General features: G+C 62.9%; 198 protein-coding genes, 2 tRNA genes, 1 pseudogene and 1 riboswitch (1 of these 202 running past the window's edge). Of the genes and pseudogenes, 145 read left to right on the top strand and 56 right to left on the bottom strand.

The genetic code is table 11. From position 1 onward, the window contains the following. Nucleotides 1-204: 204 nt before the first annotated feature. Nucleotides 205-507 (top strand): hypothetical protein, encoded by a 303-nt coding sequence (locus JAB6_RS08455; protein WP_217494613.1) that lies wholly within the window; start codon nucleotides 205-207, stop codon nucleotides 505-507. Here JAB6_RS08455 and JAB6_RS08450 read toward each other — a convergent pair whose 3' ends face one another. From JAB6_RS08450 to JAB6_RS08440, 3 genes are read right to left on the bottom strand one after another with little or no spacing between them, the layout of a single operon-like run. Continuing rightward, a complete protein-coding gene (locus JAB6_RS08450; RefSeq protein ID WP_070302282.1) occupies nucleotides 508-1,518 on the bottom strand; it encodes a hypothetical protein in 1,011 nt (336 codons plus the stop codon). It lies immediately after the preceding gene. After that, entirely contained in the window at nucleotides 1,515-2,258 is a 744-nt protein-coding gene (locus JAB6_RS08445; protein WP_070302280.1) for an aspartyl/asparaginyl beta-hydroxylase domain-containing protein, read from the bottom strand. The genes JAB6_RS08450 and JAB6_RS08445 overlap by 4 nt, the downstream gene beginning before the upstream one ends. Beyond that, nucleotides 2,243-2,731, bottom strand: a complete 489-nt coding sequence (locus JAB6_RS08440; protein WP_070302278.1) for an N-acetyltransferase — start codon at nucleotides 2,729-2,731, stop codon at nucleotides 2,243-2,245. The genes JAB6_RS08445 and JAB6_RS08440 overlap by 16 nt, the downstream gene beginning before the upstream one ends. Nucleotides 2,732-2,887: 156 nt before the next feature. Here JAB6_RS08440 and JAB6_RS08435 point away from each other — a divergent pair, with 156 nt between their 5' ends. The 6 genes from JAB6_RS08435 (at nucleotide 2,888) to JAB6_RS08410 (ending at nucleotide 9,715) form a co-directional block, all read left to right on the top strand. Continuing rightward, nucleotides 2,888-3,904 carry a hypothetical protein gene (locus JAB6_RS08435; RefSeq protein ID WP_139143320.1) on the top strand — a complete coding sequence of 339 codons (1,017 nt, stop codon included), beginning with the start codon at nucleotides 2,888-2,890 and terminating at the stop codon, nucleotides 3,902-3,904. 122 nt (nucleotides 3,905-4,026) lie between these two features. Continuing rightward, on the top strand, nucleotides 4,027-4,686 hold the full coding sequence (locus JAB6_RS08430) for a sugar dehydrogenase complex small subunit (RefSeq protein ID WP_070302274.1): 660 nt from the start codon (nucleotides 4,027-4,029) through the stop codon (nucleotides 4,684-4,686). Further along, nucleotides 4,683-6,341 (top strand): GMC family oxidoreductase, encoded by a 1,659-nt coding sequence (locus JAB6_RS08425; RefSeq protein ID WP_070302271.1) that lies wholly within the window; start codon nucleotides 4,683-4,685, stop codon nucleotides 6,339-6,341. Before JAB6_RS08430 ends, JAB6_RS08425 begins: the two co-directional genes overlap by 4 nt. Continuing rightward, nucleotides 6,338-7,795: a cytochrome c gene (locus JAB6_RS08420; protein WP_254671519.1), complete on the top strand. Its 1,458-nt coding sequence runs from the start codon at nucleotides 6,338-6,340 to the stop codon at nucleotides 7,793-7,795. The genes JAB6_RS08425 and JAB6_RS08420 overlap by 4 nt, the downstream gene beginning before the upstream one ends. A gap of 143 nt (nucleotides 7,796-7,938) precedes the next feature. After that, complete coding sequence (locus tag JAB6_RS08415; protein ID WP_070302269.1) at nucleotides 7,939-8,340, top strand: GtrA family protein; 402 nt, start codon at nucleotides 7,939-7,941, stop codon at nucleotides 8,338-8,340. A 76-nt stretch (nucleotides 8,341-8,416) separates the two neighbouring features. Next, a complete protein-coding gene (locus tag JAB6_RS08410; protein WP_070302267.1) occupies nucleotides 8,417-9,715 on the top strand; it encodes an NCS2 family permease in 1,299 nt (432 codons plus the stop codon). A gap of 81 nt (nucleotides 9,716-9,796) precedes the next feature. On the opposite strand, the gene JAB6_RS08405 is transcribed toward JAB6_RS08410, so the two are convergent. After that, nucleotides 9,797-10,504 carry a GntR family transcriptional regulator gene (locus JAB6_RS08405; RefSeq protein WP_070302264.1) on the bottom strand — a complete coding sequence of 236 codons (708 nt, stop codon included), beginning with the start codon at nucleotides 10,502-10,504 and terminating at the stop codon, nucleotides 9,797-9,799. A 259-nt stretch (nucleotides 10,505-10,763) separates the two neighbouring features. Between JAB6_RS08405 and JAB6_RS08400 the strand changes: the two genes are divergently transcribed. Continuing rightward, a tRNA-Asn gene (locus JAB6_RS08400) sits at nucleotides 10,764-10,839 on the top strand. A gap of 120 nt (nucleotides 10,840-10,959) precedes the next feature. Here the strand turns inward: JAB6_RS08400 and JAB6_RS08395 are convergent. Next, complete coding sequence (locus tag JAB6_RS08395) at nucleotides 10,960-11,343, bottom strand: hypothetical protein (RefSeq protein ID WP_223278793.1); 384 nt, start codon at nucleotides 11,341-11,343, stop codon at nucleotides 10,960-10,962. A gap of 340 nt (nucleotides 11,344-11,683) precedes the next feature. On the opposite strand from JAB6_RS08395, the gene JAB6_RS08390 reads away from it, so the two are divergent. Together JAB6_RS08390 and JAB6_RS08385 are read left to right on the top strand one after the other, a co-directional pair. Continuing rightward, the gene (locus tag JAB6_RS08390) at nucleotides 11,684-12,475 is read left to right on the top strand and encodes an alpha/beta fold hydrolase (protein WP_070302263.1); all 792 of its coding nucleotides are present in this window, start codon (nucleotides 11,684-11,686) and stop codon (nucleotides 12,473-12,475) included. Beyond that, the gene (locus tag JAB6_RS08385; RefSeq protein ID WP_070302261.1) at nucleotides 12,472-12,849 is read left to right on the top strand and encodes a VOC family protein; all 378 of its coding nucleotides are present in this window, start codon (nucleotides 12,472-12,474) and stop codon (nucleotides 12,847-12,849) included. The genes JAB6_RS08390 and JAB6_RS08385 overlap by 4 nt, the downstream gene beginning before the upstream one ends. Before the next feature lie 14 nt (nucleotides 12,850-12,863). On the opposite strand, the gene JAB6_RS08380 is transcribed toward JAB6_RS08385, so the two are convergent. Further along, the gene (locus tag JAB6_RS08380; protein WP_083292606.1) at nucleotides 12,864-13,538 is read right to left on the bottom strand and encodes a hypothetical protein; all 675 of its coding nucleotides are present in this window, start codon (nucleotides 13,536-13,538) and stop codon (nucleotides 12,864-12,866) included. Nucleotides 13,539-13,677: 139 nt separating this feature from the next. Between JAB6_RS08380 and JAB6_RS08375 the strand changes: the two genes are divergently transcribed. The 4 genes and pseudogenes from JAB6_RS08375 to JAB6_RS08360 all read left to right on the top strand — a co-directional run bounded on the left by JAB6_RS08375 (nucleotide 13,678) and on the right by JAB6_RS08360 (nucleotide 20,286). Continuing rightward, complete coding sequence (locus tag JAB6_RS08375; RefSeq protein WP_070302260.1) at nucleotides 13,678-14,517, top strand: M15 family metallopeptidase; 840 nt, start codon at nucleotides 13,678-13,680, stop codon at nucleotides 14,515-14,517. 195 nt (nucleotides 14,518-14,712) lie between these two features. Beyond that, nucleotides 14,713-18,531: a type VI secretion system membrane subunit TssM gene (gene tssM, locus JAB6_RS08370; RefSeq protein WP_139143319.1), complete on the top strand. Its 3,819-nt coding sequence runs from the start codon at nucleotides 14,713-14,715 to the stop codon at nucleotides 18,529-18,531. Then, a pseudogene (gene tagF, locus JAB6_RS08365) lies at nucleotides 18,528-19,491 on the top strand (type VI secretion system-associated protein TagF). Before tssM ends, tagF begins: the two are co-directional and overlap by 4 nt. Nucleotides 19,492-19,500: 9 nt before the next feature. After that, nucleotides 19,501-20,286: an OmpA family protein gene (locus JAB6_RS08360; RefSeq protein ID WP_070302258.1), complete on the top strand. Its 786-nt coding sequence runs from the start codon at nucleotides 19,501-19,503 to the stop codon at nucleotides 20,284-20,286. 127 nt (nucleotides 20,287-20,413) lie between these two features. On the opposite strand, the gene icmH is transcribed toward JAB6_RS08360, so the two are convergent. Genes icmH through tssJ form a run of 3 tightly spaced genes read right to left on the bottom strand, consistent with a single transcriptional unit; the run spans nucleotide 20,414 to nucleotide 23,191 of the window. Further along, a complete protein-coding gene (icmH, locus tag JAB6_RS08355) occupies nucleotides 20,414-21,202 on the bottom strand; it encodes a type IVB secretion system protein IcmH/DotU (protein ID WP_070302256.1) in 789 nt (262 codons plus the stop codon). Next, nucleotides 21,199-22,569, bottom strand: coding sequence for a type VI secretion system baseplate subunit TssK (gene tssK / locus JAB6_RS08350; RefSeq protein WP_034750137.1), 1,371 nt, complete (start codon nucleotides 22,567-22,569; stop codon nucleotides 21,199-21,201). Before tssK ends, icmH begins: the two co-directional genes overlap by 4 nt. Before the next feature lie 37 nt (nucleotides 22,570-22,606). Next, on the bottom strand, nucleotides 22,607-23,191 hold the full coding sequence (tssJ, locus tag JAB6_RS08345; protein WP_051991048.1) for a type VI secretion system lipoprotein TssJ: 585 nt from the start codon (nucleotides 23,189-23,191) through the stop codon (nucleotides 22,607-22,609). Between the two features lie 276 nt (nucleotides 23,192-23,467). On the opposite strand from tssJ, the gene JAB6_RS08340 reads away from it, so the two are divergent. The 12 genes from JAB6_RS08340 to JAB6_RS08285 all read left to right on the top strand — a co-directional run bounded on the left by JAB6_RS08340 (nucleotide 23,468) and on the right by JAB6_RS08285 (nucleotide 36,331). Continuing rightward, nucleotides 23,468-24,064 carry a tetratricopeptide repeat protein gene (locus JAB6_RS08340; protein WP_070302254.1) on the top strand — a complete coding sequence of 199 codons (597 nt, stop codon included), beginning with the start codon at nucleotides 23,468-23,470 and terminating at the stop codon, nucleotides 24,062-24,064. Between the two features lie 37 nt (nucleotides 24,065-24,101). Next, entirely contained in the window at nucleotides 24,102-24,611 is a 510-nt protein-coding gene (gene tssB / locus JAB6_RS08335; protein WP_034750131.1) for a type VI secretion system contractile sheath small subunit, read from the top strand. Between the two features lies 1 nt (nucleotide 24,612). Next, on the top strand, nucleotides 24,613-26,103 hold the full coding sequence (gene tssC, locus JAB6_RS08330; protein ID WP_070302252.1) for a type VI secretion system contractile sheath large subunit: 1,491 nt from the start codon (nucleotides 24,613-24,615) through the stop codon (nucleotides 26,101-26,103). A gap of 31 nt (nucleotides 26,104-26,134) precedes the next feature. Further along, the gene (locus JAB6_RS08325; RefSeq protein ID WP_034750126.1) at nucleotides 26,135-26,626 is read left to right on the top strand and encodes a type VI secretion system tube protein Hcp; all 492 of its coding nucleotides are present in this window, start codon (nucleotides 26,135-26,137) and stop codon (nucleotides 26,624-26,626) included. Between the two features lie 66 nt (nucleotides 26,627-26,692). Beyond that, nucleotides 26,693-27,169, top strand: a complete 477-nt coding sequence (gene tssE, locus JAB6_RS08320; RefSeq protein WP_070302250.1) for a type VI secretion system baseplate subunit TssE — start codon at nucleotides 26,693-26,695, stop codon at nucleotides 27,167-27,169. Continuing rightward, a complete protein-coding gene (gene tssH, locus JAB6_RS08315) occupies nucleotides 27,166-29,808 on the top strand; it encodes a type VI secretion system ATPase TssH (RefSeq protein ID WP_070302248.1) in 2,643 nt (880 codons plus the stop codon). The genes tssE and tssH overlap by 4 nt, the downstream gene beginning before the upstream one ends. A gap of 20 nt (nucleotides 29,809-29,828) precedes the next feature. Then, nucleotides 29,829-30,860 carry a type VI secretion system protein TssA gene (tssA, locus tag JAB6_RS08310; protein WP_070302246.1) on the top strand — a complete coding sequence of 344 codons (1,032 nt, stop codon included), beginning with the start codon at nucleotides 29,829-29,831 and terminating at the stop codon, nucleotides 30,858-30,860. A 33-nt stretch (nucleotides 30,861-30,893) separates the two neighbouring features. After that, on the top strand, nucleotides 30,894-31,694 hold the full coding sequence (locus JAB6_RS08305; RefSeq protein WP_083292605.1) for an ABC transporter substrate-binding protein: 801 nt from the start codon (nucleotides 30,894-30,896) through the stop codon (nucleotides 31,692-31,694). 35 nt (nucleotides 31,695-31,729) lie between these two features. Beyond that, nucleotides 31,730-32,242 (top strand): lipocalin family protein, encoded by a 513-nt coding sequence (locus tag JAB6_RS08300; protein ID WP_070302242.1) that lies wholly within the window; start codon nucleotides 31,730-31,732, stop codon nucleotides 32,240-32,242. Between the two features lie 263 nt (nucleotides 32,243-32,505). Then, entirely contained in the window at nucleotides 32,506-34,281 is a 1,776-nt protein-coding gene (locus JAB6_RS08295; protein WP_070302240.1) for a methyl-accepting chemotaxis protein, read from the top strand. 152 nt (nucleotides 34,282-34,433) lie between these two features. After that, a complete protein-coding gene (locus JAB6_RS08290; RefSeq protein ID WP_070302238.1) occupies nucleotides 34,434-35,060 on the top strand; it encodes a tRNA-uridine aminocarboxypropyltransferase in 627 nt (208 codons plus the stop codon). 128 nt (nucleotides 35,061-35,188) lie between these two features. Then, on the top strand, nucleotides 35,189-36,331 hold the full coding sequence (locus tag JAB6_RS08285) for a PA0069 family radical SAM protein (RefSeq protein WP_070302321.1): 1,143 nt from the start codon (nucleotides 35,189-35,191) through the stop codon (nucleotides 36,329-36,331). Nucleotides 36,332-36,426: 95 nt separating this feature from the next. Here JAB6_RS08285 and JAB6_RS08280 read toward each other — a convergent pair whose 3' ends face one another. Together JAB6_RS08280 and JAB6_RS08275 are read right to left on the bottom strand one after the other, a co-directional pair. Continuing rightward, the gene (locus JAB6_RS08280) at nucleotides 36,427-37,017 is read right to left on the bottom strand and encodes a gamma-glutamylcyclotransferase (RefSeq protein ID WP_139143325.1); all 591 of its coding nucleotides are present in this window, start codon (nucleotides 37,015-37,017) and stop codon (nucleotides 36,427-36,429) included. 61 nt (nucleotides 37,018-37,078) lie between these two features. Next, nucleotides 37,079-38,047 (bottom strand): LysR family transcriptional regulator, encoded by a 969-nt coding sequence (locus JAB6_RS08275; RefSeq protein WP_070302235.1) that lies wholly within the window; start codon nucleotides 38,045-38,047, stop codon nucleotides 37,079-37,081. 126 nt (nucleotides 38,048-38,173) lie between these two features. Between JAB6_RS08275 and JAB6_RS08270 the strand changes: the two genes are divergently transcribed. The 3 genes from JAB6_RS08270 to maiA are packed head-to-tail and all read left to right on the top strand — an operon-like array spanning nucleotide 38,174 to nucleotide 40,439. After that, complete coding sequence (locus JAB6_RS08270; RefSeq protein WP_070302233.1) at nucleotides 38,174-38,707, top strand: VOC family protein; 534 nt, start codon at nucleotides 38,174-38,176, stop codon at nucleotides 38,705-38,707. A gap of 48 nt (nucleotides 38,708-38,755) precedes the next feature. Then, entirely contained in the window at nucleotides 38,756-39,778 is a 1,023-nt protein-coding gene (locus tag JAB6_RS08265) for a fumarylacetoacetate hydrolase family protein (RefSeq protein ID WP_070302231.1), read from the top strand. 10 nt (nucleotides 39,779-39,788) lie between these two features. After that, nucleotides 39,789-40,439: a maleylacetoacetate isomerase gene (maiA, locus tag JAB6_RS08260; RefSeq protein WP_070302230.1), complete on the top strand. Its 651-nt coding sequence runs from the start codon at nucleotides 39,789-39,791 to the stop codon at nucleotides 40,437-40,439. 27 nt (nucleotides 40,440-40,466) lie between these two features. Here maiA and JAB6_RS08255 read toward each other — a convergent pair whose 3' ends face one another. Then, nucleotides 40,467-42,206: a GGDEF domain-containing protein gene (locus tag JAB6_RS08255; RefSeq protein WP_254671518.1), complete on the bottom strand. Its 1,740-nt coding sequence runs from the start codon at nucleotides 42,204-42,206 to the stop codon at nucleotides 40,467-40,469. A 264-nt stretch (nucleotides 42,207-42,470) separates the two neighbouring features. Between JAB6_RS08255 and JAB6_RS08250 the strand changes: the two genes are divergently transcribed. The 12 genes from JAB6_RS08250 (at nucleotide 42,471) to JAB6_RS08195 (ending at nucleotide 51,708) form a co-directional block, all read left to right on the top strand. Beyond that, the gene (locus JAB6_RS08250) at nucleotides 42,471-43,250 is read left to right on the top strand and encodes a uracil-DNA glycosylase (protein WP_070302228.1); all 780 of its coding nucleotides are present in this window, start codon (nucleotides 42,471-42,473) and stop codon (nucleotides 43,248-43,250) included. A gap of 37 nt (nucleotides 43,251-43,287) precedes the next feature. Beyond that, nucleotides 43,288-43,839, top strand: a complete 552-nt coding sequence (locus JAB6_RS08245) for an NADAR family protein (RefSeq protein WP_070302226.1) — start codon at nucleotides 43,288-43,290, stop codon at nucleotides 43,837-43,839. Between the two features lie 189 nt (nucleotides 43,840-44,028). After that, nucleotides 44,029-44,505, top strand: a complete 477-nt coding sequence (gene iscR / locus JAB6_RS08240) for a Fe-S cluster assembly transcriptional regulator IscR (RefSeq protein ID WP_034750086.1) — start codon at nucleotides 44,029-44,031, stop codon at nucleotides 44,503-44,505. A gap of 70 nt (nucleotides 44,506-44,575) precedes the next feature. Further along, nucleotides 44,576-45,802 (top strand): IscS subfamily cysteine desulfurase, encoded by a 1,227-nt coding sequence (locus JAB6_RS08235; RefSeq protein WP_290125711.1) that lies wholly within the window; start codon nucleotides 44,576-44,578, stop codon nucleotides 45,800-45,802. A gap of 55 nt (nucleotides 45,803-45,857) precedes the next feature. After that, nucleotides 45,858-46,247 (top strand): Fe-S cluster assembly scaffold IscU, encoded by a 390-nt coding sequence (gene iscU / locus JAB6_RS08230; RefSeq protein ID WP_034779562.1) that lies wholly within the window; start codon nucleotides 45,858-45,860, stop codon nucleotides 46,245-46,247. Between the two features lie 51 nt (nucleotides 46,248-46,298). Further along, nucleotides 46,299-46,619, top strand: a complete 321-nt coding sequence (gene iscA, locus JAB6_RS08225) for an iron-sulfur cluster assembly protein IscA (RefSeq protein ID WP_034750079.1) — start codon at nucleotides 46,299-46,301, stop codon at nucleotides 46,617-46,619. Between the two features lie 66 nt (nucleotides 46,620-46,685). Then, the gene (hscB, locus tag JAB6_RS08220; protein WP_035820574.1) at nucleotides 46,686-47,201 is read left to right on the top strand and encodes a Fe-S protein assembly co-chaperone HscB; all 516 of its coding nucleotides are present in this window, start codon (nucleotides 46,686-46,688) and stop codon (nucleotides 47,199-47,201) included. Between the two features lie 108 nt (nucleotides 47,202-47,309). Next, entirely contained in the window at nucleotides 47,310-49,196 is a 1,887-nt protein-coding gene (gene hscA / locus JAB6_RS08215; protein ID WP_070302222.1) for a Fe-S protein assembly chaperone HscA, read from the top strand. 61 nt (nucleotides 49,197-49,257) lie between these two features. Beyond that, nucleotides 49,258-49,599: an ISC system 2Fe-2S type ferredoxin gene (fdx, locus tag JAB6_RS08210; protein WP_034750070.1), complete on the top strand. Its 342-nt coding sequence runs from the start codon at nucleotides 49,258-49,260 to the stop codon at nucleotides 49,597-49,599. 1 nt (nucleotide 49,600) lies between these two features. After that, nucleotides 49,601-49,795 (top strand): Fe-S cluster assembly protein IscX, encoded by a 195-nt coding sequence (gene iscX / locus JAB6_RS08205; protein ID WP_034750067.1) that lies wholly within the window; start codon nucleotides 49,601-49,603, stop codon nucleotides 49,793-49,795. After that, on the top strand, nucleotides 49,782-50,699 hold the full coding sequence (locus JAB6_RS08200; protein WP_070302220.1) for an SAM-dependent methyltransferase: 918 nt from the start codon (nucleotides 49,782-49,784) through the stop codon (nucleotides 50,697-50,699). Before iscX ends, JAB6_RS08200 begins: the two co-directional genes overlap by 14 nt. A 250-nt stretch (nucleotides 50,700-50,949) precedes the next feature. After that, nucleotides 50,950-51,708 carry an rRNA pseudouridine synthase gene (locus JAB6_RS08195; RefSeq protein WP_070302218.1) on the top strand — a complete coding sequence of 253 codons (759 nt, stop codon included), beginning with the start codon at nucleotides 50,950-50,952 and terminating at the stop codon, nucleotides 51,706-51,708. On the opposite strand, the gene JAB6_RS08190 is transcribed toward JAB6_RS08195, so the two are convergent. The 5 genes from JAB6_RS08190 to JAB6_RS08170 all read right to left on the bottom strand — a co-directional run bounded on the left by JAB6_RS08190 (nucleotide 51,705) and on the right by JAB6_RS08170 (nucleotide 54,454). Continuing rightward, the gene (locus JAB6_RS08190) at nucleotides 51,705-52,133 is read right to left on the bottom strand and encodes a group III truncated hemoglobin (protein ID WP_051991043.1); all 429 of its coding nucleotides are present in this window, start codon (nucleotides 52,131-52,133) and stop codon (nucleotides 51,705-51,707) included. The genes JAB6_RS08195 and JAB6_RS08190 overlap by 4 nt on opposite strands. A 62-nt stretch (nucleotides 52,134-52,195) precedes the next feature. Beyond that, nucleotides 52,196-52,732, bottom strand: a complete 537-nt coding sequence (locus tag JAB6_RS08185) for an RDD family protein (RefSeq protein WP_070302216.1) — start codon at nucleotides 52,730-52,732, stop codon at nucleotides 52,196-52,198. Then, nucleotides 52,722-53,483, bottom strand: a complete 762-nt coding sequence (locus JAB6_RS08180) for a DUF3106 domain-containing protein (RefSeq protein ID WP_070302214.1) — start codon at nucleotides 53,481-53,483, stop codon at nucleotides 52,722-52,724. Before JAB6_RS08180 ends, JAB6_RS08185 begins: the two co-directional genes overlap by 11 nt. After that, complete coding sequence (locus JAB6_RS08175; RefSeq protein ID WP_046683840.1) at nucleotides 53,484-53,888, bottom strand: DUF3619 family protein; 405 nt, start codon at nucleotides 53,886-53,888, stop codon at nucleotides 53,484-53,486. It abuts the gene before it with no gap. Continuing rightward, on the bottom strand, nucleotides 53,885-54,454 hold the full coding sequence (locus tag JAB6_RS08170) for an RNA polymerase sigma factor (RefSeq protein ID WP_034750048.1): 570 nt from the start codon (nucleotides 54,452-54,454) through the stop codon (nucleotides 53,885-53,887). The genes JAB6_RS08175 and JAB6_RS08170 overlap by 4 nt, the downstream gene beginning before the upstream one ends. Nucleotides 54,455-54,951: 497 nt before the next feature. Here JAB6_RS08170 and JAB6_RS08165 point away from each other — a divergent pair, with 497 nt between their 5' ends. The 9 genes from JAB6_RS08165 to JAB6_RS08125 all read left to right on the top strand — a co-directional run bounded on the left by JAB6_RS08165 (nucleotide 54,952) and on the right by JAB6_RS08125 (nucleotide 64,690). Then, nucleotides 54,952-56,682, top strand: coding sequence for an acetolactate synthase 3 catalytic subunit (locus tag JAB6_RS08165; RefSeq protein ID WP_051991041.1), 1,731 nt, complete (start codon nucleotides 54,952-54,954; stop codon nucleotides 56,680-56,682). A gap of 2 nt (nucleotides 56,683-56,684) precedes the next feature. Continuing rightward, complete coding sequence (gene ilvN, locus JAB6_RS08160) at nucleotides 56,685-57,176, top strand: acetolactate synthase small subunit (RefSeq protein ID WP_010399754.1); 492 nt, start codon at nucleotides 56,685-56,687, stop codon at nucleotides 57,174-57,176. A gap of 75 nt (nucleotides 57,177-57,251) precedes the next feature. Next, entirely contained in the window at nucleotides 57,252-58,268 is a 1,017-nt protein-coding gene (gene ilvC, locus JAB6_RS08155; protein WP_034750044.1) for a ketol-acid reductoisomerase, read from the top strand. Between the two features lie 149 nt (nucleotides 58,269-58,417). Further along, nucleotides 58,418-58,828 (top strand): hypothetical protein, encoded by a 411-nt coding sequence (locus JAB6_RS08150; protein WP_070302213.1) that lies wholly within the window; start codon nucleotides 58,418-58,420, stop codon nucleotides 58,826-58,828. A 192-nt stretch (nucleotides 58,829-59,020) separates the two neighbouring features. Beyond that, nucleotides 59,021-60,259: an MFS transporter gene (locus JAB6_RS08145; RefSeq protein WP_083292603.1), complete on the top strand. Its 1,239-nt coding sequence runs from the start codon at nucleotides 59,021-59,023 to the stop codon at nucleotides 60,257-60,259. Nucleotides 60,260-60,476: 217 nt separating this feature from the next. Further along, the gene (locus JAB6_RS08140; protein WP_034750034.1) at nucleotides 60,477-61,232 is read left to right on the top strand and encodes an SIMPL domain-containing protein; all 756 of its coding nucleotides are present in this window, start codon (nucleotides 60,477-60,479) and stop codon (nucleotides 61,230-61,232) included. A gap of 100 nt (nucleotides 61,233-61,332) precedes the next feature. Beyond that, nucleotides 61,333-62,088 carry an SIMPL domain-containing protein gene (locus JAB6_RS08135; protein WP_070302209.1) on the top strand — a complete coding sequence of 252 codons (756 nt, stop codon included), beginning with the start codon at nucleotides 61,333-61,335 and terminating at the stop codon, nucleotides 62,086-62,088. A 157-nt stretch (nucleotides 62,089-62,245) separates the two neighbouring features. Next, the gene (pssA, locus tag JAB6_RS08130; protein WP_070302207.1) at nucleotides 62,246-63,097 is read left to right on the top strand and encodes a CDP-diacylglycerol--serine O-phosphatidyltransferase; all 852 of its coding nucleotides are present in this window, start codon (nucleotides 62,246-62,248) and stop codon (nucleotides 63,095-63,097) included. Between the two features lie 48 nt (nucleotides 63,098-63,145). Further along, nucleotides 63,146-64,690 (top strand): 2-isopropylmalate synthase, encoded by a 1,545-nt coding sequence (locus tag JAB6_RS08125; RefSeq protein WP_034750025.1) that lies wholly within the window; start codon nucleotides 63,146-63,148, stop codon nucleotides 64,688-64,690. Between the two features lie 11 nt (nucleotides 64,691-64,701). On the opposite strand, the gene bamE is transcribed toward JAB6_RS08125, so the two are convergent. Continuing rightward, nucleotides 64,702-65,199: an outer membrane protein assembly factor BamE gene (gene bamE / locus JAB6_RS08120; RefSeq protein ID WP_034750022.1), complete on the bottom strand. Its 498-nt coding sequence runs from the start codon at nucleotides 65,197-65,199 to the stop codon at nucleotides 64,702-64,704. A gap of 185 nt (nucleotides 65,200-65,384) precedes the next feature. Here bamE and rpsO point away from each other — a divergent pair, with 185 nt between their 5' ends. From rpsO to JAB6_RS07950, 34 genes are all read left to right on the top strand, one after another. Then, nucleotides 65,385-65,654: a 30S ribosomal protein S15 gene (gene rpsO, locus JAB6_RS08115; protein WP_010399743.1), complete on the top strand. Its 270-nt coding sequence runs from the start codon at nucleotides 65,385-65,387 to the stop codon at nucleotides 65,652-65,654. A 220-nt stretch (nucleotides 65,655-65,874) separates the two neighbouring features. After that, the gene (gene pnp / locus JAB6_RS08110; RefSeq protein ID WP_034750019.1) at nucleotides 65,875-67,992 is read left to right on the top strand and encodes a polyribonucleotide nucleotidyltransferase; all 2,118 of its coding nucleotides are present in this window, start codon (nucleotides 65,875-65,877) and stop codon (nucleotides 67,990-67,992) included. Between the two features lie 216 nt (nucleotides 67,993-68,208). Beyond that, nucleotides 68,209-68,901 (top strand): hypothetical protein, encoded by a 693-nt coding sequence (locus tag JAB6_RS08105; RefSeq protein ID WP_070302204.1) that lies wholly within the window; start codon nucleotides 68,209-68,211, stop codon nucleotides 68,899-68,901. 8 nt (nucleotides 68,902-68,909) lie between these two features. After that, nucleotides 68,910-69,206, top strand: a complete 297-nt coding sequence (locus JAB6_RS08100) for a hypothetical protein (protein ID WP_070302202.1) — start codon at nucleotides 68,910-68,912, stop codon at nucleotides 69,204-69,206. Nucleotides 69,207-69,326: 120 nt separating this feature from the next. Continuing rightward, on the top strand, nucleotides 69,327-71,273 hold the full coding sequence (locus JAB6_RS08095; protein WP_070302200.1) for a methyl-accepting chemotaxis protein: 1,947 nt from the start codon (nucleotides 69,327-69,329) through the stop codon (nucleotides 71,271-71,273). 153 nt (nucleotides 71,274-71,426) lie between these two features. Continuing rightward, nucleotides 71,427-71,636, top strand: coding sequence for a hypothetical protein (locus JAB6_RS08090; protein WP_070302198.1), 210 nt, complete (start codon nucleotides 71,427-71,429; stop codon nucleotides 71,634-71,636). Between the two features lie 108 nt (nucleotides 71,637-71,744). Further along, complete coding sequence (locus JAB6_RS08085) at nucleotides 71,745-72,506, top strand: DUF2807 domain-containing protein (RefSeq protein WP_070302196.1); 762 nt, start codon at nucleotides 71,745-71,747, stop codon at nucleotides 72,504-72,506. Nucleotides 72,507-72,570: 64 nt separating this feature from the next. Next, entirely contained in the window at nucleotides 72,571-73,179 is a 609-nt protein-coding gene (locus tag JAB6_RS08080; protein ID WP_070302195.1) for a tetratricopeptide repeat protein, read from the top strand. A gap of 71 nt (nucleotides 73,180-73,250) precedes the next feature. Further along, nucleotides 73,251-74,231, top strand: coding sequence for an NAD(P)H-quinone oxidoreductase (locus JAB6_RS08075; RefSeq protein ID WP_070302193.1), 981 nt, complete (start codon nucleotides 73,251-73,253; stop codon nucleotides 74,229-74,231). A gap of 72 nt (nucleotides 74,232-74,303) precedes the next feature. Beyond that, a complete protein-coding gene (gene tpiA / locus JAB6_RS08070; protein ID WP_083292602.1) occupies nucleotides 74,304-75,053 on the top strand; it encodes a triose-phosphate isomerase in 750 nt (249 codons plus the stop codon). Between the two features lie 28 nt (nucleotides 75,054-75,081). Then, nucleotides 75,082-75,486, top strand: coding sequence for a preprotein translocase subunit SecG (gene secG / locus JAB6_RS08065; RefSeq protein WP_034749996.1), 405 nt, complete (start codon nucleotides 75,082-75,084; stop codon nucleotides 75,484-75,486). Nucleotides 75,487-75,678: 192 nt separating this feature from the next. Next, nucleotides 75,679-75,763 (top strand) — tRNA-Leu (locus tag JAB6_RS08060). Nucleotides 75,764-75,940: 177 nt separating this feature from the next. After that, entirely contained in the window at nucleotides 75,941-76,300 is a 360-nt protein-coding gene (locus JAB6_RS08055; RefSeq protein ID WP_010399734.1) for an NADH-quinone oxidoreductase subunit A, read from the top strand. A gap of 3 nt (nucleotides 76,301-76,303) precedes the next feature. Then, nucleotides 76,304-76,780: an NADH-quinone oxidoreductase subunit B family protein gene (locus tag JAB6_RS08050; protein WP_010399733.1), complete on the top strand. Its 477-nt coding sequence runs from the start codon at nucleotides 76,304-76,306 to the stop codon at nucleotides 76,778-76,780. Between the two features lie 17 nt (nucleotides 76,781-76,797). Further along, on the top strand, nucleotides 76,798-77,391 hold the full coding sequence (locus tag JAB6_RS08045) for an NADH-quinone oxidoreductase subunit C (protein ID WP_034749994.1): 594 nt from the start codon (nucleotides 76,798-76,800) through the stop codon (nucleotides 77,389-77,391). Next, on the top strand, nucleotides 77,391-78,644 hold the full coding sequence (locus JAB6_RS08040) for an NADH-quinone oxidoreductase subunit D (protein WP_034749992.1): 1,254 nt from the start codon (nucleotides 77,391-77,393) through the stop codon (nucleotides 78,642-78,644). Before JAB6_RS08045 ends, JAB6_RS08040 begins: the two co-directional genes overlap by 1 nt. A gap of 12 nt (nucleotides 78,645-78,656) precedes the next feature. Continuing rightward, the gene (gene nuoE, locus JAB6_RS08035; protein ID WP_034749989.1) at nucleotides 78,657-79,136 is read left to right on the top strand and encodes an NADH-quinone oxidoreductase subunit NuoE; all 480 of its coding nucleotides are present in this window, start codon (nucleotides 78,657-78,659) and stop codon (nucleotides 79,134-79,136) included. Next, complete coding sequence (gene nuoF / locus JAB6_RS08030; RefSeq protein ID WP_010399729.1) at nucleotides 79,133-80,428, top strand: NADH-quinone oxidoreductase subunit NuoF; 1,296 nt, start codon at nucleotides 79,133-79,135, stop codon at nucleotides 80,426-80,428. The genes nuoE and nuoF overlap by 4 nt, the downstream gene beginning before the upstream one ends. 22 nt (nucleotides 80,429-80,450) lie before the next feature. Next, nucleotides 80,451-82,784 (top strand): NADH-quinone oxidoreductase subunit NuoG, encoded by a 2,334-nt coding sequence (nuoG, locus tag JAB6_RS08025; protein WP_070302190.1) that lies wholly within the window; start codon nucleotides 80,451-80,453, stop codon nucleotides 82,782-82,784. After that, a complete protein-coding gene (nuoH, locus tag JAB6_RS08020; protein WP_034749983.1) occupies nucleotides 82,784-83,866 on the top strand; it encodes an NADH-quinone oxidoreductase subunit NuoH in 1,083 nt (360 codons plus the stop codon). Before nuoG ends, nuoH begins: the two co-directional genes overlap by 1 nt. A 14-nt stretch (nucleotides 83,867-83,880) precedes the next feature. Continuing rightward, the gene (gene nuoI, locus JAB6_RS08015; protein WP_010399726.1) at nucleotides 83,881-84,369 is read left to right on the top strand and encodes an NADH-quinone oxidoreductase subunit NuoI; all 489 of its coding nucleotides are present in this window, start codon (nucleotides 83,881-83,883) and stop codon (nucleotides 84,367-84,369) included. A gap of 65 nt (nucleotides 84,370-84,434) precedes the next feature. Continuing rightward, entirely contained in the window at nucleotides 84,435-85,067 is a 633-nt protein-coding gene (locus JAB6_RS08010) for an NADH-quinone oxidoreductase subunit J (RefSeq protein WP_034749981.1), read from the top strand. Then, nucleotides 85,064-85,372 carry an NADH-quinone oxidoreductase subunit NuoK gene (gene nuoK, locus JAB6_RS08005; protein WP_010399724.1) on the top strand — a complete coding sequence of 103 codons (309 nt, stop codon included), beginning with the start codon at nucleotides 85,064-85,066 and terminating at the stop codon, nucleotides 85,370-85,372. The genes JAB6_RS08010 and nuoK overlap by 4 nt, the downstream gene beginning before the upstream one ends. A 46-nt stretch (nucleotides 85,373-85,418) precedes the next feature. Further along, on the top strand, nucleotides 85,419-87,518 hold the full coding sequence (gene nuoL, locus JAB6_RS08000; protein ID WP_034749978.1) for an NADH-quinone oxidoreductase subunit L: 2,100 nt from the start codon (nucleotides 85,419-85,421) through the stop codon (nucleotides 87,516-87,518). Between the two features lie 29 nt (nucleotides 87,519-87,547). Next, the gene (locus tag JAB6_RS07995) at nucleotides 87,548-89,047 is read left to right on the top strand and encodes an NADH-quinone oxidoreductase subunit M (RefSeq protein ID WP_070302188.1); all 1,500 of its coding nucleotides are present in this window, start codon (nucleotides 87,548-87,550) and stop codon (nucleotides 89,045-89,047) included. Between the two features lie 16 nt (nucleotides 89,048-89,063). Next, nucleotides 89,064-90,566, top strand: coding sequence for an NADH-quinone oxidoreductase subunit NuoN (gene nuoN / locus JAB6_RS07990; RefSeq protein ID WP_070302186.1), 1,503 nt, complete (start codon nucleotides 89,064-89,066; stop codon nucleotides 90,564-90,566). Between the two features lie 3 nt (nucleotides 90,567-90,569). Beyond that, the gene (locus JAB6_RS07985) at nucleotides 90,570-90,893 is read left to right on the top strand and encodes a DUF2818 family protein (RefSeq protein ID WP_034749970.1); all 324 of its coding nucleotides are present in this window, start codon (nucleotides 90,570-90,572) and stop codon (nucleotides 90,891-90,893) included. A gap of 57 nt (nucleotides 90,894-90,950) precedes the next feature. Then, a complete protein-coding gene (locus JAB6_RS07980; protein ID WP_034749968.1) occupies nucleotides 90,951-91,523 on the top strand; it encodes an NUDIX domain-containing protein in 573 nt (190 codons plus the stop codon). 8 nt (nucleotides 91,524-91,531) lie between these two features. Further along, a complete protein-coding gene (locus JAB6_RS07975; protein WP_070302317.1) occupies nucleotides 91,532-92,227 on the top strand; it encodes a hypothetical protein in 696 nt (231 codons plus the stop codon). Nucleotides 92,228-92,239: 12 nt separating this feature from the next. Beyond that, nucleotides 92,240-92,941 (top strand): 2-C-methyl-D-erythritol 4-phosphate cytidylyltransferase, encoded by a 702-nt coding sequence (gene ispD, locus JAB6_RS07970; protein WP_070302184.1) that lies wholly within the window; start codon nucleotides 92,240-92,242, stop codon nucleotides 92,939-92,941. Nucleotides 92,942-92,958: 17 nt separating this feature from the next. Then, entirely contained in the window at nucleotides 92,959-93,459 is a 501-nt protein-coding gene (gene ispF / locus JAB6_RS07965; RefSeq protein ID WP_070302182.1) for a 2-C-methyl-D-erythritol 2,4-cyclodiphosphate synthase, read from the top strand. Between the two features lie 219 nt (nucleotides 93,460-93,678). After that, nucleotides 93,679-95,670 carry a hypothetical protein gene (locus tag JAB6_RS07960; RefSeq protein ID WP_139143318.1) on the top strand — a complete coding sequence of 664 codons (1,992 nt, stop codon included), beginning with the start codon at nucleotides 93,679-93,681 and terminating at the stop codon, nucleotides 95,668-95,670. 113 nt (nucleotides 95,671-95,783) lie between these two features. Then, complete coding sequence (locus JAB6_RS07955) at nucleotides 95,784-96,959, top strand: PQQ-dependent sugar dehydrogenase (RefSeq protein WP_070302178.1); 1,176 nt, start codon at nucleotides 95,784-95,786, stop codon at nucleotides 96,957-96,959. A gap of 57 nt (nucleotides 96,960-97,016) precedes the next feature. Continuing rightward, nucleotides 97,017-97,319, top strand: a complete 303-nt coding sequence (locus JAB6_RS07950; protein ID WP_070302176.1) for a hypothetical protein — start codon at nucleotides 97,017-97,019, stop codon at nucleotides 97,317-97,319. 4 nt (nucleotides 97,320-97,323) lie between these two features. Here the strand turns inward: JAB6_RS07950 and JAB6_RS07945 are convergent, their stop codons facing one another. Further along, the gene (locus JAB6_RS07945) at nucleotides 97,324-98,538 is read right to left on the bottom strand and encodes an MFS transporter (protein ID WP_070302174.1); all 1,215 of its coding nucleotides are present in this window, start codon (nucleotides 98,536-98,538) and stop codon (nucleotides 97,324-97,326) included. A 90-nt stretch (nucleotides 98,539-98,628) separates the two neighbouring features. Here JAB6_RS07945 and JAB6_RS07940 point away from each other — a divergent pair, with 90 nt between their 5' ends. Then, the gene (locus tag JAB6_RS07940; protein ID WP_070302173.1) at nucleotides 98,629-99,249 is read left to right on the top strand and encodes a TetR/AcrR family transcriptional regulator; all 621 of its coding nucleotides are present in this window, start codon (nucleotides 98,629-98,631) and stop codon (nucleotides 99,247-99,249) included. On the opposite strand, the gene JAB6_RS07935 is transcribed toward JAB6_RS07940, so the two are convergent. Next, nucleotides 99,250-99,588, bottom strand: a complete 339-nt coding sequence (locus JAB6_RS07935) for an MmcQ/YjbR family DNA-binding protein (RefSeq protein WP_070302171.1) — start codon at nucleotides 99,586-99,588, stop codon at nucleotides 99,250-99,252. Between the two features lie 514 nt (nucleotides 99,589-100,102). On the opposite strand from JAB6_RS07935, the gene JAB6_RS07930 reads away from it, so the two are divergent. Next, entirely contained in the window at nucleotides 100,103-100,759 is a 657-nt protein-coding gene (locus JAB6_RS07930) for a CCXG family PEP-CTERM protein (RefSeq protein WP_070302168.1), read from the top strand. A 73-nt stretch (nucleotides 100,760-100,832) separates the two neighbouring features. On the opposite strand, the gene JAB6_RS07925 is transcribed toward JAB6_RS07930, so the two are convergent. The 6 genes from JAB6_RS07925 to JAB6_RS07900 form a co-directional block, all read right to left on the bottom strand. Next, entirely contained in the window at nucleotides 100,833-101,813 is a 981-nt protein-coding gene (locus JAB6_RS07925; RefSeq protein WP_070302166.1) for an FHA domain-containing protein, read from the bottom strand. After that, nucleotides 101,810-103,225 (bottom strand): serine protease, encoded by a 1,416-nt coding sequence (locus JAB6_RS07920; RefSeq protein WP_070302164.1) that lies wholly within the window; start codon nucleotides 103,223-103,225, stop codon nucleotides 101,810-101,812. Before JAB6_RS07920 ends, JAB6_RS07925 begins: the two co-directional genes overlap by 4 nt. Before the next feature lie 74 nt (nucleotides 103,226-103,299). Further along, nucleotides 103,300-103,953: a GTP cyclohydrolase II gene (gene ribA, locus JAB6_RS07915; protein WP_034749940.1), complete on the bottom strand. Its 654-nt coding sequence runs from the start codon at nucleotides 103,951-103,953 to the stop codon at nucleotides 103,300-103,302. Nucleotides 103,954-104,173: 220 nt separating this feature from the next. Continuing rightward, the gene (locus tag JAB6_RS07910; RefSeq protein ID WP_070302163.1) at nucleotides 104,174-106,417 is read right to left on the bottom strand and encodes a PhoX family phosphatase; all 2,244 of its coding nucleotides are present in this window, start codon (nucleotides 106,415-106,417) and stop codon (nucleotides 104,174-104,176) included. Between the two features lie 157 nt (nucleotides 106,418-106,574). Further along, nucleotides 106,575-106,961 (bottom strand): DoxX family protein, encoded by a 387-nt coding sequence (locus JAB6_RS07905; protein WP_070224091.1) that lies wholly within the window; start codon nucleotides 106,959-106,961, stop codon nucleotides 106,575-106,577. Nucleotides 106,962-106,990: 29 nt separating this feature from the next. Further along, the gene (locus JAB6_RS07900; RefSeq protein ID WP_034749933.1) at nucleotides 106,991-107,692 is read right to left on the bottom strand and encodes a pirin family protein; all 702 of its coding nucleotides are present in this window, start codon (nucleotides 107,690-107,692) and stop codon (nucleotides 106,991-106,993) included. Nucleotides 107,693-107,859: 167 nt separating this feature from the next. On the opposite strand from JAB6_RS07900, the gene JAB6_RS07895 reads away from it, so the two are divergent. Further along, entirely contained in the window at nucleotides 107,860-108,786 is a 927-nt protein-coding gene (locus tag JAB6_RS07895; protein ID WP_070302161.1) for a LysR family transcriptional regulator, read from the top strand. Nucleotides 108,787-108,951: 165 nt separating this feature from the next. Next, nucleotides 108,952-111,108 carry a bifunctional diguanylate cyclase/phosphodiesterase gene (locus JAB6_RS07890; protein WP_070302160.1) on the top strand — a complete coding sequence of 719 codons (2,157 nt, stop codon included), beginning with the start codon at nucleotides 108,952-108,954 and terminating at the stop codon, nucleotides 111,106-111,108. A gap of 11 nt (nucleotides 111,109-111,119) precedes the next feature. Here JAB6_RS07890 and JAB6_RS07885 read toward each other — a convergent pair whose 3' ends face one another. Both JAB6_RS07885 and JAB6_RS07880 read right to left on the bottom strand, forming a co-directional pair. Next, nucleotides 111,120-111,653, bottom strand: a complete 534-nt coding sequence (locus tag JAB6_RS07885; RefSeq protein ID WP_070302158.1) for a DUF4256 domain-containing protein — start codon at nucleotides 111,651-111,653, stop codon at nucleotides 111,120-111,122. A gap of 64 nt (nucleotides 111,654-111,717) precedes the next feature. Continuing rightward, a complete protein-coding gene (locus JAB6_RS07880; protein WP_070302157.1) occupies nucleotides 111,718-112,626 on the bottom strand; it encodes a LysR family transcriptional regulator in 909 nt (302 codons plus the stop codon). A 97-nt stretch (nucleotides 112,627-112,723) separates the two neighbouring features. Here JAB6_RS07880 and JAB6_RS07875 point away from each other — a divergent pair, with 97 nt between their 5' ends. Beyond that, nucleotides 112,724-113,956: an MFS transporter gene (locus tag JAB6_RS07875; RefSeq protein WP_070302155.1), complete on the top strand. Its 1,233-nt coding sequence runs from the start codon at nucleotides 112,724-112,726 to the stop codon at nucleotides 113,954-113,956. On the opposite strand, the gene JAB6_RS07870 is transcribed toward JAB6_RS07875, so the two are convergent. After that, nucleotides 113,921-114,814, bottom strand: a complete 894-nt coding sequence (locus JAB6_RS07870; RefSeq protein ID WP_070302153.1) for a LysR family transcriptional regulator — start codon at nucleotides 114,812-114,814, stop codon at nucleotides 113,921-113,923. The two genes, JAB6_RS07875 and JAB6_RS07870, sit on opposite strands and share 36 nt — an antisense overlap. Nucleotides 114,815-114,912: 98 nt before the next feature. On the opposite strand from JAB6_RS07870, the gene JAB6_RS07865 reads away from it, so the two are divergent. Further along, on the top strand, nucleotides 114,913-116,019 hold the full coding sequence (locus tag JAB6_RS07865; protein WP_254671517.1) for an alpha/beta hydrolase: 1,107 nt from the start codon (nucleotides 114,913-114,915) through the stop codon (nucleotides 116,017-116,019). A gap of 53 nt (nucleotides 116,020-116,072) precedes the next feature. After that, the gene (locus JAB6_RS07860; protein ID WP_081368103.1) at nucleotides 116,073-117,200 is read left to right on the top strand and encodes an MFS transporter; all 1,128 of its coding nucleotides are present in this window, start codon (nucleotides 116,073-116,075) and stop codon (nucleotides 117,198-117,200) included. 19 nt (nucleotides 117,201-117,219) lie between these two features. Here JAB6_RS07860 and JAB6_RS07855 read toward each other — a convergent pair whose 3' ends face one another. Beyond that, on the bottom strand, nucleotides 117,220-118,113 hold the full coding sequence (locus JAB6_RS07855; RefSeq protein WP_070302149.1) for a DMT family transporter: 894 nt from the start codon (nucleotides 118,111-118,113) through the stop codon (nucleotides 117,220-117,222). A gap of 77 nt (nucleotides 118,114-118,190) precedes the next feature. Here JAB6_RS07855 and JAB6_RS07850 point away from each other — a divergent pair, with 77 nt between their 5' ends. Beyond that, nucleotides 118,191-118,679: an Lrp/AsnC family transcriptional regulator gene (locus JAB6_RS07850; RefSeq protein WP_034750278.1), complete on the top strand. Its 489-nt coding sequence runs from the start codon at nucleotides 118,191-118,193 to the stop codon at nucleotides 118,677-118,679. 55 nt (nucleotides 118,680-118,734) lie between these two features. Beyond that, the gene (locus JAB6_RS07845) at nucleotides 118,735-119,412 is read left to right on the top strand and encodes a GNAT family N-acetyltransferase (RefSeq protein WP_217494612.1); all 678 of its coding nucleotides are present in this window, start codon (nucleotides 118,735-118,737) and stop codon (nucleotides 119,410-119,412) included. Here the strand turns inward: JAB6_RS07845 and JAB6_RS07840 are convergent. Further along, on the bottom strand, nucleotides 119,409-119,924 hold the full coding sequence (locus tag JAB6_RS07840; RefSeq protein WP_070302147.1) for a hypothetical protein: 516 nt from the start codon (nucleotides 119,922-119,924) through the stop codon (nucleotides 119,409-119,411). The genes JAB6_RS07845 and JAB6_RS07840 overlap by 4 nt on opposite strands. Nucleotides 119,925-120,048: 124 nt before the next feature. Here JAB6_RS07840 and JAB6_RS07835 point away from each other — a divergent pair, with 124 nt between their 5' ends. Further along, a complete protein-coding gene (locus JAB6_RS07835; protein WP_034749913.1) occupies nucleotides 120,049-120,432 on the top strand; it encodes a glutaredoxin domain-containing protein in 384 nt (127 codons plus the stop codon). Between the two features lie 20 nt (nucleotides 120,433-120,452). Here the strand turns inward: JAB6_RS07835 and JAB6_RS07830 are convergent, their stop codons facing one another. Continuing rightward, complete coding sequence (locus JAB6_RS07830) at nucleotides 120,453-120,689, bottom strand: DUF3820 family protein (RefSeq protein WP_070302145.1); 237 nt, start codon at nucleotides 120,687-120,689, stop codon at nucleotides 120,453-120,455. Nucleotides 120,690-120,940: 251 nt separating this feature from the next. Here JAB6_RS07830 and JAB6_RS07825 point away from each other — a divergent pair, with 251 nt between their 5' ends. From JAB6_RS07825 to JAB6_RS07745, 17 genes are all read left to right on the top strand, one after another. Beyond that, on the top strand, nucleotides 120,941-122,833 hold the full coding sequence (locus tag JAB6_RS07825; RefSeq protein WP_083292601.1) for an alpha/beta fold hydrolase: 1,893 nt from the start codon (nucleotides 120,941-120,943) through the stop codon (nucleotides 122,831-122,833). Nucleotides 122,834-123,075: 242 nt separating this feature from the next. After that, on the top strand, nucleotides 123,076-124,287 hold the full coding sequence (locus JAB6_RS07820; protein WP_070302141.1) for an MFS transporter: 1,212 nt from the start codon (nucleotides 123,076-123,078) through the stop codon (nucleotides 124,285-124,287). A gap of 86 nt (nucleotides 124,288-124,373) precedes the next feature. Next, the gene (locus JAB6_RS07815; RefSeq protein WP_070302312.1) at nucleotides 124,374-125,591 is read left to right on the top strand and encodes a YeeE/YedE family protein; all 1,218 of its coding nucleotides are present in this window, start codon (nucleotides 124,374-124,376) and stop codon (nucleotides 125,589-125,591) included. 81 nt (nucleotides 125,592-125,672) lie between these two features. Beyond that, nucleotides 125,673-127,151: a sodium:solute symporter gene (locus JAB6_RS07810; RefSeq protein ID WP_070302310.1), complete on the top strand. Its 1,479-nt coding sequence runs from the start codon at nucleotides 125,673-125,675 to the stop codon at nucleotides 127,149-127,151. Between the two features lie 63 nt (nucleotides 127,152-127,214). Next, complete coding sequence (gene sppA / locus JAB6_RS07805; protein ID WP_070302140.1) at nucleotides 127,215-129,089, top strand: signal peptide peptidase SppA; 1,875 nt, start codon at nucleotides 127,215-127,217, stop codon at nucleotides 129,087-129,089. A 74-nt stretch (nucleotides 129,090-129,163) separates the two neighbouring features. Next, nucleotides 129,164-129,703, top strand: a complete 540-nt coding sequence (locus JAB6_RS07800; RefSeq protein ID WP_034750266.1) for a GNAT family N-acetyltransferase — start codon at nucleotides 129,164-129,166, stop codon at nucleotides 129,701-129,703. A gap of 437 nt (nucleotides 129,704-130,140) precedes the next feature. Continuing rightward, the gene (locus JAB6_RS07795; RefSeq protein WP_070302138.1) at nucleotides 130,141-131,508 is read left to right on the top strand and encodes an efflux RND transporter periplasmic adaptor subunit; all 1,368 of its coding nucleotides are present in this window, start codon (nucleotides 130,141-130,143) and stop codon (nucleotides 131,506-131,508) included. Next, complete coding sequence (locus JAB6_RS07790) at nucleotides 131,505-134,624, top strand: efflux RND transporter permease subunit (RefSeq protein WP_070302136.1); 3,120 nt, start codon at nucleotides 131,505-131,507, stop codon at nucleotides 134,622-134,624. Before JAB6_RS07795 ends, JAB6_RS07790 begins: the two co-directional genes overlap by 4 nt. Continuing rightward, nucleotides 134,621-137,863, top strand: coding sequence for an efflux RND transporter permease subunit (locus tag JAB6_RS07785; protein WP_070302134.1), 3,243 nt, complete (start codon nucleotides 134,621-134,623; stop codon nucleotides 137,861-137,863). Before JAB6_RS07790 ends, JAB6_RS07785 begins: the two co-directional genes overlap by 4 nt. Further along, a complete protein-coding gene (locus JAB6_RS07780) occupies nucleotides 137,860-139,281 on the top strand; it encodes an efflux transporter outer membrane subunit (RefSeq protein WP_070302133.1) in 1,422 nt (473 codons plus the stop codon). Before JAB6_RS07785 ends, JAB6_RS07780 begins: the two co-directional genes overlap by 4 nt. Nucleotides 139,282-139,425: 144 nt before the next feature. Continuing rightward, nucleotides 139,426-142,032 carry a chemotaxis protein CheB gene (locus JAB6_RS07775; RefSeq protein ID WP_070302131.1) on the top strand — a complete coding sequence of 869 codons (2,607 nt, stop codon included), beginning with the start codon at nucleotides 139,426-139,428 and terminating at the stop codon, nucleotides 142,030-142,032. After that, nucleotides 142,029-144,158 (top strand): PAS domain S-box protein, encoded by a 2,130-nt coding sequence (locus JAB6_RS07770; protein WP_254671516.1) that lies wholly within the window; start codon nucleotides 142,029-142,031, stop codon nucleotides 144,156-144,158. Before JAB6_RS07775 ends, JAB6_RS07770 begins: the two co-directional genes overlap by 4 nt. Nucleotides 144,159-144,244: 86 nt before the next feature. Continuing rightward, nucleotides 144,245-146,392 carry a S46 family peptidase gene (locus tag JAB6_RS07765; protein ID WP_368072918.1) on the top strand — a complete coding sequence of 716 codons (2,148 nt, stop codon included), beginning with the start codon at nucleotides 144,245-144,247 and terminating at the stop codon, nucleotides 146,390-146,392. Nucleotides 146,393-146,535: 143 nt separating this feature from the next. Continuing rightward, on the top strand, nucleotides 146,536-149,310 hold the full coding sequence (locus tag JAB6_RS07760) for a type VI secretion system Vgr family protein (RefSeq protein WP_070302127.1): 2,775 nt from the start codon (nucleotides 146,536-146,538) through the stop codon (nucleotides 149,308-149,310). 25 nt (nucleotides 149,311-149,335) lie between these two features. Further along, nucleotides 149,336-151,390, top strand: coding sequence for a phosphatidylserine/phosphatidylglycerophosphate/cardiolipin synthase family protein (locus tag JAB6_RS07755; RefSeq protein ID WP_070302125.1), 2,055 nt, complete (start codon nucleotides 149,336-149,338; stop codon nucleotides 151,388-151,390). Between the two features lie 2 nt (nucleotides 151,391-151,392). Beyond that, nucleotides 151,393-152,991, top strand: a complete 1,599-nt coding sequence (locus tag JAB6_RS28885) for a tetratricopeptide repeat protein (RefSeq protein ID WP_139143317.1) — start codon at nucleotides 151,393-151,395, stop codon at nucleotides 152,989-152,991. Between the two features lie 262 nt (nucleotides 152,992-153,253). Continuing rightward, nucleotides 153,254-153,796 (top strand): hypothetical protein, encoded by a 543-nt coding sequence (locus JAB6_RS07745; protein WP_070302123.1) that lies wholly within the window; start codon nucleotides 153,254-153,256, stop codon nucleotides 153,794-153,796. 11 nt (nucleotides 153,797-153,807) lie between these two features. Here JAB6_RS07745 and JAB6_RS07740 read toward each other — a convergent pair whose 3' ends face one another. The 3 genes from JAB6_RS07740 to JAB6_RS07730 all read right to left on the bottom strand — a co-directional run bounded on the left by JAB6_RS07740 (nucleotide 153,808) and on the right by JAB6_RS07730 (nucleotide 155,675). After that, nucleotides 153,808-154,269 carry a hypothetical protein gene (locus JAB6_RS07740; RefSeq protein WP_139143316.1) on the bottom strand — a complete coding sequence of 154 codons (462 nt, stop codon included), beginning with the start codon at nucleotides 154,267-154,269 and terminating at the stop codon, nucleotides 153,808-153,810. A gap of 115 nt (nucleotides 154,270-154,384) precedes the next feature. After that, a complete protein-coding gene (locus JAB6_RS07735; RefSeq protein ID WP_254671515.1) occupies nucleotides 154,385-155,026 on the bottom strand; it encodes a bifunctional 2-polyprenyl-6-hydroxyphenol methylase/3-demethylubiquinol 3-O-methyltransferase UbiG in 642 nt (213 codons plus the stop codon). A gap of 13 nt (nucleotides 155,027-155,039) precedes the next feature. Then, entirely contained in the window at nucleotides 155,040-155,675 is a 636-nt protein-coding gene (locus JAB6_RS07730; protein ID WP_070302120.1) for a TetR/AcrR family transcriptional regulator, read from the bottom strand. Nucleotides 155,676-155,742: 67 nt separating this feature from the next. Here JAB6_RS07730 and JAB6_RS07725 point away from each other — a divergent pair, with 67 nt between their 5' ends. From JAB6_RS07725 to JAB6_RS07715, 3 genes are all read left to right on the top strand, one after another. Beyond that, a complete protein-coding gene (locus JAB6_RS07725) occupies nucleotides 155,743-156,261 on the top strand; it encodes a DUF2867 domain-containing protein (RefSeq protein ID WP_070302118.1) in 519 nt (172 codons plus the stop codon). 99 nt (nucleotides 156,262-156,360) lie between these two features. Then, nucleotides 156,361-156,972, top strand: coding sequence for a nicotinamide riboside transporter PnuC (gene pnuC / locus JAB6_RS07720; RefSeq protein ID WP_070302302.1), 612 nt, complete (start codon nucleotides 156,361-156,363; stop codon nucleotides 156,970-156,972). After that, nucleotides 156,972-157,520: an AAA family ATPase gene (locus tag JAB6_RS07715; protein WP_070302116.1), complete on the top strand. Its 549-nt coding sequence runs from the start codon at nucleotides 156,972-156,974 to the stop codon at nucleotides 157,518-157,520. Before pnuC ends, JAB6_RS07715 begins: the two co-directional genes overlap by 1 nt. On the opposite strand, the gene JAB6_RS07710 is transcribed toward JAB6_RS07715, so the two are convergent. Together JAB6_RS07710 and JAB6_RS07705 are read right to left on the bottom strand one after the other, a co-directional pair. Continuing rightward, nucleotides 157,517-159,664: a TonB-dependent siderophore receptor gene (locus JAB6_RS07710; RefSeq protein WP_070302114.1), complete on the bottom strand. Its 2,148-nt coding sequence runs from the start codon at nucleotides 159,662-159,664 to the stop codon at nucleotides 157,517-157,519. The two genes, JAB6_RS07715 and JAB6_RS07710, sit on opposite strands and share 4 nt — an antisense overlap. Nucleotides 159,665-159,750: 86 nt before the next feature. Beyond that, a riboswitch (TPP riboswitch) is annotated at nucleotides 159,751-159,848 on the bottom strand. Between the two features lie 66 nt (nucleotides 159,849-159,914). Next, nucleotides 159,915-161,072, bottom strand: coding sequence for an iron-containing alcohol dehydrogenase (locus tag JAB6_RS07705; RefSeq protein WP_070302112.1), 1,158 nt, complete (start codon nucleotides 161,070-161,072; stop codon nucleotides 159,915-159,917). A gap of 142 nt (nucleotides 161,073-161,214) precedes the next feature. Here JAB6_RS07705 and JAB6_RS07700 point away from each other — a divergent pair, with 142 nt between their 5' ends. Both JAB6_RS07700 and JAB6_RS07695 read left to right on the top strand, forming a co-directional pair. Further along, a complete protein-coding gene (locus tag JAB6_RS07700) occupies nucleotides 161,215-161,520 on the top strand; it encodes a hypothetical protein (protein ID WP_034750230.1) in 306 nt (101 codons plus the stop codon). A 125-nt stretch (nucleotides 161,521-161,645) separates the two neighbouring features. Beyond that, complete coding sequence (locus tag JAB6_RS07695; protein ID WP_070302110.1) at nucleotides 161,646-162,125, top strand: Imm26 family immunity protein; 480 nt, start codon at nucleotides 161,646-161,648, stop codon at nucleotides 162,123-162,125. Nucleotides 162,126-162,223: 98 nt separating this feature from the next. Here the strand turns inward: JAB6_RS07695 and JAB6_RS07690 are convergent, their stop codons facing one another. Beyond that, a complete protein-coding gene (locus JAB6_RS07690) occupies nucleotides 162,224-163,582 on the bottom strand; it encodes a sensor histidine kinase (RefSeq protein ID WP_034749859.1) in 1,359 nt (452 codons plus the stop codon). A gap of 13 nt (nucleotides 163,583-163,595) precedes the next feature. Then, nucleotides 163,596-164,297, bottom strand: a complete 702-nt coding sequence (gene ompR / locus JAB6_RS07685; protein WP_223278807.1) for a two-component system response regulator OmpR — start codon at nucleotides 164,295-164,297, stop codon at nucleotides 163,596-163,598. Nucleotides 164,298-164,560: 263 nt separating this feature from the next. Here ompR and JAB6_RS07680 point away from each other — a divergent pair, with 263 nt between their 5' ends. Both JAB6_RS07680 and JAB6_RS07675 read left to right on the top strand, forming a co-directional pair. Next, a complete protein-coding gene (locus JAB6_RS07680) occupies nucleotides 164,561-164,950 on the top strand; it encodes a hypothetical protein (RefSeq protein WP_139143315.1) in 390 nt (129 codons plus the stop codon). 160 nt (nucleotides 164,951-165,110) lie between these two features. Then, nucleotides 165,111-166,970 carry a flagellar assembly protein A gene (locus JAB6_RS07675; RefSeq protein WP_083292598.1) on the top strand — a complete coding sequence of 620 codons (1,860 nt, stop codon included), beginning with the start codon at nucleotides 165,111-165,113 and terminating at the stop codon, nucleotides 166,968-166,970. Here JAB6_RS07675 and arfB read toward each other — a convergent pair whose 3' ends face one another. After that, nucleotides 166,971-167,369 carry an alternative ribosome rescue aminoacyl-tRNA hydrolase ArfB gene (gene arfB, locus JAB6_RS07670; RefSeq protein WP_034749850.1) on the bottom strand — a complete coding sequence of 133 codons (399 nt, stop codon included), beginning with the start codon at nucleotides 167,367-167,369 and terminating at the stop codon, nucleotides 166,971-166,973. It abuts the gene before it with no gap. A 196-nt stretch (nucleotides 167,370-167,565) separates the two neighbouring features. On the opposite strand from arfB, the gene JAB6_RS07665 reads away from it, so the two are divergent. Further along, complete coding sequence (locus JAB6_RS07665; RefSeq protein ID WP_070302108.1) at nucleotides 167,566-168,048, top strand: chemotaxis protein CheW; 483 nt, start codon at nucleotides 167,566-167,568, stop codon at nucleotides 168,046-168,048. A gap of 36 nt (nucleotides 168,049-168,084) precedes the next feature. On the opposite strand, the gene JAB6_RS07660 is transcribed toward JAB6_RS07665, so the two are convergent. From JAB6_RS07660 to dapC, 7 genes are all read right to left on the bottom strand, one after another. Continuing rightward, the gene (locus tag JAB6_RS07660; protein WP_070302106.1) at nucleotides 168,085-170,076 is read right to left on the bottom strand and encodes an ATP-binding cassette domain-containing protein; all 1,992 of its coding nucleotides are present in this window, start codon (nucleotides 170,074-170,076) and stop codon (nucleotides 168,085-168,087) included. Between the two features lie 134 nt (nucleotides 170,077-170,210). Beyond that, on the bottom strand, nucleotides 170,211-171,101 hold the full coding sequence (gene prmB, locus JAB6_RS07655) for a 50S ribosomal protein L3 N(5)-glutamine methyltransferase (RefSeq protein WP_070302104.1): 891 nt from the start codon (nucleotides 171,099-171,101) through the stop codon (nucleotides 170,211-170,213). A gap of 56 nt (nucleotides 171,102-171,157) precedes the next feature. After that, nucleotides 171,158-172,294, bottom strand: a complete 1,137-nt coding sequence (gene dapE / locus JAB6_RS07650) for a succinyl-diaminopimelate desuccinylase (RefSeq protein ID WP_070302102.1) — start codon at nucleotides 172,292-172,294, stop codon at nucleotides 171,158-171,160. Nucleotides 172,295-172,379: 85 nt separating this feature from the next. Beyond that, entirely contained in the window at nucleotides 172,380-172,736 is a 357-nt protein-coding gene (locus JAB6_RS07645) for an ArsC family reductase (RefSeq protein WP_070302100.1), read from the bottom strand. Between the two features lie 133 nt (nucleotides 172,737-172,869). Continuing rightward, the gene (locus JAB6_RS07640) at nucleotides 172,870-174,417 is read right to left on the bottom strand and encodes an FAD-dependent oxidoreductase (RefSeq protein WP_070302098.1); all 1,548 of its coding nucleotides are present in this window, start codon (nucleotides 174,415-174,417) and stop codon (nucleotides 172,870-172,872) included. 121 nt (nucleotides 174,418-174,538) lie between these two features. Next, nucleotides 174,539-175,366: a 2,3,4,5-tetrahydropyridine-2,6-dicarboxylate N-succinyltransferase gene (dapD, locus tag JAB6_RS07635; protein ID WP_035820379.1), complete on the bottom strand. Its 828-nt coding sequence runs from the start codon at nucleotides 175,364-175,366 to the stop codon at nucleotides 174,539-174,541. A gap of 23 nt (nucleotides 175,367-175,389) precedes the next feature. Next, nucleotides 175,390-176,622 carry a succinyldiaminopimelate transaminase gene (gene dapC, locus JAB6_RS07630; protein ID WP_070302096.1) on the bottom strand — a complete coding sequence of 411 codons (1,233 nt, stop codon included), beginning with the start codon at nucleotides 176,620-176,622 and terminating at the stop codon, nucleotides 175,390-175,392. Between the two features lie 186 nt (nucleotides 176,623-176,808). Between dapC and tsaB the strand changes: the two genes are divergently transcribed. From tsaB to JAB6_RS07610, 4 genes are read left to right on the top strand one after another with little or no spacing between them, the layout of a single operon-like run. Continuing rightward, entirely contained in the window at nucleotides 176,809-177,534 is a 726-nt protein-coding gene (gene tsaB / locus JAB6_RS07625; RefSeq protein ID WP_070302094.1) for a tRNA (adenosine(37)-N6)-threonylcarbamoyltransferase complex dimerization subunit type 1 TsaB, read from the top strand. Beyond that, entirely contained in the window at nucleotides 177,531-178,028 is a 498-nt protein-coding gene (rimI, locus tag JAB6_RS07620; protein ID WP_070302092.1) for a ribosomal protein S18-alanine N-acetyltransferase, read from the top strand. The genes tsaB and rimI overlap by 4 nt, the downstream gene beginning before the upstream one ends. Next, nucleotides 178,025-178,927, top strand: a complete 903-nt coding sequence (locus JAB6_RS07615; protein WP_070302090.1) for a uracil-DNA glycosylase family protein — start codon at nucleotides 178,025-178,027, stop codon at nucleotides 178,925-178,927. The genes rimI and JAB6_RS07615 overlap by 4 nt, the downstream gene beginning before the upstream one ends. After that, entirely contained in the window at nucleotides 178,920-179,858 is a 939-nt protein-coding gene (locus JAB6_RS07610; protein ID WP_254671513.1) for a DUF1853 family protein, read from the top strand. Before JAB6_RS07615 ends, JAB6_RS07610 begins: the two co-directional genes overlap by 8 nt. A gap of 75 nt (nucleotides 179,859-179,933) precedes the next feature. On the opposite strand, the gene lplT is transcribed toward JAB6_RS07610, so the two are convergent. Continuing rightward, a complete protein-coding gene (gene lplT, locus JAB6_RS07605) occupies nucleotides 179,934-181,196 on the bottom strand; it encodes a lysophospholipid transporter LplT (RefSeq protein WP_034749808.1) in 1,263 nt (420 codons plus the stop codon). Between the two features lie 248 nt (nucleotides 181,197-181,444). On the opposite strand from lplT, the gene alr reads away from it, so the two are divergent. From alr to fliD, 4 genes are all read left to right on the top strand, one after another. Next, a complete protein-coding gene (gene alr, locus JAB6_RS07600; RefSeq protein ID WP_070302088.1) occupies nucleotides 181,445-182,536 on the top strand; it encodes an alanine racemase in 1,092 nt (363 codons plus the stop codon). An 86-nt stretch (nucleotides 182,537-182,622) separates the two neighbouring features. Further along, nucleotides 182,623-183,999 (top strand): DNA repair protein RadA, encoded by a 1,377-nt coding sequence (gene radA, locus JAB6_RS07595; protein WP_034749799.1) that lies wholly within the window; start codon nucleotides 182,623-182,625, stop codon nucleotides 183,997-183,999. Nucleotides 184,000-184,074: 75 nt separating this feature from the next. Beyond that, nucleotides 184,075-184,449, top strand: a complete 375-nt coding sequence (locus tag JAB6_RS07590; RefSeq protein WP_307788848.1) for a PilZ domain-containing protein — start codon at nucleotides 184,075-184,077, stop codon at nucleotides 184,447-184,449. A 231-nt stretch (nucleotides 184,450-184,680) separates the two neighbouring features. Next, nucleotides 184,681-186,066 carry a flagellar filament capping protein FliD gene (gene fliD, locus JAB6_RS07585; RefSeq protein ID WP_070302086.1) on the top strand — a complete coding sequence of 462 codons (1,386 nt, stop codon included), beginning with the start codon at nucleotides 184,681-184,683 and terminating at the stop codon, nucleotides 186,064-186,066. Here the strand turns inward: fliD and JAB6_RS07580 are convergent. Then, nucleotides 186,063-186,863 carry a helix-turn-helix domain-containing protein gene (locus JAB6_RS07580; RefSeq protein WP_034749790.1) on the bottom strand — a complete coding sequence of 267 codons (801 nt, stop codon included), beginning with the start codon at nucleotides 186,861-186,863 and terminating at the stop codon, nucleotides 186,063-186,065. The two genes, fliD and JAB6_RS07580, sit on opposite strands and share 4 nt — an antisense overlap. A gap of 100 nt (nucleotides 186,864-186,963) precedes the next feature. Here JAB6_RS07580 and JAB6_RS07575 point away from each other — a divergent pair, with 100 nt between their 5' ends. The 3 genes from JAB6_RS07575 to JAB6_RS07565 all read left to right on the top strand — a co-directional run bounded on the left by JAB6_RS07575 (nucleotide 186,964) and on the right by JAB6_RS07565 (nucleotide 189,504). Next, entirely contained in the window at nucleotides 186,964-188,199 is a 1,236-nt protein-coding gene (locus JAB6_RS07575) for an MFS transporter (protein WP_070302084.1), read from the top strand. A 32-nt stretch (nucleotides 188,200-188,231) separates the two neighbouring features. Continuing rightward, the gene (rraA, locus tag JAB6_RS07570; protein WP_070302082.1) at nucleotides 188,232-188,726 is read left to right on the top strand and encodes a ribonuclease E activity regulator RraA; all 495 of its coding nucleotides are present in this window, start codon (nucleotides 188,232-188,234) and stop codon (nucleotides 188,724-188,726) included. A 136-nt stretch (nucleotides 188,727-188,862) separates the two neighbouring features. Continuing rightward, nucleotides 188,863-189,504, top strand: coding sequence for a choice-of-anchor C family protein (locus tag JAB6_RS07565; RefSeq protein WP_254671511.1), 642 nt, complete (start codon nucleotides 188,863-188,865; stop codon nucleotides 189,502-189,504). Between the two features lie 57 nt (nucleotides 189,505-189,561). Here the strand turns inward: JAB6_RS07565 and JAB6_RS07560 are convergent, their stop codons facing one another. After that, nucleotides 189,562-189,990, bottom strand: coding sequence for a DUF4952 domain-containing protein (locus JAB6_RS07560; RefSeq protein ID WP_070302078.1), 429 nt, complete (start codon nucleotides 189,988-189,990; stop codon nucleotides 189,562-189,564). After that, nucleotides 189,977-190,360 carry a MerR family transcriptional regulator gene (locus JAB6_RS07555; protein ID WP_070302076.1) on the bottom strand — a complete coding sequence of 128 codons (384 nt, stop codon included), beginning with the start codon at nucleotides 190,358-190,360 and terminating at the stop codon, nucleotides 189,977-189,979. Before JAB6_RS07555 ends, JAB6_RS07560 begins: the two co-directional genes overlap by 14 nt. A gap of 83 nt (nucleotides 190,361-190,443) precedes the next feature. On the opposite strand from JAB6_RS07555, the gene JAB6_RS07550 reads away from it, so the two are divergent. The 6 genes from JAB6_RS07550 to JAB6_RS07525 all read left to right on the top strand — a co-directional run bounded on the left by JAB6_RS07550 (nucleotide 190,444) and on the right by JAB6_RS07525 (nucleotide 197,439). Then, entirely contained in the window at nucleotides 190,444-190,887 is a 444-nt protein-coding gene (locus JAB6_RS07550) for a hypothetical protein (protein WP_070302075.1), read from the top strand. Nucleotides 190,888-190,942: 55 nt separating this feature from the next. Next, a complete protein-coding gene (locus tag JAB6_RS07545) occupies nucleotides 190,943-192,787 on the top strand; it encodes a DUF4153 domain-containing protein (RefSeq protein ID WP_083292608.1) in 1,845 nt (614 codons plus the stop codon). A gap of 180 nt (nucleotides 192,788-192,967) precedes the next feature. Then, nucleotides 192,968-194,407: an IS1182 family transposase gene (locus JAB6_RS07540; RefSeq protein WP_070302073.1), complete on the top strand. Its 1,440-nt coding sequence runs from the start codon at nucleotides 192,968-192,970 to the stop codon at nucleotides 194,405-194,407. A gap of 538 nt (nucleotides 194,408-194,945) precedes the next feature. Continuing rightward, entirely contained in the window at nucleotides 194,946-195,530 is a 585-nt protein-coding gene (locus tag JAB6_RS07535) for a LysE family translocator (protein ID WP_070302072.1), read from the top strand. Between the two features lie 9 nt (nucleotides 195,531-195,539). Then, nucleotides 195,540-196,982, top strand: coding sequence for a PLP-dependent aminotransferase family protein (locus JAB6_RS07530; protein ID WP_070302070.1), 1,443 nt, complete (start codon nucleotides 195,540-195,542; stop codon nucleotides 196,980-196,982). A gap of 58 nt (nucleotides 196,983-197,040) precedes the next feature. Continuing rightward, entirely contained in the window at nucleotides 197,041-197,439 is a 399-nt protein-coding gene (locus JAB6_RS07525) for a VOC family protein (protein WP_034749762.1), read from the top strand. Between the two features lie 15 nt (nucleotides 197,440-197,454). Here JAB6_RS07525 and motA read toward each other — a convergent pair whose 3' ends face one another. After that, a complete protein-coding gene (gene motA / locus JAB6_RS07520) occupies nucleotides 197,455-198,318 on the bottom strand; it encodes a flagellar motor stator protein MotA (RefSeq protein WP_034749759.1) in 864 nt (287 codons plus the stop codon). A gap of 48 nt (nucleotides 198,319-198,366) precedes the next feature. Beyond that, complete coding sequence (locus JAB6_RS07515) at nucleotides 198,367-199,281, bottom strand: LysR family transcriptional regulator (protein ID WP_070302068.1); 915 nt, start codon at nucleotides 199,279-199,281, stop codon at nucleotides 198,367-198,369. Between the two features lie 99 nt (nucleotides 199,282-199,380). On the opposite strand from JAB6_RS07515, the gene JAB6_RS07510 reads away from it, so the two are divergent. Continuing rightward, a complete protein-coding gene (locus JAB6_RS07510; protein ID WP_070302066.1) occupies nucleotides 199,381-200,550 on the top strand; it encodes a mandelate racemase/muconate lactonizing enzyme family protein in 1,170 nt (389 codons plus the stop codon). Nucleotides 200,551-200,553: 3 nt separating this feature from the next. On the opposite strand, the gene JAB6_RS07505 is transcribed toward JAB6_RS07510, so the two are convergent. Together JAB6_RS07505 and JAB6_RS07500 are read right to left on the bottom strand one after the other, a co-directional pair. Further along, the gene (locus JAB6_RS07505; protein ID WP_070302064.1) at nucleotides 200,554-200,910 is read right to left on the bottom strand and encodes a glyoxalase superfamily protein; all 357 of its coding nucleotides are present in this window, start codon (nucleotides 200,908-200,910) and stop codon (nucleotides 200,554-200,556) included. A gap of 35 nt (nucleotides 200,911-200,945) precedes the next feature. Further along, nucleotides 200,946-201,656: a hypothetical protein gene (locus tag JAB6_RS07500; RefSeq protein WP_070302062.1), complete on the bottom strand. Its 711-nt coding sequence runs from the start codon at nucleotides 201,654-201,656 to the stop codon at nucleotides 200,946-200,948. A 165-nt stretch (nucleotides 201,657-201,821) separates the two neighbouring features. Between JAB6_RS07500 and JAB6_RS07495 the strand changes: the two genes are divergently transcribed. The 8 genes from JAB6_RS07495 (at nucleotide 201,822) to JAB6_RS07460 (ending at nucleotide 209,763) form a co-directional block, all read left to right on the top strand. Beyond that, nucleotides 201,822-202,880, top strand: coding sequence for a DUF4105 domain-containing protein (locus JAB6_RS07495; protein ID WP_070302061.1), 1,059 nt, complete (start codon nucleotides 201,822-201,824; stop codon nucleotides 202,878-202,880). An 80-nt stretch (nucleotides 202,881-202,960) separates the two neighbouring features. After that, nucleotides 202,961-204,214: a DEAD/DEAH box helicase gene (locus JAB6_RS07490; protein WP_070302059.1), complete on the top strand. Its 1,254-nt coding sequence runs from the start codon at nucleotides 202,961-202,963 to the stop codon at nucleotides 204,212-204,214. 81 nt (nucleotides 204,215-204,295) lie between these two features. Next, nucleotides 204,296-204,760, top strand: coding sequence for a hypothetical protein (locus JAB6_RS07485; protein WP_072452856.1), 465 nt, complete (start codon nucleotides 204,296-204,298; stop codon nucleotides 204,758-204,760). 147 nt (nucleotides 204,761-204,907) lie between these two features. Beyond that, the gene (locus JAB6_RS07480) at nucleotides 204,908-205,774 is read left to right on the top strand and encodes a response regulator (RefSeq protein WP_051991018.1); all 867 of its coding nucleotides are present in this window, start codon (nucleotides 204,908-204,910) and stop codon (nucleotides 205,772-205,774) included. Further along, nucleotides 205,771-206,103, top strand: a complete 333-nt coding sequence (locus JAB6_RS07475) for a hypothetical protein (RefSeq protein WP_139143313.1) — start codon at nucleotides 205,771-205,773, stop codon at nucleotides 206,101-206,103. Before JAB6_RS07480 ends, JAB6_RS07475 begins: the two co-directional genes overlap by 4 nt. Continuing rightward, entirely contained in the window at nucleotides 206,100-206,939 is an 840-nt protein-coding gene (locus JAB6_RS07470) for an HDOD domain-containing protein (protein WP_034749734.1), read from the top strand. Before JAB6_RS07475 ends, JAB6_RS07470 begins: the two co-directional genes overlap by 4 nt. 14 nt (nucleotides 206,940-206,953) lie before the next feature. Beyond that, nucleotides 206,954-208,417 carry an ATP-binding protein gene (locus JAB6_RS07465; RefSeq protein WP_070302292.1) on the top strand — a complete coding sequence of 488 codons (1,464 nt, stop codon included), beginning with the start codon at nucleotides 206,954-206,956 and terminating at the stop codon, nucleotides 208,415-208,417. Nucleotides 208,418-208,437: 20 nt separating this feature from the next. Further along, entirely contained in the window at nucleotides 208,438-209,763 is a 1,326-nt protein-coding gene (locus JAB6_RS07460) for an HD domain-containing phosphohydrolase (RefSeq protein ID WP_368072917.1), read from the top strand. 10 nt (nucleotides 209,764-209,773) lie between these two features. Here JAB6_RS07460 and JAB6_RS07455 read toward each other — a convergent pair whose 3' ends face one another. Then, nucleotide 209,774, bottom strand: a 1-nt sliver of a protein-coding gene (locus JAB6_RS07455; RefSeq protein WP_070302056.1) for an ATP-binding protein. 1,328 nt of this gene lie beyond the right edge of the window; a 1-nt sliver of its 1,329-nt coding sequence is all that appears in the window; its start codon lies beyond the right edge, outside the window; only part of the stop codon is in view: it crosses the right edge, with 1 base visible at nucleotide 209,774.

Here is a 209,774-nt window from a genome sequence, read left to right as displayed (position 1 = left end):
CGACGGACTGTTAATCCGCAGGTCCCTGGTTCGAGTCCAGGTCGGGGAGCCAGAACATCAGCAGTATCGAAAAGCCCAGCCTTCACGGTTGGGCTTTTTGCATTGCGGCCATGGTTCTCGTGACATTTCACGCTGATTTGCCAAAAAGCATCTGCCATACTTGCAGCGTACGTTTGCTGCCTCTCGATGAAAACAACCTTTCCTATGAAGAATCTCTGCGCCCTGCTGCTGATGCTTGCCGCCGGCACGGCCTACGCGCCCCTTGCCGGCGGCCAAGGGCGCCAGCCGGTATCCGAAGCGAAGGTCAAACAGCAGATCATCGCCGAGTCGATCTCCGCCTATCCTGGCCGCTGCCCCTGTCCCTACAATGCCGCCAAGAATGGCAGCGCTTGCGGAGGGCGCAGCGCATGGAGCCGGAAGGGCGGTTACGCCCCCATCTGCTATGAACGGGAAATCAGCAGCGAGATGGTGCGCAAGTGGCGCGAGGACAATGCCGCCGCGCTGTGACTATTGCCCCGTGCGCAACGCTTCCAGCGCTAGATAGCCTGGCTGCACTTGCGCGGCGATGGCGGCCAGGCCGTTGGCTGCGGCCACTGGCGGATCGCCGTGGTAGGCCGTGCCGTATTTCGCATGCACGCCGCCCCGCGCACGCATCGCTTGCAACTGTGCCGGCGTGGGGGTGATGCCCACGCGCGTCAATACATCGCTGAACACGATATCTGGCAATTGCTTGTAGTGAATTAACTGCAGCTGGCCGGCGGCCGCATGGGGCAGGGCCGCGTCGAACAGGCTGGCCAGCACGAGGCCCGTATAGCCATCGATATCGCCGGGCGCCAGCTGGTGCGCGGGCAGCGGCAGCTGTGCCGGGTGCAGCATGCCGGGGATCATCTGCGGCCCGCGCTGGCGCTGGTGCGAGGCAAGCACGGCCAGCGGTTCGCGGTAGACGAACAGGCAGGGCGTGCCGGGAAACGCTTGCAGCAGCAAGTCCAGGTTGTGGATGTGCCAGCAGTCGAACTTGATGAAGAAATGTGTCTCTTCGCCCGTACGGCGCTGGCCCAGGGCCAGGATAGCCTGGCGCAGCAAGGCGATGCCGTCGCTGCCCGCCATGCCATCGTGATGCAGACGCAGCAGCGAGTCGATCACGGTTGGCTCAGATAGCACCACGCATTGCGGCAAGGTCGCCAGCAATTGCGTCAGCAGGGTCGAACCACAGCGCGAGACGTGGAAGATGAAGGCGTCGGGCGTCAGGCAATCGCCGAGCGTGGCGAGCGCCGCCAGCGGTGTGTGGCAGACGCGGCGCTCCTCATGCGGCTGGCGTGCCAGGGTGTTGATAAAGAATGGTTCGCTGAGCGGCTGCCGGCCCAGGTCGCGCCAGCAGAGGGACACCTCGTCCGTTTGCGCATCGTGCTGTGCAAAGAGTGGATACCAGCGGCGCATGTCCATGCCCGCATGCCAAGAAACAATACTGCCCCTGGCCAGCAAGCCTTCCTGCTGGGTCAGGCCATGCCGGGCGCTCATGGCGCGCTCCCAACGCCGCCGGCTAATGCTGCCAATTCGCCGGCCAGCGCCAGGCTGGCGGGCGAGGGGGACAGCCGCAGCTGGGCGATGACGGCCCGCACATTGCCATCGTTGATGCTGGGGTCGCCATATTTATGGGCCGCTTTCGGCACGAAACCGGCCGAGGCGAACAGCGTTTCGAGCCAGGCATTGGTGATACAGTCGAGCACGAGGTGGATGCGCGGCGCCGTGCCTTGGTTGTGCACGGCGTGCAGGCAACTGGCGTCCATGTACCAGGCGCGGCCGGCCGTGAAGTGCACGTTCTCGCCGTCAATGCTGAACACGACCTGCGGCGTAGTGTGGATGGGGATGTGGATGCGGATCAATCCATCGGCCAGCGACGTGCCGGCGTCGCGGTGGGCGCGGATGATGGCGCCCGGCGCCAAAGCCATCAGGCGCGCGGCGCGGATGTCGCAGGCGAAGCTGGCGAGGACCTCGCGCAGGCAGGGACAGCGCGCCAGTTGCGGCGTGCCGGCATAGGCTGCGCCGTCGACGGGCATGATGTCGCCAGCTGCTCCGCCCGGCGAGCGCAGCGGCACGCAACTCCAGCCCGTGTCGTAGGCGCCCGTATTGAAATGATGGATCCACTCGTCCGTGGCGAACCGGTCGCTGTCGCGCTGCATGCGCGCCACGTCAAAGCGCAGCGGCAGCCGCAGCCAGGTGCTGGGTGGAGTCGGCGCCGCCACTATGGCGCGCTCCATTCCAGTTGATTCTGCACCTCGTTTTCCCCGTGCAATCGGAAGCCCAGCCGCTGGTACAGCGCGCGCGCGGCGGTGTTGCTTTTGTTGACGGCAAGGTGGATCCGGCATTGCTGCGCGCCCGCTTGCGCCTGCAGGCCGCGCAGCACGGCGCTGCCTGCGCCCTGGCCTTGCGCGGCGGGCAGGATGGCGATGTCGACCAGGTGCAGCACCTGATCCTGGCGGTCCAGGACCAGGCGCCCGATGGGCGTGTCGCCATGCTGCAGCACCAGATATGCGGCGTGCGGATACGCTTGGCGATAGCCGTGGCTTTGCATGCGCTGCTGCATGGCGATCAGCTGCTCGATGACGGCGGGATCGGCCGGCATCTGGCGCAAGTCGTCGCGCGTGGAGCTGTACAGCGCGGCGGCAAAGCCATCGTCGTCGTCGCGCTGGACGCGCAACTGGTAGGGGGCGGAAAGCGGCAAGTCGTGCATCGGTGCTCCGGTAGGTGGTGGCGATGGGGGCGATGGTGGCAAATGCGCAGGCGTATATTTATTTGCTATGCTGCCAATTTTTCCGCGTACTTGCAATCATTTCAAGGAAGCTGCCATGCATTCTGTCTTTATCCCGCCTTTTCCGTGGAGTTGCCCGTGGAGTTGCGCGTGACCTCGGCGCGCGCGGAACTGGCCGCCATGGCGGCCGCGCTGTGCGATCCGCAGCGTACCCTGGCCAGCCTGGTCGGCGAAACGGTGCAGCTGCGCCAGCTCGTCGAGCGCCATTCGCGCCTGCCCATGGACCGGCAGGATGGCTTGCGCGACGGCGAAAGTTTTCTCCCCAGCGGCTGGGCCATCTCGCCCGTGCAGGCGGGCCTGTGCGCGCGCGAGCCGTACCGCAGCGCCGCCTTCATCCAAGGCCTGGCGCAGGCCGTGCGCGAGCTGCTGGCCGTGAACGGTGGGCGTCCCGTGCGCGTGCTGTATGCGGGCTGCGGCCCGTTCGCACTGCTGGCCCTGCCGGTGATGGCCGTGCTGAGTGCGACCCAGGTGCAGTTTGCCATCCTCGACGTGCATATGGAAACCCTGGACTATGCGCGCGAACTGATCGCCGCCTTGGGCCTGGACAGCCACGTCGACGAATACATCTGCGCCGACGCGGCCGCCTATCAAATGCCTGCGGGCGCCATGCCGGACGTGATCGTCAGCGAAACCATGAATACGGCGCTGGGCAAGGAGCCGCAGGTCGCCATCCTGCGCAACCTGCACGCGCAAGCGCCTGCGGCGGCGCTGCTGCCGGCGGCCGTCACCGTGCACTTGGGACTGGACCGGCGCAGCCCCGGCGAGCCGTGCACGGACTGGGGCCCCGTGTTTGCGCTCGACGCGGACGCCATGCGCGCCTGGCAGGGGGAGCGGGGCGACACGCTGCCCGCCGCCAGCATCCGCCTGCCTGACGTGCTGGAGCAGGCGCCGCGTTTGCTGACGCGCATCCGCGTGCATGGCGACATCGTCCTGGGCGACCATGAGTGCAGCCTGAACCTGCCACTGCCTTTGCCGGGCAAGCCCTCGTTGGCTGGCGGCAGCGTGCTCGACTTCCATTACCGCCTGGGCGGCCAGCCAGGGCTGGCGTTTTGCCTGCGTGAAAAACAGGAATTGCCCGAGCCAAATTCCCAGTAGTAATACTACATTGGCAGACAATTTACTTCTGTAGGATAATATGGAACCGGTTCCATCTATGCGCAAATGCAATTTGGCGCAATCATCGAAGTCAATAAAACAACAAGTCTTGCGGGAGTCTCATGAACCATCCAGACACTGAACCATCTGCAACATCCGTTTCATCCCTTCCCCGCATCAGCCGCCGCCACGCCCTGATCGGCCTGGCCGCCTTGCTGGCGCAGGCCGGTTTCTGGAGCAATCCCCTGTCCGCCGCCATGCAGGCCCCGGCCAGCGCGCCGGCGACGGGCCTGGCCCCTGCCACCATGCTGTTCTACACCCTGTCGCAAACGATCACGGGCCACCGCGATCTGTCCGCCGCGACGGCGGCGCGCATCGAGCAAGCCATGCGCAGCAACGTGCCCGGCTTCGCCGAGCGCTTGCCGCAGCTGGGCGCGCTGCTCGTCACGGGCCAGGAAGCGAAAGCCCTGCTGTCGGCAGCCACCGCCGCCGATGCTGCTTTGCGCGAACTGGCGCTGGCCATCGTCGCCGCCTGGTACACGGGTACCGTCGCCGGCAACGCGGCGCAGGGCACGAAATCCATTGTCGTCGCCTACGCCGAGGCCTTGATGTACCGCACCGTGGCCGATGGCCAGGTCGTGCCGACTTACTGCAATTACGGCCCCCTGTGGTGGCTGAAGGCGCCGCCGGCCGTGCGCGTTTCCGCACCCGTGGAACCGAAACCCGTGCCCGCGCCGGCCACCACCGGCACCCCTGAACCGAAAGGCAAGCAAGCAAAATGAAATCACCCCAATTCAAGAGCAATGGCGACGTCGTCGCCGATGTCGTCATCGTCGGCACGGGTGTCGTCGGCGCCATGATGGCCGACCAGCTGGCCGCGCAAGGCCATTCCGTGATCATGCTGGAAGCGGGCCTGCGCATCGAACGTGGCCAAGCCGTGGAAAACTGGCGCAACATGCCGTTCGAAAACCGCGTCGGTTCGGACTTCCAGGGCCTGTATCCGCAGGCGGAAAACGCGCCCGCGCCCTTGTATTTCCCGAAGAATAACTATGTGGAAGTGTCCGGTCCCAACGGCAGCAGTTTCCAGCAGGGCTATCTGCGCACGGTGGGCGGCACGACCTGGCACTGGGCGGCGTCGTGCTGGCGCCATCTGCCGTCCGACATGCGCATGAAGAGCGACTACGGGGTAGGGCGCGACTGGGCCATTTCCTACGATGAGCTGGAACCGTACTATTGCCGCGCTGAGCAGGAAATGGGCGTGGCCGGCCCCAACGATCCCGCGCTGCAATCGCCGAGCGAACGCAGCGCGCCGTACCCGATGGACATGGTGCCCTGGGGCTATGGCGACAAGCGCTTCGCCGAAGTGGTCAACCCGCACGGCTACCGTTCCGTGCCGATTCCGCAAGGCCGTTCGACGCGCCCATGGCAGGGCCGTCCCACCTGCTGCGGCAACAACAATTGCCAGCCGATCTGCCCCATCGGCGCCATGTACAACGGCATCCACCACGTGGAACGGGCCGAGCTGAAGGGCGCGGGCGTGCTGGCCGAGGCCGTCGTCTACCGCATCGACACGGACCACAACAACCGCGTCACCGCCGTGCACTGGTATGACGCGAAAAAACAGTCGCATATGGCGACGGGCAAGGCTTTCGTGATTGCCTGCAACGGCATCGAAACGCCGCGTTTGCTATTGCTGGCGGCCAACAAGAACAATCCGAACGGCATCGCCAACAGTTCCGACCAGGTGGGCCGCAACATGATGGACCACTCGGGTTTCCACTGTACCTTCCTTGCCAATGAACCGATCTGGACGGGCCGTGGCCCCGCGCAAAGCAGCTGCCTGGTGGGCCCGCGCGACGGCGCCTTCCGTGCGCAGTATTCGGCCAACAAGATGATCCTCAATAACATCACGAGGGTCGGACCGGCTACCCAGCAATCGTTGAAGCTGGGCCTGGTGGGCAAGGACCTCGACGACGAGATCCGCCGCCGCGCCGCGTTTGGCGTGGACTTGTCGATCAGCCTGGAGCCGCTGCCCGAAGCGCACAACCGCCTGACCCTGAGCAAGACGCGCAAGGACCCGCTGGGCCTGGCCTGTCCCGACATTTACTATGACGTGGGCGACTATGTGCGCGATGGCGCGAAGGCCGCGCATGCGCAGCTCAAGCATATCGGCAAGCTGTTCGGCGCCGTGGAATTCCATATCACCGACAGCCTGAACGCGAATAACCACATCATGGGTGGCGTCATCATGGGTTCGAATCGTCTTGACTCCGTGGTCGACGGCAATTGCCGCGCCCACGACCACGCCAACCTGTGGCTGCCGGGCGGCGGCGCCATGCCGTCGGCCAGCGTGGTCAACACCACCCTCAGCATGGCCGCGCTCGGCTTGCGCGCGGCCGACGACATCGCCCGCACCCTGGCAAGGGAGGCTGCATGATGCGCCGTTTATTGCTGAGTCTGACTTTGGCGGCCGGCTTGCCGCTGGCCGCGCACGCTGTGCCGCCGGCGCCGCCCGTGACCCTGACGCCGGACCGCCCGGCCGTGCCTGCCGCCGCCAAGCCCGATGCACGTCTGGAACGGGGCCGCTACCTGGCCATCGCCGCCGATTGCATGGCGTGCCATACGGCAGCGGGCGGCAAGCCGTATGCGGGTGGCTACGCCATCGACTCGCCGCTGGGCACGATCTACGCAACGAATATCACGCCATCGAAAAAAGGCGGCATCGGCCACTACACGGAAGCGGACTTTGCGCGCGCCCTGCGCGAAGGCGTGCGCGCCGATGGCAGCCACCTGTATCCAGCCATGCCCTACACCAGCTATGCGCAGCTGACGGATGCGGACGTGGGCGACCTGTATTACTACTTCATGCAGGCCGTCAAGCCCGTCGACGAACCGGCGCGCCAGACAGCGTTGCCATTCCCGTTCAATGTGCGCCTGTCGATGCTGGGCTGGAATACCTTGTTCCTCGACAATAAGCGCTTCGTGCCGGACGCAACGAAGAGCGCGCAGATCAACCGCGGCGCCTACCTGGCCGAAGGCCTGGCGCACTGCAGCGCCTGCCACACACCGCGCAATGCGCTGATGGCGGAAATCGGCAGCCAGACCCTGGCCGGCGCCTCGCTCGGCTCCTGGCATGCACCGAACATCACGTCGGACAAGGTCAGCGGCATCGGTGCGTGGACGGATGCGGAACTCACGGCCTACCTGAAGACGGGCCATGTGGAAGGCAAGGGGCAGGCGGCGGGCGGCATGGCCGAAGCCATCCAGAACAGCCTGCAATTTTTGCGTGACGACGACGTGGCCGCCATCGTCGCGTGGCTGCGCACGGTGCCGCCCGTGCGCGCGCCGGGCCAGACCAAGGCTGCCTTCAGCCATGGCAGCGCCGCCAGCGAAGAACCGCTGCTGCGCGGCATGGCCAGTTCCACCGAGCACCATTCGCTCAACAGCGGCGCCGTGCTGTTTTCCGGCTACTGCGCCAGCTGCCACTCGGCCAGCGGCGCGGGTAGTACGGGCCAGGCGTATCCGGCCCTGTTCAACAACACGGCGACGGGCGGCAACACGCCGGCCAACCTGGTGTCGGCCATCTTGTTTGGCGTCGAGCGCAAGATTGAAGGGGAAGAGCACGAAGCGTTCATGCCCCGTTTCGACCAGCGCTCGTACGTACAGCCGTTGACGGACGAGCAGATCGCGTCGATCGCCAATTACGTGCTGAAGCAGTATGGCAACCCGGACGTGTCCGTCACGCCGGCCTACGTGGCGCAGGCGCGCAGCGGCGGCGAGAAACCCGTGCTGGCGCGGGCGCAACCGTTCATGCTGCCGGGCGGCATCGTGGGCATCCTGCTGCTGATCGCGCTCTTCGTGTGGCTGCGCCGGCGCCGCCAACGCAAGTAATAAGTGTCGAAACGGCGGCGAATATGAACGTTGGGCGCAACTTGCAGTAAAATGCAGGCTGAAAAATGGTTACGAGCAATCGTAGCCATTTTTTATTCTGGCCCGATCCTGGCGAGAGTGTTCGCCTTATTTGAAAATTGACAATGTCCCATTCCCTGCATCACCAATTTCTACGCTTCGCCGCCGTCGGCGCTTCCGGCACGGCCGTGCAATACAGCGTGCTGTGGGGCGGCGTGGAATGGGCCGGCATCAGCGCCGCCGCCGCGTCCGGCATCGGCTACATTCTCGGTTCCGTCGTCAACTACCTTCTCAATTACTTTTTCACGTTCAAGAGCGACAAGGGTCATGGCGAGGCGGCCAGCAAATATTTCACCTTGCTGGGCATCGGCTGGTGCATCAATACGAGCCTGATGTGGCTGCTGGTACACCAGCTGGGCTGGTATTACTGGCTGGCGCAGGTGCTGGCGACGGGCATCGGGCTGGTCTGGAATTTCGCGGGCAGCCGCTGGTGGGCCTTCAAACCGGCTGGCACAGCGACCAAGTAACTAGTTATTGCAAGAAAAAAAAGATGCGTCTTGGCCAAGACCTGGCGCGCGGTTTCACCAAAACAAGGGGTTAATCATGCAGTTCCTGGAACGCTATTTCAAACTGAAGGACAACGGGACCAATGTGCGCACGGAGCTGCTGGCCGGCCTGACCACGTTCCTGACGATGGCCTACATCATCTTCGTCAACCCGTCCATCCTCGGCGACGCGGGCATGCCGAAGGACTCCGTCTTTGTCGCCACCTGCCTGGCGGCCGCCATCGGCACCCTGATCATGGGCCTGTACGCGAACTACCCGATCGCGCTGGCGCCGGGCATGGGCTTGAACGCATATTTCTCGTACACGGTGGTCAAGGGCATGGGCATGAGCTGGGAAGTGGCGCTGGGCGCCGTCTTCATTTCCGGCTGCCTCTTCATCCTGGTGAGCCTGTTCAAGGTGCGCGAGATGATCATCAACAGCATCCCGCCCGCGCTGCGCACGGCGATCACCGTGGGTATCGGCCTGTTCCTGGCCATCATTTCCCTGAAAAGCGCGGGCGTGGTGGTGTCGAACCCGGCCACCATCATCGCGCTGGGCGACTTGCACCAGGCGGCGCCCATCCTGGCCATCCTCGGTTTCTTCATCATCGTCGCGCTGGACCGCCTGAAAGTGCCGGGCGCCATCCTGATCGGCATCCTCGCCATCACGATTGCCAGTTTCTTCTTTGGCGGCAACCAGTTCAACGGCATCGTCTCGGCGCCACCGGCCATCGAGCCGACCTTGTTCAAGCTCGACATCATGGGCGCGCTGTCGATCGGCATCGTCAACGTGGTGCTGGTGTTTTTCCTGGTCGAACTGTTTGATGCGACGGGTACCCTGATGGGCGTGGCCAACCGTGCCGGTCTGCTGAAAGATGGCAAGATGGAACGCATGAATAAGGCCTTGCTGGCCGACAGCACGGCCATTGCGGCCGGTGCCTGCCTGGGCACGTCGAGCACGACGGCCTTCGTGGAAAGCGCGGCCGGCGTGCAAGCGGGCGGACGCACGGGCTTGACGGCCGTGGCCGTTGCGCTGCTGTTCCTGGGCAGCCTGTTCTTTGCCCCGCTGGCGCACACGGTGCCGCCGTACGCGACGGCGCCCGCGCTGCTGTACGTGGCTTGTTTGATGCTGCGCGAACTGACTTTCATCGACTGGGATGACAGCACGGAAAGCATCCCGGCCGCCATCACGGCGCTGATGATGCCATTTACGTATTCCGTGGCCAGCGGCGTCGCCTTCGGCTTCATCACCTATGCCGTATTGAAACTGCTGACGGGCAAGGGCAAGCAAGTGTCCGTGGTGGCCTACATCATCGCCGCCATCTTCCTGTTCAAGTTTATCTACTTGGGCGAATAGCGTGGGCGAATAGCGGGTTTGCCGCCGCAATGACAAGGCCGCCCGTGCATCCGCACCGGCGGCCTTTTTTGATGGCGCAGCCTACATCAGCAGCGCCGCCACCAGGTCTTTTTTGGCCTCGCCGGCGCTGCCGTCGAAGCGCAGGGCCGCTTCCACGTGCGCCAAATGCTCGACCATCAGGCGCGCCGCCAGGTCCGCGTCGCCGCTGCGCGCCGCCTCAAGAAAGCGGCCGTGCTCGTCGCACGAGCAGGCGGCATCATGGCCCGACTGGTACAGCATGGTGATGAGCGAACTGCGGCCCACCAGTTCGCGCACGATGTCGCGCAGCACGGCGTTGCCGGCGATATCGGCCAGCAAGACGTGGAAGTCACCCAGCAGTTGCGAGCGCAGCGGCGTCGCTTGCGCCAGCGCCTGGCGTTCCGCTTTCAGGTGCCGCTCCAACATCCTGTAGTCGGCAGGCTTGGCCCGCGCGACGAATTCGCGCGCCAGGGCCGCTTCGATGATGCGCCGCGCGGCAAAGATGTCGCGCGCCTCCGCTTCGGTCGGCTGGCTGACGAAGGCGCCCTTGTCGGGCACCATGCGTATGAGTTTGTCTTTGGAGAGGATGAGCAGGGCAGCGCGGATCTTGGTGCGGCTGACGCCATACAGTCGGCACAGCGCTTCTTCGCGCAGCCGCGTGCCGGGCGGCAATTGGCGTGCCACGATGGCGGCGGCCATATGCGCGGCAATGTCCGCCGAGCTGTCGCCGCTGCCGGGATTGTCCACCAGTGTTGCGCTTGATTCTGTCATGTCGGGTGAGAGCAGTAAGCCAGGGGCAAGGTGCGCCTTGCAAGCGCATGTCTGCGCGGCCGCGTGGTCGACGCTCCGCTGCCGGCATGCCGTTGTGCGCCTTGCGTGTTGGCAAGGCCTGGCTATTCTACTATCTTGCGTGGCGCCGCGCAGACGGGCGCAGCCAGCCGGCGAGGCTTGCTCCCTGGCGGCCAGTTTTGCTGACCATGCAGCAACAACTGGACATGGGAAATTTTGACGTATATAATTCGGCCTCCTTTCCCTGATAGCTCAGTTGGTAGAGCGACGGACTGTTAATCCGCAGGTCCCTGGTTCGAGTCCAGGTCGGGGAGCCAGAACAAGCAGCAGCAAAAGGCCACGTGGCAACACGTGGCCTTTTTTGTCATGCGCGCATGGTTTTCCGTTCACGCTAGCCACCGCTTCAGCGCATCAACGGCACGCGCGGTGTTCCCTGATCAGGGATCCACAAACACGTCGAAACGCACCTTGAGCGGGCTGCCCCACGAGATATCCACCCAGGCACGGAAGCCGCCGTTATATGGCGCGATGTTGTACACGGCCATACGGGCTGAGCCGATGAAGCGGTTCTGGGGAGTGGCGCCATATTCGCTGATGTTGAGCAATACGCGCGAATTGGCCTTCACGTTGGCGTTGGCGAAGTTGACCGAAGGATGCACGCCATTGGCCGTCCACGTGTAGTAGGTGGTGAAGGCGGCGGCGCTCAGGTTCAGGTCCTGTGCGGCCGCGTCTTGCGAGGCCTGGCCGTCCTGCTCCAGCGGCAGGTCGGTGGTTTCCGGGGCCAGGTTGCTGCCCGTGTGATTTTCTACTTTCATTTCCATGATGTACTCCTCATCGATAGTTTGGACACCGCGCCTGTCGTTGTGCGGCAAGACGCCCTATCTGTGTTGCCGTGACGGCCAGTGTCACGTCCGGGCTGATAAGGTAGCCGCCTGCTCCATGCTGTTGGAGTAATTCATTCTAGGCATACACAGGGGTAGAAAGCGCGCTGGGCCGCTGGAAAAGCGGCGCTCGCTTGTGCTGGCGCAAACACCTTGCAGGCAAGCGGCAAGAACTTTTCCAGCAGGCTATTTTTACGGGGGCGCCACGCGTGCCGTGCAGGACAATGGCACAATAGGCCCAGCCGACCTGCCGATACGGAACCCGTTGCGAGCCTAGCCCATGCCGATATTGAACCTGAGTGCCGAAACCGATATCTATTACGAACTGATCGAAGGCGACCCCGCCAAGCCCTGCCTGGTATTCCTGCATGAGGGGCTCGGCTGCTGTGCGATGTGGAAAGATTTTCCCGCGCAGCTATGCCAGGCGACGGGATGCCGCGGCTTGCTGTACGACCGCCACGGCTATGGGCAGTCGTCGCCGCTGGCGGCGCGCCGCCAGCTCCATTATCTGCATGACTACGCGCTGTGCGAGCTGCCGCAAGTGCTGGCGGCACTGCTGCCGGGGCAGGACCATTTTCTCGTCGGCCATTCCGATGGTGGCAGCATCGCCCTGATCTATGCGGCGCAGCAGCCGCCGCGCTTGCGCGGCATCATCACCGAGGCGGCGCACGTGTTTGTCGAAGGCATCACGCTCGATGGCATACGCGAGGCGGACGCGGCATTCGGCGCGGGCAAGTTGCGCGCGCTGGCGAAATACCATGGCGACAAGACGGAAACGATTTTCAAGGCCTGGTCGGATACCTGGCTCAGCTATGGCTTCCAGTTCTGGAACATCGAGTATCTGCTGCCCTCCGTCGAATGCCCGGCGCTGGTGGTGCAGGGCAGCGAAGACCAGTACGGCAGCGCGGCCCAGGTCGACACCATCGTGGCGCAGGCGCTCAACGCCATGCCCGCCATGGTCGAGCAGTGCGGCCATACGCCGCACCAGGAGCAGCCGCAGGCATTGCTGGCGCTGATGGAAGGTTTTTTGCAGGGCCGCATGGACGCGGCCACTCACCCGAGACACGCATGATAGACCACCTCGATCACCTGGTATTGACCACCCGCGACAAGGCGGCCTGCATCGATTTCTATACGCGCGTGCTGGGCATGCGGCTGGAAACGTTTGGCGCCGGCCGCCATGCCTTCAAGTTTGGCGCGCAAAAAATCAATCTGCATGAGGCCGGCAAGGAATTCCTGCCCAAGGCGGATTTGCCCACGCCCGGCGCGCTGGACCTGTGCTTCATCGCCGCCGTCCCGCTTGACGTGTTCATCGCCCATTTGGCGGCGCTGGGTATTGCCATCGAGGAAGGTCCGGTGGCCCGCACGGGCGCCAACTGGCCCATCCGCTCCGTGTATCTGCGCGACCCGGACCGCAACCTGATCGAAGTGTCCGAGCGCGCCTGAGGTTTGCCGGGCACTCAATGGCAGGCGGGATCGCTGTCCCAGCGGCCCGAGCAGATGCGCGAACGGCACAGCATGCCTTCGATCAGGCCCAGCTGCTGACAGCGCTGCAACAGTTCCGCCGTTTCTTCTTCCTGTTTGCGCAGCACCACGTCGCGCGCGGGTACCGCCGTGCCTGCTTGCCGGTGCGCATGGGCCACCATCGCCGTCAGCAAGGCGACGTCGCTGTCGCCGGGCGCGGCAGCCGGCTTCGCGCCTTGTGGACGGGCGGCCGCCTGGCGCACGGGCGCTAGCACCTTGCGTGGCGCGCTCACTGCTGCCACCTCGGGCAAGGGCGGCCCCGCCGTATTGACGATGGTGGCGGCCTGCACCGGGAGCGCCGGGTATTGCGGCACCGTTGGCGCCGGTATTGCGGGCGTTGCCGTGGCAATGGCGGGTGTCGGCGGCAGCGGCGGGACGTCCGTGTCGTAAGCGAGCACGGCCGTGACCAGCACCGCCAGGCATAGCGCGCCAGCGGCCCCGTGCCGCCAGCCGGGGCGCCAGCGTAGGGCCGGCTTGGCGGCGGGCGCGGCGGCGCCGTGTTCGAGCTGCGACAGGATGCCCTTGCCTTCGATGCGCGCACCAGCCGCGCCGGCCTTGCTCAGCAGGTCAGGACCGCGCGCCTGGCCATCCCCGGTTTTCAGTAAAGACAAAATATCACCTCCGCAGTGGATCAAATTCGACTGACCTTGATGTAAACCGCGCTCATGCGGGCCGCGCACGCCTACGATCTAGCGATACCGCCGAGCAATGGATTGCCCGGCCCCGCCGATTCCCGTCACGGAGCACCCCATGTTCGTCGCCCTGGTCCTGATGTATTTTCTGCTCGCCTGTTTTGCCTGCTGGCTGCTGCTGTTCCCCGGCGGCCGCGCCATCGTGCTGCACACGCTCGTCAACCTGGGCTGGCGCATGCAGCGGCGTGCACAGGGGTTGCAGCGGGGCGGCGGCGCGCAGTGGCAGCGCGTGCAGCAACACACGGGCTCGGGCATGGCGCGCGTCTGGCAACTGCTGTGGCGGCATCGCTGGCTGAGCCTGGCAGGCAGCGTGCTGGTCGTCGTGCCGCCGCTGCTGGCCTGGCTGTCCAGCGACCGCATCGCCCTGCGCGGTTATGCCGACCAGCAACACGTCATCAATGACCAGGTCAGCGACTTGCTGAAGGGCGAGCAGCTGGTGCCGCCACCGACCTTGCCGCCGCTGCTGTTTTCCACGGCGGAAGTAACGCAGCTGCGCCCGCTGCTGGGCGGCGCCAGCCGCAACTGGCAATTGCTCGACCACGATTTCGCGCAGCGTCTGCTGCTGGTCTTCAAGATCATGAAGGACGTGCATGGCTATGACATGGTCTTGCTGGAAGGCTATCGCAGCCCCGCGCGCCAGGATCAATTGGCGGCGGCCGGCCCGAACGTGACGAACGCGAAGGCGTTTCAAAGCTATCACCAGTATGGCCTGGCGGCCGATTGCGCATTCATGCATGAAGGAAAGCTCATCATTTCTGAAAAAAATGCCTGGGCCATGCGCGGCTACCGTTTATATGGCGTGACGGCCGAATCGGTGGGCCTGCGCTGGGGCGGACGCTGGGCCATGATGGATTTTGGCCACACGGAATTGCCGCAACCGCGCGTGCTGGGCAAGTAAGCCGCGCCAGCCATTCTAGCGCCGCATACGGCCCCGAATTTCACCGCTGCAAGCTTGATTGCGCAGCGTCAATGGCCTGCCAGTGCCTGCCGCGCGCTGGCGCCAGATACTTGTCGTATGTCAACAAAGCCGCGCCCCATTGCTGTCAGCATGGGCCGAATCCGCCTTGCTTTGCGACCTCACCTTGGGCTTATCATGCTGCGACGACTCTGGCATTTCCTCACCGACAGCCGCCAACTGACCATCCTCGGCTTCGTGGCGCTGGCCGTGTTCCTGTACCTGGGTGCCGAGGTGCTGGAAGTGGCGCTGATCTGGGCCCTGATCTTGCTGCTGCTGGCTTTTGCCACCTGGCTGGGCTTGTGGCTGTGGCGCCGGCGCCGTGCGCGGCGCGATGCCCAGGCGCTGGGCCAGGCCATCCTCAACGAGGCCGAGATCGCCGCCGCGCAGGCGGCCTCGTCCTCAACGGCCGGCAGCACGCAGCACGGCGAGCTCGGCGCCGTGCGCTCGGGCATGCTGGCCGCCATCGAGACCATCAAGACATCCAAGCTGGGCCTCAAGTCGGGCGCCGCCGCCCTGTACGAATTGCCGTGGTATATGATCATCGGCAATCCTGCCGCCGGCAAGAGCAGCGCCATCCTGCATTCTGGCCTGCAGTTCCCCTTCGCTGACGGCAAGATCGTGCAAGGCGTGGGCGGCACGCGCAATTGCGACTGGTTTTTTACGACGGACGGCATCGTGCTCGACACGGCGGGGCGCTACTCCGTCGTCGACGAGCACCGCGGCGAGTGGTTCGGCTTTCTCGACCTACTGAAAAAATACCGGCGCAAGGCGCCCATCAACGGCATCCTCATCGCCGTCAGCATCGCCGAGCTGGGCGGCGATCCTGATGTCGGCATGCAACTGGCGCGCAGCCTGCGCAAGCGCGTGCAGGACGTCATCGAACGGCTGGAAGTGTTTGCGCCCCTGTACATCGTGTTTACCAAGGCGGACCTGATCGCCGGCTTCACGGAGTTTTTCGCGGATGCCGAGCGCAGCGAGCGCGAGCGCGTCTGGGGCGCCACCATGCCCTACCAGCGCAAGCTGCCCACGGCCGACTTGCTGGCGTTTTTCGACCAGAGCTTCGATGAATTGCACGATGGCTTGACGGAGCTGAGCCTGGCCAACATGGCGCACCGGCAACGCAAGACGATGGCGCCCGGCGTATTCACCTTCCCGCTCGAGTTCGCCGCCATCAAGCCGGCCTTGCGTGCCTTCATCGCCACCCTGTTCGAGGAAAACCCGTTCCAGTTCCAGCCCGTGTTCCGCGGCTTTTATTTCACCAGCGCGCTGCAGGAAGGCGAGCCCGTCAGCGCGTCCTCGCAGCAGGTGGCGCGCCGCTTCGACCTGGCCTTCGCGCCGGCTCCGGCCGCAGCGCCGTCCGGCGCGCGCCAGCATGGCTATTTCCTGTTGGAGCTGTTCCGCAAGGTGATTTTTGCCGACAAGCACCTGGTGGCCAACTATGCCAACCGCGCCAAGCTGCGCTTCAAATATGCCGTGTTCTTCGCCGCCACGGTGTCGCTGGGCGCCTGCCTGGGCGGCTGGAGCTGGTCCTACCTGGGCAACCGGCAACTGGTGGCCAATGTCGAGGCCGATTTAAATAAAGTGGTCAAGTTGCAGGAGCGGCGCCTGGACTTGCAGTCGCGCCTGGAAGCGCTCGAGATCTTGCAGGACCGCATCGAGCAGCTGGACGCGTACCGCACGCAACGGCCGTGGTCCTTGCGCCTGGGCCTGTACCAGGGGGAGTTACTTGAACGCAAGCTGCGCGAGGAGTATTTTGCCGGCGCGCGCCAGGTCATGCTGGCCCCCGTGGCGGGCGCGCTGGAAGCCTTGCTGTTCGAGATGAACGCCAGCGCCGACCAGCTGCAGCCCACGGCGCGCACGCCGCAGACGCCGGCCGCCGCGCCCGCAGTGTCTTCCGCACCGCGCAGCGTGCAGTACCAGGCGGCCAGCGCGACGAATGTGGAAGACGCCTACAACGCGCTGAAAACCTATCTGATGCTGGCCGATAAGACGCATGCGGAAAGCAGCCACCTGAACGACCAGCTGACGCGCTTCTGGCGCGGCTGGCTGGAGAGCAACCGGGGCGCCATGCCGCGCGAGCAGATGATACGCAGCGCCGAACGGCTGCTGACGTTCTACCTGGCGCAGATCGGCGACCCGTCCTGGCCGCGCATCGAACAGAAGTTGGCGCTGGTCGACCAGGCCCGCGAAAACCTGCGCCGCGTGGTGCGCGGCATGCCGGCGCGCGAGCGCGTGTATGCCGACGTCAAGGCGCGCGCCTCGACGCGTTTTCCCGGCATGACGGTGGCGCGCATCGTCGGCGAGCAGGATCAGACCCTGCTGGCGGGCAGCTATACCGTCTCCGGCGCCTTTACGCGCCAGGCCTGGGAAAAGTTCGTCGAGGGCGCGTTTCGCGACGCCGCCAACCGCGAACTGCAAAGCGCCGACTGGGTGCTGAAAAGTGCCTCCACCGACGACCTGACCCTGGAAGGCAGTCCGGAGCAGATCGAGAAAAATCTGGTGGCCATGTACAAGGCCGATTACGCGCGCGAGTGGCAGAAATTCGTGCAGGGCGTGGCCGTCGCCGACCTGAAAGGTTTTGACGGCGCCGTGCAGGCGATGAACCGCCTGGGCGATCCGCAGTCGTCGCCGATCGCCAAGCTGCTGACGACCATTTATGAGGAAACCTCGTGGGACAATCCGGCGCTGCAAAATGCGCAACTGCGCAAGGCCGAGCGGGGCATCATCGCCTGGTTCAAGGAAACCGTGCTGCGCCGCGCGCCGTCGCAGCTGACGGCCAATCCCGGCCTCAATGCGCAGCTCGACCCGGCCCGCCTGGATAAACCGATGGGTCCCGTGGGGCGCGAATTTGCCGGCGTGGGCAAGCTGGTGGCGGCCAGGGACAACAATGCCTCGCTGATGCGCGCCTACCTGGAAGCGCTGTCGAAACTGCGCAGCCGCCTGAACCAGCTGAAGAACCAGGGCGACGCGGGGCCGGGCGCACGCCAGTTCATGCAGCAGACGCTGGAGGGCAGCGGCTCCGAACTGGCCGACGCCCTCAAACTGGTCGACGAGCAGGTGCTCACGGGGATGAGCGACGCGCAGAAGCAGGCGATACGCCCCATCCTCGTGCGCCCGCTGATGCAGACCTTTGCCGTCATCGTCGCGCCGGCCGAACTCGATATCAACAAGACCTGGGCGGCGCAGGTGTATGAACCATTCCAGAAATCGCTGGCCAATAAATATCCGTTTGCGCCTACGGCGCGCATCGAGGCGAGCAACCTGGAGATCGGCCAGTTCTTCGGCCCCGAAGGCCTGGTGGCGAAATTCGTCACCACATCCATGGGCCCCTTGGTGGTGCGGCGCGGCGACGTGCTGGCGCCGCGCACCTGGGCCGACATGGGCATCAGCCTGGCGCCGCAGGTGGTGGCGCGCTTCCCCGGCTGGATCGCGCCGCTGGGCGCTGGCGGCGTGGCGGCCACCTCGACGGCGGCGCAAACCGTGTTCCAGATCCAGCCGTCGCCCGCGTCCGGCACCCTGGAATACACGGTGGAGATTGACGGCCAGCAGCTGCGCTACCGCAATACCCCGGCGCAGTGGACGAATATGGTGCATCCGGGTCCGCAGGGCGCGGCGGGCCAGCAAGGCGCGCGCATCACGGCCGTCACGTTCGACGGGCGCACGGTGGAACTGTTCAACGAACCGGGGCAATTCGGCTTGAAGCGCATGATCGACGCGGCGGCCAAGAAGCGCAAGGATGGCGGCGTGTTCGAACTGCGCTGGACGCGCGGCGAGGTGGCCGTGGCGGTCGACCTGAAAATCACCAGCAGCGCCGAGACGACAGGCGCCGGATCTGCCACCGCGGTGCAGGAGCAGGGCTTTCGCGGCATGCAGCTGCCCGAGACCATCGTCGGCATGCCGGGCGTTCCCGCGCCGGTCATGGCCGCAGTTGCGGCGACCGGGGTGGCGCCATGATGCGCGTGGCGCAGCAGGTGCGCCTCGGCTATTTTGGCAAGATCCCCGCGCGCGGCGATTTCATCAAGGCTTGCGACAATCACGCGCTGGTGCAGCTGCTCGACGACTGGCTGGCGCAGGTCATGACCGCGCTGGAAGCTCAATTACGACGCTTTGCCGCCGCTGCGTTTTGCCTTCGTCGGCACGCGCAGCCGGCGCGCCATCGCCGGACGCCTGGAAGCGAGCAACGACCAGTCGCTGCGGCGCTTTCCCTTCATGGCCATGGGCGCCCTCGAAGTCGATGACGCCGAGGCCTTTGTCGCTTGCAGCCCGCTGGCGCTGGCGCCCCTGTGGCAGCGGGTGGAGCAGCTGTCGCAAGGCATCGTGGCCAGCGCCGAACCGGGGCCGGCCCTGCTGGCGCTGGCCGGCAACGTGGTCGAAGTCGAACCGGCCGCAGCGTGCCATGCGGAGCGGCTGGCTGACTTCCTGCAGGCGCAGACCGTGTATGGCCTGCAAGCGATGCTGGCGTCGCCCGCGTTCCCCGTGACGGTGCGCGAATTGCTGCTGGGTCTGGGCCTGCTGCTGCGGCCTGTACGCCAGAGCGGCTTGCCGCGCCTGGAGAAAAGCCTGGTACTGCCGCTGCCGCAGGACGCGCAGCAGCGCGAACTGGTAGCCAGCTTCTGGCTGCATTTGATTGCACCCTTCCTGCGCCAGGCCGATTTCGAACTGGCGCTGTTCTTTTCCCACCTCGACGAGGCGCCCGTGCTGGTGATCGGCTTTTGCGGCGCCGACCCGGATGGCTTGCGCGCGCTGATCGACCCGCAGGCCGGCAGCGAACGGCTGATCGTGTTCGACCAGCTGGACTGGGTCGAGGAGCAGCTGGGACACGACGCTGCGCTGCGCCAGTTTTCCGTCTGCCTGCAGCAGGAGCAGCTGTCGCTGCGCTCGGCCTGCGCCATGTTTGCCGACACCTTTGCCTGAAGGACCGCGATGAAATCGTATGCCATTTTCCTGCTGCTTGCCGCGGCCGTTCCCTGCCGCGCGCAAGCGCAAGCGCAAGTACCCCAGACGCCGATGCCGGGCCAGATCCTCGTCACGGGTACCCTGGCCGACGAGGCGGCCAAGGCGGCCGTGCTGGCCCGCCTGCGCGAACTGTACGGCGCCGAGCGCGTGGTCGACCAGATCGCCATCGGTAACGTGGCCGTGCCGGCCAACTGGAACGCCTACGTGCACAAGCTGATCGCGCCGAACCTGAAGCTCATTTCACGGGGGCAGATCACCGTCGACGGCAACAACGTCAGCGTGCGCGGCGAAGTGGCGAACGAGGCGCAGCGCCAGCAGATCGCCAGTGACATCGCCACCAGCCTCAATCCCACCTACGTCGTCAACAACGGCTTGCGGGTCAAGGCGGCCGAGGCCGAGCAGGGCTTGCTCGATGCGGCGCTCGATAAACGCATCATCGAATTCGACAGCGGCAAGGCCACCATCACGCCGGCAGGCCTGGCCATCCTCGACGAGATGGCGGCCGTCATGCTCAAGCTGCGCGGACGCAAGGTCGAGGTGATCGGCCACACGGACGACACGGGCCTGCGCGCCAGTAACGTGGCCCTGAGCCAGGCGCGCGCCGAAGCCGTGCGCGCCTACCTGGCCAGCAAGGGCGTCGCGGCCGATTCGGTGCTGGTGTCGGGCCAGGGGCCGGACCGCCCCGTGGCCAGCAACGCCACGGCCGATGGCCGGGCGAGAAACCGGCGCATCGAGTTCAGGATTGCGCAGTAGATTGGGTTGACACCTCACAAAACCGTAGCGAGCGGAAGGGAGAGGCGGTCGAGAAGCGCAACCGTGCTAGAGCACGGTGAGCATCGCAGGCCGCCCATACCGACGCGCAGTAGGTTTTGTGAGGTGTTCAGGGCAGGGTGATGGTCAGGTGTGCCGGGCGTGGCGCCAGCTTGACCAGATCCGCATACGCGGCCAGGCTCGTTTGCGTGCCGCGCGTCAGATGCGTTTTCAGGCCCAGGTAGGCGCAGATGGCCAGCAGGGCGAAAAAGCTCGACAGCGCCCACAGCGGCACGTCGCTGCCACGCTTGTTGACCACCTGGTCGGGGCGTTCCGCGCGCGGCGCGAAGCCACGGCTCTTGCCCTTGATGTGGGCGATCTCGTCGCCCAGGCGCGCTGTCAGGTAGCTGAGTTTTTCGCCGCCGTCGATCGCATATTTACCCTGGAATCCCAGCAATAAACACATGTGGAAGACCTGCAGCGCCTGCACGCGCATGGCGCCCTTGCCGCGCAGGGCGTCGAGGCGGTCGAAGAAGTGTTCGCCGGCCAGCTGGTCGCCAAAGATCAGCAGCTGCAGCGGGCGCCGCTCCCACTGTTTGCGCAGGGCGAAAGGCGAGGCCAGGATGATTTCATCGACGGCCGCGCAGAACGCATACTTGGCCGCCTCGATATCGTCGCCATCGGCGCGGATTTTTTTCGCTTCGCGCTCGAAGTCGTCGAGGAAGGCCGTGATGCGGTCCATGAAGCTTTGCTCGTCGCCAGGCGCCGAGCCGTGCTTCAGCATGAACAGCATATAAAAGCCTTCGTGCATCAGGTCCAGCAGGGCGCTGCCGGCATGCCGGCTGGCCGTGCCGCCGGGGGCGGAACCGCGTTGTCCCAGCAGGGAGGGCGCCGCGCGCCGTTCGATGAGCTGGCTCATGCCGTCACCGCGATCAGTTCCAGCTGCAGGTCGCGTATGCCGGCCGGCACGTAGACGGAAATCGACTGCGCCTTGAGCATCTGCTCATACAGGACGCCGCGGTTTTCAATCGCAAAATAATAGGTGTCGGGGCGCACGGGAATGGCGGCCGGCACTTGCGGCGCATGCGACAGCTTCAGGCCGGGCATGGCTGTGAGCACGCATTTTTCCACGTCGTCGGGCGCGCCCACTTTCACGCGCAGCGGCACCACGTCCACCAGTTCGATGGCGGGCATGGCGGCGCGAATCGCCAGGTACAAGGTGGTGTGCTGGTCGATCTTGCCCGAATCGAGCTTGCCCAGGTAGTAGGACGGCTTGTCCTCGAGCAGGGCGATGGAAAAATACTTCGACGAGATGACGGTGTCGAGCAGTTCGCGGATGATCGCGTCGATGGCGTCGAAACAGGTGCCCGGCTGCGCGTGGTCGTAGGCGGGCAGGCTGGCCAGGGTGTAATGCTTGGAGTAGCTGAGCAGGCCGCCCGCCAGGCCCAGCAGCACCTCGTACAGGCGCTCCGGATGCAGGGCCGGATGGCGCACATAGTGCATCAGGGCGGCGGCGGCCGTGCTGACCGTGTGCAGCAGCCAGAACGAGGACACGTCGCCCGAGCGGAACTCGATCACGTTGCGGCTCGGTTCGCGGTGGTGGCCGTGCAGCGCGCTCACTTTCGCCTGCAAGGCGTCGAGCAGGTGTTCCAGCACGCCCTGCAGGCGCGGCGCGCCGGCGATCGCCAGGCTGGGCGCCATGAACGAGGGCACGGGTTCGAAGCCGCCCGACACCGTGCGCCGCAGGGCGATCAGCGGCAGGCAGTCGTAGGAGCCGCGCGCTTCGCTGTCGGGAATCAGGCGCACGGTTTTCTTCAGGTAGGCCACGTCGGCCACGGCGGACTCCGTAAACAGGTCGGGCGTGGCGCGCATGGCGTGCGCAAAGCGGGTGCTGGACGGCGTGCCTGCCGTTGCTGCCTGCACCGTGTAATTCATGCCTTCGCGGTTGAGGATGGGCAGCGCCGCGTAATACGTCACTTCCTGCACGGCCTGCGGCAGCGCTTCCAGGTCCACGGGCGGGGGCAGGGTATCGCTGCCCGGCGCACCGTCGCCCAGCGATTCGAACACTTCGCCGTCGCGGAAGATCGCCGACAGCGCTTGCAGGCGCAGGCTGCCCGTCTTCAGCGCCGCCAGGTCCCACGCCATGTGCGCCACGCCCCACAGGTAGGGATGCAGCGCGCTGGCCGTGTGATGCAGGCGCGCTTCGTGATATTGATCCTGGCGCTGGAAATGCTGCGGCCGCAGGAACAGGCCTTCTCCCCACAAGACTTTCGCTGCCATGCCCATCTCGGTTCTCCTTGAATATGTGGCGTGTCTGTTCGTGTTACTGGCAGCGCGGGGCCGACAGCGCGGCCACCCCGCTGATGCTGAGCGCGCAGGCGTGCAGGCCGACGGTGATGCCGCCGCGTTCCGCATCGGCGGCGGCAAAGGTGGCGCGCCAGCGCTGCGCGGCCGGCGCGCGGAACAGGGCCACGACGCCGATGAAATACGCTTCCTTGCTGACTTTTTCCTGTACTTCGTAGCGCTGGCCCGGCACCAGCAGCACCTCCTTGACTTCCATCAGGTCGGCGCCCAGCGCGGCCTTTTCGCGCTGCGTGTCGAGGAAGCTGTCGTACGGCGCCTGTTCGAAGGCGGCGCTCTGGCGCAGCTTGTAGATGCGCGCCACCAGCGCCAGCGGCCGGCCGTCCGCATCCGTGTTCAGGCGCTGCGCCGCATGCAGGCGGATGCTGACATTGCGCGGCGGCTTTTGCGCGTCGGGCAGTTCCGGCGGCGGCTTGGCCACGCCGGCCATTTGCAGCGCCGCGTTGGCCAGTGTACCGATGGCGCCGCCCGCACAGCCGGCCAGCAGCAAGGCCATCAGCAGTAGCGCGGTGGCGCGGGCTGGGCGGACCAGGGCGTCAGGTGGCATGGGCGACCTTTGTAAATTGAAGGGTGGAAATAAAAGTGTTGCAGTCATTTAAACGCATGCACTGGCGGCCTGCTTGCGTTGGCGCAAGATCGGCCTGCGATCAAGACAATTACTGCGCCAGATCAGGATTCATGGCGCTGTACGCGGCTGTGATGTGGAACTTCTTCTTTGCTGATTAATCTCAATTTGGCAAAAAATTGCCGATCAATAATAGTCTCCACCAAGGCGCCGCCCATCGTTCCCAGCGGTAGCGTCCTCCACGTGAAGGAATGCCCGATGAAGCCAGCCACGATGTTGCCCCGTATTGCCTGCCTCGCCAGCGCCTTGCTGCTGGCGGCCTGTGCCACGCCAGACCAGCCGGCGCCCCAAAAACCTGCCGCGCCGACCCTGGCGCAAGTGATGAGCGACGCCGATGCGGCTGCGCGCGCCGGCCAGTACGAACGCGCCATGACCCTGCTTCAGCGCGGCGGGGCCAGCTACCCGGCTGACAAGGCGCCGTGGCTGCAAATGGCGCAGATGAAGTTCGACCGCGGCCAGTACGGCGATGCCATTGGCCATGCGCTCGAAGCGCTGGAGCGCGACCCGGACGACAAGGTGGCCAACAGCATTGTCGCCGTCAGCGGCTTGCGCCTGTCCGGCAAGGCACTGGCCGACCTGTCGCGGCAAAACAATCTGAATGGCTCGCTGCGTTCGGAAGCGCAGGACCTGGCCAAGCTGCTGCGCGCGAGCATCGGCGAAGACGTGCTGGTGCCGCCGGCCAAGCGCCCGCCAGCGGCCGGCAAGCGCGCAGCCACATCCGGCTCCGGCTCGTGGGCGGCGAAGGGCGCGGCGGCGCCAGGCAGCACGGCCGACCCGTTCAGCGGCCTGAAATAAGCGAGCATCCCCACCATCCCCTTGCAAAGGAAGCGACATGCCCAAGTCCGATAGCGTGCAAAAACGCCTGCAGAAGATCCGCGCGCCGCGCGTGCAAATGACCTACGACGTCGAGATTGGCGACGCGATTGAAAACAAGGAGCTGCCCTTCGTGGTCGGCGTGCTGGGCGACTTTGGCGGCAATCCGGACAGCGAGAAAAAACGCCTGAAGGATCGCAAGTTCGTTTCCATCGACCGCGACAACTTCGATGAAGTGCTGGCCGGCGTGGAGCCGGTGGCCCGTTTCGCCGTGCCGAACCGCCTCAGCGACGCGGGCGGCACGTTCGCCGTCGACCTGCATTTCCGCTCGATGGATGACTTTCGCCCTGAATCGGTGGTGCGCCAGGTCGACCCCTTGCGCAAGCTGCTCGAAGCGCGCACCAAGCTGGCCGACCTGCGCAACAAGCTGGCCGGCAACGACAAGCTGGAAGACTTGCTGACGGAAGTGCTGAACAACACGGACAGCCTGGCCGCCCTGAAACCGCAGTTCCCAGCGCAGGAGGATTGAGATGAGCGCCCAGGCAGAAGCCCTTGCAGTATCGGCCGCCAATGCGCCGGCCGCCACCGACTTGCTGGACCAGATCGTCGAGCAAAGCCGCGTCGCCAAGTCCGGCGCCGAACATGCGCGCGCGCGTGACCTGATCTCCGAGCTGGTGGCGCAGGTGCTCGATGGCACGGTGCTGATGTCCAGCAGCCTGTCGGCGACGCTGGACGGGCGCGTGGCGGAGATCGACCGCCTGATCTCGGCCCAGCTCAGCGAAATCATGCACGCGGCGCCGTTCCAGCAGCTCGAACAAAGCTGGACGGGACTGCGCTACCTGGTCGGCAATTCCGATACGGGCACGCGTTTGCAGATCCGCATGTTCAACGCCACCAAGCGCGAACTGGTGAAGGATTTCCAGGCCGCGCTGGAGTTCGACCAGAGCAGCATGTTCAAGAAGGTGTATGAAGAGGAATTCGGCACCTTCGGCGGTGCGCCATTCGCCGCGCTGCTGGGCGACTTCGCCATTTCGCGCCAGCCGGAAGACATCTATTTCGTCGAGCAGATATCGCACGTCGCGGCCGCCGCGCATGCGCCGTTCATCGCCTCGGCCGCGCCGGAACTGTTTGGCCTGGAAAGCTACGGTGACCTGGGCAAGCCGCGCGACCTGGCCAAGGTGTTCGACACCATCGAATACGCGAAATGGAAAGCCTTCCGCGAATCGGAAGACGCGCGCTACGTCGGCCTGACCTTGCCCCGCTTCCTGGGCCGGCTGCCGTTCAATCCCGTCGATGGCACGACGGTCGAAGGTTTTAATTTTGTCGAGGAAGTCGACGGCAGCGACCATCACAAATACCTGTGGTGTAACGCCGCATATGCGTTCGGCTGCAAGCTGACAAGCGCCTTTGCCGACTACGGCTGGTGCGCCGCCATCCGCGGCGTGGAGGGCGGTGGCCTGGTGGACGACCTGCCGACCCACACCTTCAAGACGGACGAGGGCGACGTGGCCCTGAAATGCCCGGCCGAAGTGGCGATCACCGACCGCCGTGAAAAGGAATTGTCGGACCTGGGCTTCATCTCGCTGGTGCACTGCAAGAACACGGCATATGCGGCGTTTTTCGGCGCACAGTCGGCGCAGAAAAGCCGCAAGTACAACAGCGACGCGGCCAATGCGAACGCGGTGCTGTCGTCGCAGCTGCAGTACATCTTCGCCGTCTCGCGCATCGCCCACTACATGAAAGCCATGATGCGCGACAAGATCGGCAGCTTTGCCGCCGCCTCCAACGTGGAAGATTTTTTGAACCGCTGGCTGATGCAGTACGTGCTGCTCGACGATAACGCCAGCCAGGAACAGAAAGCGCAGTTCCCGCTGCGCGAGGCGTCCGTGCAGGTGCACGAAGTGCCGGGCCGGCCCGGCGTGTACCGCGCCGTGTCATTCCTGCGGCCGCACTTCCAGCTTGATGAATTATCCGTTTCGCTCCGACTGGTCGCGGAGTTGCCGAAGTCGACCAATTCCTGATTCACCCATCTTTCAACCACAGGAGCACACCATGGCAATCGATGTATATCTGCAGATAGACGGCATCAAGGGCGAGTCCACCGATGACAAGCACAAGGACTGGATCGAGTGCAAATCGGTCAGCTGGAGCGTCGAACAGCCGAAGTCCGCCACCGCGTCGACGGGCGGCGGCCACACGGCCGAACGCTGCGAGCACAAGGATATCGTCATCTCCAAGCTGGCCGACCTGGCCTCGCCGGTGCTGCTGCAGACCTGCTCGGCCGGCAAGACCATCCCCAAGGCGCGCTTCGAATTCATGCGCGCCGACGGCCAGGGCGAGCGCGTCAAGTACTTTGAAATCGAAATCGAGAATGTGCTGATTGGCGCTGTCACGCCGAACGTGGAAGAGGGAGACATCCTCGGTGAACACGTCGGCTTCAAGTTCTCGAAAGTGAAGTGGAAATACACGCAGCAGAAAGTGACGGGCGGCGCCGGCGGCAATACCTCTGGCGGCTGGGACCTGGCCGCGAACCGCGTGGCTTGATCCATGGTGAGCGGCGCGCGGCGGCCACCTTCGCCCGCGCGCCGCGCCGACATTTCAGGAGAGCGCATGGACAGTTATGTACCTGGCCTGTTCGACCGCCTGATGGGCGACGGCGGTGCGGCGGCGGGCGGCGTGGCGGTGCGCCTGTCGCTGGAACAATTGAAGGATGCGGTGGCGCGCGATCTGGAAGAGCTGCTCAACACGCGCGTGGCCCTGCCGCCCGGCGCACTCGACGCCTATCCGGAATGCGCGGCCTCCATCGTCAACTATGGCCTGATCGATTTCGCCGGCATGTGCTTGTCCAGCAGCGATGACCGCGCCCGCATCTGCGCCGCGCTGAAGGCCGCCATCGAACGCCACGAACCGCGATTGCGCAATGTGCGCGCCCGCCTGGAACGCGAAGCGGGCGCCATCAACCGGGTCGGCTTCGTCATCAGCGGCACCCTGGCCGTGAAGGCCAGCGGCGAGACGGTCAATTTCGACGCCGTGCTGCAGCCATCGTCGCTGCGCTATTCGATCAACCGCAAGGGAGCCGCCGCATGAGCACTAATCTGAAAACCCTGATCGCCAAACTCAATGACACGGCGCGCACGGCCGCCACCCGCGCGGCCGCCATCTGCGTGGGACTGGTACAGTACGAAGTCGATATCGAGCATCTGTTTTTGGCGTTGCTGGAACAGGAGCGCAGCGACTTCGTCACCATCGCGCGCCGCAGCGAAATCAGCCTGACGGCGCTGGAGGCGGACCTGCGCCGCGAGATTGGCGGCTTCCGCACGGGCAGCGCGCGCACGCCCGTGTTCTCTCCCCATCTGCCCTTGCTGTTCGAGCACGCCTGGCTGATCGCCTCGCTGGACACGGCGCAGCCAGGGCCCATCCGCAGCCGCCATCTGTTGCTGGCGCTGCTGACGGAGCCGGAACTGTCTCAGCTCGCCTACCGCGGTTCGAAGCTGTTCGCCCGCTTCAGCGTAGAGCAATTAAAGCACCATCCGGACAAGCTGGCGGCCGGCTCCTGTGAAGAGGAAAGCGCGGCAGTGCCGCGGCTTGCCGACACAGGTGATGATCCTGTTGCGGCCCTGGCCAGCAAAACCCCGGCGCTGGACCAGTTCACCACCGACCTGACGCAGCTGGCGCGCGACGGCAAGCTTGATCCCGTGATCGGCCGCGAGACGGAGATACGCCAGGCCGTCGATATCCTGCTGCGCCGGCGCCAGAACAATCCGATACTCACGGGCGAGGCGGGCGTGGGCAAGACGGCCGTGGTGGAAGGCCTGGCCTTGCGCATCGCTGCAGGCGACGTGCCCGAGGTGCTGCAGGGCGCGCACATCCACGCGCTCGACATGGGCTTGCTGCAGGCCGGCGCCAGCGTGAAGGGCGAGTTTGAAAGCCGTTTGAAGAATGTTGTCGACGAGGTGACGAAAAGCCCGCACCCGATCATCTTCTTCATCGACGAGGCGCACACGATGATCGGCGCCGGTGGCCAGGCGGGGCAGAACGACGCGGCCAATCTGCTGAAACCGGCGCTGGCGCGCGGCGCCTTGCGCACCATCGCCGCCACCACCTGGAGCGAGTACAAAAAGTATTTTGAAAAGGATGCGGCGCTGGCGCGGCGCTTCCAGGTGGTGAAGGTGGAAGAACCGAGCGAGGATATCGCCTGCGCCATGCTGCGCGCCATGGCACCGCTGATGGAGCGCCATTTCGGCATCCGCGTGCGCGACGCCGCCATCGTCGAGGCGGTGCGCCTGTCGCACCGCTACATCAGCGGGCGCCAGCTGCCCGACAAGGCCATCAGCGTGCTCGATACGGCATGCGCCAAGGTGGCGCTGGGCCAGTGCGCCACGCCGGCGCAATTGGAGAACGCGCACCGGCGCCAGGAACGCATCGGCGCGGAAATCGCCGCCTTGAGCCGCGAGGCGGCCGATGGCGAAGTGCCCGATAAAGCCGGTGCCGCGCGCCTGACGCAGCTGCGGCGCGAGCATGAGGAAGGACAGACGCAGATCGCGGCGCTGGCGCAGCGCTGGGAGCGCGAAAAGGCGCTGGTGGCGCAGATCGGCGACTTGCGCGCGCAGCTGCGCGGCGAGCGGCCGGGCGAGGTCGGCGCGGCGCGCCTGCTGGCGCTGAAGGAAGAATTGTCGGCGCTGCAGGGAGAAGCGCCGCTGTCGCCGCTGGAAGTCGATGCGCAGGTGGTGGCCGGCATCGTCGCCGGCTGGACCGGCATCCCGCTGGGGAAAATGCTCAAGGACGAGATCCGCACGGTGCTGACCCTCGACGGGGCGCTGCGCGAGCGGGTGCTGGGGCAGGATCACGTCATCGCGGCGGTGGCGCAGCGCGTGCGCACGGCGCGCGCCAGCCTGGACGACCCGAACAAGCCGCAAGCCGTGTTCCTGTTCACGGGGCCGTCCGGCACGGGCAAGACGGAAACGGCGCTGGCGCTGGCCGACCTGCTGTATGGCGGCGAGCGCAAGCTCATTACCATCAACATGAGCGAGTACCAGGAAGCGCACAGCGTGGCCGGCCTGAAAGGCTCGCCGCCCGGCTATGTCGGCTATGGCGAAGGCGGCGTGCTGACGGAAGCCGTGCGGCGCCAGCCCTACAGCGTGGTGCTGCTCGATGAAGCGGAAAAAGCGCACCCCGACGTGCTGGAGCTGTTCTTCCAGGTGTTCGACAAGGGCGTGCTCGATGATGCGGAAGGGCGCGAAGTCGATTTTCGCAACACCATCATCATCGCCACCTCGAACCTGGGGTCTGGCGCCATGATGGCCGCCTGCCTGAACCGGGTCGCGCAGGACTTGCCCACGCCGGCCGCGCTGGAAGAACTGGTGCGCCCGCAACTGGTGGCGCACTTCAAGCCAGCCTTGCTGGGGCGCCTGAAGGTGCTGCCGTTCTATCCCCTGAACGACGCGGTGCTGGCCGAGATCATTCACCTGAAGCTGGCGCGCATCGGGCAGCGCATCGCGCGCAACCATCAGGCGCAGTTCAGCCATGACGCGGGTCTGGTCGACGCCGTGCTGGCGCGCTGTACCGAGGTCGATTCGGGCGCGCGCAATGTCGACCAGATCCTCAACGGCAGCCTGCTGCCGGCAATCGCCGAAGCTGTGCTGGCGCGCATGGCCGAAGGCGAGCCGGTCGCGTCGATACGCATCAGCGCGAACAAGCAGGGGCAGTTCAAGTACACGATCCGATAATCCACTTTCCGGAGAGCGCCATGTTCAATCTGGAGCAGTTGCTGCATCCCGTCAGCGCCGTCAGTCCCTGCGGTGGCGACATCACCTTCAGCCAGGAGCTCGACGCCATCGCGCGCGCGCGCCAGCACGATGACCCGAGCCTGGACCAGGGCGAGTGGGTGACGGCGTTGAAGGAGGCGGACTGGCCGTTCGTGGCGACGCGCTGCGAACAGTTGATCGCCACGCACAGCAAGGATTTGCGCGTGGCCGTGTGGCTGGCCGAGGCGCACGCGAAAACGCGCCACTTCCGTGGCCTGGGCGATGGCTACGCGCTGCTGGCCGGCCTGTGCGAGCGTTACTGGGATGGCCTGTACCCGCCGGCGGAAGAGGGCGATCAGGAACAGCGCATCGGCAATGTCTTCTGGCTGCTGTCGCGCACGCCGCAACTAGTGCGAGAGATCCCGCTGACCGATGGCGCCGACGGCCTGTATGCACTGCAAGATTTCGATGTGGCGCGCCAGCGCGCGGCGGCCAGCCTGGCGCAGGGCGCGGCGGATCAGGGCTGGGGCGATACGCGCCACGACGAAGGGGCGACCCTGGCGCAGATGGAGGCGGCGCGGCAAAGGAACACACGCGCCTTTTCCGACGGCTTGCTGGCCGACGCGCAATACTGCATGCAGTCGCTGCTGGCGTTCGAACGCAGCGTCGATGCGCGTTTTGGTGTTGATGGCCCGAGTTTTCGCGCCGCGCGCGAAGCGCTGGAAAATGCCATTCACTTCATCGCGCCGCTGTCGCCTGGCGCGGACTTTGCCGGCGCGCCGCCCACCGCCGGCCAGGGCGCCAGCGGGGGCGGGGGCGCCATCGTGCAGCGCCAGCAGGCGCTGGCCCAGCTGCGCCAGGTGGCCGATTTTTTCCGCCGCACGGAGCCGCACAGCCCCGTCGCCTACCTGGCCGAGAAGGCCGCCAGCTGGGGCGAGCTGCCGCTGCACCTGTGGCTGCGCGCCGTCGTGAAGGATTCAAGCACCATGGCGCAGCTCGACGAAATGCTGGGCACGAACAGCGCAAACGGGTGATGGCGTTTTCTCCTTCCATGCTACTCTTCGCGCATGTCCAGAATGCTCATCCTGCCTGCCGCGCTGTGCCTGTTCATCGCTGCCGGCGCGCGGGCCGAGGGGCCGACGCCGCTGGTGATCTATGGCGACGATGATTATCCGCCGTACTCCTACGTTGACAACGGCCAGATGAAAGGCATCTATACGGAGATCGTGCGCGAAGCCGTGCAATCGATGCCGCAGTATGCGGTGCAGCTGCGCCCCGTACCCTGGAAGCGGGGCGTGCTGATGCTGCAGACGGGCGAGGCGTTTGCTCTGTATCCGCCGTATTCATGGCGCAGCGAGCGGCCGTACGTGCGCTATTCCGTGCCGCTGCTGATGGAGCAGCTGGTGGTGCTGTGCAACCAGGAGGTGCTGGCCAAACGCACGCTGCGGCAGTGGCCCGCCGATTACAGCGGCTTGCACATCGGCGTGAACGCGGGTTTCTTGCTGGGCGATGCAAAGCAGACTGCAGCCGTGCAAGCGGCCAATATCGTGTTCGATACGGCCAAGGGCACGCGCACGAATCTGCTCAAGCTGATGCGTGGACGTATCGATTGCTATGTCAGCGACCGCCTGTCGGCGCAGTGGGAATTGCAGCGCATCCGGCGCGAGGAACCGCCGGGCACGCCGATGCAGGCGATTCAGGAAACGGCGCAGCTGGCCAGCCAGCAGGGACACCTGGGCTTTACGGAGCGCCGGCCTGCCGCCTACCCGTATCGCGATGACTTTATCGAACAATTTAATGCCGCCATCGTGCGCATGCAAAACAATGGCGCGATCCGCCGCATCGTCGATCGCGCGCTGCAACCCTGACCTTGCCACCCTGATTTCACCCGATGGAGAAAAACATGAAAAAACTGCTGTTCCTGTGTGTGCTTGTGCTGGCCGGCTGCGTGGGCCGGCCCGAGAATATTGTGCCAGTTAGCAACTTCGACACGACCCGCTATATGGGAAAGTGGTATGAGATCGCGCGCCTCGACCACTCGTTCGAACGGGGCTTGAGCCATGTGACGGCTGACTACAGCCTGCGTCAGGATGGCGGTCTGAAAGTGCTCAACCGCGGCTACAAGGATGCGGACGCTGTCTGGAAGGACGCGGAAGGCAAGGCGTATTTCGTCGACAAGAAAGACGTGGGCTATCTGAAAGTGTCGTTTTTCGGCCCCTTTTATGGTTCCTACATCGTCTTCGACCTCGACCAGCAAAATTACAGCTATTCCATGATCAGCGGCCCCGACAAATCCTACTTCTGGTTGCTGTCGCGCACGCCAACCATGGACCCTGCCTTGCAGCAGCGCCTGATCGAGAAAGCCGGTGGCCTGGGTTTCGATACGACAAAATTGATCTACGTGAAGCAAAACTGACACTGCTTGCCTGCCGCCCGTTCGTGGCGGCATACCACCTTCTGGCTGTTGCTTTTCTGCATGTTATTTCTTGCAATGCCACTCTGATTCACTCACAATCTGCTCCAAAGTAGTGCGCTGCGGCGCGCTGCCATTCCGGTGGCGTGGATAACGTTGCGCCACCTCTCGTGATTGCCGCACGGCAGATGCCTGCTATATTGATACGTAGCAGTAAATCGGTTTCGTGGCGTCTGTGCATCGTTTTTTCAGATTGGAATCACGCAATGAAGAACCTCAAAATCGGCGTACGTCTTGGTGGCGGTTTTGCCGCCGTCCTCCTTCTGTTGACGACCTTGACCGTGGTGGGCATCGTGCAGATGCAAAGCGCCAGCAAGGAGACCGATGCGCTCGTCAACGTCAAGGTGCGCAACGAGCGCCTGATCGGTGAATGGACCAAGGTCATCGAGGTGAACGCGGCGCGCACGGCGGCCGCCTGGAAAGTCAGCGATCCTGAACACCAGAAACAGTTTGAAAAGGAAATGGCGGTCTCGTCCGCACGCGCGACGGAAATCCAGAACGACATCGGCAAGAGCCAGCTGAACGCTGAAGAGCAAGCGCTGTACCAGGAAGTGCTGAGCACGCGCAAGGCCTACACGGAAGTGCGCAAGAATGTGTTCAAGGCCAAGAATGCGGGCGATCTTGAACTGGGCAAGCGCCTGTACGAAGGCGATATGGGCGTCAAGCGCGACATCTACCTGGCGTCGCTGAAGAAGCTGGAACTGCTGGAGGCCAAGTTGCTCGATGAATCAGCCGCGCAAATCCGTTCGCGCTATGAAAGCGGCCGTCTGCTGCTGATCTCGCTGGGCGTGGTCGCCATCTTGCTCGGCATCGCCTGCGCGTACTGGATTACACGCTCGATCACCCGCCCGATCACGCGTGCCGTCGAGGTGGCGGAAGCCGTGTCCGCTGGTGACCTGACCAGTCATATCGTCGTGGAAAGCCGCGATGAAACGGGGCAATTGATGCACGCGCTGAAAAACATGAACGACAAGCTGGTGAGCATCGTCGGCCAGGTGCGCGCCGGCACCGAATCGATCAGCACGGCGTCGAGCGAAATTGCCGCCGGCAACCTGGACTTGTCGTCGCGCACGGAAGAGCAGGCCAGTTCGCTGGAAGAAACGGCGTCTTCCATGGAAGAGCTGACCTCCACCGTGAAACTCAACGCCGACAATGCGCGCAGCGCGAACCAGCTGGCCATCGACGCCTCGCAGATCGCCAGCAAGGGCGGGGTGGTGGTATCGGAAGTGGTCAGCACCATGGGCTCGATCAACGATTCCTCGCGCAAGATCGTCGATATCATCAGCGTCATCGACGCCATCGCCTTCCAGACGAATATCCTGGCCTTGAACGCGGCCGTGGAGGCGGCCCGGGCCGGCGAGCAGGGCCGTGGTTTTGCCGTCGTCGCTTCCGAGGTGCGCAACCTGGCGCAACGTTCGAGCGCGGCGGCCAAGGAAATCAAGGGCTTGATCGACGATTCCGTGCAAAAGGTCGAAGCCGGTTCGCAACTGGTGGACAAGGCGGGCCGCACCATGGACGAGATCGTGCAAAGCATCAGCCATGTGACGCAGATCATGAACCAGATCACCGACGCCAGCGATGAACAGCGCACCGGCATCGAACAAGTCAACCAGGCCATCGGCCAGATGGACCAGGTGACGCAGCAAAACGCGGCCCTCGTGGAAGAAGCGGCTGCAGCGGCCGAATCCATGCAGGAACAGGCGGCCAAGCTGGCCGACGTGGTGGGCCTGTTCAAACTCGATGCAACGCAGCACTATGTGTCGGCCAATGCCAGCCCGTCCGTGACGGCATCCGCACCAGCTGCCATGCGACCTGCGACGCGACCTGTCACCAGGCCCACCATGCAGCCAGCAAGGCACCGCGCGCCGGCGCCAGCCGTGGCGGCACCCGCGCCGGGCAAGGCGGCGCAAGCGGACGCTGTGCGTGCACGCGCGCCGAAGGCACCGGTGGCATCCGGCGTCGACGAGTGGGAAGAGTTTTAAGCGCAAATTCCCCTTGGCATGGCGCGGGCGCTACAATCGCGGCTTGAAGACAGCCGCGAACGCGCTCCGCCATGACCACCCGCCGTATCCCCAGCCATCCGTCCAGTAATACCGTCGGCCATACCGCCAGCCGATCCGCTGCATCCTCCTCCTTGGCTGAACCCGCCAAACGGGCGCGCTGCCCGGCTTGCCTGCGCGCCGTGTCCAGCTGCATCTGCCGCTGGATCGCCCCCGTTTCCCATGCGGTGGAAGTGCTGATCCTGCAGCATCCGCTGGAAGTCCACAATGCCAAGGGCAGCGCCCGCTTGCTGCACCTGAGCCTGCCCAACAGCCGCATGCTGACGGGCGAACAGTTTGCCCCCGATGTTCTCGCCGGGCTGCTGGCCGGCAAGCACAATGTGCTGCTGTACCCGGATACGCCAGGCGACCGCTCGCTGGGCATCGCGCCGCCGCCAGTGCTCGACCCCGCCATCTTGCTCGATCCCAGCCAATTGCGGCTGGTGGTGCTAGACGCCACCTGGCGCAAGAGCCGCAAGATGCTATATATGAATCCCCCGTTGCAACAGCTGCCGCGCCTGCCACTGCGCGATACGCCCGCTTCCCATTACCTGATCCGCAAGGCGCACGCGCCAGACCAGTTATCGAGCCTGGAAGCGACGTGCTATGCCTTGATGCAGTTGGAGCAGGACGCGGCCCGCTTCGTTCCCCTGATCACGGCATTTGACGGTTTTGTCGCGCAGCAGTTGAGTTATGTCATGCCGCAGGGTGAAAAAGCTTGAAATAGCACCATGGCAGCCCTTGATATTGGCCGGACAGCGGCATAGTATACTGTACGTATATACAGTTGATGGGGCCGTTCATGAAAGCAATCATTCCAGAGCACGATGACAGCTTCGCCGGGCAAGCCATGCTGCCGCCGCAATCGCTGAAAGCTCACAAGGGCCGTGGGGCCGTCTCGAACCTGCAAGGGCGCTACGAGGTGCATGCGCGCGCCGGTTTCGACGATGGCTGGAGCGTGGGCGGCCTGGATGAGGCGGCCGGGGAAGAGGGGGCGCCGGGCTGGAAGACGCAGGTCAGCGATGAGCAGGCGCGCACCATCCTCACGCGCAACGCTTCGCCCGATTTGCCGTTCAATGTCTCGCTGAACCCGTACCGCGGTTGCGAACACGGCTGCATTTATTGCTTTGCCCGTCCCACGCACAGCTATCTGGGCCTGTCGCCGGGCCTGGACTTCGAAAGCCGCATCTACGCCAAGGTGAACGCTCCTGAACTCTTGCGGCGCGAACTGGCCAGGCCGTCGTATGTGCCTGAACCGATCGCCCTCGGCGTCAATACCGATGCGTATCAGCCGTGCGAACGCGAACGGCAGCTGACGCGGCGCGTGCTGGAAGTGCTGCAGGAGTGCGACCATCCCGTGGCGCTGATCACGAAATCGTCGCTGATCGAGCGCGATATCGACATTCTGGCACCCATGGCGGCCAGGCATCTGGCGGCCGTGGCCGTGACTGTCACCACGCTCGACCCGGCCATCGCGCGCACCCTGGAACCGCGCGCGGCTGCTCCGGCGCGGCGGCTGCGCACCATCCGCACGCTGACGGAGGCCGGTATTCCCGTGGGCGTGAGCATCGCGCCCATCATCCCGTTCGTGACGGAGCCGGAAATCGAACAGCTGCTCGAAGCCGTGCGCGACGCGGGCGCCATCCACGCCCATTACGTGGTGCTGCGTCTGCCGTGGGAAGTGAGCCCGCTGTTTCAGCAATGGCTGGAAGCACACTTCCCGGAACGGGCCCAGCGCGTGATGAACCGGGTGCGCGAAATGCGGGGCGGCAAGGATTACGACAGCGCGTTCGGCGCGCGCATGCGGGGCGAAGGCGTGTGGGCCGACCTCATCCGCCAGCGCTTTGAAAAGGCCGTGCACCGGCTGGGGCTGCATGGCAAGAGCGGCCGCTTCAAGCAGCTCGATTGCACGCAGTTCCGCCGGCCTCTGATGGTGCCGCCGTTGGGCGCGAAAGTGAAAAATGGCAATGCGGGACAGCTGGATTTGTTTTAAGAAGTGAAGCCAAGTTAAGTCGTCGTTACCGCTGATGGGGCGGAGGCGCTGCGGCGCTATCGTGTAGGGCTAACGTGTAGCGCTAGCGTGTAGCATTATTCTGCAGCGTTATCCTGTGCAGGTGCCTGCATCTGCGCCAGATGTTGCTCGATGGCAAAGACATGCGGATCGCTCTTGCCCAGCTCGCGCAAGGCGCTGGCCAAGTGCAGCAGGTATTCGCTGTTCGGACCGCTGGGGCCGATTGATCGGGCGATCTGGCGCGCGATGTCCAGTTCCGGGGCGGCGCCCAGGAAGGCGGCGTTTTCCTCGTTGGCGATGTACACGAGGCCTTCGACCTTGCTGCCGTCCTCGAAGGTGATGTCGGTGGCCAGGCGCAGGTAGCCGTTCTTTTCGCGGTGGTCGAGGTGGGCGAAGACTTCGGGCGTGATCAGATAAGCCATGCCGTCGCACACGGCGCCCGCCTGCGGCACGATGGTGGCGACCCTGCCCGGCGCCATCGGCGTGCCCCGGTGGTCGTGCGAACCTTGCCAGAAGCGCCGCGTCCAGCCGGCGATGCTGGCGGGGCGGCGTTCGATGTAGGGGAAGTCGGCCTTGTAGATCAGCGACCCATAGCCGAACAGCCAGACCTGTGCATGGCCGTCGAATTTGTTCATGCGCTGGTTGATGGCGATGGTGGCGGCGTCGATGGCGGACAGGTCATTCTGGGCAGGCTGGGTCATGGCGTAGGCGGCAAAGGGCGATGCGCCATTATAAAGTGGCGCCAGCCGGGCCGCCTGCGGGCAGGGCGTCGCGTGCCGCGCCGCTGCCAGCTCCCACGTTCCACTCGTGCGTCTCGACAAAGCGGAACAGGAAGGCCATGAAGCTTTCGGCCGCCGGCGACAGCGAACGGCCCGTCTTCGTGTAGACGAAAAAGCGCCGCGTCAGTTCCGGCTCGTGCAGGGCGCGCATGTGCAATTGATATAGTTTCACCATCGGTTCCGCGTACGGCAGGCAGACCGTGATGCCCAGGTTGGCGCTGACCATGGCCAATGCCGTCGTCATGAAGGTCACTTCGTTATACGGGTTGAGCGACAGTTCGCGAAACGCGCCGTGCATGTCGCGCAGCAGGCGTTCCGTGAACTGGCCCTGCAGCGAAATGAACGGGTAGTCGCCCACGTCGGCCCAGGTGACCCTTTCCTTTTTCTGCAGCGGGTGCTGCTCGGGGAAGACCAGCACGAAGGGCATCTCGAACAGCGCTTGCGCGGCGATCTCCGCCGTTGGGTCGCGCTCGGGGCCGATGCCGAAATCGACTTCGCCGCTGAACACGCGCGCCGAGACATTCTCCACAGGGCAGTCGACGAGGCGCAGCTGCACGTCGGGGTGCGCCTGGCGATAGGCGGCGATTACTTCCGGCAGCAGGGTGCACGCCATCATCTGCGGCGCGGCGATGCGCACCATGCCCGTTTTCAGGGCCTTGCGCTGGGCGATGCCGGCCATGGCGCCGTCGAGGTCCTCGATCATCTTTTCAAACAGCGGATACAGTTCGCGGCCGATTTCCGACAGCTGCGTCTTGCGCGTGCTGCGCTCGACCACGCGTACGCCCAGCACGCTTTCCAGTTCCTTGATCAAGCCGCTCAAGGCCGATTGCGTCACGTGCAGGTATTCGGCGGCCAGGGTAAAACTGCCGGTCTTGGCCAGCGCCACGAAGGCGCGCATTTGCCGCAGGCTGGGACTCATAAGATAATCCGATAAATCAATGGTTAAAAATTGTTTGTATGATAGCTGTAACTCGATTCTAATGGTGAAAAGCTGAAAAACAGGCCAGCCAACGCGCCCACGGCGCCATTCATTGGAGACAAGCACATGAAGATCAAGCAAATCCACCACGTCGCCTACCGCTGCATCGACGCGAAGAAAACCATCGAGTGGTACGTCAAGCATTTGAACATGAATTTCGTCCTCGCCATCGCCGAAGACCTGGTGCCGTCGACCAAGGCGCCGGACCCGTACATGCATGTCTTCCTCGACGCGGGCCATGGCAATGTGCTGGCCTTTTTTGAACTGCCGACGCAGCCGCCGATGGACCGCGACCGCAATACCCCGGCCTGGGTGCAGCACCTGGCGCTGGAAGTGGGCAGCATGGAGGAACTGCTGGCCGCCAAGGAGCGCCTGGTCGCCGGCGGCATCGAGGTGCTCGGTCCCGTCAACCACGCCATCTTCCAGTCGATCTATTTCTTCGACCCGAACGGCCACCGCCTGGAGCTGGCGGCTAACGTGGGCACGCCCGAGATGATGGCCAAACTGGACGCCGTCAAATGGGAAATGCTGGAAGAATGGTCGCAGACGCGCCGCGCGCCCAAGCACGCCGCCTGGATGCACGCGCCGGCAGACGCCTGAGCGCACCGGACCGACACTCTCTGACAAATACACCGAACAAGGAACACCATGAAATTCGCAACCCTGAAAAACGGCAGCCGCGACGGCGCCCTGATCCTCGTCAGCCGCGACCTGCGCCAGTACCAGCGCGTGGCCGCCATTGCGCCCACCTTGCAGGCCGCGCTCGACAACTGGGACGCGGTCGCGCCAAAGCTGGAGCAGGCCTACGCCGACCTGAACGCGGGCAAGGCGCCGGACGCGCAGCCGTTTGATGCAAAGCTGTGTCACTCGCCGCTGCCGCGCGCCTACCAGTGGGCCGACGGTTCCGCCTACATCAACCACGTGGAACTGGTGCGCAAGGCGCGCAACGCGGAAGTGCCGGCCTCGTTCTACACGGACCCGCTGATGTACCAGGGTGGCTCCGACAGTTTCATTGGCCCGCGCGACCCGATCTTCGCCCTGTCCGAAGAGTGGGGCATCGACCTGGAAGCGGAAGTGGCGGTGATTACGGGCGACGTGGCCATGGGTGCCGGCGTGGACGACGCGGCAAAAGCCATTCGCCTGGTCATGCTGGTCAACGACGTCTCCTTGCGCAACCTGATCCCGGGCGAACTGGCCAAGGGTTTCGGCTTCTTCCAGTCGAAGGCGGCCAGCGCGTTTTCCCCGGTCGCCGTCACGCCGGACGAACTGGGTGCCGACTGGGCGGACAGCAAGCTGCATTTGCCGCTGCTGGTGGACCTCAACGACAAACCGTTCGGCAAGCCGAATGCGGGCGAAGACATGACCTTCAATTTTGCCCAGCTGGTCGCCCATGCGGCGAAGACGCGCGAACTGGGTGCCGGCAGCATCGTTGGTTCCGGCACCGTGTCGAACAAGCAGGGCAACCTGTTTGGCTCGAGCATCGAGAACGGCGGCGTCGGTTACTGCTGCCTGGCCGAAGTGCGCATGTATGAAACCATCGAACACGGCGCGCCGAAAACGGCCTACCTGAAGTTCGGCGACACGGTGCGCATCGAGATGCGCGACGCGGCCGGCGCCAGCATCTTCGGCAGCATCGAGCAGACTGTGGCCCTGTACGCCGGCCGCGCCTGAGGGGAGGCCCATGAAGCTGTACACCTATTTCCGCAGTTCGGCTGCCTACCGCGTGCGCATCGCCTTGAATCTCAAAGGCATCGCCTACGACAGCATCCCCGTGCATTTGCTGCAGGATGGCGGACAGCAGCTGCTGCCCGCCTACCGCGCCGTCAACCCGTCGGCCCTGGTGCCGGCGCTCGACGACGACGGCGCCATCCTGACGCAGTCGCTGGCGATGCTTGAATATCTTGAAGAGACGCGGCCAGCCGTGCCGCTGCTGCCGGCGGACGCGCTGGGACGCGCCAGGGTGCGCGCGCTGGCGCTGGCGATCGCCTGCGATGCCCATCCGCTGACGAATCTGCGCGTGCTGAAATACCTGAAAAACACTCTGGGGCTGTCGGACGAGGCCAAACAGGAGTGGTACCGCCACTGGATGGCCGAGGGACTGGCGGCCGTGGAAGCGCTGCTGGCGCAGGGCGATCCGGCCGGCACGGGCCTGTTCTGCCATGGCGACAGTCCGACGATGGCTGATTGCTGCCTGGTGCCGCAGGTATTCAATGCGCAGCGCTTCGCCATCGACTTGGCGCCATACCCGCGCGTGGCGCGCATCCACGCGCATTGCGCCGGCTTGCCCGCGTTTGCGGCCGCCCATCCGTCGCAGCAGCCTGACGCCGAATAGGGCATCAGGTCAATAAGGGGAGCGGGTTCAGCTCCACTCAACCCTGTCCCGTCCGCCATGTTTGGCGCGGTACAGGGCCTGGTCGGCGCGGATCAGCAGATCGGTCAAGTGGTCCGCTTCCCGCCTGGCTGGTGCGGTCGGTTGCGGCGTATTGGATGTCACGCCGATGCTGATGGTCAGGCTGACCAGTTGGCCATCATCGCATTTCACGCGCAAGCTGGCCGCCGCCAGGCGCAGGCGCTCGGCCGCTTCCAGCGCCACCGGCAGCGGCGTCTCCGGCATCAGCAGCACGAATTCCTCGCCCCCGAAGCGCGCCGCCGTATCCATGCCCCGCGTGACGCTGCGCAGCACTTGCGCGACGGCAGCGATGGCGCGGTCGCCCGCGTCGTGGCCATGGCCGTCATTGATGCGCTTGAAGTGGTCGATATCGATCATCAGCAGCGACAGCGTGTGGCCAAAGCGCTGGGCGCGCTCAAGCTCCTCCGTCAGCCGCAGGGTCATCATGCGGCGGTTCCCCAGGCCCGTCAGCGGGTCGGTCGTGGCTTGCTGCTCCAGCCGGGAGTTGGCCACCAGCAGTTCCAGGGTACGCTGCAAGACCCGTTCCTCGAGCATGTCGCGCTCCGCATGCAGGGCCGCCACGCTGGCGCGGCGGCTGCGCTGGGCCAGCAGCAGGGCCGTGATCAGCGCCGCTTGCAGCGCGATCAGCGACAGTCCGGCGATGATCTGCCAGTGATATTGCGCCCATACGCCCTGTGGCCGGTTCAGGATGCGCGCCTCGCCGGGCAGGTTGCGCAAGCCGAAGCGCTGTACCGCGGCATCGTCGAAGATATACGCCTGCATGCCGTCCGGGTCGGGCGTTCTGCCCAGCAGGATGCGCGCAATGGTGCGTCCCACTTTCTCTCCGCTGATGACATAGCCGCCCACCACGCCGGGCAGTATCAGCGACTCCACGCTGGTGAAAATGGGCACGGCGCTGCGCGAGGCCAGGTCGCGCGCCATGACGGGCGGCGTCGTGCGCTGCCCCAGTTCGTCGCGGTAGACGGGCAGCAGGTAGATGGCGCTGCCCTCGCCCAGCGTGCCGGTGCGGCGCCACAACTCTTCCTGGCTCAGGTGATCCCAGAACTCGACCTTGAGCCTGTCCTGGTAGGGCGCGATGGCGGCGCGGATGGCGGCGATCCACGCCTGGCCGCGTGCGCTGCCGTCGCCGACGATGGCGATATGGCGCAGTCCAGGCGTCACTTGCAGCATGACGGCGACGGCCTTGCCGAAATCGTGGCGCACGTCGAGATTGACGCCGTCGGCAGGTACCCAGTCCTGCCGTCCCTGATTCACATAGTAGCGGGGCACGCCGGGAAACAGCGCTGGATGCTGGCTCAGGAATTGGGCCGCCAGGTAGTTTTCCGTGATGATGGCGTCGAACTGCACCATCCTGTACTTGGTTTGCAGATAGGTTTCCAGCCCGGCTACGGCAGGCTGCTCGCCCACGCGCACGGAATCGAGCCGCTCCTCATAGATGCCGGGCGCAAGGCGCCAGTTCTCGTTGGCCAGTTCGGCGCTCATGCCCTTGTGGATCAGCGTTTGCCACTGCGAGGAGGCGTCGCTGCCCAGCGAATACAGTACCAGCACTTGCCTTGGCGCAAAACGCGGTGCGCTGATCTCCGTCAGGTCTTGCGCATGGACGGGGGCGTTGCAGCATAGCCATAGCAGAAAGCTCAGGCAGGGCAAGCGCATCGCGGCGCGCAATCGTGTGAGGTAGGGACAGGGCATGGACAGGGCAGTGTGTTGAGAACTTGCCCAGGCGCAATGAGCGTTAGTGGATGGAAGAATCCGGTAAGCACTATTTCTTGATGTGGCTCAAGTTCCAAGGAAACCAGTCTAGCATTGCCGGCCTCGATTGGCGCAGATGGAGTGCAATTTTTGATACTGTTGTTGCTATATTGGTATTGCTGTGAGATGTGGGGGGGGGCGCATTCAACAATGCAGGCGTACCGGTGCGCTACAATTTGCGTTTGCCCAAATATTTCACGCGCCATGACTGCAACAACCGTTCCTGCCAGCATCACCGATGCCCTGTCCCTGGCGCACGCTTCCTGGCGTCCCATCCTGCTACGCGGCTTGGACGCCGTGATGGCGGCCGATCCCGCCTACCTGCCGGCGCTGGCTGCCGACGATTACCTGCCCACGCAGGGCCGGCTGTTCGCCGCCTTTGCCCTGCCGCTGGCGCAGGTGCGCTACGTGCTGGTGGGCGAGGGGCCGTATCCGCGCGCCGACAGTGCCACGGGCGTGTGCTTCATGGATGGCGCCGTCGGCAGTCTGTGGTCGGCCACGGGGCTGTCGAAGCCCGTCAACCGCGCCACGTCCCTGCGCAACTTCATGAAGATGCTGCTGGTGGCCGATGGCCAGCTGCAGGGCGGCGACACGTCCGGCGTAGCCATGGCGCCCGTGGCGGCTGCCGCGCAATTGCCGGGCAGCGGCGTGATCCAGACCTTGCCCGACCTGCAGCGCAAGATGACGGAGCAGGGCTTTTTGCTGCTCAACGCGGCGCTGGTGTTCCGTGCTCATGTGCCGCCTGTGCAGGATGCGCGCGGCTGGTTGCCTTTCCTGCAGGTGGTGCTCGAAGCGCTGGCGCGGCAGGGCGGGGCGGCCTTGCCGCAACTGGTGTTGTGGGGCAAGATTGCCGAGCTCATCAAACGCCTGCCGGTGGCGGCATCGTTGCCGCAGGTGACGGCGGAACATCCGTATAATCTGTCCTTTATCGGCAATCGTGACATGCAGGCCTTGTTTGGCCCGATGCAACTATTGCGTGCTTGAGATTGAATTGACGCCATCTGGCGGAAGTGCGGGGAATATGCAAATCAGTAACGTGGAAGAATTGAAGGCGTGGATCGCGGCAGGCGGCGTGCCCGACTATCTGTATTTCTGGGGCCACACGCCGGCGCAGCCGCAGGTGCCCGACAAAAGCTGCTTCAGCCAGTGGTTCCCGTCGCCCTTCAGTCTGGCCGGCGTGACGTATGCGACGGCCGAGCACTACATGATGGCGCAAAAGGCGGCCCTGTTTGGCGACACGGCCGTGCAGGCGCGCATCGTGGCGGCCGCGCGGCCGTCGGAAGTGAAAAAACTGGGGCGCGAAGTGGCGAACTTTGACGCCAAGGTGTGGGAAGCGGCGCGCGCCGGTATCGTCTTCGATGGCAACTTTGCCAAGTTCTCGCAAAAGGCCGCACTGCGCAAGTTCTTGCTGGGCACGGGCGAGCGGGTCATCGTCGAAGCCAGTCCCGTCGACCGCATCTGGGGCGTGGGCCTGGCGTCGGACAATCCGCGCATCCTGGACCCCGCCAGCTGGGACGGCTTGAACTTGCTCGGTTTTGAGTTGATGAAAGTGCGCAGCGCTTTACGTGCTTGAGCGGTACTGTTGTTTTCCTGATGCCGCCGCGCCCGGCGCGGCCGGCCATGCCCCTGCCAGCCCTGTGGTCATCGAGGGGCGCTCTGACAAACCCCGCCGAATTTGTTATACTTGACTAAATCATTCAACTACTCAGGGTTTGAGAAGTTGAAAAGCCGCAATATTTTAAACTAGTTGAACCGAGGATGTATGCGTCTGACTACAAAAGGCCGTTTTGCCGTGACTGCGATGATCGATCTTGCCCTGCGCCAGGGTAAAGGTCCGGTCACCTTGTCCGGTATCAGCCAGCGCCAGTCGATTTCCCTGTCCTACCTGGAACAGCTGTTCGGCAAGCTGCGCCGCCATGAGATCGTCGAATCGATCCGCGGTCCCGGCGGGGGCTACAGCCTGGCCCGTCGTGCGGACAAGGTGACGGTGGCCGACATCATCATCGCCGTCGATGAACCGCTGGACGCCACGCAGTGCGGCGGCAAGGAACATTGCCACGGCGCCGACGCGGCCACGGGTGCGCGCTGCATGACACATGAATTGTGGTCCACACTCAACGAAAAAATGGTCGATTATCTGGATTCTGTGTCCTTGCAGGACCTGGTCGACCAGCAGAGACAAAAGATTGCCGAACAAAGCGTGATGGTGATGCATCGTAACCACGCCGCCATCGGTTGAATATTACAAAATACTAAGTTGCTGATTGCAGGAGTTATTGATGAACGCCCCAGAAAAAAACGTAGGCCAAGTGCACTTTGAAACCGCACCGCATTTCCCGATCTACATGGATTACTCGGCCACCACGCCGATCGATCCCCGCGTCGCCGACCAGATGATTCCCTACCTGCGCGAGCAGTTCGGCAATCCGGCATCGCGCAGCCACATGTATGGCTGGACGGCGGAAAAAGCCGTGGAAGAGGCACGCGGCCACGTGGCGGCCCTGGTGAACGCCGATCCGCGCGAAATCATCTGGACTTCCGGCGCGACGGAAAGCAACAACCTGGCCATCAAGGGCGCGGCACAGTTCTACAAGACCAAGGGCAAGCACATCATCACCGTCAAGACCGAGCACAAGTCGGTACTCGACACCGTGCGCGAACTGGAACGCATCGGCTTTGAAGCGACGTATCTGGAACCACAGGACAACGGCCTGATCACCGTCGAGCAGCTGGCCGCGGCCGTGCGCCCGGACACCATCCTCGTGTCGGTCATGCTGGTGAACAACGAAATCGGCGTGATCCAGCCGATCGACGAGATCGGCGTGTTCTGCCGCTCGAAAGGCATCATCTTCCATTGCGACGCCGCGCAAGCGACGGGCAAGGTCGTCATCGACCTGCAAAAGACCAAGGTCGACCTGATGACCTTCACAGCGCACAAAACCTACGGCCCGAAAGGCGTGGGCGCCCTGTACGTGTGCCGCAAGCCGCGCGTGCGCCTGGAAGCGCAGATGCACGGTGGCGGCCATGAGCGCGGCCTGCGTTCGGGCACCCTGCCGACGCACCAGATCGTCGGCATGGGCGAAGCGTTCCGCATCGCCAAGGAAGAAATGGACAGCGAAATCGGCCGCATCAAGGCCTTGCGCGACCGTCTGGCCAAGGGCCTGCAGGAGATCGAAGAAGTCTACATCAACGGCGACATGGATCACCGCGTGCCGCACAACCTGAACGTGAGCTTCAACTACGTCGAAGGCGAGTCGCTGATCATGGCGATCAAGGATATTGCCGTGTCGTCCGGTTCGGCCTGCACCTCGGCCAGCCTGGAACCATCGTACGTGCTGCGCGCCCTGGGCCGCAGCGACGAACTGGCGCACAGCTCGATCCGCTTCACCATCGGCCGCTTCTCGACCGAGGAAGACATCGACTTCGCCGTGAACCTGCTGAAATCGAAAGTACACAAGCTGCGCGAACTGTCGCCGCTGTGGGACATGTTCAAGGACGGAATCGACATCAATTCGATTCAATGGGCAGCCCACTAACCAACACCGTGGCCCCTGTTGACGGGGCCGGCAAGAATATTAAAGGAGCATCAAAATGGCTTACTCGGACAAAGTACTCGATCACTACGAAAACCCGCGCAACGTGGGCGCTTTCGACAAGGGTGATGAAACCATCGGCACCGGCATGGTCGGCGCGCCTGCTTGCGGCGACGTGATGAAACTGCAGATCAAGGTCGGCGCCGATGGCCTGATCGAAGATGCGAAATTCAAGACCTACGGCTGCGGTTCGGCCATCGCGTCGAGCTCGCTGGTAACGGAATGGGTCAAGGGCAAGACCCTGGACCAGGCACTGGCCATCAAGAACACGCAGATCGCCGAAGAACTGGCCCTGCCGCCAGTGAAGATCCACTGCTCGATCCTGGCGGAAGATGCCATCAAGGCGGCCGTACTGGATTATCAAACCCGTCACCCGGCAGCAGCTTAAACGTTGGTAGCCCGCCCCAGCCGCGAGGCCGGGGCAGTTACGGAGAAATACATGATCACACTGACCGAAAAAGCGGCGAAGCACATCAACCGTTATATCGAACGGCGCGGCAAGGGCATGGGTTTGCGCTTCGGCGTGCGGACCACTGGCTGCTCGGGCCTGGCTTACAAGCTCGAATATGTCGATGAAGCGGCGGCCGAAGACAGCGTCTTCGAATCGCACGGCGTGAAAGTCTTCGTCGACCCGAAAAGCTTGCCTTACATCGACGGCACGGAACTCGATTTCGCGCGCGAAGGCTTGAACGAAGGTTTCAAGTTCCACAATCCGAACGAAAAAGACGCCTGCGGCTGCGGCGAGTCCTTCAGGATTTAAACAGCTGGCAAGACCCCGGTCGGTGCGCTGTACCCATCGATTGAGGTACAGCGACCACTGACCATTATGCAAAACCACTTCGAATTATTCCAGTTGCCGGCGCAGTTCTCGCTCGACATGAGCGCGCTCGACGCAGCCTACCGCGACGTGCAGGGCAAGGTCCACCCGGACCGCTTCATCAACGCCAGCAGCGCTGAAAAGCGCGTGGCGATGCAATGGGCCACGCGCGCCAATGAAGCCTACCAAACCCTGAAAAGCCCGCAAAAACGCGCGCAATACCTGTGCGAACTCAATGGCGTCGATTTGCAGACGGAATCGAACACGGCCATGCCCGTCAGTTTCCTGATGCAGCAGATGGAGTGGCGCGAAGAGCTGGGCGATGCCCGCGCAGGCAAGGATGCCGACGCGCTCGACGCCCTGGACCGCCAGCTGCGCGGCGAACGCAAGGCCTTGCTGGCCCAGGTGGCGGCCCAGCTCGACGCCGCCGACTATGTGAATGCTGCGCAAAGCGTGCGCGCCCTGATGTTCCTCGACAAATTCGGCGAGGAAGTCCGTTTTGCCTATGAGGCGATCGAAGTCTGATCTCCGGATAGCTTGACCGGCGTGCCAAGCGCCAGTCTGGCGCGCGTCTTATAATGCGCGACAGGCATCAACCGCATCACGCAAAAAATTAATCGAGGCACGAATACAATGGCACTTCTGCAAATCTCCGAACCAGGCATGTCGACCGCGCCGCACCAGCACCGTCTGGCCGTCGGCATCGATCTGGGCACCACCAATTCGTTGGTCGCCACCGTCCGTAACAGCATTCCCGAGGTGCTCAACGATGAGGAAGGGCACTCCCTGCTGCCGTCCGTCGTGCGCTACCTGCCGAATGGCCACGCGAACATCGGCTACAAGGCCCTGTCCGCGCAAACGACCGACCCGAAGAACACCATCGTGTCCGTGAAACGCTTCATGGGCCGCGGCCTGGCCGACATCGCCTACGCGGAAAACCTGCCCTACGATTTCCAGGACACGCCTGGCATGGTGCAGCTGAAAACCGTGGCCGGTGTGAAAAGCCCCGTCGAAGTGTCGGCGCAAATCCTCGCCACCTTGCGCCAGCGTGCGGAAGATTCGCTGGGCGACGACCTGGTCGGCGCCGTGATCACCGTGCCCGCCTATTTTGACGACGCGCAGCGCCAGGCAACGAAAGATGCGGCGCAGCTGGCCGGCATCAACGTGCTGCGCCTCTTGAGCGAGCCGACGGCTGCTGCCATCGCGTATGGCCTCGATAATGCGTCCGAAGGCGTGTACGCCGTGTATGACCTCGGCGGCGGCACCTTCGACATCTCGATCCTGAAGCTGAGCAAGGGCGTGTTTGAAGTGCTGTCCACGGGCGGCGATTCGGCCCTCGGTGGCGACGATTTCGACCGCCGCCTGTTCTGCTGGATCAGCGAGCACGCCAAGCTGGCACCGCTGTCGGACGAAGACACGGCCATCCTGATGGTGAAAGCGCGCGAGATCAAGGAACTGCTGTCGACCAAGCCGGAAACGACGATCGACGCCAAGCTGAACTCGGGCGAAGAAATCCACCTGCGCATCACGGCTGCCGACTTTGCCGCCATGACGCAGCACCTGGTCGCCAAGACCATGAACGCCATCAAGAAAGCCTTGCGCGATGCGAACGTGGACGCGGACGACGTCGACGGCGTGGTGATGGTGGGCGGCGCTACGCGCATGCCGCACGTGCAGCGCGCCGTCAGTGAATTCTTCCACACGACGCCGCACGCGAACATCGACCCCGATAAAGTGGTGGCGCTGGGCGCGGCCATCCAGGCCAACTTGCTGGCCGGTAACCGCGCCGCCGGCGACGACTGGCTGCTGCTCGACGTGATTCCGCTGTCGCTCGGTATCGAAACCATGGGCGGCCTGGTGGAAAAAATCATCCCGCGCAATTCGACCATACCGTGCGCCCGTGCGCAGGAATTCACGACATTCAAGGACGGCCAGACGGCCCTGGCCGTGCACGTGCTGCAGGGCGAGCGCGAACTGGTCAGTGATTGCCGCTCGCTGGCGCGTTTTGAATTGCGCGGCATTCCGCCGATGGTGGCGGGCGCCGCGCGCATCCGCATCACGTACCAGGTCGATGCGGACGGCTTGCTGTCCGTGTCGGCGCGCGAGCTGCGCTCGGGCGTGGAAGCATCGATCAGCGTCAAGCCGGCCTACGGCCTGGGCGACGACGACATCGCGCGCATGCTGCAGGACTCGTACACGTCGGCAGACGTCGACATGGTGGCGCGCGCGCTGCGCGAAGAGCAGGTGGAAGCGGAGCGCATCCTGCTGGCCACGCAGTCGGCGCTCGATGAAGACGGCGGCTTGCTCGATGACGCCGAGCGCGTCACCGTCGACGGCTTGATGAACAAGGTGCGCGATGCCATCGTGCAATCGCAAAGCGGCGCCATCGACCATCAGGCCTTGAAGCTGGCGATCGAGCTGCTCGCCGACGGCACCGAGGATTTTGCCTCGCGCCGCATGGACCGCAGCGTGCGCACTGCCTTGACGGGTAAATCCCTGGACCAGGTCGTACAAGACTAATTGAACAGCGCGCCGCCGAAACTGCGGCCGCGCTCCGAATGACAGACTGAAAGAAGAAACCATGCCACAAATCGTTATCCTGCCGCACGCCAAGCTTTGCCCGGACGGCGCCGTCATCGAAGCACCTGCCGGCAAGTCCATCTGCGACATCCTGCTGGAAAACGACATCGACATCGAGCACGCCTGCGAAAAATCGTGCGCCTGCACCACGTGCCACGTGCTGGTGCGCGAAGGCATCGAATCCTTGAACGAAGCAACGGAACTGGAAGAAGACATGCTGGACAAGGCCTGGGGCCTGGAAGCCGTGTCGCGCCTGTCTTGCCAGTCCATCGTGGCCGAGGCCGATCTCGTCGTTGAAATCCCGAAATACACGATCAACCAGGTCAGCGAAGGCAGCCACTAACATGAAATGGTCCGACATCACCGCGATCGCCGAAGCGCTGTTCGATACGCATCCGGACATCGATCCCCTGACCGTGCGCTTCACCGACCTGCATAACTGGGTGGTGGAACTGGACGGTTTCGACGATGACCACACGCGCGGCGGCGAAAAAGTGCTCGAAGCGATACAGATGGCGTGGATCGATGAAGCGCGCTAAGGGCGCGGCAGCCGCCGCCACCGCAGTCGCTGCGCCGAAAGACATCATCACGGCCGCCAGCAATATGCCCGAGATCAAGGATGGCCAGTCGGTCGCCTTGCTGCAGGAATTGCACATCCTGACGCGCGACGGCAAGATGAACCAGGACAGCCGCCGCAAGCTCAAGCAGGTGTACCACCTGACGCAGTTCATCGAGCCGCTGCTGCGCGAAGTGCAGCTCGACCATCCCGGCGTGTCCCTCGTCGACCACGGCGCCGGCAAGTCCTACCTGGGCTTCATCCTGTACGACCTGTTCTTCAAGAACGGCAACGACGGTTCGCACATCTACGGCATCGAGACGCGCGAAGAGCTGGTGCAGCGCTCGCAGGAGCTGGCCAAGAAATTCAAGTTCCCCGGCATGTCGTTCCTGCCGCTGTCCGTGGCCGAATCGACGGAATCGAACTTGCTGCCCCAGCAGATCGACATCGTCACGGCCTTGCACGCCTGCAACACGGCCACCGATGACGCCATTCACTTCGCCCTGAAGAAAAAGGCGAAGTTCATGGTGCTGGTGCCATGTTGCCAGGCGGAAGTCGCGTCCGTGCTGAAGAAGAACAAGGGCAAAAGCCTGGGCAAGAGCGTCTTGACGGAACTGTGGCGCCATCCGCTGCACACGCGCGAGTTCGGCAGCCAGATCACCAACGTGCTGCGCTGTCTGCAGCTGGAAGCGCACGGCTACCAGGTCAGCGTGACGGAACTGGTGGGCTGGGAGCATTCGATGAAGAATGAACTGATCATCGCCAGCTACAAGAACCTGCCGCGCCAGCGCCCGACGGAACGCCTGCAGGAAGTGCTGCAGACTCTGGGCCTGGAAGAGATGGGCCACCGTTTCTTTGCCGAGGAATTGGCAAAAGCGGCGGCCTGATTGTTGGATTACGCGGCAAGCCGCTAATCCAACCTACCAAGCCCGCCATCGCCGCGCCGGTCGGGTAGGTCGGATTAGCGCGTAAGCGCGTAATCCGACAATCACCAGCAACAGCCGGTAGGCCGTGTAGGTCGGATTAGCGCAGCGTAATCCGACAGCCACCAGGCAGTCAGCAACAACGTCAACAAAAAGGGAGGAGCGGGTCGGTTACAATACCGGCTTTCTCCTCCCTTGCTTTTTGCGCCTCCCCATGACCACACCAATCGAAATGCCCACCGTCCGCCTGGCCAAGCGTCTGTCTGAAGACGTGCCCTGTTCGCGCCGCGAGGCCGAGCTGTATATCGAGGGCGGCTGGGTAACGGTCGATGGCGTGCTGGTGGAAGAGTCGGGCGCGCGCGTGGCCGACAATCAAACGGTGGTGCTGCTGCCGAACGCGACCCTGGAAGAAATGCCGCCCGTGACGATTCTGCTGCACAAGCCGGCCGGCATCAATGGCGGCGTGGGCAGCGAAGGCAAGCCGGCCCTGAGCTGTTTGCGTCCCGAAGAGATTTTCACGCCGGAAAATGTGGCGCCCAGCTCCGTCACGCGCTTCCTCAAGCGCCACCTGATCGGTCTGACCATCACCAATCCGCTTGACACCATGGCGTCCGGCCTGCTGGTGTTCACGCAGGATTTCCGCGTCGCCCGCAAGCTGGTCGACGAAGCGAAAACGGTGGAGCAGGAATTCATCGTGGAAGTGTCGGGCGCCATCGCCGAGAATGGCCTGGCGCTGCTGAATCACGGCTTGCCGTTCAATGGCAAGCCTTTGCCGCCGATCAAGGTCAGCTGGCAAAATGAAACGCGCTTGCGCTTTGCCCTGAAAAACGTGCAGCCGGGCCAGATCGCCCACATGTGCAAGATGGTGGGACTGGACGTGGTCGCCATGAAGCGCTTGCGCATTGGCCGTATTTCGATGGGCGCCATGCCGTCAGGACAGTGGCGCTATCTGCAAGGCTACGAACGTTTCTAAAGCTGCGGCGCCACGATGGAATGGCTTTCCGCAAAGCTTTTCCATAGCCGCTCGGCGATATTCAAGGCGATGGTATCGGCCTTCTCTTGCAGGGCCGGGTTGCCCATGCTTTCCGTCGTGGCAAAGAACAGGGTCAGCCAGCGGCGGAACATGCAGGGCGTGAGGTTTTCCATTTGCGCGTGCTGGGCCAGCGGCTTGCCGTGGTAGCGCATGGTGCCGCGCAGCAAGCCTGACCAGAAATCGATCAATGTTGCCAGATGAGCATCCCAATCCTTGACCTCGGCGGCAAAGATGGGGCCCAGCATGGCGTCGTCGCGCGCGGCCGCATAAAAAGTGTGGACGAGATGCTTGACTTCGTCTTCGCTGCAGACTTCCTCGCGGTAGGGAGCGAAGCGTGTGTGGGGGAGGGGGGCGGTATTCTTCATGGCATGCCATGATCGCAGAGCCCCCGTGGCGCTTCAATGACCCAGGTCAAGCCGCATAAAACTCAGGCGGCGACTTTTTTCGACTTCTTCGCGGGAGCCGGCAATTGCACGATCTGCGTGCCCGCCAGCTTGTCGTGCAGGAATTGACCATTGCCCGTGAACAGGGCCGTGCTGGACCAGGCCAGGATGCCCACGCCGATGGCGCCCAGGGCCGTCCAGTGCTGCAGGTCGAAGGCATACGCCGCCACGAGCGCGGGCAGCAGCCACATCCATGACAGGACATAGCGGTAGGCGGCCACGCGCAGCGGCACGTGAGCGTGGCCCGGCAGCACGACTTTCAGGCGCCACGTCTTCATGGCCAGGGTTTGTCCTTCGCGGCTCCACTGATGGATGAAATACGCGCCCATGACGAGGAAGGCCAGGCATTGGCGCATGTGTTCCGTCAATGGCGTATGCGCGCCTTGCACGGCCAGTTCAAACAGCAGGAACGGTAAAAAGAGCACGGCCAGGGCCAGCAGCGACTCGTACACCATGGAAATCAGGCGGCGCTTGATCGTGGGATGGGAGGTGATGCTGGCGGCAGGCGTGCTATTTGACATTGGTTGGCAGTGGGGCGGGCGTAGCAGGTGGCGTGACGGGCACGGCGGCGGGTGGCGTGGTGGCGGCAGGATCGCCTGCCGGCACGGCCGTCGCTGCGGGAGCGGGCGGCTGGACAGGTGCGGCGGCAGGCGCTGCCGACGTGGCAGGCGCCTTAAGTACGGGCGGCTTGGTCGTCGTCGAGTTGATCGCAGGCACCTTGCCCAGCGGTTTTTTCGGCACGAGTTCCGTCGCCAGCTTTTTCTTTTGATCTTCCGGCAATTGCTGGTATTGCTCCCATTGCGCGGTTTTTTGGCCCGGATCAATCTTCTTCGTGCGGGTATAGTTCTCGCGCACGAGGCGGCGCTGTTCCGGCGTCAGCTTGACCCATTCGCGCATGCGGTCATGTACGCGGATTTGCTCGTCGGCCGTCATCGAGGCAAAACGGCTGGCGATATCGAGCCATTTCTGCTTGCGCAGCGGTTCCAGCTTGTTCCACTCGCCCGCCAGCGGCTGCAGGGCTTCCTGTTGCGCGCGCGACAGCTTGTTCCATAATGGATTCTCGCCAGCCTTCGGCGTGCCGCCCTTGCCGCCCGTGCGGGGTGAGCCGGGCTTGACGGCCGGTGCGGGCGCCACGACGGGCGCGGCTGCTGCAGGAGGGGCGGCGGGCGCGGCATGTTGCTGCGCGCCTACCCAGGCGGCGCCCGCCAAGGCGCAAGCACCCAGGCCGATGCCGCCAGCCAGCCAGCCTTTGCGTACGCTCGTGCGTGCCATTTATTGCTCGCGTTTCGTCAGGTAGGCGTTGAAGCCATGGTCCATATAGGCGGAGAGCGGCAATTCGTCCGACAGGACGGCGGCGTCGATTTCTGCCAGTTCGGCAATATGTTGTTCTTGCTCAAACTGATAGATGCCCACCAGGCCGCCAACGAGCAGCAGCAGGGGGATGACAACGCTCATGCGGCCCAGCCACGACAGCGGCTCGACGAACAGGCTGCTGGCGATGCCGGCGAAGACATCCTTGCGCACGGCGACTGCGGCGGGCGCGTCCGCCTTCTTGCGCGACAGGGCCAGCTTGCGTGCCGCTGCCAGGCGATCGGTGGCCGATGCGGGCAGGTCGTCGAGTTTTTCGTTCAGTGCATGGCGCACTTTGTAAGCGAAATTGAGATCGTCGGTGTTCATAATTTAATTCCCTTGGCTTTCAGCGATTCGGCGAGCGTGTGGGTAGCTCTAGAGCAATGTGTTTTCACGCTACCTTCGGAGCAACCCATCGCTTCCGCTGTTTCAGCCACATCCATGTCCTGCCAGTAACGCATGAGGAAGGCTTCGCGTTGACGTGAGGGCAGTTTTTGTACCTCTGCATCAATCAAATCAAGCATTTGCGCGCGTTCGACCTGGTCGGCTGACGATTCGGCGGCACTCGAGCCCTGTTCCGATTCATAAGTATCAAGTATATCAAAATCTTCATGCTCGTCGCCCGAGGGCTTCATGCCGGAAAACAGGCTGACCCAGGTGTTGCGAACTTTTTCTCGGCGGAAATAATCAAGGATGGTGTTCTGCAAGATGCGCTGGAACAGCATCGGCAGCTCGGCGGCTGGCTTGTCGCCGTACTTCTCGGCCAGCTTGATCATGGCGTCCTGCACGATGTCGAGTGCCGATTCTTCCTTGCGGACCGCGTAGGCGGCCTGCTTGAAAGCGCGCCGCTCGACATTTTCTAGAAAGTCGGATAATTCTTTGTCTGTTGCCATGCGGTATTGGGGATCTTAGCGGCTGCGGGGTGCGGTGGGCGAAATGGGGGCGGGTATGCTTTTTGCAACCCCGTGCATGCTAGCAAAAAATGTGCGTTTCCGCAGGCTTTTTGCACGGCGTGCGGGGGAATTGGCCTTTCGGCTGACATTTTCCTTGACCATAATGGTGCAACGCGATAACGTATGGGACGCTTTGAACACCCCAAAGCCCTATGGTCAGGTCGCGACCGGCACACAAGGCCATCCGCGGCAAGACGCGCTTTCATTTGTAGGCAGTTTGTTCTAACCCGCGCCACAAGCGCGAGCGGTTCGTACAGGCGCCACAGAAACTCCGGCCAAACGAGTTGCGTTAAGCGTTGTTTTGTAAGGTATCTATGGGTGCCCAAAGAAATGTCGTGACCGCATGAAAAGGGAAGCAGGAGCACTGTCGCGCACGGCGAACTTCGTCAGGAAAGAACATCCGATCAATCTCCAATGGACCTTGAAAGGAATGTTTCATGAATACCGAAGCAGCAGCAGGACCCATTACCGGCGCAGAAATTGTCGTGCGCTGTCTGGCTGAAGAGGGCGTCGAGCACGTCTTTGGATACCCGGGCGGAGCCGTACTCTACATCTACGACGCCATCTTCCAGCAAAACAAATTCCAGCATATCCTGGTACGCCACGAGCAGGCCGCGATCCACGCCGCCGATGCCTATTCGCGCAGCTCGAACAAAGTCGGTGTCGCCATCGTCACGTCCGGTCCGGGCGTCACGAATGCCGTCACGGGCTTGTCCACCGCGTACATGGACTCGATTCCCATGGTCGTTATCTCCGGCCAGGTGCCGAGCCACGCCATCGGACAGGATGCGTTCCAGGAATGCGACACGGTCGGCATCACGCGCCCCGTCGTCAAGCACAACTTCCTCGTCAAGGACGTCAAGGACCTGGCAGCGACGATCAAGAAAGCCTTCTTCATCGCCCGTACCGGCCGTCCGGGACCCGTGCTGGTCGATATCCCCAAGGATATCAGCATGCACAAATGCCATTTCGACTATCCGAAGGAAGTCGAGATGCGTTCCTACCGTCCCGTCGACAAGGGCCACTCGGGCCAGATCCGCAAGGCCGTGCAGCTGTTGCTGCAAGCCGAACGTCCGATGATCTACACGGGCGGCGGCGTCATCCTCGCGCATGCGGCTCCCGAGCTGAACAAGCTGGTCGACCGCCTGGGTTTCCCGTGCACCAACACCTTGATGGGCCTGGGCGGCTACCGCGCCTCGAGCGAGCAGTATGTCGGCATGCCCGGCATGCATGGTACCTATGAAGCGAACATGGCGATGCAGAACTGCGACGTCCTGATCGCCATCGGCGCCCGTTTCGATGACCGCGTGATCGGCAATCCGAAACATTTCGCTTCGCATCCGCGCAAGATCATCCACGTGGACATCGATCCATCGTCGATTTCCAAGCGCGTCAAGGTCGATATCCCCATCGTCGGCAACGTCAAGGACGTGCTGATCGAGTTCCTCGCGCAACTGGACGCGGCCGAAGCGAAGCCGAACGTCAATGCCTTGAGCAACTGGTGGAAGCAGATCGCCGAATGGCGTGGCCGCGAATGCCTGAAATACCCGACCTCCGACCTGGTGATCAAGCCGCAATCGGTGGTGGAAAAGGTGTTCCAGATCACCAAGGGCGACGCCTTCATCACGTCCGACGTGGGCCAGCACCAGATGTGGGCGGCGCAATATTATGGCTTCGACAAGCCGCGCCGCTGGATCAATTCCGGCGGCCTGGGCACCATGGGTGTCGGCTTGCCGTACGCCATGGGCGTGCAGATGGCCAATCCGGACGCCACCGTTGCCTGCATCACCGGTGAAGGTTCGATCCAGATGTGCATCCAGGAGCTCGCCACGTGCAAGCAGTACCACCTGACGCCGAAGATCATCATGCTCAACAACCGTTTCCTCGGCATGGTGCGCCAGTGGCAGGAAATCGATTACGGTTCGCGCTATTCCGAGTCGTACATGGATTCGCTGCCCGATTTCGAAAAGCTGGCGGAAGCGTACGGCCACGTGGGCATGAAAATTGAAAAACCGGGCGACGTCGACGGCGCCCTGAAAGAGGCGTTTGGCATGAAAGACAGGCTGGTATTCATGAACTTCATTACCGACCAGTCCGAAAACGTGTGGCCAATGGTGAAAGCCGGCAAGGGCCTGTCCGAAATGATGCTCGGTTCGGAGGATCTCTAATCATGCGCCATATTATTTCTGTCTTGCTGGAAAACGAAGCGGGCGCCCTGTCGCGCGTGGTAGGCCTGTTCTCGGCACGCGGCTACAACATCGAAACATTGACGGTGGCGCCGACGGAAGACTCGACCCTGTCGCGCATGACCATCGTCACCAGCGGTTCGGACGACATCATCGAGCAGATCACCAAGCACTTGAACCGCCTCATCGAGGTGGTCAAGGTGGTGGACCTGACCGAAGGCCAGCATATCGAACGCGAGTTGATGCTGATCAAGGTTCGGGCCGTGGGCAAGGAGCGCGAGGAAATGAAGCGCACCGCCGATATCTTCCGTGGCCGCATCATCGATGTCACCGAAAAGACGTACACGATCGAACTGACCGGCAACAAGGTCAAGCTCGACGCGTTCATCGATTCGATCGACCGCGCCGCCATCCTGGAAACCGTCCGTACGGGCGGTTCCGGCATCGGCCGCGGCGAACGCATCCTCAAAGTATAAAAATACAAGCAGCACTACGCGGCCCTGGCGCCGCATTTAAAACAACAACGCATCATCAAATATATAGGAAATACCATGAAAGTTTTTTACGACAAAGACGCTGACCTCTCCTTGATCAAAGGTAAAAACGTTGCCATCATCGGCTACGGTTCGCAAGGCCATGCACACGCGCAAAACCTGAACGATTCGGGCGTCAACGTCACCGTCGGCCTGCGCAAGGGCGGCGCTTCCTGGACCAAGGTCGAGCAAGCGGGCCTGAAAGTAGCGGAAGTCAATGACGCCGTGAAAGCGGCCGACGTCATCATGATCTTGCTGCCAGATGAAAACATCGCCCAGGTCTACAACGAAAACATCGCCCCGTTCGCCAAGCAAGGCGCCGTGCTGGCCTTCGCCCACGGCTTCAACGTGCATTACGGCCAAGTCGTGCCACGCGCCGATCTGGACGTGATCATGGTCGCGCCGAAAGCGCCAGGCCACACCGTGCGCGCCACCTACACCCAGGGCGGCGGCGTACCGCATCTGATCGCCGTGTACCAGGATAAATCGGGCATCGCCCGCGATATCGCCCTGTCGTACGCCTCGGCCAACGGCGGCGGCCGTGCCGGCATCATCGAAACGAACTTCCGTGAAGAAACCGAAACGGACTTGTTCGGCGAACAAGCCGTGCTGTGCGGCGGCGCCGTGGAACTGATCAAGGCCGGCTTCGAAACCCTGACGGAAGCTGGTTACGCGCCTGAAATGGCGTACTTCGAGTGCTTGCACGAATTGAAACTGATCGTCGACCTGATCTATGAAGGCGGCATCGCCAACATGAACTACTCGATCTCGAACAACGCCGAATACGGCGAATACGTGACCGGTCCTAAAGTCGTGACGTCGGCCACCAAGGATGCGATGCGTCAATGCCTGAAAGACATTCAAACGGGCGAATACGCGAAGAGCTTCATCCTGGAAAACAAGGCAGGCGCACCGACCCTGATCTCGCGCCGCCGTTTGACGTCCGAGCACCAGATCGAAGAAGTGGGTGCGAAACTGCGCGCCATGATGCCTTGGATCGCCAAGAACAAGATGGTTGACCAGTCGAAGAACTAAGCAGTTATCGTTCTTCACAAGAAGCCGGCGCAAGCCGGCTTTTTTTATGCGCATCGTTTGGCAGGCAACATCCGTTACAATCAGGCCCATTCAATCTTACCGTCAGCACCATGCTTGTTTTTTCTAAAGTTTTTGTCGGGAATCTTCATGTGGTCAAGCGCCCCGTCTCGCTTGCCATCAGTTGCTGGTTTCTGGTCATCGGTTCTCTGTCATCGCTGGTGTCGGCTTACCTCGGCCGCAACGATCCCGCCATGCAGGCGTGGATGGCGCACAGCGCGATTCCCGCCGAGGCGCAATACGCGATCTTGCTCGCTAGCCTGGGCATTACTCTGGTGGCCGCGCTGGCCATGCTGCAAAGGCAGCGTGGTGCGCGCACTGTGTATCTGGTGTGGGGCGTGATCGACATTGCGCTCAGCCTGGCGACCGTGCCGCTCAAGATGAATGTCCTGCCTGGCGCGCTGACGTTCGCCGTCATCTGCGCCTTCCTGTACAGTCCGAAATCGAATGCCTGGTTTTCGCCACGCAAGGCGGCCAATGATGCCTGCATGACGCCAGCTTGAGCGCGGCTGTTTTGGCGCGCACGTTTTTCGCCCGCCTCCTGTCTTTTTATATTCCTATATAATTCCGGCCTTCCTTTGCAGTTCCCTGTGGGCTGCATCTGTTTCGGTATCTGCCGACCGCAACGCGCATCACCGCTTTTGTAGCACGCCAGGCGCCAATTGATCAGCCGCTTGGCAACCTGAAGGACCCCTATGACCGACCGCACTACCGCAACAGTACCCATGCCGGGCACTGCCGAATCTTCCGTTTCCGAACGTCTTCCCGTCTTGGCCTTGCTGGCCCTGGCCATGACGGCGTTTCTCGCCCTCCTGTCGGAAACCTTGCCCGCCGGCTTGCTGCCGCAGATTGCCCGCGACCTCGGTATTTCCGAAGTCATGACGGGCCAGCTGGTCACCGTCTACGCCATCGGTTCCATCCTGACGGCCATTCCCCTGACAGCGCTGACGAGCGGCTGGCGCCGGCGCAATGTCTTGCTGCTGGCCATCATCGGCTTTTTGATCTTCAATACGGCGACGGCGCTGTCGCCCAACTATATGGTCGCCCTGGTCTCGCGCTTCGTCACCGGCATGGCCGCCGGGCTGGCCTGGGGCTTGATGGCCGGCTACGCGCGCCGCATGGTGTCCGTCGAACAGCAGGGCAGGGCGATGGCCATTGCCATGATCGGCACGCCGCTGGCCCTGTCCCTGGGCGTGCCGCTGGGCACCCTGATGGGCGGCGTGCTGGGCTGGCGCAGCATCTTCGGCATCATGTCGGGCCTGGCTGTGGTGCTGGTCGCGTGGGTGCTGCTGGCCGTGCCCGATTATCCTGGGCAAAAGAATGGCGAGCGCCTGTCGATCCGCCAGGTATTCATGACGCCGGGCGTGCGGCCGATTCTGGCGGTGATCGTCGCCTGGATGCTGGCGCATAACATTCTGTATACCTACATCGCGCCGTTCCTGGCGCCGTCCGGCTTGCGCCCGCGTGTCGACCTGGTGCTGCTCGTGTATGGCGTAGGTTCGCTGGCCGGCATCTGGCTGGTCAGCCGGCTGATCGACCGCTGGCTGCGCCCGCTCGTGCTGGGCTGCATCGCCGCCTTTGCCCTCGTGATGGTCGCGCTGGGCCTGGCGATGGACTCCCCCATCGTCATCTATGTCAGCATGGCCATCTGGGGCATCACCTTTGGCGGCGCCGGCACCTTGCTGCAGACGGCATCGGCGGACGCGGCCGGCGACGGCATGGATGTGGCGCAGGCCATGGTGGCGACCATCTGGAACGTGGCCATCGCGGGCGGCGGCCTGGCGGGCGGCTTGCTGCTCGACGGCTATGGTGCGGCATCGTTCCCGTGGGCCATGCTGGCCTTGCTGATGGTGGCATTGACCATTGCCTGGCGCGCGCGCCGTCACAGTTTCAAGCCGGGCCGGCGCAGCGGCGGCGCGGTGGTCGGCCACTGATAAGTCATTAATAACATTGTTTTTTTCAATGGCAGTGTATTGAAATGTGAGCAGATGTGACTGGCAAGCGCATTTTGTGACGATTTGTTAATTTGCGCCACGGGAATGAATGAGGCGTTAGAATCTACACAGTTTGACAAGTTTCTCAAGCGAAAGGGGCGGCAAAACTGCTCCCTTCGCTGGCTGTCAGCCACATTAACTACCTAGGAGTACCCCCATGACCGTGATGAAATCCGTCCTTGTTGCCGCCGCAGCCACCGTTGCCCTGAGCGCACAAGCGCAATCCCTGCCGACTTCCGGCACCCTGGTGGTCGTTCCCGCGTTTGGCGAAGTCAAGCATGTCAATGACCAGGTGGTCGCTACCCTGGCCGTCGAAGAACAGGACAAGGACAAAGCTGCGGCCGCGTCGCGTGTCAACCAGAAGATGAACAAGGGCATCGCCATCGTCAAGCAGGCTGATCCGTCGGCGGCACTGAAATCGTATGGCTACTATACCTATCCTGTGTATCCGGAAGAGCGCCCATTGCCGGCTGGCGCCGTTGCCAAGCCGCGCCTGCCAACGGCCTGGCGCGTGGGCCAGTACCTGGAAGTGACGACGGCCAACCTGGCGTCCCTGCCCAAAACCGTGTCGGCGGCGCAAGGCGTGCTGACCCTGAATGGCTTGAATTTCGGTCTGAAGCCGGAAACCATCCGTTTGCTGGACGACCAGCGCATCGCCGCCACCTATAAAAACCTGAATGAGCGCGTGGCCGCCATCGCCAAGGCCATGGGCCGCAACGTTTCCGACGCCGTGCTCGATACGGTGGACTTCGAAGGTTCGGGCAATTACGTCACGGAAAACCGCTCTGCCGCCGCACCGATGATGATGCGCAGCGCCAAGATGAGCGAAGACAGTGCCGTCGCCGAACCGAGCTTCGAGCCGGGCGAAACGACGCTCGACATGCGTGTCGTCGGCAAGGTCAAGTTCAAGTAAGTTCAATAGTGTGGAAGTATTTCCACGTTAGCATGTGTTAAAAATCATGGGGCTGTTGGCCCCATGGTCGTTTTTGCCCCCATATTTTCCAGGAGAACCCATGACCGTCATGAAATCACTGCTGGCTGCCGCCGCCGCTACCATTGCCTTGGGCGTACAAGCCCAGACCTTGCCCACCTCCGGCACCCTCGTCGTGGTGCCCGCCAACGGCGAAGTGGTGCATGCGAACGACCAGGTGACCGTCACCCTGGCCGTCGAAGAGCAGGACAAGGACAAGGCCGCCGCCGCCTCGCGCGTGAACCAGAAGATGAACCAGGGCGCGGCCATCGTCAAGAAAGCCGATCCGCAAGCCGTGCTGAAAACCCAGGGCTATTACACGTATGCCGTGTATCCTGAAACGGCGCCATTGCCGCCTGGTGTCGCCGCCAAACCCAGAGTGCCGACCGGCTGGCGAGTGGGCCAGTATCTGCAGGTAACGACGACGAATCTGGCCGCCTTGCCGAAAACCGTGTCGGCTGCGCAAGGCGTGCTGACCCTGAACCGCCTGAACTTCGGCTTGGCGCCCGCCACCATCCGCAAGCTCGACGACCAGCGCATCGTCGCCGCCTACAAGAACCTCAACGAGCGCGTGGCCGCCATCGCTGGCGCCATGGGCCGCAATGTCAGTGACGCCGTGATCGATACCATCGATTTCGAAGGTTCGGGCAACTACGCGCAGCGCGCCAACGTGGCCGGCGCGCGCGCCATGAGTGCCGATGCCATGGGCTATGGCGGCAACCAGGTGGCCGAACCGAGCTTCGAGCCGGGCGAAACGACCTTGAACATGGGCCTGGTGGCCAAGGTCAAGTTCAAATAAGGCTTGAACAGGGATCAATATTGCCAGCTTGACGCCGCCGCGCTTTTCTTTGGCGGTGGCTCCTCTATAATGACAACACCGGCAGGCGCATGCCGTGACAGTCATGCGCCTGCCATCTGGCACCGATTCCCCCGCAGTACACAAGATATGGAACAACATGGCAAACTTCCCCCGTCGTAGAGGCAAGAACGGCACTCCCGCAGTATCCAAAGCGTCCCGCTTCAGCAAATTCGCGCGCCAGCCGGTGAACGATGGCACTGGCAAGAAAACCTTGCGCCGCCGCGGCATCTATCTGTTGCCGAATGCCTTTACGACGGCAGCCCTGTTTTGCGGCTTCTACGCCATCGTCATGGCCATGAACCAGAAATTCGAGCACGCGGCCTGGGCCATCTTCATCGCCATGATCCTCGACGGCCTCGACGGCCGCATCGCCCGCCTGACAAATACGCAGAGCGAATTCGGCGCCCAGTACGACAGCCTGTCCGACATGGTGTCGTTCGGCGCCGCGCCGGCGCTGGTGATCTACGAATGGTCGCTGCGCGGCATGGGCAAACTGGGCTGGCTGGCCGCCTTCGTGTACTGCGCCGGTGCCGCCTTGCGCCTGGCCCGCTTCAACACGAATATCGCCGTGGTCGACAAGCGCTTCTTCCAGGGCTTGCCCAGCCCGGCGGCGGCGGCCATGGTGGCCGGCTTCATCCTGCTGATGAACGACCTGGAATTTGCCGGCAACCAGCTGGCCTGGGTATCGTGGACGATCGCCCTGTTTTCCGGCCTGACCATGGTCACCAACGTGCCGTTCTACAGCTTCAAGGATGTGAATTTCCGCAAGTCCGTGCCTTTTATCGTGGTATTCCTGCTGGCATTGTTCTTCGCGCTCATTTCCATCGATCCGCCGAAGGTGCTGTTCCCGATTTTCGTCGTGTATGGCCTGTCCGGCTACGCCGTGTTTTTCTGGCGCATGGCGAAGGGCAAGCCCGTCAGCATCATCCAGACCGACCCCGAGCATTAATGCGGCGAGTCGGTAGCGTCGCCAGTCTTCAGACAGCCAGGAGCAGCCATGACCACCAGCAACCGACTCATCATTTTTGACACCACCCTGCGCGACGGCGAGCAATCGCCGGGCGCCTCCATGACGCGCGAGGAAAAGCTGCGCATCGCCAAGCAGCTCGAGCGCATGAAGGTCGACGTGATCGAGGCGGGCTTCGCCGCCGCCTCGCAGGGCGACTTCGAATCGATACGGGCGATTGCCGGCGCCGTGCGCGAGTCCACCATCTGCTCGCTGTCGCGTGCCAACGACCGCGACATCGCCCGCGCCGCCGAGGCGCTGGCGCCAGCCGAGCGCAAGCGCATCCATACCTTTATCGCCACGTCGCCCCTGCACATGCAGATGAAGCTGCGCATGACGCCAGAGCAAGTGCTGACGCAGGCGCAAAATGCCGTGCGCTTTGCGCGCCAGTTCACTGACGACATCGAATTCAGCCCCGAAGACGGCAGCCGCTCCGACGAAGATTTCCTTTGCCGTGTGCTCGAGGGCGTGATCGCCGAGGGCGCCACCACCATCAATTTTCCCGACACGGTCGGCTACGCTGTGCCCGAAATCTTCGGCGCGACCATCAAGCGCTTGCGCGAACGCATACCGAACTCCGACAAGGCCATCTGGTCCGTCCATTGCCATAACGACCTGGGCCTGGCTGTGGCCAACTCGCTGGCCGGCGTCATGATAGGCGGCGCGCGGCAGATCGAGTGCACGGTCAATGGCCTAGGCGAGCGGGCCGGCAATACGGCGCTGGAAGAAGTGGTGATGGCGCTGCGCACGCGCGCCGCCTATTACAACCTGACGGTGGGCATCGATACGACACAAATCGTGGCGGCGTCCAAAATGGTGTCGCAGATCACGGGCTTTGCCGTGCAGCCGAACAAGGCCGTCGTCGGCGCGAACGCTTTTGCGCACGCGTCCGGCATCCACCAGGACGGCATTTTAAAGGCGCGCGAGACGTATGAAATCATGCGCGCCGAAGACGTGGGCTGGACGGCCAACAAGATCGTGCTCGGCAAACTGTCGGGGCGCAATGCCTTCAAGCAGCGGCTGCAGGAGCTGGGCATTTCTCTGGAGTCGGAAGCGGAAGTCAACGCGGCCTTCCTGCGCTTCAAGGAACTGGCCGACCGGAAATCCGAGATTTTCGACGAAGACATCATGGCCCTCGTCAGCGAGGAGCAGCAGGCGCAGGAGAGTGAGCACTACCGTTTTGTTGCGCTGACGCAGCAGTCGACGACGGGCTCCGTGCCCCATGCGCGCGTGGAGTTTCTCGTCGGCGGTGAGCAGCGCAGCTGCGAAGGGCAGGGCGATGGCCCCGTCGACGCGACCGTCAACGCCATCGAAAGCGCGGCCGCCAGCGGCGCCGAGCTGGTCCTGTTCTCCGTCAATGCTATCAGCACGGGCACGCAGTCGCAGGGTGAAGTCACGATGCGCCTGTCGCGCGATGGGCGCATCGTCAATGGCGTGGGCGCCGATCCGGACATCATCGTCGCGTCGGCCAAGGCGTATTTGTCGGCCTTAAACAAACTGCATGCGAAAGACGAGCGCATCGACCCGCAACCGTGAGGGGGCGCTAACTACCAGAAAAACCGCCGCTCTTCCTTGGCTGGATCTGGCCCGTTCATCATCATGCGCACGATGCCGTCGTGGTCGAAGTGCACGTGCATCATGGAATCCCACACGCCCGATTCCTTGTAGCGGTAGGACCAGACGTGCAGTTTCGGCAGCGACAGATACGAGGTTTCCGTCGGGCGGCCCAGGGTGTGCAGCACGTCTTGCTGAGTCGACACGCCCACCTTGATGCGGGCAAAGCCTGGCGTGTCGAGCACTTGCTCGTAGGAAATCAACCTGTCGTCGGGGCCGAAACGGGCCATATACGTGTACTGGCCGTACGGTCCCGTCGCGTATTCGAGTTCGGGACCCGTGGGTAGCTGGTAGATATTGGTGGGCCGGCCCAGGCGCGCTTCCACGGCGGCGCGCGGCTCGCCCGGCTGGGGCGGCGGGACGTTCCAGCTGGCGCAGCCGGCCAGCGCGGCAAACAGCAGCGGTGTTGCTGATTTGAGCAGTTTTTTCATGTTTGACCTCCTGAAATGCAGGAAAACCCTATCATGCACCGAGAAAAGCGCGCACGGCAGGATACAGGCGGGCATTTTTCCGATATACTTGCGCGTCTGGTTGGAAGCATAGGCCAGTATTTTAATAATCGTAGTTCACGGTGGATAGGGTTCAGACTCTGTGCACCGCATGTGAAAGGTTTATCATGACAGTAGAAAACATCAACAAAGCCGCTATCATCGCGGACAACGCACGTGGTCAAAACGACACCGGCTCCCCTGAAGTGCAAGTTGCACTGCTGACAGCTCGCATCAACGAACTGAACGGCCACTTCAAAGCCCACTCGAAAGATCACCACTCCCGCCGCGGCCTGATCATGATGGTCAACCGTCGTAAGAGCCTGTTGTCCTACCTGAAGGCTAAAGACGCTACCCGTTATCGCGACCTGATCGCTAAACTTGGTCTGCGCAAGTAATTTTTGCCGTACAAGGTTTATACAGAAATGCCTGCGCCAGTTCGCTGACGCGGGCATTTTGTCATTTGAATTCCGGATTTATGTCGAGAAGTACAGTATTCTCTACCGATATCATGTTTTAAAAGTAAAGTAGTAAAGGCGGCAACGAAGTTTTCGCCGCCTGTGGTGAGGTGAACGACAGCCCCTGAAAATCTGTCGGCAATTAGAAAAGGGATACCCCATGTTTAACAAAGTTACGAAAACCTTCCAGTACGGTCAACACCAAGTGACCCTGGAAACCGGCGAAATCGCACGTCAGGCATCCGGCGCAGTGCTGGTGTCGATCGAAGATACCGTCGTTCTGGCAACGGTAGTGGCACGCAAAGATGCCAAGCCAGGCCAGGATTTCTTCCCTTTGACGGTTGATTATGTCGAGAAAACCTATGCTGCCGGTAAAATCCCGGGCGGTTTTTTCAAGCGCGAAGGCCGTCCTTCCGAAAAAGAAACACTGACCTCCCGTCTGATCGACCGTCCTATCCGTCCGCTGTTCCCGGAAGGCTACCTGAATGAAGTGCAAGTCATCATTCACGTGTTGTCGGTCAACCCTGAAATCGATCCGGACATCGCCGCCATGATCGGCGCATCGGCTGCCCTGTGCGTATCGGGCGTGCCTTTCAACGGTCCTATCGGCGCCGCGCGCGTCGGTTACGCCAATGGCCAGTACATCCTGAACCCGACCGTCCAGCAACTGAAAACGTCGGAAATGGACCTGGTTGTCGCCGGTACCGAAACGGCCGTGCTGATGGTCGAATCGGAAGCGAAACAGCTGTCCGAAGAAATCATGCTGGGCGCCGTGGTCTTCGGCCACGACCAGATGAAAGTCGTCATCGACGCGATTCACGACCTGGTGCGTGACGGCGGCAAGCCGGAAGTCGAATGGGCGCCTGCGCCGAAAAACGAAGCACTGATCGCCCGCGTCGCGCATTTCGCCAATGCCAAGATCAATGACGCGTATCAAACCAAGGACAAGCAAGAGCGTACGGCCAAGCTGAAAGCAGCGACGTCGGAAGTGATCGCCGACCTGTCGGCTGAAGTGGCTGCCAACGGCGGCGCGGCTATCGACAGCGCTGAAGTGAACAACATCCTGTTCGACATCGAAGCGAAAATCGTGCGTACGCAAATCCTGGACGGCGAGCCACGCATCGACGGCCGCGACACGCGCACCGTGCGTCCGATCTCGATCCGCACCAGCGTGCTGCCACGCACCCACGGTTCGGCCCTGTTCACGCGCGGCGAAACGCAAGCGCTGGTCGTGGCAACTTTGGGCACCGCCCGCGACAGCCAGAAGATCGATGCGCTGATGGGCGAGTTCACCGATTCGTTCATGCTGCATTACAACATGCCTCCGTTCGCCACCGGCGAAACGGGCCGTGTCGGTACGCCTAAGCGCCGCGAAATCGGCCACGGCCGCCTGGCCAAGCGCGCGCTGATCGCTGCCCTGCCAGCAGCTGAAGAGTTCAGCTACTCGGTGCGTCTGGTATCGGAAATCACGGAATCGAACGGTTCCTCGTCGATGGCTTCCGTCTGCGGCGGCTGCCTGGCACTGATGGACGCCGGCGTGCCGATGAAAGAACACGTGGCCGGTATCGCCATGGGCCTGATCAAGGAAGGCGGCAAGTTTGCCGTGCTGTCCGACATCCTGGGCGACGAAGATCACCTGGGCGACATGGACTTCAAGGTAGCCGGTACCCGCAACGGTATCACGGCGCTGCAGATGGACATCAAGATCATGGGCATCACCAAGGAAATCATGCAAGTGGCACTGGCGCAAGCCAAGGAAGGCCGCGAGCACATCCTGGGCGAAATGCAAAAAGCCATGCCGCACGTCAAAACCGAACTGTCCGATTTCGCACCGCGTCTGATCACCATCAAGATCAACCCGGAAAAAATCCGTGACGTGATCGGCAAGGGCGGCGCCGTGATCCGTGCGCTGACCGAAGAGACGGGCACCCAGATCGACATCAGCGACGAAGGCGTGGTCACCATCGCTTCCGTCGACGCTGCTGCCGGCCAGGAAGCCAAGCGCCGCATCGAAGAACTGACCGCTTCCGTCGAAGTGGGCAAGACCTACGAAGGCACCGTGCTGAAACTGCTGGACTTCGGCGCCATCGTCCAAGTCATGCCAGGCAAGGACGGCTTGCTGCACATCTCGCAGATCGCCAACGAGCGCGTCAACGCCGTGGCCGACTACCTGAAAGAAGGCCAGCTGGTGCGTGTAAAAGTTCTGGAAACGGACGACCGCGGCCGTCTGAAACTGTCGATGAAAGCTGCTGAAGGCAACGAAGCGCCAGCCGCTTAATTTCCTTCAGGTTCGCCTGAATGCGGCCTCGGCCGCATGATCAAAACCGCCAGCGCGCAAGCCCTGGCGGTTTTTTTTTGCGCCGCGTTTGCGCTGCATCGAAAGTGTGTGTCGACGTGTGCATCGGCCTTGATACAGCGCGTATCGGCCGCTGCCGCTCCTTGTAGATTCGGAAAGGGAATCTTCCCCTGAACGAGTCTTCCAAGGAGATGCAGCATGCGCACATTCCGCGGGCTGGCCGCCGCCTTTCTGCTTGCCGTTTCGCCCTGCACCTGGGCACAGGCTGACGACGCACCGACGCCGGTGCCGCTGCCCATCCCCATCGCCGCTGCATCCGCAGCCATGCCGGCGCAAGACCTCGACGCCTTGCGCGCCGTGCATGCGCGCGAAATCAATGACCTCAGCACCTTCAAGACCATCGGCCTGCAGCGCCCGGTGATCGACGGCTGGCTGGAGGGTGAGGACGGGCAGCAATTCCTGGCCCAGCTGCGCGCGGCCGATCCGGGCGCGCCGGCGGAGACGATTTATGCGCGGGCCGTTGAGCAGCTGGCGTCCGGCAATAAGTTGCCGACCGTCTGGCTGATCGATATTCCGCTCTACAAGGTAGTGCCGCACGGACAGAGCGTCTTGCGCTATTCGCCATACTTCACCACTATCGGGCAGTTGCAAGGCAGCGACGAGTGTGACTCGCTGGCAGACTGCTTCGGCTTGCCGCTCAGGAGCGAAGCGCCGCTGTATGATGTGTATGAGGTCACGCCTAACGGGACCGTGACGGTGTTTGTCAGCTCGGTGGCGCCGACCGAAGAGCTGGGCGGCCTGGTGCGGCGCAAGGGTGGCGCCTTGCAATACCTGTTGCCCAATCGCAAGCTGTGGTCGGCGCCCGTGCTGGTGGGCACCATCAAGAATTAGGAGTGAACATGGATCAGTCGCGCCTGCAAGCCTGTACTACCGAACTGGAACAGTTGCTGGCCCGCCTGGCGGGCGCCGATACGGAAGTGGCCGACCTGCGCAGCGCGCTCGAGCCGCTGCTGGCCCTGGCGGGGAACGGGGGCTTGAGCGCACCCCTGCCATGGGGCGATATCCCCGGCGGGCGCTACTTTAACGAAGGCAGTTTGCGCTGCTACCCTGAGCTGGAGCAGGCGTTTGCCCGCTTCCGCATCGAGGCGACGGGCGGCGACTCGCCCGCCTTGCGCAAGCTGCGCGGCGAGACATGAACTATATGGTATCAATTGTTGTTTATGGGTAATTGACTGTCAGTATTGCTTGACGACAAAATCTTATTCCCCGACCATGGTGCATCCCTCCCGATTTTCTCTTTTTTTATTGGATGCACCATGTTGTCCTCCCTTAAGGCGCGGCTGATCGCCATCGCCGTTTCCATCGTCGTGCTGGCCATGCTGGCTGTCGCCATTGCCAATTTCTTCACGACGCGTTCCAGCACCCTGGCCGCGCTCGACACGCAGATGCTGCAGTTGTCGCACAGCCATGCGCAAGCCATCGCCGAATGGCTGCGTTCCAAGCAAGCCGTCGTGGGCTCGCTCAAGCAGGGCGCCACGGCGGCCGATCCGCTGCTGGCCCTGAAGGCGGCCGAACAGGCGGGCACCTTCGACATGGCGTACATCGGCTTTGCCGACAAGCACGCCGTCTTTTCGCAGGAGCGCAAGCGCGCCGCCGACTACGATCCCACGGCGCGCCCCTGGTACAAGCTGGCGTCCGAAGTGGGCGGCCCCATCATCACCGCGCCCTACATCGGCGCCAGCACGGGCAAGCTGGTGGTGACGTTTGCCGAGCCGCTGGGCGGCAAGGGCAGCGTGACGGGCGTGATGGCGGCCGACGTGATGATGGATGCGGTAGTGCAAAACGTCGCTTCGATCAAGCCGACGGCGTCCAGCTATGCCTTCCTCGTCGATGGCGGCGGCAAGATCATCGCCCATCCGGATAGCAAACTGACTCTGAAACCGCTGGCCGAGCTGGACCCGGGCCTGAGCGCGCAGGCGCTGGCCGATATCGAAAAGAGCGGCAATGGCGCAGCCATTCGCCTGGGTGACCGTAACGGTATCTTGCATGTAAGTAAAGTGCCGGGAAGCGACTGGCTGCTGGCTACCGTGCTCGACCGTGCAGAAGCGACGCAGGCACTGAGCTCCATGCTGCGCGCGTCGGCCCTGACGGCCTTGCTGGTGCTGGCCCTGGCCGCCACGGTATTGAGCGTACTGGTGGCGCGCGCCTTGCGCCGCCTGGGTCTGGTGCGCGATGCGATGGAAGCGATCGCCACGGGCGACGGCGACCTGACCAGCCGCCTCGACGCGGAAGGCGCGGACGAGCTGGCGCAGATCGCCAAGGCATTCAACTTGTTCGTCGAAAAGATCGCCACCGTGCTGGTGCAGATCCGCAGCATCAGCACCCTGGTGCGCAGCGAGTCGGCCGACATTGCCGCCGGCAATGCGGACCTGTCCTCGCGTACGGAAGCGCAGGCGGGCGCGCTGGAAGAGACGGCCAGCTCGATGGATGAGCTGACGTCGACCGTCAAGCAGAATGCGGAAAACGCGCATGCAGCCAACCAGTTGGCCGTGTCCGCCTCGGAAGTGGCGGCCAAGGGTGGCCGCGTGGTGCAGCAGGTGGTGGGCACCATGGCTGGCATCCAGGAAAGCTCGCGCAAGATCGTCGACATCATCGGCGTGATCGACGGTATCGCCTTCCAGACGAACATCCTGGCGCTGAACGCGGCCGTCGAGGCGGCGCGCGCGGGCGAGCAGGGCAGGGGCTTTGCCGTGGTGGCGTCCGAAGTGCGCAACCTGGCGCAACGCTCCGCCGGTGCGGCGAAGGAAATCAAGGAATTGATCGGCGATTCGGTGGAGAAGGTCGATGCCGGCGGCCGCCTCGTCGATGAGGCGGGTCAGACCATGGATCAGGTGGTGGCCTCGGTGCAGCAATTGACGACCATCATGAGCGAGATCACGGTGGCCAGCCGCGAACAGAGCGCCGGCATCGGCGAGATCAATACGGCCGTCACGCACATGGATACCATGACGCAGCAAAACGCGGCCCTCGTCGAGCAAGCGGCTGCCGCCGCGGAAAGCCTGCAGGAGCAGGCCGTGGACCTGGCGCAAGCCGTCGGCATGTTCCGCCTGGGCGATGCCGGTCCTGCCGCGGCACACGCGCCCGTGACGCGCCTCAAGGCGAAGCCAGCCGCTGCTGCACCGCGCGCGCCGGCCCGCGCGCTGGCGCCGGTCAAACCCGTCAAGGCGGCCAAGTCCGGCGCCGACGAGTGGGAAGAGTTTTAAGAAGACGCTTAGCGATCTGCACGTTCATCCGCGTTTTTGTCAGGCCAGCCTGCCAAAAATGCAGTTCGTCGCAATCGGCGTGTCTGCCGGGGGCGGTATGGCTATAGTGACACCATACCGCAAGCCCACTGCCAGACACCCGAGGAGAACAACATGAACGTCGCTAAAAACATGGAAGTCATTGCCGTTGCCGCCGCTATCGTGTTCGGCGCCAGCTGCTACGCCATCGCCCCGGCCGCTCCGGCCCTGCAAGTGGCCAGTTCCACGGCCACCCTGGCCGCGCCAGCGAACAAGGCTGCCATGCAAGTGGTGGTCGTCAAGGCCAAGCGCCTGAGCGCTGCCGAAAAAGCCCGTTTTGCATAATTGATTGTCAGCCATTTTCGGCGCTGCTACAGTGGTGCTGCGCGAGCAATGCAGGCGCCCCACGCGGGCGCCGCGACACATAAAAACAAGATACCGAGGATGCACTACATGAAAAAGATTCTGCAATTGGCGCTGCTGTTCCTGGCGACATTGGGCCTGGTGCGCGGCGTGGCCGCCGAGACCCGCTTGCTGGAAATGCGCAACGTCGACGCCCGCGTCGTGCGCGTCAAGCTCGATGGCGTGATGGAAGTGCGCATTCGCCAGGGCAACGTGGCTTCGCTAAGCATCACGGCCGACAAGCGCTACATCGCCGATGTCAGCACGGCGCAAAGCGGCGATACCCTGCACATCGAAACGGAGGTGCGCGGCTTCAAGATCGGCCCCTCGTCGATCCGCGCCGACCTGGTCCTGCCGAACCTGCGCGAGCTGAGCTCGGAAGGATTTGGCAGCACCGACATCACGGGCTTCAAGGGCGAGGAACTGACCCTGTCGCTGGAAGGGGCGGGCAGCATCAAGCTGGTGGGCGACTACCGCAAGCTCAATGCCAGCCTGGGCGGCGTGGGCAGCATGCAGATATGGATAGGCAACAATGAGCGCGCGGAGCTGGACCTGCAGGGTGCGGGTTCCGTGATACTGGGTGGACGCGGACGTATCCTGAAAGCGAGCCTGGGCGGCCTGGGCAGCCTGAATGCGCAGCAGTTCGAAGTCGATGCCGTCAATCTGGAATTGAGCGGCCTGGGCAATGCCACGGTGAATGCCCATACGAATGCCAAGCTGAACCTGAGCGGACTCGGCTCGGTGGTGGTGTACGGCAAGCCGGCCAACCGCGATGTCAGCGTCGAGGGCCTGGGCAAAGTCAGCTGGAAGTAAACGCATCCTGCCGCAGGCTTTATTGGCAGAACAAGAATAAGTAGTCAGACCACATCCCATTCCGATGAAAAAACTGATCATTACATTACTCATGCTGTTGGCGATACAGCTGCCCGCACGGGCTGGCTTCGTCGAAGGCGCCAGTGCCTACAACAACAAGAATTACGCGCTGGCCTACAAGGAAATCCTGCCACTGGCCAAGACCGGCAACGCCGATGCCCAGCATTTGCTGGGCTTGATGTACTACATGGGCCGCGGCTTGCCGCAGGATTACAAGCAAGCCATGTTCTGGCACCGCAAGGCGGCCGACCAGGGCAAGGCCGACGCCCAGTATGTGGTGGGCGCCATGTATTACACGGGCAACGCCGTGCTGCAGGACCACAAGCAGGCCGTCAGCTGGTTCCGCAAGGCGGCCGAGCAGAACCACGCCGAGGCGCAACAGGTGCTGGGTCTGATGTACCGCTACCACATGGGCGGCGTGCAGCAGGACAACGTCATCGCCTACATGCTGTGGAACCTGGCGGCGGCGAACGGCAACGCGAATGCGGCCGACCAGCGCGCCGCCGTGGTGCGCAAGATGACGCATGAGCAAGTCGAGGAAGGACAGGCCCTGTCGGCGAAATGGAAGCCTGGCACGCCGCTGCCGCGCCAGTCGAAGACGGGCGGCACATAGGGAAGGGGGCATGCCTGCAAGGGTGAACGGCTTGGCGTACAATCGCCGTTTTCCCTTGAAAGAGTCCCGCCATGCGTGCAGTTGCCATCAGCCAGCCAGGTCCCGCCGACGTTTTGCAGATCGTCGAGTGTCCCGTTCCCGCCTTCAAAGCGGGCGAACTGCTGATCAAGGTGCACGCGGCCGGCATCAACCGTCCCGACGTGCTGCAACGCCTGGGCAAGTATGCGCCGCCAGCGGGCGCATCGGATTTGCCTGGCCTGGAAGTGGCCGGTGAAGTCGTCGATGGCGATTTCAGCAATACCGCATTCAAGAAGGGCGACCTCGTCTGCGCGCTGGTGCAGGGCGGCGGCTATGCCGAATACTGCGCCGCACCCACCGGCCAGTGCCTGCCCTTGCCGAAGGGATTGACTGCGCTGGAAGGCGCGTCCCTGCCGGAAAACTTCTTTACCGTCTGGAGCAATGTCTTCGACCGCTGCGCGTTGCTTGAGGGTGAAACGTTATTGGTGCAGGGCGGCACGTCCGGCATCGGCGTGACGGCCATTCAATTGGCGGCCGCCCTGGGTCACCGCGTGTTCGCCACGGCCGGCAGCGACGAGAAGGCGCGCGCCTGCGAAGCGCTGGGCGCCGAACGGGGCATTAACTATCGGACGGAAGATTTCGCCGCCGTCGTCAAGGAGCTGACTGGTGGCAAGGGCGTCGACGTCATCCTCGATATGGTCGGCGGCGACTACCTGCCGCGCGAAATCGATTGCCTGGCCGACGATGGCCGCATTGGCCTGATCGCCGTGCAGGGCGGCACCAGGGCGGAACTGGACCTGGGCGCCTTGCTGCGCCGTCGCCTGACGGTGACGGGTTCCACCTTGCGTCCCCGTTCCGTCGCCTTCAAGGCGGCCATCGCGAATCATCTGCGCACGACCGTCTGGCCGCTGATCGAGGCGGGCAAGATCAATCCCGTAATCTATAAAACTTTCCCGTTGGAAAAAGCCAACGAGGCGCATGCCTTGATGGAAGCGAGCACGCACGTGGGCAAGATCATGTTGCAAGTTGTTTGAATCGGGGCACTGCCTGTTTGACCGGCATCGGTGCCGGAGTTAGAATGACGGGTTATTAGAATTTAGGCTACTATGCGTCGCAAACTCGTCGTCGGAAATTGGAAAATGAACGGCAGTCGCACCTCGAACGCGGTGTTATTGTCTGAAATAGTTGCTGGCCTGGCTGCCTCTGGCGCCGCCAGCGCCGTCTGTGTGCCTGCGCCGTATCTGGCGCAGTGCCAGACGCAATTGGCAGGCACGGCTCTCGGCTGGGGTGCGCAGGATGTGTCCGCGCATGCCAGTGGCGCCTACACGGGAGAAATCTCGACCGCCATGCTGCAGGATTTCGGCTGCGGCTATGTGGTGATCGGACATTCCGAGCGCCGCGCCTACCATGGCGAGAGCGATGCGCAGGTGGCGGCCAAGACGGTTGCGGCGCTGGCGGCGGGCATCACGCCTATCGTCTGCATCGGCGAAACCCTGGCGCAGCGCGAAGCGGGCCAGACCGATACGGTCGTGGCGCAGCAGCTGGGTGCCGTGCTGGCGGCGATTTCCGCCGACGACGTGGCGAAACTGGTGCTGGCCTATGAGCCGGTCTGGGCCATCGGCACGGGCAAGACAGCCACGCCGCAAATGGCGCAGGACGTGCATCAGGTATTGCGCGGCCAGCTGGCGGCAAAGAATGCGGTAGCAGCGACCGGCGTGCAGATCCTGTACGGCGGCAGCATGAAGCCGGAGAACGCCAAAGAATTGATGGCGATGCCGGATATCGATGGCGGTCTGATCGGTGGAGCAGCATTGAAGGCGGCGGATTTCCTGGCAATTATTCACGCCGCTGATTGAATTAATTTAAACTAAGAATGGAATTGCAATGAACATGATGTTCAATCTGGTAGTGGTAGTACAGGTTATTTCGGCATTGTCGATTATCGCGCTGGTGTTGTTGCAGCACGGCAAGGGCGCCGACATGGGCGCCGCCTTCGGTTCGGGCGCCTCGGGCAGCCTGTTCGGTGCGACGGGTTCGTCGAACTTCATGTCGAAATCGACGGGCGTCGCCGCCGCGATCTTCTTCGGCGCCACCCTGGCCCTGTCGCTGATGGCCAATCAGCGCGCCACGACGGTCGGCGGCGGCGTGATGGATAAAGTCGTCAAGCCAGTGCCGGTCACCGGCGCGGGCGCGATCCCGACGACGGTACCTGCGGCAGCTCCGGCTGCCAGCGCTCCAGCGGCGGCGGCACCGGTTGCCAGCACCCCGGCAGGCGCGATTCCAAAGTAATTTTTGTATGAGCTCGATACCTCATCGAGAGTAATTCTCATTACGGGCAGATTATTGCTCAATGTTTCAGCAGCGCGGCAGGAAAAAATCGTGACGCGCTGGAAGATGTAAAAATTTATCGTTTTTATCTGTGTTTTGATGCATTTGTGCATTAACTTTAGCGCCAAAGCAGAGTAGAATACGGGCCTTACCGCCGACGTGGTGAAATTGGTAGACACGCTATCTTGAGGGGGTAGTGGCGAAAGCTGTACGAGTTCGAGTCTCGTCGTCGGCACCAGAAATCAGAAGCCAGCAACGGCGCACGAGCCATGGCTCGTACAAAGTTGCTGGCTTTTTTTACGAGGATGTGTCGTTCGATCCTGGTCTTAGCTTTGATTGGGGTCGTGCGTTAGATACGCTGCAAATGATCGCAGCGTCCTCATTTAACCGATCGTTCAATATAAGCTCATCAATCGTGAACCTCGAAAATTACTTCCCCGTCCTGCTGTTTATTATTATCGGCCTTGGTGTCGGTATCGCTCCCCAGCTCCTGGGGCGCCTGTTAGGTCCTAACAAGCCTGACGCAGCAAAACTCTCCCCGTACGAATGTGGCTTTGAAGCATTCGAAGACGCGCGCATGAAATTTGATGTGCGCTACTATCTGGTCGCAATCCTGTTTATTTTGTTCGATCTGGAAACGGCATTCTTTTTCCCATGGGGCGTTGCAATGCGCGACCTGGGCTGGGCCGGTTTCGTCACGATGATGGTGTTCATCGCTGAATTCGTGGTCGGATTTTGGTACATTTGGAAGAAAGGTGCCCTTGACTGGGAATAAGCCATGGCTATTGAAGGCGTATTAAGCGAAGGTTTCATCACCACCTCGGCCGACAAGCTGATCAACTGGGCGCGCACCGGGTCTATGTTCCCGATGACGTTCGGTCTGGCCTGCTGTGCGGTCGAAATGATGCATGTGGGCGCAGCCCGCTACGATATGGACCGTTTCGGCGTCGTGTTTCGTCCGTCGCCGCGTCAGTCCGACGTCATGATCGTTGCCGGCACCCTGTGCAACAAGATGGCGCCGGCCCTGCGCAAGGTCTACGACCAGATGGCAGAGCCACGCTGGGTCATCTCGATGGGTTCCTGCGCCAATGGTGGCGGGTACTACCATTACTCCTATTCCGTGGTGCGCGGTTGCGACCGCATCGTGCCCGTCGACGTGTATGTGCCTGGCTGTCCTCCGACCGCTGAAGCCTTGCTGTACGGCATCATGCAGTTGCAGAACAAGATCAAGCGTACCAGCACGATCGCACGCTAACCGGGCCGCTTCAGATTATGACAACACATTTAGAAGTATTGCAAAACGCCCTCGGCACAGCCCTGGGCGATCGCGTTAGCACGACGGTTGCGCTGGGCGAAGTCACCCTGGTCGTCAAGGCCGAGGATTACCTGGCCGTGATGCAGACCTTGCGCGACGATCCGGCCCTGCATTTCGAGCAGCTGCTCGACTTGTGCGGCGTCGACTACTCGACCTATGGCGACGGTAGCTGGGATGGCCTGCGTTTCGCGGCCGTCTCGCACTTGCTGTCGGTCAAGCACAACTGGCGCGTGCGCGTGCGCGTGTTCGCGCCGGACGACGACATGCCGCTGCTGCCCTCCGTGGTGAACATCTGGCGTGCCGTCAACTGGTACGAGCGCGAAGCGTTCGACCTGCTGGGCATCCTCTTCGAAGGCCACAACGACTTGCGCCGCCTGCTGACCGACTACGGTTTCATCGGCCATCCGTTCCGCAAGGATTTCCCCGTCTCCGGCTATGTCGAGATGCGTTACGATCCGGAACAAAAGCGCGTGATTTACCAGCCCGTGACGATCGAGCCGCGGGAAAACGTGCCGCGCGTGATCCGCGAAGAACATTACGGGATGAAATAATGGCTGAGATTAAGAACTACACCCTGAACTTTGGGCCACAGCATCCGGCCGCGCACGGTGTGCTGCGCCTGGTGCTGGAGATGGATGGCGAAGTCATCCAGCGCGCCGACCCGCATATCGGCCTGCTGCACCGCGCCACCGAAAAGCTGGCCGAACAGAAGACCTATCTGCAATCCGTGCCGTACATGGACCGTCTCGACTATGTGTCGATGATGTGCAATGAACACGCGTACGTGATGGCCATCGAAAAGATGCTGGGCCTGGAAGTGCCGCTGCGCGCGCAATACATCCGCGTCATGTTCGACGAGATGACGCGCATCCTGAACCACCTGATGTGGCTCGGCACCCACGCGCTGGACGTTGGCGCCATGGGCCCGTTCCTGTATTGCTTCCGCGACCGCGAAGACTTGTTCGACGCCTATGAGGCAGTGTCGGGCGCGCGCATGCACGCGGCCTACTACCGTCCGGGCGGCGTGTACCGCGACCTGCCGGACGCGATGCCGCAGCACAAGGCCTCGATCATCCGCAACGCCAAGGCGATCGGCAAGCTGAACGAAAACCGCCAGGGTTCCCTGCTGGACTTCATCGAAGACTTCGCGCGCCGCTTCCCGAACTCGGTGGACGAGTACGAAACCCTGCTGACCGACAACCGTATCTGGAAACAGCGTACGGTCGGCATCGGCGTCGTCTCGCCGGAAGATGCGCTGGCCATGGGCTTTACGGGCGCCATGCTGCGCGGCTCGGGCGTGCAGTGGGACTTGCGCAAGAAACAGCCGTACGAAGTGTACGACCTGATGGATTTCGACATTCCTATCGGCACCAACGGCGATTGCTACGACCGCTACCTGGTCCGCGTGGAAGAGCTGCGCCAGTCGAACCGCATCATCAAGCAATGCGTGGAGTGGCTGCGCAACAATGAAGGTCCTGTCATGACCAGCAACCGCAAGGTGGCGCCTCCGGGCCGTGTCGACATGAAGACCAACATGGAATCCTTGATTCACCACTTCAAGCTGTTTACGGAAGGTTTCCACGTGCCGCCAGGCGAGGCCTACAGCGCCGTGGAACACCCGAAGGGCGAGTTCGGCGTGTATCTGGTGTCCGATGGCGCCAACAAGCCGTACCGCATGAAACTGCGCGCGCCAGACTACGCCCACTTGCAGTCGCTCGACGAAATGGCGCGTGGGCACATGCTTGCCGACGCCGTGACCATCATCGGGACGCAAGACATCGTGTTCGGCAGTATTGACCGCTAAGAGGCAAAAAGTATGTTGTTATCAGAGCAATGCTATAAGAAAATTGACCGCGAGCTGGCCAAGTATCCGGCCGACCAGCGTCAGTCGGCCGTCATGGCCGCGCTGGCCCATGCCCAGGATGAACTGGGCTGGCTGGCGCCGGAAACCATGAAGGAACTGGCCGACTACATCGGCATGCCGGCGATTGCCGTGCAGGAAGTGGCCACGTTCTACAATATGTACAACGTGAAACCCGTGGGCAAGCACAAGATCACCGTGTGCACCAACCTGCCATGCGCGCTGTCGGGCGGCGTGCGCGCTGCAGACTACCTGAAGCAGAAACTGGGTATCGATTTCCGCGAAACCACCGCAGACGGCCAGTTCACCCTGGTTGAAGGCGAGTGCATGGGTGCTTGCGGCGATGCGCCTGTCTTGCTGGTCAGTAATAAAACCATGTGCAGCTGGATGTCGAACGAGAAAATCGACGCCATGCTGGAGGAACTCAAGAAATGACGTCACTCCACAACCGCCATATCGATCCATTGATCCTGAAGGATCTGGATGGCAAGAACTGGCATTTGCAAGATTATGTGAACCGCGGCGGCTATTCGGCCCTGCGGCGTATCCTGGAAGAGAAAATCACGCCGGAACAGATCATCGCCGACCTCAAGGCGTCGTCCTTGCGCGGCCGTGGCGGCGCGGGTTTCCCTACCGGCTTGAAGTGGAGCTTCATGCCGCGCCAGTTCCCGGGCCAGAAATACCTCGTCTGTAATACAGATGAAGGCGAACCGGGCACTTTCAAGGACCGCGACATCATTCGTTACAATCCCCATGCGCTGATCGAAGGCATGGCCATTGGCGCTTATGCGATGGGCATCACCGTGGGCTACAACTATATCCACGGCGAGATCTTCCAGGAATACCTGCGTTTCGAAGAAGCGCTGGAAGAGGCGCGCGCCGCCGGTTTCCTGGGCGACAAGATCATGGGCAGCGAGTTCTCGTTCCAGTTGCATGCGCACCATGGTTATGGCGCCTACATCTGCGGTGAAGAAACGGCCCTGCTGGAGTCCTTGGAAGGCAAGAAAGGCCAGCCGCGCTTCAAGCCGCCTTTCCCTGCCTCGTTTGGCCTGTACGGCAAGCCGACGACGATCAACAACACGGAAACCTTCGCGGCCGTGCCATTCGTGCTGAATATCGGTCCAGAGAAATACCTGGCGATGGGCAAGCCGAACAACGGCGGTTCGAAGATCTTCTCGATCTCGGGCGACGTGGAAAAACCGGGCAACTATGAAGTGCCGCTCGGCACCCCGTTTGCGACCCTGCTGGAACTGGCAGGCGGCATGCGCGGTGGCAAAAAGATCAAGGCCGTAATCCCTGGCGGTTCGTCCGCTCCGGTGATCCGCGGCGACATCATGATGCAGACCGACCTGGACTACGACTCGATCGCGAAAGCCGGTTCGATGCTGGGTTCGGGCGCCGTCATCGTGATGGACGAAACACGCTGCATGGTAAAGGCGCTGGAACGCCTGTCCTACTTCTACTTTGAAGAATCGTGCGGCCAGTGTACGCCTTGCCGTGAAGGCACAGGCTGGATGTACCGCATGGTGCACCGCATCGAGCAGGGGCAGGGTCGTCCAGACGACCTGGACATGCTCAACTCGATCGCCGACAACATCCAGGGCCGCACGATTTGCGCGCTGGGCGATGCGGCTGCCATGCCGGTACGGGCCTTCATTAAGAATTTCCGTGAAGAATTTGAATATCATATCGAGCACAAGCATTGCTTAGTGCCCGCATATATCTAAGCTGCGTCAGGTAACGATCACCATGGTTGAAATCGAAATAGACGGCAAAAAAGTCGAAGTCCCTGCTGGTAGCATGGTGATGGACGCCGCCAACAAATTGGGAACCTACATTCCGCACTTCTGCTATCACAAGAAATTGTCGATCGCAGCGAACTGCCGCATGTGCCTGGTCGAAGTGGAAAAGGCCCCCAAGCCTTTGCCCGCTTGTGCGACCCCGGTCAGTGCCGGCATGATCGTGCGCTCCGCCAGCGATAAAGCTGTGCAGGCGCAAAAGTCGGTCATGGAATTCTTGCTGATTAACCACCCGCTCGATTGCCCTATCTGCGATCAGGGCGGCGAATGCCAGTTGCAAGACTTGGCAGTGGGCTACGGCAAGAGCGAATCGCGCTACAAGGAAGACAAGCGAGTCGTCACGCCGAAGGAAGCCGGTCCGCTGGTCTCCATGCAGGAAATGTCGCGCTGCATCCAGTGCACCCGTTGCGTACGCTTTGGCCAGGAAGTGGCCGGCGTGATGGAGCTGGGCATGATCGGCCGCGGCGAACACTCGGAAATCGTGTCGTTTGTCGGCCAGTCGGTCGACTCGGAACTGTCGGGCAACATGATCGACCTGTGCCCGGTTGGCGCACTGACCTCGAAGCCGTTCCGCTACAGCGCCCGTACGTGGGAACTGTCGCGCCGCAAATCGGTCAGCCCGCATGACGGCCTCGGTTCGAACCTGATCGTGCAAGTGAAAGCTGGCAAGGTCAAGCGCGTATTGCCGCTGGAAAACGAAGCCGTCAACGAGTGCTGGATCTCGGACAAGGACCGTTTCTCGTACGAAGCGCTGGACAGCGCCGAACGCCTGACTTCCCCGATGCTGAAACAAGGCAACGAGTGGAAGGAAGTCGATTGGCAAACCGCGCTGGAATACGTGGCGCACGGCCTGAAAAACATCAAGCACGAGCATGGCGCCGACGCCATCGCCGCGCTGGCAACGCCGCATTCGACGGTCGAAGAGCTGGTCCTGCTGCAAAAAGTGGCCAACGGTCTCGGTTCCGAGAACGTCGACTTCCGCCTGCGCCAGACCGACTTCGCGCTCGACGCCGGCGTCAAGCCATGGCTGGGCATGCCGATCAGCGAATTTGGCCAGATCAAGCGCGCCTTCGTCATCGGCTCGTTCCTGCGCAAGGACCACCCATTGCTGGCCACGCGTTTGCGCGCGTCCGTCAAGGGCGGCGCCAAGCTGTCGATCCTGCACGCCTCCGACGATGATCAATTGATCACCATCGCCAACAAGATGATCGTCGCACCAAACGATTGGCTGGCGGCCTTGTCGGAAGTGGTCGCCGCTGTTGCGAAAGCCAAAGAAATCGCCGCGCCAGCTGGTTTTGAAGCGGTTGCCGCTTCGGACGTGGCTGTGGCCATCGCCGCCAGCCTGATGGCTGGCGACCATGGCGCCGTGCTGCTGGGTAACGCGGCAACGCAACACCCGCAAGCGTCGCAACTGCATGCTGCCGCGCAATGGATCGCCGAACAGACGGGCGCCAAGCTCGGTTACCTGACGGAAGCGGCCAACACGGTTGGCGCGCACCTGGTCGCCAAGCCGCGCGCCAACGTGCAAGCTGCCTTTGCCGTACCGAAAAAAGCCTACGTGCTGCTGCACGCCGAGCCGGAACTCGATGCCGCCAATCCACAAGCGGCCCGCGCCGCCCTGGATGGCGCCGATATGGTCGTGGCCATGTCCGCCTTCAAGCACGGCATGGATTACGCCGATGTCTTGCTGCCGATCTCGCCGTTCGCTGAAACCTCGGGCACCTTCGTCAACTGCGAAGGCCGCGCGCAAAGCTTCAACGGTACCGTCAAACCGCTGGCGGAAACCCGTCCAGCCTGGAAAGTGCTGCGCGTCCTGGGCAACATCCTGGGCCTGGCCGGTTTCGACTACGACACTTCCGAAGCGATCCGCGACGAAGCGTTTGGCGCCGGCGTGACCGATCTGTCGGCACAGCTGAACAACATCGCCAAGAACGCACCGGAAGCGGCAACGTACGCACCGGCTTCGCCAGCGCTGCAACGCATCGCCGACGTGCCGATCTACTTCGCCGACGCGCTGGTACGCCGCTCCGAACCGTTGCAACGCACGGTCGATGGCGCCACGCCGCAAGCACACCTGTCCGCCGAACTGGCTGGCAAGCTGGGCATCAAGGCGGGCGACAAGGTCAAAGTGGCGCAAGGCTCCGGCAGCGCCATTCTGGTGGCGGCAATTCACGCCGGCCTGCCAGCCAATGTGGTCAAGGTGTCGGCGGCGCATGCCTCGACGGCTGGCCTGGGCGGCATGTTCGGTGACATCACAGTTGAAACAGCAGAGGGGAAAATCTGATGGCTCTGCCTGAATTTGTAAACGTCATCAACAGCAGTGGCCAGGATTTGCTGGGCGGTTCTTGGCCGTTCTTCTGGACCCTGATCAAGATCCTGTGCGTGCTGTTGCCGCTGATGGGCCTGGTTGCCTACCTGACCTTGTGGGAACGCAAGCTGATCGGCTGGATCCAGATCCGCGTCGGCCCGAACCGCGTGGGTCCGCTGGGCTTGCTGCAGCCGATCGCCGATGCGCTGAAACTCTTGTTCAAAGAGATCATCATCCCGTCCAAGGCCGCCAAGGGCCTGTTCGTGATCGGTCCGATCATGACCATCATGCCGGCCCTGGCCGCCTGGTCGGTCGTGCCGTTCGGTCCGCAAGCCGTGCTGGCCAACGTCAACGCGGGTTTGCTGATGCTGCTGGCGATTACCTCGATGGAAGTCTACGGCATCATCATCGCCGGCTGGGCCTCGAACTCGAAGTACTCGTTCATGGGCGCCATGCGCGCGTCGGCGCAGATGATTTCGTATGAAATCCCGATGGGCTTCGTGATGGTCATCGTGCTGATGGTCTCGGGCAGCCTGAACTTCATCGACATCGTTGGCGGCCAGCAGATCGGCTACTTCGCCGACAAGGGCGTGAACTTCCTGTCGTGGAACTGGCTGCCGCTGCTGCCGATGTTCGTCATCTACATGGTGTCGGGCCTGGCTGAAGCCAACCGTCACCCGTTCGACGTCGTCGAAGGCGAGTCGGAAATCGTTGCCGGCCACATGGTCGAGTACTCGGGCATGGCCTACGCCATGTTCATGCTGGCCGAATACGCCAACATGATCCTGATCGGCGCGCTGACTTCGCTCATGTTCCTCGGTGGCTGGTCCGCACCATTTGCCTTCCTCGAGTTCTGGGGTGGTTTCGGCGGCTTCTTCTGGCTGTTCGCCAAGACCTTCTTCATCGTGTCGGTGTTCATCTGGGTGCGCGGTACTTTCCCACGCTACCGTTATGACCAGATCATGCGCCTCGGCTGGAAAGTGTTTATCCCGTTGACGCTGGTCTACCTGGTCTTCGTCGCTGCCTGGATGCAGACATCCTGGAATATTTGGAAGTAAGAGAGTGCATACGAATGGATAAGGTAAAAGATTTCTTCAGCAGCCTCTTGTTAGGCGAGCTGATCAAGGGCATGGCGTTGACAGGCAAGTACATGTTTTCGCGCAAGATTACGGTGCAATTCCCGGAAGAGAAGACACCGATCTCGCCGCGTTTCCGTGGCTTGCACGCGCTGCGCCGCTACCCGAACGGCGAGGAACGTTGCATCGCCTGCAAACTGTGCGAAGCGGTTTGCCCGGCGATGGCCATCACGATCGAATCGGAACAGCGTGACGACGGTTCGCGCCGCACCACGCGTTACGATATTGACTTGACCAAGTGCATCTTCTGCGGTTTCTGCGAAGAGTCCTGCCCGGTCGATTCGATCGTCGAGACGCAAATCCTGGAATACCACGGCGAGAAACGCGGGGATTTGTATTACACGAAAGAGATGTTGCTGGCCGTGGGTGATCGTTATGAAAATGACATCGCCGCTGCGCGCGCCGCCGACGCACCTTATCGCTGATGGATGCGCCGTAGCCACTGGCTGCGGCGCGCCCCTCGTTCATCTGTACGTCTATTGGGTTTTTTATGGACTTTAAAACAATTTTGTTTTACGCCTTCGCGCTGATCTTGATTCTGGCAGCGACGCGCGTCATCACGGCCCGTAATCCGGTCCACGCAGTACTGTTCCTGGTACTGTCCTTCTTTTCCGCAGCGGGCATCTGGATGCTGCTGCAAGCTGAATTCCTGGCCATCGTGCTGGTATTGGTGTACGTCGGCGCCGTGATGGTGCTGTTCCTCTTCGTCGTCATGATGCTCGATATCAATATCGACCGCATGCGCGAAGGCTTCTGGGGCTACCTGCCTTTGTCGGTGACGGTGGGCGTGATCATCGTGCTGGAAATGGCCGCTGTCCTGTGGCACGGTTTCCGCAACTTTGCGCCTAGCATCGCGCCGGTCAACGTCAACCTGGGCGGCACCAAGGAACTGGGCCTGCTGATCTACACGGAATATGTGTTCGCCTTCGAGATCGCCGCCGTCGTGCTGCTGGTGGCCATCGTTGCCGCAGTCGCGCTGACCCTGCGCAAACGCAAGGACACCAAGCACTTTGCTCCAGGCGATGCCGTGCGCGTCAAGCGTAACGACCGCCTGAAGATCATCAAGATGGACGCGGTTGTCGAGCGTCCTGCGGCTGAGCCGGAAGTTAAGGAGGCACCATGACATTATCGCTCACACATTTTCTGGTCCTGGGCGCGATCCTGTTCGCAATCTCGATCGTCGGTATTTTCCTGAACCGCAAGAACATCATCGTATTGCTGATGGCAATCGAATTGATGCTGCTGGCGGTGAATATGAATTTCATCGCGTTCTCCCATTTCATGGGCGACGCGGCCGGTCAGATCTTCGTTTTCTTCATCCTGACGGTTGCCGCCGCTGAGTCGGCTATCGGTCTGGCTATTCTGGTGGTGATGTTCCGTAATCTGGATACCATCAACGTCGAAGACCTGGACAGCCTCAAAGGCTGATGTTTTTCAGACTCGATCTCTCGAATAATAACGATTAAGGTTCATCATGGCGGGGCAACTCCTCAACCCTAACCTCCTTCTTGCCGTACCGCTGGCGCCGCTGGCCGGTGCCGCGATTGCAGGCTTGCTTGGCACCCAGTTCCTGGGTAATTTGGTCGGACGCAAGACGTCGCATACCGCGACGATCCTGGGCGTACTGATTGCGTTCATCCTGTCCGTGCAGACACTGCTGGCAGTGATGGATGGCGCGACATTCAATGGCACGATCTATAACTGGATGACGATCGGCACCCTGAAGATGGAAGTGGGCTTCCAGATCGATTCGCTGTCGGCGATGATGATGTGCGTGGTCACCTTCGTCTCCCTGATGGTGCACATCTACACGATCGGCTACATGAAGGACGACGAAGGCTACAACCGCTTCTTCGCCTACATCTCGCTGTTCACGTTCTCGATGCTGATGCTGGTCATGGCCAACAACTTCCTGCAACTGTTCTTCGGTTGGGAAGCCGTGGGCCTGGTTTCCTACCTGCTGATCGGTTTCTGGTACCAGCGTCCGACGGCGATCGTGGCCAACATGAAGGCTTTCCTCGTCAACCGCGTGGGCGACTTCGGCTTCATCCTCGGTATCGGCCTGCTGCTGGCTTACGCCGGCACCATGAACTACCAGGAAGTGTTCGCCAAGAAAGACGAACTGGCGCTGTTGAGCCTGCCAGGTACCGACTGGGCCCTGCTGACCGTAGCCTGCATCTGCCTGTTCATTGGCGCGATGGGCAAATCGGCGCAGTTCCCGCTGCACGTGTGGCTGCCTGACTCGATGGAAGGTCCTACCCCGATCTCGGCACTGATTCACGCCGCGACGATGGTGACGGCCGGTATCTTCATGGTCTCGCGCATGTCGCCGCTGTTCGAACTGTCCGACACGGCACTGTCCTTCATCCTGGTGATCGGCTCCATCACGGCGCTGTTCATGGGCTTCCTGGGCATCATCCAGAACGACATCAAGCGCGTCGTTGCTTATTCGACCCTGTCGCAGCTCGGCTACATGACCGTGGCGCTCGGTTCGTCCGCGTACTCGGTAGCCGTGTTCCACCTGATGACGCACGCATTCTTCAAGGCACTGCTGTTCCTGGGCGCCGGTTCCGTCATCATCGGCATGCACCACGATCAGGACATCCGCAACATGGGCGGCCTGCGCAAGTACATGCCGATCACGTGGATCACGTCATTGGTCGGTTCGCTGGCCCTGATCGGCACGCCGCTGTTCTCCGGTTTCTACTCGAAAGACAGCATCATCGAAGCCGTCGAAGCGACGCACATCTGGGGCGCTGGCTTTGCCCAGTTCGCCGTGCTGGCTGGCGTGTTCGTCACCGCCTTCTACTCGTTCCGCATGTATTTCCTCGTCTTCCATGGCAAGGAACGTTTTGGCCAGGCGCATGCGCACGGTCACGACGACCATCACGCACCGAAAGCGGCCCATGGCGCGCACGGCGATGCACATGACGATCATCACGAGGAAGAGGAAGACGACCACGCGCACCACGGTCTGGAACCTGGCCAGAAGCCGCACGAGTCCCCATTCGTCGTCTGGTTCCCTCTGGTGATGCTGGCGATCCCGTCGCTGATCATCGGTTACCTGACGATCGGCCCGATGCTGCATGGCGATTTCTTCAAGGGCGTGATCTTCGTCGGCGAAAACCATCCAGCAATGGAAGAGTTGTCGCATGAATTCCACGGCGCAATGGCGATGGCGATCCATGGCCTGTCGACAGCACCGTTCTGGCTGGCATTGTCCGGCGTGGTGGCAGCCTACTACTGCTACATGGTCAACCCGCGTGTACCGGCCTGGTTCTTTGCCAAGTTCCACGCGATCCACACCCTGCTGGACAACAAGTACTACATGGACAAGTTCAATGAAGTCGTGTTCGCCGGCGGTGCCCGCTTGCTGGGTAATGGCCTGTGGAACTTCGGTGACAAGAAGCTGATCGATGGCCTGCTGGTCAACGGTAGCGCCAAGGTCGTCGCCTGGCTGTCCTCGCTGTCGCGAGTGCTGCAGACCGGCTACATCTATCACTATGCATTCGTGATGATCCTGGGCGTGCTGGGCTTCCTGATCTATTTCCTGCCATTCTGGCCCGCTAAGTAAGCTGACCTGATAAAAGAATACTGAGAACCATGATGCAGTCTACGATTTCTACATTACCTCCTTACCTGAGTCTGTCGATCTGGGTGCCGATCATTTGCGGCGTCCTGATCCTGGCTCTCGGCCGTGACAGCAAAGCGGGCTTTACCCGCTGGCTGTCGCTGGCTGGCGCCGTGCTCAGCATGCTGTGCACCTTGCCGCTGATCCAGCATTTCGACAACGCCGCACACGGCATGCAATTCGTCGAAAAAGCACCGTGGATAGCAACCTTCAATATCTGGTACTCGCTGGGTATCGACGGCCTGTCGCTGTGGTTCGTGCCACTGACGGCCTTCATCACGGTCATCGTCGTCATTTCGGCCTGGCAAGTGATCGAGAAGCGCATCGCCCAGTACATGGGCTCCTTCCTGATCCTGTCGGGCCTGATGATCGGCGTGTTCTGCGCGCTGGACGGCTTGCTGTTCTACTTCTTCTTTGAAGCAACCCTGATCCCGATGTTCATCATCATCGGTATCTGGGGCGGTTCGAACCGCGTGTACGCGTCGTTCAAGTTCTTCCTGTACACCTTCTTCGGTTCGCTGCTGACCCTCGTTGCCATCATCTACCTGCGCAATGTGTCGGGCACCTTCGACATCCTGGCCTGGCACGCGTTCAAGCTGACGATGAACGAACAGATCTTCATCTTCCTGGCCTTCCTGATGGCGTTTGCCGTCAAGGTGCCGATGTTCCCCGTTCACACGTGGTTGCCGGACGTCCACGTGGAAGCGCCTACGGGCGGTTCCGCCGTGCTGGCCGCCATCATGCTGAAACTGGGCGCCTACGGCTTCCTGCGTTTTTCGCTGCCGATCACGCCGGACGCCAGCCACTACCTGTCGGGCTTCATGATCGCCTTGTCGCTGATCGCCGTCATCTACATCGGTCTGGTTGCCCTGGTGCAAACCGACATGAAAAAACTGGTCGCCTATTCGTCGATCGCGCACATGGGTTTCGTGACCCTGGGCTTCTTCATGTTCAACGACATCTCGGTGCAGGGCGGTATCGTGCAGATGGTCTCGCACGGCTTCATCTCCGGCGCGATGTTCCTGTGCATCGGCGTGCTGTATGACCGCATGCATACCCGCAACATCGCCGACTACGGCGGCGTCGTGAACCGCATGCCGAAATTTGCCGCCTTCTTCGTACTGTTCTCGATGGCCAACTGTGGTCTGCCAGCGACGTCCGGCTTCGTCGGCGAGTTCATGGTGATCCTGGGCGCGGTGAAATACAACTTCTGGATCGGTCTGCTGGCTGCAACGGCACTGATCTGGGGCGCGGCGTACTCGCTGTGGATGGCCAAGCGCGTGGTGTTCGGCAAGATCAAGAACAAGCATGTGGCCGAACTGACCGACATCAACAAGCGTGAATTCTTCATGCTTGCTGTGCTGGCCATCGCCGTGCTCGTGATGGGTCTGTACCCAGCCCCGTTCACCGACACGATGCAAACTTCGGTTGCTGACCTGCTGCAGCATGTCGCCACCAGCAAGTTGCCTTAAATAGAAGACCGATAACATGACTAATGCACCTAATCTGGTACCGCTGTACGCGGAAATCTTTCTGCTGATCGCCACGTCGGCGCTCTTGCTGATCGATATGTTCTTGCCTGCGGCGAAGCGTTCGATCACCTATGCGCTGTCCCTGCTGACCTTGGCAGGCTGCGCCTTGCTGACCGTGGGCGACTTCAACGCGGGCACCACCGTCTACACGTTCCACAACATGTTCGTGTCGGACCCGATGTCGCAGCTGCTGAAACTGTTCTCGTACGGCGCCGTGGCGCTGACCCTGATCTACTCGCGTGCCTATGCCACCGACCGCAACATGCTGTCGGGCAACCTGGGCGGCGAGTTCTACGTGCTGGCCCTGTTTGCACTGCTGGGTCAGATGATCATGATCTCGGCCAACAACTTCCTGATCATCTACCTGGGTCTGGAACTGATGTCGCTGTCGCTGTACGCGCTGATCGCTCTGCGCCGTGACAATGCCAAGGCCACGGAAGCGGCCATGAAATACTTCATCCTGGGCGCGCTGGCTTCCGGTTTCATGTTGTACGGTATCTCGATGCTGTACGGCGCCTCCGGCACCCTGGATCTGGGTGAACTGCGCGTAGCGCTGGAAAACGGCAAGACCAACGGCACCATCATGGTCTTCGGCCTGGTGTTCCTCGTAGCCGGCCTGGCCTTCAAACTGGGCGTCGTGCCATTCCACATGTGGGTGCCTGACGTGTATCAAGGTTCGCCAACGGCCGTGACCCTGTTGCTGGGCGGCGCGCCGAAACTGGCCGCGTTTGCCATCACCCTGCGTTTGCTGGGCGAGGGCTTGCTGCCGATGGCGCATGACTGGCAGCAAATGCTGCTGGTGCTGGCCGTGATGTCGCTGGCCATCGGTAACTTCACCGCCATCGCGCAAACGAATCTGAAGCGTATGTTGGCGTACTCGACCATCGCGCAAATGGGCTTCGTTCTGCTGGGCCTGCTGTCCGGTACCGTAGACGCACCGAACAACACCCTGAACGCGGCTGGCGCAGCCACCGCCTACGGCGCCTCGATGTACTACGTCATCACCTACGTGTTCACCACCCTGGGTACCTTCGGCGTGATCATGTTGTTGGCACGCAGTGGTTTCGAAGCGGAAGAACTGGCCGACTTCAAGGGCCTGGGCAAACGCAGCCCGATCTTCGCTCTGGTGATGACCCTGTTCATGTTCTCGCTGGCCGGCGTGCCGCCGCTGATGGGCTTCATGGCCAAGTACTCGGTGCTCGCTTCCGTGCTGGCCACGGGCCAGCTGTGGCTGACCATCGCCGCCGTACTGTTCTCGCTGATCGGTGCCTTCTACTACCTGCGCGTCGTGAAAATGATGTGGTTCGACGAGCCGACCGATACCAACGCGCTGGTCGTGCATGGCGACATGCGCGTCGTGCTGGCACTGAACGGCGTGTTCGTTCTGGCGCTGGGCGTGATGCCTAACAGCATCCTGGCGGCCTGCGCTTCGGCCATCACCAAGACCCTGGCGTCCTGACCGATGGATGTCACCGTCTCGAGCTGGCTGGTGATCGCCCTGGGTATCCTGGGCGCCAACCTGCCTTTCCTGAACGAGAAACTGTTTGCCGCCGTGCCCCTGAAAAAGGCGGCGCAGGCGGAGCAGGGCTGGCGCAAGCCGCTGGCGCTGCGCCTGCTGGAGATGGTGATTCTGTACTTCATCGTCGGCGCCGTGGCCTTCGCGCTCGAAGCGCGCATCGGCAACGGTTTCCCGCAGACGTGGGAGTTCTATGCCATCACCGGATGTCTGTTCCTGGTGCTGGCTTTCCCAGGCTTTGTCGGACGCTACCTGCGCAAACGCCGTTAGCAACAACGACCGAAAGCGGCGCCTCTGGCGCCGTTTTTTATTGAATAAAGGAATTCCATGGATACCCAAGCCACTGATACGCAATTGATTGAAACCAAGGTCGATGGCGAGCTCGTCTACCAAGGCGGCTTCCTGCGCGTGCAGCGCGACCGTGTTGCCCTGCCGGACGGCAAGATCACGGCGCGCGAATTCGTCCTGCATCCGGGCGCCGTCGTCATCCTGCCGCTGCTCGACGATGGCACGGTGCTGATGGAACGCCAGTACCGCTATCCACTGGACCGGGTCTTTATTGAATTCCCGGCCGGTAAAATCGACGCGGGCGAATCGCACCTGGCGTGTGCCCAGCGCGAGTTGCTGGAAGAGACGGGCTACACGGCCAGCGACTGGCAATTCGTCTCCACCATCCACAACGCCATCGCGTATTCCGATGAACATCTGGAACTGTTTTTGGCGCGCGGACTCGTGGCTGGCGAACGCCAGCTCGATGAGGGCGAATTCCTCGAGACATTTACGGCCACGGTGCCGCAGCTGCTCGACTGGGTCAAGGATGGCACGATCACGGACGTGAAAACCGTCATCGGCATCTTCTGGCTCGACAAGATCACCAGCGGCGTGTGGCAGCCGGCCTGATACAGCGCATGCGCACGGCAATCTTCCTGCTGCTGGCGGCCGCCAGCCTGGACACGCTGGCGGCCGCGCGCACGCCGTTCCAGGTGCGCTGCGAAGACACGATCAGCAAGACGGTGTCCGTGCTGACGACGCAGCAGAATGGCTATTCCATCGACACGCATCTGCCGTACAAGGCCCTGACGGTGATGAAGGGCATGGCGCGCGCCAACACCTGGGTACTGGGCTTGACGAAGACGGATTCGCGCGTGGCCATCGCCCTGGCCGGCCCCATGCTGCAAGACCCGGCTAGCGGCTATGAATGCGTGGCGCCGCAGATTACCGTGAGCCTCACGTATGCGCCCGTGGTGATCTATATCGGCCGCGAGTTTGCCCCCGGCACTTGCGCGTATGATGAGATACTCGCGCACGAGCTGCGGCACATGAAGACCTATATGGAACACTTGCCGCGCGTGGAAAAGACCGTGCGCGCGGCGCTGGCCAAACGCTTTGAGGCGCGGCCCCTGTACGCGCCCAGCGGCACGGCCAAGGCGGCGCTGGCGCGCGAGATCGACACGGGCTGGTTGCCGTACATCAAGGCCGAAATGCGCAAGGTGGAAACCTTGCAGGCGGCCATCGATTCTCCACAAGAATATGCGCGCCTGGGCAAGGCGTGCAAAGGAGAAATCCAGAACATCTTGGCGGGCAAGGCAGCGCCCGCCAACTAGACAAGGAATGGCATGACAGCAGCACCGAATACCGTCCGCTACTTTGCGCTGATCCCCGCCGCTGGCGTGGGCGCGCGCATGGAAGCGGGCAGTCCCAAGCAGTATTTAACCATCGCCGGCAAACCCATGCTGCGCCATGCGCTCGACGCCTTTCTCGCCAGCCCCCTGATCGCGCACACCTATGTCGTCGTCAGCGCCGACGATGGCGTGATCGACACGGTCGTGCCGGAACAGGGCGTCACTGTGCTGCGCTGCGGCGGCGCCACGCGCATGGAAAGCATCCTTAATGGCTTGCACGCCATGCACGGCGGCATCGCTGCCCACGACCAGGTGCTGGTGCACGACGCGGCCCGTCCCGGCCTGACGCCGGCGCTGATCGAAAAGCTCATCACCGAAGTCGGTGAGCATGCGGCCGGGGGCTTGCTGGCCTTGCCCGTGGTCGACACCGTCAAGCGGGCGGGGCAGGGCGGCCTGTCTGCGCAGACGGTGCCGCGCGACGGCCTGTGGCTGGCGCAGACGCCGCAAATGTTCAGCTATGCCTTGCTGCACAAGGCATTATCCGAAGCGCCCGATCCGCAAGCGATCACGGACGACGCCAGCGCCGTCGAAGCGCTGGGCCTAGCGCCCAGGCTCGTCGAAGGCCACCCGCGCAACCTGAAGGTGACCTTGCCGCGCGACATACATACGGCCGAGCTGTATTTGGCCCATCCTTGAATTCCTGAGAGACCCGCATGAACCCAACGACTCCCGACCTCCCATTTCGCATCGGCCAGGGCTATGACTGCCACGCGCTGGTGGAAAACCGCGACCTGATCATTGGCGGCGTGAAAATCCCCCATCACCTGGGCTTGCTCGGCCATTCCGATGCGGACGTGCTGCTGCACGCGATCACGGACGCCATCTTCGGCGCGGCCGCCCTGGGCGACATCGGCCGCCATTTCCCCGACACGGACGCGCAATTCAAGGGTGCCGATTCGCGCACCCTGCTGCGCGAAGCCGTGCGCCGCGTGCAAGCCACCGGCTATGTGATCGGCAACATCGACGCCACCATCATCGCCCAGCGCCCGAAAATGGCGCCGCATATTGCCGCCATGTGCGCCAACGTGGCCGAAGACCTGGGCGTGAGTGTGAGCCAGGTCAACATCAAGGCCAAGACGAATGAAAAGCTCGGTTACCTGGGCCGGGAAGAAGGCATCGCGGCCGAAGCCGTGGCCTTGCTGTTGCGCGCCTGAGCGTACCCGGCAGCGCTGTTTCAATGATTCCTGAAAATTAATATTTCTAAAGTGAAATTTGGTGAAAATTTAACGTTATTGTCATGATAATATTTGTCCGCTTTTTCGGACGCGACAAGACGTCACCTTATAACCACGGGAATATTGAGAGAACGGAATCATATGCGCAGTCGTATGCAAGGGCCAGTCGTGCGCTGGTTGGGCGTTGGGATGCTGGCCATGGCCATGCTGGCCGGGTGTGGCGGTGGCGGTGGTGGCGGTGGCGGCGGAAACGATACTATATCGCCTCCGCCGGTCAATACGGCACCAAAAGCCGCTGTCTACTTTGCTGGCACGGTCAGCAATGGCAGCAGCGGTGCCGACGCTACCGCCACCACAGGCGCCGATGTGGTGCTTGATGCGTCTGGTAGCAGCGATGCGGAAGGCGATGTACTCAGCTATATCTGGAGCCTGGTCGCCAAACCTGCTGGCAGCGCCTACGTGCCCGTTACTCCCACCGGTGCCAAGCTCAGTATCAAGCCCGATGTACTGGGTAACTATGTATTCAATTTGCGTGTGACAGACAGCAAGGGTGCGTTCTCAGACAAGAGCGTAACTGTGATTGCCGACAATACCCCACCGAATGCGGTCACTGTGATTCGGGCTACCTTTACGGCGGTGCCAGTGAATCAGCCGCCCCTGACCGTGTCGGTCGGTTCTGGCGTGGCCCTCGACGCCTCAGGCAGTACGGATGTCGACGGCGACGTCGTCAGTACGACATGGCAATTGATAACAAAGCCGGTCGACAGCATGTCCACGCTGTATGCCACGGGACAAGGCGCCGTCTTCTCGCCCGATGTGATGGGCATGTACCAAGTGCGCGCCCACACTACCGATGGCAAGGGCGCATATGCAGACACGGTGTACCAGATCAGTGCCGCCAACAAGGCGCCGGTCGGCGTCATCCGCGGTACGGTGGCTGTTATCAGCCGCGACACGCAAACGGTGCCGATAGGCCAGCCGGTGGTCACCAGCGGCATCCTGAGCTATGACGAGGGTGGTGCTCCGCTGAGCTATGCCTGGGCGGTCGATACCCGTCCGTCCGGTTCTGTTGCCGTTGTAGGTGCAGCGACGGCGGCGATTCCTGCATTTACGCCGGACGTGGCTGGTGCTTACGTGTTGTCGCTGACAGTGAGCAACGGCCGCCAGACGGCCGTCGCTTACCTGAAGCTCAATGCGGTCACGTCGACTTCGAGCGTGGTCGCATTGCCGTTCAAGCCGGTTGAAATGCGTTATAGCCAGGCTGTTGACCGCCTGGTCGTGGTGACTGCGGAGCCGTACACAATCAAAGTCATCAATCCGGTCGATGGTGCGACCACCAGCATTGATCTGCCGACAGCGGTCAAGACCTTCAATCTGAGTCCGGACGGCAAACTGGCTGCTGTGTTGCATGATGGCGTGGTCAGTCTGGTTGATCTGGTGTCGGGGAGCCTGTTGAAATCGTCCGGCACCGGTGGCATGCAAACGGAAGTATTCGTTACCAACGCCGGCGTGGTATTTCTCTCGGGCCAATCGACTGTTTCATACGCACGGCCCGCTGTTGCTGTTATCAACGCACGTACGGGACAGGCGATGCCTTCGCTTGAGTTTGGCAATAGCGGTTTCTATGGCGCCCTGCGCGGCGTGTTTGCGGCATCGAAGAACAAGGCATTTCTCTCGCAGGGTAATTACGCGACTCTCTCGTATTTCACCATTGACCCGCAAACGCACGCCATCCTCACCAACGGCACTGTGTATAGCGACTATTACATTTCGTCACCGTTCTTCCTGTCTCCGAAGGAAGATTTGTTGTTTACCGCAAACGGTACCTACTTTAGTACCGATACGTTGCAATACATGGGGCGCTTTACCTTTGGTTCAAGCAGCAGCGGCGGCAGCAACAGCATGCAAGCGATGAGTTATTCGCCCGCCAGAGCGGAAGTGTTGCTGATGGAAAGTTCGCTTGACTACGCTTATCCAGCCAACGATACGGTATATCAGACCAGCTACAAGAAATATAGCGGTGAACTGCTGTTCCCTGCAGGCAGTGTTAGCCTGCCGGTGATTGGCGGCGAACAAAGTTACGGCATCGGCATCTTCCACACGGCCGCTGGCGACCCAGTGGCGCTGGTGCAGACGGGGGGCGCACAGAAGGGCACCGCGCGCGCCAAGTACTATCTGGTGTATCGCTGATCGCATGAGACGGCGGCGCGTCCGCCGTGTAATCTGTGCTATTTTTAAAGGCGGCGCGATGGCAAAGACCATCCCGGCCGCCTTTTTTCATTGACGACACAGGAGAATTTCCGATGCCAACCATCAAGCGCACACGCCTTGCCACCGCACTGCTGCTGGGAGCTTTCGCCGCTTGCGCCATGCCCGCCCACGCCGAACCGCAAGCCACGGGCGAGCCGCCCGCCGCCAGACAAGGCTGGAAGGCCGAGACCGTCGCGCAGGGCGTGCGCCAGCCGTGGGGTATTGCCTGGCTGGGCGAGGGACGCGCGCTCGTCACGAGCAAGCAGGGGACCTTGCATCTGCTTAACGGCAAAAAGTTCGAGGACGTTGCGCTCGAAGGCATGCCCAAGGTGTTTACGGGCGGACAGGGCGGCCTGCTCGATATCGTCGTTCATCCGCAGGATGCGGGCAAGGCTGCGCCACGGGTCTACATGACCGTGTCGACGGGCACCAACGACGCCAACCGTACGACCCTCGTGCGCGGCGTGTTCGACGGCAAGAAGGTGACGGGCATCCAGACCCTGTTCAAGGTGGCCACGGACAAGAGCGGCGGTCAGCATTTCGGTTCGCGCCTGCTGTGGCTGCCGGACGGCACTTTGCTGATGAGCGTGGCCGATGGCGGCAATCCGCCGCTGCGCATCGGCGACCGCCTGGCGCGCGAGCAGGCGCAAAACCTGGCCACGCATCAGGGCTCCATCCTGCGCCTGACGGAAGACGGCAAACCGGCGCCCGGCAATCCGCTGGCGGCCAAGGGGGCCTTGCCGGAAATCTGGTCGTACGGCCACCGCAACGTGCAGGGCCTGGCGCTCGATCCTGTTTCCGGCCGCGTGTGGGCCACGGAACACGGGCCGTATGGTGGCGACGAGCTGAACCTGGTGACGGCAGGCGGTAATTACGGCTGGCCTTTGCAAAGCTATGGCGCCGACTACAAGACGCATGAGCCAGTTGGTAAGCACGAAGTGGCGGGCATGCTCAATCCGAGCGTGGCCTGGGTGCCGTCGCCGGCTCCGTCGGGGCTGGCCGTCTACACGGGCGAAAAGATCGCCGCCTGGCGCGGCAGCATCTTCAGCGGCGGCCTGGCGGCCAAGGATATCCGCCGCATCGCCGTCGATGCCAGCGGCAAGGTGACGGGGCAGGACCGTCTGGACATCGGCGCGCGCGTGCGCGACGTGCGCCAGGGGCCGGACGGCTATCTGTATGCGTTGACCGATGAAGACAATGGCCGCTTGCTGCGCATCGTGCCGCAGTAACACGCCAGGCGCCCACTTCGCTTAAGATGGCGCCTTTACTTCATTCAAGGTGGCGGCATGGCCCGTGATACTTATGCATACCGGCACGTTGCCGTCGAATCGCGCGCCATCGATGGCCACGTGGAAATCCGTCCCGTGCCTGGCCAGGCTTTCTCACCCGAGCTGGCCGTGCAGTGTTCACGCCGCCTGGCCGACCTGCAGCGCTATCCGTTGGGCAGCCGTTTTTTACTGTTTGCCAAGCTGACGGACCGCTTGGGCGGCACGCCCTTCCTGTATGCATATCACGGCGACGCGGACGTCGTGATGACGCCGGCCGAAGTGACGAAATTCCTCGGCGAATTCCGCCGCGGCCGCATCTGATTTTCTACGAGGCGACGCAGGCCGCGCCAGCCTTGGCATTGGCTTGCGGCTTGCCGAAGATCGCGATCGTCAAGGCGCAGCCGAGGGCGAACAGGCCACCGACCACCATCGCGCTCGATACGCCCAGCCGGTCGACGGCCATGCCTCCCAGCAACGCTCCCGACGCCAGCGATACTTGCACGATAGCGACAAACAACGCGCTGCTGCCTTCCATCAAATGCGGCGCCGCCTTGAACATCCACGTCTGCACGGCGATCGGCATGGCGCCGAAACCGAAGCCCCACACGGCCACCAGCAGCATGGCGGTGAGTGCATGGCTGCCGAACGCGGCCAGGGCCAGGGTGGACAAGCCCAGCACGGCGCCCGTCACCATCAGCGCGGCCCGTTCGTAGCGGCCGGCGGCCCAGCCGCCCACGAGGTTGCCGATGAAGCCGGAAGCGCCGTACACGAGCAGCATGGCGCTGACGGTGCCGGCCCCCAGGTGCGACACTTGCGTGAGGAAGGGCGCGATATACGTGTAGGCGGCGAACTGGCCCGTGAAGATCAGGGCCGTGGCGATCAGGCCCAGCCTGGCTTTGCGGATGCCGAAAATCATCGGCAACTGGCGCAAGCGGATGGCCTGTGTCGGCGGCAGCCTGGGCAGCAGCAGCAACTGTCCGATGAAGACCAGCACGGCAATGGCGCTGGCCGCGCCGAAAGCGACTCTCCATCCCACCAGTTCGCCCACCAGCGCGCCAGCCGGCACCCCCGCCACCGTACCCAGCGAGACGCCGGCGAAGATGATGGACATGGCGCGCGACGCATGCTGCGGCGACACGAGGCGCGGCCCGATGGCGCTGCCGATGGCCCAGAAGCCGCCCACGCCCACGCCCAGCATGGCGCGGCCCAGCAGTATCCACGCATACGACGGCGCCAGCGCCACCAGCAGGTTCGAGGCGATCAGCAGGGCGGTGAGGGCCAGCAGCACGATGCGGCGGTCAAGGCGGCCCGAGCCGACGGTGACGAAGATGGCGGCAAACGCGGCAACGATGCCGGGCGTGGTGATCATCAGCCCCGCCTGGCCCTTGCTGATGGCCAGTTCGGCGGCCATGGCCGGCAGCAGGCCGACGGGCAGGAATTCGGAAGTGACGAGGGCGAAAGCGCCGATGCCGACCGACAGGACGGCCAGCCACGGCGCCACGGTGGTATCGTCGCCAGTAGTGTTGGAGGGTGTGTGCATAGGGGTTCCTGAAAAGCCCGGAGGTTTTTAACCGGTCGGTATATAATATCTGGAAATGAACATCGTTGTCATAATTTTTTACCGATCGGTATGAAACAAGAGAAAACAGCTGAGACAGGCAAGGCGAAAACGGGACGGCCACGGACCTTTGACGCGGACGAGGCGCTCGATTGCGCCATGAAAGTGTTCTGGGAAAAGGGCTATGAAGGCAGTTCCCTGCCGGAATTGACGAAGGCCATGGGCATGAACCGGCCCAGCCTGTATGCCGTCTTCGGCAACAAGGAGCAGCTGTTCCACAAGGCGCTCGAGCGCTACAGCGACACGCGCATGCGGTTTTTCGATGCGGCGCTGGAACAGCCGACGGCGCGCCAGGTGGTGGAAGCGTTGCTGACGCAGTATGTCGACGCGCAAACCATGCCGGACGGCCCGCACGGCTGCATGGGCGTCAATGCGGCACTGGCCTGCAGCGACGATGCCCTGCCGATCCGCGATGAATTGTTCGCGCGCCGGCTGCGCGGTGAAATCAAATTGCGCGACCGCTTGCGGCGCGCCAAGGAAGAGGGGGATTTGTCGCCCGATTCCTGCCCGGAGCAGCAGGCGCGCTTTGTCGTGACCCTGTCGCAGGGCATGGCCATCCAGGCGGCGGCCGGCGTCTCGCGCGAGCAATTGCAGCAGATGGTGGGTTTGCTGCTGCGTAATTGGCCGATGTAACTATCCTGTCGGGGCGATGGTCTTGGCCAGGTCGCTGGGCGCCTTGCGCCGCCAGGCGGCCGTCAGGGCGGCGGCCAGCATGTCGAGCTCGGCGTCCGCCAGGCGCACCGTGATGCCGGCCAGGCGTTCGCCCCACCAGAGTTTCTCGCAGCCCGCTGGCGTGATGACGGTGGCGATATGCGCCGCTTCCGCATCGAGCAGCACATTAATGTGCTCGTCGTCGGGCAGGGTGGCGAAGATCTTCCCGCCCACGCGGAACGATGGACGGTCGTGGTGTTCTTCCTCGGTAGTGTCGGGAAACGACAGTGCCAGATAGCGTAGTTCTTCCAGGTCGACCATTCCTCTTTCCCCCTCATCGGACAGATAGCAGCGTGACTACATTTTGCCATGCTGTTTCGCCCCGTGGTGCAGCGGCATGCGAAAAGAAATGCGCAAGATGCGACACTGACGGACTGGTCTGTGGTGCCGCCGCGACACGCCGCGCACCGCGCACGGTCGTTGCGACAGAGTGGAAGATGGTGCTTTTCTGCCGCTGGACAGACGCTTGCCAGAAAAATATCTTTCATGGCTAAAAGAAAAATACTTTTCTTCCTGGAAATTTAAGCTAGAATAGCTCCAACGTCTTACCTGACCCGTCAATTGTCTGGCCTTGTCCCGGGAACCCGAACCCTTTCCAGGACGCTTGCAGTGCCGCCATGGCACGCCGCAAGTCCGCGCTGTTTTGTGGAAGCCACGTCCCCGACCGCTCATTCACGCAATCCCTAGCGCTACGCCGACACGCCTCAATGCAGCGTGTATTCAGCTCAAGCGCCCCTTGCTGCGCCCACTGAATACTTACTTACTGGATACCATCATGAAAAACCTGCCTAAAATCGCCCTGTCCCTGATCGTTGCCGGCGTGTTTGCCCACGCGAACGCCAGCACCATCACCGTCTCCACCGGCTATTCGGGCGCCGGCGCGCAAAGCTCGGCCGCCGACTACCAGTCCGTCGTGAATGCCGCCGTGGCCACGCCAGGCGCCGGCTATGGCTCGACGACGATCGCCAGCTACGACAACGTCAGCAACAGCGGCCTGTTCGGCAGCGGCTCGAACATCGCCTTCAAGTCGGTGATCAACTTTGGCGTCAGCGCGGCCGATGCGGGCGCCTGGAGCTTCCGCAGCGGCGTCGACTTCGGCAAGGGCGGCGCCCTGTTCCTCGATGGCGTGGCGCTGGACTTCAAGAGCAATGACATGTGGTGGGCAGGCAACTACAACAATGGCAGCCAGTTCTTCAGCGGTTCGAGCGCCTTGTCGGCCGGTAACCACACCCTGAGCATCTACGGCCTGGAAGGCTGCTGCGATGGCGGCCAGCAAGCGCAGTTCAAGGCGGGCAACAACAATTTCGTCAGCTTCGGCGCCAATGACGGCTTGATCTCGGCCGTTCCTGAGCCAAGCACCTATGCCATGCTGCTGATCGGCCTGGGCTTGCTGGGCTTTACGGCGCGCCGCAAGCAGGAAGCTAAGTTCTAAGCAGAATTTCCAAGCAATAATAAAAAGCCCGCCGGTCTGTCAGGACACGGCGGGCTTTTTGCATGTCGGCCTCTTAATCGCCGCTGTCTTCGTCTTCGTCGGCGCCCTTGGCCGCCTTGCCCCGTTCGGCATCGACGGCGCGCTGCAGGCCGGCCGCGTCGCGGAAGAAGGCGTCCGTCGTGTGATCCGGGCTCAGGCGCAAGGCCGGCGGGTAGATCACGGACATGTAGGTCTCGTCGGCCAGGCGGCCGCTGGCCTGCAGGTTGCTCAGCAGGATCAGGCTCGAGCCGAGGATGGCCAGCACGACGGCGACGAGGCCGAAGCGGCGTGGATGCTGCGGCTTGATCGTGCACAAATGGTAGTAGATCATGGCGCACACGATGATGATGAACATATGCCGTCCGTAGCGCGTCAGCGCTTCCAGCGACAGCGCGTACGCCGCCACGTTGCTGGCCAGCTCCCACACTTCCATGGCCAGCAGGCCGCAGCCGATGATGAACAGGTGGCGGCCGAAGCGCGCCACATGGCCGAACAATCGGTTTGCCACGGCCCAGATCGACGCCCATACGAGGCCGCCGGCCAGCGCATAGGCGACGATCATCAGGTAGGAAATCGGCTCGAAGGCGTCCGCATCGCTGAGCCAGTTGCTGAAGGCGGCCGAGGCGCCGATCATGGCCAGGCCGGCGACGGCGGGGCGCAAGCCTTCCCAGTCGTGCCGGGTCGTGTCGCCCAGTTCGGGCGCCACCGGATGATCGCTGGCCCGCACGCGCAGGCGCGTGTGGCCGAGGCGCACGATGCTGTTGCCACTCAAGGCCACTTGCGGTTGCCGCTGTCCCCGGTGGATCACGCCGTTCTGGCTGCCCAGGTCGCGCAGCAGCAGGCCGCCGTCGCCGTCGTCTTCCACAATGGCGTGCTCGGCCGCCGTATGCGGGTCGTCGAGGATGAAGTCGTTGCCGTAGCCGCGGCCGATGCGGATCGGCAGGGACTCGATCCGCTGGCGCCGCTGCACTTCGCCATTCTCGGCGAGGATTTCAAGGTAATAGGGCGGCTTCATGGCTTGCGGCTGCTGGTGGTGGTGGGCGCGCGCGACAGCGCTTCGAGGAAGGTGCGCGTGACGCGCATGCCGTTGGCGTAGGACACGCCGCGCGCGTCGATGCGGCTTTGCAGGCTCATCAGTGGCTCATCGGTGCTGGCGGCCAGCAGGGCAAAGTCGTACAGTCCCGTAAATTTGCGGTAGGCGCGCACGCACAGGACGGCGCGCAGGGGCAGCGTCTTGTTCTTGACGAACTGCTCGGTGCATTGCGGGCCCGTCAGATTCACGCTCTTGTAGCTGCCGAAACTTTCATTCTTGAACGAGGCGCTGGCCAACTCGGAAAAGCGCAGGGCGCCCAGTTCGCTGCTGCGCAAGAATTCGTGGCGCATCGACACTTGCCCCGTCTGCAGGGCGCCGGAAATGAAGATGGCCGATTCCATGGCGCAGCTGGTGTTGTCGAGCATGTAGGGCTTGTCGGACTTGACGTTGGAGCGGCCCCAGCAGCGCATCTGGTCGGACTCGCGCACGGGCACGCGGTATGGGCCCATGGCTTTCAGGCTCAAGGGCGTGTCGAGCAGGCGCGCCAGCATGACTTCCTGGTGCGCCAGCAGCTGCGCCGTCACCAGCGGCTTGAAGTCTTTCGGCGGCTTGCCTTGCTGCGCCACCTTGGCCAGCAATTGCTGGGCATAGCGGGCCGGCACGAGAAAACTGACGAGTTCGCCATCGAGGCGTTTCGACACGTTCACGCCGGCCACGTCGCCATTCGCCGTGACGCTGGGGCCGCCGCTCATGCCGGAATTGATCGGCCCCGTAAACATCAGCTGGTCGTAGAAACTGCGCGTGACGACGCCGTTGTACGAACCTTCCGAAATGGCGAAGCCCAGGTCCAGCGGATTGCCCATCGAATACAGGTACTGGCCCTGGGTCAGCGGTGCCAGCGGCTCCGGCATCTTGAAGAAGCCCGTGCCGTGGCGGTTGACGCGCAGCACGGCCAGGTCGTGCAGCACGTCGACGGCCAGCAATTCCACGTTACCGCGCTGGCCGCTCGTGTCGACCCATTCGCCCACATAGGTATCGGGGTCGAGCGCGAACTGGGACACCACGTGATAGTTGCTCACCACCAGGTCGCCCGTGCCGATCAAGAAGCCCGAGCCGACCGACGACTGCGTGCGGCCGTTTTTCAGCAGCACGCGCACTTGCAGGATGTCGGCACGCGCGGCCGTGTACAGTTTTTGCGCGGCCGACGAGGGTGGCGGCAGGGCCGCATGTTCGGTGGCGGCGGGCGCGGCGGTGGCCGGCGGTGGTTTGGCGGGAGGAGTCGAAGCGGCGGGCGCAGTGGCTGGCGCAGCGGCTGGCGCAGGCGCCGGGGCCGCGTGTGCGCCCGCTGCAGCGCACAGGCTGGCCAGCAGGAAGACGTAGTCAGATAATTTCATGCATCCTTTGTGCGTGAGCAGGAGCGCGGCGGGCGAGGGCCGGCATGCGCCGGCCCGGCAAGCCGGGGCAGCAATTACAGGGCGCCGTCTTCCAGCGCCGGGGCCGTTTCCGGCGTCATCATGTGACCCAGCTTGCTTTGCTTGGTATTCAGGTAGTGCTGGTTGAAGGCGTTGCGGTTGACCAGCAGCGGCACCCGTTCGGCCACCGTGATGCCCAGCGCTTCCATTGCCGCGATCTTGCGCGGGTTGTTCGTCATCAGACGCAGGCTGTGGATGCCGAATTGCGCGAACATGGGCTTGCACAAGGTGTAGTTGCGCGCGTCGGCCTTGAAGCCCAGCTGTTCATTCGCCTGCACCGTGTCGGCGCCCGCTTCCTGCAGGCGGTAGGCGCGGATCTTGTTGATCAGGCCGATGCCGCGCCCTTCCTGGCGCAGGTACAGCAAGATGCCGCGGCCTTCTTCGGCGATGCGTTTCAGGGCGCCCTCGAGCTGCGCGCCGCAGTCGCAGCGCTGCGAAAACAGCACGTCGCCCGTCAGGCACTCGGAATGCACGCGCGCCAGCACCGGTTCGCCGTTGCCGATATCGCCCAGCACCATGGCCAGGTGTTCCTTGCCCGTGGCATGTTCGACAAAGGCGTGCAAGGTGAACTGGGCCCACGGCGTCGGCAGTGCGCAGGAAGTCGTGTAATCCAATTCGCCTGTCGCCAGGATGTCTGCGCCGCTTTGCATGGTTGTGCTCATATAAGTAATTATCAAAAATAAAAGGCGCGCGACACCACTCCGGTGCCGGCGCGCCTTGCCATCATACCAAAAAGCAGGGAAACGTTTTCCCTGGCTGCCATTCGGTCGTTGCAATGTCTGGTGATAAGCCTTACTTAGGGGCACTTCCTCCTTTTACAAGGTGAATTGCTGGCTTTGCCTGGCGGTAGCCGCCGCCAGGCACGGGACATCAACTGCCGATGCGTCCGCCATCGTTCTTGGTGATCACGATGGTGGCCGAGCGGGGGCGCTTGCCGGCGCCATAGCCGGCGTTGGCAGGCCACTGGCTCGTGTATTTGGACGGATCGCCGATATTCGCCAGCGAGGTGTTTTCGCCCGGGTGCTGGATGTTGATGAACATGGTCTTGCCGTCAGGCGTTTCGCTGATGCCCGTGATTTCCGAGCCGACCGGTCCCACCAGGAAGCGCTTGAGCGTATCGGCCGTGGGTTTCTTGCCGATGAAGGTGTCGACCGCCAGGTTGCCGCCGGCCGCCGTCGCGTAGTTCAGGGTGGACTTGGCGCCATCGCCGACCTTGCCGGGAATGGCCGCCAGCATCATGCAGTTGGTCACATCCGTGTACGCGCCATCGTCCGTCTGGATCCAGCAGATGCCCGTGTACGGGCTGAAGGCCAGGCCGTCAGGGCTTGAGAAATCCTGGTCGGCCGTCAGGTTCGACAGGTTGATCTTGCTGGCATCGGCGCCGCTCTCGGCGCCGAACAGGTAGACGTCCCACGTAAAGCTGGTGGCCGCGGCCGCGCCCGTGCCTTCCTTGAAGCGGATGATGTGGCCGTTCGGATTGCCGTTCTGCGCGCTGCTGCCCTTCATGTCCGTGTAGGCGCGCGGGTTGGCGCTGTCCGGCGCCAGCTGCGACGAGCCGCTCGGATTGACGGTGCGGTTCGAGTTGTTGGTCAGTGTGTAGTAGATCTCGCCATTGGCCGGGTTGACCGAGCACCATTCCGGACGGTCCATCTTCGTTGCGCCCACGGCATCGGCCGCCAGGCGGGCGTTGACCAGCACGTCGGCCAGGTCGGCGAATTTGTAGGTGCTGTAAGCCTGGATCAGCGCGTTCGACATGGCCAGCTCGATCCACTGGCCCGTGCCGTCGGCGGCCAGCTTGGCCACGTACAGCTTGCCCGAATCGAGGTATTTGTCGCCGGTGGCGATACGGTCAGCCGGATTGGCATCGGCGGCGGCCCAGACGGCCGTCGTGACAAACTTGTAGATGTATTCGTTGCGCGAATCGTCGCCCATGTAGACGGCCAGCTGCTGGCCCACGGCCGGCACGCTGAAGGCGGCGCTTTCGTGCGCGTAGCGGCCCAGCGCCGTGCGCTTGCGGATGGCCTTGGTTTTGTCGTACGGATCCATTTCGACGATGTAGCCCATGCCGTTCAGCTCATTGCGGTAGTCGTCGCTGCCGTTGGTCGACGCGCCGATCTTGCTCAGATTCCAGCGCGCGTACTTGTCGTCGCTGCCGCCCGTTTCCCAGCCGTGACGCGAGGCGCCGCCCTGGCTGCGGCCATAGCGGTTCAGCGACACGACGGACTTGTCGCCGCGCGCCGCGTTGTCGGTGGCCGAGCGCGTGAAGTAGCCGGCCCAGTTTTCTTCGCCGGACAGGTAGCTGCCCCAAGGCGACTTGCCCGTGCCGCAATTGTTGATGGTGCCGCGCGTCTTGGTGCCGGTCGGCGAATATTTGGTGACGACGAGGGCGTTGCCGCGCACGGGGCCGGCGATCTCGATGTCCGTCAGCGGCGTGACGCGGCGGTTGAAGGCGGAATCGTTGACGGTGGCCCAGGCGCTGCCCGTCTTCTTGACTTCCACCACGCTCAGGCCGTGGACGGCCACTTCCTTGTCGACTTCGGCCGCAGGGCGCGGCAGCGAGGTGGTGCCGCCATTCACGTGCAGGAAGTGCGAGGACAGTTTTTCGTCCGTCGTCGCTTCGTGGTTCATCGCCAGCAAGCCCCGTTCGGCGCCGGATGCCAGCGGTGCGCCGGCGGCGGACAGGCCGTAGTATTCCATGCCGTCGTGGTGGTCGCCGGCGCGGTTGTCGAAATCGGTATCGCTGCCGTCATTCTTGTACGCTGGCGTGGCCGCGCGCAGCGAGTCGCCCAGCGCGTACAGGGCCGTGGCCGTGTAGCCGGCCGGTACCGACACGACGTCGGCCAGGCTTTTTGGCACGGCCGTGAAGGCCAGCAGTTTTTCAGGCGTTGGCGTCGGCGTCGGCGTGACGGCGACCGCATCGCTGCCGCCACCGCAAGCGGACAGGCCCATCGACCCCATGACGGCGGTAGCGGCCGTGACGGCACTGCCGCGCAGCCAGTTGCGGCGGCTCAGGCGGGCGTTCAGGATGCTGTTGAAATGGTTGTCGTGGGACGCGTTGCTGTCAATGTCGTTCAGATCGGTGGCGCTGATGGCCAGATCGTTGGGCTTGTTCATGGGCTGCGATGTCCTGTGGTTGCGTGATTTAAATGGCAACCGCATGATAGTTGGCGAATGTGACAGCGCCATGTCAGCTTGATGACAAAACGGTGACAGGCTGCCGGCAGGGCGGGCCGCGTCGATGACGGGCCCATCCGGTCAGGCAGCCTTGGCCTTACTTGGCCTGGCGAAAGCCGCGTTCCACCAGCAAGAGCATGCCGCCGAAGATGGACAGGTTCTTCAGGAAGTTCGTCAGCTGGTCCTGGAAGTGGGCCGCATCGGCGCTCCAGAAGGCGTGGAAGATCACGGTAGTGGGAATCAGGAACAGCGCCAGGGCCAGCGCCGCCCAGCGCGCCTGCCAGCCCGTGATCAAGAGCAAGCCGCCGCCCACTTCCAGCACGATCACGCCCACCAGCAAGATATTGGCGATCGGCAAGCCCTGGCTGGCCATGTAGCCGGCCACACCGGCAAAGCCGCCGATTTTCAGCAAGCCCGAGACAAAGAACAGCACGCCAAGGGCGGCACGGCCGAGGGGCAGCAATACGTTGGTTCTGTTTTCCATGATTTTCTCTTTCTTAATATATTTATCAATTATTTAGGCAGGTCGAAGAGCAGGAACTCCGCATCTTCCGGCTGAGTGATGATCACGCTGGCTTCCTGCGTCAGCTTCAGCGCATCGCCCGCTTTCAACGGCGTGCCGTTGACAACCAGGCTGCCGCGGATCAGGTGCACATAGGCGAGACGGCCTTCTTCCAGCGCATGTTCTGCCTGTTCGCCTTCCTGCAGGATGCTGGCGTAGATGGCCGCATTCTGGTGGATCAGCACGGAACCCTGGCGGCCGTCGGAGGAGGCGATCAGGCGCAGCTTGCCCCGTTTGCTTTCCGGCGTGAAGTGTTTCTCTTCATAGCTGGGCGGAATGCCCGTCACGTTCGGCTGGATCCAGATCTGCAGGAAGTGCAAGCCCTCCGTTGCCGAATGATTGAACTCGCTGTGGCGCACGCCGCTGCCGGCGCTCATGCGCTGCACATCGCCGTAGTGCAGGACGGAACCCGTGCCCATGCTGTCCTTGTGTTCCAGCGCGCCGTCGAGCACATACGAAATGATTTCCATGTCGCGGTGGCCGTGCGTGCCGAAACCCTGGCCAGGCGTGACCCGGTCTTCATTGATCACCAGCAAGGGGCCAAAGCCCATGTGCAGCGGATCATGGTAGCTGCCGAAGGAAAAGCTGTGGTGGGAATTGAGCCAGCCGTGGTTGGCTGCGCCGCGTTCTTCGCTATGACGAATCTGTAACATGGTGGACTCCGTTTCTATAAGTTAATGTGCGATAATTTCGAAGGACCGTTGCCTGGCGTTACGCCGTGGCTTCTTTTCTTCCCTTCGCTGTACGATGAACAAAGTATAGGCCCCCTAGCAGAGAAAGAAAAACGGAAAATCTTGCGACCTATGATCGAAAAAATCGAATGTTAAGACTGAGCCTGGAAGCCCTGCAAATCGTTGACGCCATCGACCGCCGCGGATCGTTCTCGTCGGCCGGCAAGGAGTTGCATAAAGTCCCGTCCACCATTTCCTATACGGTGGCCAAGCTGGAAGACGACCTGGGCGTGCAAGTGTTCCAGCGCAATGGCCCGAAAGTCATGCTGACGGCGGCTGGCCAGGAATTGCTGAAAGAGGGCCGTTATCTATTGAAGGCGGCGCAGGACCTCGAGCACCGCGTGCGCAGGGTGGCGTCCGGCTGGGAAACGGAATTGTCCATCGGCATCGATTCCATGTTTTCCGCCGTGGCCCTGGCCGACGACGTGCGCGCCTTTTACGACGTGGCGCAGCAGACGCGCCTGCGTCTGTCGCAAGACACCCTGTCGGGCACGTGGGAAGCGCTGCTGGACCGGCGCGCCGACTTGCTCGTGGGCGCGCCCGGCGACGGACCGGCGGGCGGCGGCTATATCGCGCAGCCGATCGGCACGCTCGACTTCGTCTTTACCGTGGCGCCCACGCATCCGCTGGCGCAGGTGCGGGAACCCCTGTCGCGCGGCCACCTGCAGCAGCACCGGGCCGTGGTGGTGGCCGATTCGGCGCGCCAGATGGCGCCGCGCACGGTGGGGCTGCTGCTGGGGCAAGATGCCTTGAGCGTGCCGAACATGCAGGTCAAGTTCGATTACCAGGTGCTGGGGCTGGGCTTTGGCTTCCTGCCGGGACCGTGCGCCCGCGCCGCCATCGCGCGCGGCTTGCTGGTGGAAAAGGCCGTGGAAGAGCCGAAACCGTCGGAAACGTTTTACCTGGCGTGGCGAGTGGGCGAGGATGGCGCGGCATTGCGCTGGTGGATGGCGCGCATGCGCGAACCGGATGTGTTTGCCCGCCTGGCGCAGCATCTGCCGGGCCATTCGGCGTAGGCCTTAAAATGTTGACATACGCCAACATTTTTAAGTTACCATATTCGCAGTATTGCAATCGTATTTCTTGCCCGACCTCCATGCCCCACAGTGGGATTTTGATGATTACACACACCGCAGCGCCCCTGATACCTTCCCCTGACTTGGCCCACAAGTGGGGTTGCCATGCTTGAGGCGAAGGTCGCGCTGTGCCTGCGCCTGGCCCAGGACGCCCGTGAACAGGCGGGGCCGCAGCAGGCCGCCACCCTGGCGCGGCTGGAGGAAGAGCTGGAGCGCCTGCGCGGCGCCAGCCGGCCCGTGGTGCGCGTGGCGCCCCCCGACGCCTTGCTGGAAATCGATCCCGACGGCTTTTTGATCGGCTGGAACCATGGCGCCGAACAGATGTTCGGCTATTCCGAAATCGAGGCGCTGGGCCAGCACATCCTGTTTTTGTATCCGGAAGACGACGCGGAAGCGAGCGTGCTGGAACTGCATTTCATGCAGGGCGACGTGGCCACCGATGTGCGCCGGCGCAAGAAGTCGGGCATGGTGACGTGGCTGCGCATGCACCGCCACGTGATCCACGACCAGGCGGGCAAGGCATGCGGCATGGCCGTGCGCCTGTCGGCCATGAGCGAGCCGCTGTCCGACGTGGACAAGGTCAGGTTGCACGCGCGCATCATCGAAGACAGCGAGCAAGCCGTGCTGATCACGGATGCGGAAGAGCGCATCGTCTCGATCAACAGTTCGTTCAGCCGCATCACCGGCTATTCGCCTGCCGAAGCCATCGGCCGCACGCCGGACTTGCTGCGCTCGGGCGTGCACGACCCCGATTTCCGCGCCAAGGTGCGCGCCGCCATGCGCGGGCACGGTTCCTGGCGCGGTGAAATCATCGGCAAGCGCAAGAATGGCGAACTGTTTCCGCAAGACGTCACCATCAGCGTCGTGCGCGATGAATTCGGCGAAATCAGCCACGTGTTTTCCCTGTTTTCCGATATCTCGGTGCACAAGGATGCCGAAGCGCGCATGCAGCGCATGGCCAACTACGACAGCCTGACGGGCTTGCCCAACCGCTGCCTGCTCAATCAATTGGTCGACCAGGGCCTGGCCGAAGCGAAACGCCAGGGCACGCATGGCGCGCTGATGGTCATCGACATCAGCCGCATCGGTTCCATCAGCGACACCCTGGGCCATGAAGTGGGCGACCAGCTGGTGATCGCCATCGGCCAGCTGTTCCGTGGCGCCCTGCGCGACGCGGACATCCTGGCGCGCGTCGACAACAGCAAGTTCGTCGTGGCCCTGCTGCATATCGAAAAGCGCGAACACGCGGCAAATGTGGCGCAAAAGCTGCTCAACCTGCTCGAGGCGCCGATCAATATCGATGCGCACGCGCTGCATGTGGGCGCCAGCATCGGCATCACCGTGTATCCGGAAGATGGCCTGGAAGCGCCGGCCCTGTTCCGCTTTGCCGACGTGGCCGTGTCCAAGGCGGGGCAGACGATCGAATCGACCTTCCTGTTTTACCGCGAAGACATGAACCGCAGGGCCAAGGAGCATTTGCGCCTGGAAAGCGAAATGCGGCTGGCGCTGGGTGACAAGGAGCTGGAATTGCATTACCAGCCGAAAGTGAGCCTGGCCAGCGGACGCATCGTGGGCGCGGAAGCCTTGCTGCGCTGGAAGCATCCGATGCGCGGCATGGTCTCACCGGGCGTCTTTATCCCCGTTGCCGAGGAAACCAGTTTGATTCTGGAGCTGGGCACCTGGGTGCTGGACGAGGCCTGCCGCCAGATCCGCAGCTGGGAAGACCGGGGCCTGCACATGCCGGCCATCGCCGTCAACCTGTCGGCGCGCCAGTTCGATGAGCAGTTGCCGGCACGCATAGCGGCCGTGCTCGAGCGCTACGGCGTGCGGCCCGACCAAATCATGCTGGAAATCACGGAAAGCCTGCTGATGCGCGGCGCCGACAAGGTCATCGACATCATGAACCAGCTGGTGGCCATGGGCCTGGCGCTGGCGCTGGACGACTTCGGCACTGGCTATTCCAGCCTCGCCTACCTGAAGAAATTCCCCATCAGTACCTTGAAGATCGACCGCTCGTTCGTCATCGGTTTGCCGTTCGAGGAAAACGATTGCGCCATCGCCCGCGCCATCGTCACCATGGCGCAGCAGCTGCGCCAGGAAATCGTTGCCGAAGGGGTGGAAACGGCCGAGCAGATGCGCTTCCTGCGCGAACTCGGCTGCGACCAGCTGCAAGGCTATCTGTTCAGCCCGGCCGTGCCGGCGGCCGAGTTCGAGCTGATGCTCGATGAAGGCCGGCAATTGCGCCTGGAAGCGGCAGTCTGAAGCCTTAGCGGTCAGACGCGCAGCAAGCCACGGAAACCCCGGCTCGCATAATACGAGTCGGCGCCATTGTGATAGACGAAGACCTGCTCATAGCGGCGGTCGCAAAACAGGGCGCCGCCCAGCGCACGGATGCTGTCCGGCGTCGCGATCCAGCTCGAGGTCTTGCGGTCGAACGGTTCCAGTTCCTGCAACTGGCGGTACTGCGTTTCCGTCAGCAGTGTGACTCCCATCGTTTGCGCCATGGCCATGGCGCTGCCGGCCGGCTTGTTGGCCTTGCGCGCGGCCAGGGCATCAGCATCGAAACACAGGCTGCGCCGGCCGAGCGGGCTTTCTGCCGAGCAATCGCAAAACGTGACGGCGCCCGTGCCGCCGGCGTGCCCGATGACGTCCGGTTCGCCGCCCGTGTCTTCCATTTGCTCCAAGACCGCCAGGCTGGCGGGAGCGGCGTCCAGCCGCGCCAGCACCTTGTCCCACGTCCATCCCGGATGGCGGTGCATGTGCTTGCTGAAGCGGTTTTGCAAGGTGTGGATCAAGTCATCGTGCATGGCGCGGCTCCCTGGAAGTTCAATGGTACGGCCGATTATAAGACGCGATGCGGACAGGTGGCGCTCACCCCAGCTGCACTTTTTCCAGCAGATAATCGAGCATCACGCGCACCCTGGCCGGCACTTGCAGGCCCGGTCCCACGAAGACGGCGTGCACGAGTTCCCTGTCGCCCGGATTGTAGTCCTGCAGCACGGGGATCAAATCGCCCCGCTCGATATCGCGCAGCACGTGCTGGCGTGAAAAGCGTCCCAGTCCCATGCCGGCCAGCACCAGCTGGCGCATGCTTTCGCCATCGCTGACGCAGGTATTGCCCTGCGGCGCCACTTGCATCGTTCCGCCCGCGCCATCGAGGAAGGGCCAGGTTTCGTTCTGGCAGCGGAAGTTGAACGCCAGCAGATTGTGCGTGGATAAATCCTGCGGCGTGCGCGGCAAGCCGTGCCGCGCCGCGTAGGCGGGCGAGGCCACGACGATCATCGCGTCTTCGCCCAGTTTGCGCGCCACCAGGTTCGATTCCTTCAGCTTGCCCGTGCGGATGGCGATGTCGGTGCGGTCTTCCAGCAAGTCGACGATGGCGTCGCTGACGACGACGTCGAGCACGATGTCGGGATAGCGCTGCGTGAACTCGGGCAGGATGGGCAGCAGATGGCGTACGCCGAACGGCACGAAACAGTTGATGCGCAAGCGCCCGCGCGGCGCCGCGCCTTGCGATGCTTCGCGCTCGGCGCCGTCGATATCGTCGAGGATGCGCTTGCACTGCACGAAGAAGGCGTCGCCCTCGGGCGTCGTGTGCAGCTGGCGCGTGCTGCGCTGGAGCAAACGGGCGCCGAGCCGCGCTTCCAGGCGGTTGACGAGCTTGCTCACGGCCGATGGCGTCAAGGCCAGGCGGCGCGCGGCGGCGGAAAAGGCGCCCGTTTCCACCACGGCGACGAAGACGGCCATCTCGAACGCGCGGTTGATGTCTTGCCTGGCCATTATTGAATCCATTTCACAGGTGTTTCCATTATCGGAGTCTATATCAAAAGCGGAATGCCCGATACACTGGCTGGCTTGAACTCAGCCGGAGAATGCCATGACCACCGCAAGCCCTGTTTCCCCTCAAACAAGCAAGATGCCGCCCGGCGTGCTGGCGCTGGCCGTCGGCGCCTTTGCCATCGGCGTGACCGAATTCATCGTCGTCGGCATCCTGCCAAGCATCGCGAAAGATTTGCGGATTTCCATCGAATCGGCCGGCTCGCTGGTGAGCCTGTATGCGCTGGCGCTGGCCATCGGCACGCCGCTGCTGGTGCTCTTGATGTCGCGCCTGCCGCGCAAGGCGGCCCTGCTGGGGCTGATGAGTGTGTTCCTGGCAGGTAACCTGCTGGCAGCGTTTTCCCACACGTTCGAACTGTTGCTGCTGGGGCGGGTCATCACTGCCGTGGCGCACGGCACCTACTTTGCCATCGGCGCCACCGTGGCCGCCAGCCTGGTGGACAAGGCGCAGGCGGGCAGGGCGATTTCCGTGATGTTCGCGGGATTGACCCTGGCCATGGTGATCGGCGTGCCGTTCGGCAGCTTCCTCGGCAATTTGATGGGCTGGCGTTTGCCCTTCTTTGCCGTGGTGGTCTTGGCCGCGCTGGGCCTGGCCGCCATGGCGCGCTGGCTGCCGGCCGGTTTAGTGCAAGGCAAGGGCGGCAAGGCCATGACGCAGCTGGCGGCCCTGGGCAGCGGTCCCATTATCACCATGATGGCCGTGACGACGTTCGGTTTCGGCAGCAGCTTTGCCGCGTTCACGTTTATCACGCCCATCCTGACGGACGTGACGGGTTTTTCCGCCACCATGGCCAGCGCCTTGCTGATTGTGTTCGGCATCGCCACTTTTGCCGGCAATCTGGCGGGCGGCTACCTGACCAGCCACCTGGGCTGGCCAAAGGCCTTGCGTGTGATGCTGCTGTTGCTGGCCGCCACGCAAGCGGGCGTGGCGCTCAGCATCAGCTCGCAGTGGATGATGACGGTGATGCTGTTCGTCTGGGGCGTGTTCGCCTTCGGCCTGTCGCCCGCCTTGCAGGCCGGCATGCTGGCCACGGCCGAGCGCTACACGCCGCACGCCGTCGATTTCGCCTCGGGCCTGAACATTTCCGCGTTTAATCTCGGCATTTCCTTCGGTTCCATGCTCGGTGCGCTGATGGTCTCGCGCCACATGATGGCGTCGTCGCCATGGGCCGGCGTGGCGGCGGCATTGCTCGCCTTGCTGCCGCTGGCCTGGCTGGCGCGCAGGAACGTGGCGAAATCAGGCGCGGTAGCGCAGCGCCTCCACGAAGGCTGAAAACGCGGGCGTGGCCTGGCGCCGGTTCGGGTAGTACAGGTGGTAGCCCTGGAAGGTGGGGCACCAGTCGGCGAGGATTTCGACCAGGCGGCCATCGGCCAGGTAGGGCGCCAGCAGGGGCTCGGGCACATACGCCAGGCCGATGCCGTCGAGCGCCGCATTGAGCACGTGCATGATGCTGTTGAACACCAGCTGGCCTTCGGCCTTGACGGCAAAGGCTTGCCCATCCTTTTCGAATTCCCAGGCGTAGATGGCGCCAGCGGGCCGGTGGCGGATATTCACGCAAGCGAATTCCGTCAGTGCATGCGGCGTCGCGGGCGCTCCATGGCGCGCGAAATACGCGGGCGACCCTACCACGGCCAGGCGCCAGTCGGGGCCGATGCGCACGGCGATCATGTCCTTGCTGATCGCTTCGCCCAGGCGGATGCCGGCGTCGAAGCGCTGCTCGACCACATTCGTAAAGCCGTAGTCGACCACCAGTTCCAGGCTGATGTCGGGATAGTCGCGCAGGAAGCCGGCCAGCATGGGGCGCAGCAGCAGTTCGATATGGTCGTCGGTGCAGGTGACGCGGATAGTGCCGCGCGGCTTGTCGCGCAGCGCGCCCAGCGCCTCGACCTCGGCGGCGATCTGCTCGAACAGGGGCGCGATGGCCAGCATGAGCTTTTCACCCGCGTCGGTGGGCGCCACGTTGCGCGTGGTGCGCGCCAGCAGGCGCACGCCCAGCCGTTCTTCCAGGGTGCGGATGGTGTGGCTGAGCGCGGACGCGGTGATGCCCAGCCTGGCGGCGGCCTTGGTAAAGCTGCGTTCCCGCGCCACGGCGAGGAAGGCTTGCAGATCGTTGACTTTGGCTTGGCTCATTACTGAATTTTTCTCATAACTACATCAAGATTGTACCCGCTAATCAAAAGAGCTTGCCTGCGTCAAGATGGTGCCCTGACTTTTAAAGGAGCATGGGCATGAAGACAACACGCATGAAAACGACAGCTGGCCGCCGCGAATTCGTCAAGGCAGCGGGCACGGGCATGGCGGCACTGGGCGTCCTATCCGTCCTGGGCGCACCCATTTTCGCCACCGCCGCGCCGGCCTTGCCGGCCATGCCCGATGGCGCCGACAATTTCTACAAAAGCGGCAAGGTGACGGTGCAGCCGGTGCGCTTCCGCAACCAGTACCAGATGACGGTTGCCGGCAATCTGTTCCTGCCGGCGCAGCTGGACCCCGCTCGCCGGCACGCCGCCATCATCGTTGGCCACCCGATGGGCGCCGTCAAGGAGCAAAGCGCGAACCTGTATGCGACCAAAATGGCCGAGCAGGGCTTCGTCGCCCTGTCGCTGGACCTGTCGTTCTGGGGCGAGAGCGAAGGGCAGCCGCGCAACGCCGTCTCGCCCGACATCTACGCCGAGGATTTCAGCGCGGCCGTCGATTTTCTCGGCGCACAAGCGGTTGTCGACAGCGAACGCATCGCCGCCATCGGCATTTGCGGCAGCGGCAGCTTTGTCATCAGCGCGGCCAAGATCGACCCGCGCATCAAGGCCGTCGCCACGGTGAGCATGTATGACATGGGCAGCGCCAGCCGCCATGGCTTGCGCCGCTCGCAAACGCTGGCGCAGCGCCAGGCTTATATCGGCGCGGCCGCGCGCCAGCGCCAGGTGGAGTTTGCCGGCGGCGCCACCGCCTACACGAGCGGCACCTTGCCCGAGCTGAGCGCCAACCCAAGTGCTATCGAACGCGAATTCCACGACTTCTACCGCACGCCGCGCGGCGCCTACATCCCTGCCGGCCAGCTGCCCGAGCGCGCCACCCGTCCCACCTTGAGCAGCAACGTCAAGTTCATGAATTTCTATCCCTTCATCGATATCGAGACGATCTCGCCCCGTCCGCTGCTGTTCATCACGGGCGACCAGGCGCACTCGAAGGAGTTCAGCGAGGATGCCTACCGGCGCGCCGCCGAGCCGAAGGAACTCCATTACGTTGCCGGCGCCGGCCACGTCGACCTGTATGACCGCGTGACCCTGATCCCTTGGGACAGGCTGACGTCGTTCTTTCAGCGCGCCCTGGCGGCATGAGCGCGGTCCGCAGCGAGGCGGCAGCGCCCGCGTTCTGGGGCGGCATCTTTGCCATGACCCTGTGCGTGTTCACCCTGATCGCTTCCGAATTCATGCCCGTCAGCCTGCTCACGCCCTTGGCGGCGGACTTGCGCGTCAGCGAAGGCCTGGCCGGCTATGGCATCGCCATCTCGGGCGCCTTCGCCGTGCTGGCCAGCCTGTCCATCGCTACCCTGGCGGCATCGATGAACCGCAAGACCTTGCTGCTGCTGTTGACGGGCCTGATGTGCGTGTCGGCGCTGGTGGTGGGGCTGGCCACCAGCTACGCGATGTACATGGCGGGGCGCGCGCTGATTGGCGTCGTGGTGGGCGGCTTCTGGTCGATGTCGGTCGCCGTGGCGATGCGCCTCGTGCCCAGCCACAGCGTGCCCAGGGCGCTGGCCATCTTCAACGGCGGCAATGCGCTGGCGACCGTGGTGGCCGCGCCGCTGGGCAGCTATCTGGGCGCCAGCATCGGCTGGCGCGGCGCCTTCCTGTGCCTGGCGCCGGTGGCGTTGCTGGCGCTGGCCTGGCAGTGGCGCAGCCTGCCATCGATGCCGGCGGCGCCGCGTTCGGCCCGTTCCGGCCAGGTCTTGCGCCTGCTCGAACGACGCCAGGTCGCCCTGGGCATGCTGGCCGTCGGCGCGTTCTTCATGGGGCAGTTCGTGCTGTTTACCTATGTGCGACCGTTCCTGGAAAACGTCACGCGCGTCGGCGTGCCCACCTTGTCGATGCTGCTGCTGGTGATCGGCGTGGCCGGCTTCATCGGCACGGCGCTGATCGGCGTCGTGCTGCAGCGTGGCCTGTACCGCACGCTCGTCGCCATCCCCTTGCTGATGGCGGCCATCGCGCTGGCCTTGCTGGCGTTCGGCGCCGAGCTGGCGCCCGTCTTCGTGCTGCTGGGGCTATGGGGCTTGCTGGCGACGGCCGCGCCCACGGGCTGGTGGTCGTGGCTGGCGCAGACCTTGCCCGCCGACGCCGAAGCCGGCGGCGGCCTGATGGTGGCCGTCGTCCAGCTGTGCATCGCCTTCGGTTCGACCGTCGGCGGCATCCTGCTCGATGGCCACGGTTTTCGCGCCACCTTCATGGCCAGCGCCGCGCTGCTCGTGCTGGCCGCGCTGCTGGCCTGGCGCACGGCCAGGCTGCACGAGGCATCGTCATGATCTATGCCAGCTTCACGACTTATATTCGGGCCTGAGCACCAGCTGGCGCAGCGCGTCTCTGGCGCTGCGCCATGTACGAACTGCCCATCGACGCGGCCATGATCATGGCAATCGCCAGCCATTGCCCGGCACCGAGGCGCTCGTCGAGCAGGATGTACGCGAGCATGGCGGCCACGGCCGGCTCCATGCTGCTCATGATGCCGAACGCTTGCGGCGTCAGCCGCTTCAGGGCCACCATTTCCAGCGAGATCGGTATCGCGCTGGAAATAAGGGCCACGCCCAGGCCTACGCCCAGCACGACGGGCGAGAGCAGGGCGGCGCCGCTGTGCATCACCCCGACGGGCACGACCACCAGCGCGGCCATGGCCAGGCCCAGCGAGACGGAATGGCCCGCATGCAGATGGCTGGCGCGCTTGCCGAAGACGATGTACGAGGCCCAGCAGACGGCAGCGCCCAGGGCGAACAGCACGCCCGTGGGATCGAGGTTGCTGACGTCGTGGCCGAGGGGCAGCAGCAGCGCCAGTCCCGCCACGGCCAGGGCCACCCAGACGAAGTCGAGCGGGCGGCGCGAGGCCAGCAGGGCCACGGCCAGCGGGCCGGAAAACTCGATCGCCACGGCGATGCCGAACGGAATGGTGCGCAAGGCCATGTAGAAGCACAGGTTGGTCAAGCCCAGCGCGGCGCCGTACAGGGCCACGGTGCGCAGGTCGGCACGGCTCAGCTGCCAGCGCCACGGGCGCCAGAACAGCAACAGCAGCAGCGCGGAAAAGCCCACGCGCACGGCCGTCGTGCCCTGCGCGCCCACGAGCGGGAACAGACTGTGCTTGGCCCATGAGGTGCCCAGTCCCAGGCAGGTGACGGAGCCGAGGATGGCCAGCAGGGGAATCAACGAGGAATAGCGGCGTAATGGCATGGTGATAAAAGGCTTGATATCGGAATAGCGAAAGTTTATTGTGTCTGCTCCGAGTTTTGCACTGCATTTTGACCTTCATGACGCAACTTTCGCTCACGCCATCCCTCACCCTCGATACATTCGACCTGGCCATCCTCGACATCTTGCAGCGCGATAACACGACATCGCAGCGTGAAATCGCCCAGGCCGTGCACTTGTCGGCACCGGCCGTGCAGCGGCGCATCCGCCGCCTGCGCGAGAGCGGCGTGATCCGCAATGAAGTGGCCGTGCTCGACGCGAGCCGCGTAGGCCGCCCCCTGATCCTGACGGTGGAAGTGCATTTGCACGACGAACATCCGCAGCGCACGGCCGGCATGCGCGCGCGCATCATGGCCGAGCCTGCCATCCAGCAGTGCTACGGGATCACGGGCGAGGCCGATTACCTGCTGATCATTACCGCCAGCAGCATGGCCGAATACGAGGCGCTGACGGAGCGCCTGTTCGGCGGCGACGACAATATCCGCCGCTACCGCACGTCGGTGGCACTGACTTGCCTGAAGATGGGCTTGCACGTGCCGCTGGGGTAGGCGGAAGATTTTCCCTGGCATAAGCGGGACAGGGACGAATGTAGGAGCATGAAAATTGGAAGAACAAGGAAAGTCGTATCTGGCCGATCCCGGCCTGCTTGCCGCCTGGCTGGCGGCACGTTCGATGGCGCGCGGCCTGGCGCTGCCCGTGCCCGATCACGGCGGGTGGCGCGTCGATACGGGCTTGCCGGGCGAAATCCGGCGCCACGTTTTTGCGGGACCTGTTCCAGGCATCAGCGCGCTGGCAGCGTCGATCCACGGTCCGCATATCTTCATCAAGATGTGTGGTGACGGGGAGCAATTGCTGGGGCTGTTACCGCCGCAGTGGCAACTTTGCCCCGGCGGCTATTTCATGACCCATGAAGGCAGTCTGCAGGCGCCGGATCTGCCTGCCGGCTACCGGTTGGAAATAACGACGTCACAGGCAATCACGACGGCGCGTATTCTGGCCGAAGATGGCGGTGTTGCCGCCAGCGGCCATGCCGTGGAATATGCCGGTGTCTTTGTCTTTGACCGCATCGTCACCGAGGCCGGCCACCGGCGCCGGGGTCTGGGGCGGGCGCTGATGGCCGCGCTGGCGGCCAGGCAACGATCGGCCAGCGCGCGCCGGGTGCTGGTGGCAACGGACGATGGGGCGAAATTGTATGCGAGCCTGGGCTGGCATATCGCATCCCCGTATTCGACGGCAACGATTGTTCAGGACGGCATACGGCATCCGCCATCGAGCCGCTAGGGCTGCGCGTCGCGTTCGCGGCAGCTCAATGAGGCGTAATGGCCTTGCGGCAGCCTGGCCTTGATGGCTGCCTCGCTCAATGCATGTTGCATATCGACCGGGTCGGTCAGGGTGCAGCGCTGGGCGCTGGCGAATGCTTGCAGCTTCTGCGTGTTGCCGCGTACTTTCACCGTCACGCCGGCCCCGGGACTGACGCAGCAGCCTATGTATTGCGTGATGTATTCTTCCTCGATGAGCACCAGTTCATGTCCCATGAAGCTGGCCGGTTTCTTCAGCAAATAATAGTCTGTGTAGTCGAAGCGCTGGTCGGGACGCTTGCCGATATAGCCTTCGCGCATGTAGGCGGCGATGGCCTTGCCCGAGGTGCCCACCCTGTCCGTCGTGCCCTTTTTCAGGTGCAGCGCGTGGAGCAGGCCGCTTTCAAGGCCGGGATCGGCGCCGTGGGCACTGGCGCAGCTGGCGGCCAGCAGAAGAGCGCCGAGCAGGCGCCGGCTACGGCGCCATTCAAGCATGGGATGGATGTCTTGCATATATTTGACGCGAAGGGGAGGAGAGGCGCAGTGTAGCCCACGCCAGGCTGCGTGCGTGGCACAATGCGTGATCCGCACGCCACGTGCCACTCATCCCAGGACTTTCATGACCCGCGCCATCCTTGACCAAGCCCAGATTCATTCCGCCGCCCGCCCCTTGATCGGCAGCAAGCACAAGGACATTGTGCGCGAAGTGCAGGCGGCCATCGCCGCGCATCAGGTCGTCGTCGTCGGCATGGCGCTCAATCCGTTTCCACGCAAGGCGCGCAAGATCCTCGACGTGCTGGGCACGCCCTACCAGTACCTGCAATACGGCAGCTATCTGAACCAGTGGCACCGCCGCAACGCCCTCAAGATGTGGACGGGCTGGCCGACGTTTCCCATGGTCTTTGTCAACGGCGTACTCATCGGCGGCGCCAGCGAGCTGCAAAAACTCGTGGAAAATGGCGAGTTCAGCGCCATGCTGGCAAAGAAAGTGCGCGAGTTCTAAGACCCGCCTGACTACTCTCCTTACTCGCCCGGCGGCCACGGCGACTTGCGCGTGCGCAGCGGGTCGAGCAAGCTCCTTAAGTCGTTGTGGTCGAGCTCGTACATCAGCGCGATTAAACTGCCCAGTTCGCCCGAGGGAAAGCCTTCGCGCGCGAACCAGCCCAGGTAGTGCCCCGGCAAGTCGGCCAGCAGCCGTCCCTGGTATTTCCCATATGGCATTTCGCGCGTGACCAGCAGCGCCAGTTTTTCTGAATTCATATTACTGCCCTCCCTTGCTTGCGGCGCAGTGTAGCAGACGGGCCGGGACGGCCGACACCCGTCAGTTTGTACACCACGCGCGTGATTTGGTTCCATCGTATTGGGGCTGGCTTTCGCGAAATCAAACTATCATGCATTTCACTACGCGCAAGCGCCGTTGCGCCACATACTGTGTCGTCAGTGCGCCGTGACGCTTACATGCACGGGCAGCAGGTGGGCATCCGTGGTCATGGCATGGAAAGGGGGCAAGAATGCGAACAGCTGTCGCACTGCGCCGCCAGCATTGGTGGCTGACACTCATTGCTGCTTGCCTGGTCTTGGCTGCGTGCCACCGTTCGGCCCCTGTGAATGGCGAGGATCCAGGCTGGGTAGAGCGGTCCGATACCAGGCATAAAATCGCGGTCGTGTTCGTGCATGGCATCTTTGGCAGCACGCGAGGTACGTGGACGGACGCGCATGGCGAGAGTTTCTTTCGCCTGCTCAAGAATGATGCCACGCTGGGACCGCAAGTCGATACTTATGCCTTCGGTTTCAGCTCCAACATCATGACTGGCGGCTCGCTTGATATCCGCGAGGCAGCCAACAAGCTGCAAAGCTATCTGCAGCCGTCCGGTGTGCTTGACTACCCGGCCATTGTGTTTGTCGGGCACAGCATGGGCGGGCTCGTCATCATGCGCTATCTGGCCAATAATCTGGACAAGGCCCCCGCATTGGCTGAAAAAGTGCCGCTGATCGTTTTGTTCAGTGCGCCGATGGAGGGAGCACAGGTGGCGCAACTGGCAGGGCTGGTGGCGAGCAATCCTGCGCTGTCGAACTTGCGGCCAGTCGACAGCAATGACATGCTCAAGCAGCTTAGCGACGATTGGGCCAGCCTTGCGGCCAAGCCGCGCGTCAGCTGCGCCTATGAAACGGCTGATGTGGGGGGCGTGCGCATCGTGCAGTGGGGAAGCGCGACGCGCGTGTGCGACGGGCGTCCGGTGGCGATCGATAATGCGGATCATATTTCGCTCGTCAAGCCCGATCGGGCTACGCATCCTGCCTACATGTTTCTGTCCGGGCAGTTGACCGAGCATGTGCTGCCGCTGCAGATGAGTGCCCAGCTGGAGCTGCCCGATTTTCAGCGTGACGAGAATAGTTATATTTTCACCTTGGGCGCGCCCGAGGAAAACGTCCGCCTGATGAATACGGGGCGTGTCCACATGAAGTACTGGATCGGGAAAAAGTCCAGCCGTTCCTTGCTGGTTTCGCCTGGCGCAAGTCCGCAGCTGATCAATGGCAACTCCACTGAGTTGCTGACCGTTACGCTGCGCGTCGATGCCGATGAAAACGCCTACGAATTCACCTTAAAAAGCGATTTACCCTCGGAGCAAACGGTACGCGTGCTGGTGCCTGACTTGTCCCGTCTGCGTACGGGCCACCAGCGCAATGCCATCAAGGTGACGACCGGCCTGGCCCAGTACCTGGGCGATCCTGCCAATGCTGAAAAAATCGCGGCATTACAGCATGATCCCGACCAGCTCAATGCGCAACTGGCGGCTGTCGCGCACGCCGCTCTTGGCGAGCCCATCAAGCGCTTGCCCAGCGCCGAGCAATGGCTGCTGACTGCAGACCTGCTGGCCGCCGCCAATCTGAGGAGCATTGCTTCCGCGGCGCTGGCGCAGAGCGCCGGCATCGATGCCTTTTATCTGCAGGCAGAAAAGGAACTGCGCGACAAACTGCTGGCACAAGGCCGCGCGGAGTTGCTGATACGTTCAGATGCCATGGATTGGTCGCATGCGCTTCCGCACGCTGGGCATCCCGATACGCCGATGCCTGCCGCCCAAGAGGACCAGGCGCCGTCGATGCCGGCCATTCCGGTGTGGCTCGACACGGTTGCTTACCGCGAGTCGTCGCTGCAACTGGTGCGCAACATGGAAAAAGTAGCTTCGTTGCGGCAGGATGCGGCCAGCCTGGAGGTGGCGACCTTGAAAATGTCGGCCGAGGCGGCGACAGCTAAACTCCAGCAAGTAGAACGGCAAGAAAATGCCACGCAGATGCAGATATTCCAGTCTCCTGCCGCCGAAGCAGAGCGTCAGCGGCGCAGCGAAATTGAACGGGAAACACGCAGCAGGGCACAAAGGATAGAAAGGCCGCAGCTGCGTTAAGGTCCGGGCAATATGCCTTTGTAATCAATATGCCTTTGTAATATTTCCGGTTGTTCAATTCCTTTTGCTCATGTCCAGTCGTTATCGTTTGCATACCGCTCGGCAGGTAGTCAGCGGCTGCTACTGAATCGATATCTTATAAATTGTTGATTTGAGCGCAATTATCTTCTGCCAAGCGAAGTATTTTTCGACACAAAGAAAACCCCGATACTGCATGCCAACATCTTTTATCGGAGTTTGCCATGCCCATTGCCTTGCTCGCGCTGACCCTCAGCGCATTTGCCATCGGAACCACCGAGTTTGTCATCGTGGGGCTGTTGCCCACCATCGCCGCCGACCTGGGCGTGAACCTGCCGTCGGCCGGCTTGCTGGTCAGCCTGTATGCGCTGGGCGTTGCCGTCGGCGCACCCGTGCTGACTGCCCTGACGGGCAAGATCCCGCGCAAGACTTTGCTGTTGTCGCTGATGGTCTTGTTCACCCTGGGTAACTTGCTTGCGTGGAAGTCGCCCGGTTATGAAACCCTCGTCGTCGCCCGCATCCTGACGGGGCTGGCGCATGGCGTGTTCTTCTCGATCGGTTCGACCATCGCCACGTCATTGGTGCCGAAAGACAAGGCGGCCAGCGCGATTGCCATCATGTTTACGGGTTTGACCGTGGCCCTGGTGACGGGCGTGCCGCTGGGCACCTTCATCGGCCAGCATTTCGGCTGGCGCGAAACCTTCCTAGCCGTCTCGGCGCTGGGCCTGGTGGCGTTCATCGGCAGCCTGCTGTACGTGCCATCGAACATCGCCCACAGCAAACCGGCGTCCCTGCTGCAGCAAGTGCAGGTACTGGCCCAGCCGCGCCTGTTGCTGGTGTACGCCATGACGGCCATCGGCTATGGCGGCTCCTTCATCGCTTTTACCTATCTGGCGCCGATTTTGCAGCAAGTGTCGGGCTTCAGCGCCGGCGCCGTGGGCGTGGTGATGCTTGTGTATGGCGTGTCCGTGGCGTTCGGCAATATCTGGGGCGGCAAGCTGGCTGACAAGAAGGGCCCCGTCAGCGCCTTGAAACTGATCTTCTTGCTGCTGGCGTTTGTTTTGCTGCTGTTGACCTTCACGGCGCCGCATCCCGTGCTGGTCGTCATCACCGTGCTGCTGTGGGGCGCCGTGGCCTTCGGTAACGTGGCCGGGTTGCAAGTGTATGTCGTGCAGCAAGCGGAGCACTTCACGCCCCGCGCCGTCGACGTGGCGTCGGGCCTGAATATCGCCGCTTTCAACCTTGGTATCGCCGGCGGCGCCTGGGGCGGCGGCCTGATCGTCGAACACCTGGGCCTCGTGCACACGGGCTGGATCGGTGCGCTCGTCGTGCTCGGTGCGTTCGGCTTGACAGCCTTGAGCGGCCGGATGGACCGTTTGAGTCCCATACCTGTGCGTGCCGGCGGTGAAAAGTCGATCCATGCGGTGGGGCACTAGGCTAGCCTGATCTGCCAGCAAGTTTCTGGCAGAAAACACCGAAACGGGCGAGAATGACGTTTACTTTCCTCTTGCCCATATTTCCCATGTCCGATACAGCAATGTCACCGCTGCGCCTGCGCGCCGCCATCAATCCAAAACCGCTGGGCGTCGCGCTTGTGCTCATCGTGCTCGGCGCCTGGTATTTGGCGCAAACCGTCGGCGCCACGCTGTCCGCGCTGTATGTGGTGGGCGCCTTGCTCGGCATCACCCTGTATCACGCGGCCTTCGGTTTTACGTCCGCCTGGCGCGTCTTCATCGCCGATGGCCGCGGCGACGGCTTGCGCGCACAAATGCTGATGCTGGCCGTCGGCGTGGCGCTGTTCTTCCCCGCGCTGTCGGCCGGCACGCTGTTCGGCACGCCCGTCGCTGGCCTCGTTTCTCCCGCCGGTACCTCGGTGATCTTTGGCGCCTTCATCTTCGGCATCGGCATGCAGCTGGGCGGCGGTTGCGCGTCCGGCACCCTGTACACGGTGGGCGGGGGCAGCACGCGCATGCTCATCACCCTGGCCGCCTTCATCGTCGGCTCCGTGATCGGCACGGCGCACATGCCATTCTGGACGTCGCTGCCACAGCTCCAGCCCATTTCCCTCGTCACGACCCTGGGCCTGGTGCCCGCGCTGGCGCTGAACTGGATCGCCTTCGCGCTGATCGCCGGCATCACGGTGCTGGTGGAAAAGCGCCGCCATGGCAAGCTTGTCGCCACGCCCTTGCGCCCGGCACAGGCATCGCCCTGGCTGCACGGCCCGTGGCCGCTGGTGGCGGGCGCCGTTGCCCTCGTCGTGCTGAACTTTGCCACCCTGGCGCTGTCGGGCCGCCCTTGGGGCGTGACGTCCGCGTTCGCGCTGTGGGGCGCGAAAGCCGCGTCCGTGGTCGGCATCGACACGGCCAGCTGGGCTTACTGGTCGACCAAGGCCAACGCGGCTGCGCTGGCTGCGCCGCTGACGCAAGACAAGACGTCCGTGATGGACATCGGCATCGTGCTCGGTGCCATGCTGGCCGCCGCGCTGGCCGGCCGCTACGCGCCCGTGTGGCGCATCCCGCGCCGTTCGGTGATCGCCGCCGTCGTCGGCGGCTTGCTGCTCGGCTACGGCGCGCGCCTGGCCTACGGCTGCAACATCGGCGCTTACTTCAGCGGCATCATCTCTGGTAGCTTGCACGGCTGGCTGTGGCTGGTCTGCGCCTTTCTGGGCAACGTCGTCGGCACGCGCTTGCGTCCGTGGTTCGGTCTGGAAGTGGAGCGCGTGAAACGCAGCGGCTGCTGATGCCTGATTGACCGGGGGCATTGCTGTACGCTTTGTTGTATATTGCTGCCCCTGTTCCTTTTTGCCGCCAGCGCAACGCCCATGTCGCCCCTCATCCTGTTTGCCGTCGTCCTCGCATATTTCCTGATCTTGCTGTGTGTTGCGTGGCGCACGTCGCGCCATGCCACCAACGACAGTTTTTTCATCGGCAACAAGGACAGCAACTGGATGCTGGTGGCCTTCGGAATGGTGGGCACGACCTTGACGGGCGTGACCTTCATCAGTGTGCCCGGCGCCGTGGGCAGCAACGGTTTCGGCTACATCCAGCTGATGATCGGCTACGTACTGGGCTATCTGGCCATCACCTTCATCTTGTTGCCGCTGTACTACCGGCTGCAGCTGACCTCGATTTACCGCTACCTGGAATTGCGTCTGGGACGGCGCTCCTACCAGAGTGGGGCGGCGTTTTTCATCGTGTCGCGGTTGCTGGGCGCCACGGCGCGGCTGTATCTGGTGGTCAATATTCTGCAAGCGACCATCCTCGATAGCCTGGGCGTGCCGTTCTGGCTGACGTCGTGCGCCGTGCTGCTGCTGATCCTGCTGTACACGTATGAGGGCGGCGTCAAGACCATCGTCTGGACCGATACCCTGCAAACGGCGTGCATGCTGGCCGGTCTCGTCATCTGCAGCGTATTTTTATTGCGCGCAATGGACCTGTCCCTAGTCGACAGCCTCGAACGCATGCGCGCGCAGGGCCTCACGCGCATCTTCACCGTCGATCCGGACAGCCCCGCCTATGTCTGGAAGCACATCGTGGCCGGCATGTTCATCACGATCGCCATGACGGGCATGGACCAGGAGATGATGCAAAAGAATATCTCCGTGCGGACCTTGCGCGACTCGCAAAAGAATATGCTCAGCCTGACCGTGGTGCTGACGGGCGTGCTGCTGCTGTTCCTGTTCCTCGGCGGCTTGCTGCATCTGTACGCGCCGCTGGCCGGCGTGACGGCCACGGGCGACAAATTGTTCCCCGCCGTCGTGCTCGGGCATTTCCCTGCCGTCGTGCAGCTGATCTTCTTTATCGCCCTCATTTCCGCCCTGTTTCCCAGCGTGGACGGGGCGCTGACGGCGCTCACATCCACCTTCTGCATCGATATCCTCGGCGTGCAGAGGCGGGCGGACCTGAATCCGGCCGCGCAGATGCGCTGGCGCCGCCGTGTCCACCTGGGGTTTGCCGCGCTGTTCCTGATCCTGATCATGGCCTTCAAGTGGTTTGACGATCCCAGCATGATAGGCGTGATCCTCAAGCTGGCCAGTTATACCTATGGTCCGCTGCTGGGCCTGTTCGCCTTCGGCTTGCTGAGCCGGCGCGGCGTGCGCGACCGCTGGGTGCCGCTGGTGGCCGTGGCGGGGCCGCTGCTGTGTGCGCTGATCGAGCGGGAGCAGGCGCTGCTGTTCGAGCATTACCGCATCGGCCTGGAATTGCTGATCCTGAATGGCGCCCTGGTGCTGGGCGGCCTGTTCCTCATTTCGACGCCGCCAGGGCAGGCCATCAAAGGCGCGGCACACTTGTCAAAATAAGACGATTCAGCCCGTTTTCAGTTATATTGATTTCCTTTAGGTACACAACCTCACGGAGCATCAATGTCACTCAACCCCTTCCCGCCGCTGCGCCGCGGTTTTGGCGCATTCTGGCGCGCGCTCGACGCCACCCGCCGCGCGGTCATCAATCTGATCTTCCTGCTGATCGTCATCGCCATCCTGATCGCCATCTTCGGCGGCGGCGCCAAGCCCCTGGCGGAAAAGACCACCCTGGTGCTGGACTTGCAAGGCCCGCTCGTGGAGGAAACCCCGGGCGGCGTGCGCGAGGCCGTGCTGGCCAATGTCAGCGGCGAAGTCAAGAAGACGGTGCAGCTGCGCGATGTGCTGGCGGTGCTCGACACGGCGTCCAAGGACAAGGACATCGGCTCGATGGTGATCCTGCTCGATGAATTGCAGGGCGGCGGCCTTGCTTCGCTGCGCGAAGTGGCGGCAGGCGTGGAACGCTTCCGCGCCACGGGCAAGAAAGTCACGGCCTGGGGTTCGAGCTACAACCAGCGCCAGTACCTGGTGGCGGCCAAGGCCGACGAGGTATTCCTGCACCCGATGGGTGGCGTCATGCTGGAAGGCTTTGGCCGCTACCGCAATTACTACCGCGATGCGCTCGATAAAGTAGGCGTGACGGTCAACCTGCTGAAAGTGGGCACGTACAAAAGCGCGGCCGAGCCTTTCATCGCCAACGGCCCGTCCGAAGCGGCGGCCGAAGCGGACCGCTACCTGAACAACGGCCTGTGGACCACCTACACGACGGATGTGGAAAAGGCGCGCAAGCTGCCGGCCGGCGCCATCATGCAAACGATCGACAACTTGCCCGCCATGATGACGGCCGCCGGCGGCGACATTGCCAAGCTGTCGCTCGATGGCAAGCTGGTCGACGGTCTGAAAACGCGCGATGAACTGCGCCAGTTCATGATGGCGCGCGGCGCGAAGAACACGGAAGGCACGAACTTCCGCCAGGTGAACTACACCGATTACCTGGCGCGTCTGCGCCCCGTGCATGTCGGCGACGCCGTCGGCGTGGTCATCGCCTCCGGCGAAATCGGCGACGGCATCGCGCCACCGGGCGCCATCGGCGGCCTGTCCACCTCGCGCCTGATCCGCCAGGCACGCGAAGACAAATCGATCAAGGCCATCGTGCTGCGCGTCGATTCGCCGGGCGGCAGCGCCTTCGGCTCGGAACTGATCCGCCGCGAACTGGAACTGACGCGCGCCGCCGGCAAACCGGTGGTCGTCTCGATGGGCAACGTGGCCGCTTCGGGCGGCTACTGGATCAGCACCTCGGCCGATGAAGTGATCGCCGACGCGGCCACCATCACCGGTTCCATCGGCGTGTTCGCGATTCTGCCGACGGCCGACAAGGTGGTGGAAAAGCTGGGCATCCACACGGCCGGTTCGCCGACCACGTGGCTGGCCGACGCGGGCAACCCATTGCGCCCGCTCGACCCGCGTTTCGCGCAAGTGATCCAGGGTTCGATCAACCATGTGTATGGCGACTTCCTGAACCTGGCCGCCAAGGCGCGCAAGACGACGCCCGAGAAAATCAATGAGGTGGCGCAGGGCCGCGTCTGGACGGGCTTGCAGGCGAAAGAGCGTAACCTGGTCGACCGCATCGGCAGCTATGGCGATGCGCTGGCCTCGGCCGCCAAGCGCGCCAAGCTGGGCACCGATTACCGCGTGACCTACCTGGAGCAGGAAACCTCGAACGTGGACCGTTTGATCGGCATGTTCGGCTCCAAGGCCATGGCCTCGCTGGGCCTGGGCGAACACGTGAAGCTGGGCCTGGCCACGACCGGCTTGCCGGCCGATGCGGCGCTGGGCATGGCGCAGGACCTCTCCTGGCTGTCGGGCATCACGCGCGAACATAAACCGTTCATGGCCCTCACGCATTGCCTGTGCGAGGTGCCGTTAGGCGGCAAGTAATCGCAGTAGTGATATGACCTCAAGCCGGCTTCGCCCGGCTTGTTTTCCTTGAGGAGCAGACTATGCCAAGCGATATGAATGCAGACACCGACAACACGATCGCCATCCGTCCTTGCGCCAAGGGCGACGAGCAGGCGCTGGCGCTGGTGGGGCAGGCCACTTTTCTTGAAGCGTTCGCCGGCATCCTCGATGGCGCCGACGTCATCGCCCATTGCCAGCGCCAGCACGACGTGCAGTTGTACCGTGACTGGCTGGCGCTGCCGGCCATGCGCTTGTGGCTGGCCGAGGCCACGCCGGGCGGCGCGCCCGTCGGCTACCTGGTGCTCAGTCCCGCCGGCCTGCCGGTGGCCGACCCGCGCCCGAACGACCTGGAAATCAAGCGCATCTACCTGCTGCACCGCTTCCAGGGCCAGCGCGTGGGCCAGCGTTTGATGCAGGCGGCCGTGGAGCAGGCGCGCGCCAGCGGGGCGGGGAGGGTGCTGCTGGGCGTGTACGCGGAAAACCACGATGCGCTGGCCTTCTATGCGCGCTGCGGTTTTGCGCAGCTGGGCCGGCGCACCTTCCGCGTGGGCCGCACCGACTACCAGGACGTCATCCTCGGCATGAGCTTGTAAATCCGCGTAAAGAATCGGCGCCGCCTGTCGCCGCCCGAGCACCCGCGTGGCGCCAGGTCAAGCCGGCTGGCCGGAGATTTGTAGCGAGTTTGTATCTGCATGCGAGTCGCCCGCGCCACGTGTTCGCCAGGGCGCGGCGCCCCGCAAGCCTGATTTTTCCACCGTTCCCCCACAGTGGCGGCCCGCCTGCCGGCCCGCCGGATCCTCCCATGCCTGTCAGGCTGTGTGTAATTGTTTCAGGTAGAAATGAAACAGTTACATGACTATGCTAGAGTCGTTTCACGCTAGGGAGCGATGTTTTTTCAGCTGATTTTCAGCTCTTGACTCCCCCGGCTTTTACCGAAACAACCCCGAAAAACGGTCGTCCTGCCTGAGTGTGTTCCACCTCGGCCGGCGCCACAGACTCGCCGTGCCAGCGGCCTAGACAAGGATAAGCGATGGATTCGCAGACAACACCCAACACCCCACGGCGCAGCCGCCGTTCGAAAATCGTCGGCACGGTCATCGCGCTGGCCGTGATGGCGGCGCTGGGGGGCGGTGCCTGGTACCTGACCCATTCGGGCACCAGCGCCCAGGGCGGCCCAGGCATGGGCGCTGGCGGTCCTGGCGGGCCAGGTGGCCCGGGCGGGCGCCGCGGCGGCCCTTCGACCACTGTGGGCGTGGCCACGGCCGTCAAATCCGACCTGCCCGTGGTGCTCGATGCGCTGGGCACGGTGACGGCTGCGTCCACCGTGACGGTGCGCCCGCAAGTGTCGGGCATTTTGAAGGAATTGAAATTCAAGGAAGGCGGCATGGTCAAGGCGGGCCAGGTGGTGGCGCAGATCGACCCGGCACAATTCGAGATGGCGCTGATGCAGGCCACGGGCCAGCGCCAGCGCGATGAAGCGCAATTGGAAAACGCGCGCCTGACCCTGAAACGCTATCAGACTTTGCTGGGCCAGGATTCCATCGCGCGCCAGGACGTCGACACGCAAGCCGCCCTGGTCAAGCAGCTGGAAGGCACTGTGATGACGGACCGCGCGTCCGAAGGCACGGCCAGGCTGAACCTCGGCTACACCAAGGTGGTGTCGCCGATCAGCGGCCGCGCGGGCCTGAAGGTGGTCGATATCGGCAATTTGGTCAGCACCAGCGACACGGGCGGCGTGGTGGTGGTGACGCAGCTCTCGCCCATCGACGTGGAATTCTCCGTGCCGCAGGATAAAGTGCAGACTATCCAGGAGCGCCTGAATGGCGGTTCGGCCCTGGCGGCGCTGGCGCTGGACCGCACGCGCACGCATACCCTGGACAAGGGCAGCTTGACGGCGCTAGACAACCAGGTCGACGTGCAGACGGGCACCGTGCGCGCCAAGGCCCGCTACACGAATGACAAGATGGCGCTGTTCCCCAGCCAGTTCGTCAACGTGCGCCTGGAACTGGGCAACATCACGGGCGCCGTGCTGGTGCCCGTGACGGCCCTGCGTCACAGTAACAACGGCGACTTCGTCTATGTGCTCAAAGCGGATAAAACCGTCACCGTGCGCATGGTCACGCGGGGCCAGGCGACCACCGACATGGTGGAAATCCGCGCCGGCCTGGAAGCGGGAGAGCAAGTCATCACGGAAGGCGCAGACCGCCTGAAGGAAGGCGCGAAAGTCACCTTGGCGGGCGACAAGCCGGCCATGGGCGGCGCCGGTGGAGCGGGAGCGAATGGCGAACGCCGCCACCGCCGCCAGCACGCTGACGGCGCGGCCAGCGCACCGGCTGCATCGGCTGCTGCACCGGCGCCGGCGACCGCTCCCACTCCCGCTAAGGGCGCAGCGCAATGAGTCCATCGACGCCATTCATCAAGCGCCCCGTCGCCACGGCGCTGCTGATGCTGGCCATCGTGCTGGCGGGGCTGGTCGGCTTCAAGTTCCTGCCGCTGGCCGCCTTGCCGCAGGTGGACTTCCCCACCATCCAGGTGCAGACCCTGTATCCGGGAGCCAGTCCCGAAGTCATGGGGCAGACGGTGACGGCGCCGCTGGAGCGCCAGTTCGGGCAGATGTCGGGCTTGCAGCGCATGAGTTCCACCAGCGCGGCCGGCGTGTCCATCATCACCCTGCAATTCACCCTGGGCCAGACCCTGGACGTGGCCGAGCAGGAAGTGCAGGCGGCCATCAACGCGGGCGGCTCCCTGCTGCCGACCGACTTGCCGGCGCCGCCCGTGTACGCGAAGATCAACCCGGCCGACGCGCCCGTGCTGACCCTGGCCATCACGTCGGACACGATGCCGCTGACGCAGGTGCAGAACATCGTCAATACGCGCCTGGCGCTCAAGATCAGCCAGGTCAACGGCGTGGGCCTCGTCTCGCTGTCGGGCGGCCAGCGTCCCGCCGTGCGCATCCAGGGTGACACCAAGTTGCTGGCGTCGTACGGCCTGGGCCTCGACAGCCTGCGCACGGCCATCGCGGCGGCCAACGTCAATAGCGCCAAGGGCAGTTTCGACGGTCCCACGCGTTCATTCACCATCAACGCCAACGACCAGCTGGTGACGGCGGAAGACTACAAGCGCCTGATCATCACCTATAAAAACGGCGCGCCCGTGCGCCTGTCCGACGTGGCCAATGTTGTCGACAGCGCGGAAAACACGCGCCTGGGCGCCTGGTCGGGCAAGCAGCCGGCCATCATCCTGAACGTGCAGCGCCAGCCCGGCGCCAACGTCATCAAGACGGTCGACGCCATCAAGGCCTTGCTGCCCGACCTGCAGGCCAGCCTGCCGGCGGCCATGAAGCTCGACGTGCTGAGCGACCGCACGACGGGCATCCGCGCCTCGGTCGAACACGTGGAAATGGAACTGCTGTTGTCCGTGCTGCTGGTGGTGCTGGTGATCTTCGCCTTTTTGCACAGCATGCGCGCCACGGTGATCGCCAGCCTGTCCGTGCCGATCTCGCTGATCGGCGCCTGCGGCGTCATGTATCTGCTCGGTTACAGCCTGAACAACCTGTCCTTGATGGCGCTGACCATCGCCACGGGCTTTGTCGTCGATGACGCCATCGTCATGATCGAAAACATCGCCCGCTACATCGAGGAGGGCGAAACGCCGATGGCCGCCGCCCTGAAGGGCGCGTCGCAGATCGGCTTTACCATCATCTCGCTGACGGTGTCATTGATCGCCGTGCTGATTCCCTTGCTGTTCATGGGTGACGTGGTGGGCCGCTTGTTCCGCGAATTTGCCATGACCCTGGCCATCACGATCCTGATTTCCGCCGTGGTCTCGCTGACCCTGGTGCCGATGATGTCGGCGCGCTGGCTGAAAAGCCACGCCGATGAAAAAATCAGCGCCACGGGCCAGCGCATCCAGGCTTTCCTCGACCGTGTGATCGTGCAGTACGACCATGCGCTCGTGTGGGTGCTGAAACGCCAGGGATTGACCCTGCTCGTCGCCCTGGCCACCCTGGTGCTGACCGTCATCCTGTATATCACCATCCCGAAAGGCCTTTTCCCCACGCAGGACACGGGGCAGCTGCAGGCGCGCATCGAAACCTCGCAAGCCGTCTCGTACGAACGCATGGCCACCTTGCAGCAGGCGGCCGCCAGCGCGCTGCTGGAAGACCCCGCTGTCGATACCCTGAGTTCCCTCGTCGGCGTCGATGCGGCCAACAACACCATGCTGCACACGGGCAGCATGCTGATCAACCTGAAGCGTCCGCGCAGCGGCAGCCAGGACGAGGTCATGGAGCGTTTGCGCAACCGCGTGGCCAAGGTGGCCGGCGTGACCCTTTATCTGCAGCCGACGCAGGATCTGACCATCGATGCGGAATCGGGCCCGACGCAGTACCGCGTCTCGCTCGAAGGGGCCGACACGGCCACCGTCACCGAGTGGGCCGGCAAGCTGGCTGCGCGCATGCGTGAAAAATCGCAGCTGCGCAACGTCGTCACGGATGCGGGCGCCACGGGCGCCGCCGTCACCGTGGCGATCGACCGCGACAGCGCCGCGCGCATGTCCGTGACCACGGCCACCGTCGACGACGCGCTGTACAACGCCTTCGGCCAGCGCATCATTTCGACGATTTTCACGGAAACCAACCAGTACCGCGTGATCCTCGAAGCACAGCCGGGCATCGTCACCACGCCGTCCGATCTGTCGGACCTGCAGGTGCGCACGGGTTCCGGCAAGTCGACGCCGCTGTCCGCCTTTGCCAGCGTCAGCGAAAAACAGGCGCCGCTGCAAATCACGCACGTGGCGCAATACCCTGCCACGACCCTCGGCTTCGACACGACGCAGGGCGTGGCGCTGGGCAGCGCCGTCGACGCCATCCGCCAGGCCGCCAAGGACATCGCCTTGCCGCCATCGGTGACATTGACTTTCCTCGGCGCGGCCGGCGCGTATGAAAACTCGCTGTCGAATCAGCTGTGGCTCATTCTGGCCGCCGTCGTCTGCGTGTATATCGTGCTCGGCGTGCTGTACGAAAGCTACATCCACCCGCTGACGATTCTGTCGACCCTGCCGTCGGCCGGCGTGGGCGCCTTGCTGGCGCTGATGATCTCGGGGCAGGACCTGGGCGTGATCGGCATCATCGGCATCATCCTGCTGATCGGCATCGTCAAGAAGAACGCCATCATGATGATCGACTTCGCCATCGAGGCCGAACGCGACGAGGGCAAGAGCCCGCAGGAAGCCATCCACCAGGCGGCGCTGCTGCGCTTCCGTCCCATCCTGATGACGACCCTGGCGGCGCTGTTTGCGGCCGTGCCGCTGATGCTGGGCTGGGGCGAGGGCGCCGAGTTGCGCCGTCCGCTGGGCCTGGCCATCTTCGGCGGCCTGATCGTCAGCCAGGTGCTGACGCTGTTTACCACGCCCGTCATCTACCTGGGCTTCGACCGCCTGGGCCAGCGCTTCGCCTCCAGAACGCGGGGCGTCAACCTGGACAAGCCGGCCGATAACGCGGGGAGCGCCGCGTGAACCTGTCCGAACCGTTCGTCAAGCGTCCGATCGCCACCGTGCTGCTGACCATCGGCATCGCGCTGGCCGGTGTCGGCGCCTTCTTCGTGCTGCCCGTCTCGCCGCTGCCGCAGGTCGATTATCCGACCATTTCCGTCAGCGCCAGCCTGCCCGGCGCCAGCCCCGCGACCATGGCCACGTCGGTGGCCACGCCGCTGGAACGGCGCCTCGGTGTGATCTCGGGCGTGAACGAGATGACGTCGTCGTCGGGCACGGGCTCGGCGCGCATCAACCTGCAGTTCGACCTGAACCGCAAGATCGATTCGGCCGCGCGCGAAGTGCAGGCGGCGATTGCCGCCGCGCGCGTGGACTTGCCGGCCACCTTGCGCAGCAACCCCACCTACCGCAAGGCCAATCCGTCCGACGCGCCCGTGATCATCCTGGCGCTGACGTCGAAAACGCGCACGCCAGGCCAGATCTACGATGCTGTGTCGAATCTGGTGCAGCAGAAGGTGGCGCAAGTGAAGGGCGTGGGCGACGTGGAACTGGGCGGCGGCTCGCTGCCGGCCGTGCGCGTGGAACTGCTGCCATACCAGCTCAATCACTACAGCGTGTCGATGGAAGACGTGCGCGCGGCCATCCAGGCCAGCAACGCCAACCGGCCCAAGGGCGCCATTTCCGGCGACGAGCGCAGTCTGCAGATCTATTCGGGCGCGGCGACGGCTTCGGGCGGGCGCAGCGCGGCCGATTACCGCAGCCTGGTCGTGGCCTGGCGCGACGGCGCCGCCATCCGCCTCGACGACGTGGCCGAAGTGGTCGACGGCGTGGAGAACAACAATACCCTGGGCCTGTTCAACGGCGACCCGGCCGTCATCGTGCTGATCACGCGCCAGCCGGGTGCCAACGTCATCGCCACGGTCGACGGCGTGCGCGCGCTGCTGCCGCAACTGCAGGCGCAGCTGCCGGGTGACATCAAGCTGCAGGTGGCGTCCGACAGCACCAATTCCATCCGCTCGTCCCTGCACGAGATCGAGTTCACCCTGATCCTGTCCATCGTGCTCGTCGTGCTGGTGGTCAGCGCCTTTTTGCGCAGCGTGCGCGCCACCATCATCCCGGCTGTCGCTACCATCGTCTCGCTCTTGGGCACCTTCGGCGTGATGTACATGCTGGGCTTCAGCCTGAACAACCTGTCGCTGATGGCGCTGACGGTGGCCACGGGCTTTGTCGTCGACGACGCCATCGTGGTGCTGGAAAACACGCAGCGCCACATCGAGGCGGGCATGGACCGCTTCAAGGCGGCCCTGCTGGGCGCGCGCGAAGTGGGTTTTACCGTGCTGTCGATCAGCCTGTCCTTGGTCGCCGTCTTCATCCCGCTGCTGTTCATGGGTGGGCAGGTGGGACGGCTGTTCCGCGAATTCGCCGTGACCCTGTCGGCCGCCGTCATGATTTCGCTGGTCATCTCGCTGACCACCACGCCGATGATGTGCGCCTGGCTGCTGAAAAGCGGCGAGCAGCACAAGCCGCCTGGCCTTGTCGCGCGCTGGTTCGAACGCGGTTTCGAGCGCATGCTGAAAGTCTACGAGCACTGCCTGGACTGGGCTTTGTCCAGCGCCGCGCTCGTGATGACCATCCTCGTGTTCGTCGTCGGCCTGAACGTGTACCTGTTCGCGGCCGCGCCCAAGGGCTTCTTCCCGCAGCAGGATACGGGCCAGATCAATGGCGGCATGCGCGCCGACCAGAGCATCTCGTTCCAGGCCATGCAAAGTAAATTGCGCCAGCTGGTCGACATCATCAAGGACGATCCGGCAGTCGCCACCGTTGTCGGGTTTACGGGCGGCGGACGGGCGGGGGGCGGCTTCATGTTCATCGACCTGAAACCGGCCTCGCAGCGCACGGACAAGGGCCAGGCCGTGATCGCGCGATTGCGTCCGCAACTGGCCAAGGTGACGGGCATTTCGCTGTTCCTCAATCCCGTGCAGGATCTGCGCATGGGCGGGCGCTCCAGCAATTCAACCTACCAGTACACCCTGATCAGCGACAACCAGGCGGACCTCAAAAAATGGGCGGCGAAGCTGGCCGACCAGATGAAGCTGCAGCCGGCTCTGATCGACGTCGACACGGACCAGGCGGAAAACGGCGTGGAAACGTTTGTCAGCATCGACAAGGACCGTGCCACGCAGCTGGGCGTGCAGGTGCGCGACATCGACAATGCGTTGTACAACAGCTTCGGCCAGCGCCAGGTGGCGACCATCTACGATGAGCTGAACCAGTACCACGTGATCATGGAAGTGGCGCCGCGCTATGCGCAAAGCCCGGAAGCGCTGCGCTCCGTGTACGTGCCGGCGTCGAACGCGGCGGCCGTCGCCGCCACCGGCACGACGGCGACGACGACCACCAGCGTTGCCACGACGGCGTCCAACACGACGGCCGCGCGCGACCCGTCCAGCGGCTCGGCCCTGTCCACGACCCTGGCGCACATGGTGCCGCTGTCCTCGTTCAGCAGCTTTGCCGAAAGCTCGACGGCCACGTCGATCAACCACCAGGGCGGCGAACTGGCCACCACCGTGTCATTCAACCTGGCCGAGGGCTATCCGCTCAGCGACGGGCAGGCCGCCGTGGCCCAGGCGGAGTCGGAAATCGGCATGCCCGTGAATGTGCGCGGCAGCTTCCAGGGTTCGGCCAAGAGCGCGCAGGACAGCAACAAGGAGCAGCCGCTGTTGATCCTGGCGGCCATCGTGGTGATCTACATCGTGCTGGGCATCCTGTACGAAAGCCTGATCCACCCGGTCACCGTGCTGTCGACTTTGCCGTCGGCAGGCGTGGGCGCCGTGCTGGCATTGCTGCTGTTCCGCATGGAGTTTTCCATCATCGCCCTGATCGGCGTGTTCCTGTTGATCGGTATCGTGAAGAAAAATGCTATATTGATCATCGACTTCGCGCTGGAGGCCGAGCGTTCGCGCGGCTTGAGTGCGGTGGAGGCGGTGCGCGAGGCATGTTTGCTGCGTTTCCGCCCCATTCTGATGACCACCCTCGCGGCGGCGCTTGGCGCCTTGCCGCTGGCGATCGGTTTCGGCGAGGGGTCGGAGCTACGCCAGCCCTTGGGGGTCGCCATCATCGGCGGCCTGATTGCCAGCCAGTTACTCACATTGCTGACCACCCCGGTGGTCTACATCCTGCTCGACAAACTGCGCACGCGCAGCGCCGACGAGCAGCAATTGAGCCGCATTCCTGGGCCAGATAACCCGAGCACACAATCATGAAGCAAGTAAAACCTATTCTATCCGCCGTCCCCGCACGCCACTTGCCGGCATTGGCCGCCGCTACCGCTTTCCTGCTGCTGGCCGGCTGCGCCGTCAGCCCCACGTATGAAACGCCGACGGCCGCCGCGCCGCAAACGTTCAAGGAGGCGGCCGGCTGGCAGCCTGCCGTGCCGGCCGATACCCTGGAACGGGGTCCGTGGTGGACCCTGTTCGGCGACGCGCAGCTGAACCAGCTGGCCGAGGGCATCGACATATCGAACCAGAACGTGGCGGCCGCCATCGCCTCCTACGAGCAGGCGCGCGCGCTGGTGCGCGAACAGCGCGCCTCGCTGTTCCCCACCGTGAACCTGACGGGCAGCGGCGCCCGCTCTGGTGGCGGGGGCGAGCAGCAGACGAACAACAACTTCAAGGCGGCCATCGGCGCGTCGTGGGAGCCGGATATCTGGGGCCGCTTGCGTGCGGGCGTGACGGGCGCGGACGCGAGCGCGGCCGCCAGCGCGGCCGACCTGGCCGCGGCGCGCCTGTCGGCGCAGGGCGAACTGGCCACCAATTATTTTTCGCTGCGCCAGAGCGATGCGCAGATCGCGCTGCTCAATGCCACCATCGACGGCTACAAGCGCGTGCTCGAGATCACCAGCAACCGCTTCAACTCGGGCATCGCCGCCAAGTCCGACCTGCTGCAGGCGCAGACGCAGCTGGCCAATGCGCAGATCGATTTGTCGAGCCAGACGCGTGCGCGCGCCCAGCTCGAACACGCGATCGCCATCCTGCTGGGCAAGGCCCCATCGGACTTCAGCCTGGCCGTGGCGCCGTGGACCCTGACCGTGCCCGAGGTGCCGCTGGGCGTGCCATCGACCCTGCTGCAGCGCCGTCCCGACATCGCGGCCGCCGAGCGCCGGGTGGCCGTGGCCAACGAGCAGATCGGCATCGCCCGCTCGGCCTACTATCCGAGCCTGAACCTGACGGGTTCCTACGGTTCCGGCGCCAGCCGTGTGGGCGACCTGTTCAATGCATCGTCGAGCCTGTGGTCCTTGGGCGTGTCGGCCGCGCAAACGCTGTTCAACGCGGGCGCCACGACGGCCAGCGTGGACGCGGCGAAGGCGGGGCATGAGGCGGCCGTAGCGCGCTACCGCCAGACGGTATTGAGTGCCTTTGGCGCCGTGGAAGACCAGTTGTCGGCCACGCGCGCGCTGGCCGAACAGCTGGCCTTGCGCCAGCAGGCGTCGTCCGCCGCCGACCAGGTCGAGCAGCAGATGCTGAACCGCTACAACGCGGGCCAGGTAGGCTATACGGACGTGGTGACGGCGCAAGTGACGGCCCTGTCGGCGCGCCGCTCACTGGTGCAGGCGCAGGCGGACCGCCAGACCACGGCCGTGGCCCTGATCCAGTCGCTGGGCGGCGGTTGGCACGTGCCATAGGTGCAGTAGAGGAAAGGGCAGGCTGGCGCAGGGTAGAAAAACCTGCGCCAAATTCGCGTTTTCATGCGCGCCTTGAGTGCTAGAATGCAAGATTATCAATTGCCGGCCATGGCAAGGTTTGCCGAGGCTGGTTTCTAGCAGACGATGATAACCCGCAAACGCAGCAAAATCAGTCTGGCCAGCCTGCCTGCCGAAGCGCCCACCATCGGTTTTCCCGTGGTGGCCATTGGCGCTTCCGCTGGCGGACTCGACCCTATTGTCGCTTTCCTGACCCATGTGCCGCCGGAAAGCGGCATCGCCTATGTGGTGATCCAGCACCTTGATCCCACGCAAAAAGCCCTGTTGCCGGAACTGTTGCAGCGGGCCACCAGCATGCCTGTCACGGAAATCACGCACCATGCGGCATTGCGGCCCAACCATATCTATGTGATTCCGTCGAATGCCGACCTGGGCCTGTCGAAGGGACGGTTCCTGCTCAGCGAACCGCTGCAGCTACGCGGACACCGCTTGCCCATCAATGCTTTCTTCGAAAGCCTGGCGGCCGAGCTGGGCGAACTGGCCGTGGGCGTGATTCTGTCCGGCATGGGCAGCGACGGGACGCGCGGCTTGCAGGCCATCAAGCAGGCGGGCGGCCTGACCCTGGCGCAGCATCCCGATACGGCCAGGTTCGACATGATGCCGCAAAGCGCCATCGCCGCCGACGCGGTGGACCTTGTCGATTTTCCCGACAAGATGCCCGAAAAGATCGTCAGTTACCTGTTTCGCAGCAGCTTTCTGGAGTTGCCGGGCAAGGCGCCGAGTGGACGCAATTCCTTGCAGGAAATTGTCGCCTTGCTGTCCGAACATACGGGCAACAGCTTCTCGGACTACAAGATCAATACGATCCTGCGCCGCATCGAGCGCCGCATGAGCTTGTACCAGATGATATCGATGGAAGAGTACATTCCCTATCTGCGCAACAATCCTGCGGAAATCGACCTGTTGTTCAAGGAGTTGCTGATCGGCGTGACGAATTTTTTCCGCGACCCCAAGGTGTGGGAATACCTGAAGATGGTGGTCTTGCCGCAAATGCTGGCGGCTAACCCTGACGGGCGCGCGTTCAAGGCCTGGATTCCTGCCTGTTCCACGGGAGAGGAAGCGTATTCGCTGGCCATGGTGTTCCAAGAGGTGGTAGCCGGCAGCAACCCGCCGTCGAAGTACAGCCTGCAGATTTTTGCCACCGACCTGTCGGCCGACGCCATCGATCGCGCGCGCCAGGGCCGGTTTCCGACAACGATCAGCAGCGATGTGTCGACCGAGCGCCTGGAACGGTTTTTCTTGCAGGACAAGAACGATTACCTGGTCAGGAAAGAGGTCCGCAACATGATCATCTTTGCCCAGCAAAACATTATTTCGGACCCGCCGTTCACCAAGCTCGATATCCTGTGTTGCCGTAACCTCTTGATTTACCTCAATGCCAAGTTGCAGCAGCGTTTAATTCCCCTGTTTCATTACGCCTTGAACCGCGATGGCGTTTTGCTGTTGGGCAGCGCCGACACGCCCGGTCATTTTTCCGAGCTGTTCGCGCCGCTGACGACATCGACCCGGCTGTACCGCCGTCTCGACAACATGGCGCGCCAGCGCTTGCTGACGTACTTTCCCACGAAAGTGTCGTCGGCCACTCCTCCTCCCCCCAGCGACACGAGAGAAGTCAGCATGCCCGGAAAAATTCAATCCCATGTCGAGCAATTATTGCTCCAAAAATATTCGCCTGCGGCCGTGCTGCTGAACCAGGATGGGGACATCCTGTATATCAACGGGCGCACGGGTTCCTTCCTGGAACCGGCGGCAGGCAAGGCCAACTGGAATATCCACGCGATGGCGCGCGATGGCTTGCGTTACGAGCTGGCGGGCCTGATCAAGCAGGCGCTGCAAAGCGACAGCCTGGTACGCCTGAATGGCCTGGTGCTCAAGGATCATGCAGGACAGGGGCATGGCGTGGATTTGACAGCGGAAGCCTTGCTTCAGCCCGAAGAGCTGCGCGGCATGGTCTTCGTCACGTTTGCCAGCGTACCGCTGGCGGCTATCCCGCGCCGGGGCCGCTCGCCGAGCCCCAAGGTGCTGGAACTGGAGCAGCAGCTGATCCAGGCACGCAATGAAATCCAGGCCGTGCGCGACGAAATGCAGACCTCGCGCGAAGAATTGAAATCGGCCAACGAGGAATTGCAGTCGACCAATGAAGAGTTGCAATCTGCGAACGAAGAGCTGACCACTTCGAAGGAAGAGATGCAGTCGCTTAATGAAGAGTTGTACACGGTCAATGCCGAGTTGCAATCGAAGGTCGACGATTTGTCGCTGGTCAACAGTGACATGAAAAACCTGCTCAATAGTACCGATATCGCCACCATCTTCCTCGACAGCGAGCTGCGCATCCGCCGCTTCACGGCGCCGGCCACGCAAATCTACAAGCTGATCCAGACGGACTTGCGCCGCCCGCTCAGCGACATCGTCAACGACCTGGCCTACCCGAACCTGGAGGCGGACGCACTGGAAGTCATCCGCAGCCTGGTGTTTTGCGAACGGCAGGTGCAGACCAAGAACGGGCGCTGGTACAACGTGCGCATCATGCCGTACCGCACGGTGGAAAATGTTATCGATGGCGTAGTGGTGACCTTTATTAACATTACCGAGTCAAAGGTATTGGAAGCCCAGTTACGCCAGATTCAGTCCGGCGCCGCGGCGGACGGGAAAGCAGGAGAGAGCGCGTCATGAGCGAACCATTCGACGACGGTAGCGGGCCGGCCAGGCTGAGAGAGCAGGCCGAGCAATTGGCGGCGCAGCAGCGCCAGTCCGTGGTGGCGCCGCAGTCGAATGAAGAGGTGATACGCCAGCTGCATGAGTTGCAGGTCAGCCAGATCGAGCTGGAAATGCAGAGCGCGGCCCTGGCCGAGCTGGAACAGCTGAAGAATGAATATGAAAGCAGCCGCGACCGTTATGCGCAGCTGTATGAACAGGCGCCCGTCAGCTACTTTTCGCTGGCGCCCGAGGGTGTCGTCACGCGTGTCAACGTGGCGGCCTGCGGCTTGCTGCAGCGCGACAAGAACCAGCTGCTTGGGCGGCGTTTCGAGCAATTCGTCGCGCCCCAGGCGCAAGGCAGCTTCCGCCGCTTCCTCGACGCCGTCTTTACGAGCGGCGCGCGCCAAGTACTTGAGGCGCAACTGTTCGAAGGCGAGGCGGGCGGCATGGGCGGCATGGTGCGCATCGAAGCCAATTTCGACGCGGACAGCGCCACGGCGCGCATGCTGGTGACGGACCTGGGCGACGAGCACGCGCGCGAATCGGCCTTGCGGCGCGCCTTCGTCATCCTCGACAGTATCCGCGAAGGCGTGCTGGTGACGGACAGCGACAACCGCATCATTTCCGTCAACCCCGCCTTCACCACCATCACCGGCTACCAGGCCGAGGAAGCCATCGGGCGCGATCCATCCTTCCTCGGCGGCGGCACGCATTTGCCGCATTTCTATGAAACCATGTGGCGCAGCCTGCACCGGGATGGCAGCTGGTATGGCGAACTGGTGAACCGGCGCAAGAATGGCGAGCGCTTCGTCGAATCGCTGTCGATCACGCCCATGCGCATGGCAGACGGCACCATCAGCCATTTTGTCGGCGTGTTTTCCGATATCACCGAGCGCAAGCTGGCCGAGGCGGACTTGCGCGAACTGCACCGCGAGCTGGACCAGCGGGTCATCGACCGCACGGCCGAATTGCTGCACGCCAACCAGCATCTGCAGCTGGAAGTGCAGCAGCGTGAGCGGGCGCAGGAAGCCTTGCGCGATGCCGAGCGTTTCTTTCATGCCACCATCGATTCGCTGACGGACCGGGTGCTGGTGCTGGACCAGGCGGGCAGCGTCGCGCATGCCAACCAGGCGTGCCTGGATTTTGTCGGGCAGATGCATAAACCGCTGCATTACCTGGAGTTTTGCGAGACGGACCCGCGCTGGCAGCGCAGCGCCGGACGCGAGCTGGCCGCAGGCATCCGCTCCGTCATTGCCGGCCGTGCCGACACGTTTGCGCTCGAATATGAATTTATCACGCGCTCAGGCCCCCGCTGGTCGCAGGCCAGGGTCAGCCGTTTCCTCGGCGAAGGGCCGCTGCGCGTGGTGGTGGCGCACACGGACATTACCGAACGCAAGTTGATGGATGGCGCCCTGCGCCAGTCGCACGCGCAGCTGCGCCAGCTGGCGCTGCACCTGGAAACGGCCAAGGAAGACGAGCGCAAGCGCATTTCGCGCGATATCCACGATGAACTGGGGCAAAACCTGCTGGCGCTGCGCATCGATATTTCCATGCTCAGCGCGCGCACCGAAGGTTCCCATCCGCGCCTGCACCGCCGGGTCGGTGCCGTGCTCAGCAATGTCGATACCACCATCAAGAGCGTGCGCGGCATCATCAACGAGCTGCGTCCGATGGCGCTGGACCTGGGCTTGCAGGCCGCCATCGAATGGCAGGTGGGCGACTTCCGCAAGCGCAGCGGCGTTGCTTGCCGCCTGCTGATCCGTGACGAGGGGCTGTTTGCCGCCATCGGCAGCCAGGCCGAGATCGTGCTGTTCCGCATCGTGCAGGAAGCGCTGAGCAACGTCATGCGCCATGCCGAGGCCAGCCAGGTCGAGATCGAACTCAGTTCGGATGCCTGCGCCGTGTACGTGGCCATCAGCGATAACGGCATCGGCATCACGCCGCAGCAGCAGCGCAAGAAACAGTGCTTTGGCCTGATCGGCATCGCCGAACGGGTGACGGCGCTGGGTGGCCACTTCGAGGTGGGCTTGCCGGCCTCGGGCGCCGGATGCCGCCTGGCCTTGCAGATTCCCCTGCAGGGAGTGGGGCGGCCGGCCGCCTGATACAGAAATTGCAATCGGTTAATTTTTGCCGACTCAGCTCGCCTGGACAGGCTATACTTTCGCCTGCTTTTATGGAGGGGCATATCTTGTTCAAAACAATCGTTTTACCAGTCGCCTTGTTGGGCGCGTTCGCCGGCGCACACGCCGACGAAGGGCAATGGCAACCACACCAACTGCCACAGCTGAAAGCCGAACTGAAACGGGTCGGTATCGAAATTCCTGCAGAAAAACTGGCTGACCTGAGCAAGCACCCGATGAGCGCCATCGTGTCGCTCGGTGGCTGCTCGGCCGCTTTCGTCTCCGACGCCGGCCTGGTGGTGACGAACCACCACTGCGCGTATGGCGCCGTGCAGCGCAATTCCACACCGGAACACAATTACATCACCAACGGCTTCCTGGCCAAGACGCGCGCCGCAGAGCTGCCGGGCGGTCCGAACAGCCTCGTGTATGTGACGGACAAGGTGGAGAACGTCAGCGACCGCGTGCTGAAAGGCTTGACGGCCGACATGAGCGGCCGCGCGCGCCACGAAGCCGTGGAAAAGCGCGTCAAGGACTTGATCGCCGAATGCGAAACGGACAAGATGTACCGCTGCTCCGTGCCCGCCTTCCACCGCGGCCTCGAGTACTACCGCATCCGCCAGATGATGATACGCGACGTGCGCCTGGTGTACGCGCCATCGGACAAGATCGGCAACTTCGGCGGCGACATCGACAACTACGAATGGCCGCGCCACACGGGCGACTATTCGTTCCTGCGCGCCTACGTGGGCAAGGATGGCCGCCCGGCCGACCCGTCGCCCGACAACGTGCCGTACAAATCGAAGGATTTCCTGGTGGTCTCGGCCGAAGGCTTGAAAGCCGGTGACGGCATCTTGCTGGCGGGCTACCCCGGCCGCACCAGCCGCTACAAGCTGCCGGCGGAAATCCGTTTTGCGCGCGATACGGCTTTCCCGCTGAAAGTATCGGAACTGCAGGCCGACCTGGCCGTGATGGCCGATGCGACGAATGGCGACGCGGCCGCTGCCGTGCGCTATGCGAGCGTGGTGAAAAGCATCAACAACGTGCTCAAGAAAACCCAGGGCTTGCTCGACGGTTTTGCGCGCAAGGATATCGCCGCCATCAAGGACGTGCAGGATGCCGAGTTCCGCGCCTGGTACGCGAAACAGCCGAACGTATCGCCGACCCTGCTGGCCGAACTGGACGCGGCGATCGCCAGCGACATGGCCTTGAGCGAAGAAGAGTTCGCCTGGAGCGTGGCCACCAACAGCGATTTGCTGAAAAGCGCGCGCACCATCTACCGTTTGTCGCTGGAGCGCCAGAAAGCGGATGCCGAGCGCGAATCGGGCTTCCAGCAGCGCGACCTGGCCTTCATCAAGGCCCGTCTGGCCCGCCTGGAGCAGTCGTACGTCAACAAGGTCGACCAGGCACGTTTTGAAGCTGGCCTGAAGCGTTACGCGCAACTGGCGGCGAAGAGCCATCCGCAAGGCCTGGACGCGCTGCTGCCGGCCCCAGGCGCCGTGGCCGCCCTGTACCAGCAGACGCAACTGGCTGACACGGCCAAGCGCCTGGCCTGGCTGGAAAAGGACCAGGCCGCCGTTGCCCAGTCCGACGACGCCTTCATGCAACTGGCCGTCAAGCTGCATCCGGTGGACGTGGCGCTGGAAGAGCGCCGCAAGGAAATCGACGGCAACCTGGAACGCGTGATTCCGCAATACATGCAAGCTGTGATCGCGTGGAAGAAGTCGCAAGGCAAACCTGTCTATCCTGACGCCAACTCGACCTTGCGCGTGACGTACGGCACCGTCTCGCCATACTCGCCGCGCGACGGCTTGACCAAGGGACCGTTCACGACCGTGGAAGGCATCGTCGAGAAAGTCACTGGCAAGGCCCCGTTCGAAGCGCCGCAAGCGCTGATCGACGCCGTCAAGCAAAAACGCTACGGCCAGTTCCGCGACCCGGTACTGGGCACGGTTCCCGTCAACTTCCTCACCAGCGCCGACACCACGGGCGGCAACTCCGGCTCGGCCGTGATGAACAAGCGTGGCGAACTGATCGGCCTGAACTTCGATTCGACGTATGAATCGATCACCAAGGACTGGTACTTCGACACGGCCATCACGCGCGCCATCCACCTCGACATCCGCTACATGCTGTGGGTGATGAAGGAAGTGGACCACGCGGATAACCTGCTGCAGGAAATGAGCATCAAGTATCCGAAAGCTGCCAAGAAATAATCTTTCTTAGTTGAAATAAAAGCCGCATCCGCCGCAGGGCTGATGCGGCTTTTTTGCGTATGGGCAACTAGTTTGAGTTCCATCAATATGCCAGCGTTCACCATGGTTAGCATGGGTTAGGGGAACTATCCGAAGGAGAAAAAATGGATAATGGCGAGCTGGCAGCCGATCTGGCGCGCCTTTTCGGAGCGAGCTGGCGAGTCCAGGACAGCCGCTTGCTGCGCATGGATTTTCCGCGCAACGATGGTCCGCCCGATACCGCGCTGCTGGTCAACAGCTTGCGGGCACACGAGGAAATGTCACGCGACTTCCGCTTCGACGTCGAACTGCTGTCCGACAATCTCCACGTCCCCCTGACGGCGATGATGGGCCGGATGGTTACGATTTCGATGGTGCGCGATGACGGCAGCTCGCGCTATTTTAATGGTTATGTCGGCGAATTTCGCTTGTTGCGCAGCGATGGCGGTTTCGCGTTCTACCAGATGGTGCTGCAACCCTGGCTGGCGTTTTCCAGGCTGCGCATGGACAACGTCTCGTTCCACGAACGCACGGTCATCGACATCAGCGAAACGACCTTCGATCACTATTTGCAGCGCGACTGGCAAAACCGGCTGCATGAGGAAAAAGCGATACTAAGTTGCGCCAACCAGCATAATGAAACCGATTACAACCATCTGCACCGGCGCTGGGAAGACCAGGGTATCCACTATTGGTATGAACATCGCGCCGACGGTCATACGCTCTGTTTGGGCGACAATACCTGGCTGAGCGACAGTATCGACCCAGGCGACCACGATGCCAGCGAAGCCGACGAAATGATGTTTCGCGGCGACGCGGGCTCGCTGGAGCGCGACGGCATTCGCGATTGGCAGGCAATACGGAAGATCGCTTCAGGCTCGCTCACGCTGGCCAGCTTCAACTACAAGCATCCGTATGCCAACCGCACCAGCGGCCATGCGCTGCACCAGCAGGGCGACGTGTTTGCCCATGAACTGTATCAGGACACCGGCTATGGCTATGCCGACATGGGCGACGGCGAAGCGCTGGCGCAACGCCGCCTGGAGGAGAGTAACTGCCGGGCGCAATACTTCGACGCTGGCGGCAATCACCGCTGCGTCCAGGCCGGGCGCAGTTTCACGCTGGGCGGACACTTCAGCGGCAAGCAATCCATGCCGGCCAGAGGTGAACCGGCGCGTCCGGACATCGGCTCGCGCGAATACCTGATCCTGTCGGTCGATCATATCGCCAGCAACAATTACCAGGCAGGCACGGGTGCGAAGTCGCATTATGAAAACCGTTTTAGCTGCATCCGCAAGAGCGTCCGCTGGTATCCGGGGCGACAGTTCAACAGCACGCCTTGTGCGTTGCCCGGCGTGCAGACGGCGATTGTCACCGGGCCGGCAGGCGAAACCATCCATACCGACGGTCTGGGCCGGGTGAAGGTGCAATTTCACTGGGACCGGCTGGGCAAGTTCGACGCGGGCAGTTCGCCATGGATCAGGGTCATGACGCCATGGGCGGGCCAGATGTTCGGCCAGATCGCGTTGCCGCGCATTGGCCAGGAAGTGTTGATCCAGTTTCTCGACGGCAATATCGACCGTCCCGTCATAGTCGGTGCTGTGTACAACGGCAACCATGCGCCGCCGTGGAATTTGCCGGGGCAACGCATGCTTGGGGGCTGGCGTAGCGCCGAGCTGATGCCTGGCGGCGGCTACGGCGTGCGCGGCAACCAGTTGGTGCTCGACGACACGCACCAGCGCATCCAGGTGCAACTGAAAAGCGATCATCAGCACAGCCAATTGTCGCTCGGCTGCATCAGTCGTATCGAAGACGCCAGCGGACGCAAGGATGCGCGTGGCGAGGGCTGGGAACTGGCGTCAGACGCCTGGGGCGTGGCGCGCGCCGGCCGCGGCATGTTGCTGACCACCGAAGCGCGCCCCGGTGCCGCTTCGCATATCAAGAGCATGGATGAAACCTTGCGCCGGTTGGCCGAGGCTGCTGAGCGGCACAAGGCGCTTGCCGCCTTGGCGCAGCATTACGGTGCGCAAGAAAGCGCCGCCCAGCAGGGCGCCGCCGCCGATGTGCTGAACGCTCAGCATGCCGGGATCAAGGGTGGTGGCGGCAATGGCGAAAACGCGTTTCCCGAATTATCAAAGCCGCATCTGGTGCTGGCCAGTCCGGCCGGTATCGAAACGACGACCGCGCAATCGACGCACATCGCCAGCGCCGAGCACACCGCGCTGACGACCGGGTGCGACCTGTCGCTGGCGGCCGGCGGCGGCCTGTTCGCCAGCATCGGCGCGGCGTTCCGCCTGTTCGTCCACAAGGCTGGCATGAAACTGATCGCCGCAGCTGGCCCGGTGCAGATCGCGGCGCAAACCGATGCGGTCGATATCGTCGCCAACAAGGTTCTGGAATTGATCAGCCAGACCGACTGGGTGAATATTCGCGGCCGCAAAGGCGTGCGCCTGCATGGCGCCAATTGCATGCTTGAAATTAGCGACAAGGTACAGTTTTTTACCGCGTCGCCGACGCTGTTCCATGGAAACCTGGAAACGCTGGCGCCCAAGAACCGGCCGCAACCGGAGCTGGAACCGCCCATCGCGCCGGTAGTGGGGCAATTGCAGCATACGATCCAGGCCCATGCGGATGGTGGTCAATACGCGCACGTGCCGTACACGCTGTACAGGGGAGACGCCGAAGTCGAACGCGGCTTGACCGACGAATTCGGCCGCATCCTGATCGCGCATCAGGACGGCACGCCGCGCTACCGTGTCGTCCTTGGCAATGGCGAAGAGTTTTCATTGCAGGCCAGCGCACGCTTCGACCCGAACGCGGCGCCGGACGGCGAACAGAAGCTGTCGAACCGCGGTTTGCGCGCCTTCGACGACACCGCCGATGGCCGCTGGGTTCAATGATGCACGACACTGACTGGAGAGCGCCATGCCGGAATCGAGCGGCCGTATCGAAACCACCCATATCGACGAAGTCGGACGGACTGCGACGAGTTCGCTCCAGTGGCTGCTGGAAAACCGCAACCTGAAAGGCAAGGCCAGCCACCCGATTACGCATAACAACAAGCTGACGCTGTTCATTTGCGGACAGGAAGCGTTCGCCGACATCGCCGCGGAGATCGCCAAGGCTAAACATTCGGTCGACCTGTGCTGCTGGGGCTTCGACCCGGGTATGGAACTGGTGCGCGGCAACGGTGCCACCTGGCCGCGTGGCGACACGTTTGGCGACTTGCTGATCGCCGCCGCACAGCGTCACGTCAGGGTACGCCTGCTGATCTGGCATGATCGGATCGGTTCGCCGATGGTGCACAATATGCCGGGCCATTCGCACGGCACCTCGCCATGGAAAACCGATGGACAGCGGGCCGACGACATCAGCGCAAAAGCCAGCCTGGCGATGTTGCAGGACGCGGTCGCCAGGAAAGCGATGTTCAGCGGCGGTTTCAGGGGTGATAGGGTCCGGCCCGAGGATATCCCGATGCTGGCGCGTGAAGAATATTGCTACAACTGGTATGTGGCGGCGTTTAAGGGCATGCTGAGTGGTATCACGATTCGTTTGCGCCACGGCGACAGCGGCGCAATAAGCAAGAGTATCTCGACCGAAATAAACCAGCCGCGCGGCTTGACGATGGGGGAAATCGAAAAGCCCGGCATGCAATACCTGGGCACGCACCACCAGAAGCCGGTCCTGATCGATTTCGACCACGAAGAGGGGGGCAAGGCCGTCGGTTACGTGATGGGCCTGAACTCTGTGACCGATTATTGGGACACGACGGCCCATCTGCTCGACGATACGCGCCGCGAACAGGGCGGCGTCAACGAGCGGCGCGAGTGTTTGCAGGGAATGGCCGCGGACGGCGGGTTCGCCACCTTGAAGCCCTATCAGGATTACGCCTGCCGCATCGACGGCGGCAAGGCGCTCATCGCGCTCTATAACAATTTCGTGAAGGCATGGGATCGCGCTATCGACGACCGCACGCGTTCGGCTTCCACCGACTGTGTTAGCCAGGAGTTGCCATGTGGCAGCCCACCGGCGCGGCTGTTGCGCGAGGTCGGGCCGGACGACTCCACCGTGCAGATCGTCCTGACCCAGCCCGAGGAACAAGACAAAACGATCAAGGAAACCTACTTTCGCGCCGTGACCCAGGCCAGCCTGGCAGCCGGCTACCTGTATGTGGAAAACCAGTATTTCCAGTATGAAGATTGGGCGCGGCATTTGCTGGCCGAGCGCAAGAAGGTGGTTGCCGCTTGGAAGGCCGGCAGTGTCAAGGCGGGCAAGAGTCTTGAAGACATGCCGGTCATGCACGTGTTCATCGTCATTCCGGTGCCGGAACGGGCGCAGATGGTGCCGCGCACCCACGACACGCTGGCGGCGCTGGGGCAGCACGCTGGCATGACGGGGCAAAACATCATGATCGACGACTACAACAAGCGACCGAAAACCCGGCGTGTCAGGGCAGGATTCGGCATTTCCACCGAGGCGGAAGTCAAGTTACCCGACGTGGTGCGGCACTCCAACGGCATCAACAAACCCGGCGCGATGACGCTCGAAAGCGAATTCGGGCTGAAGGTCTCGGTGGCCATGCTTAATGTCAGCGCGTTCGACAACGACCGCTGGCGTTACCGTGAAATCTATATCCATTCCAAATTGATGCTGGTCGACGACGTGTTCATGACCTTGGGCAGCGCCAACCTGAACCAGCGCAGCATGGCCGTCGACAGCGAAATCAATATCGCCACCATCGACCGTCGCGTGGCCAGCGATTTGCGCAAGCGGGTGTGGCGCATGCATAGCGGGGGATTGGTCGATGGCGGGGGTGGGACGAAGGGGGAGATTGTCACCGCATTCAAAGATTGGAATAATTTGATGCGAAGTAATCGCAAGAAAAAATTTGAAAAATCGGAAAATGCAATTTTAAAGAAAATGACCGGTTTTTTGCTGCCATTAGAAGACAAACGCAGCTCCACGATACGTTTGGGGTGAGCATGAAAAACTATAAAAATTTCCCCTTCCCCCTGCCTTTTTTTATCTTGGCAGTTTTCCTGATTTTCACTTTAGGCGCCTGCAAAATGTCAAACGATACGAAAGAAGTCCTGCCACGCGACCAAAGCCTGCCACTCTTCAATCCGCATGTTCCTCATTTTATTTGTGAAACCGAGGCGAGCAAGGTGCCGCCCATCGATGCGCAAGCCGAGGATTGGTTCCTCGAAGCGCGTGCCATGGAAGATCCCGAAATTGCCGTGGAAGACCGAGACTACAGAAAAATCGTCGATCTGACACATAGGGCGGCGGAGCGATTGCACTGGAAGGCGATGCTCAATCTGGCCAGCCTGTATGTGGAAGGGCGCGATCCCTTGCATGGAGAGGAAGAAGCGGTGCAACTGGTGGAAAAGGCGATGCGGCTGGGCATACCGGCGGCATATGACAGGATGGGGACGTATTATGCGAATAGCACCGGCGTTGACGGCGACATCACTCGCGCTTATGCTTTCTGGCAAAAGGCGGCGCAGATGGGTAACCCGCAAGCGCTGGGCTTTTTAGGCGAGAAATTGACGGCTGGAGAGGATCATCCAAGTATCGGAATGTGGGGCAACATTCCTGTAGCGACCAAAATGCTTGAGTGCGCGCTTGCACAAGGGCATGGCCAAGCTGCATTTGATTTGCATTATTTGTATGTGGTTTTAAGATCATCTGATGGGACTGCAAATGGGGGCGGTACCCCTGAAACAAAAGCGCGTGCCCTAAAAGTATTGCATGAGGGTGTCAAATTTGGTTGTGAAAATTGCGCTAACGCATTGCAAATAGAATTTGACCATCCCTTTGATTTAGCCAATATGTTTGCTCCGCACATCGATAAGGCTCGAGGCTTACGATATGGAATGTTAGGTGATGCCCTCGGCTTCAACCCCAATCGCCGCTTTCCCAACCTCGATAAAATTCTGCCATTGCCACCGGCCGATCTGCCGCCGTGGGATGGTCAACGAAAGAGCCTGCTCGACGCCGCCATGGGCGTGCGTCCGCCGCCAGCCATTCCGCAGCCAGGCGCTGCGTCGCTTTCAAAAGAACCGTATTTCCTGACAGCCGGCTATGCGTTGCGGCCCACCGGCTTGCATAGCGACGCGCCGACCGCGCCATTTTCCGCATACTGGCAACCTGTCGCTGGGCAGGGTTTGACGGAACCGGCCTGGCTGTTCGGTGAAGGCGAAGAGTTCCGCCATTTCGGCGTGCTCGATACCGATGGCAAGAGCCGTTACGGCCCCGTGATATGGGAACAGTGTCTGACGATACGGCACAACCATGGGGCAGTGGAACCGCGCGCAGCGCGCGGCTTGCTGCGCGAGGTGGCGCGGCCCGAGCCATGGTTAAGCTGCGCTTGCGACCAGGTCTGTCCGGTCAGCGGTGTCTGGCAACCGTGGGTGGCGGCCGACCATCCGCTGCAGGCCATCGTCAACCAGTACTGGCGCCAGGCTTGGCTGACCCAGGGCGCGCCGTTCCCGCGACCGCGCCGCGACTGGCTGCTCGATTTGTCAGACGACGATGTGACGTGGCATTTGATGGATGCGTCCATTGCAGATCTCGGCTAAGGCTGAACGTTAGCGATATCTCTCATAGGCGACCCTGTCCCAGCCTAAGAAATAGTTTCTATCTGCATATCCGACCTGGCCCCGGCTCCCTAGGCGGGTGCGGTCTTTTTTTCGCCGCGCTGACGATGAAGGGCCGCTCTGAGTCACCGGTTTGTGCTCCCGGCATCGTCCGCACTGTACACGCACCACCGCCTGCCGCCTTGGCTGTGCCACGTATAATTCCTCGCACTATCCACCGCTATTCTTTTTCGACAGGCCCGCCATGTCCCTGACTCCCGATTCGCTGCCCGACTGGCAAACGTTTGAAGCGGCATACGCTGTTGAAGAAACCTGGTTCAAGCTGGCCAGCGCCTCGCTGGCGGTGCTGGGCGGATCCCCATTCAAAGACCAGGAATTTTCAGCCTTTGCCTTCAACGCCGTATCGTTCCCGTCCCTTTCGCTGAGTTTTGACACCGACCCCGATAGCCGGGCGCGCGGTGACTACCCGCCGGACTGGTCGAACGAGTGCATGGAAGTCGATGTGCCTGAAATCGGCCAACTATGGGAAGAGAGGCATGCAAGGATAGAAGGCGCGCTGCTCGATCTGATCGACGCCGCCGATGACGACTTGCTCGAGTCCATCGAGGAAGGCTATCTGCACAGCCTGAGAAAAACCATGGTACGGCTTGAAACGCACCATGCTTTCGAGCAGATCAGGACCTGCGCGCCATTCTGGACCGTGGTCACGCAAATCGATGCCGATACGGATGAAGAGGAACGGCTGCTCGACCAGGTGCGGCTGGCGGCATTGGCCAGCCATGCATGAGGGGCTGACTGCTATATCAGGGCTTTCCAGGCCCTGACTTCGGCGTCCGTGAGCATCGGCCCCCAGCCGCCGCGCGGCGCCGTATCGTGCTGCGCATAGTGCGCAAGTTGCGGTACCGCCACATCATGCCGGACACAGATGTCAAGCACGGCTTCGAGCTGGCGCCGGCTTGCCGGAAGGTCGTCGGCATGCCAGGTACAGGCGCTCGTTTCCAGCACATGCTGAACAAGCTGCTCCAGCGTGCCGAGCAGGTGCCCGGGTATTGCCGTGCGGATGTCGTCCGGCCAGGGATCGCCCATGCCCGTCACAGCCAGGGAAGCAAAGCCGCGCTCCCAGGCCGCAAAATCCCCAGGCGCGACCTGCGTTACTTTCCATATGTGGCCGGCGAACGCGGACAGCGCCGGATGGTGAATGTCGAAGCGCAGGCAAAAGCGCTGCAGGCACGTCACGGCAATGCATTGCCTGGCGATCACGGAGAGAGTGTCTATTGATATATTGTGCATAAATTGACGGCGTTTCAAAAATAATGGCTGGTCTCGGCTGAATGCCTGCCTCTCAGCTGCCTGGCGCACGCTGCTTCAGCTTGAATCATTTCTCAAAGACCAGCCAGGACCAGCTCACCCCTGCCTGGCGATTCTGCGGCTGGATGGATGGCGCCTGCGTGCTCAGTATGACCTTGAGTCCATGCCGCATCGCCAGGTCTGCCGTTTCACCAGAGGATACGTCAAAGATGCGGCGGCCTTCCGGGGGCGGACCATGCCTCAGGGAAATGACGAGTACTGCGCCGGGCTTGATCAATGCGCTGATATTGCCCATCGCCTCCATCCTTTCTTCCGCCGCCAGATGCATCCAGACGGCAGCGACGACAATCAGGTCATACCTGGTGTGGCGCGCGCCTATCGTGGACAGGGCGGGCAGGCTATCGTTGATCCATTCAAGGTTGGCCAGGGCATGCGCCTGCATGCCCGCTGCGCGGAAGGCGGCAACGGGCTCAAGCGCGATCACCGTGTGTCCCAGGCTTGCCAGCCACGCCGCGTCGCCGCCGGTTCCGGCGCCGATGTCGAGCACGGCGCCTGATCGCGTCGGCAAGAGATGGGCAACGGGGCGGTATTTATCCAGGAAGGCAACGCTTTCATATCGGGCGATGAGCCGCTCTGCATGGTCTGCATAGCCCTCGGCGCCCGGGACAGTGGATGAGTCCATGGCATTCTGCATGATCAGCGGGCGCATCTGGCGATGGTCATCATGGCTGCTCTCCCGCTTGCTGGCGCGCCTGCCGCAAGGCCTCCACGGGCAACTGGAAAAACCGCGGCACCATGGCCGGTGACAAATCGTCGCCACCGTCCGCCATGGCCAGCCGGCCACTGAGCAGCAGCATCACGTAGCCGTGGCCCAGCGACCAGCCGGCGCTGGCGGCGGCCTTGTCCCAGCGCGGATCGAGACCCGCTTCGCGCACTGCCGCGCCGGCCGTCTGCAGCACGTACTGGAAGCACGCTTGCGCCGCTTCCAGCAGGGCGGGGAACTGGCGCACGTCCTGGTGCTCGAACATCAGCCGGTAGTGGGCCGGTGCGGCCAGGGCGAATTCGATGTATTGCTGGCCCAGCAGCTGAAACCGCTGTTCGGAGGGCAGGCTGCCCTGCGGCGGCAGTTCCGCTTCCCATTTGGCGATCAGGCTGGCGAAACCGGCGGCCGCCACGTCGGCCAGCAAGGCTTCCTTGCTGGGGAAGTGGCGGTACACGGCGGCGATCGACACGCCCACCGTGCGCGCCAGTTCTCGCAGCGAGAGCGTGGCGTCGTGCTGCTGCGCCAGTTGCGCGATGGTGGCGGCGACCAGGGTGTCGCGCAGGTTGCCATGGTGATAATTGCTGCTTGTGTTCATTCTATGTTATCGCTGTTCACATTGTCGTGTATGATGGTCATGTTATCACTGAACACATGGAGAGCACATGCAAGAGATGAGCAACGTGGTACGCGCCGTGGCCATGCCGCCCGGCGCCAGCATCGCCCCTTTGTACCAGGGCAGCAACCTGGCCGACGCGTATGCCGTCGGCCTGCCCAGCGCTGGCGTGCGGCAGATGGATATGCAGGCCCTGGCGCGCGTGGTGCTGTGCAGCCAGCCGCGCTGGGCGCAGTGGCTGCTGGCGGTGCGCGACATTATTGTCACGCCCTTCGGCATCAAGACGGCGAAACAGCTGGCGGCCAAGCCTGATGGACGCATCGGCATCTTTCGCATCTACGCTGTCAGCGATGATGAAATCATCGTGGGCGAGGACGACAGCCACCTGGACTTCCGTTTGTCCGTGCTGCGCAACCGGGACACGGGGCTGCATGGCAGCATCACCTTTTCCACAGTCGTGCATTGCCATAACTGGATAGGGCGTAGCTACATCCTGCTGATCCGGCCATTTCACAAGCTGGTTGTGCGGCGTACGCTGGCGCGCGCCGTCAAGGGAGGCTTTGCCTGAGCCGGTTGAACAAGGCAGGGGCGGGGCTGACGCTGCGGGCAATCTTGCTTATTCATGGCCGGTATTGCATACTGCACCACCAGCCTCATCACGATTCCCATGAACGATACGCTTCTCCTGCTGGGTTTTGCCACCACGCCGCTTGAACTGATTTCCTTTGTCCTGGCACTGACAACCGTTGCGCTGAACATCCGCCAGAATCACTGGGCGTGGCTGTTCGCCATCATTTCCTCGGCCGCCTACGGTTTCGTGTTTTTCGAGTCGCGCCTGTATGGCGACATGGCCTTGCAACTGCTGTTCATCAGCGTCTCGTTCTGGGGCTGGTACCAGTGGCTGCATCCGGTCAGCGGCGGCAAGACCTTGCCCGTGACGCGCCTTGATGGACGCGGCTGGCTAGCCTGCGCCGCGGGCTGGCTGGTCGGCTTCCTGCTGATCGCCTGGCTGCTGACGACGACGGATACGGACGTGCCGCACGCGGACGGTTTCCTCACGGCAGGCAGCCTGGTGGGCCAATTCCTGCTGTCGCGCAAGAAGCTGGAAAACTGGATCGCCTGGATCATCGTCGACGTGCTGTACGTGTGGCTGTACCTGCACAAGGGCCTGACCCTGACGGCCGTGCTGTATGCGTTCTTCGTCGTGATGGCCATCATTGGCTTGCTGGCGTGGAGAAAGTCGGCGCCGTCCGCGCCCGATGCGATGGTACTCAAGTGATGGGACACTGTGTGCGCGTGGCGATCCTGGGCGCGGAATCGTCGGGCAAGTCGACCTTGGCGGCTGCCCTGGCCGAGCGCTACGGCACCGTCTGGGTGCCCGAGTATTTACGAGAATTTGTCGAAGCGCAGGGCAGGGTGCCCGTCGCGGCCGATCAGTATGGCATTGCGCGCACTCAAGTCGAACGCGAGGCGGCAGCCGCCGCGCAAGCGCGCAACTTCCTGTTTTGCGACACGACGCCGCTGATGACGGTCGTCTACAGCCGTCATTATTTCCATGGCGCCGATGCACAGCTGGCGGCGCTGGCCGATGCCACGCAGTACGATCTGACCCTGGTGACGGCACCCGACAGCCCGTGGGTGGCCGACGGTTTGCAGCGCGAGTCCGAAGCCGTGCGCCAACTGATCTACCGCTACCTGCTCGACGAGCTCGACGCGCGCGGCATCGTCTACCACGCGCTGCACGACAGCCTGGAGGCGCGCCTGGAACAGGCGGCGCCTTTGCTGCAGCAGGCGCTAGCTGCAGCGCCTGCCATTTCCCTCAATTAAAAGTCGAACTGCGCTGACACTTTAAACGTGCGGCTGGCGCCCGGATACAGGTAGCCGTCTGATTCCGGCGTCACGTCGCGCCAGTAGAACTTGTCGGCCACGTTGTTGACGCTGGCGCGCAGCACGGCGTGCGTGCCGGCGATGCGCGTGGCCCAGGCGGCGCCCAGGTTGAATACGTTGTACGACGGCACGAAGGTCGTGTTGTTGTACTCGAACGCTTTCTTGCTAGCAAACTCCCAGCTGCCATTGACGCTCAAGCCCGCCACCTGTTGCACGGCGTAGTCCGCATGCACGGCTGCCTTGAAGGCCGGCACGTTGGGCACGCGCTTGCCATCGAGGGCGGCATTGCCCGTGCCTGACTGCTGGCTGTTCAGGGCCGTCACGGAGGCGCCCAAGCTCAGGTTGGACGATGCCTTGCCCTGGGCCGACAATTCCAGTCCACGATGCTGTGCCTGGCCTTCGCGCACGAAGTAGCCGGCGGCATTCTGGAATTCCAGGCCCTTGCGGATCTGGAACAGGCTGGCCGCCACCATGAAGTCCGGCGTCACATCCATCTTCGCGCCAAGTTCGATCTGCTTGGAGCGGCTGGGCGTGAGTTCCTCGTTGGCATTCATCGCCTTGCGGTCGGCCGTGCCGCCATGTTCCATGCCTTGCGAATAGGCCGCATACACGGAGATATTGTCGAGCGGGGTGTAGACGAGCGAGACGTTCGGGAGCAGGAAATCGTGCTTGGCGCGGATTTCCTTGTCGGCCTTCAGTACATACTGGTAGCCGTCGACGTCGATATGGCGCAAGCCGCCATGCAGCTTCCAGTTCGGCGCCAGGCTGACGATATCCTGCACGAAGACGGAGTTTTCCGTGTCCTTGCGCACCAGGCGCACGGGGCCTTGCACACCGGTCGACATGTCGACGATCTGCGGGTGGTAGATGTTGCTTACGCCAGCCCAGTCGTACACGTACAGGCCCGCGCGGTCCTTGCGGCGGAAGGTCGAGACGCCGGCCGTGAATTCATGGCGCAGGGGACCGGTGGCGAACTTGCCCTGGATCATGGCTTGCGCGCTCAGCGGCTTTTTCGTCTCGCCCAGGCTGCGGTAGTCATACACGTCGTAGTCGCCATTGCCGCAAAAGCCGGGGTACAGCTCTTGCCCGCTGCAGCCGTAAGGGAAGGCCGTGTAGTCGTCGCGCTTGAACGAGTGCTGGTTGGCCGATAAGGTGGCGCGCCAGTCGTCATTGAACGCGTACTGGAAGCGCAGGCCGATATTGCTGGTGACGGTTTCCACGGGGCGCGTCCACGGCTGCAGGTTGAGCATGGCGTCGGCGCTGATGCCGGTCGGCAAGGTCGTGTTATTCAGCAGCTGGAAGCCGGGCGCCGTCGCCTGCGCCTTGTCCTGGTAGTCGGCATCGATCTGCAGCAGCGCTTGCGGCGAAATCTGCCAGTCGAAGGCGCCGGAAATGAACTTGCGGTTGCCGTCCGCGCCCTTGATGTAGGAGCGCAGGCGCTCGGTCGCCACGTTGACCCGGTAGCCGAAGCGCGTGTCTTCCAGGCGGCCGCCCAGGTCGACGGCGCCATACAGGGTGCCGCGCTCGCGCGTTTCGACGGTGACGCTGCGCAGCGGTGCGGCGGTGGGGCGCTTGACGATGAAGTCGATCACGCCGCCCGGCGCGGCCACGCCTGCCTGCAAGCCGGCCAGGCCCTTCAGTACTTCGATGCGTTCCTTGTTTTCCAGCGGAATTTGCGTGTCGCCAGGAATGGCCACGCCATCCTTGCGGTAGCTGGAATTGTTGTCGAGCTTGAAGCCGCGGATGGAAAACTGTTCCGCATAGCCGACGGCGTTGTAGGCGTCGTTGATGCTGGCGTCGAGCTTGACGGCATCGCTGAGATTGCGGATCTGTAAGTCCTGCATGTCTTTCTGCGAAATGACGGTGACGGACGCCGGCGTCTGCAGCAGCGGCGCGTCGGAAAAGCCGCCCACGGAGGCGCGCTTGGCGGCCGGCGCCTTGCTGGCCGTGACGACGACTTCGGCCATGCTCTGGGCCTGCGGGTCGGCGGTTTCGGCGGCGTCATTCGCGGCAAAGGCCGGTGCGGCAAACGCGTGCAGGATCGCCAGGGTCAAAACAGAAACGGATAAATTCGGTGTGGACATAGATTGCTCGTGGTTCAAGCCGTCTCTGTAAAGAGCACGGCAGGCTGCTTGTTCGGCTGGCGCCAACGCAGGAGCTATCAAAGGAGGGAAGGTACTTTGCGCTTTCCTTCGCTGGCATTATCCAGATCAGGTACGAAGGGTATCTCTCACCCGGATGACTGCTCCAGGACCCCTAGCGAAACGACAGCTTAGCATGAAGCACGGCCAGCTGTCCCGCTGGCTGACCGTTTTACAACAGTGTCGGTTGAAACTACAAACTCAGTTCCAGCACCTTGCGGCTGATGGCGGGCGTGACTTCACGCTGTTCGCCCAGCGCCGTCATGCCGTGCGCTTCCAGGGCGGACACGACTGCATCCACGCTCGCATGGTTCAGGCCGTAGTCGGCCAGGCGCGTCTTGACGCCCATGTGGCGGAAGAAGAATTCCGTGCGCGCGATGGCCGCCTCGATGCGGCCATCTTCGTCGCCGCCGTCCAGGCCCCAGACGCGGGCCGCGTACTGCAGCAGCTTGGCGCGCTTGGCTTGCTTGCGCACGCGCAGCATGCTGGGCAGGATGATGGCCAAGGTTTGCGCATGATCGAGCTCGTACAAGGCCGTCAATTCGTGGCCGATGGCGTGCGTGGACCAGTCCTGCGGCACGCCCACGCCGATCAGGCCGTTCAAGGCCAGGGTGGCGCTCCACATCACGTTGGCGCGCACGTCGTAGTCATCCGGATGCGACAGGGCCTTCGGGCCTTCCTCGATCAGGGTCAGCAGGATGCCTTCGGCAAAGCGGTCCTGCACGGAGGCGTTCACAGGGTAGGTCAGGTATTGCTCCATCACATGCGCGAACGCGTCGACGACGCCATTGCCCACCTGGCGCAGCGGCAAAGTGAACGTTTTCGACGGGTCCAGCACGGAGAATTTCGGATACACCTTGCGGCTCATGAACGAGCGTTTTTCCTGCGTGGCCTTGCGCGTGATCACGGCCGAGCCATTCATTTCGGACCCCGTGGCCGGTAACGTCAAGACAGTGCCGAAGGGCAGGGCGGCCTCGACGATCTTGCCGCCCTTGGCCAGGATGTCCCACGCCTCACCCTCATGCAGGGCGGCGGCGGCGATGAACTTGGTGCCATCGACCACGGAGCCGCCGCCGACGGCCAGCAGGAAATCGATGCGCTCGCTTTTCACGAGGGCCACGGCCTGCATCAGCGTTTCATAGCTGGGATTGGGTTCGATGCCGGCAAACTCGATCATCGTATGGCCGGCCAGCGCCGCCTTGACTTTATCGTAGACGCCGTTCTGCTTGATGCTGCCGCCGCCATACGTCATGAGCACTCTGGCCTGGGGCGGGATCAGTGCCGTGATGGCGGCGATCTGGCCCTGGCCGAAGAGGATTTGCGTCGGATTGTAAAAGTCGAAATTGAACATGGGGCTCCTGCCGCTGGGGTTTAGGCTGTTGCTGAGCCATGATTATGGCCGAACGGGTGGAAACGTGTCGTGGACGCTTGAGCTTTTCGCCCGCGCGGTGGAGAATGCAGCCGATGTCACCACCACGCGAAAAGGAATGCGCATGACCACCGTCCCACTGGAAGAATCCGGCCTGCCGGCCACCGCGCTCGACATGCACCGCGCCATCGGCGCCACCATCGCCGCGCTGCAGGCGCTGGACTTGAACAGCCAGCGTTTCGAGGCGTGCACGGACCCGGAACTGCGCCGCGTGCTCGCGCATGCGGGCGACACGAGCCGCAAGGAAGCGGCCATGCTGCTCGAATGGATGCGCCGCCGCGATGCGCGCCTGGACACGGCCATGAAGGAGGCGCTGTTCAAGGCGGGGCCGATTGTTGCCCAGTATCACTATGACGAGAAAATATTGTAACTATTGGTTTGTTGTTGTAGCGTACCATGCGCCACTTTCGCATCGCTTCGCGTAGACTGTGCCCCTAATTAAATTTAACGCCGGACAGCCGCGGCTGTCCGGTGTATTCCAGGGGGCTTTTAGAAATGAAATCATTACCATACCGAGAAGGCAGCTGGTTTGCCGTGCCCCTGCCGGGCGGCGGTTATGCCGTCGGCGTGGTGGCGCGCAGGGCGCCTGCCGGGCGCATCATGTTGGCGTATATGTTCGGGCCGAAGCGCGACAGCTTGCCCACGCTGGACGAGCTGGAAGGCTTGCGGCCGGAACAGGCCGTGCGCCGTCTGCGCACGGGCGACATGGCCCTGCTCAACGAGCGCTGGCCTCTGCTGGGCGACAGTCCCCACTGGAACCGTGACGACTGGCCCATGCCGGCCTTTATCCGCCGCAACGAATCCTTGCAGCGCGCCTGGCGCGCCAGCTATGCGGATGCCGATCCTGCCAAGCTGAACCGCGAGGAATCGATTCCCTTCGATACGCCGGGCATGGAAAGCGATTCCTTGTACGGCTACGGGGCGACGGAATTGTTGATGAGTAAATTGCTGGCGCAGGAGCAGGCGTCGGCTTGATTGCTGCTGGGTGGCGGTGATGTTGGCGCAGCGTAGGTCGGATTACGCGGTTCCCGCTAATCCGACCTACATCGCCCGCACCGCTGGCGCGATTATTTTTACGCCGCTGGCAAGCTGATTTGAAACGCCAGGCCGCCGCCTTCGCGGTTGCGCACCTGTAATTCGGCGCCGTGGCGCAGCAGCACGCGGTCGACGATGGCCAGGCCCAGGCCGGCGCCGTTGGCCTGCCCGCGCGCCGTGTCGAGGCGGGTGAACGGTTTCATCAACTGCTCGATCTTTTCCGCCGGCACGCCCGTGCCGTGATCCTGCACTTCGATGATGACCTTTTTTGCGCCGTGGCTGGTACGTACGTGGCAGGCGATGTCGATTTCCGTCATCTCGCTGCCCGGCGTCTTGCCATAGCGGCGCGCATTCTCGATCAGGTTGTTCAGCACGCGGCGCAAGTCGGTGGGGTTGCCCATCGCATGCGCGCCATCGGCGATGGTGGCGTTGATCTTCACGTCCGGCAGGCGCATCGCTTCGCGCGTCATGTCGTTGAGCAAACCGCTGAGGTCGACGTCCGTAAAGCTCGACGCTTCCGTCGGCTTGGCATAGTCGAGGAACTGGCCGATGATGGCGTCCATTTGCCCGATATCGGACTGGATGCCTTCGCGCGCCTCGTCCGACAGATTGGCCATTTCCACTTCCAGCTGCATGCGCGCCAGCGGCGTGCGCAAGTCGTGCGAAATGCCGGCCAGAATCACGGCGCGGTCCGATTCCACCTGCTTTAAATCATCGACCATCTGGTTGAAGCTGCGGTTCGCCTCGATGATTTCGATCGGCCCCTTTTCCGGCAGCGGCGCCGGCTGCTTGCCCTTGGCGATGTCGCGCGCGGCCGCCGTCAGACGCGACAGCGGCAGGTTGATCAGGCTGGAAATGATGGCAGCGCCCAGCAGGGAGAGCAGGGACACCAGGCTGGCCCAGCCCAGCCATTGGAAGCCCGTCAGGCCGCGCAGGCGTTCGCGGTCCAGCATCAGCCAGTATTCGTCGTCGTCGATCTTGAAGCTGACCCAGAAGCCGGCCACGCCGTTGACGCGCGCGGAAAAGCGCGTGTCCTTGCCCAGCTTGGCCTTCACCAGCGCCTCGATGTCGGGCATCAGGTAATTGTCGGGCGGCGGCTCGATGCGGTCGTCCTCTTCCAGCGAGAAGATGCGGATGCCTTCATTGCTGACGAGGTCGAACAGCAGCTCGCGCCGCAGCTCGGGAGCCGAGTGCGTCAGTGCCGCATGCGTGATGGTGACGACGGAAATGATCTGGGCGGAAATCTGCTGCGCCTGCGGCTCGCGCTGGATGACGGAAATCATGCCGATCCAGGTGATCATGCTGACGGTGGTCAAGGTGCCGAGCAGCAAAAAGGTGCGCCAGAACAGGCCGCTTTTCAGCCGCGCCAGGCTGATATCGGGAACAAGCTTCATCATGCCTCGCCTGCGATCAGCGCGGCTGTCCGTCCGGGATGAAGACGTAGCCGAGGCCCCACACGGTCTGGATGAACAGCGGGCTCGACGGGTCGGGTTCGATCAGTTTGCGCAAGCGCGAAATCTGCACGTCCAGGCTGCGGTCGAACACTTCATATTCGCGGCCGCGCGCCAGTTCCATCAGTTTTTCGCGCGACAGCGGCTGGCGCGCATGGCGGGCAAACACTTTCAGCACGGAAAATTCACCGGTCGTCAGCGGCACCGTTTCGCCATTCTTTTTCAGGGTACGCGTGCCCAGGTCCAGCACGAAGTCGCCGAACTCGAAGGTTTGCGGCGTTTCCGACGGCGCGCCCGGGATTTCATCGGGACCCTTGCGGCGCAGCACGGCGCCAATGCGGGCCACCAGTTCGCGCGGATTGAATGGTTTCGGCAGGTAGTCGTCGGCACCCATTTCCAGGCCCACGATGCGGTCCACGTCCTCGCCCTTGGCCGTCAGCATGATGATCGGCGTCTGGTCGCCCGCGCCGCGCAGGCGGCGGCAGATCGACAGGCCATCTTCACCGGGCAGCATCAGGTCGAGCACCAGCAAGTCGTAGCGTTCGCGCAGCCACAGCTTGTTCATGGCCGTCGCGCTCTCTGCCGTGAAGACATTGAAGCCCTGTTCGGTCAGGTAGCGCCGCAGCAGGTCGCGCAGGCGCACATCGTCGTCGACCACCATGATTTTTGCCTGGTGGCCGTGGATCGATTGCGTTGTTGTATTGCTGCCGGTAGTGGAGGTTGTGGTCATTTAAGGTGTCGTGTTATCTTATATTAGTTGCTATAGTAACGCCTCGCGCGGCATCGGCAAGGGGCTGTGGCGACCCATTACAAAGTGTTACAAACTTTACCCAATTACTCTTACTGCACCGTGTAAAGCATCATACACTGGGGCCACAGTGGAAATCAGCTTTAGTTTATACGGCATCGCGGAAGAGGAACTCAATGAATATCTTTACTAAAAAAATTCACGCCGCTCCCAGCGCAGCTATTGCCGCACGTACAGTTGTGCTGTCCGCATTTGCCGTGTGTTCCGTGTTTGTCGCCAGCCTGGCGTCGGCACAAAACCAGCCGCCACCGCGCCGTGACGACCAGCAGCAAATGCAGGCCCAGCGGTATGAACAGGTACAGCGCAGCAACAGCAATGATACGCGACTGCGCGAGCAGCGTGACGCACGCAGTTTCGACACGCGCGCCGAAGAGCAGCGCCGCGCCAACGAAGGCGCCGACGCTTCGCGCCGCACGGGCCGCATGACGCCAGACGAACGCCGCGACCTGCGCCGCCAGATCAACGAAGTGGGCCAGGACATCTACTCGAATCCGCCGCGCCGCTAGGCACCATGCACCCCATCCGACAGGGCCATCTCGCAAGACATGGCCCTGTCTGCATTTGGCCGCCAACATTATTGCTGAGCCAGGCACACGGCGCCGCCCCGTGATATTGTTCTAACGCAATGAGGTAATTCTCTGACATTGTTGCTGGGGGAGGCAAGTGGTGAGCGACGACGACACACCCGTTCCGGATGCGGCCCCCGCAGGCGGCTTGCCGCTCGGCCTGCTCCAGCGCGACGAGGGCGTGTTCCTGGACCTGTCGCTGGCGCCGGCGCAGCTGCGCGCCGCCGTCGACCAGCTGTTCCAGTCGGGCCAGTTGCTGGCCGGCCTCGATTACGGTTTGTTCCTGCTGACCCTGTTTCACGCTCCTGTCCCCCGCGCCGCGCCCAAGGGCGATGCCTTGCTGCGCATCGCCGTGCGCGTGGCGCCGTTCCCGCCCCCGCGCCGCGCGCTGTACCAACAGGTCAAGATCCGTGGCGACAGCGCCGAGTTTTACTTTGAAACCTTGCTTGCGGACGCGGATGGCCAAGTGGCGGCGCGCCGCGAGTTTGACGAGCTGGTGGCCGATCTGTGGTGCAAGGGCGTGCACTACGGTATCGATAGCGTGGCCGTGCGCGCCATGCTCGCCAGCGGCAAGGCCGAGCGCATCACGGTGGCGCGGGTACTGCCGCCGCAGCCGGGCCGCGACGCCCAGCTCGTTGAAGTGTCGCAAGGCATCCACCGTGACGATGCGCCGCGCGAACGCTCCGATGGCCGCCTGGATTTGCTCAGCTTCAAGAACCGCTTCCCGCAGGTGAAAAAACACGCGCGCCTGCTGCGTCTGTTGCCTGGTACGCCCGGCTTGCCCGGCTACGACCTGGCCGGCAAGGCGCTGCCGCCGCCCGCGCCGCAGGAACTGGACCTGGCCACAGTGGCGGGGCCAGGCACGGCGGTCGAGCATTTCAGCGATGGCAATTTCCTCGTTGCCACCCAGGATGGCTATGTGAATGTCGATGAGCACGGCAAGATGGCGATCGAAAACAAGATCGTCAGCCGCGAAGGCGTCAGCAGCCGCACCACGGGCAATCTGAAGCTGCGCGCCGCCTATGAGGAGTACGGCGAAGTGCAGGAGCAGCGCCAGCTCGACGGCAGCGACATCACCATCCATGGCGACGTGTATGGCCATCTGCACTCGCACGGCGGCTTGATCTTGCTACACCGCAACCTGGTGGGCGGCACGGCCTTCAATGCGCATGGCGACGTGCGCGTCGAGGGCGTCGCTTCCGGTTCCGTGCTGCAGGCGCTGAGCGGCGAAGTACACGTGAAGCGTGCGGAAAGCTGCGTCATCGCCGGCACGCGCGTGGTGATCGACAGCGCCAGCAATTGCGAGATCATCGCCGACGAGGTCGTCATCGAGCTGGCCGAAGGCTGCGCCGTGGCGGCGCGCACCATCCGCATCGGCAGCGCTGGTCCCCGCAAGCAGGTGGAGATGCTGCTGTTTCCCCTCGTACCCGATTTGAGCGCCCTGGAACAAAAGATTGCGGAAAGCCAGGCGAAGGCGGCGCACTACCTGCAGGTGCAGCACAAGCGCCAGCAGGAAATCGATGCCATCGCGCAATTGCCCGAGGTGCGCAATTACCTGACCCTGGCGGGCCAGCTGCGGCGCGGCGAATTGCAACTGCAGCCAGCGCAACAGCTGCAGTACGACAAGCTGGCCGCGCGCATCGCTCCCGTCCTGAAAGAGGTGGCGCGGCTGCGCGTGGAGGTCAAACAGTCGGAAATCCTGCACGCACAGATGCTGGCCCTGGTGGCGCAAGTGCGGCAGGAGCGGCAGGCGACGGCCGGCCAGTCGCGCTGCAGCCTGGGCCTGATCGATGGCGAGACGACGGTGCGCGCCCTGGTCGTGCCGCCCGGGCCGGCCAAGGTCTACGACCGGCCGCCGAAGGAGATCAAGGCCTTGCTGCGCAGCGCCACGCCGGCCACGCAGCCCGTGTTTGCGGACAGCACAGGCAGCCTGGACTGGACCTATCAGCCGCCGCCGTAATCAGTCCGTGACCTTGCCGCGTGATTGCTTGAGCACGCTGTGCGTGCTCTTGCTGTCGAGGCGGCGTCGCTGCGAGCTGCGCGTGGGCTTGGTGGCGCGGCGCACGGCGGGCAGGAAGGTCACGCTGTCGATGATTTCCTGCAAGCGCCGCAACGCTTCTTCCTTGTTCTGCTCCTGGCTGCGCGACTGCTGCGCCTTGAGCACCAGCACGCCATCCTTGCTGATGCGGCTGTCGCGCAGGGCCAGCAGCCGTTCCTTGTACGCTTCCGGCAGCGACGAGGCGGCGATCGGAAAGCGCAAATGGATGGCGCTGGACACCTTGTTGACGTTCTGCCCGCCCGGGCCCTGGGCGCGGATGGCGGAAAATTCAACTTCAGCGGGATTGACGAGGTGTTGCATGGCCTGCCTGTGAGGGAATGATGTGGGTATTGTAAGGGAAGATGGCTGCGCCGGCGCAAGGGCGGGATCGCCAGCCGATGATGTCTTCCGGGAAAGTTGATGTTTCTCAACGCCGCGTGCGGCGATGCTGGTTAGCATGGGGCCAACGTTGCGCCACTGCGCATCCTGGCAGCGCTTACCGGATGAAAGGAACACCATGCAGCCCACGATCACGCCTGGCGCCGCAACCGCGCAATCCCTGACGCAGTACCTGAGCTTCCGGCTGGGCGGCCTGGAATACGGCCTCGACTACCGCTGCGTGCGGGAATTGCGCCCCCTCAAGGAGCTCGACCGTTTTTCCTCGGAAGGGGAAGTGCTGCACAGCGTGGCCGTCTCGCGCGGCGTGATCATCCCCATCGTCGACATGCGCGCCGCGTTCGGCGGCACCCAGAGCACGCCCGACCCGGCCACCGACGTGATCATCCTGCAGCTGAGTAATGGCGTGATGGGCATGGTGGTCGATGGCGTCACCGATATCGTCAGCCTGGCACCCGGCGACATCGCCGCCGTGCCCGGCCTGGGCGAGGCGGAAGCCGATTACCTGCTGGGCCTGGGCACGGTGGCGGGGCGCCGATTGATCCTCGTCGATATCGACCGCCTGATGGCGATCCGCAGCCCCAGCCCCATGCAGGCGGCATAAAAAAAGACGACCCTGGGGTCGTCTTTGTGTTTGGTGTTAGCCGAGCTTTTCCAACTGATCCTGCAGATCGAGCCATTCCGCTTCCAGCTGCGCCAGATCCTTGGTGAAGAAGGTCTGGTCGGCCAGCAGTTGCTTCAATTTCGCCTTGTTGGCCGCATCATAGATGGTCGGTTCGCCCAGCTTGGCATCGGTTTCCGCCTTTTGCGCATTGCGCTTGGCGATCTGCTCTTCCTGGCGCTTGATCTTGTTTTCGATCGGCTTGCGCAAAGCGGCGGCTTTCTGGCGCTCTTCCGCTTCCTTGCGCTTGTCGCGCACGGGCGCGGCAGGGGCTGCTGCGGCAACGACGGGCGAGACCACGGGGAAGTCGGTCTTGTTGGCCTTGCCGGCGGCCGGCAGCACGTCCGTGCCTTTGCCCAGCTTGGTCTTGAACAGCCAGTCCTTGTAGTCATCGAGGTCGCCGTCGAACGGCTGCAGCTTGCCGTCGGCAACGATGATGAATTCATCGGTGGTGGCGCGCAGCAAATGGCGATCATGGGACACGACGACCAGGGTGCCTTCGAACTGGGCCAGCGCTTCCGTCAGCGCTTCGCGCGTTTCCAGATCCAGGTGGTTGGTCGGTTCATCGAGCAGCAGCAGGTTCGGACGCTGCCAGACGATCAGGGCCAGCGCCAGACGGGCTTTTTCACCGCCCGAGAACGGCGCGATCGAGGCGGTGACCATGTTGCCGGGGAAGTTGAAGCCGCCCAGGAAGTTGCGCAGTTCCTGCTCGCGCACGGTCGGGGCGATCTTCGACAGATGCCACAGCGGCGATTCGTCGTGGCGCAGCATTTCCACCTGATGCTGGGCGAAATAGCCGATGTTGAGGCCCTTGCCCATGGTGGCGTCGCCCGTCAACGGCATCAGTTCGCCGGCGATGGTCTTGATCAGGGTCGATTTGCCGGCGCCGTTCTGGCCCAGCAAGCCGATACGCTGGCCGATCTGCAGCGAAAACTTGATGCCGTTGACGATGGTTTTATGCGTGATCTCGCCCGTCGCTTCGTTCTCGATCTTGTAGCCCGCATCGACGTCTTCCATCACCAGCAGCGGGTTCGGTGCGCTCAGCGGCTCGCGGAATTCGAACGAGAATTCGGCGGCGGCGCGCAGTGGCGCCAGTTCTTCCATCTTCGCCAGCGCCTTCATGCGGCTTTGCGCCTGGCGGGCCTTCGACGCTTGCGCCTTGAAGCGGTTCACGAACGATTCCAGATGGGCACGCTTGCGCTGCTGCTTTTCCAGCGCGCCGGCGGCCAGGATCATCTGCGCCGCGCGCTGGCGCTCGAAGCTCGAATAGTTGCCCGAATAGCGTTTCAGTTTGCGCTCGTCGATATGCACGACCACGTTGACCACTTCGTCGAGGAAGTCGCGGTCATGGGAAATGATCAGCAGGGTGCCGGCGTAGCGCTTGAGCCAGTCTTCCAGCCAGATGATGGCGTCCAGATCCAAGTGATTGGTCGGTTCATCGAGCAGCAGCAGGTCGGACGGGCACATCAGCGCTTGCGCCAGATTCAAGCGCATGCGCCAGCCGCCCGAGAAACTCGCTACTGGCTGCTGCATCTGGTCCAGGGTAAAGCCCAGGCCCAGCAGCAATTGCTCGCCGCGCGACTGCACGGTATACGCGTCGGCATCGGCCAGCGCGCTGTAGATTTCGCCGATGGCGATGCCGTTTTCCGACGTGGCCGGTTCCGATTCCAGGCGCGTCAGTTCCGCTTCCAGTTTGCGCAGGGTGATGTCGCCATCGATCGCATAGTCGAGCGCGGCACGGTCCAGCGGCGGCGTTTCCTGCGCCACGTAAGCCACGCGCCATTTGGCCGGGAAATCGATCTCGCCCTGGTCAGGGTGCAATTCGCCACGCATCATGGCGAACAGGCTCGATTTGCCCGCGCCATTGGCGCCGATCAGGCCGATCTTGTCGCCCGGATTGAGGGTGACGTCGACTTGTTCGAGCAACGGTTTGATGCCGCGCATCAGGCTTACTTGTAGGAAACGTATCATTTTTTTCTTTGTAAAGGCTGGGATTTACCCCTCGCCGTAAAATTCAGGTAGGTCGGATTAGCGTAGCGTAATCCGACAAGTGGGCGCTGCCCGTCGGATTACGCCCTTCGGGCAAATCCGACCTACCAAGTCGATCAAACCAGCTTCAGCTGCTCGGCCGTCAGCAGGAATACCATGTCGTCGCCGGCGCTCGTCGTCAGCCAGGTCAGGCCCAGCTCGCCGAAGGCCGCTTCCGCGTATGCGCGCTCATTGCCGATTTCAATCATCAGGATGCCGTCGTCCGTCAGGCGTTCGGCCGCACCGGCGATGATCTTGCGCACCAGGTCCATGCCGTCGCTGCCGCCGTCGAGGGCGATTTGCGGTTCGGCCAGGTATTCCTGGGGCAGGGCGCCCATCGAGGCGGAATTCACGTATGGTGGGTTGCTGATGATCAAATCATATTTCTTGGCCGGCACGTTCGTGTACAGGTCCGATTCGATCAGGTTCACGCGGTCCTGCAGCTTGTACGTGTCGACGTTGCGCTTGGCCACGGCCAGCGCGTCGGCGGAAATGTCCACGGCGTCGACCGCGGCGTTCGGGAAGGCGTCGGCCATCATGATCGACAGGCAGCCCGAACCGGTGCACAGTTCCAAGATGTTTTCCACGGCTTCCGGTTCCGCCACCCATGGCGAGAAGTATTCAGGGATCAGCTCGGCGATGAAGGAGCGGGGCACGATTACGCGCTCGTCCACGTAGAAGTTATACGTACCCAGCCAGCCTTCCTTGGTGATGTAGGCGGCTGGCACGCGGTCGATGCTGCGACGGTCGATGACGCTCATCACGCTGGCCACTTCCGATGGCAGCAGCTTGGCGTCGAGAAACGGTTCGAGCTTGTCGAGCGGCAACTTCAACGTGTGCAGGATCAAATAGGCCGCCTCGTCGAACGCTTCGGCGCTGCCGTGGCCGAAAAACAGCTTGGCGGTATTGAAACGGGTAACGGCGTAGCGCAGCAGGTCGCGTGGCGTGGAAAACGGGTTCGGGGTCATGGCATTCTCGAAAAGACGGTGTTCTGGCCCGCCGTGACGGGCCTCGGTATTCTGGTTCAGACGGGCAGCAAATGCTCCAGCGTGCGCCGGTAAATATTCTTCAGGGGATCGATGTGGCGCAGTTCGATGTGCTCGTCGATCTTGTGAATACTGGCATTGGGCGGCCCGAATTCTATCACTTGGGGGCAGATTTGCGCGATAAACCGGCCATCCGAGGTGCCGCCCGTGGTCGACAGTTCCGTCGTGAGGCCCGTTTCTTCGAGGATCGCGGACGACAGCGCATCGCTCAAGGTGCCGCGTGGCGTGAGGAAGGGCAGGCCGCTCAGGGTCCACTGCAAATCGTATTGCAAGTCATGCTTGTCGAGGATGGCGTGCACCCGTTCCTGCAGGTTTTCCGCCGTGCTGGCCGTGGAAAAGCGGAAGTTAAAGTCGATCACCATGTCGCCGGGAATCACGTTGTTGGCGCCCGTGCCCGCGTTGATGTTCGACATTTGCCATGACGTCGGCAGGTAATACTCGTTGCCGGCGTCCCATTTCTCTTCGACCAGGTCGGCCAGCGCCTGCGCCGCTTCGTGGATCGGGTTTTTCGCCAGGTGCGGGTAGGCGATATGGCCTTGCACGCCCTTGATCGTCAAGCGGCCCGACAGCGAGCCGCGGCGGCCGTTCTTGATCATGTCGCCCAGCTGCGCGCTCGACGTCGGCTCGCCGACCAGGCAATAGTCGATCTGCTCGCCCCGTTCCTTCAATTTGTTGCACACGATGACGGTGCCATCCGTGGCCGGGCCTTCCTCGTCGCTGGTGATCAGAAAGGCGATCGAACCCGTGTGCTCGGGCGTGGCGGCGATGAATTCCTCGCAGGCGACCACCATGGCGGCGATCGACGTCTTCATGTCGGCCGCGCCACGGCCGTACAGCTTGCCGTCGCGGTGGGTGGGAATGAAGGGTAGCGAGCGCCATTGCTCGACTGGGCCGGTCGGCACCACGTCCGTATGGCCGGCAAAGACGAACAGGGGAGAAGTCGTGCCACGGCGTGCCCACAGATTGGTGACGTCGTTCGACTGTATCGTCTCGCAGACAAAGCCCAGCGGCGTGAGGATGTCGATCAGGTGCTGCTGGCAGCCCTTGTCGTCGGGCGTGACCGAGGACAGGGCGATCAGTTTTTCGGTCAGGGCGAGGGTTTTGGAGGTGGTCATGGGCGGTATGTGGCGGAGCGTCAACTCGGGGTCAGACCCTTTGGGTCTGACCCCAGCTTTACAGGTGTTGGGCTAGACTGAAAAATTAAACTGAAAAAATGGTCTTGTACTGCGCATCCGAAAACGCCACGCTGAACTGGCCATCCTTGTCCAGCACGGGGCGCTTGATGATGGAAGGGTTTTCCAGCATCAGCTCCAGGGCGCTGTCCGCATCGATAGTGGATGCCTTGCGCTCGTCGGACAGGGCGCGCCAGGTCGTGCCTTTCTTGTTGACCAGCACGTCCCACGGCAATTGCTGCAGCCACGCTGCGACGGTAGCGCGTTCCAGGCCCTGTTTCTTGAAGTCGTGGAAGGTGAAATCGAGTTGCTGCGCGGCCAGCCAGGTGCGGGCCTTTTTGACGGTATCGCAGTTGGGGATACCGTAGAGTGTAATGGTCGTCATGGGTAGGGCTAAGGGGAATGAATGCGGTTCGCTTGATCGCGGCGCTTGCGCCAGCGAAAAATGCGATGGTCGCCGCCATTATACAGTTGATGCGTAGTCAATGCGGCAGTGCAACACGGCCCAGTGATTTTCCCTACACAGGCCGTGGCGCCGCCTTGCCCAACTCTGCCTGGCCGAAATGCAGGCCCAGCCGCAAGGCCAGGGCGCGCAGCGCGCCGCTTTCCTGCAGGTGCAGGGCCAGCGCGATATGGCCGTCGGGGCGCACGAGGTAGGCCGCGTCGCGGCCCAGGCCCGCCAGCTTGGCGGCCACGTTATAGGTGTAGCAATGCACGGGCAGTTTCAGCACGCGCGCTTCGTCCAGCAGTTCGGGCGCCGGCTCGCCATAGATGTGCAATTGCCAATCCATGCTGCGCAGGGCCGTGAAATTGTCTTGCGTACCGTCGGAAAACCATGGCAGGCGGTCGCCGCCGCGCAGGTATTCCGCATGGCCGGCGGACAGGGCGCTGTCTTCATAGCTGATCTGGATTTGCGACACTGTTTTAAACAGCAGACGGCGCGCCCGCGCGAAGCCGGAAAGAAAAGGCAGCGCGTGCGGCACCAGCCAGCGGCGCAGGAATTGCCCGGCCATGCCTTGCGCGACGATGGCCTGGAAGGCGCGGTCGGTGGTGGCGACGAGCTTGCGGGCAAACACGATGCGCTCGCTTTCATAGGTGTCGAGCAGGGCGTCGTTGCTCTGGCCCCGCAGTTTTTGCGCCAGTTTCCAGGCCAGGTTGACGGCGTCGCCCAGGCCCGTGTTCATGCCTTGGCCGCCCACGGGGCTGTGCAAATGGGCCGCGTCGCCGAGGATGAAGCAGCGCCGCTCGCGAAACTGCGCCGCCACCCGGTGATGGACTTTATACGTGGAAAACCAGTTCACGTGCTCGACCTCGATGCCCAGCAAGGTTTGCACCTGTTCCCGCACGTCATCGAAGACGGGCGCCGGCGCGCCATCGGGGCGGTCGGGCAGGATGCCGATCAGGCGCTGCATGCCGCTGGTGCGCACGGGCAGCATCAGCGCAAACGAGTTCGCGCCCAGGTGGGCGTGCAAATCCGTATTCTTGCCGGCCACTTGCGCGTCGGCCACGTAATACAGGTGGTCGTAGGTGCCGCCGGAAAAGTCGAAACCGGCGATTTCACGCACCTTGCTGCGGGCGCCGTCACAGCCGCAAATATAGTTGAACGTGCAATATTGGCGTTCGCCGTCCTTGAGCAGGATGGCTTGCACTTCGCTATCGTCCTGCGTCCACAGGTCCAGCGCAACGTTCCATTCCACGTGCACGCCGGCCGCCGCCAGCTTGCTGATCAGAAAGCGTTCATGCTCGTCCTGGGGCAGGCTCAGTACGAAAGGATAGGGGCTCAAGCCTTCGCCGATCTCGCCCAGCGCCAGTTTCACCAGCTCCTCGCCGCCTTCGTGGATGTGCATGGCATTGATCTTGATACCGAGGCTGACCAGTTCATCGGCAAAGCCCAGCTGCTGGTAAAACTCCAGGGTGCGCGCATGCACGGCCATGGCCCGCGACGCCTGGCCCGGACCGCTATTCTTGTCGATGATGCGGCAATCGACGCCATGGCGCGCCAGGCGCAAGGCCAGCATGAGGCCGGTAGGACCGGCGCCGACGATCAGGACGGGAGGTGTATTCATGCCATCCAGTATAGGGCAGGATGGGCAATGGCTGCGCGACGATTGAAGTTGCCAGTCGGAAATGAAAATGTCCCGCCGGGGCGGGACATTCAAGTGTTACCGATACTTCGCAGTGCGGTAATTAAATGCCGCGCAGCAGTTCGTTGATACCGGTCTTGGCACGGGTTTTTGCATCCACGCGTTTGACGATGACGGCGCAGTACAGCGAGTACTTGCCATCTTCCGAAGGCAGGTTGCCCGAGACCACGACGGAACCGGCTGGCACGCGGCCGTAGGTGACTTCGCCCGTGGCGCGGTCGTAGATCTTGGTCGACTGGCCGATGTAGACGCCCATCGAGATGACCGAGTTTTCTTCGACGATCACGCCTTCGACGATTTCCGAACGGGCACCGATGAAGCAGTTGTCTTCAATGATGGTCGGGTTTGCTTGCATAGGTTCCAGCACGCCGCCGATGCCGACGCCGCCGGACAGGTGGACGTTCTTGCCGATCTGTGCGCAGGAACCGACGGTGGCCCAGGTGTCGACCATGGCGCCTTCATCGACATAGGCGCCGATGTTGACGTAGGACGGCATCAGCACGACGTTCTTGGCGATGAAGCTGCCGCGGCGGGCGACGGCTGGCGGCACCACGCGGAAACCGCCCTTGACGAAGTCTTCCTTGGTGTAATTGGCGAACTTGGTCGGGACCTTGTCGTAGAACTGCATCGTGCCATCGGACGGCAGGACGACGTTGTCTTCCAGGCGGAACGACAGCAGCACGGCTTTCTTGACCCACTGGTTGACTACCCAGTCGCCCGTGGTTTTTTCCGCCACGCGGATGCTGCCGTTGTCCAGGCCATTGATGACGTGGGAGACGGCGTCGCGCAGTTCGGCCGTGCCGTTGCCCGGATTGATCTCGGCGCGGTTTTCCCAGGCCTGGTCGATGATGGTTTGCAGTTGTTGGCTCATGATGATGTCTTGTTTATGTAGGGTTAATGCGTGGTTGATGCGGATGCGGAAAGCTGCTGGCAGAATTTTACTATGCGCAAGGCGGCTTCCAGCCCTTCGGCCGTTTCGGCCACGAGGGCCATGCGGATGCGGTTGCGGCCCGGATTGATGCCGTGCGCGTCGCGCGCCAGGTAACTGCCAGGCAATACCGTCACATTATATTCGGCGTACAGGCGTTGCGCGAATTGCGTGTCGGATAGTCCCGTGCGGCTGACGTCGGCCCACAGGTAGAAGCCGGCGTCCGGCAATTGCACGTCCATCACCGATTGCAGCAGCGGCGTGATGGCGTCGAACTTGGCGCGGTACTTGGCGCGATTTTCCTCGACATGGGTTTCGTCGTTCCAGGCCGCGACGGAGGCCGCCTGCACGGCAGGGCTCATGGCGCCGCCGTGGTAGGTTCGGTAGAGCAGGAATTTTTTCAGTACTTCCGCGTCGCCGGCGACAAAGCCCGAGCGCATGCCCGGCACGTTCGAGCGCTTCGACAGGCTGGAAAACACCACCAGGCGCGCATACGGACGCTCGATGGTGGACAGGCCCAGCATGTGGGCCGCCTGCAGCGCGCCCAGCGGTGGCGTGTCACCATGGTAGATCTCGGAATAGCACTCGTCGGCGGCGATGACGAAATCATAGCGCTCGGACAGGGCGAACAGGTGTTCCCAGTCCGTCAGGGTGAGCACGGCGCCCGTCGGGTTGCCGGGCGAACACAGGAACAGCAGCTTGACCTTTTCCCACACGGAGGCCGGTACGCTGTCGTAGTCGCAGCCGAAATTGCGCGTGGGGTCGGAATTGACGAAATATGGTTCGGCGCCGGCCAGGTAGGCCGCGCCTTCATAGATCTGGTAAAACGGGTTCGGGCTGATCACGAGCGAACCGGCCGATGGATCGATCACCGTTTGCGCCAGCGCAAACAGCGCTTCGCGTGAACCGTTCACGGGCAGGATTTGCGTGGCAGGATTGAGCTTGGGGATGCCATAGCGGCGCTCGAGCCAGCCGGCGATGGCGGTGCGCAAGGCTTCCGAACCGATGGTGGTCGGATAGCTGGCCAGGCCATGGATATTGTCGGTCAATGCCTGCTCGATGAAGGCTGGCGTCGGGTGCTTGGGTTCGCCCATGCCCAGGCTGATGGGCGCGTAATCGGGATTGACCGTTACGCCGGCAAACAGCTGGCGCAGCTTTTCAAAAGGATATGGTTGCAGTTTGGCAAGAAGTGGATTCACGGAGCGGACCAGGGCAAGAGTGGGGTGATAGTGTCGCGTATGGATTGCCAGGCATGGCGCAATGACGCCGGTCAAGCAATCAGCTTAGCCTTTTATTATAGCCGTCCTCGCGCACGGGCTGTGCAAGTGGGCTGTTGTTGGCCTGCACGGCATGCCGTTCCCGGGCCTGGCAAGGTAAAATACGCTATGTCTACCTTACTTCCCACCTTACTTGCTATTGAAACGTCGTCCGAACTCGCCTCCTGCGCCTTGCTGCGCGGCGATGTCGTCCTGTCGCGCGCCTCGTCGGGCGTGCGCACCCATTCCCAGTCCATCCTGCCCATGGTGCAGGAATTGCTGGCCGAAGCGGGCGTGACCCTGGCGGACGTCGACGCCATCGCCTACGGCTCCGGCCCCGGCTCGTTTACGGGCGTGCGCACGGCTTGCGGCATCGCGCAAGGCCTGGCTTACGGCGCCAATCTGCCCGTCGTGCCTGTCGTCACGCTCGACGCCATGGCGCTCGCGTGCCACCAGCAGCATGGCGCGCAGCGCATCGTGACCGTGCTCGACGCCCGCATGGGCGAAGTGTACTGGGCGCAATATGAGTATCAAAACGGCTTGCAGGCCGTGTTGCCGCCGGCCCTGAGCGCGCCGGCCGGCGTCGCGCCGCAAGGCGACGTTACCGGCTGCGGCAACGGTTTTGCGGCCTATGCCGACGCCCTGGCCGCGCTGCCATGCGCCGCCAGCGCGGACGCGGCCATCATGCCGCATGCCGTGCAAGTGGCGCAGCTGGCGCGCATCGCCTTTGCGGCCGGTCAGTTCGTGACGGCGGCCGAGGCGCAGCCTCTGTACTTGCGCAACAAGATCGCCTACACAAGTGCCGAGCGTCTCGACATGCAGGCCGCCAAGGCCGCTGCGGAGTCCGCACAATGATGGAGGCGGGCAAGGACAAGGACAGCGCTGCAGACTGGGACTTGCTGCGCCTCGACTATCAACCAATGGTCGAAGCGGACTTGGTCGAAGTGCTGGCGCTGGAACAGCGCGTGTATCCGCATCCCTGGACGCACGGCAACTTTGTCGACTCCCTCAAGAGCGGCTACCCTGCCTGGGTGCTGCGCGACGTGGATGGCACCTTGCTCGGCTACTTCTTGCTGATGCTGGTCGTCGATGAAGCGCACTTGCTGAACGTGGCCGTCGAGGGCGCCATCCAGGGTCAGGGGCTGGGGCGTTTCCTGCTGAACCAGGCCTGCGCCTGTGCGCGCCAGCTGGGCATGGAATCGATGCTGCTGGAAGTGCGCCCGTCGAACGTGCGCGCGCTCGATATCTACCAGCGCTATGGATTTGAACAGATCGGGCGGCGCAAGGGATATTATCCTGCCGCCAATTCGCAACGTGAGGACGCCATCGTGATGCGTTATACCTTATGAGCCGCAGCGCCGTTTTCCTCGATGAAATGGGCGTCGGCCCCCTGTGGCGCTTGCGCCAGGGCGCAGCAGCCGAGGCCGTTGACGCCGTCGCCCAGGCCGCTGTGGAGATGGAAGCCGCCGTGGCGGCACCCGTACTTGAGGCCGTGATTGAGGTCGTCACAGAGGTGGTTGCCGAAGTCGTCGAGATGGCTGCCGAGGCGAAGGTCGAGGTGAAAGCCGAAGTGCCCGTCGCCGTTGCCGCGACGCCAGTCCTCGCCGCCGAGCCGGACGACACGGCCTGGTTCGACGATGCGCCGCCACCGCCGCCCGCCAGACAGCTGAGCGATGCAGACATTGCCGCCCTCGACTGGGATGGCTTGACGGCGGCCGTGGCCAAGTGCGCGCGCTGCGACTTGTGCAAGACGCGCAAGGGTGTCGTCATGGGCCGTGGCGACCGTCGGGGTGCTTGGCTGATGCTGGTCAGCAGCCCCTCGCGCGCGGAAGAGCGGGAAGGGCGTGCCTTGCCGGGCGAACAGGGCAAGCTGCTCGACAATATGCTCAAGGCTATCGATATCGACGCGGGCAGCGATGTGTACATCACGCACTTGCTGAAATGCCGTCCGCTCGACGAGGCCGGGCAGGAACGTCTGCCGACAGAAGCCGAGTCCGCTGCCTGCCGCCCATACTTTGACCGCGAACTGGCCCTGCTGCAGCCGCGCACCATCGTCACCCTCGGTTCGATGGCCGCCGCTGGCATCAATCCCGGTGAAAAGCCCGTACGCGGCAAGGTGCGCCAGCTGGGCAATGCGTCCGTCGTGGCCACCTTCCACCCAGAGCAACTGCTGCAGGATGGGACGGGCAAGGCCAAGGCGCGCACCTGGGCCGACCTGTGCCTGGCGAAAAGCACGCACGGTGATTGAGACGGACGTCGGCGCTTTCCAGGCCCGCTTCGAGCGCCGCTGGGGCCATTTGACGCACCCCCGCGTGCGTGCGCTGGCCTGGCTGCTCGACTCGCCCGACTTGCTGGACCCGGCCAGCCTCTATTGGGGCGGGCGCATCGCCAGCCTCGCGACCGTCACGCCCGCCGTGGCGGCGTGGCTGGAAGCGCTGCAGGATGACCCGTCGCCGCTCGATGCGGCGCTGGGGCCGAAATTCTATTCCCGCCTGGGCCTGTACGCTGAAAAGCTGCTGGCCTTTTATTTTGAGCAGCATGGATTGCTGGCTGCGCATGGCTTGCAAGTGCAGGTCAACCGCAATGACACGGTGGGCGAGTTCGATTTCCTGCTGCATGACGGGAGTGAGCTGCTGCACTGGGAATTCGCCACCAAGTTCTACCTGCTCGAAGGCGCGCCCGATCCCGGTGTGTTCAACCACCTGATCGGCCCCAACCTGGCCGATACTTTGGGCTTGAAGATGCGCAAGATTCTCGACAAGCAATTGGCCTTGTCCCGCCATCCTGCCGCGCAAAGCCTGCTGGCGCATCCCGTGCGCACGGCGCAGGCGCTGGTCAAGGGATGGCTGTTCTATGCGGCAGGCGCCACGCCCGCCATGGACGGTATTTCCCGTTATCATGGACACGGCTTCTGGTGCACGCCAATGCAATTGCCGCAGCAGCGCTATGTCATGTTGCCCCGATTGCAATGGCTGGCGCCGTTCAAGGGGCGCGACGTGGAAGTGCTCGATATCGACGTCTTGCAGGCGCGCTTGTTTGATCTGGCGCAACCGGTGCTGGTGGCCACGGTGGACAATGTCGAAGGCTGGGAAGTGGAGTGCACGCGCGGTTTTGTTGTGCCCCATGACTGGACGGAGCAGGCTGCCGCGCGGCGGCTGACAGGCGCGCTACCCGCGTAAGCATGAACCACAGCCGTAACGCCGGAATCATGTAGGTCGGATTAGCGCATAGCGCGTAATCCGACACCACCCTAATTAATGCTTCTGCTCGCCGATCAAGGAAAGATTGTCATGCTCGGCCTGGTTCAGTTTGTGCTTGCGCATGATCATGTACATGGTGCCGGCGACGAACAGGCCGAACAGGGTGATGATGATGTTGAGCGGCAGGTGCAAGCGGATCATGATCGAATACACGGCCAGCATGGTCAGAATCGACAGGTTTTCATTGAAGTTCTGCACGGCGATGGAATGGCCTGCGCTCATCAGTACGTGGCCGCGGTGTTGCAGCAGTGCATTCATTGGCACGACGAAGAAACCGGACAGGGCGCCGATCAGTATCAGCAGCGGGTAGGCGATCCACACGGAGTGCACTTGCGTCATCATCATGACGATCACGCCCATGGCGATGCCCAGCGGAATGACGGTCAGCGATTTGCGTAGTGGAATGAAGCGGGCCGACAGCACGGCGCCGGCGGCCACGCCGATGGCGACCACGCCCACTAGACTGGTTGCCTTGTCGAAGGGCATGTTCAAGGATTGCTTGGCCCATTCCAGCACGATCAGTTGCAAGGTGGCGCCTGCGCCCCAGAACAGGGTCGTTACGGCCAGGGTGATCTGGCCCAGCTTGTCTTTCCACAGGATGGAATAGCAATTGGCAAAATCGGTAATCAGTTTGATAGGATTGCGTTCCTGGTGCGCATACACGCAGCCCGTGTCGGGAATCTTCAGGTTGGCCAGGGTCGCCAGCGCATAAATGCCCACTACCACGCACAAGGCCGCTTCTGTCTTGCTGGTGATGCCCGTATTGATCAGGGGAATGTCGATGGACAGCAGCATGTCGGACACGTGGCCGCTGACGAGCGCGCCGCCCATGACGGTGCCGAGGATGATGGAGGTGACGGTCAAGCCTTCGATCCAGCCATTCGCCGCCACGAGTTTTTCCGGCGGCAGCAGTTCCGTCAGGATGCCGTACTTGGCAGGCGAATACACGGCAGCGCCAAAACCGACGACAGCGTAGGCCAGCAGCGGATGCACGTGGAAGAAGACGAGGGCGCAGCCGAAGATCTTGACCATGTTGGCGATGAACATGACCTTGCCTTTTGGCAGTGCATCTGCGAAGGCGCCGACAAAAGCGGCCAACAGCACGTAAAACAGCACGAACGACAGTTTGAGCAGCGGCGTGATCCACGCCGGGGATTTCATGGACACCAATAAATCGACGGCGACAAAAAAGAGGGCGTTATCTGCCAGCGAGGAAAAGAACTGCGCCGCCATGATGGTATAAAAACCACGATTCATTCTGGATTGCCTGAAATCATATCTGGCTTGCTTTATACCACGAAAAAACGGCAAACCCCAAGTTTGGAAGGGGCTGCTTTGCATCCTCTTGCCTAAGCGAAGCTTAATTTTTCTGCCGTAGAAAAATACACATACATGTGAGCATTTTGTACATGGTGTCCTGCGCGCCTATTCTGCCTCCGCTAGCGGCGCGCGCCTGCGGCCCATCCGGTAAAATACGGCTTTCCCACTTGCCGTGTGTCACGCTTATGCCCAGGCCCCTCATCGCCACCATCCATCTCGATGCCATGCAACACAATCTGGCGCGCGCCCGTGCCGGCGCCCGCGGCGCCAACGTGTGGGCCGTCGTCAAGGCAAATGCCTATGGCCACGGCCTGGAGCGGGCCATGCGGGGCTTTGCCGACGCCGATGGCCTGGCGCTGGTCGAGGTCGATTACGCCGTGCGCTTGCGCGAACTGGGCTGGACCAAGCCCATCTTGCTGCTCGAAGGGTTTTTCGACGCCAGCGATTTGCCTGCCATGGCGCAGCACAAGCTGAACGGCAGCGTGCATTGCGAGGAACAGATCGACATGCTGGCGGCGGCGTGCTTGCCGCACGCCATCGACGTGCACCTGAAAATGAATACGGGCATGAACCGCCTGGGTTTTACGCCGGGCGCCGTGGCGGGTGCGTATGCGCGCCTGCGCGCCATCCCGCACGTCGGCACGATCACCCTGATGACGCATTTCGCCAATGCCGATGAAGCGGCGCCCACGCGCTTGCCCCTGGAGCAGCAGATGCTGCGTTTCGAAGCGGGCGCGGCCAGCATAGGCGTACCCTTGCCGCGCAGCCTGTGCAATTCGGCCGGCGTGCTGCTGCACCATCTCGACAGTGACTGGGTGCGCCCCGGCATCATGCTGTATGGCGGCACGCCCAGCGGCGCTGCCGGCGGCACGTCCGCGCAGGCGTTCGGCTTGCTGCCCACCATGACCTTGCGCAGCAAGATTATCGGCATCCAGGATATCGCCGCCGGCGAAGTGGTGGGCTACGGCAGCCGCTATGAGGCGGCCGGCAATATCAAGGTCGGCGTGGTGGCCTGCGGCTATGCGGACGGCTATCCGCGCCACGCGCCCGAAGGCACGCCCGTGCTCGTCGATGGCGTGCGCACTGGCCTCATCGGCCGGGTGTCGATGGACATGCTGATGGTCGATCTGACGCAGGTGCCGGAAGTAAAAGTCGGCAGCGCCGTCACCTTGTGGGGCCAGGGCATGCCGATCGACGAGGTGGCCCTGGCCGCCGGCACCATCGGCTACGAGCTGATGTGCGCATTGGCGCCGCGCGTTCCTGTGATCGAGGCGTGACAGTGACGTCGGCCCGCCGTTTGTATATACTGTGAATTTACTGTATATATAGACAGCAGTTTCACCTTACCCGGGCAAAGTACACCATGGCAAAAGTCAAGACCACCTATACCTGCAGCGATTGCGGCGCCATCAGCAACAAATGGATGGGGCAATGCACCTCGTGCAACCAGTGGAATACCATGGTGGAAACCCTGCCCGAGACGGGCGGCAACAACCGCTATTCGAATCCGCAGCACATGTCGCTGGCGCAGACGGCGCCCGTGCTGTCGCTCGACGATATCGATGCCATCGACGTGCCCCGCTTCGGCACGGGCATCGAGGAATTCGACCGCGTGCTGGGCGGCGGCATGGTGGCCGGCGGCGTCGTGCTGATCGGCGGCGACCCCGGCATCGGCAAGTCGACCCTGCTGCTGCAGGCGCTGGCGAACATGTCGCACCACAAGCGCGTGCTGTACGTCAGCGGCGAGGAATCGGGCGCGCAGATCGCCCTGCGCGCCAAGCGCCTCGTCATCGACGCCAAGGAACTCAAATTGCAGGCCGAGATCCAGCTGGAAAAGATCCTGTCCACCTTGCACGACCTGAAGCCGGAAGTGGTGGTCATCGACTCGATCCAGACCGTGTATTCCGACGCCCTCAGCTCGGCACCCGGTTCCGTGGCGCAAGTGCGCGAATGCGCGGCGCAATTGACGCGCGCGGCCAAGCAGACGGGCGTGACCATCATTCTGGTCGGCCACGTGACGAAAGAGGGCGCGCTGGCCGGTCCCCGCGTGCTCGAGCACATTGTCGACACGGTGCTGTATTTCGAGGGCGACGCCCATTCCAGCTTCCGCCTCGTGCGTGCCATCAAGAACCGTTTCGGCGCCGTCAACGAACTGGGTGTGTTCGCCATGACGGAAAAGGGCTTGAAAGGCGTGTCGAATCCGTCCGCCCTGTTCCTGTCGCAGCACGACAACCAGGTGCCCGGTTCCTGCGTGATGGTGACGCAGGAAGGCACGCGTCCCTTGCTGGTGGAAATCCAGGCCCTCGTCGACACGAGCCACTTGCCCAATGCGCGCCGCTTGTCTGTCGGCCTGGAGCAGAACCGCCTGGCCATGCTGCTGGCCGTGGCGCACCGTCATGCGGGCATCGCCGCGTTCGACCAGGATGTGTTCATCAATGCCGTCGGCGGCGTGAAGATCACGGAACCGGCGGCCGACCTGGCCGTCTTGCTGGCGATTAATTCGTCGATGCGCAACAAGCCCCTGCCACGGGGATTGGTCGTGTTTGGCGAAGTGGGGCTGGCTGGTGAAATCCGCCCCGCGCCACGGGGCCAGGAGCGCTTGCGCGAAGCGGCCAAGCTGGGCTTTACCTTGGCCGTGGTGCCCAAGTCCAACTTGCCGAAACAGCTCATCGAGGGCCTCAAGGTCATCGGCGTCGAGCGCATCGACGAAGCGTTCAATAAGCTCCGCGACTTGGAGTAAAAGTTGGTATGGCTTAAATGCCAAGCTTGAGACAAGTCAAACATAATTTCCGTTTGGAACTATAATATTTGTCCGATGAGTTCGCATGGCGAATTCGTATCGACAATGCATAGAGAGAAGCGGAATACAGTGTCAGTAGAGCAAAGGCAGGGCGCACGCAAGATTTTGCGTGCCAAGGCAATGTTGGTCATCGATGGCGCGGGCCCCGTGGCGGCGCGCACCCTTGATGTGGGGCCCGGTGGCATGGCGGCCGTCATCGCTGAGCCGGTGCCGACAGGCAAGCAGGGCAAGGTGCTGTTCGAGCTGTTTTACGATGGCGCGGCGCACATCATCGAGGCGCGCGTGTCCGTCTCGCACTGCATTTTCAGCAGTGCCGGTTTCAAGGTGGGACTCACTTTCCTGCAGCTGGACATGGCCGTCAGCAGCGCCATCTCGAAGTTCATGCGCTGAGGCGCGCACGAGATAAGCGGCAAGTGAAATGCGCTAGAATGGTGCATATGGGTTTGCAGTCAGGAAAAACTTGTTCTGTTCACTGTTTTGATATTCCGGTAATACTGCATAATTATCAACCAGAAGAGGGATGCCACCGCGCCACGCGCGCCTGCCGTCCGTTTCTAGCGCAGCACGCGGTCAAGACCTGAACCGCGTGTCATGACCTTACACCCGACGGGAACGCCTACCATGTTTAATTCGACCATCAACAGCAGGGCTTACACCAACAACACGCAGCAGACGACGCAGGGCAATATCTCGGCCGATGTGTATGCGAAGGTGGAGCGCCAGATGCAGTCGCAGAACACGGGCGTCGTCAAGCTCAACGCCAGCCTGGCGCGCGACCAGGCCAAGTTTTCGGGCCTGGGCCAGCTGCAATCGGCGCTGGCAAAATTCCAGACCGTGGCCAAGAACATGGCCGGCAGCGGCCTGGCCACGTCGGCCACGTCGAGCGCCAAGGATGTGCTGAGCGCCACCACCACGGACAAGGCCGCCAGCGGCAGCCATGAGCTGAACGTCAAGCAGCTGGCGCAGGGGCAGACCCTGCTCAGCGGCGCGCAGAAATCGTCGAGCGCTGCGATCGGCACGGGCGCGCCCGCGCTGGTCAAGATCGAAGTGGGCACGGCCGATGGCAAGCAATTTACGCCCGGCAGCGGCAAGGTCATTTCGCTGACGATAGACAGCAGCAACAATAGCCTCGACGGCATCGCCGCCGCGCTCAAGCAGCAAGGCATCGACGCCAGCGTCGTCAAGGGCCCCGATGGCTACTCGCTGGCCATCAATGGCAAGAGCGGCGCCGACAGTAGCATGCGCATCAGCGTGTCCGGCGACGCGGCCGTCAGCAATTTGCTCAGCTATGCGCCCGGCTCTGGCAAGGGCCTACAGCAGACGGCCGCCGCGCAGGATGCGTTGCTGACCGTCGATGGCAAGGACATCAAGAGCGCCACGAATACCTTGACGACGGCTGTCGAGGGCGCCACCATCGAATTGAAGAAAAAGGGTGTGACCGACCTCGTCATCGCCAAGGACAGCAGCCAGATCGCGACCAACGTGGCCAGCTTCGTCACGGCCTACAATGAACTCAACAGCAAACTGCAAAGCCTGCAGCAGGGCGACTTGAAGTCCGACACGGCCCTGGGCCAGGTGCGTTCGCAGATGGAGCAAGTGCTGCGCACGGCCAGCACGGGCGTGCCCGCTTCCATCCTGAGCAGCGCCGGCGTGACCCTGGGCAAAAGCGGCGAATTGGTGCTCGACGATAAAAAACTCAAGGCCGCCATCGCTGCCGATCCGGATGCCGTCAGCAAGCTGTTTACGAATAACGGCAAGGGCGTGGCCGACCAGTTCTCCAGCAAGATCGGCGAGCTGACGGGCGAAACGAGCATCATCCGCAAGGAAGTGCAGACGGTGGGCAAGGACATCACCACCCTGACCAACAAGAAAGCCGTGCTGGCCAAGGCGCTGACGGCCCAGGCGCAGGCGCTGATCAAAGCCTATTCGGCGCAGGAACAGATGGGTACGAACTCGGCCTTGCCGGGTTATACCGGCAAGAATTCCTTATTCGACTTCATGGCTTAAGAGCGCTCGCCCTGGGCAAAGAAGGCTGACGGCGAACTGCCGAAAGTCTTCTTGAACATGGCGGAAAAGGCCGACTGGCTGGCGTAGCCCAGTTCTTCGGCCACTTGCGACAACGGCACGCCGCGCGCGATCAGGGGCGCCGCGTGCGCCAGGCGCACTTGCTGGCGCCACTGGCCAAAACTCATGCCCAACTCCCGTTCGAACAGCCGCGCCAGGGTCCGCTCCGAGGCGCCGACCAGCTGCGCCCAGTGTTCCAGGGTCTGGTTCAAGCCCGGTTTTTCGATCAGGCTGTCGCACAGGGTTTTCAGGCGCTTGTCGCTGGGCAAGGGGACGCGGATGGGGCGCGTGTCCGAGCGTTTCAATTCATCGAGGATCAGTTCGGCCAACAGCGCTTCGCGCGCCGGTTCCTCGCCCGGGTCCAATTGCTCCAGCGCCATGATCAGCTGGCGCAGCAGGTTCGATACTTCCAGCACCTTGCAGTCGCGGCCCGCGAACGGCGCGCGCGCGGCATGGATGCACAGGGGGCGCAAGCGGGTTTTTTCCAGTATCGTGACGGCATGCTCCACGTTGGGCGCGATCCAGATGGCGCGCATGGGCGGCAGCACCCAGCTGCTGTTGTTGGCCGTAATGCGCAGCACGCCTTCGAGCGCCATCGTTACCTGACCCCATGGATGGCTGTGCGGCAAGAGAAATTCATCGGGTTGCAGGTCGCGCGCGACCATGGTCACGGGGATGGTCGCGCTGGGCGCTTCCCGTGGCGGACACATGCGCGTATGGTGGAGGATAGGTACACCCATCAGCTTGGCCTTAATTCGATAAATTATGTCGTTCTGTCGGAAAACAGACGATGGTATTTTGCATACACTTGAGCTTCACCAGTATAAGACAGGGTATGACATGATAACAACTAACTCGGCATCCGAACTTCCCACCTTGCGCAGCGATGCGCGCGTCATCGCCCTCGTGGGGCTGGCGCATGGCGTGTCGCACTTCTACCATCTGATCCTTGCGGCCCTGTTCGTCTGGCTGAAACCGGCCTTCGACTTGTCGTATGCGGAGCTGGGCCTGCTGATGACGGTGTTCTTCATCATCTCGGGCGTGGGGCAGGCGCTGGCCGGCTTTGTCGTCGACCGCTTCGGCGCCCGCGCCGTGCTGTTTTCCGGCATTTTCCTGCTGGGCGTGTCGGCGCTGGCCCTGTCCACCGCGCACAGCTATGCGGCGCTGATGCTGGGCGCCATGCTGGCCGGCATGGGCAACAGCGTGTTCCATCCTGCCGACTACACCATCCTCAACCAGCGCGTGTCGGCGGCCCGCGTGGCCTACGGCTTTTCCGTGCATGGCATCAGCGGCAACATCGGCTGGGCCCTGGCACCGCTGTTCATGACGTACGTTGCCACCCATTATGACTGGCGGATCGCGCTGCAGTGCGCGGCCGTGCTACCGTTCGGCGTGCTGCTGATCCTGTTCCTGAACCGCCACGCCATCCGTCCCGAGCCTGTCAAGAAGGCCGCACCGGGCCAGGCGGCGGGCGGCGAGGGCACCTTGGACTTTCTGCGTTTGCCGGCCGTGTGGATGTGCTTTGCCTTCTTCTTCATTACCGCCATCGCCCTGGGCGGCATCCAGAGCTTTGCCAGTGTGGCCCTTGTCAAGCTGTACGGCATGAGCCTGGCGCTGGCCACCAGCGCCTATACTGCCTATATGCTGGCCTCGGCCGTGGGCATGCTGGCTGGCGGCGTGGTAGGCGCGCGCAGCACGCAGCCGGACCGCAACGTGGCGATCGCCTTTTCCGCTGCCGCGCTGCTGGCCGTGCTGCTGTCCATGGCCGCCGTGCCGGCCTGGGGCGCCGTGGTGCTGATGGGCGCCATCGGCTTGACGTCGGGCGTGGCGGGACCGTCGCGCGACCTGATGATACGCGCGGCGGCGCCGAAGAATGCCACCGGGCGCGTGTATGGCGTCGTGTATTCGGGTCTCGACAGCGGCCTGGCCGTCGGGCCCCTGTTCTTTGGCGCGCTGATGGATGGCGACCATCCGGCCCTGCTGTTCGTGTTCATCGGCCTGTTCCAGGCGCTGGCGATTGCCACGGCCGTGGGCGTGGGCGGTAAAACACGTGCCGCGGCGTTGCAAAAGGCATAGAATCGTTGCCATCAGCCACGAAAGGAATCCCCATGACCTTTGCCACCACCGACCTGTGCGACGACTATGCGGCCATGCTCGACGATGGCACCCTGGCCGTGCTGCCGCCCGTGTACCGCGCTTTTGGCCAGCGCATGCGTTTCAGCGGCCCCGCCACCACCTTGCAAGTGTTCGAGGACAACGCGCTCGTGCGCAGCACCCTGGAAACGCCGGGCCAGGGCCACGTGCTGGTGATCGATGGCGGCGGCAGCCTGCGCCGCGCGCTGGTGGGCGGCCAGCTGGGCGTGCTGGCGGAAAGCAACGGCTGGGCCGGCATCGTCGTCGATGGCTGCATCCGCGACAGCGAGGAAATCAATGTCTGCCAGATCGGCGTGCGCGCCCTGGCCACGCATCCGCGCAAGAGCAACAAGACGGGCGCCGGCCAGCGCGACGTGCGCGTGCAGGTCAGCGGCGTGGCCGTGCATCCGGGCGACTGGATCTACGCCGATGCGGATGGCATCCTGGTGGCGCGGCAGGAACTCGATTGACGGCGCAGCGCACCTGAAGACGTTGCAAATTATCTACATTAAATATATTTTTGCAAAGTTCTTTGATTTTTATCATGGCTGAGATATGATTTCACTTAAGGAAACTTTAATGCCTATAAGGCAAGGAAATCAGCTCATGAAAATCGCCACCATCGCAGCAGTTGTTGCCCTGTTCGCCGCCGGCACCGCCAGCGCCAGCCCCGTCAACCTGATCACGAATGGCGATTTTGAATCGGTCGCGCCCGGCTATACCTTTTCCAGTGGATATCATGTTGTCAATGGCGGTTCCTCGGCCATCGGCGGCTGGACGGTGGGCGCTTCCTCGGTCGACCTGATCCGCAATGCCTATAACGCTATCGACGGCTACAGCATCGACATGCTGGGCACGCCTGGTCCTGGTTTCCTGTCGCAAAGTTTCAACGTCGTTGCCGGCCAGACGTACAACCTGAGCTTTGACATGGCGCGCAATTCCGGCGGCCCTGCCGGCCAGGGCGTGGCCGTCAATTTTGGTGGCGTGGCAGGTAATTTCTACTCGACGGCTGCCGCCTCGAACACCTTGTACAGCAACACCTTGAGCTTCACGGCCGCTTCCAGCGGCCTGGCGACCCTGTCGTTTGCCAGCGCCGCCCAGGCCGGCACGCCGTTCGACAATTACTCGGGCGCCGTGATCGACAACGTGGCCGTGATGGCCGCCGTACCGGAACCGGAAACCTACGCCATGCTGCTGGCGGGCCTGGGCCTGATGGGTTTCCTGCGCCGCCGCAAGGCCGCCAAGTAAGCCTGATTTTGTCCGAGATCAAACCGCCTGCTGCCATGCACAGGCGGTTTTTTTACGTCAAGGGTCTTGTGCGTAGCCGTCCACCTGCACGACAAAGCGCTCGATCCGCGGCCAGTCTGTGCGCGTCCTGACCAGCGTTTCGCCCGTGGCCATCAGCAGCACATAGCCGTAGCCCGTGCGGCGGTCGCGCCAGGAGTGGGGCGTGCTGTCCCAAGCGCAGCAATAGCGCTTAAGCTTGGGCAAGCCGTACGCGCGCCGCAGATACGCTTCCGCCTGTTGCGCATGCTTGCCGTCCACTGCATAGCGGGCCTCGAACGGCTGGTCCTGGCGTTCCGTGTTTTGCCGGCAACCCTGGTAGACGAGATACGCGGGCTTCTTGCCCAGCTGGGACAGGAAGTCGCTGCAGGCCAGCCCGGCACCCTGCGCGCCGCCAGCGCCCAGCAGGAATAGCCACGGCAGCAGTGTAGCGAGTTTAGTGACTGGCATCGGCATCTCCCCGCAACGGACACGCTGCCGCTGCCGGCCCCATACGCAGCACCAGTTCGCCGCGCAACTGCGTCAATCCCGCGATGCGCGCATCGATTTCACCCAGCTTGCGCGCCAGCGCCGCGCGCAGCAGGTCCGCCGTGGCGGGATCGCCGGCGGCCGCCAGCAGCGGCATGTCGGCCTCGATTTCGGCCAGGGTAAAGCCCAGCTGCTGCGCCGTGCGCAGGTAGCGCAGCCAGTCGGCCGCTTCGGGCGGGTAATCGCGGTAGCCATTCGCGCCGCGCCGTGCGCGCAGCAAGCCCCGCTTTTCATAAAAGCGCAGGGTATCGCGGCTCAAGCCCGTTGCCTGCGCCATCTCGCCGATCTGCATGGTGATTTTTCTTTCATAAAATGCTTGACCATGGAGTGTACTCCAACCCTGATCATGGGCGCTTTCCATCGACAGGAGTTCCCATGTTGTCCGTTTCCGCTTTCCGCCGCGTGGTGCGCGCCAGCGCCATTTATGATGTGCTCATGACGGCCCCGTTTGTCACGCCGTGGACGTTTTTGCTGCTGCACGAGCACTTGAACGCCGTCAACCTGAGCCTGGGCGGCGTGCCGCTGCCCGTCTTCGGACCGTTTCATCTGCTCATCAGCAGCTTGTTTGGCAGCGTGGTGATGGTCTGGTCCGTGCTGCGCATGCTGGACCCGCAGCCGCGCTTCGGCCGCTATGACGCGGCGGCCCGCTACCTGTTTTCCACGTGGATGGCGTGGGCGCTGTTCACGACGGGCCAGCCGCTGCTGTGGCTGTTCCTCGTACCGGAACTGGCCTGGGGCCTCGCGCAAAGCTTGCCATTGCGCCGCAGCGGGGGCGCGCCGGCAGGACGCGCGCACGAATCGTTGTTGAGATGGCGATAACGAAATGCAATAATGGCCGTGCTTTACAGCAATAAACGACTATTAAGGGATGATTATGCAGCAGGATGCCGCTGGAAAAAACATAGCGTTGCTCGATCCGGTGGTGGCACCGCGCATCGCGGTGACGCGCCTGGTGACGGGCCTGCTGCAAGGCGTGCTGCTGTACTGGCTGTACAGCACGGCGCAAGCTAAAGTCTGGCCCGCCACGGAAGCCTACCTGCTGGCGCCGCTGATGCTGATCAGCCTGCTGCTGCCCATCCTGCTGGTTTCCAGCCTCGGCCATATGTCGGTCAAGCGCATTGCCCTGTGGATGGCGGGCGCCGCCGTCGTGATGGCCGTGCTGGCCTGGCATGACGTGGCGCGCGGCGCCGAGCACGTGATCTGGGGCAACTACAAGCCAGGCGCACCGCTGCGCGTCATTTCCGCGCAGCTGTTCGGTTTCTGTGTCGTCGGCTTTTATATCGCCCACGCGCTGGTGCTGGCCAGCGCCCAGGATGGCCAGCGCATCGCCCGCTATCCGACCTATTTTGAAATCGCCTGGAAGCTCGGCATCCAGCTGCTGTTTTCCCTGCTGTTCGTGCTGGGCCTGTGGCTGGTGCTGTGGCTGGGCGGACAACTGTTCCTGCTCATCAAACTGAGTTTCCTGAAAAAGCTGCTGAGCCAGGCCTGGTTCGTGATTCCCGTCATCTGCTTCGCGTTTTCGTTTGCCATCCACATCACGGACGTGCGCCCCTCCATCGTGCGCGGCATCCGCACCTTGCTGCTGGTGCTGCTGTCGTGGCTGATGCCGATCGCCGCCGTGCTCGTCTCCGGTTTCCTGCTGACCTTGCCTTTCATCGGCTTCGAGCGCCTGTGGGCCACGCGCCATGCGGCATCCGTGCTGCTGGGCATGGCTGGCGTGCTGGTAGTGCTGATCAATGCCGCCTTCCAGAATGGCGAAGTGGGCCATGGCGTGGCGCGCGGCATCCGCCTGGGCACGCGTCTGGCCTGTCTGCTGTTGCCGTGGGTGGTGGGCATCGCCATCTATGCGCTAACCCTGCGCGTGATGTCGCATGGCTGGACATCCGACCGCTTGATCGCCGCCGCCTGCCTGCTGATCGCCACCTGCTACGCCGCCGGTTACGCGTGGGCGGCCAGCAAGTATGGCGACTGGCTGCACCTGATCGCCAACGTCAACGTGGCCACCGCCTTTGTTACTCTGCTGGTGCTGTTCGCCCTGTTCTCGCCGCTGGCCGACCCGGCGCGCATTTCCGTGGCCAGCCAGATGGCGCGCCTGAACAGCGGTAAGATAGACGTGGACAAGTTCGATTTCGAATACCTGCGCTTCCAGGGCGCCCGCTATGGCCAGGCGGCCTTGCAGGAACTCAAGACGCGCACGGCGGGCCCGGACGCGGCCATCGTGCGGGCCCGCGCCGACGCCATGCTCAAGCGCCAGAACCGCCTCGACGAGACGGGCGCTCTCAGCGACGTGTCGATCAACCTGACCCTGCGCCCGGCCACGGCGAAGTTGCCGGAGAGTTTCCTGCGCCAGGACTGGACGCAAGTGAGCCCGGCCTGGCGCCTGCCCGCCTGTTTGAAGCGGGCAGGGCCGCAGTGCGACGCGTATCTGCTCGATTTCGACGGCGATGGCAAGCAGGACGTGCTGCTGATCAGCAATGACCCGCGCGCCTCGTCGGTGTTGCTGGCGGAAAAGGAAGACGGCAGCTGGACCGCGCGCGGACAAATCCCCACCGATGCCCTGCGCTGCAAACCCCTGCGCGAGAAATTGCAGGCGGGCGAATTCCAGCTGGTGCCGCCGAAAGTGCGCGAACTGGAAATCGACGGCCAGCGCGTGCCGATGACCTTATATACGCCAGAGGATGAGGTAGCCTGCCCGGATGAGGCGGAGCCGACGCCGTAAATGGCAGAAGAAAGGATTTGCCGCGCTGAACAAAACCGATTGCTTGCCATGACAGCAATCACTTCGTGGGCTGAGCGACTCCGTCCGTTATCGGCCCAGAGTGTGTGAAAACGCACCCCAATGTAAACGAGATTTTTTCTGAAGCGTTAATAGCTCATTTGACGTAATCAGGAGAGCAGGATGAAGCGTTTTGTCGAGGGAACCGACCGCAGCCAGAGTGTTCTCTTTCCCGAGCATCTGGATGACTACGTTGCAGAGGACAATATCGTTCGGATTGTAGAGGCATTCATTGAAGCGCTTGATCTCAGGACCCTTGGCTTTGCCGGTGCCGACCCGGCACGCACCGGTCGCCCGTCCTACCATCCTGCAGTTCTCCTTGGTATTTACATCTATGGTTACCTCAATCGAATCCAGTCCAGCCGCCGCCTGGAGCGTGAGGCGCAGCGTAATGTCGAACTGATGTGGTTGACCGGGAGGCTATCTCCCGACTTTAAAACCATCGCTGACTTTCGCAAAGATAACGGCCCCGCCATCTGCAAAGTGTGCCGCCAATTCGTCCAGGTATGTCGCAGGCTTGATGTTTTCTCGGATAGCAGCGTGGCAATCGATGGCAGCAAGTTCAAAGCGGTAAATAATCGCGACCGAAACTTCACCAACAACAAGCTGGAAGCCCGCATTGAGCAGATCGAGGAAAGCATCAAGCGCTACATGGACGAGCTTGATCGCGCCGACCGTGATCCTGCGCTTGTCCCCGCAACTCGCGTGATGCGTATTAAAGAAAAAATCGCAGGTCTGAAAGAGCAGATCGAAAGCCTGGGTGAGCTCGACAAGAAATTGAAGCAGACGCCAGATCAGCAGATTTCGCTGACTGATCCTGATGCACGCTCGATGTCGACCAGCGGACGCGGAACCGCCACCGTCGGATACAACGTGCAATCTGCCGTCGACACAAAGCACCACTTGATCGTGGCGCATGAAGTCACCAACATAGGAAATGATCGCGCCCAGCTGGCGTCAAGGGCAAAGCAAGCCAATGAGGTGATCGGTCTGAAGCATCTAGAAGTGTACGCTGATCGCGGCTATTACAGCGGTCCCGAAATTTTGGCGTGCGAGGAATCGGGGATGGTGCCATTAGTTCCTAAACCGCTCACTTCGGGCAATCGTGCAAAGGGGCTATTCGATAAACGCGACTTCCGATATCTGCCCGAGAGCGACGAGTTCCAATGTCCTGCTGGAGAACGTGCAATCCGACGATTCAGCACGCTAGAAAAAGGGCTGCTGTTTTACAAATACTGGTCGTCATCTTGTCCCAAGTGCCTGATGAAATCTCAGTGCACCACCGGCGCAAATCGCCGTATCGCCCGCTGGGAGCACGAAGACGCCCTCGATAGGATGAGCAAGCGGATAGCTGAGCACGGAGACGTCGCGAGAATCAGGCGGCAAACAGTCGAACATCCATTCGGTACGTTAAAAGCTTGGATGGGTGCTACACATTTTTTAACTCGAACGTTACCACGCGTGAAAACAGAGATGAGCTTACATGTTCTAGCCTACAACTTGAAACGCATGGTGAACATCATGGGAAATCAGGGGCTGAAAGCGGCGTTGTTGGGGGCGTGAGCCCTTTTTAACTTCGACTCGCACGTCGGGGAAAATCGGAGGCTTGCACGGAGCGGCCGCTCCCGATACAAAAACTCGGGTTTTCACACAGCCTGGGGCGGAAGCGGACGGTGCCATTGGGGCAAAGCGCCACCGGTAGCTAAGTGCTGATCCATAGTGCTTGGCAGATGAGAACGCGATTGGGCGTGGCAGGGCCTATGAGGCTTGCCAGATTCCTGGTGTGCGATCTCGTTGCTGCTTGGTCCAACGACGAGATCGGGTCTGGCCTGTTTATCTCCTGCCCAACAGAGACTCTTGCCGCGCTCAAGCAAGAGCTGGTCATCCCCCGCCGTACGGGCGGAGAGGGGTGACATGCACGAACAGCTTGCAGCGGTAACAGATGAAACGACGTTTCTGTAGTTGATCCGTGCGGAGCGGCCTGTCCGCTGTAGCAGTCGTTCGACTGATACAGCATGTGCTTGTACGCGGCGCCTTGTGCCTTGTCCCCGCCGTGCCGGGCTTCTAGACTGGGGCCTTCTCCACGCTGCGACTGCCTGCCATGACCGAACTCCTGCCCCTGATGAGCTATTGCTTTGTGATGTCCGCCACGCCCGGACCGAACAACGTCATGCTGGCCACCACCGGCGCCAATTTCGGCTATCGCGGTGCGCTGCCGGTGATCCTCGGCATCCAGGCCGGCATCTTCGTGCAGACCATGCTCATGTGCGTTGGGCTGGGCAGCGTGTTCGTCGCATACCCGATGGCGCAGCAGGTGCTGCGGATCGCGGGCGCGCTGTACCTGATGTTTTTGGCCTGGAAACTTGCCGGCGCCTCGGTGGCGGGGGCCGGCGCACCGAAGGCCGTGTCGTTTGCGCAGGCGGCGCTGTTCCAGGCGCTGAACCCCAAGAGCTGGCTCAAGGCGGTCACCATGGCGTCCGTCTTCATGCCTGCGCAGGGCAATATGCTCGCCAGCGCGCTGCTCGTATCCGTGATCGGCACCGTGGTGGGCATGCCGTGCAACGCCATGTGGGCGCTGTTCGGCGTCTCGATCCGCAGCGTGCTGAAAGCGCCCCGCAACCAGCGCCTCTTCAATCTGGCGATGGGCGCCATCCTGCTGGTCCTCGCCCTGACGTTTTTACGCTAGACTGCCACCATGTTCGCCATCGACCGCTCCTCGCCCATCGCCCTGTTCAAGCAGATCGAGGCCGCATTGCGCCAGCAGATCGCGCAACGCGTCCTGCCTGGCGGGACCAGGCTGCCGTCGATCCGCCAGCTTGCCACGCAGCTCGCGGTGAGCACCAACACCGTGGTGGTGGCGTATGACAGGCTGGTGGCCGCAGGCGTCATCGATACGCATGGCACGACGGGTTTTTTCGTCTGCGCCCCCGCTGACGCCAGCCGCGCCATCCCCGACGAGGTGGCGCTGGAAGCGGGCCAGGAGCAGGAACCAGTCTGGCTGAGCCAGCAAGTGAACGACCAGCGGCCGGGCGTGCTGCTGGCCAGCAGCGGCGCCTTGCCGCCCACGTGGCTGCAGGATGCGCTGCCGGCCGCCGCCGTGCAGCGTGGCCTGGCGCGCAGCACGGCCGGCATGGCTTCGCGCTGTCCGCCGCAGGGGCTGGCCGAACTGCGCGAGCAGATCGCGCTGCTGTTGCGCGGCATCGGCATCGCCGCGGACGCCAGCCACATCCTCACCACTTTCGGCGGCACCCATGCCATCGATCTGATTTGCCGCACGTTTCTGCAGCCCGGCGATACGGTGCTGGTGGAAGACCCCGGATACTTCCTGATGTTCGGCCGGCTGCGCCAGGACGGCGTGCGCCTGGTGCCCATCAAGCGCCGCCCCGATGGCCTCGACCTGGACGAACTGGACGCCGCCTGCCGCACGCACCGTCCGCGCCTGCTGTTCATGCAGACGGCTTTGCACAATCCCACCGGCTGGAGCAGCAGCGCCGCCAACCTGCACAAGGTGCTGATCATGGCGCAGCAGTACGGCTTCCTGATCGCCGAAGACGACGTGCACGGCCATTTCCAGCAGGGCCACAGCACGCGGCTGGCATCGCTGTCCGGACTCGACGGCGTGATCTACTACTCGAGTCTGTGCAAGGCGCTGAGCCCGGCCCTGCGCATGGGCTACCTGGCCGCGGCGCCGGCGCTGCTCAAGCTGCTGATGCGTACCAAGATCCATTCCATCATGACCTTGCCTGCGCTGAACGAATACGTACTGCTGGAAGTGCTCAAGGCCGGCAACCTGCGCAAGCACCTGGAGCGGCTGCAACGCAAGATCATGGTGGCGCGCAACGCCAGCACGCGGCAGCTGAGCGCGGCCGGCGTGCTGTTCGAGCAGCCGGGAGACGCAGGCATTTTCCTGTGGGGCAGCATGCCCGAGGGGCTGGACGTGGACCTGCTGGTGCAGGACGCCTACCGCAACAAGATCCTGCTGATGCGCGGCGCCGCGTTCTCGGCCAATGACACGCCCGACCAGCATATCCGCTTCAACGTCGCCTTCAGTCAGCATCCGCGCGTGAGCGCCTACCTTGAAGAACGCCTGCGCGCGGTGGCAGGCGCGCGCTTCAGCCTTGCCCGCGCCTTCCTTTAGTTTTTATTGGTATTCTGCAGGGACGATTTTTTCGTCAACGTGTGAGCAAGGAAGCGCCATGCACAAACAGATCATTCTCAACCTGCCCGTGAAGGACCTGGATAAGTCCAAGGCCTTCTTTTCCGCCCTCGGCTTTACCTTCGATCCCCGCTTCAGCGGCGAGAACGCGGCATTCATGAATATCGTCGAAGGCAGCATCCAGGCCATGCTGACGACGGAACCGTTCTTCCAGTCGCTGATCGACAAGCCGCTGGCGAATGCCAGGGAAACCAATGAAGTCGTCATTTGCCTCAGTTGCGAAAGCCGGGAAGAGGTGGACAGCCTGATCGCCAAGGCCCAGGCCGCCGGTGGCCGCATACCGCATCCGCCCGAAGACCATGGCTTCATGTATGACCAGGGCTTCGAGGATATCGATGGCCACCTGTGGAACCTCGTCTGGACGGCGCCGGAAGCCTGACGTGAACCGCTGGAATCAGTTCTTCGTGCGCACCTGGCGCACGTGGTTTTCCAGTTCGCTGAACGACGGGCGTTCCGTGGCGGAAATGACCTTGCGGCCGAATTCCACGGCCAGCGCCGGCGCATAGCCGTTCAGGCTGGCCAGTAACGTCACTTTCACGCACTGGTACATCTTCGCCGTTTCATGGTGCTTGCGGCGCAGCAAGCTGGCCAGGGGCGCGATGAAACCGTAGGCCAGCAAGATGCCGATGAAGGTGCCGACGAGCGCCTGAGCGATCAGCACGCCCAGCTCGGCCGGGGGCAAGCCGACGGAGGCCATTGTGTGCACGACGCCCATCACGGCTGCCACGATGCCGAAGGCGGGCATGGCGTCGGCCAGCTGCGAAATCGTCTGGATCGGCATTTCCGCATCTTCATGGTGCGTTTCGATCTCGTTATCCATCAGGTTTTCGATCTGGTAAGCATCCATATTGCCCGACACCATCAGGCGCAAATAATCGGTGATGAATTCCAGGATGTGCTCGTCGCCGAGCGTGTACGGGTATTTGATGAAAATGGGACTGCGGTACGGGTCGTCGATATCGTCCTCGACCGACATCAAGCCTTCCTTGCGGATCTTGCTGAGGATTTCATACATCAGCCCCATCAGTTCCATATAGCGCGCCTTCGTGTATTGCGAGCCGTGGAACAGGGTGGGCAGGGCGGCGAACGTGGCGCGGATGGCCTTGGCGTCATTGCCGACAAAGAAGGTGCCCAGCGCGGCGCCGCCGATCATCAGCAGTTCCAGCGGCTGGAACAGGGCGCCCAGGTGACCGCCCTGCATGGCGAAACCGCCGAAGACGGAAAACAGCACGACGAGAAATCCGAGTATGACTAGCAAAACCTACTCCTTCATATTATTGCCATATCGCAATATTGTAGTGTAACCCTATTTCCCCGTATTGGCCGAGTCCGGCTGCAACTGCTCGATGAGAAAATTGATAAAAGCGCGCACTTTGGCGGGCAGCTGGTGGCGGCTCGGGTAGTAGGCGTACAGGTCGGCCGGCGCCAGCGCGTAGTCTTCCAGCACCACGCGCAGGCGGCCGCTGTCGAGGTAGCGGGCCAGGTCCCATTCCGAGCGCAGCAGGATGCCGTGGCCGTCCAGCGCCCAGCCCAGCACCACGTCGCCATCGTTGCTGGCCACCGTGCCGCGCACCTTGACCGTGTGGGTGGCGCGGCCACGGCTCAAGCGCCAGATGCCGTAGGCGTCGTCGTTTTGCCGGTGGACGATGCAGCGGTGCCGCGCCAGGTCGTCCGGCGTTTGCGGCGTGCCGTGCGCCTGCAGGTAGGCGGGCGAAGCGCACAGGAAGCGCCGGTTCGACATGATGCGCCGTGCCGACAAACGCGTGTCGGGCAAGTCGCCGAAGCGGATGCCCAGGTCGTAGGCCTGCTCGACCAGGTTGATGGGGCTGTCCGTCAGTTGCAGCTGCACTTCCAGCTGCGGGTGGCGCAGCGCGAATTGCGACAGCAATGGCGCGATCACCGTGCGGCCGAAACCCAGGGTGGCATTTACGCGCAACAAGCCTTTCGGTTCCGCGCTGCCGCTGGCCAGGGACTCTTCCATGGCGCGGATATCGTCGAGAATCTGCCGCGCCTGTTGCAGATAGCTTTCGCCATCGCCCGTCAGGCTGATGCGCCGCGTGCTGCGGTTTAGCAGCCGCACGCCCAGGCGCTGTTCCATCAGCGCCAATCGCTTGCTGACGGCGGGTGGCGTGATGCCCAGCTCGCGCGCCGTGGCCGACAGGCTGCCCAGCTTGGCCAGCAGCACAAAGAAGGCCATTTCCGTCGTGGCGTCGCTTTTCATTATTAACTTCAAGTGAAGAATGGTTTAAATTAATATCGATTATACGACTGACTATCGCGGTTAAGCTGGCGTCATTGTTTTCACCCACAGGAGACCCGCATGAAAATCGTTGAAATCCGCGAAAAGACCATTCCCATCTCTTCCCCCATCCGCAACGCCTACATCGATTTCAGCAAGATGACCCTGAGCCTGGTAGCCGTCGTCACGGACGTGATGCGCGACGGCAAGCCCGTCGTCGGCTACGGCTTCAATTCGAACGGCCGCTACGGCCAGGGCATGCTGATGCGCGAGCGCTTCATTCCCCGCATCCTCGACGCCGATCCTGCCTCGCTCGTCACGGATGACGGCAGCAACCTTGATCCGCACAAGGTGTGGGATTGCATGTATACAAATGAAAAGCCGGGCGGCCATGGCGAGCGTTCGGTGGCCATCGGCACCATCGACATGGCCATCTGGGACGCCGTGGCGAAGATCGAGAACAAGCCCTTGTTCCAGCTGCTGGCCGAGCGCCACGGCACGGGCGTGCCCGATAAAAAAGTCTTCGTGTATGCGGCGGGCGGTTATTACTACCCGGGCCAGAGCCTGTCCGCCCTGCAGGACGAGATGCGCAGCTATATCGACCGCGGCTACACGGTGGTCAAGAAGAAGATCGGCGGCGCTTCGCTCGATGACGACTTGCGCCGCATCGACGCCATCATGGAAGTGCTGCAGGATGGGCAAAAGCTGTGCGTGGATGCGAACGGCCGCTTCGACCTCGATACCTCGATCGCCTACGCCAAGGCGCTGCGCCAGTACGATCTGTTCTGGTATGAAGAGGCGGGCGATCCGCTCGACTTCGAGTTGCAAGCGACCTTGCGCAGCTATTACGACAAGCCGATGGCGACGGGCGAAAACCTGTTTTCCATGCAGGATGCGCGCAACCTGATCCGCTACGGCGGCATGCGCGCCGACCGCGACTGGCTGCAGTTCGATTGCGCCCTCAGCTACGGCCTCGTGGAATACCTGCGCACGCTGGACATGCTGCACCAGCACGGCTGGTCGCGCAGCCGCTGCATCCCGCACGGCGGCCACCAGATGTCCCTGAATATCGCGGCCGGGCTGGGCCTTGGGGGCAATGAATCGTATCCCGATCTGTTCCAGCCCTTCGGCGGTTTTCCCGATGGCGTCAAGGTCGAAAACGGCCATATCACCATGCCGGACCTGGTTGGCATCGGCTTCGAAGGCAAGGCGAACCTGTATGCGGAAATGCGCGCCCTGAGCGGGCAATAAGCGTTATTCGCCGCGCTGCCAGAAGCGCAGCCGGTTGCCGAACGGGTCGGCCACTTCCAGAATGCGGCCCCAGTCCTCGTCGCGGATGCCGGGTCGCGCATACGGATAATCCCTGTCGCGCAATTCTGCGTGCAGGGCGGCGATATCGTCGACGGGGATCAAGAGCGCCGCGCCCGGCGTGGCGTCGCCGTGGTGTTCGGACAGGTGCAGCACCAGGTCGCCGCGCGTCACCTGCAGGTACAGCGGCGCCGTGGGCTCGAAGCGATGTTCCCAGTCCAGGGTAAAACCGAGAAAGCCGAGGTAGAACTCGCGCGCTTTGGCTTCGGAAAAGCTGCGCAGGATGGGGATGGGGGCATGCATGGAGGTGCTTTCAGCAAGGTGGCAATGCCTTCATTTTAGCCGCAGGCCAGCGCCTGCCGTTTCATGTGTGCGGCGGAACTGGTCTTCTCCCAGCGGAACAGCCACATGATGGCAAGCTTGGTCGTGGCGCTGACGCTGGCCAGCAGCAGCAAGGGCCAGCCCGTCGACAGCCCCATGACGCAGGCAAAGAAGATGGTGCTGGCATCCATTGCCAGGATGAACTGGCTCATTTTCAGGGACACGGCGCCCGTCCTGCCCGAGCGCCAGATCAGGCGGATCTGGTGCGCATAGCCCTGCGCCAGCAGCACGGTGACGGCGACGATCAGGCTTTGCGAGATCACGCGCTTTTCATCGGTGAAGGTGGGGCCGAAGGCCAGCCCCGCCACACCCGCGCCCAGCAGCAGCGCGCAGGCCAGCAGCGCATTGCGCGATGCCCGGCTGCGGCGGTCGCGGTCGATTTCATACAGGATGCCCAGCGCGATCAGCGAGGCGATCAAACGGGGCCAGACGATGTAGTGGTTGAATGGCGTGATCGAATAGCCGTACACGAAGAAGGCGCAATACGCGAGGAAGCTGACGGTGAACTGGTTGATGGACAGGATGTTCGTCGTCTTGCCGGCGCCGATGTGGGCATCGCGCTTGCGCTGCCAGATTTTTTGCAGCTGCGACCACAAGCCAAACAAGCTGACGACGATGAAAAGGGAATTGAGGCTGCCGGCGAGGACGTACAGTGAACTCGATTGCAAGGTGTCTCCGTGGATGGCAAGGCAGGGCGCCTTGTCTATACATTTTATTTGTGCAGAATGTTCTCATGAAGTAAATTGCCATGCAAGCAATATTGTATGTCCGGCTGACTTTGCCCATGCTTGCCTGAACTCACCTGTTCCTGAGCTTGCCCTTATAATCGGGGCATGACTTTCTTATCACTGCGTGCCCGCTCCGTGCTGGCCACCCTCGGCAAAATGGCCGTTTCCCTGATTATCCTGTTGACTGCATTGTGGGGCGCGCTGGCGCTGTGGTACCAGCTATCCGGCGGCACGGCGGCGCAAGGCATCGGCGCCTTGCTGTGGGCTGCGCTGGGCGTGGCCAGCATCGCGCTGTGGTGGATGCGCGGCGACATGCGCGTGTTGCTACCGTATGCGGCCGGTTTTATCCTGCTGCTCGTGTGGTGGAGTTTCATCACGCCGAAGCAGGAAAGGGTGTGGGCCGACGACGTGGCGCGCAACGTCACGGGTACGGTCAAGGGCAATCTCGTCACCCTGGACAATGTGCGCAATTTCGACTGGCGCAGCGATGACGACTACACGGTCAAGTGGGAGCAGCGCAGCTACGACCTCGACGAACTGCGCACGGTGGATACGGCGCTGTCGTACTGGACGGGACCCTACATCGCGCATACGCTGATCTCGTTCGGCTTTGCGGACGGGCGCTTTTTGACGTTCTCCATCGAGATCCGCAAGGAGAAGGGCGAGAGTTTTTCCGCCATCGGCGGCTTCTTCAAGCATTTCGAGATGAGCCTGATCGCCGCTGACGAGCGCGACATCCTGCGCGTGCGCACGAATGCGCGCGGCGAGGACATGCATCTGTACCGCGTCATGATGCCCAAAGCGGCCATGCGCTCGCTGTTCCTCGCCTACCTGGACGAGGCGCAATCGCTGAAGGCCAAGCCGCAGTTCTACAATACCCTGACGGCCAACTGCACCACCATCGTCTTCGAGATGGTGCGCCGCATCGTGCCGGGCCTGCCGCTCGACTACCGGCTGATGGCCTCGGGCTACCTGGACCGCTACTTGTTCGACGTGCAGGGCCTGGTGCCCGGCCAGACCTTCCAGCAGCTGCGCGATGGGGGCCACGTCACGGCGCGCGCACGGGCGGCCAACGACGATACGGATTTTTCGCACACGATCCGCCGCGGCATGCCGGGCTACGATGAAGCGGGTTATCCGAAGCTGCAAATGCCCAAGCAATAGCTGTCTGCCTTATACTGTCGCCATATCCGACCGGCCGCCTTTCGCGGCCGGTCTCACTTTACGAATAAAGAAGGCCCGCTATGCCATTTTCCTCACTGGGTCTGATTCCCGCCCTGGTCCGCGCCGTTGACAAGGCCGGCTATGCCGCGCCGACGGCCATCCAGGCGGCCGCCATTCCCGCCATCCTGCGCGGCAGCGACGTGCTGGGCGCGGCCCAGACGGGTTCCGGCAAGACGGCCGCCTACGCGCTGCCGCTGCTGCAGGCGCTGATGGCGCCCGCATCCGGTCCGCGCCAGGTGCGCGCGCTGATCCTCGTGCCCACGCGCGAGCTGGCGGCGCAGGTGGGGCAGACCGTGCACGCGCTGGCCAAGCCGCTGCCGATCAAACTGAAGATTTCCGTGCTGTTCGGCGGCGTGTCGATCAATCCGCAGATGATGGACTTGCGTGGCGGCGCCGATATCCTCGTCGCCACGCCGGGCCGTTTGCTCGATCTGGTACGCCAGAACGCCGTGAAACTCGGCGGCGTGTCGCTGTGCGTGCTCGACGAGGCCGACCGTTTGCTTGACATGGGTTTCAGCGAGGAGATCAACGCCATCCTCGCGCTGCTGCCCAAGCAGCGGCAAAACCTGTTCTTCTCGGCCACCTTCCCCGACAGCGTGCAGGCGCTGGCCGACAGCCTGCTCAAGGAGCCCGTGCGCATCGAGGTGGCGTCCGAACCGCAGGACAAGCCCGACATCGTGCAGCGCGCCATCACGGTCGACGTGCCGCGCCGCACGCAGCTGCTGCGCTACCTGATCCTGCAGCAGCAGTGGGAGCGCGTGCTGGTATTTGTCGCCACCAAGTACGCGGCTGAACACGTGGCCGACAAGCTGCAGCGCGCGGGCCTGCACGTGGGCGCCTTCCACGGTGAATTCAGCCAGGGCACGCGCAGCCAGCTGCTGGCCGACTTCAAGGCCTGCCGTTTGCAGGTGCTGGTGGCCACCGACGTGGCGGCGCGCGGCATCGACATCGCCGGCTTGCCGGCCGTCGTCAACTATGACTTGCCCCGTTCGGCCGTCGACTACACGCACCGCATCGGCCGCACGGGCCGCGCCGGCGAAAGCGGCACGGCCATCAGCTTCGTGACGGCCGACACGGAAGCGCATTTCCGCCTGATCGAAAACCGCAACGACTTGCGCATCGTGCGCGAAGTGGTGGCCGGTTTTGAGCCGACGGAATTGCCCGCGCCCGTGAATCCCGTTACGGACACGGTGAACGGCGGCGTGAAGGGCGCGCGCAAGAGCAAGAAGGACAAATTGCGCGAAGCGGCTGCCAAGGCGGCCGAGGGCAATTAAATTCCCCTTATGTGCGCTAGCCGCTTGAACGGCTGGCCGTCCCGCTTTAAGATGATGTTTCTATAAAGCAAGGGGACGGCAATGCACATGATATTCATCACGCGCGCGGGCGCTCTGGCTTGCGCGCTGGCGCTGGCCGGTTGCGCCGGCTTGGGCGGAAACAATGGCACAGCCGGCATGCAGATGCCGGGCAAGACGCCTGCCGATGCCGCCGTGGCCGCCACCTGGTACAACCCGCCCAGCGAATTTCCCGGCATTTGCCTGACCCAGTTCAAGGATGGCAGCCTGCGTTTCGATGGCGGTTTCGCCTTTTTCAACCCGGGCCGCTGGGCGTACGATGGCGCCGCGTCCGAACTGCGTTTGCAACTGGCGCCGACGCCATCGCTGGAACTGTCGCACGCGCAAATCGTCCAACATATGAACCTGTTGCGCATTGAGGCGGACAAGAGCACGCTGGTGTATGGCGTGAACGCCGATACCAAGGCCATCGGCCTGGGCGGCTTTGTGTTTTACCGCGACACGCCTTGTCCGGCGCGGCGCGGATAAGCGCCGGATTAGTGTCATACGGGAATATTTAGTCGTATAATTTCAACGCAAGCTGGCTGCCGCGCAAGACTCGCAAGACTGTCACGTGCGGCAGATTCCCCCTCCAGGCAAGCTCCGATTTCGCCATGGCGATGAGAGGATGGTCCGATGGATGTGCACGACGAGCATGGCATGCCGGGTACTGCGGCGCTGGCGGTGGATGCCGGGCAGCAGGCCGTGGCCCCGCCGCGCACCTTGCTGCTGGTCGATGACGAGCCGAATATCCTCGCTTCCCTCAAGCGGCTGCTGCGGCGCGATGGCTACCATATCCTGACGGCCAACGGCGGCCAGGAAGGGCTGGACGTATTGGCCAGCCATACGGTCGACGTCATCGTGTCGGACCAGCGCATGCCCGGCATGCTGGGCGCCGACTTCCTGCGCAAGGCCAAGCTGCTGTGTCCGCAAACCATACGCATCATGCTGTCGGGCTATACCGAGCTGCAGGCCGTCACGGACGCCGTCAATGAGGGCGCCATTTTCAAATTCCTCACCAAACCCTGGGAAGACCATCAGCTGCGCGAGCATATCGCCGAAGCCTTCCGCCTGAAGGGCATCGACGACGACAATGTGCGCCTCAATGCGCAGCTGCGCGAGGCCAACCAGGCGCTGGCGGCGGCCAATGCCGCCATGCAGGCGCTGGTGCGCCAGCAGCAGCACCAGATCAGCCGCGACGAAGTCAGCCTGGGCATCGCGCGCGAATTGCTGCAATTTTTGCCGCTGCCCGTGATCGGGCTCGATGAAGACGGCATGATCGCCTTCATCAACGCGGCGGCGGCCAACCTGTTCGAACGGGGCGCGGCCCTGCTGGGCAACGAGGCGGCGATCGTCTTGCCGCAGCTGTTCGACGGGCAGGGCGCCCCCCGCCTGGCCGCCATCGATGGCCAGCCATATGCCGTGGCCGTCCATCCGATGGGCCTGCATTCGCGCTCGCGCGGCAGCCTCGTCACCTTGAGCCGCCATGGGGAGGGCACATGAGTGAAGGCGGACGCGAGATTTCCATGGAACAGGCGCAGGAAGGCATGGTGCTGGCGCAAGCGCTGAGCGATGCCAGCGGCACCGTGCTGCTGGCCCAGGGCGCCACCCTGACGGCGGCGAACCTGACCGCCTTGCGCCGGCGCAATGTGGAACGCTGCCGCGTCGTCATGGACGAGGCGGTCGACCCCGCCGCGCAGGCGCACGCCGAGCAGGAACGCTTGCGCCGCCTGGAACGGCTGGCCGTGCTGTTCCGCGCCACGCCGCCCGATTCCGCCGGGGCCGAACTGCTGGCACTGCTGCAGCGCTACCGGCAAGGGAGCGCCACATGACACGGCTCAGTTTTGAACATATCATCCGCCAGATACAGGAACTGCCTTCGCTGCCCGTGGTGGTGCTGGAGCTGCTGTCGAGCATGGACCAGGACGACACGGACGTGCACGTGCTGGCACAAAAGATCGAGCTGGACCAAGGCCTGGCGGCAAAGACCCTGCGCATCGCCAACTCCTCGTTCTACGGCATGCAATCGAAGGTCACCAGCATCCCGCAAGCCGTTTCCGTGCTGGGCTTTCACAGCATCCGTACCGTCGTCACGGCTTGCGCCCTGACGGGCAGCTTCGCGCCCGTCAGCGGCGGCTTCGATTTCCAGGCGTTCTGGCGCCACTCGCTGGCCACGGCGATCGCCGCGCGCCTGCTGGCGCCGCACTTGCGCGTCAATCCCGAAACGGCGTTCACGGCCGGCTTGCTGCACGACCTGGGCACCCTGGTGCTGGTGACGCGCTTCCCGGCCGAGCATGCGCTCGTGCGCAGCTACCGCCAGGCGCATGACTGCCAGATGGCCGATGCGGAACTGGCCGTCATCGGCATCGATCACGCGCAGGTGGGCAGCGCCCTGGCCGCCTACTGGAAGTTCCCCGAGGCGATACAGCAGGCGGTGGCCGACCACCACAGCATCGACAGGCTGGAAGCGGGCGGCCTGCCGCTGGCCGTGCACCTGGCCAATGCCGTCGCCCTGGCGCTCGACCTGGCCGGCGTCGACGATGCGCTGGTGCCGCCCCTGTCGCCCGCGGGCTGGCGCAGCGTCGCGCTGGACGAGCAGGCCTGGCTGGCGCTGCTGGGGCAAACGGAACACACCTTCGATGAAATGTCGCGGATCATGCTGGCATGAACAAGAAAGAGGCCATGGAAACAGACGCAGGGCAGGCGCTGCCCGCCACGCCGGAACGCCGCCAAGGCGACACCATCGCGCTGTCGGCCTTTTTCGACGGCCATCCCGTGGCCACTTTCGCCATCGACACGGAGCACGTGGTGACGCACTGGAACAGCGCCTGCGAACAGCTGCTGGGCTTTACGGCCGCCGAGATGGTTGGCACGCGCGACCACTGGAAGGCGTTTTATCGGCAGCCGCGCGCCTGCCTGGCCGACCTGCTGGTGGCCGACGACATCGCGCTCGGTGAAAATGACCGCTACCTTGGCAAGCTGAAGCGCTCTTCCGTGATCCCAGGCGCCTTTGAGGCCGAGGATTTCTTTCCCGATATCGGCCCCGACGGCCACTGGCTGCATTTCACGGCGGCGCCCCTGCGCGACCGCCAGGGCCGGCTGGTGGGCGCCATTGAAACCCTGCGCGACGTGAGCGAGCGGCGCCTGGCGGAACTGGCGCTGCGCAAGGCGCACGACAACCTGGAACACCTGGTGGCCGAGCGCACGGCCCAGCTGGCCGAAATGAACGAACGCCTGGCCGACGATATCCGCCAGCGCCAGATCGCCGACCTGGAATTGCGCGAGCGTAACCTGGCCCTGACGGAATTGAACAGCAAGCTGTCGCTGGCCCAGCAAAAGCTGCTGCAGTCGGAAAAACTGGCCTCGATCGGCCAGCTGGCCGCCGGCGTGGCGCACGAGATCAACAATCCCATCGGCTATGTGTTTTCCAATGTCGGCACCCTGGAAGGCTATCTGGATGACCTGTTCAGCATGCTCGACGCCTATGAGGAAGCCGAGCCGGCCGTCGCCGACGCCGTGGTGGCGGCGCGCCTGCGGGCGCTGCGCGAACAGATCGACCTGGACTTCCTGCGTACCGACATTCCCATGCTGATGGGCGAGTCGAAGGAAGGCATTTCGCGCGTGCGCCGCATCGTGCAGGACCTGAAGGATTTTTCGCGCACGGATGCGCACCAGGAGTGGGTCTGGGCCGACCTGCGCCAGGGCATCGATACAACACTCAATATCGTGAATAACGAGGTCAAGTACAAGGCCGACGTGGTGCGCGAGTATGGCGACATTCCCGACATCGAATGCCAGCCTTCCGAGCTGAACCAGGTGATCATGAACCTGGTCGTCAATGCCGCTCACGCCATGAACGAGGAGCGCGGACGCATCACCCTGCGCACGGGCAGCGACAACGCGACGGAAGTGTGGATCGAGGTCGAGGACACGGGCGGCGGCATCGCGCCCGAACACCTGTCGCGCATCTTCGATCCGTTCTTCACCACCAAGGCGGTCGGCAAGGGCACGGGGCTGGGCCTGTCGCTGGCCTACACGACGGTACAAAAGCATCACGGCCGCATCGACGTGCGCAGCATCATCGGCAGCGGCACCACCTTCCGCATCACTTTGCCCGTGCGCCAGGCGCAGGCCGTCTCACCATGACCGAACAGGACAGCATGAGCATGAGCATCAGTACCAGCGCCAGCACCGCGGCCACGCCGCCCACCATCCTGTGCGTCGACGACGAACCGAATATCCTGTCGTCGCTGCGGCGGCTGTTCCGCCCGCACGGCTACCGCGTGCTGACGGCCGATGGCGGCGCGGCCGGCCTGGCCCTGCTCGAGAGCGAGACGGTGGACCTGGTCATCTCCGACATGCGCATGCCGCACATGGATGGCGCGCAATTTTTGGCCCAGGTGCGCCAGCGCTGGCCCGGCACCATACGCTTGCTGCTGACCGGCTATGCCGACATCCAGTCCATCCTCGACGCCATCAACCAGGGCGAGATCTACCGCTACGTGACCAAGCCTTGGGACGAGAACGATATCGTGCTGGTGGTGCGCCACGCGCTGGAACGGCGCGCGCTGGAGCAGGAAAAACTGCGCCTCGAAGCGCTGACGGCCAGCCAGAACGTGGAGCTGCAGGCGCTCAACGCCAGCCTGGAAGCGAAGGTGGCCACGCGCACGCAGCAGCTGAAGCAGTCGCACGACGAAGTGCAGGCGGCCAACGAGCGCCTGAAGGCGACGTTCGTGACGACCATCAAGGTGTTTTCCAACCTGATCGAGATGCGTGGCGGCAAGCTGGCCGGCCATGCGCGGCGGGTGGCCGAGCTGTCGCGCAAGCTGGCGCAGGCGCTGGGCCTGGAAGGGCAGGAGGCGCGCGACGTGTTCATCGCGGCCCTGCTCAAGGATATTGGCAAGCTCAGCCTGAGCGACGACGTGCTGGAATTGCCGGCCAGCGCCTGGAACGGCGAGCAACTGGCCGCCTTCCGCAAGCATCCGCTGCGCGCCGAACAGTTATTGATGGCGCTCGACGAGCTGCGGGCCGTCTCCGTGATCCTGCGCTCGCAGCTCGAGCGCTTCGACGGCGGCGGCTTCCCCGATGGCCTGGTGGGCCTGGCCATTCCGATGGGCGCGCGCATCCTGGCGCTGGCGTCGGACTACGATGGCTTGCAGATCGGCGCCATGGTGCAGCGCAGCCTGCGCGCCGAGGAAGCGCGCACCCTGATCTACGACAGCGTCGGCAAGCGCTACGACCCGGCCGTCGTGGCCGCTTTCCGCAGCATCATGGACGAAACGGAGCCGCCGGCGCGCGACCTGACCGTGCTGTCGGGCCAGCTGGAGCCGGGCATGGTGCTGTCGCGCGACCTGATCAGCCGCGATGGCCTGATGCTGCTGGCGGCCGAACACGTGCTGACGGCCCGCGTGATTTCCCAGCTGCTCGATTTCGAAGGCAAGAATGGCGGGCGCCTGAGCATCCGCGTGTACGCGCCCGTGAAGGAAGGCTAGGGCGGGAAGGC

Source organism: Janthinobacterium sp. HH104, assembly GCF_001758715.1.
GTDB classification, from domain to species: domain Bacteria; phylum Pseudomonadota; class Gammaproteobacteria; order Burkholderiales; family Burkholderiaceae_D; genus Janthinobacterium; species Janthinobacterium aestuarii.
This window is presented reverse-complemented; position numbering and strand designations above follow the sequence as displayed.

What these genes read in the sequence shown, in the direction of transcription:
- JAB6_RS08455 (WP_217494613.1), top strand. Translation starts at nt 205, where the DNA reads ATGAAGAATCTCTGCGCCCTGCTGCTGATGCTTGCCGCCGGCACGGCC.
- JAB6_RS08450 (WP_070302282.1), bottom strand. Translation starts at nt 1,518, where the DNA reads ATGAGCGCCCGGCATGGCCTGACCCAGCAGGAAGGCTTGCTGGCCAGG.
- JAB6_RS08445 (WP_070302280.1), bottom strand. Translation starts at nt 2,258, where the DNA reads ATGGAGCGCGCCATAGTGGCGGCGCCGACTCCACCCAGCACCTGGCTG.
- JAB6_RS08440 (WP_070302278.1), bottom strand. Translation starts at nt 2,731, where the DNA reads ATGCACGACTTGCCGCTTTCCGCCCCCTACCAGTTGCGCGTCCAGCGC.
- JAB6_RS08430 (WP_070302274.1), top strand. Translation starts at nt 4,027, where the DNA reads ATGAACCATCCAGACACTGAACCATCTGCAACATCCGTTTCATCCCTT.
- JAB6_RS08425 (WP_070302271.1), top strand. Translation starts at nt 4,683, where the DNA reads ATGAAATCACCCCAATTCAAGAGCAATGGCGACGTCGTCGCCGATGTC.
- JAB6_RS08420 (WP_254671519.1), top strand. Translation starts at nt 6,338, where the DNA reads ATGATGCGCCGTTTATTGCTGAGTCTGACTTTGGCGGCCGGCTTGCCG.
- JAB6_RS08415 (WP_070302269.1), top strand. Translation starts at nt 7,939, where the DNA reads ATGTCCCATTCCCTGCATCACCAATTTCTACGCTTCGCCGCCGTCGGC.
- JAB6_RS08410 (WP_070302267.1), top strand. Translation starts at nt 8,417, where the DNA reads ATGCAGTTCCTGGAACGCTATTTCAAACTGAAGGACAACGGGACCAAT.
- JAB6_RS08405 (WP_070302264.1), bottom strand. Translation starts at nt 10,504, where the DNA reads ATGACAGAATCAAGCGCAACACTGGTGGACAATCCCGGCAGCGGCGAC.
- JAB6_RS08395 (WP_223278793.1), bottom strand. Translation starts at nt 11,343, where the DNA reads ATGGAAATGAAAGTAGAAAATCACACGGGCAGCAACCTGGCCCCGGAA.
- JAB6_RS08390 (WP_070302263.1), top strand. Translation starts at nt 11,684, where the DNA reads ATGCCGATATTGAACCTGAGTGCCGAAACCGATATCTATTACGAACTG.
- JAB6_RS08385 (WP_070302261.1), top strand. Translation starts at nt 12,472, where the DNA reads ATGATAGACCACCTCGATCACCTGGTATTGACCACCCGCGACAAGGCG.
- JAB6_RS08375 (WP_070302260.1), top strand. Translation starts at nt 13,678, where the DNA reads ATGTTCGTCGCCCTGGTCCTGATGTATTTTCTGCTCGCCTGTTTTGCC.
- tssM (WP_139143319.1), top strand. Translation starts at nt 14,713, where the DNA reads ATGCTGCGACGACTCTGGCATTTCCTCACCGACAGCCGCCAACTGACC.
- JAB6_RS08360 (WP_070302258.1), top strand. Translation starts at nt 19,501, where the DNA reads ATGAAATCGTATGCCATTTTCCTGCTGCTTGCCGCGGCCGTTCCCTGC.
- icmH (WP_070302256.1), bottom strand. Translation starts at nt 21,202, where the DNA reads ATGAGCCAGCTCATCGAACGGCGCGCGGCGCCCTCCCTGCTGGGACAA.
- tssK (WP_034750137.1), bottom strand. Translation starts at nt 22,569, where the DNA reads ATGGGCATGGCAGCGAAAGTCTTGTGGGGAGAAGGCCTGTTCCTGCGG.
- tssJ (WP_051991048.1), bottom strand. Translation starts at nt 23,191, where the DNA reads ATGCCACCTGACGCCCTGGTCCGCCCAGCCCGCGCCACCGCGCTACTG.
- JAB6_RS08340 (WP_070302254.1), top strand. Translation starts at nt 23,468, where the DNA reads ATGAAGCCAGCCACGATGTTGCCCCGTATTGCCTGCCTCGCCAGCGCC.
- tssB (WP_034750131.1), top strand. Translation starts at nt 24,102, where the DNA reads ATGCCCAAGTCCGATAGCGTGCAAAAACGCCTGCAGAAGATCCGCGCG.
- tssC (WP_070302252.1), top strand. Translation starts at nt 24,613, where the DNA reads ATGAGCGCCCAGGCAGAAGCCCTTGCAGTATCGGCCGCCAATGCGCCG.
- JAB6_RS08325 (WP_034750126.1), top strand. Translation starts at nt 26,135, where the DNA reads ATGGCAATCGATGTATATCTGCAGATAGACGGCATCAAGGGCGAGTCC.
- tssE (WP_070302250.1), top strand. Translation starts at nt 26,693, where the DNA reads ATGGACAGTTATGTACCTGGCCTGTTCGACCGCCTGATGGGCGACGGC.
- tssH (WP_070302248.1), top strand. Translation starts at nt 27,166, where the DNA reads ATGAGCACTAATCTGAAAACCCTGATCGCCAAACTCAATGACACGGCG.
- tssA (WP_070302246.1), top strand. Translation starts at nt 29,829, where the DNA reads ATGTTCAATCTGGAGCAGTTGCTGCATCCCGTCAGCGCCGTCAGTCCC.
- JAB6_RS08305 (WP_083292605.1), top strand. Translation starts at nt 30,894, where the DNA reads ATGTCCAGAATGCTCATCCTGCCTGCCGCGCTGTGCCTGTTCATCGCT.
- JAB6_RS08300 (WP_070302242.1), top strand. Translation starts at nt 31,730, where the DNA reads ATGAAAAAACTGCTGTTCCTGTGTGTGCTTGTGCTGGCCGGCTGCGTG.
- JAB6_RS08295 (WP_070302240.1), top strand. Translation starts at nt 32,506, where the DNA reads ATGAAGAACCTCAAAATCGGCGTACGTCTTGGTGGCGGTTTTGCCGCC.
- JAB6_RS08285 (WP_070302321.1), top strand. Translation starts at nt 35,189, where the DNA reads ATGCTGCCGCCGCAATCGCTGAAAGCTCACAAGGGCCGTGGGGCCGTC.
- JAB6_RS08275 (WP_070302235.1), bottom strand. Translation starts at nt 38,047, where the DNA reads ATGAGTCCCAGCCTGCGGCAAATGCGCGCCTTCGTGGCGCTGGCCAAG.
- JAB6_RS08270 (WP_070302233.1), top strand. Translation starts at nt 38,174, where the DNA reads ATGAAGATCAAGCAAATCCACCACGTCGCCTACCGCTGCATCGACGCG.
- JAB6_RS08265 (WP_070302231.1), top strand. Translation starts at nt 38,756, where the DNA reads ATGAAATTCGCAACCCTGAAAAACGGCAGCCGCGACGGCGCCCTGATC.
- maiA (WP_070302230.1), top strand. Translation starts at nt 39,789, where the DNA reads ATGAAGCTGTACACCTATTTCCGCAGTTCGGCTGCCTACCGCGTGCGC.
- JAB6_RS08255 (WP_254671518.1), bottom strand. Translation starts at nt 42,206, where the DNA reads ATGCCCTGTCCCTACCTCACACGATTGCGCGCCGCGATGCGCTTGCCC.
- JAB6_RS08250 (WP_070302228.1), top strand. Translation starts at nt 42,471, where the DNA reads ATGACTGCAACAACCGTTCCTGCCAGCATCACCGATGCCCTGTCCCTG.
- JAB6_RS08245 (WP_070302226.1), top strand. Translation starts at nt 43,288, where the DNA reads ATGCAAATCAGTAACGTGGAAGAATTGAAGGCGTGGATCGCGGCAGGC.
- iscR (WP_034750086.1), top strand. Translation starts at nt 44,029, where the DNA reads ATGCGTCTGACTACAAAAGGCCGTTTTGCCGTGACTGCGATGATCGAT.
- iscU (WP_034779562.1), top strand. Translation starts at nt 45,858, where the DNA reads ATGGCTTACTCGGACAAAGTACTCGATCACTACGAAAACCCGCGCAAC.
- iscA (WP_034750079.1), top strand. Translation starts at nt 46,299, where the DNA reads ATGATCACACTGACCGAAAAAGCGGCGAAGCACATCAACCGTTATATC.
- hscB (WP_035820574.1), top strand. Translation starts at nt 46,686, where the DNA reads ATGCAAAACCACTTCGAATTATTCCAGTTGCCGGCGCAGTTCTCGCTC.
- hscA (WP_070302222.1), top strand. Translation starts at nt 47,310, where the DNA reads ATGGCACTTCTGCAAATCTCCGAACCAGGCATGTCGACCGCGCCGCAC.
- fdx (WP_034750070.1), top strand. Translation starts at nt 49,258, where the DNA reads ATGCCACAAATCGTTATCCTGCCGCACGCCAAGCTTTGCCCGGACGGC.
- iscX (WP_034750067.1), top strand. Translation starts at nt 49,601, where the DNA reads ATGAAATGGTCCGACATCACCGCGATCGCCGAAGCGCTGTTCGATACG.
- JAB6_RS08200 (WP_070302220.1), top strand. Translation starts at nt 49,782, where the DNA reads ATGAAGCGCGCTAAGGGCGCGGCAGCCGCCGCCACCGCAGTCGCTGCG.
- JAB6_RS08195 (WP_070302218.1), top strand. Translation starts at nt 50,950, where the DNA reads ATGACCACACCAATCGAAATGCCCACCGTCCGCCTGGCCAAGCGTCTG.
- JAB6_RS08190 (WP_051991043.1), bottom strand. Translation starts at nt 52,133, where the DNA reads ATGAAGAATACCGCCCCCCTCCCCCACACACGCTTCGCTCCCTACCGC.
- JAB6_RS08185 (WP_070302216.1), bottom strand. Translation starts at nt 52,732, where the DNA reads ATGTCAAATAGCACGCCTGCCGCCAGCATCACCTCCCATCCCACGATC.
- JAB6_RS08180 (WP_070302214.1), bottom strand. Translation starts at nt 53,483, where the DNA reads ATGGCACGCACGAGCGTACGCAAAGGCTGGCTGGCTGGCGGCATCGGC.
- JAB6_RS08175 (WP_046683840.1), bottom strand. Translation starts at nt 53,888, where the DNA reads ATGAACACCGACGATCTCAATTTCGCTTACAAAGTGCGCCATGCACTG.
- JAB6_RS08170 (WP_034750048.1), bottom strand. Translation starts at nt 54,454, where the DNA reads ATGGCAACAGACAAAGAATTATCCGACTTTCTAGAAAATGTCGAGCGG.
- JAB6_RS08165 (WP_051991041.1), top strand. Translation starts at nt 54,952, where the DNA reads ATGAATACCGAAGCAGCAGCAGGACCCATTACCGGCGCAGAAATTGTC.
- ilvN (WP_010399754.1), top strand. Translation starts at nt 56,685, where the DNA reads ATGCGCCATATTATTTCTGTCTTGCTGGAAAACGAAGCGGGCGCCCTG.
- ilvC (WP_034750044.1), top strand. Translation starts at nt 57,252, where the DNA reads ATGAAAGTTTTTTACGACAAAGACGCTGACCTCTCCTTGATCAAAGGT.
- JAB6_RS08145 (WP_083292603.1), top strand. Translation starts at nt 59,021, where the DNA reads ATGACCGACCGCACTACCGCAACAGTACCCATGCCGGGCACTGCCGAA.
- JAB6_RS08140 (WP_034750034.1), top strand. Translation starts at nt 60,477, where the DNA reads ATGACCGTGATGAAATCCGTCCTTGTTGCCGCCGCAGCCACCGTTGCC.
- JAB6_RS08135 (WP_070302209.1), top strand. Translation starts at nt 61,333, where the DNA reads ATGACCGTCATGAAATCACTGCTGGCTGCCGCCGCCGCTACCATTGCC.
- pssA (WP_070302207.1), top strand. Translation starts at nt 62,246, where the DNA reads ATGGCAAACTTCCCCCGTCGTAGAGGCAAGAACGGCACTCCCGCAGTA.
- JAB6_RS08125 (WP_034750025.1), top strand. Translation starts at nt 63,146, where the DNA reads ATGACCACCAGCAACCGACTCATCATTTTTGACACCACCCTGCGCGAC.
- bamE (WP_034750022.1), bottom strand. Translation starts at nt 65,199, where the DNA reads ATGAAAAAACTGCTCAAATCAGCAACACCGCTGCTGTTTGCCGCGCTG.
- rpsO (WP_010399743.1), top strand. Translation starts at nt 65,385, where the DNA reads ATGACAGTAGAAAACATCAACAAAGCCGCTATCATCGCGGACAACGCA.
- pnp (WP_034750019.1), top strand. Translation starts at nt 65,875, where the DNA reads ATGTTTAACAAAGTTACGAAAACCTTCCAGTACGGTCAACACCAAGTG.
- JAB6_RS08105 (WP_070302204.1), top strand. Translation starts at nt 68,209, where the DNA reads ATGCGCACATTCCGCGGGCTGGCCGCCGCCTTTCTGCTTGCCGTTTCG.
- JAB6_RS08100 (WP_070302202.1), top strand. Translation starts at nt 68,910, where the DNA reads ATGGATCAGTCGCGCCTGCAAGCCTGTACTACCGAACTGGAACAGTTG.
- JAB6_RS08095 (WP_070302200.1), top strand. Translation starts at nt 69,327, where the DNA reads ATGTTGTCCTCCCTTAAGGCGCGGCTGATCGCCATCGCCGTTTCCATC.
- JAB6_RS08090 (WP_070302198.1), top strand. Translation starts at nt 71,427, where the DNA reads ATGAACGTCGCTAAAAACATGGAAGTCATTGCCGTTGCCGCCGCTATC.
- JAB6_RS08085 (WP_070302196.1), top strand. Translation starts at nt 71,745, where the DNA reads ATGAAAAAGATTCTGCAATTGGCGCTGCTGTTCCTGGCGACATTGGGC.
- JAB6_RS08080 (WP_070302195.1), top strand. Translation starts at nt 72,571, where the DNA reads ATGAAAAAACTGATCATTACATTACTCATGCTGTTGGCGATACAGCTG.
- JAB6_RS08075 (WP_070302193.1), top strand. Translation starts at nt 73,251, where the DNA reads ATGCGTGCAGTTGCCATCAGCCAGCCAGGTCCCGCCGACGTTTTGCAG.
- tpiA (WP_083292602.1), top strand. Translation starts at nt 74,304, where the DNA reads ATGCGTCGCAAACTCGTCGTCGGAAATTGGAAAATGAACGGCAGTCGC.
- secG (WP_034749996.1), top strand. Translation starts at nt 75,082, where the DNA reads ATGAACATGATGTTCAATCTGGTAGTGGTAGTACAGGTTATTTCGGCA.
- JAB6_RS08050 (WP_010399733.1), top strand. Translation starts at nt 76,304, where the DNA reads ATGGCTATTGAAGGCGTATTAAGCGAAGGTTTCATCACCACCTCGGCC.
- JAB6_RS08045 (WP_034749994.1), top strand. Translation starts at nt 76,798, where the DNA reads ATGACAACACATTTAGAAGTATTGCAAAACGCCCTCGGCACAGCCCTG.
- JAB6_RS08040 (WP_034749992.1), top strand. Translation starts at nt 77,391, where the DNA reads ATGGCTGAGATTAAGAACTACACCCTGAACTTTGGGCCACAGCATCCG.
- nuoE (WP_034749989.1), top strand. Translation starts at nt 78,657, where the DNA reads ATGTTGTTATCAGAGCAATGCTATAAGAAAATTGACCGCGAGCTGGCC.
- nuoF (WP_010399729.1), top strand. Translation starts at nt 79,133, where the DNA reads ATGACGTCACTCCACAACCGCCATATCGATCCATTGATCCTGAAGGAT.
- nuoG (WP_070302190.1), top strand. Translation starts at nt 80,451, where the DNA reads ATGGTTGAAATCGAAATAGACGGCAAAAAAGTCGAAGTCCCTGCTGGT.
- nuoH (WP_034749983.1), top strand. Translation starts at nt 82,784, where the DNA reads ATGGCTCTGCCTGAATTTGTAAACGTCATCAACAGCAGTGGCCAGGAT.
- nuoI (WP_010399726.1), top strand. Translation starts at nt 83,881, where the DNA reads ATGGATAAGGTAAAAGATTTCTTCAGCAGCCTCTTGTTAGGCGAGCTG.
- JAB6_RS08010 (WP_034749981.1), top strand. Translation starts at nt 84,435, where the DNA reads ATGGACTTTAAAACAATTTTGTTTTACGCCTTCGCGCTGATCTTGATT.
- nuoK (WP_010399724.1), top strand. Translation starts at nt 85,064, where the DNA reads ATGACATTATCGCTCACACATTTTCTGGTCCTGGGCGCGATCCTGTTC.
- nuoL (WP_034749978.1), top strand. Translation starts at nt 85,419, where the DNA reads ATGGCGGGGCAACTCCTCAACCCTAACCTCCTTCTTGCCGTACCGCTG.
- JAB6_RS07995 (WP_070302188.1), top strand. Translation starts at nt 87,548, where the DNA reads ATGATGCAGTCTACGATTTCTACATTACCTCCTTACCTGAGTCTGTCG.
- nuoN (WP_070302186.1), top strand. Translation starts at nt 89,064, where the DNA reads ATGACTAATGCACCTAATCTGGTACCGCTGTACGCGGAAATCTTTCTG.
- JAB6_RS07985 (WP_034749970.1), top strand. Translation starts at nt 90,570, where the DNA reads ATGGATGTCACCGTCTCGAGCTGGCTGGTGATCGCCCTGGGTATCCTG.
- JAB6_RS07980 (WP_034749968.1), top strand. Translation starts at nt 90,951, where the DNA reads ATGGATACCCAAGCCACTGATACGCAATTGATTGAAACCAAGGTCGAT.
- JAB6_RS07975 (WP_070302317.1), top strand. Translation starts at nt 91,532, where the DNA reads ATGCGCACGGCAATCTTCCTGCTGCTGGCGGCCGCCAGCCTGGACACG.
- ispD (WP_070302184.1), top strand. Translation starts at nt 92,240, where the DNA reads ATGACAGCAGCACCGAATACCGTCCGCTACTTTGCGCTGATCCCCGCC.
- ispF (WP_070302182.1), top strand. Translation starts at nt 92,959, where the DNA reads ATGAACCCAACGACTCCCGACCTCCCATTTCGCATCGGCCAGGGCTAT.
- JAB6_RS07960 (WP_139143318.1), top strand. Translation starts at nt 93,679, where the DNA reads ATGGCCATGCTGGCCGGGTGTGGCGGTGGCGGTGGTGGCGGTGGCGGC.
- JAB6_RS07955 (WP_070302178.1), top strand. Translation starts at nt 95,784, where the DNA reads ATGCCAACCATCAAGCGCACACGCCTTGCCACCGCACTGCTGCTGGGA.
- JAB6_RS07950 (WP_070302176.1), top strand. Translation starts at nt 97,017, where the DNA reads ATGGCCCGTGATACTTATGCATACCGGCACGTTGCCGTCGAATCGCGC.
- JAB6_RS07945 (WP_070302174.1), bottom strand. Translation starts at nt 98,538, where the DNA reads ATGCACACACCCTCCAACACTACTGGCGACGATACCACCGTGGCGCCG.
- JAB6_RS07940 (WP_070302173.1), top strand. Translation starts at nt 98,629, where the DNA reads ATGAAACAAGAGAAAACAGCTGAGACAGGCAAGGCGAAAACGGGACGG.
- JAB6_RS07935 (WP_070302171.1), bottom strand. Translation starts at nt 99,588, where the DNA reads ATGGTCGACCTGGAAGAACTACGCTATCTGGCACTGTCGTTTCCCGAC.
- JAB6_RS07930 (WP_070302168.1), top strand. Translation starts at nt 100,103, where the DNA reads ATGAAAAACCTGCCTAAAATCGCCCTGTCCCTGATCGTTGCCGGCGTG.
- JAB6_RS07925 (WP_070302166.1), bottom strand. Translation starts at nt 101,813, where the DNA reads ATGAAGCCGCCCTATTACCTTGAAATCCTCGCCGAGAATGGCGAAGTG.
- JAB6_RS07920 (WP_070302164.1), bottom strand. Translation starts at nt 103,225, where the DNA reads ATGAAATTATCTGACTACGTCTTCCTGCTGGCCAGCCTGTGCGCTGCA.
- ribA (WP_034749940.1), bottom strand. Translation starts at nt 103,953, where the DNA reads ATGCAAAGCGGCGCAGACATCCTGGCGACAGGCGAATTGGATTACACG.
- JAB6_RS07910 (WP_070302163.1), bottom strand. Translation starts at nt 106,417, where the DNA reads ATGAACAAGCCCAACGATCTGGCCATCAGCGCCACCGATCTGAACGAC.
- JAB6_RS07905 (WP_070224091.1), bottom strand. Translation starts at nt 106,961, where the DNA reads ATGGAAAACAGAACCAACGTATTGCTGCCCCTCGGCCGTGCCGCCCTT.
- JAB6_RS07900 (WP_034749933.1), bottom strand. Translation starts at nt 107,692, where the DNA reads ATGTTACAGATTCGTCATAGCGAAGAACGCGGCGCAGCCAACCACGGC.
- JAB6_RS07895 (WP_070302161.1), top strand. Translation starts at nt 107,860, where the DNA reads ATGTTAAGACTGAGCCTGGAAGCCCTGCAAATCGTTGACGCCATCGAC.
- JAB6_RS07890 (WP_070302160.1), top strand. Translation starts at nt 108,952, where the DNA reads ATGCTTGAGGCGAAGGTCGCGCTGTGCCTGCGCCTGGCCCAGGACGCC.
- JAB6_RS07885 (WP_070302158.1), bottom strand. Translation starts at nt 111,653, where the DNA reads ATGCACGATGACTTGATCCACACCTTGCAAAACCGCTTCAGCAAGCAC.
- JAB6_RS07880 (WP_070302157.1), bottom strand. Translation starts at nt 112,626, where the DNA reads ATGGCCAGGCAAGACATCAACCGCGCGTTCGAGATGGCCGTCTTCGTC.
- JAB6_RS07875 (WP_070302155.1), top strand. Translation starts at nt 112,724, where the DNA reads ATGACCACCGCAAGCCCTGTTTCCCCTCAAACAAGCAAGATGCCGCCC.
- JAB6_RS07870 (WP_070302153.1), bottom strand. Translation starts at nt 114,814, where the DNA reads ATGAGCCAAGCCAAAGTCAACGATCTGCAAGCCTTCCTCGCCGTGGCG.
- JAB6_RS07865 (WP_254671517.1), top strand. Translation starts at nt 114,913, where the DNA reads ATGAAGACAACACGCATGAAAACGACAGCTGGCCGCCGCGAATTCGTC.
- JAB6_RS07860 (WP_081368103.1), top strand. Translation starts at nt 116,073, where the DNA reads ATGACCCTGTGCGTGTTCACCCTGATCGCTTCCGAATTCATGCCCGTC.
- JAB6_RS07855 (WP_070302149.1), bottom strand. Translation starts at nt 118,113, where the DNA reads ATGCCATTACGCCGCTATTCCTCGTTGATTCCCCTGCTGGCCATCCTC.
- JAB6_RS07850 (WP_034750278.1), top strand. Translation starts at nt 118,191, where the DNA reads ATGACGCAACTTTCGCTCACGCCATCCCTCACCCTCGATACATTCGAC.
- JAB6_RS07840 (WP_070302147.1), bottom strand. Translation starts at nt 119,924, where the DNA reads ATGCTTGAATGGCGCCGTAGCCGGCGCCTGCTCGGCGCTCTTCTGCTG.
- JAB6_RS07835 (WP_034749913.1), top strand. Translation starts at nt 120,049, where the DNA reads ATGACCCGCGCCATCCTTGACCAAGCCCAGATTCATTCCGCCGCCCGC.
- JAB6_RS07830 (WP_070302145.1), bottom strand. Translation starts at nt 120,689, where the DNA reads ATGAATTCAGAAAAACTGGCGCTGCTGGTCACGCGCGAAATGCCATAT.
- JAB6_RS07825 (WP_083292601.1), top strand. Translation starts at nt 120,941, where the DNA reads ATGCGAACAGCTGTCGCACTGCGCCGCCAGCATTGGTGGCTGACACTC.
- JAB6_RS07820 (WP_070302141.1), top strand. Translation starts at nt 123,076, where the DNA reads ATGCCCATTGCCTTGCTCGCGCTGACCCTCAGCGCATTTGCCATCGGA.
- JAB6_RS07815 (WP_070302312.1), top strand. Translation starts at nt 124,374, where the DNA reads ATGTCCGATACAGCAATGTCACCGCTGCGCCTGCGCGCCGCCATCAAT.
- JAB6_RS07810 (WP_070302310.1), top strand. Translation starts at nt 125,673, where the DNA reads ATGTCGCCCCTCATCCTGTTTGCCGTCGTCCTCGCATATTTCCTGATC.
- sppA (WP_070302140.1), top strand. Translation starts at nt 127,215, where the DNA reads ATGTCACTCAACCCCTTCCCGCCGCTGCGCCGCGGTTTTGGCGCATTC.
- JAB6_RS07800 (WP_034750266.1), top strand. Translation starts at nt 129,164, where the DNA reads ATGAATGCAGACACCGACAACACGATCGCCATCCGTCCTTGCGCCAAG.
- JAB6_RS07795 (WP_070302138.1), top strand. Translation starts at nt 130,141, where the DNA reads ATGGATTCGCAGACAACACCCAACACCCCACGGCGCAGCCGCCGTTCG.
- JAB6_RS07790 (WP_070302136.1), top strand. Translation starts at nt 131,505, where the DNA reads ATGAGTCCATCGACGCCATTCATCAAGCGCCCCGTCGCCACGGCGCTG.
- JAB6_RS07780 (WP_070302133.1), top strand. Translation starts at nt 137,860, where the DNA reads ATGAAGCAAGTAAAACCTATTCTATCCGCCGTCCCCGCACGCCACTTG.
- JAB6_RS07775 (WP_070302131.1), top strand. Translation starts at nt 139,426, where the DNA reads ATGATAACCCGCAAACGCAGCAAAATCAGTCTGGCCAGCCTGCCTGCC.
- JAB6_RS07770 (WP_254671516.1), top strand. Translation starts at nt 142,029, where the DNA reads ATGAGCGAACCATTCGACGACGGTAGCGGGCCGGCCAGGCTGAGAGAG.
- JAB6_RS07760 (WP_070302127.1), top strand. Translation starts at nt 146,536, where the DNA reads ATGGATAATGGCGAGCTGGCAGCCGATCTGGCGCGCCTTTTCGGAGCG.
- JAB6_RS07755 (WP_070302125.1), top strand. Translation starts at nt 149,336, where the DNA reads ATGCCGGAATCGAGCGGCCGTATCGAAACCACCCATATCGACGAAGTC.
- JAB6_RS28885 (WP_139143317.1), top strand. Translation starts at nt 151,393, where the DNA reads ATGAAAAACTATAAAAATTTCCCCTTCCCCCTGCCTTTTTTTATCTTG.
- JAB6_RS07745 (WP_070302123.1), top strand. Translation starts at nt 153,254, where the DNA reads ATGTCCCTGACTCCCGATTCGCTGCCCGACTGGCAAACGTTTGAAGCG.
- JAB6_RS07735 (WP_254671515.1), bottom strand. Translation starts at nt 155,026, where the DNA reads ATGCGCCCGCTGATCATGCAGAATGCCATGGACTCATCCACTGTCCCG.
- JAB6_RS07730 (WP_070302120.1), bottom strand. Translation starts at nt 155,675, where the DNA reads ATGAACACAAGCAGCAATTATCACCATGGCAACCTGCGCGACACCCTG.
- JAB6_RS07725 (WP_070302118.1), top strand. Translation starts at nt 155,743, where the DNA reads ATGCAAGAGATGAGCAACGTGGTACGCGCCGTGGCCATGCCGCCCGGC.
- pnuC (WP_070302302.1), top strand. Translation starts at nt 156,361, where the DNA reads ATGAACGATACGCTTCTCCTGCTGGGTTTTGCCACCACGCCGCTTGAA.
- JAB6_RS07715 (WP_070302116.1), top strand. Translation starts at nt 156,972, where the DNA reads ATGGGACACTGTGTGCGCGTGGCGATCCTGGGCGCGGAATCGTCGGGC.
- JAB6_RS07710 (WP_070302114.1), bottom strand. Translation starts at nt 159,664, where the DNA reads ATGTCCACACCGAATTTATCCGTTTCTGTTTTGACCCTGGCGATCCTG.
- JAB6_RS07705 (WP_070302112.1), bottom strand. Translation starts at nt 161,072, where the DNA reads ATGTTCAATTTCGACTTTTACAATCCGACGCAAATCCTCTTCGGCCAG.
- JAB6_RS07700 (WP_034750230.1), top strand. Translation starts at nt 161,215, where the DNA reads ATGACCACCGTCCCACTGGAAGAATCCGGCCTGCCGGCCACCGCGCTC.
- JAB6_RS07695 (WP_070302110.1), top strand. Translation starts at nt 161,646, where the DNA reads ATGAAATCATTACCATACCGAGAAGGCAGCTGGTTTGCCGTGCCCCTG.
- JAB6_RS07690 (WP_034749859.1), bottom strand. Translation starts at nt 163,582, where the DNA reads ATGATGAAGCTTGTTCCCGATATCAGCCTGGCGCGGCTGAAAAGCGGC.
- ompR (WP_223278807.1), bottom strand. Translation starts at nt 164,297, where the DNA reads ATGGTGGTCGACGACGATGTGCGCCTGCGCGACCTGCTGCGGCGCTAC.
- JAB6_RS07680 (WP_139143315.1), top strand. Translation starts at nt 164,561, where the DNA reads ATGAATATCTTTACTAAAAAAATTCACGCCGCTCCCAGCGCAGCTATT.
- arfB (WP_034749850.1), bottom strand. Translation starts at nt 167,369, where the DNA reads ATGCAACACCTCGTCAATCCCGCTGAAGTTGAATTTTCCGCCATCCGC.
- JAB6_RS07665 (WP_070302108.1), top strand. Translation starts at nt 167,566, where the DNA reads ATGCAGCCCACGATCACGCCTGGCGCCGCAACCGCGCAATCCCTGACG.
- JAB6_RS07660 (WP_070302106.1), bottom strand. Translation starts at nt 170,076, where the DNA reads ATGATACGTTTCCTACAAGTAAGCCTGATGCGCGGCATCAAACCGTTG.
- prmB (WP_070302104.1), bottom strand. Translation starts at nt 171,101, where the DNA reads ATGACCCCGAACCCGTTTTCCACGCCACGCGACCTGCTGCGCTACGCC.
- dapE (WP_070302102.1), bottom strand. Translation starts at nt 172,294, where the DNA reads ATGACCACCTCCAAAACCCTCGCCCTGACCGAAAAACTGATCGCCCTG.
- JAB6_RS07645 (WP_070302100.1), bottom strand. Translation starts at nt 172,736, where the DNA reads ATGACGACCATTACACTCTACGGTATCCCCAACTGCGATACCGTCAAA.
- JAB6_RS07640 (WP_070302098.1), bottom strand. Translation starts at nt 174,417, where the DNA reads ATGAATACACCTCCCGTCCTGATCGTCGGCGCCGGTCCTACCGGCCTC.
- dapD (WP_035820379.1), bottom strand. Translation starts at nt 175,366, where the DNA reads ATGAGCCAACAACTGCAAACCATCATCGACCAGGCCTGGGAAAACCGC.
- tsaB (WP_070302094.1), top strand. Translation starts at nt 176,809, where the DNA reads ATGTCTACCTTACTTCCCACCTTACTTGCTATTGAAACGTCGTCCGAA.
- rimI (WP_070302092.1), top strand. Translation starts at nt 177,531, where the DNA reads ATGATGGAGGCGGGCAAGGACAAGGACAGCGCTGCAGACTGGGACTTG.
- JAB6_RS07615 (WP_070302090.1), top strand. Translation starts at nt 178,025, where the DNA reads ATGAGCCGCAGCGCCGTTTTCCTCGATGAAATGGGCGTCGGCCCCCTG.
- lplT (WP_034749808.1), bottom strand. Translation starts at nt 181,196, where the DNA reads ATGAATCGTGGTTTTTATACCATCATGGCGGCGCAGTTCTTTTCCTCG.
- alr (WP_070302088.1), top strand. Translation starts at nt 181,445, where the DNA reads ATGCCCAGGCCCCTCATCGCCACCATCCATCTCGATGCCATGCAACAC.
- radA (WP_034749799.1), top strand. Translation starts at nt 182,623, where the DNA reads ATGGCAAAAGTCAAGACCACCTATACCTGCAGCGATTGCGGCGCCATC.
- JAB6_RS07590 (WP_307788848.1), top strand. Translation starts at nt 184,075, where the DNA reads ATGAGTTCGCATGGCGAATTCGTATCGACAATGCATAGAGAGAAGCGG.
- fliD (WP_070302086.1), top strand. Translation starts at nt 184,681, where the DNA reads ATGTTTAATTCGACCATCAACAGCAGGGCTTACACCAACAACACGCAG.
- JAB6_RS07580 (WP_034749790.1), bottom strand. Translation starts at nt 186,863, where the DNA reads ATGGGTGTACCTATCCTCCACCATACGCGCATGTGTCCGCCACGGGAA.
- JAB6_RS07575 (WP_070302084.1), top strand. Translation starts at nt 186,964, where the DNA reads ATGATAACAACTAACTCGGCATCCGAACTTCCCACCTTGCGCAGCGAT.
- rraA (WP_070302082.1), top strand. Translation starts at nt 188,232, where the DNA reads ATGACCTTTGCCACCACCGACCTGTGCGACGACTATGCGGCCATGCTC.
- JAB6_RS07565 (WP_254671511.1), top strand. Translation starts at nt 188,863, where the DNA reads ATGAAAATCGCCACCATCGCAGCAGTTGTTGCCCTGTTCGCCGCCGGC.
- JAB6_RS07560 (WP_070302078.1), bottom strand. Translation starts at nt 189,990, where the DNA reads ATGCCAGTCACTAAACTCGCTACACTGCTGCCGTGGCTATTCCTGCTG.
- JAB6_RS07555 (WP_070302076.1), bottom strand. Translation starts at nt 190,360, where the DNA reads ATGCAGATCGGCGAGATGGCGCAGGCAACGGGCTTGAGCCGCGATACC.
- JAB6_RS07550 (WP_070302075.1), top strand. Translation starts at nt 190,444, where the DNA reads ATGTTGTCCGTTTCCGCTTTCCGCCGCGTGGTGCGCGCCAGCGCCATT.
- JAB6_RS07545 (WP_083292608.1), top strand. Translation starts at nt 190,943, where the DNA reads ATGCAGCAGGATGCCGCTGGAAAAAACATAGCGTTGCTCGATCCGGTG.
- JAB6_RS07540 (WP_070302073.1), top strand. Translation starts at nt 192,968, where the DNA reads ATGAAGCGTTTTGTCGAGGGAACCGACCGCAGCCAGAGTGTTCTCTTT.
- JAB6_RS07535 (WP_070302072.1), top strand. Translation starts at nt 194,946, where the DNA reads ATGACCGAACTCCTGCCCCTGATGAGCTATTGCTTTGTGATGTCCGCC.
- JAB6_RS07530 (WP_070302070.1), top strand. Translation starts at nt 195,540, where the DNA reads ATGTTCGCCATCGACCGCTCCTCGCCCATCGCCCTGTTCAAGCAGATC.
- JAB6_RS07525 (WP_034749762.1), top strand. Translation starts at nt 197,041, where the DNA reads ATGCACAAACAGATCATTCTCAACCTGCCCGTGAAGGACCTGGATAAG.
- JAB6_RS07515 (WP_070302068.1), bottom strand. Translation starts at nt 199,281, where the DNA reads ATGAAAAGCGACGCCACGACGGAAATGGCCTTCTTTGTGCTGCTGGCC.
- JAB6_RS07510 (WP_070302066.1), top strand. Translation starts at nt 199,381, where the DNA reads ATGAAAATCGTTGAAATCCGCGAAAAGACCATTCCCATCTCTTCCCCC.
- JAB6_RS07505 (WP_070302064.1), bottom strand. Translation starts at nt 200,910, where the DNA reads ATGCATGCCCCCATCCCCATCCTGCGCAGCTTTTCCGAAGCCAAAGCG.
- JAB6_RS07495 (WP_070302061.1), top strand. Translation starts at nt 201,822, where the DNA reads ATGACTTTCTTATCACTGCGTGCCCGCTCCGTGCTGGCCACCCTCGGC.
- JAB6_RS07490 (WP_070302059.1), top strand. Translation starts at nt 202,961, where the DNA reads ATGCCATTTTCCTCACTGGGTCTGATTCCCGCCCTGGTCCGCGCCGTT.
- JAB6_RS07485 (WP_072452856.1), top strand. Translation starts at nt 204,296, where the DNA reads ATGCACATGATATTCATCACGCGCGCGGGCGCTCTGGCTTGCGCGCTG.
- JAB6_RS07480 (WP_051991018.1), top strand. Translation starts at nt 204,908, where the DNA reads ATGGATGTGCACGACGAGCATGGCATGCCGGGTACTGCGGCGCTGGCG.
- JAB6_RS07475 (WP_139143313.1), top strand. Translation starts at nt 205,771, where the DNA reads ATGAGTGAAGGCGGACGCGAGATTTCCATGGAACAGGCGCAGGAAGGC.
- JAB6_RS07470 (WP_034749734.1), top strand. Translation starts at nt 206,100, where the DNA reads ATGACACGGCTCAGTTTTGAACATATCATCCGCCAGATACAGGAACTG.
- JAB6_RS07465 (WP_070302292.1), top strand. Translation starts at nt 206,954, where the DNA reads ATGGAAACAGACGCAGGGCAGGCGCTGCCCGCCACGCCGGAACGCCGC.
- JAB6_RS07460 (WP_368072917.1), top strand. Translation starts at nt 208,438, where the DNA reads ATGAGCATCAGTACCAGCGCCAGCACCGCGGCCACGCCGCCCACCATC.